This window comes from Flavobacterium marginilacus (genome assembly GCF_026870155.1).
GTDB lineage: Bacteria > Bacteroidota > Bacteroidia > Flavobacteriales > Flavobacteriaceae > Flavobacterium > Flavobacterium marginilacus.
This window is the reverse complement of record NZ_CP113975.1, coordinates 922743-1153428: the sequence shown is the minus strand read 5'-3', so window position 1 is coordinate 1153428 and position 230686 is coordinate 922743. Positions and strand designations below refer to the sequence as shown.

Annotated in this window: 213 protein-coding genes and 3 tRNA genes (2 of these 216 only partly in view); 81 read left to right on the top strand and 135 right to left on the bottom strand. The window is 32.8% G+C overall.

What is annotated here, in order from left to right; genetic code table 11:
• Both OZP07_RS05050 and OZP07_RS05045 read right to left on the bottom strand, forming a co-directional pair.
• Nucleotides 1-143 carry the start of a GlmU family protein gene (locus tag OZP07_RS05050; RefSeq protein WP_281637519.1) on the bottom strand. The gene continues 1030 nt to the left of window position 1, outside the view, so only the first 143 of its 1173 coding nucleotides appear in the window; it begins with the start codon at nt 141-143; its stop codon lies beyond the left edge, outside the window.
• A 169-nt stretch (nt 144-312) separates the two neighbouring features.
• Nucleotides 313-564: a type B 50S ribosomal protein L31 gene (locus OZP07_RS05045; protein WP_194643780.1), complete on the bottom strand. Its 252-nt coding sequence runs from the start codon at nt 562-564 to the stop codon at nt 313-315.
• 243 nt (nt 565-807) lie between these two features.
• Between OZP07_RS05045 and OZP07_RS05040 the strand changes: the two genes are divergently transcribed.
• From OZP07_RS05040 to OZP07_RS05020, 5 genes are all read left to right on the top strand, one after another.
• Entirely contained in the window at nt 808-1350 is a 543-nt protein-coding gene (locus tag OZP07_RS05040) for a DUF4199 domain-containing protein (protein WP_281637518.1), read from the top strand.
• A 4-nt stretch (nt 1351-1354) separates the two neighbouring features.
• Entirely contained in the window at nt 1355-2311 is a 957-nt protein-coding gene (locus OZP07_RS05035) for a glycosyltransferase family 2 protein (protein ID WP_194643776.1), read from the top strand.
• Nucleotides 2312-2384: 73 nt separating this feature from the next.
• Nucleotides 2385-4112, top strand: coding sequence for a phospho-sugar mutase (locus tag OZP07_RS05030; protein ID WP_281637517.1), 1728 nt, complete (start codon nt 2385-2387; stop codon nt 4110-4112).
• 80 nt (nt 4113-4192) lie between these two features.
• Nucleotides 4193-6019: an ABC transporter ATP-binding protein gene (locus OZP07_RS05025; RefSeq protein WP_194643772.1), complete on the top strand. Its 1827-nt coding sequence runs from the start codon at nt 4193-4195 to the stop codon at nt 6017-6019.
• A gap of 117 nt (nt 6020-6136) precedes the next feature.
• The gene (locus tag OZP07_RS05020) at nt 6137-6838 is read left to right on the top strand and encodes a DUF2971 domain-containing protein (RefSeq protein ID WP_281637516.1); all 702 of its coding nucleotides are present in this window, start codon (nt 6137-6139) and stop codon (nt 6836-6838) included.
• A 107-nt stretch (nt 6839-6945) separates the two neighbouring features.
• Here OZP07_RS05020 and OZP07_RS05015 read toward each other — a convergent pair whose 3' ends face one another.
• From OZP07_RS05015 to OZP07_RS05005, 3 genes are all read right to left on the bottom strand, one after another.
• Entirely contained in the window at nt 6946-7671 is a 726-nt protein-coding gene (locus tag OZP07_RS05015; RefSeq protein ID WP_281637515.1) for a CREC-EF hand family protein, read from the bottom strand.
• Between the two features lie 98 nt (nt 7672-7769).
• A complete protein-coding gene (locus OZP07_RS05010) occupies nt 7770-10190 on the bottom strand; it encodes a TonB-dependent receptor (RefSeq protein ID WP_281637514.1) in 2421 nt (806 codons plus the stop codon).
• A 54-nt stretch (nt 10191-10244) separates the two neighbouring features.
• Nucleotides 10245-11939 carry a M23 family metallopeptidase gene (locus OZP07_RS05005; RefSeq protein ID WP_281637513.1) on the bottom strand — a complete coding sequence of 565 codons (1695 nt, stop codon included), beginning with the start codon at nt 11937-11939 and terminating at the stop codon, nt 10245-10247.
• A 472-nt stretch (nt 11940-12411) separates the two neighbouring features.
• Here OZP07_RS05005 and OZP07_RS05000 point away from each other — a divergent pair, with 472 nt between their 5' ends.
• The 4 genes from OZP07_RS05000 to rny all read left to right on the top strand — a co-directional run bounded on the left by OZP07_RS05000 (nt 12412) and on the right by rny (nt 14774).
• Nucleotides 12412-12702 carry a hypothetical protein gene (locus OZP07_RS05000; protein ID WP_281637512.1) on the top strand — a complete coding sequence of 97 codons (291 nt, stop codon included), beginning with the start codon at nt 12412-12414 and terminating at the stop codon, nt 12700-12702.
• A gap of 8 nt (nt 12703-12710) precedes the next feature.
• Nucleotides 12711-13004, top strand: coding sequence for a cell division protein ZapA (locus OZP07_RS04995; protein WP_194643762.1), 294 nt, complete (start codon nt 12711-12713; stop codon nt 13002-13004).
• A 71-nt stretch (nt 13005-13075) separates the two neighbouring features.
• Entirely contained in the window at nt 13076-13303 is a 228-nt protein-coding gene (locus OZP07_RS22215; RefSeq protein WP_410504286.1) for an Rpn family recombination-promoting nuclease/putative transposase, read from the top strand.
• Nucleotides 13212-14774, top strand: coding sequence for a ribonuclease Y (gene rny, locus OZP07_RS04990; RefSeq protein WP_194643760.1), 1563 nt, complete (start codon nt 13212-13214; stop codon nt 14772-14774). Before OZP07_RS22215 ends, rny begins: the two co-directional genes overlap by 92 nt.
• A 118-nt stretch (nt 14775-14892) precedes the next feature.
• On the opposite strand, the gene OZP07_RS04985 is transcribed toward rny, so the two are convergent.
• The 3 genes from OZP07_RS04985 to OZP07_RS04975 form a co-directional block, all read right to left on the bottom strand.
• On the bottom strand, nt 14893-16272 hold the full coding sequence (locus OZP07_RS04985; RefSeq protein ID WP_194643758.1) for a PAS domain-containing sensor histidine kinase: 1380 nt from the start codon (nt 16270-16272) through the stop codon (nt 14893-14895).
• Between the two features lie 209 nt (nt 16273-16481).
• Entirely contained in the window at nt 16482-17378 is an 897-nt protein-coding gene (gene xerD / locus OZP07_RS04980; protein WP_281637511.1) for a site-specific tyrosine recombinase XerD, read from the bottom strand.
• A gap of 269 nt (nt 17379-17647) precedes the next feature.
• Nucleotides 17648-18250, bottom strand: coding sequence for an outer membrane beta-barrel protein (locus OZP07_RS04975; RefSeq protein WP_281637510.1), 603 nt, complete (start codon nt 18248-18250; stop codon nt 17648-17650).
• A gap of 282 nt (nt 18251-18532) precedes the next feature.
• On the opposite strand from OZP07_RS04975, the gene aroQ reads away from it, so the two are divergent.
• From aroQ to OZP07_RS04960, 3 genes are all read left to right on the top strand, one after another.
• Nucleotides 18533-18946 (top strand): type II 3-dehydroquinate dehydratase, encoded by a 414-nt coding sequence (gene aroQ, locus OZP07_RS04970; protein WP_281637509.1) that lies wholly within the window; start codon nt 18533-18535, stop codon nt 18944-18946.
• 85 nt (nt 18947-19031) lie between these two features.
• Nucleotides 19032-21506 carry a DUF5686 and carboxypeptidase regulatory-like domain-containing protein gene (locus OZP07_RS04965; protein WP_281637508.1) on the top strand — a complete coding sequence of 825 codons (2475 nt, stop codon included), beginning with the start codon at nt 19032-19034 and terminating at the stop codon, nt 21504-21506.
• 478 nt (nt 21507-21984) lie between these two features.
• Nucleotides 21985-22965 carry an IS30 family transposase gene (locus tag OZP07_RS04960; RefSeq protein ID WP_281635297.1) on the top strand — a complete coding sequence of 327 codons (981 nt, stop codon included), beginning with the start codon at nt 21985-21987 and terminating at the stop codon, nt 22963-22965.
• Between the two features lie 24 nt (nt 22966-22989).
• Here the strand turns inward: OZP07_RS04960 and OZP07_RS04955 are convergent, their stop codons facing one another.
• The 4 genes from OZP07_RS04955 to OZP07_RS04940 form a co-directional block, all read right to left on the bottom strand.
• Nucleotides 22990-23856: a cation diffusion facilitator family transporter gene (locus OZP07_RS04955; RefSeq protein ID WP_281637507.1), complete on the bottom strand. Its 867-nt coding sequence runs from the start codon at nt 23854-23856 to the stop codon at nt 22990-22992.
• Between the two features lie 104 nt (nt 23857-23960).
• A complete protein-coding gene (murA, locus tag OZP07_RS04950) occupies nt 23961-25277 on the bottom strand; it encodes a UDP-N-acetylglucosamine 1-carboxyvinyltransferase (RefSeq protein WP_194640166.1) in 1317 nt (438 codons plus the stop codon).
• Nucleotides 25278-25407: 130 nt separating this feature from the next.
• Nucleotides 25408-26115, bottom strand: a complete 708-nt coding sequence (locus OZP07_RS04945) for a DUF4290 domain-containing protein (RefSeq protein WP_194640165.1) — start codon at nt 26113-26115, stop codon at nt 25408-25410.
• Between the two features lie 2 nt (nt 26116-26117).
• Nucleotides 26118-26414, bottom strand: coding sequence for a DUF493 family protein (locus tag OZP07_RS04940; RefSeq protein WP_194640164.1), 297 nt, complete (start codon nt 26412-26414; stop codon nt 26118-26120).
• A gap of 352 nt (nt 26415-26766) precedes the next feature.
• Here OZP07_RS04940 and OZP07_RS04935 point away from each other — a divergent pair, with 352 nt between their 5' ends.
• The 5 genes from OZP07_RS04935 (at nt 26767) to OZP07_RS04915 (ending at nt 31329) form a co-directional block, all read left to right on the top strand.
• The gene (locus tag OZP07_RS04935) at nt 26767-27300 is read left to right on the top strand and encodes an AAA family ATPase (protein ID WP_281637506.1); all 534 of its coding nucleotides are present in this window, start codon (nt 26767-26769) and stop codon (nt 27298-27300) included.
• Between the two features lie 44 nt (nt 27301-27344).
• A complete protein-coding gene (locus OZP07_RS04930; RefSeq protein WP_281637505.1) occupies nt 27345-29240 on the top strand; it encodes a RecQ family ATP-dependent DNA helicase in 1896 nt (631 codons plus the stop codon).
• A complete protein-coding gene (fmt, locus tag OZP07_RS04925; RefSeq protein WP_194640161.1) occupies nt 29240-30187 on the top strand; it encodes a methionyl-tRNA formyltransferase in 948 nt (315 codons plus the stop codon). Before OZP07_RS04930 ends, fmt begins: the two co-directional genes overlap by 1 nt.
• A gap of 180 nt (nt 30188-30367) precedes the next feature.
• Nucleotides 30368-30640, top strand: a complete 273-nt coding sequence (locus tag OZP07_RS04920) for an HU family DNA-binding protein (RefSeq protein ID WP_077375548.1) — start codon at nt 30368-30370, stop codon at nt 30638-30640.
• A 128-nt stretch (nt 30641-30768) separates the two neighbouring features.
• Nucleotides 30769-31329, top strand: coding sequence for a YqgE/AlgH family protein (locus tag OZP07_RS04915; RefSeq protein ID WP_194640160.1), 561 nt, complete (start codon nt 30769-30771; stop codon nt 31327-31329).
• Here OZP07_RS04915 and OZP07_RS04910 read toward each other — a convergent pair.
• A complete protein-coding gene (locus OZP07_RS04910) occupies nt 31321-32160 on the bottom strand; it encodes an aminotransferase class IV (RefSeq protein WP_281637504.1) in 840 nt (279 codons plus the stop codon). The two genes, OZP07_RS04915 and OZP07_RS04910, sit on opposite strands and share 9 nt — an antisense overlap.
• Nucleotides 32161-32225: 65 nt before the next feature.
• Nucleotides 32226-32618: an START-like domain-containing protein gene (locus tag OZP07_RS04905; RefSeq protein WP_194640158.1), complete on the bottom strand. Its 393-nt coding sequence runs from the start codon at nt 32616-32618 to the stop codon at nt 32226-32228.
• A 152-nt stretch (nt 32619-32770) separates the two neighbouring features.
• Between OZP07_RS04905 and OZP07_RS04900 the strand changes: the two genes are divergently transcribed.
• A tRNA-Met gene (locus OZP07_RS04900) sits at nt 32771-32844 on the top strand.
• Between the two features lie 349 nt (nt 32845-33193).
• On the top strand, nt 33194-33439 hold the full coding sequence (locus OZP07_RS04895; protein ID WP_194640157.1) for a hypothetical protein: 246 nt from the start codon (nt 33194-33196) through the stop codon (nt 33437-33439).
• 297 nt (nt 33440-33736) lie between these two features.
• On the opposite strand, the gene OZP07_RS04890 is transcribed toward OZP07_RS04895, so the two are convergent.
• From OZP07_RS04890 to OZP07_RS04805, 18 genes are all read right to left on the bottom strand, one after another.
• Nucleotides 33737-36127, bottom strand: a complete 2391-nt coding sequence (locus tag OZP07_RS04890) for a GumC family protein (protein ID WP_281637503.1) — start codon at nt 36125-36127, stop codon at nt 33737-33739.
• A gap of 9 nt (nt 36128-36136) precedes the next feature.
• On the bottom strand, nt 36137-36937 hold the full coding sequence (locus OZP07_RS04885; RefSeq protein ID WP_281637502.1) for a polysaccharide biosynthesis/export family protein: 801 nt from the start codon (nt 36935-36937) through the stop codon (nt 36137-36139).
• A 105-nt stretch (nt 36938-37042) separates the two neighbouring features.
• The gene (locus OZP07_RS04880) at nt 37043-38461 is read right to left on the bottom strand and encodes an undecaprenyl-phosphate glucose phosphotransferase (protein ID WP_281637501.1); all 1419 of its coding nucleotides are present in this window, start codon (nt 38459-38461) and stop codon (nt 37043-37045) included.
• 253 nt (nt 38462-38714) lie between these two features.
• Nucleotides 38715-39821 (bottom strand): glycosyltransferase, encoded by a 1107-nt coding sequence (locus OZP07_RS04875; protein ID WP_281637500.1) that lies wholly within the window; start codon nt 39819-39821, stop codon nt 38715-38717.
• Nucleotides 39818-40894 carry a glycosyltransferase family 4 protein gene (locus OZP07_RS04870; RefSeq protein WP_281637499.1) on the bottom strand — a complete coding sequence of 359 codons (1077 nt, stop codon included), beginning with the start codon at nt 40892-40894 and terminating at the stop codon, nt 39818-39820. The genes OZP07_RS04875 and OZP07_RS04870 overlap by 4 nt, the downstream gene beginning before the upstream one ends.
• A gap of 687 nt (nt 40895-41581) precedes the next feature.
• Nucleotides 41582-42343 (bottom strand): glycosyltransferase family 2 protein, encoded by a 762-nt coding sequence (locus tag OZP07_RS04865; RefSeq protein WP_281637498.1) that lies wholly within the window; start codon nt 42341-42343, stop codon nt 41582-41584.
• A gap of 101 nt (nt 42344-42444) precedes the next feature.
• Nucleotides 42445-43641 carry an O-antigen ligase family protein gene (locus OZP07_RS04860; protein WP_281637497.1) on the bottom strand — a complete coding sequence of 399 codons (1197 nt, stop codon included), beginning with the start codon at nt 43639-43641 and terminating at the stop codon, nt 42445-42447.
• On the bottom strand, nt 43642-44268 hold the full coding sequence (locus tag OZP07_RS04855) for an acyltransferase (RefSeq protein ID WP_281637496.1): 627 nt from the start codon (nt 44266-44268) through the stop codon (nt 43642-43644). It abuts the gene before it with no gap.
• Nucleotides 44269-44312: 44 nt separating this feature from the next.
• Nucleotides 44313-45575, bottom strand: a complete 1263-nt coding sequence (locus OZP07_RS04850; RefSeq protein WP_281637495.1) for a glycosyltransferase family 4 protein — start codon at nt 45573-45575, stop codon at nt 44313-44315.
• Nucleotides 45576-46245: 670 nt separating this feature from the next.
• Entirely contained in the window at nt 46246-47145 is a 900-nt protein-coding gene (locus OZP07_RS04845; protein WP_281637494.1) for a motility associated factor glycosyltransferase family protein, read from the bottom strand.
• A gap of 4 nt (nt 47146-47149) precedes the next feature.
• Complete coding sequence (locus OZP07_RS04840) at nt 47150-48670, bottom strand: oligosaccharide flippase family protein (protein WP_281637493.1); 1521 nt, start codon at nt 48668-48670, stop codon at nt 47150-47152.
• Entirely contained in the window at nt 48660-50525 is a 1866-nt protein-coding gene (locus OZP07_RS04835; RefSeq protein WP_281637492.1) for an acyltransferase family protein, read from the bottom strand. Before OZP07_RS04835 ends, OZP07_RS04840 begins: the two co-directional genes overlap by 11 nt.
• 202 nt (nt 50526-50727) lie before the next feature.
• Entirely contained in the window at nt 50728-51996 is a 1269-nt protein-coding gene (locus OZP07_RS04830; protein ID WP_281637491.1) for a sialidase family protein, read from the bottom strand.
• Nucleotides 51997-52353: 357 nt separating this feature from the next.
• Nucleotides 52354-53922 carry an N-acetylneuraminate synthase family protein gene (locus OZP07_RS04825; protein WP_281637490.1) on the bottom strand — a complete coding sequence of 523 codons (1569 nt, stop codon included), beginning with the start codon at nt 53920-53922 and terminating at the stop codon, nt 52354-52356.
• A complete protein-coding gene (locus OZP07_RS04820) occupies nt 53867-54547 on the bottom strand; it encodes an inositol monophosphatase family protein (protein WP_281637489.1) in 681 nt (226 codons plus the stop codon). The genes OZP07_RS04825 and OZP07_RS04820 overlap by 56 nt, the downstream gene beginning before the upstream one ends.
• Before the next feature lie 5 nt (nt 54548-54552).
• A complete protein-coding gene (locus OZP07_RS04815) occupies nt 54553-55224 on the bottom strand; it encodes an acylneuraminate cytidylyltransferase family protein (protein WP_281637488.1) in 672 nt (223 codons plus the stop codon).
• Nucleotides 55225-55349: 125 nt separating this feature from the next.
• On the bottom strand, nt 55350-56429 hold the full coding sequence (gene gmd, locus OZP07_RS04810) for a GDP-mannose 4,6-dehydratase (protein WP_281637487.1): 1080 nt from the start codon (nt 56427-56429) through the stop codon (nt 55350-55352).
• A 90-nt stretch (nt 56430-56519) separates the two neighbouring features.
• Nucleotides 56520-57470: a GDP-L-fucose synthase family protein gene (locus tag OZP07_RS04805; RefSeq protein WP_281637486.1), complete on the bottom strand. Its 951-nt coding sequence runs from the start codon at nt 57468-57470 to the stop codon at nt 56520-56522.
• Nucleotides 57471-58026: 556 nt separating this feature from the next.
• Here OZP07_RS04805 and OZP07_RS04800 point away from each other — a divergent pair.
• The 3 genes from OZP07_RS04800 (at nt 58027) to OZP07_RS04790 (ending at nt 60876) form a co-directional block, all read left to right on the top strand.
• On the top strand, nt 58027-58767 hold the full coding sequence (locus tag OZP07_RS04800) for a tyrosine-protein phosphatase (RefSeq protein WP_281637485.1): 741 nt from the start codon (nt 58027-58029) through the stop codon (nt 58765-58767).
• A 123-nt stretch (nt 58768-58890) separates the two neighbouring features.
• Nucleotides 58891-59586: a carboxylesterase family protein gene (locus OZP07_RS04795; RefSeq protein ID WP_281637484.1), complete on the top strand. Its 696-nt coding sequence runs from the start codon at nt 58891-58893 to the stop codon at nt 59584-59586.
• Nucleotides 59587-60081: 495 nt separating this feature from the next.
• Nucleotides 60082-60876: a hypothetical protein gene (locus tag OZP07_RS04790; protein ID WP_281637483.1), complete on the top strand. Its 795-nt coding sequence runs from the start codon at nt 60082-60084 to the stop codon at nt 60874-60876.
• Between the two features lie 53 nt (nt 60877-60929).
• On the opposite strand, the gene hisS is transcribed toward OZP07_RS04790, so the two are convergent.
• On the bottom strand, nt 60930-62300 hold the full coding sequence (hisS, locus tag OZP07_RS04785) for a histidine--tRNA ligase (protein WP_194640139.1): 1371 nt from the start codon (nt 62298-62300) through the stop codon (nt 60930-60932).
• A 317-nt stretch (nt 62301-62617) separates the two neighbouring features.
• Between hisS and OZP07_RS04780 the strand changes: the two genes are divergently transcribed.
• Nucleotides 62618-63859, top strand: coding sequence for an ABC transporter permease (locus OZP07_RS04780; RefSeq protein WP_281638450.1), 1242 nt, complete (start codon nt 62618-62620; stop codon nt 63857-63859).
• 221 nt (nt 63860-64080) lie between these two features.
• On the opposite strand, the gene OZP07_RS04775 is transcribed toward OZP07_RS04780, so the two are convergent.
• From OZP07_RS04775 to OZP07_RS04765, 3 genes are all read right to left on the bottom strand, one after another.
• Nucleotides 64081-66321 carry a tetratricopeptide repeat-containing hybrid sensor histidine kinase/response regulator gene (locus tag OZP07_RS04775; RefSeq protein ID WP_281637482.1) on the bottom strand — a complete coding sequence of 747 codons (2241 nt, stop codon included), beginning with the start codon at nt 66319-66321 and terminating at the stop codon, nt 64081-64083.
• Nucleotides 66322-66539: 218 nt separating this feature from the next.
• Nucleotides 66540-67397 (bottom strand): peptide chain release factor N(5)-glutamine methyltransferase, encoded by an 858-nt coding sequence (gene prmC, locus OZP07_RS04770; RefSeq protein WP_281637481.1) that lies wholly within the window; start codon nt 67395-67397, stop codon nt 66540-66542.
• An 84-nt stretch (nt 67398-67481) separates the two neighbouring features.
• Nucleotides 67482-67967: a GNAT family N-acetyltransferase gene (locus OZP07_RS04765; RefSeq protein WP_281637480.1), complete on the bottom strand. Its 486-nt coding sequence runs from the start codon at nt 67965-67967 to the stop codon at nt 67482-67484.
• Between the two features lie 106 nt (nt 67968-68073).
• Here OZP07_RS04765 and ribD point away from each other — a divergent pair, with 106 nt between their 5' ends.
• From ribD to OZP07_RS04750, 3 genes are all read left to right on the top strand, one after another.
• A complete protein-coding gene (gene ribD / locus OZP07_RS04760) occupies nt 68074-69117 on the top strand; it encodes a bifunctional diaminohydroxyphosphoribosylaminopyrimidine deaminase/5-amino-6-(5-phosphoribosylamino)uracil reductase RibD (protein WP_281637479.1) in 1044 nt (347 codons plus the stop codon).
• Entirely contained in the window at nt 69110-69712 is a 603-nt protein-coding gene (locus OZP07_RS04755; protein WP_281637478.1) for an HAD family hydrolase, read from the top strand. Before ribD ends, OZP07_RS04755 begins: the two co-directional genes overlap by 8 nt.
• A 149-nt stretch (nt 69713-69861) precedes the next feature.
• Complete coding sequence (locus tag OZP07_RS04750) at nt 69862-70491, top strand: IMPACT family protein (protein ID WP_281637477.1); 630 nt, start codon at nt 69862-69864, stop codon at nt 70489-70491.
• A gap of 30 nt (nt 70492-70521) precedes the next feature.
• Here the strand turns inward: OZP07_RS04750 and OZP07_RS04745 are convergent, their stop codons facing one another.
• The gene (locus tag OZP07_RS04745) at nt 70522-70926 is read right to left on the bottom strand and encodes an acyl-CoA thioesterase (RefSeq protein WP_281637476.1); all 405 of its coding nucleotides are present in this window, start codon (nt 70924-70926) and stop codon (nt 70522-70524) included.
• A 184-nt stretch (nt 70927-71110) separates the two neighbouring features.
• Here OZP07_RS04745 and dnaA point away from each other — a divergent pair, with 184 nt between their 5' ends.
• The 13 genes from dnaA (at nt 71111) to OZP07_RS04680 (ending at nt 84499) form a co-directional block, all read left to right on the top strand.
• Nucleotides 71111-72538: a chromosomal replication initiator protein DnaA gene (dnaA, locus tag OZP07_RS04740; RefSeq protein WP_115814439.1), complete on the top strand. Its 1428-nt coding sequence runs from the start codon at nt 71111-71113 to the stop codon at nt 72536-72538.
• 4 nt (nt 72539-72542) lie between these two features.
• Complete coding sequence (locus OZP07_RS04735) at nt 72543-73013, top strand: low molecular weight protein-tyrosine-phosphatase (protein WP_281637475.1); 471 nt, start codon at nt 72543-72545, stop codon at nt 73011-73013.
• Nucleotides 73014-73105: 92 nt separating this feature from the next.
• Nucleotides 73106-73828 carry an SAM-dependent methyltransferase gene (locus OZP07_RS04730; protein WP_281637474.1) on the top strand — a complete coding sequence of 241 codons (723 nt, stop codon included), beginning with the start codon at nt 73106-73108 and terminating at the stop codon, nt 73826-73828.
• 354 nt (nt 73829-74182) lie between these two features.
• The gene (locus tag OZP07_RS04725) at nt 74183-75547 is read left to right on the top strand and encodes a pectate lyase family protein (protein WP_281637473.1); all 1365 of its coding nucleotides are present in this window, start codon (nt 74183-74185) and stop codon (nt 75545-75547) included.
• Nucleotides 75548-75816: 269 nt separating this feature from the next.
• Nucleotides 75817-76683, top strand: coding sequence for a tetratricopeptide repeat protein (locus tag OZP07_RS04720; RefSeq protein ID WP_281637472.1), 867 nt, complete (start codon nt 75817-75819; stop codon nt 76681-76683).
• 126 nt (nt 76684-76809) lie between these two features.
• On the top strand, nt 76810-77937 hold the full coding sequence (locus tag OZP07_RS04715) for a methionine aminotransferase (protein ID WP_281637471.1): 1128 nt from the start codon (nt 76810-76812) through the stop codon (nt 77935-77937).
• A 145-nt stretch (nt 77938-78082) separates the two neighbouring features.
• Nucleotides 78083-78964, top strand: coding sequence for an SDR family oxidoreductase (locus OZP07_RS04710; protein WP_281637470.1), 882 nt, complete (start codon nt 78083-78085; stop codon nt 78962-78964).
• A 225-nt stretch (nt 78965-79189) separates the two neighbouring features.
• Nucleotides 79190-79957 carry a ParA family protein gene (locus OZP07_RS04705; protein ID WP_194640125.1) on the top strand — a complete coding sequence of 256 codons (768 nt, stop codon included), beginning with the start codon at nt 79190-79192 and terminating at the stop codon, nt 79955-79957.
• Nucleotides 79958-79961: 4 nt separating this feature from the next.
• Entirely contained in the window at nt 79962-80861 is a 900-nt protein-coding gene (locus OZP07_RS04700) for a ParB/RepB/Spo0J family partition protein (protein WP_281637469.1), read from the top strand.
• Nucleotides 80861-81421 (top strand): DUF5683 domain-containing protein, encoded by a 561-nt coding sequence (locus OZP07_RS04695; protein ID WP_281637468.1) that lies wholly within the window; start codon nt 80861-80863, stop codon nt 81419-81421. The genes OZP07_RS04700 and OZP07_RS04695 overlap by 1 nt, the downstream gene beginning before the upstream one ends.
• 48 nt (nt 81422-81469) lie before the next feature.
• A complete protein-coding gene (dapB, locus tag OZP07_RS04690) occupies nt 81470-82168 on the top strand; it encodes a 4-hydroxy-tetrahydrodipicolinate reductase (RefSeq protein WP_281637467.1) in 699 nt (232 codons plus the stop codon).
• A gap of 70 nt (nt 82169-82238) precedes the next feature.
• Complete coding sequence (gene lepB / locus OZP07_RS04685; protein ID WP_281637466.1) at nt 82239-83801, top strand: signal peptidase I; 1563 nt, start codon at nt 82239-82241, stop codon at nt 83799-83801.
• A 77-nt stretch (nt 83802-83878) separates the two neighbouring features.
• Nucleotides 83879-84499: a WbqC family protein gene (locus OZP07_RS04680; RefSeq protein ID WP_194640120.1), complete on the top strand. Its 621-nt coding sequence runs from the start codon at nt 83879-83881 to the stop codon at nt 84497-84499.
• 72 nt (nt 84500-84571) lie between these two features.
• On the opposite strand, the gene OZP07_RS04675 is transcribed toward OZP07_RS04680, so the two are convergent.
• The 6 genes from OZP07_RS04675 to OZP07_RS04650 all read right to left on the bottom strand — a co-directional run bounded on the left by OZP07_RS04675 (nt 84572) and on the right by OZP07_RS04650 (nt 91011).
• A complete protein-coding gene (locus OZP07_RS04675; RefSeq protein WP_281637465.1) occupies nt 84572-85618 on the bottom strand; it encodes an endonuclease/exonuclease/phosphatase family protein in 1047 nt (348 codons plus the stop codon).
• 72 nt (nt 85619-85690) lie between these two features.
• Entirely contained in the window at nt 85691-86551 is an 861-nt protein-coding gene (locus tag OZP07_RS04670) for a rhomboid family intramembrane serine protease (RefSeq protein WP_281637464.1), read from the bottom strand.
• Between the two features lie 69 nt (nt 86552-86620).
• A complete protein-coding gene (locus tag OZP07_RS04665) occupies nt 86621-87433 on the bottom strand; it encodes a rhomboid family intramembrane serine protease (protein WP_194640117.1) in 813 nt (270 codons plus the stop codon).
• Complete coding sequence (gene mutL, locus OZP07_RS04660) at nt 87430-89325, bottom strand: DNA mismatch repair endonuclease MutL (RefSeq protein ID WP_281637463.1); 1896 nt, start codon at nt 89323-89325, stop codon at nt 87430-87432. The genes OZP07_RS04665 and mutL overlap by 4 nt, the downstream gene beginning before the upstream one ends.
• 267 nt (nt 89326-89592) lie before the next feature.
• Nucleotides 89593-90165 (bottom strand): 6,7-dimethyl-8-ribityllumazine synthase, encoded by a 573-nt coding sequence (gene ribH / locus OZP07_RS04655; RefSeq protein WP_194640115.1) that lies wholly within the window; start codon nt 90163-90165, stop codon nt 89593-89595.
• 69 nt (nt 90166-90234) lie between these two features.
• Nucleotides 90235-91011, bottom strand: coding sequence for a tetratricopeptide repeat protein (locus OZP07_RS04650; protein WP_281637462.1), 777 nt, complete (start codon nt 91009-91011; stop codon nt 90235-90237).
• 480 nt (nt 91012-91491) lie between these two features.
• Here OZP07_RS04650 and recF point away from each other — a divergent pair, with 480 nt between their 5' ends.
• Complete coding sequence (gene recF, locus OZP07_RS04645) at nt 91492-92571, top strand: DNA replication/repair protein RecF (RefSeq protein WP_281637461.1); 1080 nt, start codon at nt 91492-91494, stop codon at nt 92569-92571.
• Between the two features lie 76 nt (nt 92572-92647).
• Nucleotides 92648-93133, top strand: a complete 486-nt coding sequence (locus tag OZP07_RS04640; protein WP_281637460.1) for a DUF1016 N-terminal domain-containing protein — start codon at nt 92648-92650, stop codon at nt 93131-93133.
• Between the two features lie 60 nt (nt 93134-93193).
• On the opposite strand, the gene OZP07_RS04635 is transcribed toward OZP07_RS04640, so the two are convergent.
• On the bottom strand, nt 93194-94363 hold the full coding sequence (locus OZP07_RS04635; protein WP_281637459.1) for an IS4 family transposase: 1170 nt from the start codon (nt 94361-94363) through the stop codon (nt 93194-93196).
• A gap of 95 nt (nt 94364-94458) precedes the next feature.
• Between OZP07_RS04635 and OZP07_RS04630 the strand changes: the two genes are divergently transcribed.
• The 9 genes from OZP07_RS04630 (at nt 94459) to OZP07_RS04590 (ending at nt 101459) form a co-directional block, all read left to right on the top strand.
• Nucleotides 94459-95007, top strand: coding sequence for a PDDEXK nuclease domain-containing protein (locus tag OZP07_RS04630; protein ID WP_281637458.1), 549 nt, complete (start codon nt 94459-94461; stop codon nt 95005-95007).
• A gap of 98 nt (nt 95008-95105) precedes the next feature.
• Nucleotides 95106-95804, top strand: a complete 699-nt coding sequence (locus OZP07_RS04625; protein ID WP_281637457.1) for a thioredoxin domain-containing protein — start codon at nt 95106-95108, stop codon at nt 95802-95804.
• A gap of 8 nt (nt 95805-95812) precedes the next feature.
• Nucleotides 95813-96484: a DUF2461 domain-containing protein gene (locus OZP07_RS04620; RefSeq protein ID WP_281637456.1), complete on the top strand. Its 672-nt coding sequence runs from the start codon at nt 95813-95815 to the stop codon at nt 96482-96484.
• 35 nt (nt 96485-96519) lie between these two features.
• On the top strand, nt 96520-97533 hold the full coding sequence (gene murB / locus OZP07_RS04615) for a UDP-N-acetylmuramate dehydrogenase (RefSeq protein ID WP_281637455.1): 1014 nt from the start codon (nt 96520-96522) through the stop codon (nt 97531-97533).
• A 25-nt stretch (nt 97534-97558) separates the two neighbouring features.
• The gene (locus OZP07_RS04610) at nt 97559-98005 is read left to right on the top strand and encodes a GNAT family N-acetyltransferase (RefSeq protein ID WP_281637454.1); all 447 of its coding nucleotides are present in this window, start codon (nt 97559-97561) and stop codon (nt 98003-98005) included.
• Between the two features lie 10 nt (nt 98006-98015).
• Nucleotides 98016-98630 (top strand): FMN-binding negative transcriptional regulator, encoded by a 615-nt coding sequence (locus OZP07_RS04605; protein ID WP_194640108.1) that lies wholly within the window; start codon nt 98016-98018, stop codon nt 98628-98630.
• Between the two features lie 73 nt (nt 98631-98703).
• Nucleotides 98704-99810 carry a glycosyltransferase gene (locus OZP07_RS04600; RefSeq protein ID WP_281637453.1) on the top strand — a complete coding sequence of 369 codons (1107 nt, stop codon included), beginning with the start codon at nt 98704-98706 and terminating at the stop codon, nt 99808-99810.
• Nucleotides 99801-100352 carry an RNA polymerase sigma factor gene (locus tag OZP07_RS04595; protein ID WP_115815085.1) on the top strand — a complete coding sequence of 184 codons (552 nt, stop codon included), beginning with the start codon at nt 99801-99803 and terminating at the stop codon, nt 100350-100352. The genes OZP07_RS04600 and OZP07_RS04595 overlap by 10 nt, the downstream gene beginning before the upstream one ends.
• Before the next feature lie 279 nt (nt 100353-100631).
• Nucleotides 100632-101459 (top strand): energy transducer TonB, encoded by an 828-nt coding sequence (locus OZP07_RS04590; RefSeq protein ID WP_281637452.1) that lies wholly within the window; start codon nt 100632-100634, stop codon nt 101457-101459.
• Between the two features lie 79 nt (nt 101460-101538).
• Here the strand turns inward: OZP07_RS04590 and OZP07_RS04585 are convergent, their stop codons facing one another.
• Complete coding sequence (locus tag OZP07_RS04585; RefSeq protein WP_194640105.1) at nt 101539-102405, bottom strand: M48 family metalloprotease; 867 nt, start codon at nt 102403-102405, stop codon at nt 101539-101541.
• A gap of 245 nt (nt 102406-102650) precedes the next feature.
• On the opposite strand from OZP07_RS04585, the gene lipA reads away from it, so the two are divergent.
• The 3 genes from lipA to OZP07_RS04570 all read left to right on the top strand — a co-directional run bounded on the left by lipA (nt 102651) and on the right by OZP07_RS04570 (nt 106890).
• A complete protein-coding gene (lipA, locus tag OZP07_RS04580) occupies nt 102651-103550 on the top strand; it encodes a lipoyl synthase (protein ID WP_281637451.1) in 900 nt (299 codons plus the stop codon).
• Between the two features lie 84 nt (nt 103551-103634).
• Nucleotides 103635-104645, top strand: a complete 1011-nt coding sequence (gene gap / locus OZP07_RS04575; protein ID WP_281637450.1) for a type I glyceraldehyde-3-phosphate dehydrogenase — start codon at nt 103635-103637, stop codon at nt 104643-104645.
• A 70-nt stretch (nt 104646-104715) separates the two neighbouring features.
• Nucleotides 104716-106890 (top strand): tetratricopeptide repeat-containing hybrid sensor histidine kinase/response regulator, encoded by a 2175-nt coding sequence (locus tag OZP07_RS04570; protein WP_281637449.1) that lies wholly within the window; start codon nt 104716-104718, stop codon nt 106888-106890.
• Here OZP07_RS04570 and OZP07_RS04565 read toward each other — a convergent pair.
• Together OZP07_RS04565 and lpxK are read right to left on the bottom strand one after the other, a co-directional pair.
• Nucleotides 106887-107699, bottom strand: coding sequence for a purine-nucleoside phosphorylase (locus tag OZP07_RS04565; RefSeq protein WP_194640101.1), 813 nt, complete (start codon nt 107697-107699; stop codon nt 106887-106889). The genes OZP07_RS04570 and OZP07_RS04565 overlap by 4 nt on opposite strands.
• Nucleotides 107671-108696, bottom strand: a complete 1026-nt coding sequence (lpxK, locus tag OZP07_RS04560; protein WP_281637448.1) for a tetraacyldisaccharide 4'-kinase — start codon at nt 108694-108696, stop codon at nt 107671-107673. Before lpxK ends, OZP07_RS04565 begins: the two co-directional genes overlap by 29 nt.
• A gap of 370 nt (nt 108697-109066) precedes the next feature.
• Here lpxK and OZP07_RS04555 point away from each other — a divergent pair, with 370 nt between their 5' ends.
• The 5 genes from OZP07_RS04555 (at nt 109067) to rluF (ending at nt 114351) form a co-directional block, all read left to right on the top strand.
• On the top strand, nt 109067-110338 hold the full coding sequence (locus OZP07_RS04555; RefSeq protein WP_281637447.1) for a tetratricopeptide repeat protein: 1272 nt from the start codon (nt 109067-109069) through the stop codon (nt 110336-110338).
• Nucleotides 110339-110655: 317 nt separating this feature from the next.
• Entirely contained in the window at nt 110656-111753 is a 1098-nt protein-coding gene (locus tag OZP07_RS04550; protein WP_194640099.1) for a Nif3-like dinuclear metal center hexameric protein, read from the top strand.
• A 3-nt stretch (nt 111754-111756) separates the two neighbouring features.
• Complete coding sequence (locus OZP07_RS04545) at nt 111757-112536, top strand: zinc ribbon domain-containing protein (protein ID WP_281637446.1); 780 nt, start codon at nt 111757-111759, stop codon at nt 112534-112536.
• 50 nt (nt 112537-112586) lie between these two features.
• Nucleotides 112587-113438 carry an alpha/beta fold hydrolase gene (locus tag OZP07_RS04540; protein ID WP_281637445.1) on the top strand — a complete coding sequence of 284 codons (852 nt, stop codon included), beginning with the start codon at nt 112587-112589 and terminating at the stop codon, nt 113436-113438.
• Nucleotides 113439-113538: 100 nt separating this feature from the next.
• Nucleotides 113539-114351, top strand: coding sequence for a 23S rRNA pseudouridine(2604) synthase RluF (gene rluF, locus OZP07_RS04535; RefSeq protein WP_281637444.1), 813 nt, complete (start codon nt 113539-113541; stop codon nt 114349-114351).
• Between the two features lie 33 nt (nt 114352-114384).
• Here the strand turns inward: rluF and OZP07_RS04530 are convergent, their stop codons facing one another.
• The 4 genes from OZP07_RS04530 to ffh all read right to left on the bottom strand — a co-directional run bounded on the left by OZP07_RS04530 (nt 114385) and on the right by ffh (nt 119683).
• Nucleotides 114385-116055, bottom strand: a complete 1671-nt coding sequence (locus tag OZP07_RS04530; RefSeq protein WP_349293654.1) for an IS1182 family transposase — start codon at nt 116053-116055, stop codon at nt 114385-114387.
• A gap of 93 nt (nt 116056-116148) precedes the next feature.
• Nucleotides 116149-117075 carry a magnesium transporter CorA family protein gene (locus OZP07_RS04525; RefSeq protein WP_281637443.1) on the bottom strand — a complete coding sequence of 309 codons (927 nt, stop codon included), beginning with the start codon at nt 117073-117075 and terminating at the stop codon, nt 116149-116151.
• A 229-nt stretch (nt 117076-117304) separates the two neighbouring features.
• A complete protein-coding gene (locus tag OZP07_RS04520; protein ID WP_281637442.1) occupies nt 117305-118189 on the bottom strand; it encodes a bifunctional 5,10-methylenetetrahydrofolate dehydrogenase/5,10-methenyltetrahydrofolate cyclohydrolase in 885 nt (294 codons plus the stop codon).
• 132 nt (nt 118190-118321) lie between these two features.
• Complete coding sequence (gene ffh, locus OZP07_RS04515) at nt 118322-119683, bottom strand: signal recognition particle protein (protein ID WP_194640093.1); 1362 nt, start codon at nt 119681-119683, stop codon at nt 118322-118324.
• 633 nt (nt 119684-120316) lie between these two features.
• Between ffh and OZP07_RS04510 the strand changes: the two genes are divergently transcribed.
• On the top strand, nt 120317-120862 hold the full coding sequence (locus OZP07_RS04510; RefSeq protein ID WP_281637441.1) for a hypothetical protein: 546 nt from the start codon (nt 120317-120319) through the stop codon (nt 120860-120862).
• 211 nt (nt 120863-121073) lie between these two features.
• Here OZP07_RS04510 and OZP07_RS04505 read toward each other — a convergent pair whose 3' ends face one another.
• A complete protein-coding gene (locus OZP07_RS04505; RefSeq protein WP_281637440.1) occupies nt 121074-121697 on the bottom strand; it encodes an HmuY family protein in 624 nt (207 codons plus the stop codon).
• Between the two features lie 26 nt (nt 121698-121723).
• Entirely contained in the window at nt 121724-123790 is a 2067-nt protein-coding gene (locus tag OZP07_RS04500) for a TonB-dependent receptor plug domain-containing protein (RefSeq protein ID WP_281637439.1), read from the bottom strand.
• 107 nt (nt 123791-123897) lie between these two features.
• Between OZP07_RS04500 and OZP07_RS04495 the strand changes: the two genes are divergently transcribed.
• Nucleotides 123898-124809 carry a DUF6607 family protein gene (locus OZP07_RS04495; protein ID WP_194640089.1) on the top strand — a complete coding sequence of 304 codons (912 nt, stop codon included), beginning with the start codon at nt 123898-123900 and terminating at the stop codon, nt 124807-124809.
• A gap of 131 nt (nt 124810-124940) precedes the next feature.
• Nucleotides 124941-125285: a DUF6686 family protein gene (locus tag OZP07_RS04490; protein WP_281637438.1), complete on the top strand. Its 345-nt coding sequence runs from the start codon at nt 124941-124943 to the stop codon at nt 125283-125285.
• A gap of 66 nt (nt 125286-125351) precedes the next feature.
• Here the strand turns inward: OZP07_RS04490 and argS are convergent, their stop codons facing one another.
• Complete coding sequence (argS, locus tag OZP07_RS04485; RefSeq protein WP_281637437.1) at nt 125352-127130, bottom strand: arginine--tRNA ligase; 1779 nt, start codon at nt 127128-127130, stop codon at nt 125352-125354.
• A 323-nt stretch (nt 127131-127453) separates the two neighbouring features.
• Here argS and OZP07_RS04480 point away from each other — a divergent pair, with 323 nt between their 5' ends.
• Nucleotides 127454-129790, top strand: a complete 2337-nt coding sequence (locus tag OZP07_RS04480; protein ID WP_281637436.1) for a TonB-dependent receptor — start codon at nt 127454-127456, stop codon at nt 129788-129790.
• Between the two features lie 82 nt (nt 129791-129872).
• Here the strand turns inward: OZP07_RS04480 and OZP07_RS04475 are convergent, their stop codons facing one another.
• The 5 genes from OZP07_RS04475 to OZP07_RS04455 all read right to left on the bottom strand — a co-directional run bounded on the left by OZP07_RS04475 (nt 129873) and on the right by OZP07_RS04455 (nt 134056).
• A complete protein-coding gene (locus tag OZP07_RS04475; RefSeq protein ID WP_281637435.1) occupies nt 129873-130547 on the bottom strand; it encodes a copper homeostasis protein CutC in 675 nt (224 codons plus the stop codon).
• 76 nt (nt 130548-130623) lie between these two features.
• On the bottom strand, nt 130624-131631 hold the full coding sequence (locus tag OZP07_RS04470; protein ID WP_281637434.1) for a 3-oxoacyl-ACP synthase III family protein: 1008 nt from the start codon (nt 131629-131631) through the stop codon (nt 130624-130626).
• Between the two features lie 134 nt (nt 131632-131765).
• A complete protein-coding gene (locus OZP07_RS04465; protein ID WP_194640073.1) occupies nt 131766-132710 on the bottom strand; it encodes an ABC transporter ATP-binding protein in 945 nt (314 codons plus the stop codon).
• Nucleotides 132711-132842: 132 nt separating this feature from the next.
• Entirely contained in the window at nt 132843-133526 is a 684-nt protein-coding gene (locus tag OZP07_RS04460; protein ID WP_281637433.1) for a YiaD family glycine zipper/OmpA-like lipoprotein, read from the bottom strand.
• Between the two features lie 11 nt (nt 133527-133537).
• Nucleotides 133538-134056 carry a lipocalin family protein gene (locus OZP07_RS04455; protein ID WP_194640071.1) on the bottom strand — a complete coding sequence of 173 codons (519 nt, stop codon included), beginning with the start codon at nt 134054-134056 and terminating at the stop codon, nt 133538-133540.
• 447 nt (nt 134057-134503) lie between these two features.
• Between OZP07_RS04455 and htpG the strand changes: the two genes are divergently transcribed.
• The 6 genes from htpG (at nt 134504) to OZP07_RS04425 (ending at nt 141506) form a co-directional block, all read left to right on the top strand.
• On the top strand, nt 134504-136390 hold the full coding sequence (gene htpG, locus OZP07_RS04450; protein WP_194640070.1) for a molecular chaperone HtpG: 1887 nt from the start codon (nt 134504-134506) through the stop codon (nt 136388-136390).
• 341 nt (nt 136391-136731) lie between these two features.
• A complete protein-coding gene (locus tag OZP07_RS04445) occupies nt 136732-137922 on the top strand; it encodes a pYEATS domain-containing protein (protein ID WP_194640069.1) in 1191 nt (396 codons plus the stop codon).
• Nucleotides 137923-138105: 183 nt separating this feature from the next.
• Complete coding sequence (locus OZP07_RS04440; RefSeq protein ID WP_194640068.1) at nt 138106-138918, top strand: hypothetical protein; 813 nt, start codon at nt 138106-138108, stop codon at nt 138916-138918.
• Nucleotides 138919-139145: 227 nt separating this feature from the next.
• Nucleotides 139146-140096: an MASE1 domain-containing protein gene (locus OZP07_RS04435; protein ID WP_281637432.1), complete on the top strand. Its 951-nt coding sequence runs from the start codon at nt 139146-139148 to the stop codon at nt 140094-140096.
• Between the two features lie 86 nt (nt 140097-140182).
• Nucleotides 140183-140530: an ISAon1 family transposase N-terminal region protein gene (locus OZP07_RS04430; RefSeq protein ID WP_281637431.1), complete on the top strand. Its 348-nt coding sequence runs from the start codon at nt 140183-140185 to the stop codon at nt 140528-140530.
• Nucleotides 140523-141506 carry an ISAon1 family transposase gene (locus OZP07_RS04425; RefSeq protein ID WP_432419560.1) on the top strand — a complete coding sequence of 328 codons (984 nt, stop codon included), beginning with the start codon at nt 140523-140525 and terminating at the stop codon, nt 141504-141506. The genes OZP07_RS04430 and OZP07_RS04425 overlap by 8 nt, the downstream gene beginning before the upstream one ends.
• Nucleotides 141507-141627: 121 nt before the next feature.
• Here the strand turns inward: OZP07_RS04425 and OZP07_RS04420 are convergent.
• The 7 genes from OZP07_RS04420 to idi form a co-directional block, all read right to left on the bottom strand.
• Nucleotides 141628-141701, bottom strand: a tRNA-Thr gene (locus OZP07_RS04420).
• Nucleotides 141702-141775: 74 nt separating this feature from the next.
• Nucleotides 141776-141849 (bottom strand) — tRNA-Thr (locus tag OZP07_RS04415).
• A 75-nt stretch (nt 141850-141924) separates the two neighbouring features.
• Nucleotides 141925-142191 (bottom strand): hypothetical protein, encoded by a 267-nt coding sequence (locus OZP07_RS04410; protein WP_281637430.1) that lies wholly within the window; start codon nt 142189-142191, stop codon nt 141925-141927.
• A 56-nt stretch (nt 142192-142247) separates the two neighbouring features.
• Entirely contained in the window at nt 142248-143216 is a 969-nt protein-coding gene (locus OZP07_RS04405) for a type I phosphomannose isomerase catalytic subunit (RefSeq protein ID WP_281637429.1), read from the bottom strand.
• 60 nt (nt 143217-143276) lie between these two features.
• Nucleotides 143277-143735 (bottom strand): peroxiredoxin, encoded by a 459-nt coding sequence (locus tag OZP07_RS04400; RefSeq protein WP_281637428.1) that lies wholly within the window; start codon nt 143733-143735, stop codon nt 143277-143279.
• Nucleotides 143735-144145: a 6-pyruvoyl trahydropterin synthase family protein gene (locus tag OZP07_RS04395; protein ID WP_281637427.1), complete on the bottom strand. Its 411-nt coding sequence runs from the start codon at nt 144143-144145 to the stop codon at nt 143735-143737. Before OZP07_RS04395 ends, OZP07_RS04400 begins: the two co-directional genes overlap by 1 nt.
• A gap of 33 nt (nt 144146-144178) precedes the next feature.
• Nucleotides 144179-144718, bottom strand: a complete 540-nt coding sequence (idi, locus tag OZP07_RS04390) for an isopentenyl-diphosphate Delta-isomerase (RefSeq protein WP_281637426.1) — start codon at nt 144716-144718, stop codon at nt 144179-144181.
• A gap of 315 nt (nt 144719-145033) precedes the next feature.
• Here idi and msrB point away from each other — a divergent pair, with 315 nt between their 5' ends.
• The 4 genes from msrB (at nt 145034) to OZP07_RS04370 (ending at nt 147395) form a co-directional block, all read left to right on the top strand.
• Nucleotides 145034-145585: a peptide-methionine (R)-S-oxide reductase MsrB gene (msrB, locus tag OZP07_RS04385; RefSeq protein WP_281637425.1), complete on the top strand. Its 552-nt coding sequence runs from the start codon at nt 145034-145036 to the stop codon at nt 145583-145585.
• Between the two features lie 19 nt (nt 145586-145604).
• Nucleotides 145605-146237: a peptide-methionine (S)-S-oxide reductase MsrA gene (gene msrA / locus OZP07_RS04380; protein WP_432419559.1), complete on the top strand. Its 633-nt coding sequence runs from the start codon at nt 145605-145607 to the stop codon at nt 146235-146237.
• 70 nt (nt 146238-146307) lie between these two features.
• The gene (locus tag OZP07_RS04375) at nt 146308-146844 is read left to right on the top strand and encodes a MepB family protein (RefSeq protein WP_281637423.1); all 537 of its coding nucleotides are present in this window, start codon (nt 146308-146310) and stop codon (nt 146842-146844) included.
• Between the two features lie 65 nt (nt 146845-146909).
• Complete coding sequence (locus OZP07_RS04370; RefSeq protein ID WP_194640058.1) at nt 146910-147395, top strand: nuclear transport factor 2 family protein; 486 nt, start codon at nt 146910-146912, stop codon at nt 147393-147395.
• Between the two features lie 24 nt (nt 147396-147419).
• Here OZP07_RS04370 and OZP07_RS04365 read toward each other — a convergent pair whose 3' ends face one another.
• Entirely contained in the window at nt 147420-148982 is a 1563-nt protein-coding gene (locus OZP07_RS04365; RefSeq protein ID WP_281637422.1) for an NAD(P)/FAD-dependent oxidoreductase, read from the bottom strand.
• A 147-nt stretch (nt 148983-149129) separates the two neighbouring features.
• Between OZP07_RS04365 and OZP07_RS04360 the strand changes: the two genes are divergently transcribed.
• Nucleotides 149130-149366 carry a hypothetical protein gene (locus tag OZP07_RS04360; RefSeq protein ID WP_281637421.1) on the top strand — a complete coding sequence of 79 codons (237 nt, stop codon included), beginning with the start codon at nt 149130-149132 and terminating at the stop codon, nt 149364-149366.
• A 99-nt stretch (nt 149367-149465) separates the two neighbouring features.
• On the opposite strand, the gene recQ is transcribed toward OZP07_RS04360, so the two are convergent.
• Nucleotides 149466-151661 carry a DNA helicase RecQ gene (gene recQ, locus OZP07_RS04355; RefSeq protein ID WP_194640055.1) on the bottom strand — a complete coding sequence of 732 codons (2196 nt, stop codon included), beginning with the start codon at nt 151659-151661 and terminating at the stop codon, nt 149466-149468.
• A gap of 85 nt (nt 151662-151746) precedes the next feature.
• Between recQ and OZP07_RS04350 the strand changes: the two genes are divergently transcribed.
• The 6 genes from OZP07_RS04350 (at nt 151747) to OZP07_RS04325 (ending at nt 156503) form a co-directional block, all read left to right on the top strand.
• A complete protein-coding gene (locus OZP07_RS04350; protein WP_281637420.1) occupies nt 151747-152712 on the top strand; it encodes a KpsF/GutQ family sugar-phosphate isomerase in 966 nt (321 codons plus the stop codon).
• Complete coding sequence (tatC, locus tag OZP07_RS04345; RefSeq protein WP_194640053.1) at nt 152712-153527, top strand: twin-arginine translocase subunit TatC; 816 nt, start codon at nt 152712-152714, stop codon at nt 153525-153527. Before OZP07_RS04350 ends, tatC begins: the two co-directional genes overlap by 1 nt.
• A complete protein-coding gene (locus OZP07_RS04340; protein WP_194640052.1) occupies nt 153520-153870 on the top strand; it encodes a carboxymuconolactone decarboxylase family protein in 351 nt (116 codons plus the stop codon). Before tatC ends, OZP07_RS04340 begins: the two co-directional genes overlap by 8 nt.
• Before the next feature lie 135 nt (nt 153871-154005).
• Nucleotides 154006-154746, top strand: coding sequence for an LPS export ABC transporter ATP-binding protein (gene lptB / locus OZP07_RS04335; RefSeq protein WP_194640051.1), 741 nt, complete (start codon nt 154006-154008; stop codon nt 154744-154746).
• Nucleotides 154747-154843: 97 nt separating this feature from the next.
• Entirely contained in the window at nt 154844-155107 is a 264-nt protein-coding gene (locus tag OZP07_RS04330; RefSeq protein WP_281637419.1) for a DUF5808 domain-containing protein, read from the top strand.
• Nucleotides 155108-155237: 130 nt separating this feature from the next.
• Complete coding sequence (locus OZP07_RS04325; RefSeq protein WP_281637418.1) at nt 155238-156503, top strand: MFS transporter; 1266 nt, start codon at nt 155238-155240, stop codon at nt 156501-156503.
• 371 nt (nt 156504-156874) lie between these two features.
• Here the strand turns inward: OZP07_RS04325 and OZP07_RS04320 are convergent, their stop codons facing one another.
• Both OZP07_RS04320 and OZP07_RS04315 read right to left on the bottom strand, forming a co-directional pair.
• Nucleotides 156875-157684: a glycoside hydrolase family 25 protein gene (locus tag OZP07_RS04320; protein WP_194640048.1), complete on the bottom strand. Its 810-nt coding sequence runs from the start codon at nt 157682-157684 to the stop codon at nt 156875-156877.
• A gap of 28 nt (nt 157685-157712) precedes the next feature.
• Nucleotides 157713-158435, bottom strand: a complete 723-nt coding sequence (locus OZP07_RS04315; RefSeq protein ID WP_194640047.1) for a CDP-alcohol phosphatidyltransferase family protein — start codon at nt 158433-158435, stop codon at nt 157713-157715.
• 192 nt (nt 158436-158627) lie between these two features.
• On the opposite strand from OZP07_RS04315, the gene OZP07_RS04310 reads away from it, so the two are divergent.
• Nucleotides 158628-159698, top strand: coding sequence for a putative type IX sorting system protein PorV2 (locus OZP07_RS04310; protein WP_489886137.1), 1071 nt, complete (start codon nt 158628-158630; stop codon nt 159696-159698).
• Between the two features lie 51 nt (nt 159699-159749).
• Nucleotides 159750-160886, top strand: a complete 1137-nt coding sequence (locus tag OZP07_RS04305; RefSeq protein ID WP_281637417.1) for a lipoprotein N-acyltransferase Lnb domain-containing protein — start codon at nt 159750-159752, stop codon at nt 160884-160886.
• A 1-nt stretch (nt 160887) separates the two neighbouring features.
• On the opposite strand, the gene OZP07_RS04300 is transcribed toward OZP07_RS04305, so the two are convergent.
• From OZP07_RS04300 to OZP07_RS03980, 65 genes are all read right to left on the bottom strand, one after another.
• Nucleotides 160888-162282 (bottom strand): exopolysaccharide biosynthesis polyprenyl glycosylphosphotransferase, encoded by a 1395-nt coding sequence (locus OZP07_RS04300; protein ID WP_194640178.1) that lies wholly within the window; start codon nt 162280-162282, stop codon nt 160888-160890.
• Between the two features lie 58 nt (nt 162283-162340).
• Nucleotides 162341-163348 (bottom strand): glycosyltransferase family 4 protein, encoded by a 1008-nt coding sequence (locus tag OZP07_RS04295; protein ID WP_281637416.1) that lies wholly within the window; start codon nt 163346-163348, stop codon nt 162341-162343.
• Nucleotides 163320-164663, bottom strand: a complete 1344-nt coding sequence (locus OZP07_RS04290; protein ID WP_281637415.1) for an O-antigen ligase family protein — start codon at nt 164661-164663, stop codon at nt 163320-163322. Before OZP07_RS04290 ends, OZP07_RS04295 begins: the two co-directional genes overlap by 29 nt.
• Before the next feature lies 1 nt (nt 164664).
• Nucleotides 164665-165738 (bottom strand): glycosyltransferase family 4 protein, encoded by a 1074-nt coding sequence (locus OZP07_RS04285; RefSeq protein ID WP_281637414.1) that lies wholly within the window; start codon nt 165736-165738, stop codon nt 164665-164667.
• Nucleotides 165735-166853 (bottom strand): glycosyltransferase, encoded by a 1119-nt coding sequence (locus OZP07_RS04280; protein WP_281637413.1) that lies wholly within the window; start codon nt 166851-166853, stop codon nt 165735-165737. Before OZP07_RS04280 ends, OZP07_RS04285 begins: the two co-directional genes overlap by 4 nt.
• A gap of 137 nt (nt 166854-166990) precedes the next feature.
• A complete protein-coding gene (locus OZP07_RS04275) occupies nt 166991-167800 on the bottom strand; it encodes a class I SAM-dependent methyltransferase (RefSeq protein WP_281637412.1) in 810 nt (269 codons plus the stop codon).
• Nucleotides 167801-167959: 159 nt separating this feature from the next.
• Nucleotides 167960-169117: a glycosyltransferase family 4 protein gene (locus tag OZP07_RS04270; protein WP_281637411.1), complete on the bottom strand. Its 1158-nt coding sequence runs from the start codon at nt 169115-169117 to the stop codon at nt 167960-167962.
• Nucleotides 169118-169124: 7 nt separating this feature from the next.
• Nucleotides 169125-170501, bottom strand: a complete 1377-nt coding sequence (locus tag OZP07_RS04265; RefSeq protein WP_281637410.1) for a UDP-glycosyltransferase — start codon at nt 170499-170501, stop codon at nt 169125-169127.
• A 10-nt stretch (nt 170502-170511) separates the two neighbouring features.
• The gene (locus tag OZP07_RS04260; protein WP_281637409.1) at nt 170512-171405 is read right to left on the bottom strand and encodes a hypothetical protein; all 894 of its coding nucleotides are present in this window, start codon (nt 171403-171405) and stop codon (nt 170512-170514) included.
• A complete protein-coding gene (locus tag OZP07_RS04255) occupies nt 171405-172838 on the bottom strand; it encodes an MBOAT family O-acyltransferase (protein ID WP_281637408.1) in 1434 nt (477 codons plus the stop codon). Before OZP07_RS04255 ends, OZP07_RS04260 begins: the two co-directional genes overlap by 1 nt.
• A 150-nt stretch (nt 172839-172988) precedes the next feature.
• Complete coding sequence (gene neuC, locus OZP07_RS04250) at nt 172989-174110, bottom strand: UDP-N-acetylglucosamine 2-epimerase (protein WP_281638448.1); 1122 nt, start codon at nt 174108-174110, stop codon at nt 172989-172991.
• A gap of 1 nt (nt 174111) precedes the next feature.
• Nucleotides 174112-175152: an N-acetylneuraminate synthase family protein gene (locus OZP07_RS04245; RefSeq protein WP_281637407.1), complete on the bottom strand. Its 1041-nt coding sequence runs from the start codon at nt 175150-175152 to the stop codon at nt 174112-174114.
• Entirely contained in the window at nt 175149-175832 is a 684-nt protein-coding gene (locus OZP07_RS04240; RefSeq protein ID WP_281637406.1) for an acylneuraminate cytidylyltransferase family protein, read from the bottom strand. Before OZP07_RS04240 ends, OZP07_RS04245 begins: the two co-directional genes overlap by 4 nt.
• Nucleotides 175825-176457, bottom strand: coding sequence for a CatB-related O-acetyltransferase (locus OZP07_RS04235; RefSeq protein WP_281637405.1), 633 nt, complete (start codon nt 176455-176457; stop codon nt 175825-175827). Before OZP07_RS04235 ends, OZP07_RS04240 begins: the two co-directional genes overlap by 8 nt.
• A 1-nt stretch (nt 176458) precedes the next feature.
• Complete coding sequence (locus tag OZP07_RS04230; protein WP_281637404.1) at nt 176459-177472, bottom strand: glycosyltransferase family A protein; 1014 nt, start codon at nt 177470-177472, stop codon at nt 176459-176461.
• A gap of 2 nt (nt 177473-177474) precedes the next feature.
• The gene (locus tag OZP07_RS04225) at nt 177475-178368 is read right to left on the bottom strand and encodes a glycosyltransferase family 2 protein (protein ID WP_281637403.1); all 894 of its coding nucleotides are present in this window, start codon (nt 178366-178368) and stop codon (nt 177475-177477) included.
• Nucleotides 178353-179144: a glycosyltransferase family 2 protein gene (locus OZP07_RS04220; RefSeq protein WP_281637402.1), complete on the bottom strand. Its 792-nt coding sequence runs from the start codon at nt 179142-179144 to the stop codon at nt 178353-178355. The genes OZP07_RS04225 and OZP07_RS04220 overlap by 16 nt, the downstream gene beginning before the upstream one ends.
• Before the next feature lie 104 nt (nt 179145-179248).
• Nucleotides 179249-180514 carry a glycosyltransferase gene (locus OZP07_RS04215; RefSeq protein ID WP_281637401.1) on the bottom strand — a complete coding sequence of 422 codons (1266 nt, stop codon included), beginning with the start codon at nt 180512-180514 and terminating at the stop codon, nt 179249-179251.
• A gap of 3 nt (nt 180515-180517) precedes the next feature.
• Entirely contained in the window at nt 180518-181615 is a 1098-nt protein-coding gene (locus OZP07_RS04210) for a DegT/DnrJ/EryC1/StrS family aminotransferase (RefSeq protein WP_281637400.1), read from the bottom strand.
• On the bottom strand, nt 181612-182367 hold the full coding sequence (locus tag OZP07_RS04205; protein ID WP_281637399.1) for a class I SAM-dependent DNA methyltransferase: 756 nt from the start codon (nt 182365-182367) through the stop codon (nt 181612-181614). The genes OZP07_RS04210 and OZP07_RS04205 overlap by 4 nt, the downstream gene beginning before the upstream one ends.
• Nucleotides 182368-182369: 2 nt before the next feature.
• The gene (locus OZP07_RS04200; protein WP_281637398.1) at nt 182370-182798 is read right to left on the bottom strand and encodes a cupin domain-containing protein; all 429 of its coding nucleotides are present in this window, start codon (nt 182796-182798) and stop codon (nt 182370-182372) included.
• A complete protein-coding gene (locus OZP07_RS04195; protein WP_281637397.1) occupies nt 182795-183772 on the bottom strand; it encodes a glycosyltransferase family protein in 978 nt (325 codons plus the stop codon). The genes OZP07_RS04200 and OZP07_RS04195 overlap by 4 nt, the downstream gene beginning before the upstream one ends.
• Before the next feature lie 147 nt (nt 183773-183919).
• Nucleotides 183920-184855, bottom strand: a complete 936-nt coding sequence (locus OZP07_RS04190) for a glycosyltransferase family 2 protein (protein WP_281637396.1) — start codon at nt 184853-184855, stop codon at nt 183920-183922.
• 14 nt (nt 184856-184869) lie between these two features.
• A complete protein-coding gene (locus OZP07_RS04185; protein ID WP_281637395.1) occupies nt 184870-186003 on the bottom strand; it encodes a glycosyltransferase family 4 protein in 1134 nt (377 codons plus the stop codon).
• 311 nt (nt 186004-186314) lie between these two features.
• Nucleotides 186315-187094 carry a glycosyltransferase family 2 protein gene (locus OZP07_RS04180; RefSeq protein ID WP_281637394.1) on the bottom strand — a complete coding sequence of 260 codons (780 nt, stop codon included), beginning with the start codon at nt 187092-187094 and terminating at the stop codon, nt 186315-186317.
• 18 nt (nt 187095-187112) lie between these two features.
• Nucleotides 187113-188675: a DapH/DapD/GlmU-related protein gene (locus OZP07_RS04175; RefSeq protein ID WP_281637393.1), complete on the bottom strand. Its 1563-nt coding sequence runs from the start codon at nt 188673-188675 to the stop codon at nt 187113-187115.
• 22 nt (nt 188676-188697) lie between these two features.
• Nucleotides 188698-189867, bottom strand: coding sequence for a TDP-N-acetylfucosamine:lipid II N-acetylfucosaminyltransferase family protein (locus OZP07_RS04170; RefSeq protein ID WP_281637392.1), 1170 nt, complete (start codon nt 189865-189867; stop codon nt 188698-188700).
• A gap of 4 nt (nt 189868-189871) precedes the next feature.
• On the bottom strand, nt 189872-191008 hold the full coding sequence (gene rffA, locus OZP07_RS04165) for a dTDP-4-amino-4,6-dideoxygalactose transaminase (protein WP_281637391.1): 1137 nt from the start codon (nt 191006-191008) through the stop codon (nt 189872-189874).
• Nucleotides 191005-191925 carry a glycoside hydrolase family protein gene (locus OZP07_RS04160; protein WP_281637390.1) on the bottom strand — a complete coding sequence of 307 codons (921 nt, stop codon included), beginning with the start codon at nt 191923-191925 and terminating at the stop codon, nt 191005-191007. Before OZP07_RS04160 ends, rffA begins: the two co-directional genes overlap by 4 nt.
• Before the next feature lies 1 nt (nt 191926).
• Entirely contained in the window at nt 191927-192592 is a 666-nt protein-coding gene (locus OZP07_RS04155; protein WP_281637389.1) for an acetyltransferase, read from the bottom strand.
• Entirely contained in the window at nt 192589-193203 is a 615-nt protein-coding gene (locus OZP07_RS04150; protein WP_281637388.1) for a class I SAM-dependent methyltransferase, read from the bottom strand. Before OZP07_RS04150 ends, OZP07_RS04155 begins: the two co-directional genes overlap by 4 nt.
• Nucleotides 193196-193894 carry a WbqC family protein gene (locus OZP07_RS04145; protein WP_281637387.1) on the bottom strand — a complete coding sequence of 233 codons (699 nt, stop codon included), beginning with the start codon at nt 193892-193894 and terminating at the stop codon, nt 193196-193198. The genes OZP07_RS04150 and OZP07_RS04145 overlap by 8 nt, the downstream gene beginning before the upstream one ends.
• On the bottom strand, nt 193894-195171 hold the full coding sequence (locus OZP07_RS04140; RefSeq protein WP_281637386.1) for an ABC transporter ATP-binding protein: 1278 nt from the start codon (nt 195169-195171) through the stop codon (nt 193894-193896). Before OZP07_RS04140 ends, OZP07_RS04145 begins: the two co-directional genes overlap by 1 nt.
• A gap of 70 nt (nt 195172-195241) precedes the next feature.
• Nucleotides 195242-196111: an ABC transporter permease gene (locus tag OZP07_RS04135; protein WP_281637385.1), complete on the bottom strand. Its 870-nt coding sequence runs from the start codon at nt 196109-196111 to the stop codon at nt 195242-195244.
• A 655-nt stretch (nt 196112-196766) separates the two neighbouring features.
• Nucleotides 196767-198716 (bottom strand): polysaccharide biosynthesis protein, encoded by a 1950-nt coding sequence (locus OZP07_RS04130; protein ID WP_194640010.1) that lies wholly within the window; start codon nt 198714-198716, stop codon nt 196767-196769.
• 150 nt (nt 198717-198866) lie between these two features.
• On the bottom strand, nt 198867-199442 hold the full coding sequence (locus tag OZP07_RS04125; RefSeq protein WP_281637384.1) for a sugar transferase: 576 nt from the start codon (nt 199440-199442) through the stop codon (nt 198867-198869).
• 94 nt (nt 199443-199536) lie between these two features.
• On the bottom strand, nt 199537-200490 hold the full coding sequence (locus OZP07_RS04120; protein WP_281637383.1) for an MraY family glycosyltransferase: 954 nt from the start codon (nt 200488-200490) through the stop codon (nt 199537-199539).
• Nucleotides 200491-200551: 61 nt separating this feature from the next.
• A complete protein-coding gene (gene rfbA / locus OZP07_RS04115; protein WP_281637382.1) occupies nt 200552-201421 on the bottom strand; it encodes a glucose-1-phosphate thymidylyltransferase RfbA in 870 nt (289 codons plus the stop codon).
• A gap of 46 nt (nt 201422-201467) precedes the next feature.
• The gene (gene rfbD / locus OZP07_RS04110; protein ID WP_281637381.1) at nt 201468-202328 is read right to left on the bottom strand and encodes a dTDP-4-dehydrorhamnose reductase; all 861 of its coding nucleotides are present in this window, start codon (nt 202326-202328) and stop codon (nt 201468-201470) included.
• A gap of 80 nt (nt 202329-202408) precedes the next feature.
• The gene (gene rfbC / locus OZP07_RS04105; protein WP_281637380.1) at nt 202409-202957 is read right to left on the bottom strand and encodes a dTDP-4-dehydrorhamnose 3,5-epimerase; all 549 of its coding nucleotides are present in this window, start codon (nt 202955-202957) and stop codon (nt 202409-202411) included.
• 7 nt (nt 202958-202964) lie between these two features.
• Nucleotides 202965-203858, bottom strand: coding sequence for an NAD-dependent epimerase/dehydratase family protein (locus tag OZP07_RS04100; RefSeq protein ID WP_281638447.1), 894 nt, complete (start codon nt 203856-203858; stop codon nt 202965-202967).
• Nucleotides 203855-204598 carry a glycosyltransferase family 2 protein gene (locus tag OZP07_RS04095; protein WP_281637379.1) on the bottom strand — a complete coding sequence of 248 codons (744 nt, stop codon included), beginning with the start codon at nt 204596-204598 and terminating at the stop codon, nt 203855-203857. The genes OZP07_RS04100 and OZP07_RS04095 overlap by 4 nt, the downstream gene beginning before the upstream one ends.
• 1191 nt (nt 204599-205789) lie before the next feature.
• Nucleotides 205790-206851, bottom strand: a complete 1062-nt coding sequence (locus tag OZP07_RS04090) for a glycosyltransferase (protein ID WP_281637378.1) — start codon at nt 206849-206851, stop codon at nt 205790-205792.
• 59 nt (nt 206852-206910) lie between these two features.
• The gene (locus OZP07_RS04085) at nt 206911-207417 is read right to left on the bottom strand and encodes an acyltransferase (protein ID WP_281637377.1); all 507 of its coding nucleotides are present in this window, start codon (nt 207415-207417) and stop codon (nt 206911-206913) included.
• Nucleotides 207414-208421 (bottom strand): glycosyltransferase family 4 protein, encoded by a 1008-nt coding sequence (locus OZP07_RS04080; RefSeq protein WP_281637376.1) that lies wholly within the window; start codon nt 208419-208421, stop codon nt 207414-207416. Before OZP07_RS04080 ends, OZP07_RS04085 begins: the two co-directional genes overlap by 4 nt.
• A complete protein-coding gene (locus OZP07_RS04075; protein WP_281637375.1) occupies nt 208421-209632 on the bottom strand; it encodes a glycosyltransferase family protein in 1212 nt (403 codons plus the stop codon). Before OZP07_RS04075 ends, OZP07_RS04080 begins: the two co-directional genes overlap by 1 nt.
• On the bottom strand, nt 209622-210848 hold the full coding sequence (locus OZP07_RS04070) for a glycosyltransferase (protein ID WP_281637374.1): 1227 nt from the start codon (nt 210846-210848) through the stop codon (nt 209622-209624). The genes OZP07_RS04075 and OZP07_RS04070 overlap by 11 nt, the downstream gene beginning before the upstream one ends.
• Nucleotides 210820-212145 carry a hypothetical protein gene (locus OZP07_RS04065; protein ID WP_281637373.1) on the bottom strand — a complete coding sequence of 442 codons (1326 nt, stop codon included), beginning with the start codon at nt 212143-212145 and terminating at the stop codon, nt 210820-210822. Before OZP07_RS04065 ends, OZP07_RS04070 begins: the two co-directional genes overlap by 29 nt.
• Before the next feature lie 78 nt (nt 212146-212223).
• Nucleotides 212224-212985, bottom strand: coding sequence for a glycosyltransferase family 2 protein (locus OZP07_RS04060; protein ID WP_281637372.1), 762 nt, complete (start codon nt 212983-212985; stop codon nt 212224-212226).
• A 38-nt stretch (nt 212986-213023) separates the two neighbouring features.
• Entirely contained in the window at nt 213024-213629 is a 606-nt protein-coding gene (locus OZP07_RS04055; protein WP_281637371.1) for an acyltransferase, read from the bottom strand.
• A gap of 106 nt (nt 213630-213735) precedes the next feature.
• Nucleotides 213736-214716, bottom strand: a complete 981-nt coding sequence (locus tag OZP07_RS04050; protein ID WP_281637370.1) for a GDP-mannose 4,6-dehydratase — start codon at nt 214714-214716, stop codon at nt 213736-213738.
• 41 nt (nt 214717-214757) lie between these two features.
• Entirely contained in the window at nt 214758-215861 is a 1104-nt protein-coding gene (locus OZP07_RS04045) for a glycosyltransferase family 4 protein (protein WP_281637369.1), read from the bottom strand.
• Between the two features lie 8 nt (nt 215862-215869).
• Entirely contained in the window at nt 215870-216805 is a 936-nt protein-coding gene (locus OZP07_RS04040; RefSeq protein ID WP_281637368.1) for a glycosyltransferase, read from the bottom strand.
• Between the two features lie 11 nt (nt 216806-216816).
• Entirely contained in the window at nt 216817-218208 is a 1392-nt protein-coding gene (locus OZP07_RS04035) for a lipopolysaccharide biosynthesis protein (protein WP_281637367.1), read from the bottom strand.
• A 5-nt stretch (nt 218209-218213) separates the two neighbouring features.
• Nucleotides 218214-218618, bottom strand: a complete 405-nt coding sequence (locus tag OZP07_RS04030; RefSeq protein ID WP_281637366.1) for a polysaccharide biosynthesis C-terminal domain-containing protein — start codon at nt 218616-218618, stop codon at nt 218214-218216.
• 5 nt (nt 218619-218623) lie between these two features.
• Nucleotides 218624-219490, bottom strand: coding sequence for an NAD-dependent epimerase/dehydratase family protein (locus OZP07_RS04025; RefSeq protein WP_281637365.1), 867 nt, complete (start codon nt 219488-219490; stop codon nt 218624-218626).
• On the bottom strand, nt 219483-220583 hold the full coding sequence (gene rfbG, locus OZP07_RS04020) for a CDP-glucose 4,6-dehydratase (RefSeq protein ID WP_281637364.1): 1101 nt from the start codon (nt 220581-220583) through the stop codon (nt 219483-219485). The genes OZP07_RS04025 and rfbG overlap by 8 nt, the downstream gene beginning before the upstream one ends.
• Nucleotides 220568-221344, bottom strand: coding sequence for a glucose-1-phosphate cytidylyltransferase (rfbF, locus tag OZP07_RS04015; RefSeq protein WP_281637363.1), 777 nt, complete (start codon nt 221342-221344; stop codon nt 220568-220570). Before rfbF ends, rfbG begins: the two co-directional genes overlap by 16 nt.
• A gap of 210 nt (nt 221345-221554) precedes the next feature.
• Nucleotides 221555-222625 (bottom strand): Wzz/FepE/Etk N-terminal domain-containing protein, encoded by a 1071-nt coding sequence (locus OZP07_RS04010; protein WP_281637362.1) that lies wholly within the window; start codon nt 222623-222625, stop codon nt 221555-221557.
• 93 nt (nt 222626-222718) lie between these two features.
• Nucleotides 222719-225178 (bottom strand): SLBB domain-containing protein, encoded by a 2460-nt coding sequence (locus OZP07_RS04005; protein ID WP_281637361.1) that lies wholly within the window; start codon nt 225176-225178, stop codon nt 222719-222721.
• Between the two features lie 342 nt (nt 225179-225520).
• Nucleotides 225521-225985 (bottom strand): UpxY family transcription antiterminator, encoded by a 465-nt coding sequence (locus OZP07_RS04000; RefSeq protein WP_194639980.1) that lies wholly within the window; start codon nt 225983-225985, stop codon nt 225521-225523.
• Between the two features lie 47 nt (nt 225986-226032).
• A complete protein-coding gene (rfbB, locus tag OZP07_RS03995) occupies nt 226033-227079 on the bottom strand; it encodes a dTDP-glucose 4,6-dehydratase (RefSeq protein ID WP_281637360.1) in 1047 nt (348 codons plus the stop codon).
• A gap of 36 nt (nt 227080-227115) precedes the next feature.
• Nucleotides 227116-228432, bottom strand: a complete 1317-nt coding sequence (locus OZP07_RS03990; RefSeq protein ID WP_432419545.1) for a nucleotide sugar dehydrogenase — start codon at nt 228430-228432, stop codon at nt 227116-227118.
• A gap of 277 nt (nt 228433-228709) precedes the next feature.
• Complete coding sequence (locus OZP07_RS03985) at nt 228710-230101, bottom strand: UDP-glucose 6-dehydrogenase (RefSeq protein ID WP_281637359.1); 1392 nt, start codon at nt 230099-230101, stop codon at nt 228710-228712.
• Between the two features lie 18 nt (nt 230102-230119).
• Nucleotides 230120-230686 carry the 3' portion of an SDR family oxidoreductase gene (locus tag OZP07_RS03980; protein ID WP_194639963.1) on the bottom strand. The gene runs 429 nt beyond the window's last position, so the window shows 567 of its 996 coding nt (coding positions 430-996); the start codon falls outside the window, past its right edge — the gene reads right to left on this strand; the stop codon is at nt 230120-230122.

Sequence of the window (230686 nt, the reverse complement as noted above, 5' to 3'; positions counted from 1 at the left end):
ACCGTTGTAGTTGTAGTTCTTAAATATGCTTCCCATTTTTGACGGATTGTCATAATACCAACCAAAATATCGGCGACAGGGCGTGTAAAAGTAAAGGGCAACAAAGCATTTCGAGCAGGGCCGTCAAAAAGTATATAGTTCATAAATTAGATTGTAAATTGTTAAAATGTGATTTGGTTATCAGTACAAAGTTACAATTATTTTTAATTTTTACTTAGTCCTGCTATCCCGCGGTAAAAGAAAGGAGAGTGATTTTCATAAAAAAAGCCCCGCAAATTGCGAGGCTTCTGATTTATTTGAAAACAGCTGAAATTATTTAGCGTGTTTAGCGTATTTAGTTTTGAATTTATCAATACGTCCTGCAGTATCGATAAGTTTAGATTTACCTGTGTAAAAAGGGTGAGAAGTTCTAGAAATCTCCATTTTTACAACTGGATATTCAACACCTTCATGAATAATAGTTTCTCTTGTCTCAGCAGTAGATTTAGTAATAAAAACATCGTCGTTTGACATGTCTTTAAAAGCAACTAATCTGTAATTTTCTGGGTGTACACCTTTTTTCATCTTGAATCTTTTTTTTTATTTGTTTGGCTATAATTTGTCTTGAAGCTTTTCTTCTAACAGAAAAGGTATAAACACATCATAACTTTTTGTTTTTTACAATATTATTTTGAGTTTGCAAATTTACATTTATTTTTTAATATACAAACCTTTGTCTAACTTTTTTTATATGACCGTAAAAATCATTTTATACATGCCCATTATATTGGGAATTGTTATATTTGTGGATTAATTAAAACAGTCTCTATGGAAAATAATGTATCGCCAGCCAAATCTGGTGTTTTGTATGGTGTTTTATTCGGCGTCATAATGGTTTTAGAATTCGTAATTATGTACTTAGTTGGGATGAAATCATTAGTTAACACTAGTGTTGGAACAATTGTAAATATATCTAATTACATTTTACTGCCTCTTTTGTTCATATACCTAGGCTGTACAAATTATAAAAAAAACATCAACAACGGTTTTATAACACTTAGTGAAAGTCTTAAAACAGGAGTATCTATAACTTTTATTGCTGCACTTGTGTACGCCGTTTTTAATATTATTTTTAATTACATTTTCCCTGAATTTATTGATGAAATGATATCTATCACAAAAGAAGGTATGCTTGCAAAAGACCCAAACATGTCAAGTGAACAGCTTGAAATGGGACTTTCAATGGTTAAAAAATTCATGAATCCCCTAATTGTTTTACCAGTAACATTAGTCATGTATTCTTTCTTTGGTTTGCTTTATTCTCTAATTGTTGGTGTAGTAATAAAAAACGAAAAAACACAAAGCTTCTAAATTAATGAATTTATCCATACTCATACCCCTTCTAAACGAAGAGGAATCCTTACAAGAATTGTACACTTGGATTATTTCGGTAATGAAATCTAACAATTATAGTTATGAAATCATTTTTCTGGATGACGGAAGTACAGATGAATCCTGGAATATTATTTCGGGATTTGCTGCTGAGAATCCTAATGTAAAAGGGATTCAATTCATGAAAAATTTTGGGAAATCACAAGCTCTGCACGCCGGTTTTGCTAAGGCAAAAGGCGATGTGATCATCACTATGGATGCTGATCTGCAGGACAGCCCAGACGAGATTCCTGAGTTATATGAAATGATTACCAAAGAAAAATACGACCTGGTTTCAGGCTGGAAAAAGAAACGCTACGATTCAGTTGTCGCCAAAAATATCCCTTCAAAATTATTTAACTGGGCTGCCCGAAAAACATCTGGAGTTGAACTGAATGATTTTAACTGCGGACTGAAAGCCTACAAAAATGTAGTGGTAAAAAACATTGAAGTATCAGGCGAAATGCACCGATATATTCCTGTTTTGGCCAAAAATGCAGGTTTTGGAAAAATCGGTGAAAAAGTGGTACAGCATCAGGCAAGAAAATATGGTGAAACCAAATTTGGAATGGAGCGTTTCATCAATGGTTTCTTGGACTTAATAACGATTTGGTTTCTTTCCAGATTTGGAAAAAGACCGATGCATTTATTTGGCGCGATAGGATCATTCATGTTTATATTTGGTTTTTTCTCAGCTGGATATATTGGAGTTTCAAAACTGTATCATATGTATATGGGAATGCGCTACAGCCTGGTAACTAATAATCCTTGGTTTTACATCGCATTGACAACAATGATTTTGGGAACTCAATTGTTTTTGGCAGGTTTTCTTGGAGAAATTATTTTGAGAACCAAAAACAATGAAGAGCGTTATAAAGTATCGACTGAGGTGAATTTTTAAAAACCTCACCCCCAGCCCCCTCTCCCTCGGAGAGGAGGAGTAAAACAGATTAATAATTTAAACTAAATATATAATGCACATAGCACAAAACATTTTAGACGCTGTAAACGAATGGTTAACACCTACGTTTGATAATGAAACTCAAGTTGCCGTAAAGGAATTAATGACAACTTCGCCAAAAGATTTAGAAGAAAGCTTTTATAAAAACCTGGAATTTGGAACAGGCGGAATGCGCGGTGTAATGGGTGTTGGAAATAACCGCATCAATAAATATACGCTTGGAAAAAGTACTCAGGGATTATCTGATTATCTGCATAAAGTTTTCCCAAACCAGCCATTAAAAACAGTTATTGCTTTTGACTGCCGTCATAACAGTAAATCATTAGCAAAAGTGGTTGCCGATGTTTTTTCTGCAAATGGTATACAGGTTTACTTATTTTCGGACTTAAGACCTACTCCAGAATTATCTTTTGCTCTTAAATATTTAGGCTGTCAATGCGGCATTGTATTAACAGCATCACACAATCCTCCAGAATATAACGGTTACAAAGTTTATTGGGAAGACGGCGGACAGATTGTTCCTCCGCAGGACGGAGATATTATCAATACAATTGAAAAATTAAACTACAGCCAAATCAAATTTGATGCAAATGAAGATTTGATTCAATATATAGATGCAGAAGTTGATCAGGCATTCATCAAATCTACTATTGAGAATGCGAGTTTTGGAACATCACAGGAAGCAAAAGACAACTTAAATATTGTATTTACTTCACTACACGGAACTTCTATTACTGCTGTTCCTGAAACTTTTGCACAAGCGGGATATAAAAATGTAAATATTGTTGAAGAACAAAGAGTCCCAAATGGTGATTTTCCGACTGTAAAATCTCCAAATCCTGAAGAACCAGAAGCTTTAACACTGGCATTAGCATTAGCAGACAAAACCAATTCGGATATTGTTATCGGAACTGATCCTGACTGTGACCGTCTAGGTGTTGCTGTTCGTAACAATGAAGGCAAAATGATTTTATTAAACGGAAATCAAACTATGATTTTGATGACCGCATTTTTATTGGAAGAATGGAAAAAAGCTGGAAAAATCAACGGAAAACAATTCGTTGGTTCAACCATTGTTTCTACACCAATGATAATGGAATTGGCTTCGGCTTATGAAGTTGGATTTAAAGTTGGTCTGACAGGTTTCAAATGGATTGCCAAAATGATCAAGGATTTCCCAGAATTAGAATTCATTGGCGGCGGAGAAGAAAGTTTTGGATATATGGTAGGCGATGCAGTACGCGATAAAGATGCAGTTGCTGCCACTTTATTAATCTGCGAATTAGCTGCGCAGGCCAAAGCTAACGGAAGCACCGTTTACAAAAAATTACTAGAGTTATATGTAGAACACGGTTTTTACAAAGAACATTTAATTTCGCTTACCAAAAAAGGAATGGAAGGATTAGCAGAAATCAATAAAATGATGATTTCTTTGCGTGAAAATCCATTGAAAGAAATTAACGGACAAAGAGTGGTAATGGTTGAAGATTACAAATCATCTGTTGCTAAAAATTTATTTACTGGCGAAGAGGAAACTATCGATATGCCAAAAGCTGATGTGCTAATTTATTACACTGAAGATGGTTCTAAAATTTGTGCAAGACCAAGCGGAACAGAGCCGAAGATTAAATTCTACATCAGTGTAAAAACTGAACTGGATTCGGTTGAAAATTTCACTAAAGTTGAAAAGGTATTGGACGAAAAAATCAAAAATATAATTACTGCAATGCAATTAAGCTAAAAACTATTGCTTTAAATAAAAACAAACCCGGCATTTTTATTAAACTGCCGGGTTTTAATGCCTAAATAACAACTTAAATAATGAGCAGTTTCAAAAAAATAGTTCCTTTCATATATCCATATAAAAAATATGTCTTCTTAAATATTTTTTTTAATGTATTGTATGCCCTTTTTAGCACTCTTTCTTTTGTGGCATTAGCCCCAATGCTTCAGGTATTGTTTGACAAAACAAAGAAAAACACAGTAAAACCTGTACTTAACAGCATTCTGGAAATTAAAGAATATGGCGAAAATTATTTAAGTTATTATATTACGACTACCAAAGAAACCCATGATTCTGGTTATGTTTTGTCCATCATGGTCGCTATTATTATTTCGATCTTTTTATTAAAAAACTTAGCCGATTATTTAGCTATGTTTTTTATCACTTTTTTACGAAATGGTGTTTTAAGGGATATGCGGAATGCTTTGTATAAAAAAACACTGGAACTGCCATTAGCTTTTTATTCTGAAAAAAGAAAAGGAGATGTTATTTCAAGAATTTCTGCCGATGTAAATGAGGTGCAAAATTCATTTTTAGCCATATTAGAACTTATTGTAAAAGAACCTCTTACCATAATTTTCACTATAATTGCTATGCTGTTTCTTAGCCCTCAGCTAACCATATTCGTTTTTATTTTTATTCCAATCTCAGGATATATCATTTCATTGATTGGAAAGCAGCTTAAAAAACAATCAACAAAAGCGCAGCAGGAACAAGGTACTTTTTTGTCTACTATAGAGGAAACTATCGGCGGATTGAAGGTCGTAAAAGGATATAATTCTGAAAACTATTTCAATACCGTTTTTCAAAATTCAACAGAACGCTTTTTTTCTTTATCAAACGGCATTGGCAATCGCCAGAACTTAGCATCACCTGCCAGTGAATTTATGGGAATTACTGTAATTGCCATATTACTTTGGTACGGAGGTCAATTAGTTCTAATTGATAAAACTTTAGAAGGCGCTACCTTTATTGTCTACATGGGACTAGCTTACAACATTCTAACTCCTGCAAAAGCAATTTCCAAAGCTTCATACGGAGTAAAAAGAGGGAATGCTGCAGCAGAACGTGTTTTAGAGATTTTAGATCAGGAAAATACAATAACCAGCAAAGATGATGCGATAGAGAAAAACACTTTCGATTCGGAAATTGCAATTCAGAATATCAATTTTAAATATGAAGATGAAAACGTTCTAAAAGATTTTTCACTTACAGTAAAAAAAGGACAAACTGTTGCTCTTGTGGGACAGTCCGGAAGCGGAAAAAGTACTATTGCTAATTTACTGACCCGTTTTTATGATGTTCATGAAGGAACGATTTCGATTGACGGAATTGCAATAAAAGACTTGAATCTGCAGTCCCTACGCGGTTTGATGGGACTGGTAACCCAAGACAGTATTTTATTTAATGACACTATCAAAGCAAATATCGCTTTAGGAAAACTGGACGCATCCGATGACGAAATTATAGAAGCTTTGAAAATTGCCAATGCTTATGAATTTGTCCAAGATTTACCTCTTGGAATCTATACCAATATTGGCGACAGCGGTAATAAACTTTCCGGCGGTCAAAAACAAAGACTTTCTATTGCCCGTGCCGTCCTAAAAAATCCTCCGATTATGATTCTGGATGAAGCTACATCTGCTTTGGACACTGAAAGCGAAAAATTTGTACAGGTGGCACTCGAAAATATGATGCAGAACAGAACTTCGATCGTGATCGCTCACCGCCTTTCGACCATTCAAAAAGCAGATAAAATCGTGGTAATGAAAAAAGGAAAGATTGTAGAGCAGGGAACTCACGAAGAACTCATTGCAATGGATGGTGCATATAACAAATTAGTGACGATGCAGTCGCTGGAATAATCTAGAAGTTTTAGAATTGTTTAAGGACTTAAAAATTCAATATCGTTTAAAGCTTAAACGGAAATTAACTTTAAACGTTTAAACCTCTTAAACCTCAACAATATTAGATTTATAATTATGTACCTCAACAATCCCAACATAAAACTTCCGCAAGATCCAGATACCATCGTATGGAAATATCTGGACTTGTCGAAGTTTTTGGATTTATTGCTTTCACGAAAATTATTTATGTCGCGTTCGGATAAATTTGAAGATCAGTACGAAGGTACTTTTAGCGAACCTACATTTGAGGAAATCAAGAAACTCTCTATAGACAATCCCGATTTTCTAAATTACTACAAAACACATCGGGAAAAAGTAGCTGTAAGCAGCTGGCATATCAATGAATACGAATCCTTTGCCATGTGGCAGATTTTTACCCAAAACAGCGAAGGACTGGCCATACAATCTACAGTAAAAAGGCTTCAGGAATCGCTTCATCCCGAAAACAATTACAAACAGTATATCGGTGAAGTCAATTACATTGATTACAAAAAAGAATACATTCCGTTTGACGACATGTTTTTCCCTTTTCTATTCAAACGAAAAAGCTTTCAGTACGAACGTGAAGTCCGTATCATTACTGACGTGACCGACAGTAACATCAAATTAAATGACGGTTTGAAAATTAATATTGACATCAGCCAATTGATTGAGCGAATCTACATTCATCCAAAATCAGAGAATTGGTATAAAAATCTGGTGATTCAACTGGTAAAACAGCTGGGGTTTGATTTTCAAATCGAAAAATCAGATTTAGAGAGCGATATTTTGATTTAGGTTTTTCGACACTAATTTTTAAACCATTAAGACATTAAAATTTTAAGAAGAACGAGACATAATTTTCTTAATATCTTAATTGTAAAAAAAAAATTAACGATGAAAATTTAAATCGGATTATAACTCTCCACTTTCCAGTCTTTATTTGTCAAATCGATGTAATTGTAGTGCACTACATCTTTACTGTCGAATTTTCCGTTTTTATTAGTATCCTCAACAGTTCTAAAATACAGACGTTTTTGGGATTCAATCAAATCCCAGTCAATAAGTTCTTGAAAATCTGGTGAAACTTTGGTGAAATTTTCTCCGCTGCTATCGCTCAGGTACAAAGTCGTAATATCACTTACATCTAACTTCCCATCTTTGTTGGTGTCCATATCCATCATCGAATATACCATAATCTGTCTCTTGATTTTAGCTGAAACATCTTTTAGGTAAGTTGCGGTCTGAATTAAAACAGGTTTGTCCGTCAGCGCTTTTATCGAATCGGAACCTATTTTTTGAAATTTAAGATTCTGCAGATAACCTGTAATTTCATTCTCCGAAGCATTTGATATCGTAAAACTCACATCATTCACACTCGAAGAACCATATTTGGTTTTTGGCCCTTTTTCATACACGTTCAAATCTCCCACGGGATGAATCAAATAATTGGTTCCTTCCATTTGTATTGGCAGATCGGCAATTTTTATTTGAGCAGAATCAACCTTCACAGATCCTTTTGCCACTTTTGACGCATCATAACTCACTTTCGGTTTTTCAACATCTTCTTTTTTACAGCTTGCCAAAAGCAAAAGTGAAATCCCAATAAAGGCGAAATGTGATCCTCTCATAATATTTTACTATTTAAAATAAACTCAAATGTAATCATTTTTAAAAAAGCGAAAAAAATATACAGCAGATTTATTCGGACGAACCGTCGTAAAACTGATTACAATCTTACATTCAGCTTCAAGTTAAAGACCCGTGTGGTCATATAATTCGGAATTGCATATTCTGTTTTAGTATATACATCGCGAACCCAAGTATTCGTAATCGCATTTTGATTATTGAAAAGATTAAAAATTTCAAAACCCAGTGCCAATTCTTTAAAATTCTTAAAAAACTTTCTGTTGGACATACCCCCTTTCTGATCTATAAACACTTTGGAAAAACCAATATCAGCACGGCGGTAATCCTTCAGTCGGTTTTGGTACAAATACGGATCAGCATAAGAAGGCGAACCTCCCGGCAGTCCTGTATTGTAAACCAAATTCAGATACAGTTTCAGGCTTGGAATCTTTGGCATATAATCCTGAAATAAAAGTCCAAATTTCAGCCGTTGGTCAGTTGGTCTGGCAATATATCCTTTATTATCAATATTCTCTTCAGTTTTCAGATACCCAAAACTAATCCAAGAATCGGTTCCCGGAACAAACTCACCATTGAGCCTTAAATCCAAACCCTGCACATAAGCCACAGCGCTATTATTGGCGGCATATCTTATTCTGACATTATCAACCGTATAAGGATTTACATCGGTCATCGTTTTATAATAGGCTTCAGTAACCAATTTAAAAGGGCGTTCCTTTATTTTGAAACTATATTCATTTCCTAAAACTACATTAAGTGATTTTTGTGCTTTGGTATCAGGCTGGACTACACCATCATAATCTCTTAATTCTCTATAAAATGGAGGCTGGTTATAAACGCCTATAGTTAGCCTGAAAAGCATTTCTTTTTTCCAATCCGGCTTTATGGCAAATTGTGCTCTTGGGCTAAAAACTGTCTGAAACTTACCGTTTAGATTGTCTCCCGAAACTTCCCAGCTTTGCGACCGCACACCTAAATTGTACCAAATCTCGTTTGACCCCAGATTATCCTTTCTCCCCCATTGTGCATAAGCCGAAAAACGGTCAATGTTAGTAAAATTAACTGCTTTTACTGACTGATATGGAATTAAAAGTCCTGAATAAGGCTGATACGGTTCATCATTTTTAGGCAGAACAATTGGCGGTCTTATCGAAAACCCTGCCGAATCAATCACTTCCCATTCTGAAATCCGGTCACGGATGGATTCTCTGGTATATTTAACTCCCCATTCAATTTGATTTTCTTTCCAGTTATTTAAGCCTTTTACTTCTAAATTAGCGATTAAAGCATCCAGATCATTACGGGCATGATTGAGCTGAGATCCTATTCCTCTTGAAAACTGAATATCACCATACGTATCAGAACCGATATTTGTATCCACTTCGCCTAATCTGTACTGAGCATAAATATCAAAATATTCCTGTTCAATAGTATGAAAAACAGATCCAATAAATTTCAACGAAAAGGAATCATTCACCTGATATGCTGCTTTTAAAGCACCAAAATAAGTATTATACAAATCTTTCTCCTTACCCTGATAATAAACCGAAAGCGCCATAGGCTCATCAACAGTACCAAAATTAGTCTGGCGCGTAAGCGGTTCGTATAAATATTTATTTTGAGAAATATTTCCTAAAAAACTCCACTGCCATTTGGCAGAAGCCTGAAAATTTATATTCGTTTGTATATCTGCAAAAACCGGCTTATAATTTGTCTGGGTTTCCTGACTCTCTACAAGAAGACTATTGTTTCTATATCTGATTCCAGTAATTGCAGACCATTTTTTATTTTTGGAAACAGCATCAACAGCCAGACTTCCTCCTAAAAAACTCATTTCCAGCAACGCTCCAAACTTTGCTGGATTTCTATAAGTGATATCCAAAACGGAAGACATTTTATCACCATACTTTGCCTGAAAACCTCCTGCCGAAAAATCAATATTCTGAACCAGATCAGTATTGACAAAACTTAAACCTTCCTGTTGTCCTGAGCGTATCAAAAAAGGCCGATACACTTCGATTTCATTGACATATACCAAATTCTCGTCATAATTTCCGCCACGAACACTGTACTGTGTGCTCAGTTCATTATTGGAATTTACGCCTGGTAATGTTTTCAGAACGTTTTCGATACCAGCATTTGCACCGGGAATAAACCGAATATCTTTAGCTTCAAAAGTAAGAATTCCCTGAACCAGTTTCTTATTATTATTGATAATGACTTCTCCCATTTGTTCCTCCTGGTCATTCATATACATGTTAAAGACATATACTTCATTGGTCTGCAGCGAAACTTTTAGGCTGGCTTTTTTTAAAGAAACATGAGTAAATTCGACAGTGACATTTTGATTGGATGGAATAGTAATCTGATAAAAACCTTTTTCGTCAGTTTGAGTGCCATTATCACCGCAGATAACATTTACGCCTTCAACAGGAACATTTTTTTTATCCAGAATAACTCCTTTAACAAAAGCCGTCTGAGCAAATGAAATCATTCCCATCCACAAAAAAACAAAACAACACAGGGTTTTAAAGATATTCAATTGGTTTTAATTTTACTGTTTTTTATTTCGTAGAAAATGCGTCTCAAAGGTAGCAGAATTACCTACATTATCAACTACAACTACTTTTAATTCATTATCGCCTTCAGCAGCAATTCCGTCACTGAAATAATGTGTCAAAAGATTGGTCTTATTATCATATTCCATTAAAATCCATTTCCCATTCAGGTAACCGTTATAGGATTGTATTCCAGATAAACCATCCGAAATACGAACCTGAAGAACCTTTTGATCATCCAGTCTTTTGCCCTCAATAGATTTTGAAATACTAATCACAGGTGCAACAGTATCCAAAACCAATTTGTACTGTCCCAAAGTCTTTACTCTCGTTTCATAAACATTATTTTTTTCTCGGGTCGTATTATAACTTACCCCATTACCAGATATTCTGCCTATAAAAACTTTATCTTTATTATTTACATAACTGCTGTTCTCCATCGTAATTGTAAAATTAGTATGCGCTGGAACAGTATCGTCATGTGCTATCAGTACATTATTTTTTACATCAAAATTTAAATCAAAATCATTATAGAATGTTCCTGCAGGAAAAAAAACAGAACATTTGTCTTTTTCAAAAAAACAGTCTTTTGCAGCTTTCACAACATAATTTGCTGCAGCTGGTTCTTTTTCGATTACTGTAGAAAGAGAATCATACTCGACTGGAATGGCAATTGTTGTTTTATTGCCATAATAATCAGAAACGACTAAACTGCATACATTAGATAAATTTGGAGACGGCATGATAACACCTTTAGACTCATCACTTTTTATAATACTCAGATTATAAGGCGGATTCATAAATAGCTTTTGAATCCTCTGACCAGTTTTTTTATAAAATGAATAATCAATAAGCGCATTTACATAACGCATTTCATCAAAGGCATAAGTATTAAATTGATATCCGAAAATAGATTTTCCATTATTAGACAAGTCCACATTAAAAACACCGTTTTTATTAAACGATACATCATCATAATCAAAAGCTGCAATTCCAAAACCAATCTTTCCATTAGCCGACACTTTATCTGCCAGATACGTTCCGTCTTTTTGCAGTGATAAATTAACCGGGATTCGCCGCTGGGCATGATTGACCGTTGTTTTTGAATCCAAAGGATAAACATACAGATTGGAAACTATCGGCTTCTTAGTATCCTGCATCAGAACATCAAACCCAAAAAACATCGGATTGATTATTTTCTCCGACTTTGTATCTCTAAATTCAAAATGCAGATGCGGCCCTTCAGATGCTCCTGTATTACCGGAAAGAGCTATAAGCTGTCCTTTTTTAACAGGCAGCTGATTGGGCTTAAAATACATCTCAATCTCAAAAGACTTCTCTTTATAATGTGTATACTTTATAAAACCTTCAATAGAATCTGTTGCTCTCTGCAAATGTCCGTACACCGAAGTAAATCCGTTAGGATGATCGATGTAAATTGTCTTTCCATTACCGAAAGTAGAAATTTTAATTCTGGAAACATATCCATCAGCCACCGCATATACGTTTAAACCCTCTTTTTGAAGGGTTTTCATGTCAAAACCAGCATGAAAATGATTAGGTCTCAATTCCCCAAAATTCCCCGACAGTTTCAGCGGAATATCAAGAGGCGGACGAAAGTAATCTTTAGGATACTCAGCCTGACCAAAAAGAACAGCTGAAAATAGAAATAAAAAAAAGGAAAGTTTCATATGCAGTTATAAATCATTATTTATCGGTCATCCGAAATTACCAAATCCCGTTTTCAGAAAACTGTATTAGGGTTTTACAATCCGTTTATATTTCTCTTCATACCCTGTAATACATTTTTGCTAAGATAAAAAAAGCAAGCAAAACCCACAAATCAGATTGCCTTTATTAATTTTCAGGAGCAGAAGAATAAGGCATTTTGGAAATATGGAACCTGCTCTGCACTATATCTTTGCTTTTCTAAAGAAAAAAAGCAAAGGATGCCGTTTCGATCAGGGCTAAAAAGTAAATATCAGGCATTTTTGGAGACAGCTGCATCTACATCTAAATCCAATTGAAAGGTAAAACTTAACAAAAACACAATAAACTGATTACCAGAACATTGATTATTTTAATATAAAAAAACCAATAAAATATTGCATTAATAAAAAGGAATACTAACTTTGTAAGATTAAGTAATGAATAGGAATTATAATGAGTGTGATTGCAGAAATAATTGATACTCTTGAAAATAAGATTGGAAAACTTTTTTTAAAAATTAAAAGTTTAGAAAAAAACAATCAGGAATTGCAAAAAGAGTTGAAGAATGCTGCAGTGTTAATACAAAACCAATCCAAAGAGATTGAAGCTTTAAAAGCACAATTAGAAACACTCAAAATAGCCAATACATTATTAGGCAGTGACGACAATAAAAGAGATACAAAGCTTAAAATAAATTCAATAATTCGTGAAATTGATTACTGTATAGCACAGCTGTCAGATTAGTGAAAAACATGGACGAAAAGCTTAAAATTAAAATATCAATTGCAGACAGAGTTTACCCATTGACGGTAGATTTTGCACAGGAAGAAGGACTTAGAACCGCTTCCAAAAAAATTGATGCGATGATTAAGCAATTTGAAGAAAATTATGCCGTGAGAGACAAACAGGATGTATTGGCCATGTGCGCCTTACAGTTTGCTTCTCAAGCTGAACAAAAACAGATTGACAACACCATAAATGGAGAGGAAACCATTGAAAGATTAAATAAAATCAATTTGCTTTTAGACGAATATCTCGAAAACTAAACGTTCTTTACATAGACTAAGATACTGCCTACATTAGTTCATATTGGTAAACTCAACACTAACAATTTAGAATGAGCGAATCATCACTACTAGAGCATGCCACGCTTCGGCGAGGAAACTTGAACAGTGAGTTAGCTCAAAACTTGTCTTTTCGAGTTTATACAACTTCTAATGTAGGCTTTTTTTATATATTAATTTTTAACAAACATGGACATCATAACAATAATTATTTCAGGAATTACAGGTATTGCGCTAGGATTTGGCATCGCCAAAATCATCGAAAAAAGCAACATCTCTAATTTAATTAAAAGTGCTAAAAAAGAAGCTGCTTCGATACTAAAAGACGCCAATCTTGAGGCTGAAAATATCAAAAAAGACAAAATTCTTCAGGCAAAAGAAAAATTTATTGAATTAAAAGCAGAGCACGAACAGGTAATTCTGGCTAGAGACAAAAAAGTAGCCGAGGTAGAAAAAAGAGTGCGCGATAAAGAATCACAAGTTTCAAATGAATTATCAAAAGCTAAAAAAGTAAATGATGATTTTGAAAACAAAACTGCCGAATACAATTCTAAAATCGACAATTTAGAGAAAAAACAGCAGGAAGTTGACCGTCTTCACAAAAGCCAGTTACAGCAGCTTGAAGTTATCTCTGGATTATCTGCAGAAGAAGCTAAGGAACAGCTTGTTGAAGGTTTAAAAGCTGAAGCAAAAAGCAAAGCAATGTCGCATATTCAAGATACAATTGAAGAAGCTAAACTAACCGCACAGCAGGAAGCCAAAAAAATCATCATTAACACAATTCAAAGAGTTGGTACTGAAGAAGCAGTAGAAAACTGCGTTTCTGTTTTCAACATTGAATCAGATGATGTAAAAGGTAGAATCATTGGACGTGAAGGAAGAAATATCCGTGCACTTGAAGCTGCAACTGGTGTTGAGATTATCGTTGATGACACACCGGAAGCGATCATCCTTTCTTGTTTTGATCCTGTACGAAGAGAAATTGCCCGTTTGGCTTTACATAAATTGGTTACAGACGGACGTATCCACCCTGCGCGTATCGAAGAAGTTGTTGCCAAAACAACCAAACAGATTGATGACGAAATCATTGAAGTAGGAAAACGTACTGTTATCGATTTAGGAATCCACGGATTACACCCTGAACTGATAAAAGTAGTAGGAAGAATGAAATACCGTTCTTCTTACGGACAAAATTTACTACAGCACTCCCGTGAGGTTTCAAAACTCTGCGGTATCATGGCTGCTGAATTAGGATTAAACGTTAAACTTGCTAAAAGAGCAGGACTGCTTCACGATATTGGTAAAGTGCCGGATGCAGAAAGTGATTTACCTCACGCTTTATTAGGTATGCAGTGGGCTGAAAAGTATGGTGAAAAAGAAGAAGTATGCAACGCTATCGGTGCCCACCACGATGAGATAGAAATGAAATCATTATTATCACCTATCGTTCAGGTCTGTGATGCAATTTCAGGTGCAAGACCAGGTGCAAGAAGACAAGTTTTGGATTCTTACATCCAGCGTCTGAAAGATCTTGAAGAAGTTGCTTACGGATTCAGCGGAGTGAAAAACGCGTATGCAATCCAAGCCGGAAGAGAGCTTCGTGTTATTGTAGAAAGCGAAAAAGTTTCTGATGAAAATGCCGCTAATTTATCTTTTGAAATTTCACAAAAAATTCAAACCGAAATGACATATCCTGGTCAGGTAAAAGTTACTGTAATCAGAGAAACCAGAGCGGTAAATATTGCAAAATAACAGTTGCCTTTTTTAAGATTTAGAAAAGATTGAAATACAAAAAAATCCAAATTCCAATAATAAATCGGAATTTGGATTTTTTATTTTGAAATAAAACTAAAAGACTATTTTAGAACGATTAAACCTCCTTTTTAAAATAAATCTTAAAAGTTGTTCCAAAATTAAGAGTACTTTCTACCTCAATTTTACCGCCCATATTTTCAATTTGATTCTTTGTCAAATACAGACCTACTCCTCTTGCATCATTATTTCTATGAAATGTTTTATACAATCCAAAAATAGAGTCTTTATGTTTTTCTAAATCGATTCCTAATCCGTTGTCTTTTACATTCAGAACAACAAAATCATTATTAGGCTCTGTAGTAAATATAATTTTTGCATCCTTATTTGGATCAGAATATTTAACAGCATTCGTAACTAAGTTTAACATGATACTCTCTAGATAAGCAGGAATACAAAGTACTTTTACCGAACTTGGAACATAATTCAAAACCTGAATTCCTTTCAGCTTAATAGATTCACACAGTACATCCAATACTTTATCAATAAAATTATTCATTTTCAAAAGCTGCATATTATCTTCTCTTTCTGTATAAATACTTACTAAGTCATTTAGGTTTTCAATAGTCGAAAACAATTCATCTGAAACAATCTGAATATTGCTTAAGGTATCAGATTCCGACAAGAGTGCTTCTTTATGCAGATCCAGTAATGATTTTATATTACCGCTGTGCGTTCTTAAATTATGAGAAACAATATGTGCAAAATTTAGCAGTTTATTATTTTGAGTGTTTACAATTTCGAGCATTTTGGCAAGCTCAATCTCTTTTTCTTTTTGTTCAGAAATATCAGTGTGTGTACCTACAATACGCAAAGGCTTCCCTTCATCGTCTCTTTCAATAACTTTTCCTCTGTCCAGAATCCATTTGTATTTTCCTGAACACAGAACTCTGTGACAGGTTTCGTAGAACGGAATTTTGTTTTCAAAATGCAGATTGATATTTCCATAATATTCTTCACGATCATCAGGATGTACTCTCTCATCCCATTCCTCTGGTGAAGCAACTAAATCTGACTCTGTTAATTCCAGTATCTTCATCGATTCCGAAGAGTAGTATACTTTATTAGTAATTAAATCCCAGTCCCAAACTCCACGATCAGAAGCCTGCACCGCAAAATGATATCTTTCATCAGCAACTTTTAATCTGATTTCCTGCTCCTTCACAATCGTTATATCCGAAATTAATCCATAAAACACTACCTCGTTATGATCATTCTTTTTTGGAGTTGCATCAATACGAATCCATTTATAACCGCTTTCAGGCATTAGCAGTCTAAAATCGACATCCCATTTTTCATTACCTGAAATAGCTTTTTCGTATGAATCCAAAAACATCTTTAAATCTGGCTCATAAATTTTATAGTTGGACAAATTATAAGAGTCTTCAAGAAATTCCTGTATCGAAAATTCGTCAAGAATCTCAATTGGTTTGCTCAAAAAATCAACTGTTATTTGTTTAAGAGAATTTACCCTTATCTGAAAGATTATATTAGGAAGCTGTTTTATTAAACTTTCATATAATTTATTTAAATCTTCTGGGGTTTTATTGGCTGTAAAGATCATATTCTATAAACTTCTTAAAATAACTGCAAAAATATTGAAACTTAAATGATATTATTACAAAAAGAATATATTTATTATAAAAATTACTTTCTTGGATGATAGGTATTAATAACTTCGGTTAAATATTTTCTATCCAGATGCACATAAATCTCAGTAGTCGTAATAGATTCATGACCAAGCATTAATTGTATGGACCGCAGATCGGCTCCGTTTTCTAACAAATGAGTAGCAAATGAATGTCGGAAAGTATGCGGGCTGATTTTTTTATGCAGATTGATTTTCACAGCCAGATCTTTAATGATTGTAAAAATCATTGCCCGTGTCAATTGTTTTCCTCTTCGGTTTAAGAACAAAGTGTCATCAAACCCTTTTTGAATAGTAAGATGAACCCTTACTTCACTTTTATAAATCTCGATATATTTTTGAGTTAAATCCCCAATAGGAACAAAACGCTGTTTATTCCCTTTTCCGGTAATTTTAATAAATCCTTCTTCAAAAAATAAATCGGATATTTTTAGGGCTACTAATTCGGAAACCCGAAGTCCGCAGCCGTATAAAGTTTCTAATAAAGCTCTGTTGCGTTCCCCTTCATTAGAACTCAAATCAATTGCCGAGATAAGCGCATCAATTTCCTCTACTACCAAAGTATCAGGCAGTTTCCGTCCTGTTTTTGGAGATTCTATTAATTCCAATGGATTATCTTCTCTATAATCTTCAAATATTAAATAAGAGAAAAAACTTTTCAGTCCCGAAATTATTCTCGCCTGAGATCTCGGATTTACTTCTTTGGAAACCGCATAAATAAACTGCTGTAAAGTTTCCTCTTTGATTGTAATTGGTGAAACTGAAATCGAATTTTGATTTAAAAACAAACAAAGACGCTCAATATCAAATGAGTAATTATCAATTGTGTTTTTTGACAAACCTCTTTCGATTTTTAAATAAGACTGATAGCTTTTTAGATATGATTTCCAATTCATAATGACAAAGTAAAGCTATTTTAACGCATAAAAAAACCTCACGATTCAAGGCATTCGCTTTTAAAAGTTTCTGACACGAATTACACTAATCTGCACGAATTAAGATTGCTGTTTAATTACACAAAACATTCGAAACTGTAAAAAGTTGTAAAATTTGATTTCAATTTTGATAAGAATTAATGTTAATTGGTGAAATTCGTGTTTATCTTTTTTTAAATGCGAATGCCCTGCTCCCGATTAGAGAGGCTAAATATGCTGTAATCTTCACATTACCATTTGTATAATAATCCGAATTTTGGCTGTGCAAAAATATTATTAAACAAGTTCACATTGATAACTAAATCACTAGTGCTATCACCATCCTCTGGGCTCACATTATTATAACTCAATACTTCGGCCAAAGTAAAAGTTGCTGCCCATTTTGGAGTAAAAAAATAGTTAATCCCTAAATCAATATTCGCCTTGATACCATTGCTTACATTTGAGGTACCGTTAACATAATCCATTTTTGAATGATTGTACCCCAAACCAGCTTCACCATAAGCTTTAAAATTTCCTAAACTCAAGAAATAATATCGTGCAAATCCTCCAATTCCAAATGAATTTGATTTATCATAACCGCTTCCATTTGACAGATAAGAAACAGATGAATAATTGATGTCTGCTCCTACAGCCCACTTTTGATCCAAAAAAAAACCTAATTTTGGAGTCACAGCAAAATAATCATTACTGGAATCTCCAGTTGTCACGCTAATTCCGCCTTCAATCCACATATCTCCTTTAGAAAAAGTTGCTTTTGGCATTGTTGTCTCTTGTGCATTCGCAAAATTAATTGCAAAAACCGTTACTAATAATAAAAATTTCTTTTTCATTTTTTTTGTTTTATTTGTTAATACAAATCCGAATGTACGAAAAAACATCTGTTATTATATTAACTAAAATGTACTTTAACAATAACACTTAGTCACTGAAAATTAATTTTAAACTACAAAAAAAAATAAAAACCAGCTACTTAGCTGAAAAATTTCATCCTTACAAAAAGAACTTACATGATAAAAATAACATCAAAACATTGAATTTTTAAAACTGCAGATTTTTACACAAACAGCATACTATTCAATAGGTATTTTTTATTTTTACAAAAACAAAAAATTATGAAAATCGCCATCCTTAATGGTCCAAACTTAAATTTACTTGGAAAAAGAGAACCTGAAATTTACGGTTCGCAGACATTTGAAGATTATTTTGAAATTTTGAAAAACAAGTTCCCTCAACTAGAATTGACATACTATCAAAGCAATATTGAAGGAGAATTAATTGGAAAAATACAAGAACTAGGATTCAGCTATGACGGAATAATCCTGAACGCTGGTGCTTATACACATACTTCAGTAGGAATTGGCGATGCTATAAAAGCGGTTACTACACCGGTAATCGAAGTTCATATTTCAAACACTTATGCTCGCGAAAGCTTTAGGCATCAGTCCTATATTTCCGGAAATGCCAAAGGAGTGATTTTAGGTTTTGGCTTAAAAAGTTATGATTTGGCTATTCAGTCATTTTTGTAATATTTTTATATAAACTTTAACAAATTCAGCTCTTTATTCGCGTAACATACTTACAAAAAAGCGTCAAACATAAAAACTAAATTTTATGAAAAACGCTTTTTTGTACTTTTTACTTCTATTATCTTTCCATTCTTTTGCCCAAATAAAAGGCACAGTCACTGACGAAAAAGGAAATCCGTTACCGTTTATTAATGTTTTTGAAGAAAACACCTATAACGGAACCACAACAAACGAACTAGGAAAATACCAGCTCCATTTAAAATCTACCGGCAAGAATAAAATTGTTTTCCAGTATTTGGGCTTCAAAACCCAAAAGATAGCAGTTCCTGCAGAGAAGTTAAATCTTCCATTGGATGTAAAAATGATTGAAGAAAACTTCACACTCAATGAAGTAATAATTAGCACAAAAGATAACCCTGCAAACGCAATCATAAAAAAAGCAATTGCCAGCAAAAAAGAAAACACCCGCAAAACATCCCGCTTCAAAGCTGATTTTTATTCTAGAGGAATTTTTAAGCTGAAAAATGCTCCAAAAAAAATATTCGGACAGAAAATAGGTGATATGAATGGCGCTTTAGACTCGACCGGAACAGGAATTATATCACTTTCAGAAACATTTTCTAAAATTATTTATGAAAAACCAAACAATCTGAAAGAAGTTGTAACGGCATCCAAAGTAAGCGGAGACAACAAAGGATATGCATACAATACTGCTAGATCTTCCTTTTATGACTTTTATGATAATACGATACGTTTTGGCATCAATATGATTTCGCCAATAGCAGATAATGCTTTCAATTATTATAAATATAAACTGGAAAGCACATTTGTCGATGAAAACAACCAGACCATTAACAAAATAAAGGTCATTGCCAAAAGAGACAAAGAGCCAGTTTTTGAAGGTTATATTTATATTTTAGAGAATTCATGGGCTATTTACGGAATAGATTTAGATATAAAAGGCTACCGCATGAAAGAAGATGTTATCGATGTAATGACGCTGAAACAAAATTTCAGCTACAACGAAATCAGTAAAATTTGGGCAAAAAAGACACAAAGTCTTGATTTCAGTGCAGGCCTATTTGGAATTAAATTCAGCGGAAAATACACTTACGTTTACAACAATTATGAATTTGTGGATTCATTTGACAAAAAAACATTTACCAGCGAGATTACTACAGTTGACATAAACTCAAACAAAAAAGACACAGTTTTCTGGAATGCAAACAGACCCATTCCGCTAACAACAGAAGAAATTACCGATTACATAAGGAAAGACAGCATTCATAAAGTCCGCAACTCTCCAAAATACTTGGATTCCATTGATAAAAAAGGAAACAAGTTTAAGTTTCTCGATCCAATCACCGGCTATACTTACAAAAGCAGTTTCAAAAAATTTTCTTTGGGTTATAAAGGGTTACTCGACTTCAGCTCTCTAAGTTTCAATACGGTGCAGGGATGGAATTTTGATACTGGTTTTTCATATTCCAACTGGAAAAATGAAGAAAAAGGACGCCAAACCAACATTGATTTAAAAATCAATTATGGTTTTTCTGATGACCGCGTCCGCATTAATGGAAAATATTGGCACCAATTCAACAATCAAAATTATGCCAATATACAAGTTTCTGGAGGAACCTCTGTCGCGCAATTTAACAGAAACGAGCCTATCAGTCCTTTTATAAACTCAATAAGTACGCTGTTTTTTAAGGATAATTACATGAAATTATATAATCTGGAATTTGCCAAAATAGAGTATGGGCAGGATATTGCAAACGGTATTAATCTAAAAGGAAAAATTGAATACGAACAGCGAAAACCGTTATTCAACACAACAGATTATACTTTTATCAATAAAGACAAACTCTACTCTTCCAACAATCCGTTAAATCCGGACGATTACATAAATCCCGGATTCGAAAAACACAGTTTAGCCAAATTGAATCTGACTGCCAAAATAAATTTCGGCAATAAATATGCTTCAAGACCAGACGGGAAATACAACATTCGAAACTCAAACTACCCAACTCTTTATTTAGGTCTTGAAAAAGGATTTGCCGGAACCGAAAAGAAATATGAATTTACCAATATCAACACACAGATTAAATACAGCCACACCTTTGGAAACAAAGGAGATTTTGGATTAAGCCTAAAAGCTGGAAAATTCTTTGATGCCGAAAATATTGCTTTTATGGATTACCAGCATTTCAATGGGAATCAAACCTATGTGGGATTATCAGGAAATTATCTGAATGTGTTTAATTTAATGCCCTATTATACAAACAGTACCAACGACAGTTATTTTGAATTTCACACTGAGCACAATGACAGAGGATTTATAATGAACAAAATCCCTTTATTAAACCTACTTAAATCAAACTTAGTTGTAGGCTATCATTTACTTGCAGAACCAAATATCAATCCCTATTCCGAGTACAGTGTAGGTTTGGACAATCTCGGTTTTGGAAAATTAAAAATGTTCCGAATCGATTATGTCCGTTCCTATCAAAACGGATTTCAAAATGAAGGAGTTATTGTTGGTATAAAATTTATGAATTAGATTAGGGTAATTTAGATTATTTGGGCGTGACCCTCCGTAAAAACTACGGGTCGGGCTTTCCGTTCCCGCTTTTTTTATTTGGCTAAAAAACGCCAAATAAAAAAGAGCTCCACTGCAATCCCTCACGCGCAAGGTCATTACGTTAGGGATTTCATGCTTGAATTTGCTCAAATATAAATCTCGCAAAGGCGCGAAGACGCAAAGAAATCCGATTTTAACTTTGCGCCTTCGTGTCTCTGCGAGAGAAAATTAAAGCTTAACTTAATAACATTGCTCTCACGCTAGCAAATACGAGCCAACAAAATTGACATAAAAAAACCAATACCTTTTTGAAGATATTGGTTTTACTACTTAGATTCAAGTAATAAATGCAACGTGAAAAAAAACTCTAGTGTTATTCTTTTGACCTAGGTCAAAAGAATAACACTAGAGTTGGCGAAAAAATCATCATATCTTTGGGTTGCAACACTCAAAATAGATGGCACATTTAACGTTAGAACAAAGATACAAAATAGAAGTATATAGAAATGCCGGTATCAGTATTTCCGAAATTGCTGAATTGGTAGATAAAAACAAATCAGTTATTTCTCGAGAAATAAAACGTAATTCTGATCAAAGAAGTGGTGTTTATAAAGCTGTTTTGGCGGATAAAAAAGCTTTAAACAGGCATAAGGTTAAGATCAAAAAATGCACTTTAACCTCAGAAGTTGAAGCAAATATTTTGTTTTATTTAAAGCAAGATTACAGTCCTGAACAAATTGTTGGCAGAGCAAAAATTGACAAAAGAGCAATGGTTTCTAAAGAAAGAATCTATCAATATATTTGGGAAAATAAACGCAAAGGAGGACTCTTATATAAACATCTTAGGACCAAGGGTAAAAAGTATAAAAAAAGAGGACATTTAAAGGATAAAAGAGGACTTATTATTGGTAGGGTCGATATTAGCGAGCGTCCAAAGATTGTAGAAAAGAAAAGTAGATTGGGCGATTTAGAGATTGATTTGGTCATTGGTAAGAATCACAAAGGAGCGTTACTAACTATCAATGACAGAGCCTCTGGAATACTTTTTATGGGAAAAGTAGAAAGCAAAGAAGCTAGTGCAATACAGCAGAAAACAATTGAATTATTGAAAGATTGGAAACCAATAATCAAGACCATTACTTCGGATAATGGAAAGGAATTTGCCAATCATCGGGCCATTGCAGAAGATTTAGATATCGATTATTATTTTGCCAAACCCTACCATAGCTGGGAACGAGGAGCCAATGAAAATTTAAACGGATTAATAAGACAATATTTTCCTAAAAAATCTAACTTTGAAAACATCGAAGAACAACAAATAAAAACAGTAGTTAATACATTAAACAACAGACCCAGAAAAAGATTTGGCTATAAAACACCTAATGAAATTTTCGCCGAAAAAATCAATAAATTGAATACTGTTGCATTTATATGTTGAATCCACCCTATTTTATAATCGTTTCTAATCCGGCTCAATATGAATCAATACATGTCCAAGTTCCGGTATTTTTTCCCTCAAAGTATCTTTTAATTTATGAGATAAATCGTGGCCTTCTTTTACCGTTATGGTTCCGCTTACACGAGCATGAAGATCAACATGATATTTCATACCTGCTTTTCGGATAAAACATTTTTCGGTATCAATAATACCATCAACCTGATGAGAAACCTGTCTGATTTCCTCAACCAGATCATCGTATAAATGTTCATCCATAATTTCCCCAAGAGCAGGCCTGAAAATCAAATAGCTATTGTAAAGTATAAAACCTGAAGCAAACAGCGCTGCCCAATCATCTGCAGATTCATATCCTTTCCCCATAAACAATGCAATCGAAATTCCGATAAAGGCAGCAATCGAAGTCAGTGCATCGCTTCTATGATGCCAGGCATCCGCTTTTAGAGATGAGCTGTTGGTTTCTTTACTTCTTTTCATCACCAATTGAAAGGAATACTCTTTCCAGATAATAATAGCCCCAAGCACAAAAAGTGTCCAAGGTTTTGGCAGCTCATGTGGCGTTCGAATGTTTATTATGCTTTCATATCCGATAATCGTAGCCGAAGTGATTAAAAATCCAACAACCAAAAAGGTAATTAAAGGCTCGGCTCTTCCATGTCCATACGGATGATTTTCATCTGCCGGTCTGCTGGAATATTTTATGCCAAATAAAACTAAAAGTGAGGCAAAAATATCAGCAGTTGATTCTATAGCATCGGCAATTAGTGCATAAGAATTCCCGAAAACCCCGGCTAGTCCTTTTATAAGAGCAAGAGAAGTGTTTCCGATTATACTAAAATAGGTCGCTTTTATCGCTTTTTCTACGTTAGACATATTTCATTTTTTATTATAAACACAATTTAAGTCAATAAATTTTGAACTCAAACTGTATAAAAAAACGCTTAAATTATTTTAAGCGTTTTTTAAAATTATTATTCTTATTGTTTTTCTCGAACTATTTTGGCTCCAATTGCTCTTAGTCGCTCGTCTATGCGCTCGTAACCGCGGTCAATCTGCTCAATGTTTTGAATTGTACTGGTTCCTTTTGCAGAAAGCGCAGCAATCAACAATGAGATTCCAGCACGAATATCTGGAGAAGCCATTGTAGTTGCTTTCAATACTGATTTAAAATCGTGTCCAATAACTACAGCTCTATGCGGATCACACAACATGATTTTGGCTCCCATGTCAATCAGTTTATCAACGAAGAACAAACGGCTTTCAAACATTTTTTGGTGAATAAGAACATCACCTTTGGCCTGTGTAGCTACCACCAGAACAATACTCAACAAATCGGGAGTAAATCCTGGCCATGGCGCATCTGCAATGGTAAGGATAGAACCGTCGATATCTGTTTTTACTTCGTAACCGTCTTTATGTTCTGGAATATAAATATCATCACCCTGCTTCTCAAGGGTAATTCCTAATTTTCTGAATACGCTTGGAATAACTCCTAGATTTTCCCAGCTTACATTCTTGATAGTAATTTCACTTCTTGTCATAGCCGCAAGACCGATCCAAGAACCTATCTCGATCATATCAGGCAAAATTCTATGCTCACAGCCACCTAATTTTTCAACTCCTTCAATAGTCAATAAATTAGAACCAACTCCTGTGATTTTGGCACCCATAGAATTCAGCATTTTACAAAGCTGCTGCAAATAAGGCTCACACGCCGCATTGTAAACTGTTGTTCTTCCTTTGGCCAAAACTGCAGCCATTACAATATTTGCAGTCCCAGTTACCGACGCTTCGTCCAATAACATATCGGCACCTGTAAGTCCGTCTGGAGCTTCTACTCCATAAAAATGGTCTTCTCTGTTGTATCTGAATTTTGCACCAAGATTGATAAATCCTTCAAAATGGGTATCCAAACGTCTGCGTCCGATTTTATCTCCGCCTGGTTTCGGGATATATCCTTTTCCAAAACGAGCCAGAAGCGGTCCGACAATCATAATAGAACCACGAAGCGAACCTCCTTCTTTCTTAAAAGCTTCTGTTTCTAAGTATCCAACATTTACTTCATCACATTGAAAAGTATATGAACCATGCCCTAGTTTTTCTATTTTAACTCCTAAATTCCCCAGCAGCGTTATCAGTTTATTGATATCGATAATATCCGGGATATTGTTGATTGTTATTTTTTCTGGTGTTAAAAGTACTGCACATAAAATCTGCAGTGCTTCATTTTTTGCACCTTGCGGGATTACTTCTCCTTTTAAACGTGTTCCTCCTTCAATTTTGAAAACTTCCATACTTTTTTTGAGTTTCTAAGTTTCTAAGATCCTGAGTTTCTAAGTTTTTTTTAAAAAGACATACAAGAAGAATTCCGCAATATCTCAGCAACTTAGCGACTTAGTAACTTAGCCATTTTAAATAAATTAATTATTTCTTTTGAAACGGTTTTTGTTTGCCGTTTTTATTATTCTTGTTGCTTTGAATTTTTGGCTGTCCTGCCGGACCTATTTTATTAGAAACCCTTTTATTGGTTCTTAATAAATCGGTGGTATTTAATAACTCTTCTGAACTTTGCAGTAAATTTAGTTTTCCGTCTGATAACTCATAAAGGTGTTCGAAAATCACATCATCTTTTACGGTATCTTTGTTCCAGCTCAAATAGGATTTTTTCATGTGATTGGCAATTACTTTTACCAATGCACTTTTCATTTCGCCTTCCTCCCATTTATTGGCTACATCAATCATATACTTGATATTGTTTCCATAGTACCTGTATTTGGGATAATTTTGCGGATATTTTAAAGCATCCGGTTTAAGCTGCAGTACTTCCCTTGAAGGTATTGGATAAGGAGAATCGGCAGCTAATTTAAAATCAGACATGATAAATAGCTGATCCCATAGTTTATGCTGAAAATCAGGTACGTCACGCAAATGAGGATTCAGACTTCCCATTACCTGAATGATGTATTTTGCCGCTTTGTTGCGTTTTTCATCATCTTCAATAACAGTAGCCTGTTCGATCAGTTTTTGCAAATGACGGCCATACTCTGGAATGATTAAATGTTTTCTCTCAGAATTATATTCCAAGTTGAAAACTACATCATTCGCATTTTCTTTTTTATATTTTTCGATCATAATTATAAGGAAACTATACCTTCTATTGTGGATAATTCTTGGTACTTATCTATTACTTCCTGCGAATCTTTGGCCGTTACATCTACCGAAATACTGGTGAATTTTCCGGTTTTGGATTTTGTTGTTTTGATTACAGCTCCCATACAGTTGAAGGCATTTTCCACTTTTAGGATATTTTCTTCGTTAGTTGGCACTATAAATTTAAACAAATATTGAGCAGGCCATGAATTACTGTTATCCAATTCGGTTTTCAGTCTTTCGTAAAACTCTGCTGTCTTTTTTTCGTTGTCGTCGCTCATTCCTAAATAAAAATAAAGGCAAATATACGCTTTAGATTTTAGAATTTTGATTTTAGATTTAAGATTTAAGAATCAAGAATCAAGAATTTGATTTTTTTGATATTTAATTTTCTCTTTTTTATCCTTTTTTTATTTCCAAAAATGCCCTATCTCTCTCGCTCATAGCCGTGATGGGAAGGAAAATCCTTTTATTTTTTTCTTTCAAAAAATAAAAGATTTGGAAGGACAGCAGGAATCCATTTTTACTAAAAAATCCTTATCATTCGCTCCATAAACAACAGCCTATTTTAGTCTTAAATATTCTTTTAAAAAACCAATAAGTTTGAGTATTTTTGCCGTTTAATTTGAAAAAGTGCAGAAAGAAATTATTGTTATCATTGGCGGTCCTGGTACGGGGAAAAGTTCTATTATAAAAGGTTTGGTTGCCAAAGGTTATTGCTGTTATCCTGAAATTTCCCGTGAAGTGACACTTGAAGCCCAAAAACGCGGTATTGAACAATTGTTCTTGGAAGATCCCTTATTATTTAGCCAAATGCTGCTTGACGGCAGAATCAAGCAATTTAATGATGCGAGAAATGAATCTCATCAATTGGTGTTTATTGACCGCGGAATCCCTGATGTTGTTGCGTACTTAGATTATATTGGCGATAATTATCCTCCTCATTTTGTTGATGCCTGCCACGCAAATATATATACGAAAATTTTCATTCTTCCGCCTTGGGAAGAGATTTATGAGAGTGACAGCGAGCGCTATGAAAATTTTGAACAGGCAAAAGAAATACAAGAACACCTCACAAAGACTTATGTAAATTACGGTTACGACTTAATTGAAGTACCAAAAGATACTGTTGATAACCGAATTCTTTTTATATTGGATAAAATTTAGCAATTATTGAATTTCAATAATTAGTAAGAATCTAAACTAGAAAAATGCCAACAGCACTAGAAATTCTTCAAAAATATTGGCAGCATGACACTTTCAGGTCGTTGCAGAACGAAATTATTGATTCGGTTTTGGACGGTCATGATACTTTTGCACTAATGCCAACTGGTGGCGGGAAATCGATTTGTTTTCAGGTGCCGGCTCTAATGAACGAAGGAATTTGTTTAGTGATTTCTCCTTTGGTAGCACTGATGAAAGACCAAGTTGCAAATTTGCAGCGGCGCGGCATCAAAGCTATTGCTTTGACTGGAGGCATTAAATCTGATGAGATTATTGATTTATTGGATAACTGTCAATTCGGGAATTATAAATTTCTGTACGTTTCTCCTGAACGTTTGCAGTCGGATTGGATTCTTGACCGAATAAAAAATCTTCCCGTAAATCTGATAACGATTGACGAAGCGCATTGTGTTTCGCAATGGGGACATGATTTTCGACCGGCTTATCTGAAGATTTCGGAATTAAAAAAACATTTTCCTAAAATTCCTTTTTTGGCACTAACAGCCACGGCAACTCCTCGAGTAAAAGAAGATATTATAACCGAACTGGGAATGCAGAATCCTGTTCAATTTGCTAAATCATTTGCCAGAAAGAATATCGCTTACATGGTTTTTGAAATAGAAGATAAACTTTTCAGAATTGAACAGATCCTTAAAAAAAATCCACAGCCATCTATTATATATGTTCGAAACCGAAAAGCCTGCCTGGAGATTGCTGAACAACTGCAAACTTTAGGATTTAGAGCTGCCTATTATCACGGCGGTCTTACTTCCAGAGAAAAAGACAAAAACATGCAGCTCTGGATGGAAGAAAAAGCGCAGGTTATTGTTGCCACAAATGCTTTTGGAATGGGAATTGACAAACCTAATGTAAAAACCGTAATTCATATTCAGCTGCCCGAAAACATAGAAAATTATTATCAGGAAGCAGGACGTTCCGGTCGAAACGGAGAAAAGGCTTTTGCCGTTTTATTGACTAGCCCATCTGATATTATTCAGGCAGAAAGTCAATTTTTAAAAGTTTTGCCTGATAAAATGTTTTTGACTACGATGTATATTAAACTCTGTAATTATTTTCAAATAGCTTATGGCGAAGGAATAAACGAAGAATTCATGTTTAATCTGAATCATTTTTGTCATAAATATGATTTTCCTGCACTGAAAACGTTTAATGCCATGCGCTTTTTAGACGGACAAGGGATTCTGACTCTGTCTCAGGAATTTTCAGAAAAAATAACTTTGCAGTTTCTAATCTCGTCCAAAGAAGTCATTCGTTATACAAGCCTAAATCCAAACGACGAGGAGATTATTTTAACCATTCTTAGAACATATCCTGGTGTTTATGAAATGCAGACCGCATTTAATTTACCGCTGATTGCTAAAAAATCGAACCATTCGGAAGTTTCTGTACTTGCCGTTTTACACAAATTAAAAGATAAAGAAATTATTGAATTTCATTCAAAAAACAATGATGCCGTTTTAATTTTCAATGAAATCCGCGAAGATGAAAGAACAATTAATAAAGTTTCCAAGTATCTTGTCCGCCAAAATGAACTCAAAAAAAAACAATTACATTCGGTACTAAAATACGTAGCTGAAAAAAACAGCTGCAAAAGCAAAATGATTTTGGATTATTTTGGAGAAAAAACAACTGTTAATTGCGGTATTTGTTCCTATTGCATCACCCTGACAAAACCTAAAAAGGATTTCAAAGCTCTTTCTGAAAAAATTATAGCCTTATTGCAAAATGAAAGCCTAAGCTCAAGAGAAATTCAAAACAAGACTAAAAATACTGCAGACGACGTTATCTTTGTACTGCAGCAATTATTAGAAGACGAACTTTTAATAATTCAAAAAAACAACAAATACATTTTAAAAACCTGATGAAAAAATTACGAATCATATTTATGGGAACTCCAGAATTCGCAGTAGGAATTCTAGATTCTATAATTAAAAACAATTATGAAGTAGCTGCTGTAATTACCGCAGCCGACAAACCAGCAGGCCGAGGACAGAAAATAAAATATTCGGCAGTAAAAGAATATGCCTTAGAAAATAATTTACACTTATTACAGCCGGCAAATTTAAAAGATGAAGCTTTTTTGGAAGAATTAAAATCACTGGAGGCTAATTTGCAAATTGTAGTTGCCTTTAGAATGCTCCCAAAAGTAGTTTGGGAAATGCCATCTTTAGGAACATTTAATCTGCATGCGTCACTGCTTCCTAATTACAGAGGCGCTGCACCAATTAATTGGGCAATTATTAATGGCGAAACAAAAACCGGCGTAACTACATTTTTTATTGATGACAAAATAGATACCGGCGCAATGATTTTGAGCAGTGAAACCGCAATCGACAGCAATGAGAATGCCGGACAGCTACATGACCGCCTGATGCATTTAGGATGTGACACTGTCATTGATACTTTGAAACTGATTGAAAACGGCAATGTAACCACTGCTATTCAAAAAGATTCATCAGACATCAAAACAGCTTACAAGTTAAACAAAGAGAATTGCAAAATTGACTGGTCACAATCTACTGCAGCCATTCACAATCTTATTAGAGGATTAAGCCCATACCCTGCAGCTTGGTGTTATTTTACAGACAAGAATGAAGAATGGAATGTAAAAATCTATGAGGCCAAAGCAATTATAGAAAAACACAATTATGAAATTGGCTTTCTAATCTGCACTAAAAAGGAAATGAAAGTTGCCACGAATGAAGGTTTTATTCAAATAGTAAGCCTGCAGTTTCCAGGGAAGAAGAAAATGACCGCTGCAGAATTATTAAACGGAATAACATTTTCAGAAAATGCAAAAGTTCACTAACATCAATAAAAACAAGGGTTAAGTACCGTTTCTTTCAGAATTTTACACTACTTTATGAACAATAAAAGTAAGTTATTAACAAAATATGCTAATTTTGTATAAAACATTTGCACACACCGTATTTCCTGCTAATTTTGTTCTATTAACAATTATTTTAACCAACAATTAACATCCATTATTATGAACAAATCAGAATTAATCGACGCTATCGCTGCAGATGCAGGAATTACTAAAGCTGCTGCAAAATTAGCGCTTGAATCATTTTTAGGAAATGTAGGTGGTACTTTGAAAAAAGGTGGTAAAGTATCTTTAGTAGGGTTCGGATCTTGGTCTGTATCTTCAAGAGCTGCAAGAGACGGAAGAAATCCTCAAACAGGAAAAACTATTCAAATAGCCGCTAAGAATGTTGTAAAATTCAAAGCCGGAGCAGATTTAGAAGGAGCTGTAAACTAATCTATAGTTTATTTCATATAATTAAACCTTCCGATTGGAGGGTTTTTTTGTGCTTTTAAACGAATAAGGCAGGAAAAGTTTGGTTACTCTATATAATTTTTCTTAAATTTAATTAAAAATATAGCCTTATGATTTCAGAAAAATTAAAAAAAGGATATCTACTTATTGCTGAGCCATCAATAATAGGAGATTTGTCATTTAATAGATCTGTAATTTTATTAGCAGATCATAATCAAGATGGCTCGGTAGGCTTTATAATGAACAAACCACTGAAATACACAATCAATGATTTGATTCCTGAAATAAATGCCAGCTTCAAAATTTTCAATGGCGGTCCTGTAGAACAAGACAACCTGTACTTTATCCACAATATTCCTAAACTGATACCCAATAGTATTGAGATATCTAATGGAATCTATTGGGGAGGAGATTTTGATTCAACAAAAGATCTTATAAACAGCGGCCAAATCAAAAAAGAAAACATTCGTTTCTTTCTTGGTTACACCGGATGGGAAGAACATCAGCTTGAAAATGAAATGAAAGCCAATTCATGGATTATTACAAAAAACAGCTACGAGAATAAAATAATCGGTAAATCGACTCTTCATTTCTGGAAAGAACAAATCATGGAATTAGGAGGCGAATACCTTATTTGGTCTAATGCCCCTGAAAACCCTTATTTAAACTAAGCCTAAACTATCGTTTAGCAACATCACTAAAACCTTTGAGGTTTCAACTGAAAATTCCTTTTTTCTGTACTTTGTAATTGGCTGTATACCTTTAATCACATTTGTCACAAACAATTCGTCAGCTTTTTGAAGATCAAAAGGAGAAATAATTTCTTCAAATACTTCAATACCCTCAATTTTTTTGGCTAATTCTAGAATCTGTTTTCTCATAACTCCATTCAGACATCCTTCTGAAACTGGAGGAGTAATTAATCTGCCCCCAATAAGCATGAAAATATTACCCTGTAATGCCTCAACAACATTTTTGCTGTCGTTTAATAAAATACAATTATCTAAGCCATTCTCATGTGCATAAATACTTCCTGTTACATTTATCAAACGGTTAGTTGTTTTAATCGAAGACAGCAATTGTTTTGCAACATAAAAGTCTTTATACAAATCAACTTCATATTCCTGCCCATTAAGCGAATATTCTTTATTTTCGAGCGGCATGGTCTTTATCAAAAACAAAACGGTGTTATCTTGTGGCAAATAATAACCGCCATTATTTCTACAAACTGTAATTCTGGCTCTAGAAGATGATTCTATATTATTATTTTTAACCAAAGTGAGAATCTGCTCTTCCAAATATTCCATCGTGAAATTCATTGGAATTTCCATTCGAATTACACGCATCGAAGACATCAGCCTAAAGTAATGATCTTCCAGAAACAAAATCTTCCCATTAACAATTTTTACAGTCTCAAAAACTGCATCACCGTATAGAAATCCTCTATTTTCAACTAAAATATTTGCATCTTCAGATACAATTGTACCATTAAAATTTATCATACTGTTTTTCAAAAAAAAGTCACGCTAAAAAGCGTGACAAATATAAGTTATAATATACAATTTCACTACACTGAACCTATAACATGTTTGAGGTCTGAAATTTGATTTTCCCACAGCTGGGTTGCTTCTTCAAGATCTTCTTTATGAGCAAAATCAACAACCATCAAAGAGACATCTTTGGTCAACTCATCCTCTAAAATATTTAATTCAAAAAAATAATCTGTATCCTTATTATTCTCGTCAACCCACCTAAACTTTACTTTTTCTCCCGATTTTTTTGAAGCCAATCTTGCTTTCTCCTGAGAGTCGTTCCAAATAAAAGTAAAAAACTCACCACGGGAATTTACATTATCTGCAAACCATTCAGATAGGCCTGAAGGGGTCGAAATATACTGATATAATAATTGGGGGGAGGAATTTATGGGGAACTCTATCTCGTAACGCACTTTTAAATTCATGAATACTGTTTTTTGTTTGCGAAATATATAGATTATTACTCCAAAAAAAAAACCTTTTCAAAAAAAATTTTTTTTTTAGATTTTGCTTGCAAACTCTAATTATTATTCTATCTTTGCACCCGCATTAAAGGACAGGATATGTCCCCAAATATGGCGAGGTAGCTCAGTTGGTTAGAGCGCAGGATTCATAACCCTGAGGTCACGGGTTCAACTCCCGTCTTCGCTACAAAAGACAAAACCCTTAAACAGAAATGTTTAAGGGTTTTTTATTGAAGTTATAACCTCCAGAACATGCTATAAGTTGTGGATTTATCAAAAACACACACAATCTAAATACTAGAAATCCATCAATAAATTAGACAATTTATTGTATCTTTTCAGTTTATCATTTAAATCCATTCATCATTAAATCAAGAACTTAAACAATAAAATTTACCTGCTATAATTCTTCTATAAACAGAAAATTTTATATATTATTAAAAAATAATCTCTTAAAGAATTAAAAAAATTAAAAACAGCGATACTCTAGCAGTAATTAAAACAGCCTTTTTGCAAACAAATTAATCTAAACTAAAATGGATATAGTTAAATTTAAAATCACATCAAAAACAATAAAAGTAGAAGTACGCAATTCTAATAATTATGTTTTTAATTTTAATACTGCATTAGAGATTGCAAAAGAAGACAAAGATGTTTTACTAAAGCTATACAATGCACTAGACCTTCTTTTTAAGAAAGAAAATGCTCCCGAAACAAAAAACTATATTTCACCAAACCAAACAAGCATACTAGACCAAATTTCAGCTGCTGATAATTTATAAAAGGAAAAATAATATTGAGGCAATCTTACACAAAATCATCAGCCATATTGAAACAAAAAAATTAAGGAAAATCAAAAAATAACGCAAAAACATTTTTTGTCTTCCCTACAAAAAACGAATTCTCAAACACTAACTGTTTAAATTTTGGTAATATGGTCAAAAATATCACTATATAAAAAAGAAAAAGATTAACCACTCAGAATTCAACTACGAACTCAACGCCTTCTCAAAAAATAAAAAAAGCCCTTAAACACAATATTTAAAGGCTAATTCATTTTCATTAAAGATATTTTTTCCTTATCTCTTTAATATTTTATTATACCAAGAGGTTTTTTTAACATTCACTCCATAACCATATCCATAACCATATCCTTTTGTTGAGTCAGTATCGTTTAACAATAAGCACATATTTGGCAGTTTATTTGCTTTGTACAATTCATTAGGGATATTCAGCATACGTTTTTCCAAAAAGTTCGCACGAGCAACATAGATAAAACAATCAGCATGCTTAGCAATCAATAATGTATCAGTAACCAAACTCACAGGAGCGGTATCAACAATAATATAATCATACTGATTTTTAAGAGTTTTAAAGAGGTCATCTACTTTATTACTCATTAACAATTCTGCTGGATTTGGAGGAATAACCCCGGCAGGAAGGATGTAAAAATTATCGAAACCATCTTGCTTTACAATTAAATCGTCCAATTTTACATCTTTCGATGATAAATAATTCGTAAAGCCCCTGCCTGGTAAAGCAAAATACTCATCTAACCTTGGATTCCTGATATCCATACCAACCAGTAATACTTTTTTACCAGACAAAGCAAAAGTTCCAGCGAGATTAGCTGACACAAAAGTTTTACCTTCCTTAGGAAAAGTAGAAGTCAAAAAAATAGTTTTTGCCCTATTTTCATCTGCTTTGCTTAATATAAATTCCAGATTAGTCCTGACAATACGCAATGCCTCAGCGGAACTGGTTCGACTATCAGCTTTTATGATATCAGAAGGTGAATCAGAAGTAGGAACATCTCCAATAAAAGGAATCAAAGTCTTTCCTTCTAAATCTAACCTGCTCTTTATTTTAGTATCCAACAAATTAATTACATAAATAATTCCAAAAGGAATCAATAACCCTAACAATAAGGCTACTAAATAAACTATTTTCTTTTTAGGAGAAGCTGGAATTTTTTCGGCTTTACCCGAATCGATTACTCTTGCATTGGGTTCTGTAGCAGCTAATGAAATAGCCGTTTCTTCTCTTTTTTGTAATAAATACAAATACAATTCTTCCTTAACCTTTTGCTGTCTGTCAATTATTCTGAATTGGTGTTCCTGAACAGGAATTTTTCTTATTTTAGAATTTAAAATCCCCTCATTACGCTTCAAATTATTCTTTTGGATAACTAAATTAGATTGCATTCTCAACAAACTAGCAAATACATTTGACTTTAATGATGCAATCTGCTGATCTAATTTAATAACCGATGGATTTTCTGGAGTTGCAGATTTCAGAATTCTATTACGGTCTAATATTAGTGTATTATAGTTGTTTATTAAATTACTCGCATCTCCTTTTTCACTAATAATGTTAGCAGGCAACAAATCTGAACTCGAACTTTTTTTAATAAAACTCAGCATCGAGTTAACTACATTCAATTGAATTTCTGTTTCAACTCCCTTTTTAACATATTCATCGGATCCTTCAACATAAAGTTTGGCTTCTGATTCTATATCTGTTACTTCATTAGAAGTCTTAAAACTCTCCACATTTTTTTCAACGCCATCCAGTTCTTGCGTAATGATTTCTAATCTATTATTTATAAATTCAGAAGTATTCTCAGCTATAAAATTCTTATCTGTAGCCGCATTGCTATTATAAATAGCTATCAAATTATCTAAAAAATCTTCTGCTTTTTTTACAACTGGATCTTTTATCGAAATTTCTACAACACTGCTCGTTTTACTTATTGGGTTTACAGAAACTCTTTCTCTAAAACTGTCAACTATATCTTCCAGCGGACTAATTACGATACTAAACTTTCCGAATTTTTCTTTTAAATCATCAACCTTTATTTTAGATTTACGAATGATAATTTGTCCATACTGAGTGGTAATCAATTCGTCATAATGATATTTAGCAACTGAAGTAGAATTAAGAACACCCTGCTCTTTATCTTCTTTAAATTCAATTTCTAATTCAAAGGTATCTGGAGCTAATTCCTTATAATTTAAGATCATTTCATTCTCATAAAAATGCTTCTCAGGATTGATTAATGTAACTTCAATTGGAGATTTTTCATAGAGTTCAATATCTTTAATCTTCCCTTTAAAAATAAAACTTACCGTAAGATTTAATTTTTTTATGGTACTTTCTATTAACGTTCTTGATTTTAAAATTTCAATTTCATTATCAACATTATTAACCACACTCCCACCTAATCCCATATCAGCAAAAGCTGAAAGTTCAGAAAGCATGCCCCCTTTCTTTTCGTCTTTTACCAAAATTGTGGTAAATGCCTTATATTGAGGTATTGTATATCTCAAATATAAAAAAGCCATAATCAAACAAATGCTCACCCCAAAACCAAACCATTTCCAATGAACCAAATACTTATCAAAAAATTCTTTTAAATTAAAATCATTCTCTAAATCTTCCTCAAAGCTTTTATTATTGTTGTTTTCCATTCTAAAATTTTAATTTGATGTTGTGACAATTAAAGTAATTAATGTAATTACCAAAGAGGTAATTGAAATAAGGACTCCAGTATTAGGACCTATTGCTGCTCCATTAATCTTATTCTTATTAGGCTCAACATACACTACATCATTTTGTGTCAAATAATAAAAAGGGGAATTTATAAAATCTGCCTTAGTAATATCAACTCTATTATAGGTTTTAGCACCATCAACCTCCCTAATAATTAATATATTATTTCTTTTACCATAAATTGTCAGATCTTTTGCCATTGCTAAAGCTTCAATTAAGGTCACTCTCTCCGTATTTACACTATAGCTACCTGGTGATGCAACTTCGCCTTGTACAGAAATTTTAAAATTAACTATTCGAAGATTAATAATTGGATTTTTAATATAGACACCTATTTTAGTATGGAACATATTTAGTATTTCTGTTCTGGTTAAACCGCCGACTTTTAATTTTCCTAAAATAGGAAAATCTATATATCCATTTGAATCCACCAAGTAGGACTGCATAGTTTCCTCACCTCTTGCACTATTTTGTCTGCTTTGGCTAACCACACTTACAGACCGCAAATTAAATGGCAAAGCAATTTCTAAATCTTCCGCAGAAACAATAATAGATAATAAATCATCTGGCTGAATTTTAATTTCATAACTATTTGCATTTTTTTGAGTTGTCATTCTATCAATATTTTGATAATAGACAATATCACCTTTTGAGGCACAAGCACCAAGTAAAAACAAAAATATCCAAAAAGCAGATATTTTTGTAAAAAAAGAAAATTTCAATTTCATCAGATTTACAGTTTTACGGGACAAATATAAGTATTTATTTTTTTTTCAATCAACGATTTGCATTTGCAATAAAAAACATATTAGTTATCTTTTATCATTATGTATTTAATATGCATTTTCTTCCCCTTTAAAAACATTTACAACTGTCTTTATAATAATTTTCACATCCAGTAACAAACTCCAATTCTCAATATACCATATATCAAAATCTACCCGATTCTCCATATCTATAAGTTCTTTTGTCTCTCCACGGTATCCGTTTACCTGCGCCCAGCCAGTAATCCCTGGTTTAGCATATTGACGTACTAAATAATTATTAATCAGACCACTATATTGTATTGTATGATTCACCATATGTGGTCTTGGTCCCACCACAGACATATCTCCCCAAAGCACATTAAAAAACTGAGGAAGTTCATCAATACTAGTTTTACGAATAAACGCGCCTGATCTAGTTAGACGGCTGTCTCCTTTTTTAGCCTGTAAATCATTAGAAGAAGTATTTACTCTCATACTCCTAAATTTCAAACACTTAAAAGACCTATTATCTCTTCCTGTACGCTCTTGTGTAAAAAAAACAGGCCCGGGAGATTCTAACTTTATAATCAACATCAAAATAGGAAAAAGCCACGGGAAAATCAATAAAATTACACTTAACGAAAAGAAAATATCAAATGTCTTTTTCACTAGACGGTTTACAGTAAACTCTAACGGTTCACTACGAAACATCAATACTGGTGTATTCTCATAAAAAGAAATTTCCACTTTACTAGATTTGGTATATAACTGAAAATCAGGTATGAATTTAATGCGAACCATATGATGTTCACAAATTTGAATCAATTTATTAATTACAGCAATATTATCAATATGCAATGCAACATACATTTCGTCGACTTGTTTCTTAAAAAGAAACTCCTCAATATAGTCAAAATCTCCTAAAATAGGAGATGATATAAATGCAAAAGGATCAACCTTTTCATCAAAAAAACCTAAAAACCGATAACCGTAAGTCAAGTCTCTTGCCAATACCTTACGAATTCTTTCGCCAGTATCATTAGCTCCAACAATAATAAAACTTCTAAAATTATAGCCTTTAGCTCTAATATACCCTAAAAGCTTCATGCTTAAATATCTAGAAATCATTAAAAGACAAAAGAAAAAAACATAAAAATAAGACAATCTTAGATTTGAAATACGCGAATATTTTAAGAAACCTACAAAAACAGCTATTAATGCTATATGAATTACAATTTTTTTTGTAGTTCTTTTTAATATAGATTCAATTGATTCCACTCTAACAATCCTATAAGAATCATGATGCAACAATAATCCAATCCATAAGATGTTTGCTAATAAAGAAACTGTCTGCACTTCTTTTAAGAAAAGATGTTCTATATTGCCAAATCTACATAAAGCAGACAAAACTATAGCACTATTCAACAAGATAATATCCCAAACTACAAATAAAAGTTTGAAATAACGAGATGAATTATGATTAGATAATTTCTGTAAAATCTTCATATTAAATATTATTATTATTTTATAATTCCTCAATTAAAAAAAAATCAGAAACTATGTAAAAGTAAATTTAAACCCTAAAATTACTCTCTACTAGGGAAATATAAGATAAAAAAGCTACTTCAATAGCTTACAAATAATTATTATTTATACAGTCTCCTATATAGCTGATTAATTTCAGTTGTTTTACATGGAACAATAAATCTTTAACCAAAAAACTAGTTCTTTTACATTAAAAAAAACATTCTAAATAACACTAAACTGTTACTATTTTTTCTTTAACAAAAGACAAAAAACTATTATTAAATATCTCTGTACTAAAACTTTCAGCATGAGTACGGATTATAACTGGATCAAAACTCAATTGTTCAAATTCTTCAACAGCCACAATTATTGAATCACTAGTTTGTTCCTTAAACAAAATCCCTGTTAAACCATGCTTTACAGTCTCAAGACTTCCTCCCTTTCCATAAGCAATTACAGGTGTACCACAGGCTTGTGCTTCTACAGGTACAATTCCAAAATCCTCTTCTGCAGCAAATACAAATGCCTTCGCTTTAGCCATTTTTTCTTTCAAAACTTCAAAACTTTGATAACCTAACATTTTTATATTTGGAAGGCTTGACACAACTTTATTTAATTTTTTAAATTCTGGACCATCACCAATAACCACAAGTTCTTTGTCAGGCATTTTTGAAAAGGCATCCACAATAAGATCTACTTTTTTATAAGGAACTAATCGAGAACACGTTATGTAGAAATTTTCTTTATTAGTCTGTAATGTAAAAGCATCTACATCGACAGGGGGATAAATTGTATCTGATTTACGACGGTAAATTTTATTAATCCTTGATGCTATAAAATTTGAATTAGCTATAAAATGATCTACACGATTGGAACTGGCTATATCCCAAATACGTAAATGATGCAAAAAATATTTTGCAATCATACCCTTAAAACCACTTTCTAGATTGGCTTCTTTAATATATTTATGATGCAAATCCCATGCATAACGTACCGGAGAATGACAATAACTAATATGTACCTGATTATGATTGGTTAACACTCCCTTTGCCACACAATAGGAAGAACTTATAACTAAATCATACGATGATAAATCAAACTCTTCTATTCCATATTTAAACAAAGGAAAATAGTTTCTATACCGTTTAGGACATCCTGGCAAACGTTGTATAAATGAGGTAGTAACCTTTGATTTATCAATATTGAGTTTTTCTAGAATATCATCGTTGGCAACTAGTGTAAAGATGTCGGCATCTGGATACAAAGAATGTATAGAGGCAAAAACTTTTTCAGCACCTCCCATTTCGGTCAACCAATCTTGAACTAATGCTACTCTCATTTAATGTTATTATTAATAATGTTACTTAATTTTAAAGCACTTTGATCCCAAGAAAAGCGTAACAGATTTTGTGCGCCTTTTTCTATTAACTGCTCCCTTATGTCTTTGTTTTTTACCAAAGTAGTCATTGCGTTACTTATTTCATCAATCGAATTTGGATTACAATATAATGCACTATCCTTAAAAACCTCTGGCAAAGAACTAACATTCGAAACAATCACTGGACATCCACAAGCTTGTGCTTCTAAAGGAGGTATCCCAAAACCCTCATAATAAGAAGGATAAATAAAACCCAATGCATTTGTATAAAATTTTATTAACTGTTCATCAGAAACTCGCCCAACAAATCGAATGGCTTTATTATTATTATTATTATATTCCTCTATATCAATCGCTTTAAAACTTTTACTTTTTATATCTCCAATAACTATTAGTTGCAAGTTATTTTCATATTCACTTGATATTTTTTTAAAAGCGACAAGCACTGAATGTAAATTTTTTCTATAGTTTAAAGACGAAACTGCTACTAAATACGGAACTTTCGCTTGCTCTAATGAACTTGAACCATTAGAAAATTGACTATCTACAGCGTTATAGATTACCGCTATTTTATCTTCAGAAATCTTGTAAAACTTAACAATTTCACTTTTAGAAAAATCACTTACAGTAAGAACATGCTTTGACGAATGAATTACTTTAGGTATTAAAAACTTATAAAAAAACAAAAACTTTTTGGAATAGGTTTCTGGATAAGCCAAAAAAGCTACATCATGTAGCGTAACAATTTTATTTTTATAAAATAAAGGAGCTGTATTACATAAATTTAACAATAACGGTTTTTTAATTTTATATAAATATTTTGGTAAATCAATTTGTTCCCATATATGCCCATTTTTTTTTCCGATAATTTGGGCATCTAACTCTTTAGCTAATTTATAATGAATAATATTTGAAGGAGTAACAAATTGTATTTCGTCTTTAAATTTTTTTTTTAATCTTATACAAATTTCAATTGCAAAACGCTGCACACCTGTTATTGGTTGGGTCAAAAAACGAGAATTAACTATAATCATTATTTTGTTTTCATTTTATATTTGGTTAAAAAATAATTTTCATAAAATATTGAATCAACATAACTAAACTATTGTTATTATTGCTATTAAGAAATACAATTAATTTCCACTATCAAAATGTAGGATTGCTTAAATCAGGTAACGCTAATATCTGAGCAATTAAATAAACTACATCAAAACAAGATAGCAATAATTGATGTATATTTATATCTATTTTTATAAAATTTCATCTCTCTTAAAAGAGCCCTAAACAACTAGAAAACAAAAAATATTATAAGGTATTCAGAATTTGCAAACAAATTAAAAAAATACTTGAAACTCTATGACTACCTAAGCCAAGACCAAAACCATATGTTTCTTGGAATAATTTTAAACAATACGCATTTGATCTTGGTTTCTCAATAAAAAAAGCGTGCCAAAAACCTGACGCTAAAAATCCCCCTGCAAAAGATGTTTCAATTATACAAGTTTTTTTTTGAAAGAATAGATAAATGAAAAAAGGGCTGCTTTAGGACAAATTTCTTCACCGTAAATACTTCTATTGATATTATATCCTTAAATAACTAAATATTTAAACTCACAACAAACTCTGTTTCATCACCAAATTTATGGTCATTAATTACTAAAATTTTCATGCCTTTGATTATAAAAATTTAAAATTTTCAACAATTTATGAGTTAGATTGAGTTAGATTTTCATGCCCATCTTCCTAATGAAAGACTTGATACGAAATTTAAAAAATTGATAGTTAAGAAAAAAAAACGCTAAAAATGGATTCAATTCTCCAGTTGCTATTGCTGCTCGATGGTGTTCTATAAATACATTTGCAGCATTTGTACTTATTCCACCCTGTTGCATTTTCACAGTAATTTTATCCATAAAGGCACTTTTCAAATATTTTCCTGGTCTTAATAAAAATTCAAAGTCTGCACATATTTTATAACTTGTATCATATAATCCATATTTCTCATATAGCTCGCTATGATGTAAAGAACCCGGATGGGCAATAACATTTTGCAGTCTACAAGTTTTCCAGTCCCAAGGTAATCCTAAAGTTTTAATTACATTTCTATCTCCATCAGTTAAATTTAATTTTGACGAAACATACTTTACATCTTTATCAATCGTGGATAAAAAGTTAGCATAATCATCAAAAGCAGTTGGATATAATGCATCATCCGACCCTAAAAATGTTATCCACGTACCCTTAGCCTGTGCAATTCCTTTATTCCAAGCATCATAAATCCCCGAATCTTTTTCGCTAATCCAGTAATTAATAGACTTATCATACTTTTTAAGAATATCAACTGTTTGATCAGTTGAATTCCCATCGATAATAATAAGCTCAAAATCCTTAAATGATTGCGATTCAATACTATCCAAACAATAAGTTAGGAAGCTACCGCTGTTGTAGGTAGCAATTATTAATGATATTAACGGTTTAGTCATTTTAGAAACAGCTTTAGTTTTTATTTGATACTATCAACTTGCAAAAATAGATTTTACAGACAATAGCATCATTGTCATGTTAATAATATTTATCATTTTTATCAGAGTATGATTTCTCTTTTTTTAATCATTATTTTTTTTGTCCCATAAATTAGTATTAGGGAACATAAAATAAAATATGAAATCGCCTCTCCGTTTAATAGTACAATCATAAAAACGCAGGAAATAATAATTCCTAATTTCTTAAACACTTGTCTAAAAACAAATAAGTAAACTAAAAGAAAAATCAGTCCCAACTGATAAGATATTTCTGCTATTGATGATGTTACAAATAAGCTATCTTCTGCACCTAACTTCCCAACTCCAAAAAATGGGTTATCAATAGCGATGTTGAATGCTTTCTGTGTAGATGCAACTCTATCTGTTAGGGATAATGCACTGGCTTCGCTAGTACCCATTAACTTTCCAAGTGTTTGATCATAAATAAGCTCACCCACATCAATATTTGTCGAAGTTTGAAGATAAATTATCCCTGAAGTAACTAATAAAACTGAAAATGAGAGATAGGTAATCATTGTTTTCTTTACTTTTTTATCATTATTGTTCAATAAGATATGAATCAAGATTAACATTAGTAAAAAAAAACCAGTGGTAGAGCTTGCTAACAATACTCCAAAAAGGAAGTATGGAATTTTTTTATACTGTCTCTTTTCTATAACTAACCAATAAAACGCAAATGATAAACTAAATGACCAAGCTCCAGGTTCCCAAAAAATACTCTGAGCCCGAAAGTCATTACTGACACGATCAGTATAAATAATTAAATTATAAAAGCCGTAACCGTCAATATCAAAACCACTTGTTGAAATGGGAAATGTACTCAGCAATGAGTAGTTTACTAATGTTATAGGAGCAATAACCAATGTTACCAAACACAAAAAAAATATGACCCTCGCATATCTATCTAACAAAACATCTAGCTTTTGATAGCTTAGGCAACTCAAACTTAAATAAACCGCAGCACTTGAAAAGGTATTTACTAAGCTGCTGTTGATATTAAGATTAATAATCTTCGAAAAAAAAGGCATCAATATAAAAAATAAAGCTAGTCCATTAGGACTTCTGATCTTTTCACCTTTTGAATGTTGAAGAAAAATGTAAAAAACGATACTTAACAATTGTAATCCTAAAAGAATTATTTTATCAACAGCAAAATAAAGCCATGAACCATTTGTATAGACAAATAATGTAGCAAGATAAAATTCATAAATATGTATGAACTTGGTTTTCTTTAACATTTATTCCTCTTTATGAATTGTTCTTATAAATTTAGCTGGATTTCCAGCCCAAATTTCGTCGCTCGGGATTGATTTTGTAATCACACTTCCAGCACCAATAATTGCTCTATCACCTATAGATACATTTTTGAGAATAATCGAGTTTGCACCTACGAAAACATCATTTCCGATTTTGATAGGTTCACTTTTCACTTTTTCAGAATTAAACAAATTCTTTCTTCTTTCTAAATAATCAAGCTCATGGAAGTCAGTATCCCAAATAAAAACATTCCCTCCAAAATTACAATAATTTCCTATTTCTATTTTATTAGAGCAATAAATTGAAACTCCACTAAAACCAGTATAATTTCCAACCCTGAGGGTTGCTGAGCCTAGAACTGCAATCGATGATTTTTTGTTTAATCCAATTGGATTTTGTGTAGTACAATTGTTAATTACAATATGACTCCCAAAAATAATTTTGCTACCTCTCTTCAAATGTAAGGTAGTTATACCTTTACTCAAAAAACCGTCCCCTATCTTTACATCTGAACACATAAAATAAATAATCATTTTGGTAATAGCAGAATCTAATGAGTATTTTCCAGATTTAAACATCCGGAAAATATTTTTTAAAATTATAAACATGACCTAATTAAGTTTTATTTCCATAAGTAAACAAATATTGCATATTATGAATCTTTAATCGTTTTATACACAGAAATCAATTCTTCGATAATTTTAATCTGATTATGCCTTAATTGTGCTTTAAACTTACCATTTTGTGATAACAAATTTAATAGTTCTTGATCTCTACTCAATTGAACTACCCATGAAACTATCTCAAAAACCCCATTTGAAGGAACTAAAATTCCAGTTTCCTTATGGTCTATGAGAGAAGAAATCCCACCTACATTACATGCTATGACAGGAACACCCATTATTTGAGCTTCACAAACACTATTAGGACTATTATCAATATAAGACGGATGTATAAAAATTGATGTCTGTAAAAGAATTTCTTTCAATTCATCAGGTGTTTTTTTTCCGATGAACTTTAAGTTTACTTTTTCAGGCTCAATCTTTGTCGATGAAATAAAATATTTCAATAATTTGTCGTCATCATTTAAGCCAATAATACTCCATTCAAAATCTATTTTAGTTTCATTCTTTAAAAGATTAGCAGTTTTTAGAATTACATCAATTCCTTTATAAATGGTTGGAGAAAGAGTAGACACTATAATAATTTTACTCCTTTGAGTTTTTCTTTCATTTTTATTATTATAAAAATGAGATCTTAACACTTCGTCCACATGAAAATATGAAATATCAGGATTATAGATTTTTGCAACCCGTTTATCCCATTCTGTCCTTCCCATTACATATTTAGCTCTTCTAAGACAAACAGCCTCTCTAGTTGCCTGGTTTTTAAATCGCTTATAGCCTGAAAGATTACCTAAACCAATTATATTCATTAAAGAAAAAAAAGGACTAAACAAAAAACTAAGAGAATTATGTCCCGATGGAAAGTAGGCATTTACATATGGATTAAGTAAACCTTGCAAATGAATTACAACTGGTATTTTGGTATAAGTCTGCACGGAAGAAAAAATCTCTTCAGTTCCAAAAACATGAATTACATCTGGTCTAAAATCATCAATAACATCTAATAACTTTGGAATAATAATATGCTCAGACTCTAACTTACCAGACCTTTTATTTACAATAAAATTTAATAGATTCTTCCTACCTGATTCTCGTAGTATTGGGTAATATGTTGTTTCCTCTTTAATTAGTTTATGTTGGTCTGCACGATGAAAAAAAGAAACTGCAAGTTCTATTGATTTATCTTTTTGTAAAAGTTCCTCTAGAGATTCAATCCAACCACCTCCATGATAGGAATGCTTACCTTGATCATATAATGAAGGTGTATTTGTAAACCATAAAATTCTCATTCTTTTCTTGATTTTATATACATTGAATAAAATATAATATTATTAACAAAATAAAATTACTATTTTGAAATAATTTATAAATCGAATAATTCTCAATAAAATGGATGGATTATAAACGCTATCCTATTTATCAAAGCTATATTGTTTTTTAATTGTAGAAGACTATTTCTATTTATCTCTTGAAATTCAACCGAGAAACTACAAAGTGATTTATGGTGAATATTTGGTTATATTCTATAAGAGGAATTACCTGATTAATCATTTTTTTTAATTTAGGATATAGCAAAATAAAATGCTCTCTTATTTTTTTGTCTTTATCAAAGAATCTCTTAACTGTACTAATTTTATTAGATTCATTCATTGCTAATCTATAATTTGTTAACACTGTATTAATATAAAAACTTTTTTTAAATAAAGCTATATACCTAACTAGTAGCATATAATCTGATGATGAATAATAAGAATCATTATTCTGTTTAGTCTTAAAGCAATTATCGCTATGAAAAAAAGTTATCCCAAGATCAATATCTTTTTAATTTGAAATAAGAGTCTCCAGAGATTCAATCCATCCTCTTCCATTATATGATGTTTTTAAATTTTTATATTTTGATGGAGTTGCAGTAAACCAGAGAAAAGACAGAGTATTTATATTTTTCATGCACCACCTTAATCATTTAAATCTTTTATAAGAATCAATCATAGAACCCTCTGTCATATTAATAATTTTTGCCTTTTTATATAAAGCATAATCTTGAAGTTTATCATGACTATCAAACATTACAGATAAAATCCATAGATGAGTTTTTATTTTAAGAGTTCCAAATCCCTTAACCGTATCAATAACAGGTTTTAATAATACATCATCACTATCCTGATAAAAATGCATTTCTTTAGCACATACTTCATTTTTTTCATTGACTGCCCATGATAAAAAAAAGTCATGATCTACTCCATATACATTAATATCTTTATAACCATTAAAGATAGCTAGATATATTGCCAGATTTGAAACATTGCCTATTCTAGGCATACAGTATCCTGTATCATAATATTTATTTCTTAATGATTCGTAGCCAGAAAAATCTATTCTATTAGTTATAATAAATTTTAAATTAAGATTTTTAAGTTTACTATATTCAAAAAACAATTTATTCTCTCTTTTAGTTGGGAAAGAAATATATACATACATTTTCCAATCTACTTCATTTTCTAGAATCTCAAACGTACGTTTGATATCTTTTAATCTTGATTCATAATCTTGATAAAACATTGGATCTGAAAAACAATAATGTTTTGGTTGAATTAATTTAAAAACAGAATCTAATGCAAACAGATTCATCACAATAAAATCACAATTATTAAAATTACTATCAATAGTAAGGGATGGTATAACTTTTGTAAGAGAGGGACCATTCGCTAATACAGCTACTTTACCATTAAAGCAATTTTTAGTTTCTATCTTATAACTTTTTCTAAATAAAAGTTTTAAATTAAAAGTTAAAAATGGAACGAAATACTTAAAAAAATGGTAATAGGGTCTTAGAATATTTTTCACCTTAAGATTATTCATTAGTTTATTTATTTGAAATTTTATTTTTGACAAACTCATTAATTATTTTTCGATCGACAGCAGTTAGACCAAATACCATAACAATAATCAAAAGCATTATCTCTAAAACTGTCGTTCCGCCTACAAACTCTAAAAAGCTTAGTTTATAATCTAAACTAAAAACAACAAGGACAATCAGGTAGGCAAAGGGTATAAGGACAGACACAAAATATGAAACGAGTTCCTTCTTATCAAAATGGAGATATTTATTAATAAAGAAGTACCTGAAAATTTGATTCACTACACTAATACCTAATTTCCCTATTAATACTGAAACAGGATCGAACCCCAAATAAAGTAACAAATAAGCTAACGGCAATACCAACATATTAATGATGGTTAATACAATATTATATTCTTTTATATTACCAATAGCTTGTGCAGACATCCAAAAAGGCCCAGACAATGAATCTATTAACGAAATCAAGATAACAAACTGCACAAAACTTCCAACATAGGGAGGAAGTGAATTACCGAGCCATAGAGTCAAAATATAATTCGAAAAAAAAAGAACAGGAGCTGATAATACTGCCATTAAAAAAAAAGAGTATTTTGAAGTATTCAATACCATTTTTTTATGCGTATCTACTTCATTTCGAGCGTAGGATTGTATCAGTTGTGGCCTAAAAGCTGTCTGAAAATTAGACACAAAAGAGTATACTGCATTATTTACTTGAATCGCAATACCCATTGAAGCATTCACCAAAACTCCTACAAATATATTCAGAATCATATTTAGCCCTTCAGTCGCACCTATTACAGCCACCTGCCCCATAAGCATCCAGCTGGAAAAAGTAACCAATTCTTTAAACAAATCCTTATCTTTAAAGTTTTGATATTCAACTTCTTTTTTAAACTTATTATGACAATATCTATAATATATAAAATTTATCATAAGAATAACTACTGCAATCAATAAGCTATACAACACCAAATAATCATATATTGGAAAATAAATTAATATCCAAACCACAGCCAGCTTGGACAAACTTTCAAAAATGCCCAGAATTGCAAAAAAAGAAAACTTTTCATGCGCAAGTATCATGGCATTATATGGCACTTGTAACACTCCCAGAACTGTTGTAATAGTCGATATCTGGTATACAACATTTGCAGCATACATACGATTATCGGGTATATTTAGTTTGTAGTTTAGAAACCAAAGACCAACGGTTTCAGAAAGGATAACTATTACAATTGAAATAACTAGATGAACATTAAGACTTGTAGAGAATACTTTTCTTACATCTTCTAACGCACTAGAAGTAAATGCTATATTTATATAACGCTGAGTGGTTGAAGACATGGCTGCATTCAAAAAAGAAAACATTACCACTATTCCTCCTACTAGGTTATATATACCAAAATTTTCGACACCTAGTACTCGCAAAACTATCCTCGAAGTATAAAGGGATATTAACAACGTAAGGAACATCCTAAAATAAAGGAAAAGTGTATTTTTGGCTAAAGCTTTATTATTTGACATTTTTTTGTTTTAAAACAGTGCTTTTTATAAAATGTCCAAAATCTTTTGTTAGAGATTTTGCTAAAACCATTTGTCCGTAATAATTTAAATGCCCACCATCGTAATACATGATTGTGTCATTGTAGTAAGGCATATTTTTAAATACATTGCTCCTAGAAATATCATAAACAAAGACATTATCCATAGTATCATCAAGATTTTGTATTTCTTTTGGCAATTTATAAGAATATTGACATAAATGATTACTCGTATTTCTTACAATCCCTCGATTTATTTTAATAGGGTTAATATCGTTTTTCACTTTGGGAAACGATTTTATTATCACGAGCTTTTGTTCTTTCTTTAAACTTTTCGCAAGCTCTATAACAGCAAATTTCTCAGATGGTATTCTGTCATACCTAGCGCATGTAATAATGATAACATCACTTTTTTTCACATCTTCATTTATAAAATCAGCTACTTTTGTTGCCTTTTCAAGCGCATTGAATTGATTGGGAGTTATAAGGTCATACGGGACTTCTTCCTTTTTCAATCCTTTAACAGGAGGATAAGTATGTGTATTAATTGCTAAAAAACTAAACCCTTCTTCTTTACCTATGTAATCATAAAAACGTTTAAGTGCTCCAAGATTACTATCACCTATTAATAATATTTTATCATTTTTTTTGACATCTCCAAATTTTTCAAATGCAGGTTTTTTTTCAATTGAAATATTAGATTTACTGCCATAATAAAAAGGATCGACAAACTCATTTGGAAGTTTTTTAAATACAGCTATTTTTGGAAACAGAACAGAAAGCAATATTAACAAGATAGAAACCGGAAGAAAATTCTTGACAAAAGCCTTATTGTCAGTATTTCTAAAATAGCTTTCAACATATTTATAAGATAGCCAAGCAAATACAATTGTGAGTAATGTTATTCCTAACATTTCTTGAATAGTAAACAGATATTGGTCATTGCTATATCTTAATAGTGCCATTATTGGCCAGTGCCACAGATATAATGAATAAGACAACTCACCTACATAAACTGAAATCTTGTTTGAAAACAACCCTGTTAAATTAGTTTCAGATGAAATCAATATTAAAACTGTACCAACACACGGTATTAAAGCAACGACACCTGGAAAATGAGAAGATTCATCTATTATTATGGCACTTAAAAATATCAATATTAAGCCTGTTATAGTGGCTAAAAGACTGGTATTCTTACTTAAGCTTTTATTTTTAAAGGCTATAGCAAAAATAACTCCCACTAAAAATTCTGGCATTCGGGAAAGCAGTGAAAAGTACATAATAGGCTGCATACCGTTTGTGAAAATTTTATATGAGCTGTATCCAGTTAATATAATAATTAGGATAGTTACTATTCCTTTTATATATTTATTTTTTACTAACATGAGTAAAAAAGGCAAGAATAGATAAAATTGCATTTCTATAGACAATGACCACGTATGTAATACTGGGTTTTGTGTACTTTTTGCACCAAAATAATTATCACTGTGTGCAAAAACTATATTCGAAAAAAATAGAGCTGAACTCACAAACCATTTACGTAATGTTTCAATATCAGTATATAAATAAGAATAAAGACTAAACACTGCTACAAAAAGCAACATTACAAATTGTGCAGGAACAATCCTTTTAAATCTTTGTAGATAAAATTGGTAAAAGTTAAAAGATCCATTTTCTTTTTGAACCAATATTATTGAAGTCATCAAAAAACCAGAGATAACAAAGAAAATATCAACTCCCACAAATCCTCCGGGTAGCCATTGCGAATTTAAATGAAAAACAAACACCAATAAAAATGCCAATGCTCTTAACCCTTGAATATCTTTTCTAAATCTCATCTTTACATGATACTTTATTACTAAATATTCCTGAAACTTTTGCCATAATTTTTTAACTTTTTATTTTGTAAACCATAAAAGGTAAGCAACTTTTAACCTTATATCATAGTCATCAAAATTCTATCTATAAAAAACCAATAAAATCCGACCTATTTTATGCCTAGTTTTTTTATTGCAAGACTCTAAAATTGCTTTTTATACTTTATTTTAATGTACTTATTTTTGTTGTAAAGATATTTGACGTATTATTTTTCAAGATATCATCTTCTAATATTTTAACAAAAATAATACCTCCTTCTGGAGATCTTAAACGATCATAAACTATATTCAATACTCCTGGATCAGTTTCAATCATGTCTGGATAGCTTACGCCAGCATAATCGCCTTTATAGCTATTATCAAGTATTTTATAATTATCTATAATAATTTTAAAGGGCCAATTAACACCATCATCTTCAGAAAGGCAAACTGTCATTTTCGATCTATCATAAGCATTATTAAAAATAAGTATTAATCGTCCAGAATTTAATTTACCCAAATAAAATCGGGATTGTGTAGTAGCACCAAGAGCAGTAAATCTCTTGGCATCCTGCCATATATTTCCATCACTACTTTTAGAGTAATAAATTCCATCTAGAGTTCTAACCATTCCTAAATAAGTATTATCTTTAAGTTGAACAAGCATGTGTTCATAAACATAACTAATCGAAACAGGCACAGGAATTGCTCCTACTTTTGTGAAATTAACCAAGTTTTTAGTTCCATAGTTTGCCTTATATATAAAAGGTTTATGCAATTCAGCATTGCCCTCATACCATCGAGCAATAGGAAACATCACTTCATCTGAAACACTTGAGTAAAATAATTTGTTAAGCATAATCCCTTCAGCAATTCTTCTTGGAGGAGAATAATTAATAGTATTGCCATCATCTGAAAGACTTAATTTAGAATACCAAGTTATCATCCATTCCTTGGCTGCGACATTTTTTTTTTGAACATGCTTTGCCCAATACATATAAAGATTTCCAAACTTATCATTGAAGAAATTAGGATCTTTCATTCTTGTGGAATCCTGTGGATTAACTGACAATATCAATTTATCATGACTCCAACTCATTCCTTTATCTTTACTTACAGAAACCGTAAGATAATTACTATTAGACTCCCCTTCACCACCAGAAATCCATGCTACATACAAATTACCCGATCTATCTTTACCGATTGATGGTATACCCTGCCACTTCCTTGTAGACAGCATAAATTTAGGATTGGCACTTTGATTTTGCAAAATTTCTCCTTCAATATATAAATCAGAATCTGGCACATGATCTTTTGGTAATAAGGTAAAATCGTCGCCAGGAAATGAAGGCTTATTACTATCTATTGGAGGCTTCTCTGAAAAAGAATCTTTCTCTGAACTGCAATATGTAAAAATAAATAGTAATAAAATAAATAAGTGTTTTTTTTGCATAAAAATAAATTCTAATAAATATATTAAATAAAAAGATAGTCACTAAAATAATATAAATAACTATTTTTTCTGACTACTATAACCCTGAAAAACATAAAAAAAAATTAATTTAGATGTACTTCGCATATTCCAAATAACTAATTTAAAGTTTTAATATTTAATTTTAGAGGTGTAAAGTTATTTACTTGTTAGTCTTTCAATGTTTAGTGGTAAATTAAAACTTATCATTAGTTCATTAATAAGCTAGGGGTATCAAAATCTATTTGACTTAATAATTTAGAATCTAAAGAAGGAGAAAAGTCTTAAATTACCTGCTTTTAACAATAAGCAAACATCTTTACGCCTCTATTTAATTTTTTAATTACTCTTCTCATTTGGCTCATACTTATGGTGTTCAACAGAATGAATTTCTTTCTCTTGTTTACCACAAATTGATTGTGCAATTTTCATGTCATGAACAAAAGTTCTAAACTGATTAGTCGATAAATCTAGTGCTACTCCATCAAAGTGAATCCAATCTAAATCTCCCAATTTTACATGTTTTTCAATCATTAACGCGCCTGCAGAAAGTGCCATCATAGATGCAGTTGAACCGATATCATGACTAGAATATCCAGGAATGATATTTGAATATTCTTTAACTTTTAAATTATTATAATGTCTTATGACTGATATCTGACACGATTCTGGCGGAGCCGGATAAGATGATGTGCATTGAAGCAAAAACAGTTTCCTATTTTGGGTAAAGTTTTGAAGAACAAATTTTTCATATTCCATATCAGTAAATCCAGTAGAAATAACAAGATCTCCTTTAAAATTATTTCCTACATTTAATAAAAAATTCTTGTGCTTAGAAATTGTGCTAGGAAGTTTTAAAAGTGGCAGATCATATTTCTTAACATACTCAAAAGAATTAATATCTAAAATTGACAGGAACCAAAATATTTCATTATTTGCACATTCTTCAATTAAAACATCAAATAATTTATCGTTAAGTTCCACGCCATTTCTATAATCTCTTAGTGTTTTTCCAAATGGAGACACGTATTCAGAATTCAATTCTGCCTCAGTATAAAATGTATCAACATCTCTTTTTTGAACCTTAATAGCATTAGCACCAGCACCTTTCGCAAGTCTAATCATCGCTCTTAATCTGTTTTCATCACCAATATGATTATTAGTTAATTCAGCAACAACTATAGGAAACCCTTTTTCTGTATTCTCTAAAAGCTTAAGATAAAGTTGATTATTTTGTTTTAAACTATTAGGCTTGGTAAGATTTACATCATCTCTGTTGAATATTTCAATAGAAATATCACTATACGTTCTATTTCCAACATGCAGAAAATTTATTCTACTTGAATGTATAAAGTACCTTTTAACAGTTTTAAAAACACTTTCTTGCGTTTTTAAAACCATTTCAGTGTATTCAGGCTGATGATCTGAAAAATCAGTAATTACATTCGGAACATTATTATAAAAATCAAAACCAATAAAATAGACTTCCATTTTTTTTGATAATTCATGTTGAATTGCCAACGCTAATTTAGTTGCCGAAATAAATAAAAAATCAGTAATAGAAAGTTCATTATTTTCCATTATCGATATTGTTCTCTCTGATGTTTCGAAGGTTTCGGGCTCGTATGGTAATTGATGCCAATACGTACTAGGAGCCATAACCCTCGAACTAAAATAACATTTTGCTTTTGCTCCATTAGCTTTTATGCTTTCGTGAGCCCATAAACTGTGAACTAAACAAAAATGCCCAGGGAAGATACGCTCAGAATCATTAATATTTATTACTATACCATCTTCAAGAATACTCGTATTGATTTTTCCTGAAGTTGGACCTTTCCCTAAAATGTAAATTTTATTTGTTTGTAATTCTGAAACGATACTTTTTATCTGGGTCAAGAAGTTCTCCATAATATTTCTTATTATTAACAATTACTGATAAACCATTTTCTAATGCTAAATTTAATCCAGGAATAATATCCCAAATTTTAGCTCCTTTCGGATTTTCAAAACTAAAAAAAGATCCCGTTATAACATTATACATATTATAAACCGCACAACCTATAATTCTATATTCAAACCCTGTTTCTAATTTTAAAATATCTTCTTTAGTTAAACTTGAAGAAATGCCACAAATTCTAGATTCGAATTTTGTAATACTATCTCCAGTCTTAAGATAACAATTTAATTCAGGCAAAGCAAGCATTGACTCAACATGCTTCCCTTTTTCATAAACACAAAGAGCCACTCCCCATTCTTTCAAACCAGATGTAAAATTTTCAGTACCATCAATAGGATCTAAAATAATTACTTTCTCTTTTTTAGAATTAATGACATTAAGTTCTGTTGATTCTTCTGAAACCAAAAAATAGTCCGGTAAATTTTCAGCTATAAAATTTCGAACGATCTTTTCGCAAAGCAAATCTCCTTCGGTCACATAACTGTTATCTTCCTTCATTATTCTTGTATTTCTTTTTTCAAGAATTTCTGGAAGTGAAGCATTAATTGACTCAATAATTTTGCTACAAATTGACATATTAATTATTTATTAAAAAAGTCTGTATTTTCCTTCAACTTATCATACACTTGCTCAGCTATAAAAAAATCTAAGGGTGTATCAATATCTAATCCTTCAATATGAGATACGGAATATATTTGTGGATTAGGTCCAATTACTGTTCTATACTTTATAAGAGTTTCTCTAGACAACAAGCATAGACCAAAATTAATTGCAAGAATATCTGTTAACTCTTGACTTTTAGGGTGCTTTTGTAACGAAAAATTAAGTGGTGCATCACCTCTCCATAAAAACTCTTTTACAACGCTTGCGGTTACAATGCTTCTATCAGTAGCAAAATCAAAAAGTTCAATACATTTTTTAAATGTTTCTGGCTTAATAAATGGATTAGTTACAGGTGTATATGCTACTAAATCACATTCAGTGTGTTCGCCTAAATACCAAAAATAATCATTTGCAGGACACTCTGTTGAAGCATAAAATGATTCCCTCCTGTGAAATTTCACATTATTTTTAATTGCTATTTCAATTGCTGTTTCAGAATCAGTATTAACAACAATTTCATTAATTTCACTTACTTCTTTCAATGCATTTATTTTATACTCTAACAAATTAGTATCGCCAAATGCTTTTACATTTTTATCTTTTACCCTTTCTGAACCTTTTCGTATAGGAATAACAGCTGTGATTTTCATATCTATTAAATTTATATAACCTAAATAAAAAAATATTATTTAATTTGTTGAAATCATCTTTTAAGTGGCTAAAATTTTACAAAATACTTTATTCAATAAAATTCTATTTACTAAATATTCATTTTCTAAAACAATTTCAAATCACTTTCAACCATTTCCTTTACCAAAGCGGCTAAATCATATTTAGGTTCCCAACCCAATCGTTTGGATTTTGCAGGATCACCAATCAATAAATCTACTTCGGTAGGGCGGTAATATTCAGGATCCACACGTACAACTACTGAACCAATTTCCAGTTGATATAATGGGTTATTACAAGCCACAACTTTAGCTACTTCGTTTTCTTGTTCTCCTTCAAAAGATAACTCTACTCCAATTTCTGCAAAAGATAAACGAACAAAATCACGGATATAAGTCGTAACTCCTGTTGCAATTACATAGTCTTCTGCAACGTCTTGTTGCAAGATTCTCCACATCGCTTCTACATAATCTTTTGCATGTCCCCAGTCTCTTTGAGAGTTTAGGTTTCCTAAATACAGACAATCCTGTTTTCCTTTCGCTATAGCTGCCGTTGCCATCGTAATTTTACGGGTTACAAAAGTTTCTCCTCTGCGTGGCGATTCATGATTAAATAAAATTCCATTGCAAGCAAACATATTGTAAGCTTCACGATAATTTTTAGTAATCCAAAAACCATAAATTTTAGCCGCTCCATAAGGTGAACGTGGATAAAATGGAGAGCTTTCATCATAAAAACCTTTTTCATTTTTATTTTCTGCCAAACCACCATATAATTCTGAAGTAGATGCTTGGTAAACTCTAGTCTTTTTAGTTAATCCTAAAAGCCTTACCGCCTCCAAAATTCGCAAAGTACCAATACCGTCTACATTTGCCACATATTCGGGAGAATCAAAAGATACTTTCACATGAGACATAGCACCTAAATTATAAATTTCATCAGGTTGTACTTCCTGAATTATTCGTATTATATTAGTAGAATCGGTCAAATCACCGTAATGTAATTTGAAATCAACATGTGCTTGATGCTGATCTTGATAGATATGATCAATACGTTGAGTATTAAAAGAGGAGGCGCGTCTTTTAACTCCGTGTACTTGGTATCCTTTTTCTAATAATAATTCGGCTAAATAAGATCCATCCTGACCCGTGATTCCTGTTATTAATGCGACTTTTTGAGTGCTCATTTTTTTAATTTTTTAGTTATAAGTTTTTAATTTTAATTGAGCTGAAAAAACAAGTTAAGGCTTTTAGTCTAATTAAAATTTCTCATTTCTCTACAATTTAACTTGTTTAAATTTACCTACGTTCTGCAAAAACCAATCATAGGTTTTTTGAATTCCTTCTTCAAGATCTACCTGATGCTTCCATCCTAATTCATGCATTTTTGAAACATCCATTAACTTTCTAGGTGTTCCATCAGGTTTACTGGAATCCCAGATAATTTCACCTTTATGTCTTGTAATCCGCTGTACAGTTTCAGCTAACTGCTTTATAGTCAGATCTTCTCCTGTTCCAACATTATACAAATAGTCGGGTAATTTATTCTCTAACGCAAAAATAACTGCTTTAGCCATATCATCGACAAATAAAAATTCTCTCATTGGAGTACCGCTCCCCCAAAGGGTAACAGGAGCATTATTATTTTCTTTTGCTTCATGAAATTTACGTATCATAGCTGGCAAAACATGTGAAGTGTTCAAGTCAAAATTATCATAAGTGCCGTATAAATTTGTTGGCATTAAGCTGACATAATCTTTTCCGAATTGTTTTCTGATCGCTTGACAGGTCTTAACACCCGTGATTTTTGCTATTGCATACCATTCATTAGTTGGCTCAAGCGTATCTGTCAATAAATAATCTTCTTTTAAAGGCTGTGGAGCCAGCTTTGGATAAATACAAGAACTCCCTAAAAAAATAAATTTCTCTACTCCACTTTGTAAAGCTGCATCAATAAGATTGTTCTGAATCTGCATGTTTTCCATAATAAATTGATATGGATAATCATTATTAGCAAGAATACCACCGACACGGGCAGCAGCATCTATAATAACTTCAGGATTTTCTTTTGCAATAAAATCACGAACTGCTTTTTGATCTCTAAGATCTAATTCTTTACTAGAAGCACCTATTAAATTCTTAAATCCACTATTAATTAGTGTTCGCCAAATAGCACTGCCGACCATTCCGTTGTGCCCTGCAATATAAATCTTAATTTCTTTGTTCATCAATTAACTTTTTTAACTCAATTAAATTCTCAACTGCCTTAATTTCACAACAAACAGCTAGTTATTTTAAAAAAAACAGCTTCACCAAAAGACAATGAAATAAATAAATCAAATTTATAAGAAAGCATTTCAATTCTCATAATTTCAATCTATTTTCTCTCACCTCAATATACAGCTTCGCAATTCAAACTCCCATTTTAGAGCTGAATAATTTTCCTAATCGGCTGTAAATATACAGACATTATAATGTTTTTAACAAATGGAGCTATTAAAAAAAAAACAGAAAAACATAAATACTCTAAAAACCAGCATTTTATTATCGATATCTTTTTTTAAACATAAAAAAAGATAAATATCATAAAAAGCTAATGCGAAATTATTCAGTAATTACCTGCAAAAAAAGAACAATAATCCGATAATTAGTTTATTATCAATTAACAAATCTCACTTAACCATTGCAAAACTTATTTTATCATGAATTTAATTTGCTGCACTTTTTCAAATTTACTTATCAAATCTCAGAATTCACTAAAAACTATTTTCTTAACTTTGTGGCATGCTTACACTTTTCAAATCAAAACCAATACTCAGGGATCTCATCCCTGACAGTCATATAGATATTCACTCACATCTTTTGCCAGGAATTGATGATGGCGCCAAAACATTTGAAGACAGCTTGAGACTTACAAAAAGACTCCTTAGTTTTGGTTTCTCTCAATTTATAACAACTCCTCATATCATTCAGCATGTTTGGGACAATACTCAAGAACAGATTCTAACCAACAAAGAAAAAACTGTAAAAGAACTAGAGAAAAACAGCATAAATGTCCCTTTCCGTGCTGCTGCCGAATATCTGATGGACGATCAATTTGTTCAATTATTTCAATCTGGAGAATTATTAACTTTAAAAGATAATTATGTTCTTGTAGAGATGTCTTATATAAATCCTCCCATCCATTTGCATAATATTCTTTTTGATCTCAGAATAGCTGGCTACATACCTGTTTTAGCACATCCCGAACGCTATTTATTCTACCATAATAATTTCAATGAATATTTAAAACTAAAAAAAACAGGCTGTCTGTTTCAGCTCAATTTATTATCAACAGTGGGATACTATGGCAACAATATTACTAAAATTACCGAAAATCTTTTAAAGAAAGGAATGTATGATTTTGTTGGCTCAGATGTGCATCATGACAATCATTTAGCAGCTTTTCAGCAAAAAGCACAGGTAAAAGATTTGTCCCCATTAAAAGAAATCATTTCTAATAACCAATTTTTTAAAATAGAATAAGAGATTAACAAAACAACAATTAGCGTTAAAAAAACCGCAGACCAAAACTGTTGTCACAAAATTCTATTTGAATCATTAGTTTGACCACCAAAACCTCAAAAATATCATCCATAAAAAACAATAATGCGCTCCCCCATCTTATACTGCTTACTACTCATTCTTTGCACAATTACATCCGTACAAGCCCAACTAAAAGCTATAACAGACCAAACCGACTATCCATTCTGGATTAATCTGCCTAAACAGGAGATATTAGACAACAAAGCCCCTGTTATCTTATTCCTGCACGGCAAAAGCCTCTCCGGGACAAATTTGAACCGTGTAAAACGTTACGGAGTAATCCGGGCCATCGAAAGAGGAAAAGAAATTCCTGCCATTGTAATTGCACCGCAAGTAGCTCATGGGGCTTGGGATCCCGAAAAACTGCTGAAGGTTTTAGAGTATGTACAAAACAATTACAATACCGATTTGACAAAAGTTTATGTCTGCGGAATGAGTCTGGGCGGTTACGGTACTTTTGATTTTGCAGGCAGATATCCTGAAAAAATTACGGCTGCTGTAGCCATTTGCGGAGGCGGAAACACAAAAGATGCATGCAATCTTGCAACAATCCCACTTTGGGTCATTCATGGGAACAGGGATTACATTGTTCCAATTTCGCAATCCAAAAAAATGGTCAAAGCAATTCAAACCTGTAATCCCGATGCGAATCTCACTTTTACAATTGTTAAAGGAGGAAATCATGGCAGTGTAGAACATTTTTTCCGTGAAGATAAAATTTACAATTGGATGCTTGAAAAAAGTAAATTTATCCCATAAAAATTAACAATTCTGTTTATCTTAACTCTTTAAAATATCAATTAAAAATATTTTTTTACTGACAATAATTCACCAAACCACACATCTTTACAAATCCTGAAGCTTAACAAATTTTGTAAAATAATTACACGAATCAATCCGTGATAATTTATAAAATTCAGCATTGTTTTTTGTTAGGCTAAATTCTTCCTTACTAATTCTCCATAAAATAATATTACATAAAATTAAAAAATCATTTCTCTAATTTTTCGTTTTTTAGTATCCTAAATACAGGTCACGACAGGATAGTAATGTTAAATTTTTATCTTTAATTGTCAAACATTTAACCAAAACACCAAGAATACAGCTGTTTTTTATTTAATTAAACAGCTTTTCAAACCACATTTAACTAAAAAAACAGCTTATATTCACTTTTAAAATTACACACAGCCAATTTTAAAATCAGAGTTCGCCATGAATATTAATTAACACTAAAAACTAAACAAAAACCAGCCTATGAAGACCAATTTTACCATTACAAAAATGAGATTTTTTCTTTTGGCAATTTCATTTTTTGGATTTGTGAATTTTTCAAATGCCCAGATTATTAACTGGACAGGAGGAACTGACACTAATTTTTACAATGTTAAAAACTGGGATAACACCAGTATTGATTTTGCTAATTTAATCACAGTGGATTTAATTATAGGGGCAGGAAGCCCTAACAACCCTGCAAATTTAGGATTTACAGGCACTGAAACCATGGCCAAACGCCCCCGTACATTCACAACAAATACTGGCGCAAATATCACTATAACGGGAACATTTTTCCCAAATGGCTTATCAACTTTAAATGGAACAATTAACGTTGATGCATTAGCTGCTCAATTCAGCATGAGAAATACTGCTTATTTAGGCAAAGGCACATCAGGGATGTTAAATATAAATGCGGGAAAAGTATTGGTTAAAAATGCACTTTATATAGGAAATGCTACTGGAGGGAATGGTTTAGTAACTGTAAATTCCGGAACTTCATTAGAAATAGGGAACTCTCTGGAAATAGGAACCGGAGTAGGAGACCCGATAGGAGATTTAAGAATTAAAGGCGGAACTGTAAGTGTTGAAACTGCTCTCAATATTGGTCCAAATGGACATGCTTTTATAAGCGGGACAGGAAAACTTATTGTAACTGGCAATAAAGAAGCTGTAATAAAATCCTATATTAAAAGCCGTGCTGTCAGCTGTACCGTTGGAAAAACATTAGAAGTCCTTTTTGACGGGACAAAAACTACTGTCCGCATTAAAGCATAAAAATGAATTCACTTTTTTGTATAGAAAAAGGCTGTAAAAACAGCCTCTTTTTTTTATTTTAAAAGCTCTTTCAGCTCTTCCAGGTTTACTTTTTTCTGTTCTCCGGAAGCCAAATCTTTCAAAGCATATTTATTCTCATTCATTTCGGCATCACCCACGATTACAGCATAAGGTATAAATCGTTTATCGGCATGCTGGAATTGTTTAGCCACTTTAACATTATCAGGATATAATTCAACTTTAATTCCTGAAGCACGCAATTCTTTGATGGCTTTCATCGAATAAAATGCCTCTTTTTCGCCGTAGTTAATAAACAAAGCTTTAGAAGTTGAAGTCACTGCTTCCGGGAATAATCCCAATTCTTCGATAACCAGATAAATTCGGTCAAGACCAAAAGAAATCCCTACACCGCTCATGTTTTTTAATCCAAAAATACCAGTCAAATCATCATAGCGTCCGCCGCCGCCAATAGACCCCATAGCAACAGTTTTTGGAGCAGCTACTTCAAAAATAGCACCTGTATAATAATTTAATCCTCTGGCCAATGTTACATCCAAATCCAAACCTGCAGTTGACAATCCTAAATTCTGCACATTGTCACAAATGAAACGCAGTTCTTCAACACCTTTTAATCCTTCGTCTGATGAAGAAAGCAGTACTGATAATTTTTCTATTTTCTCTGAGATGGTGCCTGTAAAATTGAATAACGGCTGAACTTTGGCAATCGCCTCTTCGGCAATTCCTTTCTCGATCATTTCTTTTTTTACACCATCCTCGCCTATTTTGTCGAGTTTGTCCAAGGCTACTGTAAAATCAATCAATTTATCTGATGCTCCGATTACTTCGGCTATTCCCGAAAGAATTTTTCGGTTATTGATTTTTATGGTTACTCCTGCTAATCCTAATGCAGTAAAAACCGAATCATACAATTGCACCAATTCTACTTCCTGCCACAGCGATTTTGAACCCACCACATCGGCATCACATTGAAAAAATTCTCTGAAACGTCCTTTCTGCGGACGATCGGCGCGCCAAACAGGCTGAATTTGATATCTTTTGAAAGGAAATTCGATTTCGTTTTGGTGCTGCACTACATAACGTGCAAACGGAACGGTTAAATCGTAACGCAAGGCTTTTTCCGAAATGCTTGATGTTAATTTCGTGCTGTCTTTGGCTTCCAAATGGCTTTCATTAGCTTTTGACAAATAATCACCGGAGTTCAATATTTTAAAAATCAATCGGTCTCCTTCTTCTCCATATTTACCCATTAAGGTTTCGGAGTTTTCGAATGAAGGAGTTTCTATAGGCTGAAATCCAAATTTCTCGAAATTGCTTTTTATGATCTGGATAATGTATTGCCTTTTTGCCACCTCAGCAGGTGAAAAATCTCTGGTTCCTTTTGGAATGCTTGGTTTTGAAGCCATTTATTTTAGATTATTAGATTTTCAGATTTATTAGATTCTTGGATTCAGATAAAAAATAACTAAATCCTATAAACATCCTTTTTAAATAATTCTGCAAATATCCTACTTTTAAAATAATTCCTTTTGAAAATTTCAACTTTTAATTAAAACTTCCTTAATGATGAAATGCCCTAGCCCAGATGGGAACGACATCCTGTTGTCCCGGAGTTCGGGACAACAGATATAGTGGACAGCTGGAATAAGCTCCTTAGAAAAATTAGCAGAATTTCTCAAATAGTAATTGTAACAAAAATTGTATTTTCGTGTCAAACGATATTATGATAAAACTATTCAAAGAAAATATTCGAATCGCTTTGGGTTCTATCCGGACTCAAATATTACGAACCACTCTTACGGTACTGATTATCGCCATTGGTATAACTGCTTTAGTTGGAATCCTGACTATTGTAGCAGCACTTGGCAACACCCTGTCATCTAACTTTGCTTCGATGGGAGCCAATACATTTAACATCAGCCAATACGAAAATACGTCCCGACGACATGGCGGCGATGAACGTGAAGTTATAAACCCTATTATTTCCTATCCCGAAGCAGTGGCATTCAAAAATAAATATAATTACCCAATGACCGAAACGTCATTATCCTTTACTGCCACATCGACTGCTGAAGTAAAATATGAATCTTTAAAAACTGACCCTGAAATAAGCGTTTTAGGGGTTGATGACCGTTTCTTAACTAATTCTGGTCTGGAAACCAGCTCAGGAAGAAATTTTACCAGTTTTGACATTTCAAACAATGCTTACGTTTGTGTGCTGGGATCTGATTTTGCAAAAGGAATTTTGAAAGATGTAAATCCTATAGGTAAAACGATTTCTGTACGCGGCGCCAAATTTAAAGTGATTGGCCTGCTGAAGGAGAAAGGATCCACCTTTGGAAACAGTCAGGATTTAAGAGTTTTGATCCCTATACAAGTTGCCCGATCTTTATTTACATCGCCCAACATTAACTATTCTGTGAGTGTAATGGTCGGGAAAAAAGAATTATTAAACCAAGCTACTGACTATGCTATTAGTATGATGCGCAGAATTCGAAAATTAAGTCCTGTAAAAGATAATAATTTTGGCGTAGTACGAAGTGATGATTTAATCAATAAAATAATGAGCATCTCGGAATATTTAAATACGGCTGCTTGGGTCATAGGAATTATTACAATCTTGGGATCATCTATCGCTTTGATGAATATTATGATCGTTTCGGTAACGGAACGCACACGGGAGATTGGAGTCCGAAAAGCTTTGGGAGCAAAAAAATCGACCATTGCCTTTCAATTTTTTATTGAAACACTGCTGATTGGCCAAATTGGCGGTATGATCGGAATTATTTTTGGAATTTTAATTGGTCTTGGAATTTCGACTGCAATGAACTTTGCATTTGTAATTCCGTGGGGAGCCATTATAGCCGCTTTTGTAACCAGTTTTATTGTTGCTGTCGTTTCTGGATTGTATCCTTCTGTAAAATCGGCAAATCTAGATCCTATTGAGGCATTGCGGTATGAGTAGGGTTTAGTTTTCGTCAAACATTTTGGGCGTGACCGCATTAAGTTAACGAAAAATGGAAAGAAATTAATACCTAACAGGTTAAAAAAAAACCTGTTAGAAAAACACTATCCTAACAGGTTTTTTTTTAACCTGTTAGGTATTACAACTGTTAACTTAATGACATTGCCCACACGCACATTACGTATAACGAGATATTTAGTTTAAAAAAACAGCATTAGCCTTTAGATTGCAAACTTTAAATCATCTCCTTTCTGTATTTCTTTTGAAAGAATCGAGTATAATTTTTCGATTTCTAATGGTTTTAGTATTAACCCATTGAAAAGACGAAAATTCTCCTGATCATTTTCGGTCATAACATCGGCAGTTACTGCAAAAATTGGCGTGTTTGAATTTTTATTTGCATTCTCTCTAATCTGTTTTGTGGCTTCAAATCCATTCATTTCGGGCATGTGAATATCCATAAGTATCAAATCATATTTTTTACTCTGCACGGTCTCTACTGCCAGTTTGCCATTCAAAACATGGTCTGTTTGAATGCCCCATTTTGAAAGTACTTTTTTCAGCAAAAAGGCATTTAAAGGTGTATCTTCTACAATCAGCACCTTTTTATCGTTTAAATTAAAAAGCTTCTCTTCTTTTTCAACAACTATTTCCTCGGCTTTTTTTAATTTTAGAATAAAGAAAAACTCTGAACCTTCTCCTTCTTTACTGATAACTTTTATTTCGCTTTTATGAAGTTCTACCAGCATTTTTACAATAGCCAGTCCCAAACCTGTCCCTCCCTGCTTACGAGTGGTAACCGGTTTAATCTGTGAAAAGCTTACAAATATTTCCGATAAATCTTTTTTCGAAATACCTTCGCCAGAATCAATAACTCTTAATTCTAAAAGATCGTGATTCTTTCTTTCTTCTATAATTTTGGCTCTAAACTCTACTTTCCCTTTTTCGGTAAATTTTATGGCATTACTTATAAGATTCCCCAAAATCTGAGTGACTTTGGTTTCATCTACTAAATAGGTTTTGTTTTTTAAAATATCATTTTGAAAAACAACTTCTATCCCTTTTTCCTTGGCCATTCCTTCATAGGTATTGCAGATATTATCGCAAAGTTCTTTGAAATTTGAGGGATACATTTCTAGCTTTGATTTTTTAGAATCCAACTTATTAAAATCCAAAATATCATTTACAATGTTAATAAGATTGTTTGAAGCGAACTGCAGTTTTTTAATCATTTTTTGGCTCTCAACATCAACTTGATTCTCAAGAATTGAAATTATGGTCGTAATTGCATTCAACGGAGTCCTTATTTCGTGACTCATTATAGAAATAAATTTTTGTTTTAACCGAACAGACTCTTCTTCGTCCTTGTTTTTTTTATCAATTAGTATCTGTCTTTCCTTTTGAAGAATTGCCTCGCGATCTAAGGTATTCATTTTATGTATTAGCTCATAATTCTCAATTACTTTAAGCGTTTGAGTATTAATAACCAATTCTTTTTCTTTTATGTATGATTCTAAATATTCTAATGCTTTTAATTTGTAATTACTTAGCTTATGAATTTGATAAAGCAAATAGTAATTCTTTATCTTTATCATAGAAATATTATATTTTATACTCAGCTCAAGTCCTTCTTTTGTAATCGATTCAGCCTTCTCAAACAAATTTTCTTTTAGATACAAAACTCCTAGTTTATTATAAGCCATTGCTGTGCCCATTTTTTCTCCCATGGAGATATGTATCTTTGCTGCTTCAAGAAAATCTGCTTCTGCTTGCTGAATATTACCATTTTTATAATGCACTTTTCCTCTTCCATAAATTGCAAAAGCAAACCCTCGAATATCGTTGGTACGCTTTTTCAAATCCATTGAGTATTCAATAATCTGCATCGCCAGCTTATCTTTGTTCTTTTTTATTAATAGACCCGAAAGATTATTATACACATTCGATTCTAAATTAATATCATTTATTCTTTTTGCAACTCTTATGGAACTTTTAAAGGACTTAAATGCATTGTTGTAATCACCAATATATTCATAAACAGTACCTATAGCTTTTTCAGCTTTAGATTGATTGTAGAAGTCTTGGAGTTTTTTATATATTTTGAGTGCATCAATTAGATACATCAATCCCAAGTGATAATTATTTGTTTTATAATGGACACTTCCTATATTATACTTGGCATCGGCAATACCTTTTTCGTAATTTAATTCCTTGAAATAAAGAATGGCTTCTTCCGATTTTTTATTGGACTCTTCAAAATCACTTACAATCATATAATATAGAGAAAGCAGATTTAAACTTTTTCCAATTAATTTCTTATCCTCTATTGCAGTGCTAATTTGAAGTGCCTCTTCTGCAAGTGCAAAACTTTTGGGCAAATCATTAACGCGTAAAGCATAAGATTGATCTAATAGAGTAGTGATTTGGTCTTTATTAGTTTTTAATAAATTATTGGACCGCATATTAGGTTTATTCTTTTTTTTGGGGGAAATCTTCGGTCCAAATATATAAATTAAACTTAAATAAAAGCACAAAACTTTAGCGTTGCATGCTTTTTATAACGATATTTAGCACAATAAATTCAAATATTTTTTTTATATAAAAAAATGGCTAAAATAAAAAAGTATTTAGCACGAATAATCTTGTTTACAAGTAATTATAATCTGCATTTACCAGCAATTCATTCCCGACAACCCTTCGTCATCCTGTCATTTCCATAAATATCTTTCCTCAATTCGACATCTTTAAACCCCATTCCTTCCAATAAATCAATCATTTCTTTTCCCAAACATTGATTGATTTCAAAATACAATTGTCCTGAATTAGCTAAATTCTTTTGAGCTAATTCGGATATTTTTCTATAAAAAATCAAGGCATCATTATCCTCAACAAAAAGAGCCAAATGAGGTTCGTTGTCCAAAACATTTTTCTTGATTTCCTGTTTTTCTAAATTACGTACATACGGCGGATTCGAAACAATAATATTAAACTCTTGCTCTAAATCTTCCGTTTCCAAAATACTTTGATGAAGAAAAATCACATTCACATCATTGAGGCTGGCATTTTTTTTGGCAACAGCCAAAGCTTTCTCAGAAATGTCAAGAGCAAAAACCTGGGCATTTGGAAGATTTTTAGCCAGCGAAATAGCGATACAGCCGCTACCCGTTCCGATGTCTAGGATTTTAATCTTTTGACTTTTCACTTTTGACTTTTGACTCTGAATAATCCAATCAACTAGTTCTTCAGTCTCTGGTCTCGGAATTAGAACATTTTCATTGACTTCAAAATCCAATCCATAAAAACTTGTTTTCCCTAACAAATACTGAATCGGAATCTCCAATCTTAATTGTTCCAAAATCGAATTCCAAACGGTAATTTCTTCCTGCGAAAACTCTAAATCAGACTGTAATGCCAAATCAATCCTTTTCAGCTGCTGTTTTTCTTCCAAAATCAAATAGAAAAAACTTTCCGCTTCGCCTTCATCATAAATCGGTGCTAACGTTTGAATAAATTGATTTCTGTATTCTTTTATTTTCATGTTATTATTTCCAAATAGAACTTTTTATTTTTCAGTTTCCAGCGGTAAATCTGAAATCAGATATCGTTAATCAAAAATCTAAATTCATAAATCCTTAAGCATCCAGACAGGACAGCTGGTATGACCAGTACTTCCCATTGGAGAACAAATATATTCGAAACCCGATTTTCTATACAGTTTTTGAGCATCATGCATAAAAGGCATCGTTTCCAGATAACATTTTTCGAAACCAAATTCACGTGCACTCTGCAGACATTGCTCCATCATTTTACTTCCAATTCCATGTCCGCGGGCTTCTGGGAGAAAATACATTTTCTGCAGCTCGCAATAAATTGCTGCTTCATTTGCTAATGGAGCCACACCCGCTGCACCTACAATTCTATTATTACTTTCGACTACATAATAAACAGACCTTGGCTTATTGTATTCTTCAAACATCAAATCGAGATACGGATCTTCATAAGCCGTTCCTGTTTTCGGAATATTCAATTCATCAAAAACATCTCTTATCAATTGAGCAACTGCTTCATTGTCTTCTTTTTGTATTTTCCTGATAATCCACTTATCCATAAAAGCACTCTGTTTATTAATTCTGTTTACAAAAATAGAGATTGTAAACGGGAAACATCCTAGTTTCGAAACAAATTCCTAATTCCAAAATTAGTACTTTTGTAGAGTGAAAATACATGAAAAATATATAAGACGCTGCATATCTCTGGCCAAAAATGGACTCGGTGCAACTTATCCCAATCCAATGGTTGGAAGCGTCATTGTTTATGATGGCAAAATCATAGGCGAAGGCTGGCACAGGAAAGCAGGCGGACCTCATGCCGAAGTCAATGCTGTAAATTCGGTACAGGATAAATCACTGCTTTCAAGAGCGACTATTTATGTGAGTCTGGAACCCTGCAGTCATTTTGGAAAAACGCCTCCCTGCTGTGATTTAATCATAAAAAATAAAATTCCAAATGTGGTCATTGGTACTGTAGATCCTTTTAGCGAAGTGGCCGGAAAAGGAATTAAAAAACTAATCGAAGCGGGAATCCATGTTACAGTCGGCATTCTGGAAGAGGAATGCAATGAACTCAACAAACGGTTTTTTACTTTTCATCAAAAGAAAAGACCATACATTATATTAAAATGGGCAGAAAGCCAGGATGGTTTTATTGCTCCTCTTGAAAAATCAGAAAAAAAACCAGTATGGATTACCAATACGTATTCCAGACAATTGGTTCATAAATGGCGTACCGAAGAGCAGGCAATTTTAGTAGGGACGCAGACTGTTCTTGACGACAATCCAAAACTGAACGCCAGAGATTGGTACGGAAACAATCCTGTTCGGCTGGTATTAGACCAAAACAACCGTATTCCAAAAGAAAGTGCCGTTTTTGACAATCAGACAAAAACAATTGTTTTTACTGATTCCAAAAATACTATTCCCGAAGAAAACACTACCTTTGACAGTATAGATTTTAAACAAAATATTGCTGGACAAATTGCCGATTCATTATACATCCACAACATTCAATCGGTAATTATAGAAGGAGGACTTCGAACGTTACAAACCTTTATCGACGCCAATCTTTGGGATGAAGCCCGAATCTTTAAAGGAGAAATAAGTTTAAGCAGAGGAATTCAGGCTCCTTTACTGCCAAAAACAGATTCTGAAAAACAATTAATTGAAAAGGACGAACTTACAATATTAAGAAACCATGATTAATGCTATAATTTTTGATTTTGGAGACGTGTTTATTAATTTAGATAAACAAGCCACACTGGACGGTTTGAAAAATCTTGGCATCCCACATTGGAACGAAGATTTAAACCAATTGAACTTACAATATGAAGTAGGCGCAATTTCGGGTGACGATTTTTTATCCGGAATTCAAAAACACACCAATGGTGCTTCTATCGAAGATATTCGTGCAGCCTGGAATGCCATACTGGCCGACTTCCCATTATATCGGTTAGAATTTCTTCAAATGCTTTCACAAAAGTACCGCTTATTTTTATTGAGTAATACTGATGCAATTCATATTGATACTTTCGAACAAAAAACCGGAGCTTCATTTTACAGCGATTTTTACCAATGCTTTGAAAAAGTATATTTTTCTTTTGAAATTGGCATGAGGAAACCCAATCCAGATGTGTACAGCTTTGTACTTGACCAGCACGGTCTGCAGGCCAAACATACCTTATTCATAGATGACAAAAAAGAAAATACAGATTCAGCTTCAGCACTTGGTCTCCAAACATGGAATCTGCAGGTAGGAGAAGAAGATGTGGTTCATTTGTTTGATAAAAAAATACTTTAGCAAAAAGCAATATCAAAAATCAATATCAAAAATCAATGGCAAAAATCAAAAGGACAATGAAAAACTTCAGTAAAAAGTAAAGAGAAATACAAAATGTTTAAATTTCAAGATTCAATATTGATATTGATTTTTGACATTGATATTGATTTTTGAAAATGAAAGACACCTATAATACCATTGCATTTCCTTCAGAAGAAACTCTTTTCAAGGAAAAAAGCAGTAAATTCTTTGGATACGCGTTTCCCATAGAATCTGAAAACGAAGTAAAACCTGTTATTGAAGTTTTAAAAAAGAAGCATCCGCACGCAGTTCACTACTGTTACGCCTACCAAATAGGAACAGAAACTATTCAATACAGAGCGAACGATGACGGAGAACCCAGCAATACTGCCGGAACACCAATTTACGGCCAGATACAATCTTTTGGACTTACAAACGTTCTTATAATTGTGGTTCGAATTTATGGCGGAATAAAATTAGGCGTCGGCGGATTAATTTCGGCTTATAAAACTTCAGCGCAAATAACATTAGAATCTTGTGAAATTATCGAAAAAACAATCGATGTTCATTTTCAGATTTCTTTTGATTATAAAAATATGAATAAAGTGATGCGTATAATCAAAGAAAAAAAACTGGATATTGTGAATCAGGAAATGGAAATAAATGAAGAAACTAATTTACCAATAGGCAGATTTGTAATAAAAACAAGAAAAAAAAATGCCGAAATGGTATTCGACACTTTTAATTCATTGTTTGAAATTGATATAAAAAAACTATAATTCCGCATTAAAAAGAACCCATACTGATGATTATTCAAAATTTTTTAGTAGTTCTAAAATGTAATCTGGAGGAGCAGTTGGTTTGCCTGTTTTTAAAGATACAAAAACCAATAAAAATTGAGCAGTTGTTAATAACTCTTTCGCTTCATTATAAATAGCACAGTCAAATTCAATCTTCACAGACGTCTGACTTTTGAAGACTGTATGCACCGTAAGCAGCTCATCATATCTAGCCGATTTTTTATAATTGATATTCATATTCACAATAGGAAGGCCAATACCGCTTTCTTCCATACTTTTATATGAAATCCCTTTGTTTCTAAGCCATTCCACTCTTCCTATCTCAAAATAAGGAATGTAATTTCCGTGATAAACGACTCCCATTTGATCTGTTTCTGAGTAGCGTACACGGACTTGAATTTGATGATCTTTCATTAATTTTGTATTAAAAATTTAAATTTAAAAAAGCTTATTACAACAATTTTTCCAAAAATTATAACTTAAAATATTTTTTTTTACAGATAATTGTTCACATATTTGTTGTCCCGAAAAAAGAACTTTTTTTACATTCTTTTTGTAAGATAATAAACACCCGAAGAACATAATTTAACTAGTAAATATGAACAAGACTGCACAATCAGTATGGGAAAACTGCCTGTCCTTTATAAAGGACAACATTCAAGATCAGGCCTATAAAACTTGGTTTGAGCCAATTAAATCAGTTGAACTTACCGATAATGCATTATATATTCAAGTACCTAGTAAATTTTTCTACGAATGGCTGGAAGAACACTACGTAAAATTATTAAAAGTAGCCTTAACAAAAGAACTTGGAAAAAACGCAAAGTTACTTTATAAAATTAAAATGGAAAACACTTATGGCAACAAACAGCCGTTTACGGAACAGCTGCCAAGTGCTAATAGAGGACCAGTAAAAGCGCAGGAAGTAGATGCCCCTTTTAAAAACCTCAGTCCAGAATTAAAAAATCCGTTTGTAATTCCAGGAATTCGAAATTTAAAAATCGAATCCCAATTAAATGCTAATTATAGCTTTGATAATTTCTTAGAAGGCGATTCTAATAGATTAGCGCGTTCTGCAGGTATGGCTGTTGCCAACAAACCGGGCGGAACTTCATTCAATCCATTATTAATTTTTGGTGGAGTTGGATTAGGAAAAACACATTTAGCTCATGCTATTGGAGTAGAAATTAAAGATAAATTTCCTGAGAAAACTGTTTTATATATTTCTGCCGAAATTTTTACACAGCAATATATCGATTCGGTAAAGAAAAATAACCGAAATGATTTCATTCATTTTTACCAATTAATCGACGTTTTAATCATTGATGATGTTCAGTTCCTTTCCGGGAAATCTGGAACACAAGATGTATTTTTCCATATTTTCAACTATCTGCACCAAAATGGCAAGCAGGTTATTCTAACTTCAGATAAAGCTCCTGTTGACATGCAGGATATTGAGCAACGCTTATTATCCCGTTTCAAATGGGGATTATCTGCCGAACTGCACCAGCCTGATTACGAAACTAGAATTTCTATCTTAAAAAACATACTATACCGCGATGGTGTAGAAATGCCGGACGAAATTATAGAATATGTTGCAAGAAACATCAAATCAAATGTCCGCGAACTAGAAGGTGCTATCATTTCTTTAATCGCACAGTCTTCTTTCAACAAAAAAGAAGTAACTATTGAATTGGCAAAAAGCGTCGTAGAAAAATTTGTAAAAAATGTAAAGAGAGAAATTTCAATCGATTACATTCAAAAAATTGTTTCCGATTATTTCCAATTGGATTTAGAAACTTTACAGTCCAAAACAAGAAAAAGACACGTAGTACAAGCGAGGCAGTTGGCCATGTTTTTTGCCAAAAAATTCACCAAAGCTTCATTAGCCAATATAGGCTCCCAAATAGGAGACCGTGATCACGCTACTGTATTACATGCCTGCAAAACTGTAGACAATTTAGTTGCTACCGACAAACAATTCAAAAAATATGTCGAAGACATTAATTCAAAATTAACGCTATAAAGCAATGCCTGTTAAAATTTTAATGGTTTGTTTAGGCAATATCTGCCGATCCCCTCTGGCAGAAGGCATATTAGCCTCCAAACTACCTAACGAACTGTTTTATGTAGATTCTGCAGGAACAGGTTCTTGGCATGTTGGTCATGCCCCAGATAAACGTTCCATATCCACTGCACAAAAAAACGGTTTAAATATCAGTAACCAAAAAGGAAGACAGTTCTCAAGAGCTGATTTTGATACCTTTGATTATATTTTTGTAATGGACAAGAGCAATTACAATGATGTAATTCATCTGGCACTAAACGAAACTCAAAAAAACAAAGTCCAGCTCATTTTAGATTCCATATTTCCAGACGAGAATGTAGATGTACCCGATCCATACTATGGAGTAGCAAATGGATTTGATATGGTTTATCAAATGCTTGACGAAGCCTGTGAAGTAATAGCCAAAAGACTGATTGCTAAACATTCAGAATAAAACTGAATCTGTTATTTTCATAACTTTACCAGCGCACTAGCAAAAAATCATTCTTATAAGGATAAAACTTTTCATTCCTAAAAAATCACCTTATGAAATCAGCACCTCTTTTTGGAAAACTGTATTTAATTCCAACTACAATGGGCGATTGCGACCCAATGGATGTATTACCGCAGACCATAAAAAGATGTGTCGATTTAATAGATCATTACATTGTTGAAAACGACAAAACTGCCCGAAAATCTATCAAGCTCACCAATCCAGAGAAAAAACAATCGGAGTTAAAGCTTTTCATCCTCAATAAACACACCGAATCCAAAGAACATCAAGAGTTTATCAAACCGCTTTTGGAAGGAAAAAATATGGGACTCATGAGTGAAGCCGGCTGTCCCGGCGTAGCCGATCCTGGCGCTGTAATTGTTAAACTAGCACATGAAAAAGGAATTCAGGTTATTCCGCTGGTTGGTCCCTCTTCTATCCTATTAGCCATGATGGCATCTGGGATGAACGGACAAAGCTTTACTTTTCACGGCTATTTACCGATTGAAAAAGACGAAAAAAGAGCCAGCTTCAAAAGTTTAGAGCGTATTTCTTTTGAAAAAAACCAATCACAGATTTTTATTGAAACACCGTACCGTAACAATAAACTACTGGAAGATTTAATTCAAACCCTGCATCCCGAAACGCATTTATGCATCGCCACTGATATCACTCTGCCAACAGAATACATAAAAACAAAGAAAATCGCAGCTTGGAAAAAAGAAACAATCGATTTGCACAAACGCCCCACTATTTTTATTATCCATAAAATGTAAAAAATCTTAAGCATATGATTACAAAAAATGGCCCAGCTCATTTCTGCAATGAGCTGGGTCATTTTTTTATGCTATTTAGCTAATCCGTGACCTGCTGTTACTGCAGCTAGTTTTTTCCAATTTTATTAAATTAAGATTTGATTTATTTCCCAAGGCACAAGACCTAAAGCTAAAATCGATTTTCCTGCCCCTAAAATCTTTGCTGGGAATTATACCCTGTTAAAATCCAGCAAAATATTCAGTTAAAAGATTATCAGACTAATATATTTAAATGTAATCGATTACATTTAAATGGTTTTATTGTATATTGCATCGATTTCGCCCTTGAATTTACTAATCCAAAACTTTTATTAAATGAGAAAACTATTTTTAGGAGTCTTTTTACTTAGCCTTTACAGTCTTTCAGGACAAAACTATTATATGGCAAATCCTCAAGGGTTTGGCGCAGCCACAACAGGCGGAGGATCGCCAACAGCATCAAACACCGTAACTGTTGATACCTATGCTAAACTAAAAACTGCACTTACATCAACAACTACTGCTAATTCAGTAATTTTAATATCAGGAACGATTGACTGTACTTACACCAGTGTACTCCTTACAAACAAAACCATCATTGGATTACCAGGAGCCAAACTAAGAAACTTACAGATAACACCCGGAGATTCCCCCACTTCAGCAGCAAACTCAGGAACTCTCTACATAAAAGCCGGATCAAATAATGTTATTATACGAAACCTTATTTTTGAAGGTCCAGGCGCTTACGATGTTGACGGCAGAGACAATCTTACTAACGAAGGGACCAATGTCTGGGTAGACCATTGCGAGTTTCAGGACGGAATGGACGGCAATTTCGACATCAAAGGCGCAGCTGACAACGTATCGGTTTCATGGTGCAAATTTACCTACCTAAAAGCTCCTACAGCAGGAGGATCGGGAGGATCTGCAGATCACCGTTTTACCAATTTAGTTGGTTCCGGAATTACTGATTTCCCTGCTGACGGACGTTACAGCGTAACTTTTCAAAACTGCTACTGGGCCGAAGGCTGTAAAGCCAGAATGCCTAGAGCCCGAAACGCAGAGCTGCATGTTCTAAACTGTTATTACAAAACCAGCGTTTCAGGAGCTTCTGCCTTTGGTCTTGGTGCTGGAAACCAAGGAACCACCTGCTATGTAGAAAACTGCAATTTTGAAGAAATAGCAACAATTTCCAGCCCCGTAAGCGAGGGCACAGGAACCGTTGCTGTCAAATTCGACAATTGTACCAAAGGAATAACACCAGTACCGGTAACCGGCCTTGATGCAGGAACCGCCTCCAAGCCATCATACACCTATAGTATAACTTCTACAGCCAATGTAGCTTCTTATATACCAAATACAGCTTGTGGCGCCGGTGCCACCTTAAATGTTACTGCTGCAGGCATCATATCAACGAGCTGCACTAATTTAGGTATTGAAGATCAGACTTTAAATGAAAATATAAAACTGTATCCTACAATCACTGATACTGTTTTGAACATTAATTTATCCAATTCAATTTCAGGAGAAGCTGTTATAACTGTCTACACTATTACTGGAGAAAAAGTTATCTCTTCCTCGAAAAGCGTATCTCCCAATGAAAAATTATCTCTTAATGTAGCCAGCTTATCCAAAGGCATTTATTTATGCAATCTTAAAACAGATAGTTTTTCAACTACTTATAAATTCATAAAGCAATAATTTTCAATTGAAAAAACACAAAACAGCTCTAAAATTTCAGAGCTGTTTTTATATTATATCATTTCAAAATAATTAAACTTCCTCTTAAATCAAAATTTGGGCATGCAAACCCACAGAAAATCTAGTGCAAGACAAAAAGTTTATTTTACCGCAATAGGTTTTTATTTTTTGAAAAAACAATTAGCCAGCCAGAAAGGGCATAATACAATTTTTCTTAATTTTGAAAATAAAAACACATTAAGTCTTCCTTTTAAAATCAGCAAATAACTATGAAAATCTTCATTTTAATTATAAGTTTATTTACAAGCATTTGCTGTACAGCCCAAGACAAATTAGACTTCAATTTAAAACCTATTGATTGCGAAGATAAGTGGGTTGTCTTTCCCTCCGACTTATCCGGTTCCTACAGCTATGGCTTTGTGTATATGGATAATCAGACAGGCTTAACTTTCGATTTTGCCGGTACCTTCAAAATAAACAGCAGCGGAAAATTTCTTATTAGCAAAAAAGAAGCAGATAGGACTATGAAATTCCGATTACAGCCCAACAAATCATTAGTGGCAATCATTCCCGAATCTTATTTTGCCGAATTTGATATTTCAAAAACTCCCGATTGGCTCAAAGCTTATCAAGAAAGCGAAAACGCAGCCGATAAATTATTCAGATGGGCCATTACTTATAACATATGGAATGAATGCGCCAAAGGATTAACTTACCTGGAAAAAGTAAAAACCATCGACCCAAATTACAAAGGCCTTAAAACCGAGATTGCCTTTTCATACAATTGTCAAAAACAATATGAAAACGCCATTACTGTTTTGAAGGAAGCTATTAAACAAACACCAGACGATGCATATGCCTACAAACAATTACTTTACTCCCAAGTATATAACAACCAGCTGCCTGATGCAATAAAAACCTATTATAAAATAGAAAAAGACATAACCGACAAAACTTATAAGTCCGAAAACGCATTCAATATTTTATGCGCCTTCTACAGCCAGAATAACTTAAAAAAATTCAACGAGTGGTTAAACCTCACTCAAGTTGACAAAGATGAACGCTTCAAACCTTATATCGAAAAATTTAAACAGGATTTGGAAAAAATGAATCAAGGGACTCCTCAAAAACCATGATCAATCCCATTCTATATTCTCACTAAATTATCCATCAAATCCCTCATCGGCATTTAGACAAATTGGCATTAGTATAATTTGGTTTTAAAAACCACTTTCATATAACTGAATAAATTCATCTATCACATGAGTAAATTACCAAATGTAACGACCAGTATTTTTACCGTAATGTCAAAAATGGCGTCAGAGCATAATGCAATCAATCTTTCGCAGGGATTTCCAAACTTTCCCGTTGACGAAAGACTTACCCAAATCGTTTCGAGACTGGCAAATGAGGACGTTCATCAATACACACCCATGTCGGGATATCCGCCTTTACTAAGCAAAATCACCGCATTAATAAAATCATCATACAGCAGGAACATCATTCCCGAAACCGAACTCCTCGTGACAGCCGGAGCTACTCAAGCCATATTCACTACATTGCTGGCTTTGCTGAAACCAAATAACGAAGTAATCATTCTTGACCCGAGCTACGATTGTTACGAAGCACCAATTTTACTAAGCGAGGCAAAACCCGTTCGGGTGGCACTCAATAACGACTACACGCCTAATTGGGATAAGATTGCCGATGCTTTTTCCGAAAAAACCAAAATGATTATCATCAACAATCCACACAATCCAACAGGTAAAATCCTAAATAAATCCGATTTTGAAAATTTGGAAATACTTTTAGAAAAACACCCAAATGTATTACTGCTCTCGGATGAAGTTTATGAATACATTACTTTTGAAGAGAAACATATTTCGACCCACACCCGTACAAAACTCCTTGACCGCTGTATCACGGTTTCCTCATTTGGAAAATCATTTCATGTAACAGGCTGGAAAATTGGTTATCTCGTCGCTCCCATGCATTTAATGAAAGAAATCAAAAAAGTGCATCAATTTCTGGTCTTCAGCGTAAACAGCATTTGTCAAATAGCTGTTTCAGAATATTTAGACTGTGTCAATGTAAACGAAATCAGCACATTCTATCAGGAAAAACGAGATTATTTCAGATCATTATTAAAAAACAGCCGATTCGAATTAATGCCCTGCGAAGGAACTTATTTCCAAGTAGCATCGTATGCTAATATTTCGAATGAAAATGACGTAGATTTTTGCAAACGATTAATAACGGATTACGGTGTGGCTGCAATTCCTATATCTACTTTTTATGAAAATGGAAAAGATTTAAAACTAATACGATTCTGTTTTGCTAAAGACGATTTCACACTAGAAGAAGCATCAAGAAGATTGTGTAGCATTTAAAAATAGCTACTAAACTTCTAAGTATTTGATAATCTATACCCTAAACTTAACACCATAGCATCTCAGAGAATTAGCCATTCTTAAGTTAATTATGCATGCATACTATTTTATTTTATTATATTTACAATTCAAAATATAAAAAATTATGAGTTATACCGATAAAATGTTAAGAGACGATGCTTTACAAGGCAAAGTAATAGTAGTTACAGGAGGCGGAAGCGGTTTAGGAAAAGCGATGACCAAATATTTCTTAGAATTAGGAGCAAAAGTTGCCATTACTTCAAGAGATTTAGACAAACTGAAAAGTACTGCACAAGAATTGGAAACTCAAACAGGAGGAACTTGTCTCCCTTTGCAGTGTGACGTACGTCATTATGAAGAAGTAGAAAATATGCTTCAGGAAGTATTGAAAAATTTTAGCAGAGTTGATGTATTGCTAAACAATGCGGCTGGAAATTTCATTTCGCCAACAGAGCGTTTATCAGCCAATGCTTTTGACACTGTAATCGACATTGTTTTGAAGGGAACCAAAAACTGTACACTTGCTTTTGGAAAACACTGGATTGATACCAAACAAACTTCGGCAACAGTTTTAAATATCGTTACAACTTATTCTTGGACAGGTTCTGCATATGTGGTTCCCAGCGCAACTGCCAAAGCAGGAGTTTTAGCCATGACGAGAAGTCTAGCTGTAGAATGGGCAAAATACGGCATCCGTACCAATGCTATTGCTCCCGGTCCATTTCCTACCAAAGGAGCCTGGGATCGATTATTACCTGGAGATCTGGCCGAGAAATTTGATATGGCCAAAAAAGTCCCGCTAAAAAGAGTCGGCGATCATCAGGAATTAGCCAATTTAGCAGCTTATTTAGTTTCTGATTTTTCAGCCTATGTAAATGGTGAAGTAATTGTTATTGATGGCGGCGAATGGCTAAAAGGTGCCGGACAATTTAATTTATTGGAAGCAATTCCTGAAGAACTTTGGGATCAGTTAGAAATGATGATTAAAGCTAAAAAAAATCGTTAACACCTAAGATTATTCTTTCTTTTTGAGTCAAATAAATAAAATATAACACCAAAAGAGAGCTAATACAGTTCTCTTTTTTGTTTCTCCAAACACAAAAACAGTAGAGAATACATGAAATTATCGAGATATTAAAAGAAGTCTTAAAACTATTTCTTTTTGTTAACAAAATAGATTTTCAAAACCCATAAATAATTGTATTTTTACCGTTCAAAATTTAGAAAATAAATGGGCAAAATCATAGCGATTGCGAATCAAAAAGGGGGGGTTGGAAAGACAACAACCTCTATTAACCTAGCTGCTTCACTTGGTGTATTAGAAAAAAAAGTATTACTAATCGATGCTGATCCACAGGCAAATGCCACATCTGGATTAGGAATTGATGTCGAAACAGTGGAAATTGGGACCTATCAAATTCTCGAACACAGCCACACACCGCTGGAGGCTGTTATAAAATGTTCCTCTCCAAATGTTGATTTAATTCCTGCACATATCGATCTTGTTGCGATTGAAATCGAACTGGTGGATAAAGAAAACAGAGAATATATGCTCAAAACTGCATTGGAAAACGTAAAAGAGCAATACGATTATATCCTGATTGACTGTGCACCGTCTCTTGGACTTTTGACCTTAAACGCCTTAACTGCAGCAGATTCAGTTGTTATTCCAATTCAATGCGAATATTTTGCATTAGAAGGTTTAGGAAAATTATTGAATACAATAAAAAGTATTCAAAAAATACACAATCCTGATCTGGATATTGAAGGCTTATTATTGACTATGTTTGATTCTAGACTGCGTTTATCCAATCAGGTTGTAGAAGAAGTTCAAAAACACTTTAATGATATGGTTTTTGAAACCGTGATACAACGAAATGTAAAACTGAGTGAAGCACCAAGTTTTGGCGAAAGCATCATCAACTATGACGCAACAAGCAAAGGAGCGGTAAATTATATTCATTTAGCTCAAGAAATCATAAAGAAAAATATTAAATAGCTGTATGTCAAAAGCAATAAAAAAACAAGCCTTAGGTAGAGGTTTATCTGCATTATTAAAAGATCCTGAAAACGATATTCAATCGGTGGAAGATAAAAATGCAGATAAAGTCGTAGGAAATATTATAGAGCTTGAAATTGATGCTATAGAAATAAATCCATTTCAGCCCCGAAGTAATTTTAATGAAGAATCTTTACGTGAATTAGCCACTTCCATCAAGGAATTAGGGGTAATTCAGCCTATTACTGTCCGTAAATTAGACTTTAACAAATACCAATTAATTTCTGGAGAACGCCGTCTGCGTGCTTCAGCATTAATAGGTCTTACATCTGTACCTGCATATATCCGTATTGCAAACGATAATGAGTCCTTGGTTATGGCCTTGGTTGAAAACATTCAGCGTCATGACTTGGATCCAATAGAGATTGCGCTATCATACCAAAGACTTATTGACGAAATTCAGTTAACTCAAGAACAGATGAGTGAAAGAGTAGGTAAAAAACGCTCAACCATTGCCAATTATTTAAGACTTTTAAAATTAGATCCAATCATTCAGACTGGAATTCGTGACGGTTTTATCAGTATGGGTCATGGCCGTGCTATCATCAACATTGACGATCATGATGTACAGACGGATATTTACCAAAAAATAGTAAGCCAAAATCTTTCAGTAAGAGAAACGGAGACTTTGGTAAAGAATTACCATGAAAGTTTAAAACCAAAGCCTGCTATCCCTGCGAAAATAGCATCTTTTGAAATTAACGACGAAGATGTGAGCACTTTCAACAAATATTTTGGAACAAAAATTGATGTGAAAGTAGCTGGAAATGGTAAAGGAAAAATCACTATACCTTTTCATTCGGAAGAGGACTTCAACAGGATTATAAAATTAATAGAAGGGTAGTGAATAAAATCATTTTCATAGGGTTATTGCTTTTTCTCATAGGAAACGCTTCGGTTTTTGCACAAGCAAAAACCGAAACTGTTTTAAAGCCTAAAGACACTTTAAAATCAATAGACATAGATCCTTTGACACCAGCAAAGGCAGCCTTTTATTCAGCTATATTGCCTGGATTAGGCCAGGCATACAATAAAAAATACTGGAAAATACCCTTAGTTTATGGAGCAATGGGCACCAGTTTATATTTATATGCCGACAACAAAAAGAAGTACCACGAATACCGCGATGCTTACAAAAGCCGCCTAGCTGGAAATCCCGATCCCTATTATGCCAAACTTAGCGACAAATCATTAATTTCTGCACAAGAATTTTACCAAAGAAACGCTTCTTTATCAGGACTTTTTGTAATTGGCTTTTATGTACTAAATATTATTGATGCCAATGTAGATGCAGCATTAATCCAATTCAATGTTAATCAGACTTTATCAGTAAGACCAGAAATAACTCCTGATGCTGTAACATTCAAATCAAATTTAGGACTAACACTTAATTATCGTTTTTAGATTCAAAATTTATTTTGTCTCTTTATAAAAATTAAAAAAATATACATAATGAAAATTGCGCTTTTAGGATACGGAAAAATGGGACAGGTGATTGAAAGAATTGCTTTAGAAAGAGGTCATGAAATTGTTTTAAAGAAAGATGAATTCAATACATATGACGGACTATCAACTGCCGATGTCGCTATAGATTTCAGCGTACCGACAGCTGCCGTAAGCAATATCTCCAGCTGTTTTAACGCTAATGTTCCTGTGGTTTCAGGTACAACTGGCTGGCTGGAACATTATGACGAAATGATTGCTCTTTGTGCCGAAAAAAATGGAGGATTTATATCAAGTTCAAATTTCAGCCTTGGCGTTAATTTATTCTTCGAATTCAATGAATATTTAGCCAAAATCATGTCAAAATTCGACCATTACAAAGTAGACATGGAAGAAATCCATCATGATCAAAAACTAGATGCTCCGAGCGGAACAGCAATTTCACTAGCCAAAGGTGTTATTAAAAACAGCAGTTATTCCAATTGGACATTAGACAAACCAAAAGAAAATGAAATTCACATTGAAGCCATAAGAACCGGAACAGTACCCGGAACGCACACAGTTACTTATAACTCTGAAGTGGACTCTATCGAAATAAAACATACCGCTCATAACCGAGAAGGTTTTGCCCTTGGAGCTGTAATCGCTGCTGAATGGCTTGCTGGAAAGCATGGCGTATTCACCATGAAAGACGTACTAAATGCATAAACAACAATCATAAAATAGAATTTCACCCTCAAATCTAATCTTCTATTTTAACAATAAACTTTTTCAAATTATGACACTAAATCATTGGATTTTATTTTTCTTCGCTGTTCAGGTTATTCATTTTTTAGGAACTTGGAAATTATATGAAAGTGCTGGGAGAAAACGCTGGGAAGCTGCCATTCCAGTTTACAATGCTATTGTTCTAATGAAAATAATCGGACGTCCAACGTGGTGGACTATATTACTTTTCATCCCAATTATTAATTTGATAATGTTTCCTGTTATCTGGGTGGAAACTATTCGCAGTTTTGGCAAAAAAAACACTCTAGACACCCTGATTGTAATTGCGACTTTAGGATTTTATATCTTTTACCTTAATTACACACAACCATTAACATACATAGCTGACAGAAATGCAGATCCAGAGCATAAAGCTGCCGACACAATCAGCTCATTACTATTTGCTGTCATTGTAGCCACAATTGTACACACGTACTTTATCCAGCCATACACCATTCCTACTTCATCATTAGAGAAATCATTATTAGTAGGAGACTTTTTATTTGTAAGCAAAATGAATTATGGAGCCAGAGTTCCAATGACCACTGTTGCAATGCCTATGGTACATGACACCATTCCTTTGACTAAGCAGAAATCATATTTGAACTGGCCTCAATTACCTTATCTTAGACTTCCTGGCATACAAAATATTAACCGTACAGATATTGTTGTTTTTAACTGGCCAGCAGATACTGTATATAAATTTAGAGACCACTCTGGACTAAGAGCAGACAAACCTATTGATAAAAAATCAAATTATGTAAAAAGATGTGTAGGCATTCCTGGTGATAGTTTATCAATAAAAGACGGATTAGTATATATTAACGGAAAAGAACTGGCTTTACCTGAACGCGCAAAACCTCAGTATTCATACAAAGTAATTTTAGATGGTAAAACACCTATAGACTTTGAATATCTTTTCAAAGATATGGATATCACTGACGGCGGTTATTTCTTAAATCAGCAGACTAGAGACACATTAGTTATAAGTGCATTAACATCTGCCGGAGCTGAAAGATTAAAAAACATACCTGGTATAAAAGGTGTAAACAGAATTATTTATAAAAATGCTGACAGCGGAATTTTTCCACATACTAAACAATGGAGCCAAGATAACTTTGGACCAATTTATATCCCTCAAAAAGGAAAAACAGTTGCATTAACATTAGAGTCTTTACCTTTTTACAAAACCATTATCACTGATTATGAGAAAAACGACCTGAAAGTGAATGGCAATGAAATCATAATTAATGGCAAAGCGGCTACAACATATACTTTTGACCAAAACTACTATTGGATGATGGGAGACAACCGCCATAACTCTGAAGACAGCCGTTATTGGGGTTACGTTCCGGAAAACCACATTGTTGGTAAGCCAATATTCATTTGGATGAGTATCGATGGCATTAACGGTCCAAAAAGCAATTGGAAAATCCGCTGGGACAGAGTATTTACAACTGTTGACGGTGAAGGGCAGCCACAATCCTATTTTAAAATATTCCTGATTGCACTTGCAGCCTTTTTTGTTGGTGAATATTTTTGGAAAAAAAGAAAAGCTAAAACAAATAGTTAAAAAAGTTTCAGGTTTCAAGTTTCAGGCATCAGCCTAAACTTGAAACCTTATATCTGAATCTTGAAACTTTAAAAAAAATGAAAACATTACTGCATCCATCTTATTTTCCATCCATAAGCAATTTAGCCGCTATGGCGCAGTCAGACAGTATCACGTTTGAAATGGAAGATAATTTCCAAAAGCAGACCAATCGAAACAGAACATATATTTATAGCCCAAATGGTATTCAGCTATTGAATATCCCTGTAAAACATTCTAATTTAAGTCATCAGAAAACAAAAGATATTAAGATTGAACAGGAATTTGACTGGCAAAAACAGCATTTTAAATCTCTGGAAGCCGCTTACAGAAGTTCTCCTTTTTTTGAATATTTTGAAGATGATCTGATTCCAATTTTTCAAAAAAAACACACTTTTTTGATGGATTTAAATTTCGAGGCATTGGAAATAACCTGTAAATGCCTGCGGATGAAATTAGAATTTGACACAACAGCTGAATATTTTCATAAAATAGATAATCAGCAGATTACTGATTTCCGCTATTTAGTAAATGGCAAAAAAGACCATTCAGTTTTCGAACCTTACCCTCAAGTCTTTGATGATAAACATGGTTTTTTGAACAATTTAAGTGTTCTTGATTTATTATTCAATGAAGGAAAATTTGCGATGGATTATTTAAAAAATCAGATTCTTATCTGATAAATTCTACTTCTTTTTGAAGATTTACAAGACACACACAGAGATAAAATATTCAAACAAAAGTGTAAATTACTATTCCATCGATAGTTTTGCCATGATTGGAAAATGATCCGAATTTTGAAAATCAGAAAAACTTTCAAACTGTTTCACTTCCATACTTTCATCAGCAAAAATATAATCTATTCGAGCCGGATAATATTTAAATTTATAAGTCGCCCCAAAGCCTTTGCCCGCTTCTTCAAAGCTGTCTTTTAATTTTCCTTTTATATTGCGGTATACGTATGAAAAAGCACTATTGTTCATGTCGCCGCAGATAATGATCGGATATTTACAGTCTTTCACGTGCTCTTTAAAAATAGCCGCTTGTTCCTGTTGCTGCTTAAAAGCTTTGCTGATTCTGATATAAAGATATTTAGATTTTTGCTGATCAATTACATCAATATTTTCCGAAATCTCACCTACTTCCGGTGAAATTTTTATAGACTGCAAATGCATATTATACACCCTTATAATGTCTTTCCCTTTCTTAATATCAGCAAAAACAACATTATTGTTCGAATGAGGAAATACTATCAGTCCCTGATCAATAATAGGAAACTTAGAGAATATTGCCTGACCGGTTTTAATTTGCTTACCCTCCATCAAAACATACTTGTAAGGATACACTTTTAGGTCAATATCTGCAGAATTTGAAAACTCCTGAATACATAATATATCAGGATTCTGAGTATTGATAAATTCTAAAATAGTGTCTGGAATATCGTCGCGGTCAAGCCATTTAAACACATTAAACAATCTCACATTATAACTCATAACAGTAAAATCCTTGTCGCTTTCCTGAAAATCTTTGGCTGAAAATTTATAAAATTTATTAAAAAAAGTAATCCCGACCAGCAGAACTATACCAGACAAAATCATTCGTTTTTTAAACTGAATTGCCCAGTACAAAAAGAACAATCCATTGGAAAGAAAAACCAATGGCATAAACAAAGTTAACACCGATAAAACCGGAAAAATTTTTGGTGCCAAAAAAGGAAGCAGATAAGCAATGAATGTTAGCACTATAAGTACTAAATTCAAAAGAAACATTCCTTTATTAAACCATGAAAGGTTCTTCATTTTTTAATGTATTTTGAACTTTTGCAAACTGAAAGTTCTCGATTTACACTTCAATAATTAGATAAATTTAGGTTATTTTCCGGCTTGAAACAAGAATTCTTTTTCTTCTTGATTCAGACTGTCATAACCAGACTGACTGATTTTATCCAAAATCTCGTCAATCTGCTGCTGTTTTTTATCTTTTACGACTATTTTAGAAATCGGTTTTTCAGCTGGTTTTTTATAATTTTTATGTACTTTTTTGAAAGGCGTAGTAGGCTTTTTAAAAAGATTAGCAAAGAAATCCAAAACCGCAGTTACTATCTTACTCAAATCAATTCCATTTTGCAGTAACTTCACATATATAAAACCAAAAAGAACCCCAGCCAAGTGTGAAATATGCCCTCCTGAATTTCCTAAGCGAAACTGCATTAAATCCAAAACAACAATTACTGCTGTAACATGCCATAATTTGACATTACCAATCAATAACAGCCTCACATCCATCAAAGGATTATATGTTGTTGCGACCATTAAAATTGCCATAATTGCTGCAGACGCTCCAACAATTGCACCGCTGTAATGCATTAAATTAAAACACAGAGCAAATATCAGCCCAGAAAAAATGGCACCCAAAATATATACTCCTAAATACTGCTTGGAGGAGAAAAATGTCAAAAATAAGTAGCTGGAAAAATTCAGCACAATCATGTTAAAAATCAAATGCAAAGGACCGTCATGAAGAAAGGCATATGTTAAAAAAGTCCAAGGCTTTAGTACAAAAACAGATGGTTCTGATGATAAGGCAATCCAATTGGGAAAAATAAATCCTCCTGAACTGAACTGATAGAAAAAAATCAGCGAAACCAAAAAACAGCCCACATTCCAATAGATCATTTTCATGGCGATTCCGCCTAATCTGTATTGCATTTTCAAATCGTCTAAAATGTTCATACTTTAAATTATTCGGTTACACAGTTTCAGTTATAAAATCTTTTGAATATTCTTTTTAAATTTAAAAAATTAGTCCCAGCGATTATTATTAAACTGGTTTTTTCTCCAGTACCACATCATAAGATAGCCTGTTAAAGCTCCGCCGACATGAGCAAAATGAGCTATTCCAGTACTGCCTGCGCCAAAAATAGACTGCCCTTTAAAACCTAAAAACAAATCAATTGCCAATATTCCTGGCACAAAATATTTAGCTTTAATAGGAATTGGGATAAACATCAAAGCTAATTCAGCATTTGGAAACATACAAGCAAAAGCTACCAATAAACCATAAATCGCTCCCGATGCACCAACAACTACTCCTTTTGAAAGCATTGATGCATTAACAATAGTATTGAATTGCTCTTGAGTACAGTGCACTCTTTCTAATATTGAATTTATTTCGCCAGGCATCATTTTACCATTTGCATCAAATAACGCACTATAATCAGCATTTAGCAATTGATGTATTTCTGAATTTGATAAATTCAAACTGGAAACTTCGGACAATAAAGAATGAATTTCAAAATAATTAACTCCAGAATGAAGCAATGCAGCTCCTAATCCGCAAGAGATATAAAAGAAAATAAATTTTCTGCCTCCCCAAAAATGTTCCAAAGCACTGCCAAAAGAATAAAGTGCAAACATGTTAAACAAAATATGTGCAACATTAGGAAAAGGTGCATGCATAAACATATGCGTAATCAGCTGCCAGCCTTTAAAATTATCGCTCTCAGGATAATAAAGAGCAAAAAGATCATATGTTACCGGCACTAATTGCGAACCAATAAAAAAGATAATATTAATAATCAGTAGTTGTTTTACAACCGGGGTAATATTCATCATAACGCAAATTTTTTATCTAAATCTTCCACACGCATCGTGATGAAAGTTGGTTTTTGAAATGGGGAAACATTCGGATCCTTGCAGGCGAAAAGACCATTCACTAAATTCTCCTGCTCTTTCTCGGTCAAATAAGCACCTGTTTTGATAGCAAGGCTTTTGGCCATTGATTTGGCAATAGTATCATTTTGACTGAAACTGTTCTCTGGAATTCCATTATGCAGATCACTTAAAAGCTGATCCAAAACTGCCGCTACATCGCTCTCAGTACTATTCACGGGAATGCCCGAAATCACGATATGATCTGTATTCGATTCTTCAAAAACAAATCCCGTATTGACCAGTGACTGCTGGAGTTCGGCTATAAGTTCCATTTCTTGTGCCGAATAAAACAAATTAATAGGAAACAGCAGCTGTTGGCTCGCAGCATGCTGCACTGTCATATTAACTAAAAACTGTTCGTACAGAATACGCTGATGTGCCCTGCTCTGATCCACAATAACCATACCTGACTTAATAGGAGAAACAATATATTTTTTATGAATCTGATACGTTTTATGAACTGTCTGCTCCACTTCCTCATCATCAAATAGAGATGAAGTTACCTCTTCGTTTTCAAACGTAAATTCACTACTCGCAAAACCTGAATCACTTTCGCTTGACTCAAAAGAATCATCGCCGGAAATAACTTCTGTATCGTGTTTAACCCCTACATACAGACTTTCCCAGCTGGCTGCTGACTCCGGCTTTTTATAAGCTGGCGAAAAACTCTTTGCAGGTTTGTCTTCTGCAAAAGGATTAAAAGTACGATCAACCTGAATAGTTGGCACTTCGGCCTCCAGATTTTTATAATGGTAAGGCGTGTCCAAATTGGCATCCCTTTCAAAATCCAGAACAGGAGCTACATTAAACTGCCCTAAACTATGCTTAATCGAAGCTCTTAAAATAGCATACATCGCACTTTCATTATCGAATTTAATTTCCGTTTTCGTAGGATGAATATTGATATCGATAGTATTCGGCGGTACCGTTAAATACAGATAATAGCTTGGCTGGGAACCGTCTTTCAAAATACCTTCATAAGCAGCCATTACCGCATGATGCAGGTATGGACTTTTTATAAAACGGTCATTAACAAAGAAAAACTGCTCTCCCCTATTCTTTTTGGCAAATTCAGGCTTGCTCACAAAACCCTGAATATTCATCATCTCGGTATCTTCCATAACGGGAACCAGTTTCTCATTGGTTTTTCCGCCAAAAAAATTAACGATCCGCTGTCTTAAACTCGACGGAGGCAGATTATACATATCGCTTCCGTTATGATAAAACGTAAAATGAATTTTTGGGTGTGCCAGAGCCACGCGCTGAAATTCATCAATAATATGGCGGTATTCTACCGTATCCGATTTTAGGAAATTACGGCGGGCCGGAATATTAAAAAATAAATTTTTGACTGCAAATGAAGTTCCTTTGGGCAAAACAGCCACATCCTGAGAAATAAACTTACTCCCTTCAATAATAATATGAGTTCCCAGTTCTTCCTGCTCCAATTTAGTTTTCATTTCCATATGCGCAATCGCGGCTATGGATGCCAAAGCTTCACCTCGAAACCCTTTGGTATGCAGTGAAAATAAATCTTCGGCCTGGCGGATTTTGGAAGTAGCATGGCGCTCAAAACACAAACGCGCATCAGTCACGTTCATTCCTGAACCATTATCAATGACCTGTACCAGTGATTTTCCGGCGTCTTTTATAATCAATTTAATGTCGGTCGCTTTTGCATCCACCGCATTTTCCAACAGCTCTTTTACTACCGAAGCGGGTCTTTGCACCACTTCACCAGCGGCAATTTGATTAGCAACATGATCGGGAAGCAATTGAATTATACTCGACATTGAAAGATTTTAGGTTGTAGATTAATGATTTCAGATTTCTGACAAAAAAATCAAAAGAAATACAAATTTAAGGAATTTCTATTGGGTTTTATCTTTTTGGCACTCATAAAAAAAACCAAAAAAACCGCAGCAATTCTAAATAACTTTTCATCAAGACTATACCTTATCAACTCTTTATAAAAAATAAAAAAACCCATACCGTTCCATGAACAATATAGGTTTCTATTAGTTATTTAAAATTAGCTAACAGCTAATCCAAAGAAAAAATTATTCTTCTATCTGCAAAGGCAGATTGTCGATTCTCAAAGCGCCGGAAGACAATAAATGCTGGTCGTCAATTCTATGACTTAACGAAGCCTGCTGACGGATATAAGCCATTTTTATCGCTGCAACAGCCGCTTCTGTACCTTTGTTTCCGTGAATACCGCCGCTTCTGTCAATAGACTGCTGCATCGTATTATCTGTCAATACACAAAAAATAACCGGAATATCAGTCTGAACATTCAAATCCTTAATCCCCTGCGTCACTCCTTCACATACAAAATCAAAATGTTTTGTCTGTCCCTGAATTACACATCCAATAGCAATTACAGCGTCTACATTCTGTGTCTGCAACATTTTTTTGGAACCATAAATCAGCTCAAAACTTCCGGGAACATTCCAGCGGATAATGTTATGAGGAAGAACTTCATTTTCAAGCAATGCAGTAAGTGCTCCATTATAAAGTCCCTCAGTGATATTATCATTCCATTCTGAAACAACAATCCCAAAGCGAAAATCTTTCGCATTTGGGATTGTGTTTTTATCGTAATCGGATAAATTTTTATTTACGGTAGCCATATTATTTAAGATTGCAGATTGCAGATTTAAGATTGCAGATAGACTGCTATCTGAAAACTGCCGTCTAGATTACTGTGACAAACCTATCAAACCATCAACTGTAGCAGCTTCTGGCGAGTTTTCATAATTTTCTTTAATATCTGTAAAATATTTCAAAGCATCTGCTTTATTTCCTAGCGCCAATGCTACTTTACCTGCTTTCATCAGGAAACGCGGCGTTGTGAAATCATTTTTACTAGCTTCAAAAGCTTTGATATAATTTTCTAAAGCTTCTTTTGGCTGATTTTTTTGAGAATAAGCATCGCCAATAGCTCCTTTTGCCAAAGCACTAAGCATCACATCACTTGAACTGAATTTACCCAAAAAATTAATCGCTTCATCATATTTACCTGTATTCAAGTAAGCAATACCAGCATAATAGTTAGCTAAATTCCCAGCAGCAGTTCCAGAATATTCATCAGCAATTTTCACAAAACCAAATTTTCCTTCAGAACCGTTCAATGCCAATTTGTACAATGAATCGCTTGCCACACCATTAACAGCTTTCTCAAAGTTAGACTGAGCAACAAACATTTCGTTAGCAGCATCGTCTTCTTTAGGATTAGAAATGAATTTTTGATAAGCAAAATATCCAACGGTTATCAATGTGATAGCTCCAACAACCCCAATTATAATTTTTTGATTCTTAGCAACCCAGTCTTCTGTCTTAGAAGCCGTCTCATCTAATTTCGAAAAAACCTCAGCCGTAGCACTGTCTTTTTCGTCAATGATTACATTTTCAACTGCATCGTCTTTTACTTCCTTTTCTTTTGGTGCTTTATATCCTCTTTTATTGTAAGTAGCCATTTAAAAATTTAATTTAGTGAACGGCAAAAATAAAATTTTTATTGTAATGCACGTAAAAAAAATCGATTTTATATTAAAAATTGAAAAAAAATATTCTCATCGCAATTTTCATCCAAAAAACCACCCCAATAATCCAAATAATGAGGGCGTGCCCCCATTGAAAAAAGAGGCTTACTTATGGTAATGGTTACACAGCCCCTTTCCTCAACTCGGTCGGGCTATCCATGCTGCTTCGGCAGCTTATTCCTAATCCCTCACCGAGCGAGCGGACGTGACAGAAAAATCTAGATTGCAGACAGAAGAATTTAGATTTTAGGAAGTTAATACAGTACAGCATCAAATCTTAAATCAAAAATCGCTAATCGAAAATCTTAAATCAATTCCCTCTTTAAATATCTCGATAATTTTCGATAATTTGCGCCCTCTAAGAAACCATCCAAAAAAAGGCTTCAAAGGCAAAAATTCCAGTAAGACATTCAGATGTATTTAAAAAAAATATCGTTATTCAATTACAAAAACTTTTCCGAAGCCAATTTCGAATTTGACGGCAAAATCAATTGTTTTGTAGGCAAAAACGGCATCGGAAAAACAAACGTACTGGATGCCATTTATCATTTGTCTTACGGAAAAAGCTATTTCAATCCGCTTGCCGTTCAAAACATCAAGCACGGCGAAGAATTTTTCGTGATTGACGCTGAGTTCGAAAAAAACGAAAGAACCGAACAGATTGTCTGCAGTCTCAAAAAAGGCCAGAAAAAAGTCCTCAAACGCAACGGAAAAGCCTACGATAAATTCTCGGATCACATCGGTTTTATTCCACTAGTTATTATCTCGCCAGCTGACAGAGATTTAATTGTTGAAGGAAGCGAAACCCGCAGAAAGTTTATGGACAGCGTAATATCCCAATTGGATCCGCACTACCTGCAGCAGCTCATTCAGTACCAAAAAGTAATGAGCCAGCGCAACGCCCTGCTGAAATACTTTGCCCTGAACCACACTTACGACAACGACACCTTGTCTATATATAATGAACAGCTAACCGAATTTGGCCAATCCATTTTCGAAAAAAGAAAAGCATTCATAGCCGAGTTTATTCCTATTTTCAACTTTCATCATCACAACATCACAGGCTCAGAGGAATCGGTTCAAATCATTTACGAAAGCCATTTATTCGAAAATGATTTATTGACACTATTGCAGCAAAACATCAGCAAAGACCGGATACTGCAATACACGAGCATTGGAATCCACAAGGATGATCTTTCTTTTGAAATTGACAATCATCCCATCAAGAAATTCGGTTCCCAAGGCCAGCAGAAATCATTTTTGATAGCCTTAAAACTCGCTCAGTTCGAATTCCTGAAAAAACAAAGCGGTGTAAAACCCATTCTGCTTTTTGACGACATCTTCGACAAACTCGACGAAACCCGCGTTTCCAAAATCATCGAAATGGTAAACAATGATACTTTTGGACAGCTTTTCATCTCCGACACTCACCCTGAACGTACAGAAGCCATTGTAAAATCGACGATGCAGAGTTATACGATTTTTAATTTGTGATTTAAGATTCGGGAAAAACTCAGTATATTTATAACTTATTTAAGTGAGAAAAATACGGAAATGCCAAGATACAACTATGGATGAAATAATTGTGTATAAAGAAATTTTAAACAGTTGCATTACCGAAATACAAAATGCACGTAATGCTATTGCTAAAAAAATAAACCAAACCTCCATATCAGTTTATTGGAATATTGGAAAACTGCTTTCAGAAAAAAGTCAAGCTGAAAATTATGGCAGTGGCGTAATTAAAAAACTCTCAAACGACTTGAAATCTTCTTTTCCAGATATGGGATTATCTCCTAGAAACCTTTGGGATATGAAGAAATTTCATGAAAGATACAAAAACTCAGATGTAAAACTGCGACAGTGCGTCGCAGTTTTACCTTGGAGTCACAATTTACTGATAATGAGCAAAACAAACTCTGACGAAGAAGCTTTGTTTTACGCATCAAAAACAGTGGAAATGGCTTGGACGAGAGATATTTTACTAAACTATATCAAAGCCAAAGCCTATCTTCAAGAAAATACAATTGAAAAAAGTCAATCCTGTCCTAAATAAAACTATCGGATATAAAATCTGACCATTTCATTGAGTTTATACTATGAAATGGTCATTTTTTTAAAACAGAACCCCCTGTATATTTTCTGGGGGAGGTTCTATGTGTTCCTCAAAGGGTTTGTTCAGCCATTTTTGCAGGTCAATTTTAACGAAAAGATTTAAACGAATGAAAGCTACTAAATTGGACAAATACCAATCAAATTTAGATTGTGCTTTTAATGCTTTAAGAATGAGAATGGTGATTAATGCTGTCCAGATTTGAATCATAACCGCATTTTCTGATGTTCCTATAAATGATTTTATGTGAAGCAGCTGCTTTATGTCTCTGAAAAAGATTTCTACTTGCCATCTGCTTTTGTATAACTCACTAATGGTGTTGGGAGACCAATGAAACTGATTTGTAATGAGTTCTATAACTTGCCCATTTTCTTCATTCCATACCGCGACACGTCGTAATTGTTTTGGGTATTTTATTTTTGAGGGCTCATTTTTCAATTCAATCAATTCGTCTTTGATAATATGCTGATGACGGTTTTCAGGCAGATCATTTTCTTTCACTGTAGTAAATTGTAAATTCTCTTTATGTCTAATTACAAAAAAGACCTCGTTGCTGTCCCAAATATTCAAAAGGGAGAAGTCATTATAAAATCGGTCGGCAACAATCACACTTCCTTTTAAAAGAGGAATTTCGTAAGCTCCTTTATTATCAGCTGTTTTTCCATTGGTAATATTGATATAAGCAGGCAGATTACCATCAAAATCAAGCAGTGTGTGCATTTTAACAGCTCCTTTGGCTCTTTTGTATTTTGCCCAATCAAACAAACTTAAGCATAAACTGATGGTGGTTGAGTCTAATAAAAAAATCTTTGACTTTATTCTGAATTTCACTTGTTTAAATTTGGGATGCTGTCCTAAACTTTGGAGCAATTCAAAATAATACTCTTTAAAGAGTTCGTGGGAACGATTTTTATTTTGATAGCTAATCGAAGATTTCGAGGGAGCCTTATTGATTCCAAGATGATTTAAGTTTCCAGTAGCTGAACGAAGACCATTGCTGATATCTCGAACAGATTGACTCTTTGCAAACTGACAGAAAAGCATTGAAACTAAATGATTCCAACTACTGAATCCTTTATTGTGCCTGTCACTTTGTTTCTTCGAAACTATTTTACTGAATTTTGAGCGGTCTAATTTTGAAATTATTTGAGAAAACAAAGTTATATTTGCCATAAGAGGGCGGGTTTTTGTTGTGCAACTCAAAGTTAATTTGAGATACAAAATTCAGCCCTCTTTTTTTGAACTTTTTTTAAACGTTTAGGACGCTATTGGAAAAAAGTCATAATTTTAAAGAAACATTACCCGAAAATATAGCAGAATATGCAAACGAAATACTAAAAAGCAGTTACAATTTAGGTTTCTTGGGCATTACAAAAAGCTTAAAAGAACGAGAATTGGAAAATCGGCTAGTCGAAAAAATAAAACAATTTATTTTAGAACTCGGCAAAGGTTTTTCATTTATTGGCAATCAATATCGTTTGGAATATAATGAGAAAGAATATTTTGTAGATATGCTATTCTTTCATCGGGACTTGAAATCACTTGTAGCCATTGAACTAAAAATTGGTGAATTTCAACCTGAATATATCGGAAAAATGAATTTCTATTTAACCCTGCTAGACAAATTTGAACGAAAAACTGATGAAAATCAGCCCATCGGAATTATTTTGTGTGCCGACAAAAATCATCTAGATGTAGAAATTGCACTCCAAGACATCAACAAACCGATTGGCGTAGCTGAATATCAGTTATTATTGCCCAAAAACCAATTGGAAGAATTAATCAAAAAAGAATTGGAACAGAAAGAAAACAACTAATTCAGAGCTTCGCTATTTTCAATTTGTGATTTGAGATTCTTTAAAGATTCAAAAAGGCAAAAATTGCTTAATTTTACATCAATTAATACTAATTTCCAATGAAAATCAAACAACTCTATTTATTCATCATATCCTTCATTGTTTTCTCCTGCAGCGGACAAACATCGACAAATGTTAAAACCATTGATGTTACCTCTTATTCTGAAAAAATAAAAGCCACTCCAAACGCACAAATTCTGGACGTCCGCACACCCGATGAATATGCAAAAGGACATATTGAAAACTCAGATAATGTTGACTTTCTCAGCAGCACTTTTGTTTTAAAAACAGATAAATACGACAAAACAAAACCCGTGTTTGTATACTGCAAAAGCGGCGGAAGAAGTGCAAAAGCATCTGCAAAACTAGCCGAACTGGGTTTTACCTCTATTTACAATCTTGACGGCGGAATGCTCAAATGGGAAGCTGCAGGACTGGCAAAACCAGACACCAAAATCATCGGTATCTGCAGTCAGGAATATGCTGAACTGTTAAAATCCGATAAAAAAATAGTAGTAAACTTTTATGCACCTTGGTGTGCTCCCTGCAAAAAAATGGAGCCTTACATTCTAAAAATGCAGAAAGAAATGGCCGATAAAGTAACCATCATCCGCCTGAATGCCGACGAAAACAAAACCATTATGCAGGAACTAAAAATCAGTGAACTTCCTACTCTGCTTTTATACGAAAAACAAGCCGTAAAGTGGCAAAAATCAGGATTCGTGAGTGAAGAAGAATTAAAAACCCAATTACAATAATCAGGCCCATGCTCTCAAAAGACACCTTACAATTCCTCGAAGATTTAAAAGCCAACAACAACCGTGATTGGTTTCTCGAAAATAAAAAACGTTACGAAGCCGTAAAAAAAGACTACCATCAACTGGTAGGTTCTTTACTCGACACATTGAAACCTCTAGATCCTTCGCTGGAAATGCTGGAAGTCAAAAACTGCGTTTTCAGAATTAACCGCGACGTTCGTTTTTCCAAAGACAAATCTCCTTACAAAACAAATTTGGGAATCTGGATTTCTGCAGGTTCAAAACACACCGAAGCTTCGGGTTATTATCTTCATATAGAAAACGGAAAATGTTTTGTTGGCGGCGGAATGTATTGCCCTCAGCCGGATCAGCTTCAAAAAATCAGGAAAGAAATCCATTTTTTCTATGATGATCTGGTCGAAATCCTAAATGACAAAAAATTCCAGTCCGTTTACCAAAGTCTAAACAGAGACGAAAATTCGACTTTAAAAAATCCGCCAAAAGGCTACGACAAAGAAGATCCAGCGATTGAATTTTTGAAATTAAAAAGCTTTACGGCAACGCAGTCATTCGATACCAAATTGGTTACACAAAAAGATTTTGTTGCGACAATGGCAGAAAAAATGCTAGCCTTAAAACCTTTCAATAATTTTATCGAAAGAGCTTTATACACTGAATAATTCCTAAAGCAAAACACTCTTAAATCCAATTCTTAATGGAAATTTTAAATAATTTTTCTTTAAAAAACTACAATACATTTGGCATTGAAGCCAAAGCCGAACAATTTGCCGCCGTCCACAGCTTAGCAGAATTGAAAAGTATTTTGGAACAAAATAAAAACAAAAAAAAATTCATCCTTGGCGGAGGAAGCAATATGCTTTTGACAAAAAATATCGAAGCGCTTGTAATCCACATTGATTTAAAAGGAAAAAAAATAATAAAACAAGATGCTGATTTCGTTTGGATCGAAGGACAAGCTGGTGAAAACTGGCATCAATTTGTGCTTTGGAACATTGAACAAAATTTTGGAGGACTCGAAAACATGTCACTTATTCCGGGAAATGTTGGGACAACGCCCGTTCAAAACATTGGCGCTTATGGCACAGAAATCAAAGACACTTTTATTTCGTGCGAGGCGATACATATCGAAACTCAGGAAATAAAAACTTTTACCAAGGAAGAATGTAATTTCGGATACCGAGAAAGTATTTTTAAAAACGAAGTAAAAGACCAATACATCATAACTTCAGTCGTTTTCAAACTGACGAAACAAAACCATAAAATAAATACATCCTACGGTGACATTCTCGCCGAACTGGCCAAAAACAACATCACATCTCCCGGTCTAAAAGACGTAAGTAACGCCGTGATTGCCATTCGCAAAAGCAAACTACCCGACCCAGCCGAATTAGGAAACAGTGGTAGTTTTTTCAAAAATCCGATACTTTTAAAATCTAATTTTGAACCAATACACCAGAAATTCCCTGAAATGCGATTCTTTGACATTTCCGAAACCGAAGTCAAAGTTCCTGCAGGCTGGCTGATTGAACAGGCTGGTTTAAAAGGAAAACGTTTTGGCGATGCCGGAGTTCACAAAAATCAGGCATTGGTTTTAGTAAACTACGGAGGCGCAACGGGGCAGGAAATCTTGAATGTTTCCAAAACTGTTCAGGAAACCGTTTTTGAAACCTTCGGCATTCATATTGAAGCGGAAGTAAATATAATTTAGCACTAAAAAAATTTCGTCCAAAAAAATGCTGACAATCAAAATTTCAGATCCAAATGCCCCCGAAGCTTTCGCAATAATAGAGGAATTATCGCAAAATCTTTATGAACGTTTTGGCAGCGACGGCAAAAACTCATTTACAGATTGGAAATCTGACAATCCAAAACATGTATTTGTCATAGCAGCATTAAACACTGAGATTGTGGGATGCGGAGCGATTAGACCGCTTTCTGAAAAAACTGGAGAAGTAAAACGAATGTTTGCCAAATACCCTGGAAAAAATATCGGACAAGCCATTTTATCATTTTTGGAGTCGAAAGCAAAAGAGCAGCATTATGAAGAATTAGTATTGGAAACACGTGTAAAAAACCAAGAAGCCTGTTCCTTTTACTTGAAATCAAACTATAGAAAAATACCTAACTACGGCAAATACGAAAACCGTTTAGATGCTGTTTGCTTTCAAAAAACACTCTAAATTTTAAAAAATGTACAACCCGGATATATTCAAGAACGAAGACAAAGACTCCATTCGAAAATTTCTAAAAGAAAATGCATTTGGACTTCTCATCAATCAAACCAATGGGAAATTATTTGCCACGCATATTCCCTTAGAATTGGATTACAACAAAAACGGAGAAGAAATTCTGCACGGTCATATTTCAAAAGAAAATCCGCAATGGACTGCTTTTGAATCAAACGATGAAGTTTTGGCAGTGTTTACAGGAGCTCACGCTTACATATCTTCGTCTTGGTACGATCACGAAAATGTTCCCACTTGGAATTATTCAGCAGTACATGTTTATGGAAAAATCAAAATCATAGAAGGAGATGAAGTAATCGATTCTTTAACGAAATTGGTAGACAAATACGAACAAAACTCCAAATGTCCAGTCCGAGTTTCGGAATTATCCAAGAAAACAATAATGCAGACACGAGGCATTGTGGCATTTGAAATTAAAATTGAAGAGATACAGGCCAAAAATAAAATGTCACAAAATAGAGATGATAAAAATTATTCTAATATTATTTCGGAATTGAAAAAAACAGAAAAACCTCAATCTAAGGCTGTAGCAAAAGAAATGTCTAAATTGAGAAAGTAATTAGTCATTTTACATTGATAATTGACAATTGCTAATTACATTTGTAATCGTTTTAAAAGCCAAAAAATAAAAGATGCTAAACATTATTTTATACTTTTTTATTGCTGTTGTTGCTGTTCAGCTTTTTTATTATCTCATTGTTTTTGCAAAGTTTTCTTTTGCCAGAGCACAGGAAATTAAACCTACAAATATTCCAATTTCGGTAATTGTGTGCGCCAAAAACGAAGAGGAAAATGTCGCTAAATATATTCCATTATTGGCCGAACAGAATTATCCCGACTTCGAAATCGTCTTGATTGACGATGCTTCGAGCGATACTACTTTGGATATTTTTGAAGAATTTGAAAAACAATACTCAAATATCCGTTTAGTTAAAGTAAAAAACAACGAAGCTTTTTGGGGAAATAAAAAATACGCCTTGACATTAGGAATCAAAGCTGCCAAAAAAGAATATCTTCTCTTTACAGATGCAGACTGTTACCCAGCTTCCAAAGACTGGATAACTTCGATGAGTGCACAGTTTACCAAAGAAGAAACAATTGTTTTGGGTTACGGCGGATATGAAAAAATAAATAATTCTTTTCTAAATAAAATAATCCGTTTTGAGACGCTGCTTACGGCTCTTCAGTATTTTTCATGGGCAAAAACAGGCAAGCCATATATGGGTGTGGGCCGTAATTTAGCTTACAAAAAAGAAGAGTTTTTCAATGTAAACGGTTTTATAGATCATATTCAGATTCGTTCTGGGGATGATGACTTGTTCATCAACCAAGCTGCAAATTCAGAGAATACAAGTATTAGTTTTTCACCTGACAGCTTTACATACTCAACTCCAAAAACCAGTTACAAAGATTGGTTTATTCAAAAAAGAAGGCATGTTGCCACTGCTAAATATTATAAAGCATTCGACAAAATACAGCTCGGACTATTCTTTAGCTCACAATTATTATTCTTGCTGTTACCAATTGCATTATTGGTTTTTCAATTTCAATGGATATTAGTATTAAGCCTTATCGGCTTTAGATATTTAGTTACTTGGATTGTCATTGGCTTTGCTTCTGGAAAATTAAAAGAAAAAGATGTAATGTATTGGTATCCTATTATCGAAATTATACTTATATTCACTCAGATTAATGTTTTCATAACCAATATTTTTTCAAAACCTGCACATTGGAAATAAGCAAACAAATAGAAAAAGCTAAGAAAGGAAACCAGGTTGCCTTTACTTTTCTATTGGATTACTACTGGAATGAAGTCTACGGTTTTATGCTGAAACGAACCGAAAACGAAACCACAGCCGAAGACATTACCATTGAAACTTTCTCTAAAGCCTTTGATAAAATAGCTACATACAACCCAGAATTCCAATTTAACACTTGGTTAATTTCTATTGCAAAAAATGTTCATATTGATTTGATCCGCAAAAAAAAATCGAGCCTTTTTATTGAAATTACCGACGAAGAAGACCAGACTGCCTATAATGTTGCCGATACTACTCCATCGGCAGAAGATGTATTAATTACCGAGCAGAATCTGTCACAGCTATTGCGGTTTATCAAAGAACTGAAACCTCATTATCAGGAGGTAATTCAACTGCGCTATTTTCAGGAAATGAGTTATCAGGAAATTGCGAACAAAATTGACGAACCTTTGAGCAATGTAAAAATCAAACTGCTTCGTGCCAAAAAATTACTTTCAGAAATTATTCAGAACAGAAGGTAATTTTACCAAAATAGTTTACTGAATTTTTATCCCAAAAATACTTTACTCCCTTCCATTATAAGACTTCAGATTAATTCACATTAACAGAATTAATTTGTTAAAAAACAATAGTTATATTCAATAAATATTACTATATTTACTTACAGCGATACCTATTTAACAACTTTATTAAAAATAATCACATTCACACATACTAAAATTCCTGTTATTTGCGTTAGAAACAAAAACCTCCTTTAGCTTATGATTTAATCTCTACTTTAACCATTAAATCCATAAATTATGTCTAAATTAAACCTCTACGAAACAAGCTGGACTGACATCGTATTCGAAAACAGAAACAAAGAATACGGCGCGTATCATTTACGTCAGGAAAACACTAAAACAACCTTTTTTGCACTCTTCATGGGAGTATCGCTATTGACAGCTGCAATAAGTATTCCGATAATTTATAATCATCTGAATCCAGGAAACCCGATTACTAATATAGTCCCAGACTTACCACCGATAGTTGTCGTAGACCTTGTTGATCCTATTGTACCAAATGAAACAAAACCGGAAGAAGCTGCTATGCCTGCAGTTGAAGAACCAATTGCACAAAACATTAATACCGATCAACAGCTGATTAACCCTATAATTACACACTCTACAGAAGCAACGATAGAGCCAATTGCCACCAATGAACAGCTCAAAAACACTACTGACAACAGTACTGCAATTCCAGGCGGAACAGGCGTAGGCACAGGAAACCCTGCAGGTACAGGAGCCGAAACCCCCAGCATACCTACAAATGCAATTTTGAATAGTGCAGTACTGGATAAAAAACCTGAATTCCCAGGAGGAATCAACAAGTTTTATACCTATGTTGGCAATAATTTTGAAAAACCAGAGCTGGACAGCGAAATGGTTATCCGTGTGAGTGTTTCTTTTGTTATTGAGAAAGACGGAAGCATGACAGACATTAAAGTATTAAAAGATCCTGGTTACGGATTAGGAACAGAAGCAATCCGCGTTTTAAAATCATTAAAAACCAAATGGAGTCCAGGAATTCTTGACGGTAAAGCAGTACGAACTTCTTACAACCTGCCAATAACAATTCAAACAAATTAAATTTTAACCAATAAAAAAGAGAAAGCTGAATGACAATAATTCAGCTTTCTCTTTTTTTGTTCTAAACTTCTAAGATTTATTATTTCTTTTTAGCTGTTGTCGTTTTCTTTTTAGTCGTAGTTACTGTTTTCTTTGGAATAGTATTGACAATTGGTTTTTGCACATACAGCTTATACAAACCATCTTTTTCAGCTCTTGCTTTAGCAGTATCAGCTCTTAGTTTAGAATCAGGATGTGAACTCATCATCTGATCGATGAAAGAACTTTCAGCACCTTCACTCATTTTTGCCAATATTCTAAATGCAGATTCCTCGGCATTTACATCATAGCCGTTTTTTTTCATAAAATCATAAGCAAATAAATCGGCCTCTGATTCTTGTTTACGGCTGTATTTGCTGTCAATCATTGCACTTCCAATTTTAGCCAGCTGGCTGTCAGTAACAGCTGCAACTTTAACAGACTGCGAAGATGCCGCATCGATCAACGCTTCTTTTTGATACAGCGCTTTCATAGCATCTCTCGAATCATGATTATGAACATGTCCAATTTCGTGTCCAATAACCGCTATCAGCTCATTATCATCCATTATATCCATCAATCCCGAAAAAACACGTACGCTTCCATCTGCAGTAGCAAATGCATTAACATCTTTGGTTAAATATACTTTATAATTTAATGTATAAAACTCCCCTTTCGTATATTTTCCAAAAACTCTAGCCAAACGAATTGCGTAAGGATCTGTTGCCGGTGCTACTTTATTTTCGGCATCCATTTTATCGACCGCTGGTTTGGATAAAGCTGCTGCATCGGCATCAGTAAAAGTGAATGCTGTAATTCCTTTTTGAACTGCTCCTAATGCTTTTTCTCCAAAATTAATTTGAGCCTGAACCTTAGACAGCCCAAACAAAATAACTAATGCACCTGATAGTAATGTTTTAGTGTTCATTTTTTTTATATTTAATTGAGTGTACAAATATACTACAACTTTAAAAACAACGGAATCCCGAATTATTTAAATATTTAAATTTAATGTCGTAAATATCTAAATCCGCCTTTATCTGTCTTTTCTTTTTTTAAAAGTTAGAATTAAAAAACAGAGCTGACAGCACAACAAGTTTTGTCAAAATTCATAAAAATGGAACCTTAATTCTAAAACTACATTCCTTATCTTTGCAGTCTGAAAATTAAAATATGGAAACTGTTTTAGATAATACATTACCAGCTGCAGCCAAAGACGGTGCCGAAGCGGGTACAGCTAAACCAAAATGGTTAAGGGTAAAACTGCCAATAGGAAAAAAATATACTGAACTTCGCGGTTTAGTTGACAAATACAGCTTAAATACTATATGTACTTCTGGCAGCTGTCCAAACATGGGAGAATGCTGGGGAGAAGGAACTGCAACATTTATGATACTTGGAAATATCTGTACACGTTCCTGCGGTTTTTGCGGCGTAAAAACCGGCAGACCCGAAACTGTAGATTGGGATGAGCCTGAAAAAGTAGCCCGTTCTATCAAAATAATGAATATAAAACACGCTGTTATCACAAGCGTTGACAGAGATGATTTGAAAGACGGAGGCTCGATTATATGGATTGAAACTGTAAAAGCCATCCGCAGAATGAATCCAAATACAACTTTGGAAACCTTGATTCCTGACTTTCAAGGCATCGAAAGAAACATTGACCGCATCATAGAAGCCAACCCTGAAGTGGTTTCGCATAACATAGAAACTGTCAGAAGACTGACCCGCGAAGTGCGCATCCAAGCTAAATACGACCGAAGTATGGAAGTTTTGAGATACCTTAAAGAAAAAGGCATCAACAGAACAAAGTCTGGAATTATGCTTGGTCTTGGCGAAAAAGAAGAAGAAGTTTTTCAAACCATGCGTGATCTGCGTGCCGCAAATGTGGACATCATCACTATTGGACAATATTTACAGCCTAGCAAAAAACACCTTCCTGTAAAAGAATTCATCACGCCGGATCAATTCAAGGTATATGAAAAATTCGGATTGGAACTGGGTTTCCGTCATGTCGAAAGCGGTGCATTAGTCCGATCTTCATACAAAGCGCAAAAACATATTTTATAAATTGTTTATTCGGCAGAACGTTTAATCGGTGAATCGTTTAATTGTTCAGCCAATGAAACAGTTAAACGGTTAAAGAATTTAAACTTGAAAACAAGAATCGCTATTAATGGTTTTGGAAGAATTGGAAGAAATTTATTCCGCCTTCTTTTAAACCACCCTGCTATTGAAGTAGTTGCTATCAATGACATTGCCGATAAAAAAACCATGTCTCACTTAGTAAAATACGATAGTATTCACGGTGTTTTGCCATTTGCAGTAAGCTATGATGAAAAAGGGATTGAAGTTGACGGAAAACATTTTTTATTTTTTCATGAAAAAAATATTTCAAACTTAGACTGGAAAAGTACTGACATCGATTTTGTTATAGAATCTACTGGAAAATATAAAACTTTTGATGAAATAAATGCTCATGTTTTAGCTGGAGCCAAAAGAGTGATTCTTTCTGCTCCAGCTGAAGTTGACAGCATAAAAACAGTTGTATTAGGCGTTAATGAATCAATTCTTGACGGAACCGAAACGATTATATCCAATGCCAGCTGTACTACTAACAATGCTGCCCCTATGATTAAAGTTATAGAGGAATTATGCGGCATAGAACAAGCTTACATCACAACAATTCATTCCTTTACAACTGATCAAAGCTTACATGATCAGCCTCACAAAGATTTACGAAGAGCCAGAGGAGCAAGCCAATCGATTGTTCCGACAACAACCGGCGCTGCAAAAGCTTTGACCAAAATTTTCAAATCACTTGACGGCAAAATGGGAGGATGCGGCATTCGTGTCCCTGTACCAGATGGTTCTTTGACCGATATAACATTTAATGTAAAACAGACTGTTACCATTGAAGAGATAAACAATGCTTTTAAACTAGCATCAAAGACCAATTTAAAAGGCATTTTAGAATACACCGAAGATCCAATTGTATCTGTAGATGTAATTGGCAACAAAAATTCATGTATATTTGACTCTCAGCTTACATCAGTAATCGATAAGATGGTAAAAGTTGTAGGCTGGTATGATAATGAAATTGGTTATTCTTCCCGGATCATTGATTTAATTTTATTATTGAATTCTAATAAAAACACAAATTGAACACATAAAATACAAGTAATAACCTACGAGTTACTATGAAAAGATAAGGCATATCCATAAATAGCAACCCATGAAGTACTTTTTACTATTATTATTTTTTATTCAAACACAACTATATCCGCAAAAAAAAGCGCCTATAGACAGTGTTGCCTATTACTCAAAACTGATAGCTGACAATGAAAAAGAAAATAATTACAAAGAAGTTTTATTATACACTCAAAAGTCAATCAATTATTGCAGGAAGACCAATAAAATCAAAGCCGAAGCTAATCAGACTTTAAAGTTAGGAAAAATTTATTTCGATCTAAAACTTCAAAATGACGCTATCGAAGTTTTCAGCAAGAGCATCACAATACTCAATACTATTTCTGAAAAACCTTCCAAAGAAACAGCAGAAGCCTATTATTATCTCGGACTGGCTTATATAGAAAAAAAGAAATATACTCTCGCTGAAAGCAGTATTCTAAAAGCTGAAGAAATTCAAAAAAAACTAAATCTTAAAGAATATACAGACCAAATCAATCTGCAAAAAGGGATACTCTCAAAACATAAAAACAATACTTCCTTAGCATCGTCCATCTTCACGTCCATTATTGCCAAACCCCAAAGCAGTATTTTCACAAAAACAGAAGCCTTATATCAGACAGGAATTATTGAGGCCGAAAAGAAGCGTTATAATCTGGCTTTAAATTATTTCAGCAAAGCACTGGAATTAAACAAAAAAGAAAAAAACCTTAACCAGCAGTCAAATATTCTGTTCGCCATAAGCACGACTTACGACAAACTGTTAGACAAAACCGCCGCCTATACTTATTTAAAAAAATATCTGAATTTAAAAGAAAGCATTACTCTTGCAAATGACGAAAAATTAGGCATTAACGATTATGAAGCTTTTAAAGAGTCTCAACGGATTAGCGATAAATTACAAAAAGAAAAAGAGAAAAAAGAACAAGAAAAAAACAATAAATTCTCCAGACTCATCAGCATATTAGCCATTGCTATAATTTCTATTCTTTCTCTGCTGAGTTTATCATTGTACAAAAACAATATTATACGTAATCAGACCAATTCATTACTGAAAGAAAAAAACAATGAATTGATTGCTGCCAAAAACAAAGCTGAAGAAGCCTCAAAAGCCCGATCTGAATTTTTATCAACTGTGAGCCACGAACTCCGAACGCCTTTGAACGCAATTAACGGAATAACCCATTTATTATTAGAAGAAAACCCTAAAAAAACACAAATGCACTACTTAAAGTCATTACAGTTTTCGGGAAATTACTTAACTAATTTTATTAATGACATCTTAGAAATTAACAAAATTGATTCCAACAAATTAGAAATTGAGTACATCAGCTTTAATCTTAAGCAGTTATTAATAGACATTCAAAATTCTCTTAAAGAAATAGCTACTATAAACAACAATAAATTCATACTTAAAATTGACCCTGCTATTCCTGAAAATTTAATTGGAGACCCAACGAAATTATCTCAGATTTTCATGAATCTAATTAACAACGCTTTAAAATTCACGAACAATGGCACGGTCAGTGTTATTGCGCGTTTAAGAAATTATACAAATGAAAATGCAGCTATCTATTTTCAGATTGTTGATACCGGTATTGGAATTCCTGAAGACAAATTAAAAACGGTTTTCAAAAGTTTTTCGCAGGGATCAGTCGAAATCAATAGAAAGTTTGGAGGAACAGGACTAGGATTGACTATTGTAAAAAAACTTGTCCGCATTTTAGGCGGGCGCATCCTATTGAAAAGCACTGTCGGTAAAGGTTCAACATTTTCATTTGAACTGAATTTTAAAAAAGACCCAAAACCTATTCAAATTAAATCCAAAATTAAAAATTACGATCCCGAAATATTTAAAAACAAAAAAATATTATTAGTTGAAGACAATAAAATCAACCAAATGATAACCAAAAAAATGCTTTCAAGAAAAGACATGGAATGCACCATTTTGGACAATGGAGAAGAAGCTATTCAAGTATTAAAAAATAATACTTACGATTTAGTCTTAATGGATGTACATTTATTGGGAATAAACGGCACTATTGCAACACAGCAGATCAGAGAATTTGACACTTCAACACCTATTATTGCCTTGACTGCTATTTCATTAAATGAAAACAGAGAAATGCTAATCTCTTTTGGAATGACAGATGTAATTACAAAACCTTTTATCCCTGAAGATTTTTACACTACGATTGCACAAAATTTCAGCAATTCTTAACCGTTTACAATTAACTCTTTAATTAACATCCGCAGATTAGGTTCGGCTTCTTTGGCCGCCTGTAAAACCTCATCGTGTGAAATTGTCAATATACTTCCCTCATCGCCCATATCAGTAATAATAGACACACCAAAGGTTTCTAATTCCATATGACGCGCCACAATTACTTCGGGAACGGTTGACATTCCCACACAATCAGCACCTAGAATTTTAACCATTTTATATTCAGCAAGAGTTTCAAATGTTGGTCCCTGTAACCCCAAGTAAATCCCATCCTGAACCTCTATGTTTAATTCTTCTGCAATTGCTTTGGCTTTGGCAATCATTTCAACAGAATAAGGCTGGCTCATATTCACAAATCTTGGACCAAAACGCTCATCATTTTTTCCGCGCAAAGGATGCTCCGGCATAAAATTGATATGATCTTTAATGATCACAATCGAACCGACCTTATAAGTTGGATTTACTCCTCCTGAAGCATTGGAAACAATTAATTTTTCCACACCTAAATATTTCATCACCCGTACTGGAAAAGTCACTTCTTTCATCGAATAGCCTTCATAAAAGTGAAATCGACCCTGCATTGCAACTACTTTTTTACTTCCAATTGTACCAAAAACCAATGCTCCTTTATGCCCTTGTACCGTAGAAACTGGAAAATTTGGAATTTCCTCATACGGCAATGTATATTCAATCTCAATATCATTGGTAAAACCTCCCAAACCTGATCCTAAAATAATCCCAAACTCTGGAGTAAAATTTATTTTTTCTTTAATAAAACTAACGGTTTCCTGTACTTGATCCCACATAATTTAAAATATTTTCATCAAAATTATCTCCGTCTGAAAGGAACGAACTTTTTATTGGCAGATAATAAAGCTGTTCACTCAAAATACTTCCTTTCAATCGGACAAAATCTTTTTCTGTTGTTACAATAATCTTATCGCCTGCTTTTTTCTTAATTTCCTGTAATTCGCTTTCGCTAAAATGATGATGATCGGGAAAAGTCAGGCATTCGTCATTACCTTGCATCAAATGAGCAAAAAACGACTCGGGTTTTGCAATTCCTGCCAAAAGCAATTTTTCCCGGCTTTTAATTACGCTTACTTTTATCGTCTTTTCATTCGAATAAACGACATCATCATAAGCAATAAAGGTAAAAAACAAACTTTGATTTGGAGAGAGATTCAGCTGTTTTTTTATGGTGTTTTGCTTCTCTTTCGAAAGGTCTGAAGGGCATTTTGTAACAACCACAATAGCAGCTCTTTTTACACCGCTTCTGCTCTCTCTTAGATTTCCTGTTGGCAGCATATAATCATCACAATACAAATCTCCATAAGCGGTAAGCATAATATAAAAACCCGCTTTTACCTTCCGGTGCTGAAAAGCATCATCTAACAAAATGACTTCTGGAGGATTTGAATGAGAAAGCAGCTGATCGATTCCGTTTTTTCTATTGGCATCGACCGCCACCTGAATGTTATTGAATTTTTGATAAAACTGAAATGGTTCATCGCCCAATTCCAAGGCATTTGAATCAGAATTTGCCAAAATAAACCCTTCTGACTGCCGTTTGTAACCTCTGCTCAATGCCGCCACTTTATATTTATCCGAAAGCAGCCGAATTAAATATTCAATCTGAGGTGTTTTTCCTGTTCCGCCGACACTAAGGTTTCCCACAGCTATAATTGGTAAATTAAAAGAATATGATTTTAGAAACCTAATATCAAATAGAAAATTCCGAACACTAGTAATAAAGCCATATAAAACAGCAAAGGGGAACAATATTTTTCGAAGTAAATTCATTTTACGAAAGTAAAGCATTTTATAATAATAGCGAAAGCATTACAAATCTAAAAATGTTTTTTTGCCGGTTTAATATGTTAGCAAATAGTATTCAGAATTTCAAAACAAGATCCTTTTGCTGTTTTATTTTTTAACAAAAAAAAGCCCCCTAAATTATGATAAGAATAAATTAACATATTGTTTTTTATCGTTTTCTAAAATCTGTTTGCAGTATATCAAATTACCTTCAAAATCTCATAATCAGTTCGTTTTTAATTCTATTTTTGTTAAAAAAGCATGTTATTTTGATAATTTCGAACAAAAAAATAACATAATTAATACTATTAAACACAGCCGAAACCAAATTTGTTTAACCTGCAATTATTACATTATGAAAAAAAACTATTTTACTGTTTTAATTTTATTATTACTTACCGGTACCGTTGAAGCCCAAAAAGAAAAAATAAAAGAAGCTGAAAAAGAGATGATCGGGGGTAATTTTCAGAGTGCAATCTCTATTCTTAAAAGTATTGAATATCAAGTTTACAATTCTAAAGAAGAAGAAAAGTCTCAATATTACTTCATTCAAGGAAGTTCATTTTTAGGATTAGCCGATAAAAAAACTGACACAGGCAAAAACTTAGTTCTAGCAGCAAAATCGTATAGAGAAACCATCAAAATTGAATCAGAGTCAGGAAAAAGAAGATATACCGGCCAGATTCAGAGTTCTTTTAAAAATATTAAAGAAGAATTGGTAAAAGCTGCTAATGACGATTTTAAAGACAGCAAGCATATAGACAGTGCCAACGAACTCTATGAAGCTTATCTAATAGATCCAAAAGACACCATCAATTTATATTATACTGCATCAGCCTTCACAAATGGAAAAGATTTCATTGCTGCGCAAAAACATTACGAAACACTAAAAAACATTAACTATTCTGGAATTGGCACTGATTATTATGCCGTAAACAGGACTACAAAAAAAGAAGAACCTTTTGCAACTGTAAATGACCGGGATATTTCTATTCAAGCTGGTACCCATGAAAAACCACGAAACGAAAAAAGACCATCTAAAAGAGGCGAAATTTATAAAAACATTGCTTTAATCTATTTTCAAAACGGATATATTGACAAGGCAAAAAAAGCAGTTTCAGATGCCATAGTAAAAAATCCTGAAGATATTTCTTTGGCATTGGCACAAGCTTATTTGTTTATAGAAACCAAAGACTATGAATCGTTTAAAAAAGCAATAGAACCTATTTTAAAAAAGAATCAGAATGATGCAGATTTAGTTTTTAATTTGGGCGTTCTGAGCGCTAAAGCCAAAAACACTGTCGATGCCGAAAATTTTTATTTGAAAGCAATTACACTTAATCCTCAATATATTAATGCTTATATAAATCTATCTTTTCTAAAACTGGACGAAGGTGAAACTATAAATGATGATATGAATAAATTAGGTACATCACCTGGTGAAATGAAAAAATATGATGATTTAAAAGCAAAAAGAGATATAATTTATAAAAAAACGATTCCTTATCTCCAAAAAGCTATTGAAATAGATCCTAAACACGAAGACGTTTCTAAAAGCCTTCTGAGTGTTTACAATGCTTTAGAGATGACTGCCGAGTATAAAGAATTAAAAGCGAAACTATATTAATTCATAATTTATAAAAATACCAGATTTAATCAGTTGCTTATCCTAACTGTAACATTTAGGATTGAGAAGGTTTTACTTTTTTATTAATCTGAGACAAAAATTCAAGTCAATTAAGCCTTAATAAAAAAGCGGTACAAAATGGCTGACAGAATTATAATTTTTCGGAGCAAATTCTTTTTACGAATATATAATATTTTATCTTTGAACGGAAATTATTAAAAAATAAACAAACGGTAACTTTACAAATAAATTTAGATCAATTTACGTTATTGGTTTATAAAAATTACCGCTAACAAATACCCTGAAAAGATTAAAAAATGAGTACAATAAAAGAAATCCTTTCTGTTCTTGAAGAAATGGCTCCATTGGCTTATGCCGAAGATTTTGACAACGTAGGTTTAATAATTGGGGACGAAAATACAACGGCAACCGGAATTTTGGTCTGCCATGATGCTTTGGAGAATGTAATCGACGAAGCCATTGCCAAAAAATGTAATCTGGTGGTTTGTTTCCACCCTATTTTATTCAATGGAATAAAAAAAATAACAGGACAAAATTATGTAGAGCGCGCCCTGCTCAAAGCCATCAAAAATGATATCGCCATTTATGCTGTTCATACCGCACTGGACAATCATCCTGAAGGAGTAAATAAAATATTCTGCGATACTCTGGGACTCATAAAAACCCAGATTTTAATCCCAAAACAAAATCATATCCGAAAACTGGTTACTTACACCATCCGAGACAATGCCGAGAAAGTCCGCAACGCTTTGTTCGATGCAGGTGCAGGAAGCATTGGGAATTATGACAAATGCAGTTTCAACTCTGAAGGAACTTTTACGTATCAGGGTAACGAAAAAAGCGAACCAACCATTGGAGAAAAAGGTGTATTATCAAGAGGAACCGAGGTTAAAATCGAAGTGGTTTACGCCAAACATCTGGAGTCCAAAATCATAAAAGCCCTAAGAGAAAACCATATTTACGAAGAAGTTGCCACCGAAATCTACAATATGAAAAACACCTTTAACCATATTGGTTTAGGAATGATTGGCGAGCTTGAGGAAGAAATGGACGAGATAGATTTCTTAGCATACGCCAAAGACAAAATGCAGGCCGTCGGAATCCGCCACTCGGCATTTACAGGCAAAAAAATTAAAAAAGTAGCCGTCTTGGGCGGTTCTGGAAGTTTTGCCATCAAAAATGCAATTCAGGCCGGAGCTGACGCTTATCTGACATCTGATTTAAAATATCATCAATATTACGAAGCCGAAAACAAGCTTTTATTGGCTGATATCGGACATTTTGAAAGCGAACGCTATACAAAAGAGTATATTGTTGATTATCTTAGAAAAAAAATCCCTAATTTTGCAATCATTTTATCGGAAGAAAATACAAATCCAGTTAAGTACTTATAGAATATGGCGAATACGAAAGAATTAAGTGTTGAGGACAAGTTAAGAGCAATTTACGATTTACAGTTAATTGACTCTAGAATTGACGAAATCAGAAACGTTAGAGGAGAGCTTCCTTTAGAAGTTGAAGATCTTGAAGATGAAGTTGCTGGTTTAAGCACTCGTTCAGAGAAATTGAAAGGAGAACTTGAGGTAATCGAGAACCTTATCAAGCAGAAAATCAATGCAATTGATGAGCACAAAGAAGCTGTCAAAAAATACACTAAGCAGCAAGAAAACGTTCGCAACAATAGAGAATTCAATTCTTTGACAAAAGAAGTTGAGTTTCAGGAATTAGAAATTCAATTAGCAGAAAAGCAAATTAAAGAAATGAAAGCTTCTATTGAGCACAAAAAAGAGGCAATTAGTTCTTCTAAAGAAAAATTAGATTCTAAATCATCTCATTTAAAACATAAAAAATCAGAATTAGATGCTATCATGTCCGAAACTCAAAAAGAAGAGGCATTCCTGACTGAAAAATCAGCAGAATTTGAAGCATTAATCGAAGAGCGTCTTTTGGCAGCTTACAAAAGAATCAGAAGCAGTGTTCGTAACGGACTTGCAGTTGTTTCTATCGAAAGAGGAGCATCAGCTGGATCTTTCTTCACGATTCCGCCGCAGACACAGGTTGAAATTGCAGCCAGAAAGAAAATCCTAATCGATGAGCACTCTGGAAGAATTTTAGTCGACACCGTTCTGGCTCAAGAAGAAAGAGAGAAAATGGAGCAATTATTTGCTACATTCTAAAAAACAACTAAGTCCCGATTAAATCGGGACTTTTTTTATACTACATTATTTTGAGCCTAAAAAAAAGCATTCAGTTTTTATTTGTCAAATCTGTTGGGCAATACATTAATTTATTGAGTTTTGTGCATCCAAAAAATGCGCTGAACCTATCGTATAAACTTTTTACCAACCCCAGAGTAGGTAAAATTCAGGAAAACCAGCTCCCTGAAATCCTTCAGGGCACCATAAAAGAAAAATTCCAGCATGACGAACACTATTTCCAAACCTATACCTGGGAAGGAAATGACACCAAAATTCTTTTGGTTCACGGCTGGGAAAGCAATTCGGCCCGCTGGGAGAAAACCCTGCCCTATCTCCAAAAATCAGGAAGCACCATCATCGCCATAGACGCCCCTGCACACGGACAAAGCAGCGGTAAAGAATTCAACGTGCCCCGCTATGCCGAATTTATCAACAAAGCTGTCAAAAAATACAACCCGAGCATCATTATCGGTCACTCTATCGGCGGTTCGGCCTGTGTCTATCATCAGTATCTGCATCCAGAAACCAGTATCAAAAAAATGGTGATTCTCGGCGCTCCTTCCGATTTAAAAACACTCATCGATAATTATATTCAAATGCTGAGTCTCAACCGCAAAATGTTTGCACTTTTAGAAAAACGATATCTGGAAAATTTCAATTTCAGACTGGAAGATTTCTCAGGAGAGACATTTGCCAAACATATCCAAATTGACGGAATCATCGCCCATGATACCACCGATACAGTAGTTGCGTTTTCTGAAGGACAAAAAATAGCCAGCGGCTGGAAAAAAGGAAAATTCATCACTACTAAAGATTTAGGCCATTCCATGCACGACGATAAACTATATAAAGAAATCTATCAGTTTTTATTTGAAAAATAGACTTTTAGATTCTTAGATTAGCAAACTGCATAACTATCAAAAAAAAGCAATCTAAAAATCTAAAAATCCAAGAAGTCTAAATTTTGACTATTTTTGCACTATGGAAGAAAATCTAAAACGTCTCAATAAATTCATTGCCGAAACAGGCTACTGTTCCCGCCGTGAAGCCGATAAATTCATAGAAGAAGGCCGGGTAACCATCAATGGAGCAGTACCGGAACTAGGAACCAAAGTCGCGCCAGATGACGAAGTGCGTATAGACGGAAAACTAATCCGTGAGAAAACCGAAAAACCTATATATCTTGCTTTCTACAAACCAGTAGGAATAGAATGCACCACCAATCTGGAAGTCCGCAACAATATTGTGGATTACATTAATTATCCCAAACGTATTTTTCCGATCGGCCGATTGGACAAAGCCAGTGAAGGTCTGATCTTTATGACCAATGACGGTGATATCGTCAACAAAATACTACGGGCCCGCAACAATCACGAAAAAGAATATACCGTAACGGTAAACAAACCCATAACCGACCGTTTCATTGAACGAATGGGCAATGGCGTACCTATTCTGGACACTGTAACCCGCAAATGTAAAGTAGAGCAAATCAGTAAATACATCTTCAAAATCATTCTGACGCAAGGTTTAAACCGCCAGATCCGAAGAATGTGCGAATATTTAGGCTACGAAGTTACCGCTCTGAAACGCATCAGAATTATCAATATTTCACTGGACATTCCAGTAGGACGCTACCGCGATTTAACCGATGCCGAAATTAAAGAACTTAACCAATTAATCGAACCTTCTAGCAAAACAGAGGAAGCAAGTTTACCAAAACCAGAACCTCAAAAAAGAAGAACTGAATTCATCAAAAAGGATGATCCCCGATTTAAGAAGGGAAGAGATTATTAAACTAAAGAGGCTGTCCGAAAAGGACAGCTTTTTTTATGCTGCAAATTTCAGGAATCGATTTTGGGTTGGTTGATTAATGAAAAAATATTCTGTTACAGTATTTAAAAAGTGAATTTCGACTTTTATAGCTCTATTTAGAACTCTGAAGGAGATTTTTAGATGAGTTTTCGACGCATCATTGTTCTTTGCTATCATTTTTCTGAAATTATGCCCGATAGCCATCAATAGAAATTCCATTTCCACTTTTTCGATGCTTGTGAAAGTAAACCGGCTGAATTTATTGTTGTTTTTTAGCTGTCCGAATACTGCTTCAACTTCTATTGGGCGTTTGCTTCGGTGTTCGAGTCCTTTTTCGCTCATGAGCAGCTCTTTGGCCTGAGCCCTTAATTGGTTCAGGCGGTGGTTTACTTCTATTGTTCTGTTTCCTTTGGCTTTATGGCACAAACTTCTAAGTGGACATCCATCACATCTTTTTGCTTGATAATAAGATACTTGTGATTCGTATCCGTTGGCCGATGTCCGTTTTCCACTGCCAATGTTTTCCATTCTTTGTCCCATTGGACACACATAAAAATCCTGCTGTATATTGTAGAACAAATTCTGGACAAGAAACGGATTGTCCTTCATTTTTTTCTTCTGTTCTTTGTGAAAATAATTATACTTTACATAGGTCGTTATGTCTTTATTTTCAAGCATTTCGTAGTTTTCTTCGCTTCCATAACCAGCATCGGCTACAACTGTTTTGCTTTGTTTTTGATACATTTTTTCAAATTCCTCCAAATGGGATTTTAAAGTCGTAGTGTCGTTAGGTGTCTGATGAATGGTTACGTTGGTAATGAATTGATTTTCAGTAGAAATCTGAGGATTGTATGCAGGTTTTAACTGTCCGTTTTTCATATGGTCTTCCTTCATTCTCATAAAGGTAGCGTCAGGATCTGTCTTACTGTAGGAGTTTCTATTGCCTAAAATCACTAAATCTTTTTCGTATTTTTCAAGCTTTGGCAGGTGCTCTTCCTGAAGCTTTTCAAGCTCTTTGGTTATCTTCTTGTTGGGCTCTTTGAGTTTTTTATTGAGTTCTGATAATTTTTCTTTCAGCTCTTCCGAGTTTATTTTTTTTGGTAATTCTTCCTTGTTGACTTCTTGATTATCTGATAAAATACTGTTTTCAATGTCGGATAAGATACTGTTGATTTTTACTTCGAGCTTTTCTTTGTATTTCTCTATAGAACCCCGCCAGACAAAGGTGTATTTATTGGATTTGGCTTCTATTTTTGTTCCATCAATGTATTGGATATCCAGACTGACATAGCCCATTTCCACAAGCATTTTGACCACCTCTGCAAATAAATCTTTGATGTTTTCTTTTAAAATCTTTCCTCTAAAATCGTTAATGGTTCTAAAATCAGGAGTTGAGTTGCCTGAAATAAACATAAAATGAATGTTCTCAGTAAGTGCCTTTGCTATTTTTCGGCAGGAATAAGTGTTGCTTAAATAACTGTAAAACAAAACCTTAAGCATCATTCTGGGATGATAGGCCGAGGTGCCTCCTCCTTTATATATTTTAAGTATATGACTTATATCCAATGAATTGACAATCTTATCCACTAAGCGGACAGGATGGTTTTCTGAAATTTTATCAAAAATATTTATCGGAAAAAGTTCCGGTGTATTGATCGATTGCGATTTAAATATTACTTTAGCCATTGCTCGTTTTTTGTGCAACTCTAAGATACTATTTTAGATTAAAAACAGCAAAAAAAAGGCTGTCCTTACTTTTTGGACAGCCTCTTCTTTGTATCAAAACCATCTTCTTCTTTTAAATAAAAAAACACCAAACATAGAAAGCAATACTGAAACAAGTATAATAATTGGCATACCGTAATTATTGTTTTCTAAGTTATTTGGCACATTCATCCCATACAAACTGGCAATTACTGTAGGAATCATCAAAATAATGGAGATAGAAGTCATCTGTTTCATAATCGCATTCAAATTATTAGAAATAACCGAGGCGTAAGCATCCATCATTCCTGTTAAAATGTCGCTATAAATATTAGTTGTTTCTTGCGCTTGACGCAACTCAATCTCTACATCTTCCAACAATTCAGGGTCATAAAAATCTCTTTGGGATTTAACATTCTTGATTCGATGGAGTAATATATCATTGCCTTTCAAGGAAGTCATAAAAAAAACCAAACATTTTTCTATTTGCAGCAAGGCTTGTAATTCTTCATTTTTGATAGATTCTTCCAAATTATCTTCGGCCAGTTTTATCTTTTGATTAACCTGTTTCAAGTATTTCAAATACCAAACGCTTGATGATAAGAGCAGTTTTAAAACCAAATCAAAATTATCTTTGATGTCTTTATTTTTCCGCTGAGTGTAGATTACAAAATCCGTCAGCATTTCCGTTTTATGAAAACTAATGGTAACACAAATTTCTTCCTTAAAAATAACACCAACAGGAATTGTGTTAAAAGGCAGTTTTACATTATCTGTACTTACTGGAATCCTAATAATAATCAAAGTCCAGCCATTCTCTACTTCTATACGGGGTCTTTCATCAATATCTTCGATATCATTGTAGAATTCCTCAGGGATTTGTAATTCTTCTAAGAGGTATTTTTTTTCGTCTTCTGTTGGACATTCAATATTTATCCAGCAGTTTGGAGTCCACTCTTTAGACTCGATTAATCCGTTATTGTTTTTGTAAAAAGCCTTCATTTCAAAATTCCATAGGTTAAGTTATAGCATCTTGAAAGTTTTTCAAGTGCTTTATTCTTTCAATATTTCCGAATAATAATCGTCCATTGAGCTGTTCATTTTAAGTTTTGCAAAAATATCCTTTATATTTTAAAAACATCAGGAAGGAATGGATATTTAATAAAGTCTTAAGCAAAAAAAACCTCAAACTTTCATTTGAGGTTATACGGATAAATTGTCTAAAACAATTTTATTTATTTCTGCTTCTGATTTCTCTTGCCAATAATGTGTTTTTTAACAGCATTGCAATTGTCATTGGTCCAACACCGCCTGGAACGGGAGTGATGAAAGATGACTTTTTGCTTACGCCGTCAAAATCAACGTCACCTGTAATTTTATATCCTTTTGGATTTGAAGCGTCTTCAACACGGGTAATTCCCACATCAATTACTACTACGCCGTCTTTTACCATATCAGCCTTTAAAAACTCAGGCACTCCTAAAGCCGTAATAATAATATCAGCATTTTTGGTGTACTCTTCCAAGTTTTTAGTTCTGCTGTGCGTCAAAGTCACCGTTGAATCACCAGGATTTCCCTTACGGCTCATCAAAATACTCATTGGCCGGCCCACAATATGGCTGCGCCCGATAACTACGGTATGTTTTCCAGCTGTTTCTACCTTATAACGCTCCAATAATTCCATTATTCCATATGGAGTTGCCGGCAAAAACGTTTCCATATCCAAAGCCATTTTTCCAAAATTGGCAGGGTGAAAACCATCCACATCTTTGTCAGGATCAATAGCCATCAGGATTTTTTGCTCGTCAATATGTTTTGGAAGCGGTAACTGAACGATGTAGCCATCAAGATTATCATCTTCGTTTAATTCCTTAATCTTAGCAAGAAGAGCTTCTTCGGTGATATCAGCAGGTAAACTTACCAAAGTAGATTCGAAACCAATTTGTTCGCAGGAACGCACTTTGCTTCCCACATACGTTAAGCTTGCTCCGTCTGTTCCTACAATAACTGCTGCCAAATGAGGTACTTTTTCCCCATTGTCTTTCATTGTTTTTACTTTGGCTGCGATTTCATTTTTAATGTCTTCCGATGTTTTTTTCCCGTCGAGTAGCTGCATTTTTTTGTCTAAAATTTTAGTTTATGATTTTAAGTTTTCTTGTCTAAAACAGTAACTTCTAATTTATTAAATTAAAAAAGTTTCAAATTTCTGTCTCAACAATTTGAAACCTGAAACTTGAAACTATGTTTATTATCTCATTCCCGGCATACCTCCAGGCATTCCGCCTTTCATTCCGCCCATCATTTTCATCAGGTTTTTTCCTCCCGGCCCCTGCATCATTTTCATCATTTTGCTCATTTGCTCAAACTGTTTCATCAATTGATTCACCTGCTCCACTTTTGTCCCGGAACCTTTGGCAATCCTAATTTTTCTTTTGGCATCAATTACGGCAGGCTTGCTTCTTTCAATCGGTGTCATCGAATGGATAATCGCTTCAATATGTTTGAAAGCATCATCTTCAATTTCGATATCTTTCATTGCTTTTGAAGCTCCCGGTATCATTCCTACCAAGTCTTTCATATTACCCATTTTCTTAACCTGCTGAATCTGTGAAAGGAAATCGTCAAAACCAAATTCGTTTTTAGCAATTTTCTTTTGGATTTTTCTAGCTTCTTCTTCGTCATATTGTTCTTGAGCTCTCTCTACCAAAGACACAACGTCTCCCATACCAAGGATACGCTCTGCCATACGATTTGGATAGAAAACATCAATCGCATCCATTTTCTCGCCTGTACCAACAAACTTAATTGGTTTGTTCACTACTGATTTAATCGAAATCGCAGCTCCTCCGCGGGTATCACCATCTAATTTGGTTAAGATAACCCCGTCAAAATTTAAGATATCGTTGAATGCTTTTGCAGTATTCACAGCATCCTGACCTGTCATAGAATCCACAACGAATAAAGTTTCCTGTGGCTGGATTGCTTTGTGAACTTTCTCAATTTCATCCATCATTTCCTTATCGACAGCCAAACGCCCTGCAGTATCGACAATTACAACATTGAATCCATTAGCTTTGGCATGTTTGATTGCATTTTGTGCAATCTCAACCGGATTTTTATTTTCTGGTTCAGAGTAAACCTCAACTCCTATCGAATCTCCCACAACATACAACTGCTGAATCGCCGCCGGACGATAGATATCACAAGCAACCAAAAGCGGTTTTTTATTCTTTTTTGTCTGAAGATAATTCGCCAGTTTACCGGAAAAAGTAGTTTTTCCAGATCCCTGCAAACCTGACATTAATATAATCGATGGATTTCCCTGAAGATTAACACCGGCAACATCACCGCCCATCAGTTCAGTAAGCTCATCTTTAACAAGCTTTACCAATAATTGCCCCGGCTGTAATGTCGTTAATACATCCTGACCAATTGCTTTTTCTTTTACTTTGGTGGTAAAATCTTTGGCAATTTTAAAGTTGACATCGGCATCGAGCAAAGCACGGCGAACTTCTTTCAAAGTTTCTGCAACGTTTACCTCGGTGATTTTTCCGTGTCCTTTTAATATATGAAAGGCTTTGTCTAGTTTATCGCTTAAATTATCGAACATAATGGTGTTTCTCTTAAATTAAGGCGCAAATTTAATGATTTGATATTGAAGTTTAAATAGTATTAGAAATAAAAAATCAATTGTTTTGAAAATTAAAGCAAAAAAGTCCATCTGCATATTATTTTGAAAAAGTTTGCCGCTTAAGAAACATCTTTACAATTTTTTGCTGGAATTTCACAAACCTGCAGAAAACTGCCAAAATAAACCGTAAAAAAATTGTATTTCAACTATAAAAAAACAAATTTTGATTCCTTATCAGTACCCAAATGAATTAAAATCCAAACTATAAATATACATTTTAAGATTTTCTATTCTACTTCTTTCTGCAATCTATAAATGGATAATTTTGTCGGATTTTTTACACTTTTAGCATCAATTTAATTCAAACGTTTTCGTTTAATTAGCTGTTTGCAGAAAGATCAGTTTTAAAAACAATGACTTTTGTTAAAATATTAAATATAATTTAATTTAAAAACATAAAAAACGTTATAGATTTTGATATTTATAAAAAAAACACATTTTTTTTATAAATTTAATAACAAAATATTTTGTCGATTGAAAAATAGTTTATACTTTTATCCTAACAAAAAAACACAAAAAACACAAAAATATAACATAAAAAATATAAAAATTATGAGAACAATTATCACCTTCGCTTTATGTGTAAGCTTATTTACTGTATCTTATTCACAAGAAAAAAAAGTAAATAAAGAAACAAAAATTGAAGAGCTGCCTGAAGTAGTAGTATCATCAAAAAATGATTTTACTAAATACATCCCAGACAACAATCCTGATGCAGTTGTCAGAAATACTCAAAACGAATTTCTTTCGTATAAAGTGGATGATGGCTGCAAAGATTTTGACAGCTATTTAGTGACTTTAGAAAGCAAAAAGGGATCTTTAACAGCTACTTACAATGAAAAAGGAATATTAATGTCTGTTTCCGAAAAATATGTAAATGTGGAATTGCCGAGAGAACTTATGAAAACAGTTTATCTTGCCTATCCTGAATGGACAGTTACCCAAAGTAAGTTTGTATATTCACAAGAAAAAGGGCAAATATTGAAAAAAGCATACCTTTTGAAACTTAAAAAAAATAACAAAACTCAAAATATATTAGTGAGTTCAATAGGCGAGATTACTAAAATAAGTAAATCAGAAGGATTAGCAATGAATTAAAAATCGCTGTAGCTCAAAAAACCAAAAAAAAAAATCAACTAACCATTAGTTAACCAGAGGAGAGACGGTCTGTAGTTTGAGACGGTCTCTCCTTAATTTTTTACATAAAAAGATTCAAAATTCCGTTATTAGTATGTCAAAAAAAGGGCTGCCCATTTAGAACAGCCTCTCTTCTTCAAAAAAAACAAAACTAACTAATTTGCTTATCTAATTAAAATGTCGTTGTACTATTTGCCTGATAAGCAAAATTAAAAGTATAATAAGGCGACACAGATGTAGCATCTGGTGTTACAGGCGCATCTTTATAATAACTTAAGATTTCGAATTTTGCATACTTGCCATCATGCGTTTTTACCACAAATACTTTTCCTGCAATAGCCGAAATAATGTGTGTTGTTGAATTATACGAATACCAACCATTTCCGCTTCCTGTAGGAATTGCATAAACTGAAGTTGCATCTGCTTTAAAACTAGTTGCCACTGGAAAAGTAGTTACACTAGCAAATGTTCCAGAAACAGAACTTACTAATCCTGATCCTGTTCTCGCTGGTTCACCTGCATCTGCGGCATTGTATTTAGCTCCTCCATTTACGATTATAGTCGTTCCTCGGAAAGCAATATCCCAATTATCATTGGTTACAACTTTGTTTTCAGAAAAACTGAATTTTGTAAATTCGCCACCCGCTGGTACTGCTTGTCCACCTGTCTGCGGTGCATAAAGATTAGAAAATTTTTGAGTTACTACAGCAGGTATTGGATCATTATCATCATTACTGCACGATGCGATAAAAAGTGTCAAGGCTAAAATCGAAAGTTTTAAAAAATTTGTTTTCATTGTAAAAGTGTTTAAATAAGGGTTAATTAAAAATTGTATTGAATTCGTGCAAAAAGCTGTCTTCCGGAAAGGTTTGGAATTTGACTTGGATCGGTATAATTAAGTAAATTATTGGCACCAGCCTGAAATAGTATTTTGTCTGTTATGTATTTTGAAACCGAAAGATTAGCTGTAAAATAATCATCTACAAAAGTGTCGTGTTTGTCCAGAATCTGATTTCCATTAGTGTCATACAAACCGTATCTGCTTCGGTAAAAAACACGCAGATTGACATCTGTTTTTATTTTCGGAATCGTATATGCCATTTTAATATTGGCAGTATGTTTCGAACGATTGTACAAACCGAAATAATCCGATTTATTAATTTTAATGGTTTGCAGTTCAGCATTTCTGATGTATTGATAATTCTCAAAATTATCAACAACCGATTTGTCTTTCGCAGTCAAATATTGATAACCGATTGATGCAGAAAATTCATTGGTAAAATTATAAGCCGAATTAAATTCTAACCCATAAGTAAAAACTTCGCTGACATTGAAATAACTAAAAACGTTCTGGCTATTGTTTTTTTGAGCCACCACTCTCGTATCAATCAAATTACTTATCGAATTGTAAAATGCGTTTGCATCAACTTTCAATTTATTTCTTTTGTAAAAAGTTCCAAAATTGACATTCACGGCACTTTCGGCTTCCAATGGAGTATTGAAACTGATCCCTTCTACTCTTTTCAAAATTTGGCCTTCAGCATCCAATTGATTCAAGCGATCTTCGGCAACATTATAGCCCAAAACCGTATAACCAACCGACGGATTAGAAAAATCAAAATACAGCTGGCGAAAATCAGGCGCTTTGTAACCGTAACCAACAGATCCTTTTACAGAAAAATCAGTATTGATTTTATAATTTACGGCTAATTTTGGACTTAACTGCGAGGCATATTCACTGTGATTATCATATCTAAATCCCGCAAGAATATTCCATTTTTCGCTTGGATTCCAATCGTATTGCACAAAAACATATTCAGAAGTGAATTCTACATTTTTACTAAAATAAGTTCTGTCCAAAGTTTCATAATTCAGTCCTATTCCAGCAGTAAGCTTGTCATTATTTATTGCCAAAGTTGTTCTTGCTTCTGGTCGAAAAAGCCATTGATTATAATAGGTTTTATCATAAAGCACATCGTTTTCATCATTCAAAAACGAATCATTTTTATAATTGGTAGCATATAATTCATATTCCGAATAGAGTTTTGAATTCCATTTGTGTTCCAATTTTACTTGGGAATTCCATTCGTTTTCTGCTGCGTCTCCTTTGTAATTTTCAGCATCAATTATGGCAGCGTTATCCATTTTCTGATTATAGAAACGATTGCTCACAATCAGCTTTAGATTTTCTGAAAAATCATAGTACAGCTTGGGCTGAATGGTGTAATTGTAAAAATTTTCGAGATTTTTTAAAGGCGTACTTTTATCTAAATCGTATCCATCAGAGGAATAGAAATTAGCAAATAAATTAGCCGAAAACTTCTTCTTTTTCCAAAGAAGATTTGCATTAGCATCATTAGTATTAAAAGAAGCATATCGATAAGAAAGACTGCCCGAAAACATATCTTTTTTCGGCTTTTTTGTAATTACATTAATCACTCCGCCCATGGCTTCGGAACCGTACAAAGCAGATGAAGCACCTTTTACAATCTCAATTCTTTCGATATTTCCGACAGAAACTCTTGATAAATCAAGAACTCCTGCGCTTCTTCCTACCAAAGGCACACCGTCAATTAAAACCATAGTGTAAGCCGAATCTAAACCCTGCATCTGAATACCCTCAAAACCACTTTCGTCCGGAATCAGGATAATTCCTGTCTGCTCATTTAAAATTTCATTCAATCTCGTTACGCCAGTTTTAGCAATTTCTGCCGAAGTAATTATGGTCATCGGTAACGGCAATGACGAAAGAACTCTCTCTGTTCTTGTTCCTGTAACCACCATTACCTCTAACAATTCATTAGTTTGAATACTATCTTTTTTCTTTTGCTGGGCGAAAGAAATCTGATAAAAAAGGAGAGCAGAAAAGAAAGTAATTCTATGTTTCATTATTTTTATTTAGTCTTAATAAGTGATGCAAATATATAGTTATTTTTATTTATTCTAAATAAATTTAATATATTTGTCAAAAAATTTTTAAAAATAAAAAACCAATTATGAACACAAAAAAGACTTATCTAACTGTATTAATGACTATTACAAGCCTTATTGGATTCAGTCAAGACGCTAAAAAAGAAGACATAAAAGCCATCAAGTCGATGTGCGGCTGCTATGAAGTAAAATTCAACTTTACTGAAACTTTCAAGTATCCAAAAGATTCTGCCAGCTACAAACCATCAGAAACAAAACATGAATCTGCACTTGAATGGATAGAATTACTGGAGGACAAACCCAGCAAAATAGTATTACAGCATTTGTTAATTGTTGGGAAGGGAGAAAACGACATTGTAAAGCACTGGAGACAGGACTGGCTTTATGAAAACACCGATTTATATTCTTTTTACAAAGATAATACGTGGAAGTTTAACAAATTGACAGCCAAAAACGTAAAAGGACAATGGTCACAAAAAGTATATCAGGTGGATGACAGTCCGAGATACGAAGGTTCTTCAAGCTGGGCACATATTGACGGGAAAAACTATTGGCTAAACACCGCTGATGCACCGCTGCCAAGAAGAGAACACACTAAAAGAAACGATTACAACGTTCTAAAAAGAAGAAACATTCACGAAATCACCCCTACTGGCTGGAATCACGAACAGGACAATCAAAAACTGGTAAGGGACGAAAGCGGAAAAGATTATCTATTAGCCGAAGAAAAAGGATTTGATGTTTATACTAAAGTGGAAGACAGCAAATGTTTATTGGCACAAAACTGGTGGAAAAACAATAAGGAAGTCTGGGCAAAAGTGAGAAGCAAATGGGAAAAAGTTTATGGCAGCAATAAGGATTTATCGCTGCAGAATAAAGTAAACAAGAAATCACTTTTCTCTCTTTTATTTGATTTAAAACCAACTGCAACCCAAGCTGAAGTTGATGCAATAATTGATTCATTTGTCATTAAATAGTGATTAGTCCTTAGTGATTAGCTTCTAAGTCTAAATTCGAAATTTCACAAAAACGGATTCTTTCTATGCTGTACAACTAAGGACTAAAAGCTAAGGACTGAATAAAAATAATAATTCAAAGAACCACACTTATGTGCAATCTAAAAGTATTAAACCGGACTTCAAATGGCATTTTGCTCTTTTGTCAGCATAGAGATATGTATCAGCTGCTGTTCAATAATCTTACCTTTGACTTGAGCGGCATTGAAATGACTAGTTTTGCCAATTATATCGATCAGATTGATATTGATTATTGGGAAAGGGAATATAAAAATTCCATTTATGACAAGAAGATTCCAATTCCTACTCTGCAGTCTAATTTTATTATTCTGCTCAACAGAAAAGAACTGGAAGAACTGCGCTTTTTGGTCGATTGTGTCAGCGAAGATAAAATACTGAAACCGGTTGAAATCAATTATCTAATTATTTCAAATTGATATAAAAATTTAGCACATAAAAAAACCGAACTTTTCAGTTCGGTTTTTTTATGTTTATTTTCGAAATTACATTCTCTCCGGAACATTTATCCCAAGTAAACTAAAAGAATCAGCAATAACATCTGCTACTTTTTTGGACAGCTGTACTCTGAATGTTTTTTTAGCTAAATCAGTTTCCCCAAGTATGGAAACAGCCTGGTAAAAAGAATTATACTCACGAACCAAATCGTATGTATAATTGGCAATCAAAGCCGGGCTGTGATTGTTGGCCGCGTTCTGAATCACTTCTGGAAACAACTCAAGCTGTTTTATCAGTTCTTTTTCTTTTTCGTGAACCTCTGCAACGCCTGATACTGCATTCAAATCAAAATCGGCTTTTCTTAAAATGGATTGAATTCTGGCATAAGTATATTGAATGAAAGGTCCTGTATTTCCAGCAAAATCAACCGATTCTTCTGGATTAAACAGGATTCTTTTCTTTGGATCCACTTTCAAAATATAATATTTAAGTGCTCCAAGACCTATTGTATTGAATAGTTTTGCTTTTTCATCGGCAGAATAGCCGTCCAATTTTCCTAAATCTTCAGAAATTTTTTGAGCTGTTGCAGTCATTTCATTCATTAAATCGTCGGCATCTACAACAGTTCCTTCTCTTGATTTCATTTTTCCAGAAGGTAAATCTACCATTCCGTATGATAAATGGAAAAGATTGGAAGCCCAGTCAAATCCTAATTTTTTAAGGATTAAGAACAATACTTTGAAGTGATAGTCCTGCTCGTTCCCTACCGTGTACACCATTCCGCCAACATCCGGCATATCTTTTACACGCTGAATCGCAGTTCCAATATCCTGCGTCATATAAACCGCGGTTCCATCAGAACGCAACACAATTTTACGATCCAAACCTTCATCAGTCAAATCAATCCAAACCGAACCGTCTGGGTCTTTTTCAAAAATTCCTTTGTCCAATCCCACCTGAACGACATCTTTGCCTAACAAATAAGTGTTGCTTTCGTAATAATAACTGTCAAAATCAACTCCTAGGTTTTTATAAGTTGTTCCAAAACCGTCATAAACCCATTGGTTCATCTTTTTCCAAAGTTCGATAACTTCTGGTTTTCCAGCTTCCCAATCCAAAAGCATTTGCTGTGCTTCAAGAATGATTGGCGCTTGTTTTTTGGCCTCGTCTTCAGTTTTTCCTTGTGAAATTAATTGGTTTATTTCTTCTTTGTATGCTTTATCAAAAGCCACATAATAATTTCCAACCAATTTATCCCCTTTCAAACCTGTCGATTCAGGAGTTTCTCCGTTTCCAAATTTCTGCCAAGCCAGCATTGATTTGCAGATATGAATTCCTCTATCGTTGATGATTTGAGTTTTATAAACTTTTTTACCCGAAGCTTTGATAATTTCGGCAACTGAATATCCTAACAAATTATTACGAACGTGTCCTAAGTGCAGCGGTTTATTAGTGTTTGGCGAAGAATATTCAACCATCACCGCTTTATCATCTGCCGAAGGCGTTACAAAACCGAATTTATCAGTACTTCTGATTCCATTAAAGAAATTCAGATAATAACTGTCTGCAATCACAATATTTAAAAATCCTGAAACCACGTTAAAACGAGCTACTTCTGAAACATTTTCTACTAAATAGTTTCCAATTTTGTTTCCTAATTCTACAGGATTACTTTTTACCACTTTCAATAATGGAAAAATCACCATCGTTATATCGCCTTCAAATTCTTTGCGGGTAGCTTGAAACTCAATTTTATCAATGGTTACGTCAAACAAAGTCTGAATTGCTTTTTCTATCGATGGGGTAAGAATATTGGATAATGACATCTTATGATTATTTTTTTTTAAGTGTGCAAATATAAGGCTTATTCGCCAAATAGCGAAAGTGAATAACTACATTCTGTTTGAGACTTCCTTTTTAAAAACGTTACTGTAAAATAGTATCCAATAACAGGTGAAAAAAGTCTAAAACAATTCAAAAACATGCTATTTCAAGAAAAAAAAATCAGATGCCAAACCTTTAATAATCAAAGTTTATCAATACGAATCGAAACAAAGATGTATTTTTTTTCAAAAATAGTGTTACAAAACAAAGACAAAACAGTCTTATTTGCAATCATCAATCAAAACAATCAATCAAAAAAACAATTATGAAAATTAAACTTTTAGTGTTTTTCCTATTGAGTTTCGTGGGAATTACAAAAGCAGAAAACCCAGGAGTCCTTTCGGGTAAAGTAAAAAACAAAGCAACAAACCAGCCGGTTCAATACGCTTCGATAGTAATAAAAGATGCCGGAAAAATAATTACCGGAATTGTAGCTGACGAAAACGGAGCTTTTTCCATTAAAAATTTAGAACTAAAAAAGTTTACACTGGAAGTAGAATTTATTGGATATAAAAAATACGCCACGTCTATTGAATTAAATTCCGCAAAAAAGAATTCCTCGATCGAAATCCTTTTGGAAGAGGAAGCCACAGAACTGCAGTCGGTTGATATTGTCAAAGAACATTCGATGATTGAACAAAAAACAGATCGAAAAGTAATTAACGTAGGCAAGGATTTGCTGAGTGCAGGAGCAACAGCTTCCGAAATTCTGAACAATATTCCTTCGGTAAGCGTAGATCCGCAGACCAATGCGGTGAGCCTTAGAGGAAATTCAAATGTTCGAGTATTTGTGGATGGCAAACCATCAACTGTTAGTGCTTCTCAGCTATTACAGCAGATTCCGGCAGCTTCAATTAAACAAATTGAATTGATTACCAATCCTTCGGCCAAATACAATCCGGAGGGAATGAGCGGCATTATCAATATAGTATTAAACAAAAATGCTAAAATTGGTTTTAACGGAAGCGTAAACAGCGGCATAACCTTTGGTGAAACTCCAAAAACCAATTCCTCTTTTGACATGAATTACCGTAACGGAAAATTCAATCTTTATGGAAATTATGGTTTAACAACCGGAAAACACCATAATCATGGAAAAATAGAAACGCTGGAGCCAAACGAAGAAAATACACAAAACTTTGATTTTTTAAATAACGGTACTTCACACTTGGCCAAAGTAGGTTTTGATTTTTATTTGAATGAAACCAATACAATTTCTGTTTACACAACACAAAACATCAATAATGAAACAGGAAAATCAAATGTAAATGTAATTTATAACAACCCGGCTGCTAATATTAATCAGATATTTAACAGCAAAAATGATAATTATACCCAAACCTATAATTTCGATTATAAGAAAAGCTTCAAAAAAGAGGGACATACCCTTGAATTTGAAGCCAATTACAGCAATAATGACAATGAAGAAAACAGTTCATTCACCAATCCAGCTGCATTGAATGATATAACCAATAAAGGCGAGAATATTTTACTGAATCTGGATTACGTAAATCCTTTGACAGAAACTATCAAACTGGAAGCCGGATTGGAAACCCGTCTTGAAAACACAAAAAATAATTTTCTGCTGAATGACGCTTATAATTCTGATTTCAATTACGAAAGAAAAATTTATTCAGCCTACACTACCATTGCTAAACAATGGAAAAAATGGAATGCCCAAGTGGGAGCCCGTTTTGAAAAATACACTGCCGATGCGCTTTTCCAAAAAGTAAATCAAGCCGACGGAACATTTAATGATGATTTGTTCACCGTTTATCCTTCTGGTTTTGTAACCTACACACCTACCGAAAATAATTCCTTCAATTTCAGTGTTTCAAAACGTGTGGACAGACCGAGCATTGATCAAGTGAATCCTATTCGTGAATGGAGTACGCCTTTGATAGACTCCGAAGGAAATCCTGAATTATTTCCTCAATTTACTAACTCGGTAGAATTGAATTACACACGAAAAACTAAAATAGGTTCTATCACTTCGGGCGTTTTTTACCGTCAGATTAATGACGAAATTACAAGAACCCTTAATGGAAACCCTACTGATCCCGAAAGACAAATTTTGTCGTATGCCAATTTAGGCGACAACAACGCTTATGGAGTTGAACTTTCAGGAAATCTGGATTTCACAAAATGGTATACTGCCAACATCAGTTTTGATTTATACAACAAAAAAACCAAAGGATACGTGGAAACCGATTATGTAGAAGTAGATGTGACCACTATAAACTCCCGCATAAGCAATACTTTCAAAGCGTCAAAAAATCTGCGCTTTCAATTGACAGGAATGTATCGAGGCGAGGATTTGGGACTACAGTTCCTAAGAAAACCAATGTGGAGAATCGATGCAGGTTCAAGTCTTACCATCCTTAAAGGCACTGGAACTATAACCGCCCGAGTAAGTGATTTATTTGACAGTATGCATTTTGCCTTCGATGCTACAAAACCAAAATTACAAACCGGAGAATTCCATTGGGAAAGCCAAACGGCCTACATTGGTTTCAACTACCGTTTTGGAGCTGGAAAAAACAAAGCAGTTCAAAGAAAAGAAAGAGATAAAAACGAAACCCAAGGAAGCGGCGGTTTCTAAAAATTAGTTTTAATATTAGAATTGGTTACAAAAGAAGAAACCCCAGAGAATGCCAACTCTGGGGTTTCTTATGCTTTTACATTTAGTGTAAACTCTGTTTCAATGCTTTTATTTCATCAGCATCTGCTGTTTCACCTGAATCAGTAATTGCAGAAGAGTGATAAAAAAGAGCGTTTGTTTTTCTCATTATCATCTTACTATTTAAGGAGCGAAATCCTCCGCCTGGCATTATTACAATTCTGTTTCTTGCTTTTTCTGCCAATACCGATAATACCTCAATTCCTTCCAAAACATTTGCTGCTTGTCCCGAGGTTAATATGGTTTTGAAACCGCAGTTAATAACTATTTCTAACGAATCATAAACTGACGGAACCACATCAAAAGCGCGATGAAAAGTGCATGGAAATGGACTTGCCAAAGCAACTAGCTGTTTGTTCTGTTCAACGTTTACAGTTCCATCGTTATTCAAAATTCCAAACACAAACCCATCGGCTCCTATACTTTTAAACTGCTCAATGTCATTCTTCATTTTACTGAATTCTTCATTAGTATATACAAAATTTCCTCCCCGAGGCCGAATCATTACATACATCATAATATGCAATTCGCTTCGGACTTTACGTGCAGTTTCAAAATCAGGAGTAGTACCTCCTTCCTTCATGTTAGCACATAATTCTATTCTATCTGCCCCATTTTGCTGGGCAATAACTGCAGATTGTAAATTAAAACACGCGATTTCAAGTAAGCTGTTTTTCATTTCAAAAAATCTTAAAAAAAAACTTGAAGTACAGCCTTCAAGTTTTTTTAAATTATAATTATCACAAAGTTTTATATTACCATTTTATAATTGCGCTCGCCCATGTAAATCCGCTTCCGAAAGCTGCTAAAACTACGGTATCGCCGGATTTTATTTTTCCTTTCTCCCAAGCTTCGGTCAAGGCAATCGGAATAGAAGCAGCAGTAGTATTTCCATATTTTTGAATATTATTGAACACCTGATCATCTTCTAGCCCGAATTTCTTTTGTATAAACTGCGAAATTCTCAAATTTGCCTGATGCGGAATCAGCATATCAATATCCGAAACCTGCAGATTATTGGCTTCCAAACCTTCATTGATAACTTCAGCAAAACGAACCACTGCATTTTTAAATACAAACTGTCCGTTCATATAAGGAAAATAACTTTCGTCATCTGGGTTATTGTCAGCAATAATATCGGTAACCCATCGCGCTCCCATTCCCGGTGCAGTCAAAGCTAATTCTTCAGCATGAATTCCTTCTGAATGCAGGTGTGTTGACAAAATACCTTTCGACAGATCTTCTTCTCTGCTCAAAACAGCAGCTCCTGCTCCATCTCCAAAAATCACCGAAACACCTCTGCCTCGTGTTGTCATATCCAATCCAGTAGAATGAACTTCGGAACCAATTACCAGAATATTTTTATACATTCCCGTTTTAATGTATTGGTCGGCTACAGAAAGTGCGTAAACAAAACCCGAACATTGGTTTCTAACATCTAATGCTCCAACTGTTCTCAATCCCAGATCCCGCTGTACCAAAACACCCGGTCCTGGAAAATAATAATCGGGACTCAGTGTTGCAAATACAACAAAATCAATATCAGATGCAGCAACACCTGAACGCTCTATCGCAATTTTGGCCGCTTTCACACCCATTGAAGTAGTAGTGTCCTCACCTCTGATGATATGTCTTCTCTCCTGAATACCTGTTCTTTCCTGAATCCATTCGTCATTGGTATCAATGATTTTGGACAAATCATCATTAGTCACTACATTATCTGGGACATAATATCCCAATCCCGTTATTTTTGAATGGTACATAGTTTATCTTTTTATTAAAATCAAGACATCAAATTCAAACATCCTTTAAAAACCAGAATACAATATCGTCTTTTTTTAGATATTTTCAGTTTTATTCAGCATTTATTTTTCTTTATGCTGCTAATAGTCTTTTCTTAAATGATTTTTAATATCACCTCCTGATTGAATTCTAAAGCAGTTTCATGCTCAAAAAAGATAACTCTTCTGTCGAAAACAGCTTTTATTAAAAAACGGCTTCCTTTAAAAAAAGATTCTTTTACTATTGCTTTTATAGTTCCAGCAGGATCTGCTTTTAACTGATGCGGATACAATAAAACGACCTCGTCTTCTCCTTCAATCGGCATTAACTGAGATAATTTTAATTCATTAACTTCACCAAAAAGGGAAGCAACATATTTATTCAAAGGATATTTATAGACATCGGCAGAAGGTCCTTTTTCCATAATTCTTCCCTGATACAAAACAATGGTCTCGTCCGAGAAAGAAAGAGCATCAACACTATCGTGAGTTGCTATAAAACAAGTGATTTCTTTTTTCTTTAAATAAGCAAAAAGGTTTCTTCGAAGTGCGTTTTTTCTAAAATTATCAATATGGCTGAACGGTTCATCTAACAATAAAACTTCTGGCTCCAAGGCTAAAACTCTAGCCAAGGCCACTCGCTGCTGCTGTCCTCCGCTCAATAATTTCGCTTTCACATTTGCAAATTCAGTCATTTCGACCATTTCCAGCAGTTCTTGAATACGCAGTTTCTTTAAAGGCATAAAACCATTAGAAAGAAACTTGCCTACATTTTCGGCTACAGTTTCGTAAGGCATCAAATCAAAATCCTGCGCCAGATATTTCATAAATGGCATTCCTGGAATCAAATTATATTTTGGCCCCCGGATCTCTGTATCATTATACAAAATACGTCCATGATTTAAATCATACATACCATAAAGCAGTTTTAAAAGCGTACTTTTTCCACAGCCGCTCTCACCAAGAATTGATATATTCTGCCCTTTAGCAACAGTGAAGTCTACATTTTGAATTATGATTTTCTCGGTGTAGCCGAATGAAATATTTTGAACTTGAAGCATTCTACAGCATTAAAATTTAAGAAAACAAAGATAGTTTCTTTACTAAAAAAAATATGTTGATAATTGAATTTAATCCAAAAAAAAACTGCTTTTATGATAAAGCAGTTTTTTCAAATATATTGAGGCTAACCTTTATTGTTTCTTTTTAGCGTCTTCAATCATTTTAGCATTTGCAGTAATTGCAAATTCTACACGGCGGTTTTGGCTTTGTCCTTCTTTTGTATCATTCGTAGCAATTGGGTCAGCTATTCCATAACCGGATGTTTTGAAACGGCTTGCCGCCAATCCTTTTGAAATCAAATACGTTTTTACAGATTCGGCTCTTTTTTGTGAAAGTATCAGATTGTACTCTGGTTTACCCGTATTATCCGTATAACCAAAAATTTCAATGTTGGTATCTGCATACGAATTGAATACTGGAACTAATTTATCCAGATTCGCTTTGGCTTGAGCTGTCAAAGTCGCTTTATTTACATCAAAACGAACAGCGTTCTCGTTTAAAGTCAAGTGAATTCCTTCTCCTACTCTTTCCACTTCTGCTCCAGGCAGAGCCTGATCTATTTCACGGGCTTGTTTATCCATACTGTTTCCAATCAAGGCTCCGGTTCCGCCGCCTACAGCAGCACCAATCGCAGCACCTGCAGCAGTTCCTAGCTTGGTATTGTTTCCAATAATTGCCCCGATAACTCCGCCGGCAACGGCTCCTATTCCTGCTCCTTTTTGAGTATTATTGGCATTCTTTACTGAATCACATCCAGTAAAAAGAATGCTTAACATAAACAAACTGCTTAGTCCTATAATCGATATTTTTCTCATTTTTCCTATATTTAATTAGCTTTTTGAAATAAGTAAACAACATCTGTCGGCTTACTTCCTACGTTTATTTTATCAACCAATTCAAACGAAGTTTCCGATTGATTTCTTACAGCAAGAACAAAACCGGTTTTTACGTTTTTAGATTTCAATCCTTCATCTAATATTTTTAGCACAAATTGTCCTTCCTTATTAATATACCATGTAATTGCCGACGTAAAAGCAGTACAATTTGGACTATTCAAAGTCATTGTTCCTTTATTATTATTAGAAATAAAATGCCAAGTGCTTCCTATAAAACATTTTGAATCGGCAAGATTAAAAGAATTTACTTTAATATAATCAGATCCAGGATAAGTTACACTTACAATCTGCCAATCTCCTTTTATTCCAACTTGAGAAGCCTTATCTAATTTTGTCATTGGAGCATTAGAAACTGGTGCTGGTGCTGCAGGTGCTGTCGGAGCTGTAGATCCAGACTTACAAGCAAAGACCATAATGGCCATAGCGCATATTAAAAGAATTTTTCTCATTTTTTCTCAATTTAAATTAATTTAGCTACAAAGATACATATCAATTTCGTTCAAAATTATTTTTTTATTTATATAATTTGGCTACAATAATTTTCAGAAGGGTGGTGTTTTTATAACTGCCTGCTGTTTATTAAAAAAACAATCTGCGGTTAAAATGTTATAAAACAGGAATTTTGATGGATATCTATTTATAAATATCGAAATTATTGGACATGTCCAAATGCAACTTTTTGAGGCAAAAAAACGCTGCTAAAATGTACTTTTCTTTTCAAAAATCTTCAAAACTGCCTAACAACTGTACTTTAAATCCAATTTATTTACTGTTTCAGGATTGCTTCACCGCAGTTCACAGAACCCACTTACGACAATTTGTCATTATTAGAAGAATTGGTATTCTATTTGAAAGTAATTTTTCCGATTGTAAAACCATTAATAAAATATAAAAATATGACAACAGGTAAAATTAATGTTTCGGTTGAAAACATCTTTCCTTTAATCAAGAAATTTCTATACAGTGATCACGAAATTTTCCTGCGTGAATTAATTTCTAACGGAACCGATGCAACTTTAAAATTAAAACATCTAATCAGTATTGGAGAAACTAATGTTGAATATGGTTCACCAATTATTGAAGTTAAAATTGACAAAGAAGGCAAAAAACTTCACATCATCGATCAAGGTTTAGGAATGACTGCCGATGAAGTAGAAAAATACATCAATCAGGTTGCTTTCTCGGGAGCTGAAGAATTTTTAGATAAATACAAAGACTCTGCTAAAGATTCTGGTATTATTGGTCACTTTGGACTTGGTTTTTATTCAGCTTTTATGGTTGCTGAGAAAGTAGAAATCATCACAAAATCATACAAAGACGAACCAGCGGCACACTGGACATGTGACGGAAGTCCGGAATTTACATTAGAACCAGCTGACAAAACGACTAGAGGAACTGAAATCATTTTACATATTGCAGAAGATTCTCTTGAGTTCCTGGAAGAATTTAAAATCTCTGGCTTATTGAGCAAATACAATAAGTTCATGCCTATTCCGATTAAATTTGGAACCAAAAAAGAAACACTTCCAAAACCAGAAGATGCTCCAGAAGATTATACTGCTGAAACTATCGAAGTTGATAATATTGTAAACAATCCAAATCCAGCCTGGACTAAACAGCCGTCTGATTTATCTGATGCTGATTATAAAGATTTCTACCGCGAAATGTATCCAATGCAGTTTGAAGAGCCATTGTTTCATATTCACTTAAACGTAGATTATCCTTTTAATCTGACTGGTATTTTATATTTTCCAAAATTAAGCGGAGATCTTCAGATCCAGAAAGACAAAATTCAATTGTACCAAAACCAAGTATTCGTGACGGATAACGTTGAAGGAATTGTTCCTGAATTCCTTATGATGCTTCGCGGTGTTGTTGATTCGCCGGATATTCCTTTGAATGTTTCACGTTCAGGACTTCAGGCTGATGGTGCAGTTAAGAAAATCTCGAACTACATCACCCGTAAAGTGGCTGATAAATTGAAATCTTTGTTCAACGAAAACAGAGCTGATTTCGAACAAAAATGGAATGATATTAAAATTGTTCTGGAATACGGAATGCTTTCTGAAGATAAATTCTACGAAAAAGCAGGAGCGTTTGTACTTTACCCAACTGTTGATGACACTTATTTTACTCTTGAAGAATTAAAAGAGAAAATCAAAGAGAAACAAACCGATAAAGACGGAAAACTTGTTGTTTTATATGCTGGAAATAAAGAAGCACAGCACTCTTATATTGAAATCGCAAAAGACAAAGGATATGAAGTTTTGTTATTGGATTCACCAATCATTTCACACTTAATCCAAAAAATTGAAGGAGACAATAGCGGTATGCAGTTTGTTCGTGTCGATTCTGATCATATTGATAACTTGATCAAAAAAGAAGAAAACGCTATTTCTAAATTATCTGATGAAGAAAAAGCAAACTTAAAAACGGTTCTTGAAACTATTGTTCCTAAACAAACTTACACTGTACAGCTTGAAGCATTAGACAGTGAAGCAGCTCCATTCATTATCACGCAGCCAGAATTTATGCGTAGAATGAAAGAAATGAGTCAAACTGGCGGCGGCGGAATGTTCGGAATGGGCAACATGCCGGAAATGTACAATTTGGTTGTGAACACTAACTCCGACTTAGCTACAAGTATATTGAATAACTCCGACAAATCGGCACAGGAAAACTTGGTTAAACAAGCACTTGATTTGGCTAAATTATCTCAAAATTTATTAAAAGGGGAAGCATTAACCGCTTTCGTAAAAAGAAGTTTTGAACTGATAAAATAACTTCATCCACATCACTTAGAAATTAGTGATAAATAGTAATTGACCCTGCAAAGTTAAATTTGCAGGGTTTTTTATTTCATAATCTGTCCGATTTTCAGCAAAAGAGAAACAACAAATAACCATATTATTAAAAAACAGCATTCTACACCTAATTTCGTGTTGCTTTTTTGATTAATTTTAAGAATTACAAAACGATCTTATTTTTCTAAAATACCCCGCATTGCTTTTTTATTTTCAAAAGCTCAATTCAAAAATGAAATAGTAAACATATACACGTATTGAAAAGCTTATAAACCAATTTTAATGCTGATTGATTTAAACCTAACTTAAACCTAACAGATATGGCAAGTAACGAAATCAAAAATCAAAACGAAACGGAATTAGAAAAAGAAAAAAAGACAATAAAAGAAGCCGAAACCTCAATCTTACTGACATTGTACATGGGTCTTTTTTTAGGATTAGTCCCTGTAATTGGTTTTCCGGTTACTATTCCAGAAATGGGAGGGAAAATTCTTTTTATTGGAATAATCCTTGGCATAGCCTCTTTTTTAAGTTTTTTTTTCACGGGAACACTCTTCGGTATGCCCAAACGAAACAATGAAAAAGAAAGTGATTATTCTCTAAACAACAGCTTAGTTGAAATTTCAGACTGGTTAACCAAAATAATTGTCGGGCTTGGACTAGTCAATCTAAAAGAGATTCCAGGTTATCTGGTTTCGCTGGGAGAATATGTAAAAACCTCATCCAAATATGACGGTCAGCTTCTAAATATTTACAGCATCGGAATAGTAATTTATTTTGGTTTTTTAGGCTTATACATTGGATACAACTATATGCGCCTCGTTTTATCCAGTAAATACAAATATGCCGATGACAATCTGATTCGGAAAGAACTGGAAATAGCAAATGAAAAAATCAATGAAGTAAAAGAAGAAATACAGCAGAAAGAGATAAAAATAATCCAAAGCCAAAATCTGATACAAGAAAAAGAACAGCTGACAAAATCTTTAATAACTAAAATCAATGAACCATCGATATCAAGTACCGAGTTTGAAACGACAGTCAAAAAAATAACCAGCGCAGATGAAATTAAAAAAGACAGAGCAAACATAAAATCCGAAGTCGACAAAATGATAGATGAAGCCAAATTAAAACTGCACAAAGGCCTAATCCTAAATCATGACGACCCTCAAAAAGGACAATGGAAATCAAAAGCAGTAAACAATGAAAGAGAATTAAAAGCAACTGTTACCGAGGAAAACAAAGGATTATACCATATTAATTTACAGATAGTTTCCACAAATCCTAAAAGTAATCCATTAAAAAATGGTGAATACGTATTATTTGCTCTTCACAATACCTTTGGTAATCTGCCTTTCAAACTCGTGCAAGTCGAAAAACAATCTGCAGAAATTACTTTTTACAGTTATGGTTCTTTTACTGTTGGAGCCTTTGCAGATAATGGCACAACTGAATTGGAACTTGATCTAGCAGAATTACCAGATGTTTCAAGTTATTTTAAAACCCACTAATATTTTTTCGATTTCAATATAGTTTGTAAGTCAAAATCTTACATAAAAATTATCATATCAGCAATTTAACATCCACAGATAAAGCCATAATTTAAAAATTTAACACCTTTCATAATAATTAATTCATATAAAATAATAAATTTGGCTACCCAAATAACAAACTTAACCAAAATCAAAATTTTTATGAGAAACAATACCTTATTATTCTCTGCTTTTGCAGTTACTTTCCTATCATTTATTTCGTGTACTAAAGAAGACTCATTGGCAGCAACAGATAATAGTTCTGTAGTAGCTTCTGCTTCTATTGATTTAGTTAATGAACTAGATATTAAAACAGGAAATCAAATATCATTTGATAAATTAACAACAAAACAAACTGGTAAATCCTTAACTGCTTCATGTGCTGCTGTAACTATGGATCCAGTAACAACCACTTTTCCTAAAACATTTTATGTTGATTTTGGAACTGGATGTACAACAAACGGCATTACAAGAAAAGGAAAATTAAAAGTAACTTTTTCAAATTACATTACTCAGACTGGAAGTACTATGACAATTGAAAGAGTAGACTACTATGTAAACGGAAACAAAGCCGAAGGAAAAATTGAATACAAAAATACAACTGTAAGTCCAAACACCCCGCAATGGACAAGAACCATTACAGGGGGAATATTTACCGATACGAAGGGAGAAGTATATTTAAATTCCGGCACTCATACTATAAAACAAACAGCAGGTGTTTCAACTGCTGTTTTAGATGACAATACCTATGAAATGATAGAAGGAACGCATTCTGTCACCAAACAGAATGGAGCAAAAATTACTTTGACTGTTTTAGAATCATTAGTTAAAAATTACAATTGTGATTATATATCAAAAGGAAAGCTTAAAGTAGAAAGTCTTCTTTTAAACGGTACAATCGACTACGGCAATGGTGACTGTGACAAGAATGCAACCTACACACAAAACGGAATAGTATTTCCTTTTACGATGTAAAAATATTTTAAAAGATTTCACAAAGGCTGTCATGATTTTGAACAGCCTCTTTTTTTGCCCATTTATTCCTATTTGGTCAAAAAAAAATTACAAACTAATGATAAAAAAAATACTTATCTGCCACAAAATTAAATTTCAAAAAAATTAACAATTAAAATTTAAATACTAAATTTGTTAGACAAATCCTTATTCTTTTCGCACAAGAACAACAACAAAAACAGCTCATTATGTACAAGTTAGATATAAACGATTATTACACTCCATTTTTTTTAAAATCTCAGTTTTTTAAAATTATTTTGGTAGCATTTGTTTTCAATGTACTTGCCTTTTTGAGTTTTAGAATAACTGTTTCCCCAGACAATTTATCGCCAATTTTCCCAGATGTTGGATTTGCGCTTGCTGCTGTATTAATTATAGGACGCAAAGCTATAGCTGGAGTCTGGGCAGGGTCATTTGTTGCGAATATATTTTCATTCTGGGATGTCTGCAAAATGCTGGACAAATCATTACTCGAAATTATACTCTCATCAGCATCTGTAGCGACAGGAGTAGTAATTGGAGTAGCTATTAGTGCTTACTTAATTAATTTAATCAACAAAGGCGAATATCCTTTAAAAACAGGATTTTCAGTTATAGCCTTTTTAGGAGTCAGTATTTTATATTGCGGCATCTGTTCTTTATTATGTGTTTCAGCTATTTCGTTTTGGGAATTGAGTACCCCAAACCATTTCATTTCCAATTGGACAACTCTATGGAAAGGTGATTTAATCGGCACAATACTCATAACCCCATTTTTAATATCCTGGTTCTATCGTCATCACATAAAAATTATTTCGACATCACTTTTAGAAGCAATATCATTAGGATTAGCAACAATATTAGTCTGTGTACTAATTGCTTTTGACCATTCAAGTGATCAATACCTATTCATTATAATACTATTGTGGGCTACATTTCGCTTTAGAATAAGAGGAGTATCAATCTTAGCCTCAATGTTTGCTCTTTTATCATCAATATATGGATACCTAGGCTATGGTTCATTTGTAGTAGTCAACTCCGAAGATTCACTGATCAACATTAATCCTTTTTTTGGATTAACAACAGTTATCGCCTTAATATTATCAGGATACTATTCTGATTATTTACATCATAAACTAGAACCTCAAAAAGCTAACTAATTGAAATCCTTTTAAAGGATCAAGAACAAAGTCTGGGGAGGAAATGTCGAAAAAAAATTAGAAATTTGTCACTCTAACAATTTGTAATGACTTTTATAGATCTTTTGAAATTTATGCTGCCTGATTTTTTAGTTGACCACTTTGAGGTGGTTTCTGCTAATGAAACTCAGGAGATATTGCACCTATACTTTGAAGAAAAAGCTAAAGCTCCTAAAGAGTTTGATACACTTGAATTAGCATCAAAGGGATTTGTGGATGAAATTACCATTCAGGATTTCCCTCTACGAGGTAAGTTTGTGTATTTACATATCAAAAGACGTCGTTGGACTAATAAAACCAATGGAGAAATCCTTAAAAGAGATTGGACCTTAGTTGCTAAAGGAACCCGCATGACTCAAGAGTTTGCGGCTTTTTTAAAAGAAATCAATAGATAACAGCGCCACCGACTGCCATACCATCGGAAGGTTTTTCGGGGTCAACGGAAAAAAACTTCAAAGACAGTATAAAAAACACCTGAGCTCCTTTAATACTTGGGCTCCACGAGAACATGCCCATCAATGGATTCTTTACCCTGAAAACATAGGTACACACTTATCGATTGATGAAGTAGCTTTGTCTCAAGGAGAGCTTTACACCATTGTAACCAACAAGAAGTTCAAAGGCAAACAAGGTCGCTTAGTGGCTATTATTGCTGGAACAAAGGCAGATAAAGTCATAGAACACATTAGTAAGATTGATTATAAAAAAAGAAGTGGTGTTCAAGAGATAACACTGGACATGGCTAATTCTATGAAACTGATCTCCAAAAAATGCTTCCCAAAAGCAATACAGGTCACTGACAGATTCCATGTTCAAAAATTAGCATTAGAAGCCATGCAAGAAATCAGAATCAAACATCGCTGGGAAGCTATGGATCTTGAGAATCAATTGATAATGCAAGCCAAAAAAGAGAATAAAACATTTATACAGGAGCTCTTGCCTAATGGAGATTCCTTAAAACAGCTTTTGGCAAGAAGCAGATATGTACTTTATAAATCTCGCGAAAAATGGACTGAGCACCAAAATGAGAGAGCGCAATTGTTATTTGAGTTATATCCAGATATAAAGAAAGCTTACGGTTTGAGTCAACAACTTCGAGGTGTTTACAATAACAACAACGACAAGCACGTTGCGATGACAAAACTAGCACATTGGTACAGGAATGTAGAAGAATCAGGATTTAAAAACTTTAATATATTACTCAATACGGTAACTCTTAATTATCAGTCAATTTTAAACTACTTTGATAACAGGAGTACCAATGCTTCTGCAGAATCTTTTAATGCTAAAATAAAAGCATTTAGAAGTCAGTTTAGAGGTGTAAGAAAGATAGATTTCTTTCTATTCAGATTATCTAATATTTTTGCCTAATCCCCAACTTTTGCACCTGATCCCCTTTTTATCTTCAGATTATCCAATCTTTTGATTTAAAACTGATCCATTAGTCAAAAACAAAAAACCACCTAACAGAAGTTAGATGGTTTTTATTAAGAGCCGATAGAGGGACTCGAACCCACGACCTGCTGATTACAAATCAGCTGCTCTAGCCAGCTGAGCTACATCGGCCTATTCAATATGTTTTTTTTGTAATGCAAAAATTTAAATAAAAAACCATCTATTTTTAACTAGATGGTTTTTTGAGCCGATAGAGGGACTCGAACCCACGACCTGCTGATTACAAATCAGCTGCTCTAGCCAGCTGAGCTACATCGGCCTCATTACGGGTGCAAAGATAAGCTTGAATTTCGTTTTTCCAAAAAAAAATCAAACTTTTTTGCCCTTTTTTTTACTACAATTCGTTGATTTTAGCAATCAATTGATTAGCAGTTTGTTCCAATTCTACATTTATTTGTTTGAAGTGTGCTTTTTTGTTTTCAACATTTTTAGCATTCACTTTAGTGATTAAACTGTCAAAAGCAACAATAGCCTCGTCAATCAATGCATTCGTTTCATCTGTTGGTTTTCCTGTTGTAGAAATTTCGAACAAGTAAACTGCCTCAATAATATCACCTAAAACGTAGTTGATGTCTTTCTTTAAATTCTTAACGTTTGCCATTTTATTTTTTATTTAATTTGCGTCTGCAAAAGTACACATAATCTTTCTATTACGAACTATGAAATATAAATTTCTAAAATTGAAGCTTTTCCCTTCAAATTATAATCCTTCATCACTGCTGGAATAAGAATTGTGTCTCCTTTTTTATATTGATATGCCACACCTTCATAATCAATTTCAAACGAACCTTCTGCGCACATATATACAACAAAAGAAGCCCCAGAATTAACTACATTCTTTTCATTTTCCAGCGGAATAAAATTAGTTGTAAAGTAAGGGCAGTCAACTACTGTATTCGATATATTTACTTCTTTGGCATATTCTTTATAAGTATCGACTTTTTTATAATTAATAGCGTCCAAAGCCAAATCAACGTGAAGTTCTCGGGTATTTCCCTGAGCATCTTTCCTGTCAAAATCATATAAACGATAAGTGATATCCGAGGTCTGCTGTATTTCGGCTATGACCAGCCCTGCTCCAATAGCGTGAACCGTCCCTGTTTCTAAGAAAAAAACATCTCCTGGTTTTGCTTTTACAGTATCTAATATATCAATCAGTGTTTTATCATTGAGATGATCCATATATTCCTTGGCGCTGGAATCATTCTTAAATCCAACAATGATTCTGGCATCGGTATCAGCCTGCATAACGTACCACATTTCTGTTTTACCAAAAGAATTGTGACGTTTTTTTGCTAATTCATCATTAGGATGCACCTGAATAGAAAGATCTTCGCGGGCATCCAAATATTTGAAAAGTAATGGAAATTGTTTTCCAAATCTTTCATGAACAGCAGTTCCCAGAATTTCATTTGGATATTCATTGATTAATTCGGTCAATGATTTTCCTTTATAATCACCATTTGCAACAACACTAATATCACCTTCCACTGTAGACAGTTCCCAGCTTTCTCCAGTAATACTAGATGTAATTGGCTTATTCAGAATAGTTTTTAATTTTTCGCCTCCCCAGATTCTTTCTTTAAGAATTGCATCAAACTGTAATGGATAAATTTTTGAACTCATATTTTTTTATTTACAAATTTCTATACTTTTACTTTCAAAAGGTAATATTATTTTGTCCTTTTATAATTGTATTTCTTTGATTGCATCAAGTGCTTTTGGGATATGATCTTTTGCTTTCATGCTATCAAAAACCATAATTATTGTACCAGTTTTATCAGCAACATAAGTAACTCTGCCAGGTATTAAACCAAACAAATTAGAAGGCACTCCAAAAAGGGTTCTAATTTTCTTGTCAGCATCTGACAAAAGAATAAAAGGCAGTTTGAACTGACTGCTGAATTTTTGATGTGAAGCCACACTGTCACCGCTGATTCCTATTACCTCAGCGCCAAGATCTTTGAAATCTTCATATTGATCTCTAAAACTGCAGGCTTGAGCTGTACAGCCCGGCGTATTGTCTTTTGGATAAAAATAGATAACCAAAGGCTTTTTGCCAATTAAGTCAAAACTATCAAAATAGTTCCCATCCGTGTCTTTTGCTGTGAAATTTGGAATTTTATCCCCTGCTTTCAGTCCCATTATTCTCCTTTATAAGTTACAAAATTACGGGGCGTTTCATAAAGAACCACTTCCAAATCAAGTTCCGGCTTTACTTTTTTTCGTATTTTATTCCAAATCACTACTACTATATTTTCAGCAGTAGGATTCAAATCTTGAAATTCGGGCACGTCCAGATTCAGATTTTTATGATCCATTTGATTCTCGACTTCTTCCTTAATAATATCCGTCAGGAATTTCACATCCATGACATAACCCGTTTCCTGATCAATCTCTCCGGTAACACTCACTATTAATTCGTAGTTGTGTCCGTGAAAATTAGGATTATTGCATTTGCCAAAAACAGCATCGTTTTGTTCAAAAGTCCAATCTTTTCGATACAGACGATGAGCAGCATTAAAATGGGCTTTTCTGGATATGGTTACTCTCATGTAGGTTTAAGAATTTAATTTCGACAAAATAGATTAGTTCCTGTTTTCTAACGCATGGTCTTCTAAAAAATGATAGAATTCTTCAAAAATGATTTTGAACCAAACTGTATAAACTTCTGGATTTAAAAGCATATCACTTTGTATATCCTCAATTTTCATCCATTTCCAGTCTTCTACTTCTTCAGTATTTATCATAGGTTCGCCGTCATAATAACCAATCATTACATGATCGAGTTCATGTTCTGTCAAGCCATTATCAAAAGGTGCTTTATAGATAAAATGAAAAAGCTCTTTCAATTCGGTATTAAAACCCATTTCCTCATACAATCTGCGGTTACCGGCCTGAATATTGGTTTCACCTTCCCGCTGATGACTGCAGCAAGTATTGGTCCACAACAAAGGAGAATGATACTTTTGATGAGCTCTTTGCTGCAGCATGATTTCATTTTTATTATTTAAAATAAAAACTGAAAAAGCACGGTGCAGAATAGCTTTTTCATGCGCTTCCAATTTTGGCATTAAGCCAATCTGCTCATCCAATTCATTTACTAATATTACTTTTTCTTCTTCCATATTCTGTATTGATGGAACAAAAGTACAAAAAAGATACCTTTATAAAGGCCTAAAGATTCTTTTGTGTTTTGCAGAAATTATTATCGTCATGGTCATTAGCTTCTTCAAAACAAAAATCTAAGTGTTAATTTTCTGCATATTTCATATCCCTTTTTTTTCTGTACTATATCCGGTAACTACTCTTTTAAAACCAAAAAACCATTTTTAACGTATATCAAAATAGTTAAAAATTATATAAATAGAATCAAATTGTAAGATAACCGACATTTCTATTGCCACTCTTCCATTACATTTGATATATAAAAAATCGCCGTTATGAAAACAAAATCTTTTTTTTGCATTTTACTGTTTCTTCCCCTATTTATTTTTGAAGCTTGCGGACAGAATAAAGAAGTGAAAAATTCGGAAATGACATCCGTTGAAACCAATTCAAGCAGAGCTAAAAACCCCTATTATTCGCATACCGATACTACAAAACTGAATTTAACAGATGCCGAATGGAAAAAAATTCTGCCAGAAGACGTTTATTTAGTTTCCCGCAAAGCAGATACTGAAAGACCTTTTACAGGCAAATATTGGAATACCGATGTAAAAGGAACTTATTACTGCGCAGCCTGCGGTAATACACTTTTTCGATCTGGAGCAAAATTTTCGAGCAGCTGCGGATGGCCAAGTTTTTTTGAACAGGAAAACAAAAAAAGCATTGTATTTAGAGAAGATAATTCTATCGGCATGGAAAGAATAGAAGCCCTCTGTGGCAGATGCGGCGGACATCTTGGCCATTTATTTGATGACGGGCCGGCTCCAACCGGCAAAAGATACTGCATGAATTCCATTGCACTTGATTTTACACCAGATGCTAAATAAAAACCAAAACCCGATTATGATGAAAACGAAAACATTAATTTTACTCTGTTTATTATTTACCGGAATATTATTTTCCCAAAACAATACTAAAACTAAAAAAATGACACAATCTAATTTTGAAACTATAACTCTTGGTGGCGGCTGTTACTGGTGCGTAGAAGCTGTTTATGAAAATCTGAAAGGTGTAAAAACAGTCGTTTCCGGATTCTCCGGAGGAAAAACCACAAACCCAAGCTATGAAGAAGTCTGTTCGGGAACGACAGGTCATGCCGAAGTTGTTCAGATTACTTTTGACAAAAATGTGACCAGTCTTGATGAAATTTTTAAAGTATTTTTTACCGTTCATGATCCTACAACCCTTAACAGACAAGGTGCTGACAGAGGAACGCAGTACAGATCTGTTATTTTTTATAATGATGAAGAACAAAAAAAAGAAGCACAGTCCATTATTGCTGAGTTAAACAAAGCAAAGGTTTATCAAAATCCAATTGTGACTACGGTAGAGCCTTTTACTAAATTTTACAAAGCCGAAGATTATCACCAAAACTATTATGCCAATAACAAAAATCAGCCTTATTGTCAAATGGTTATTCAGCCAAAAATTGAAAAATTTGAGAAAGTCTTTAAAGACAAGCTGAAAACCAAAAAGTAATTTCAAACTCCTCAAAGCCGAAATCCATTTTCGGCTTTATTATTTATCAAAACATCAAATTCATTTTCAAATGATTATACAAAAGTCTTGGACCGCATCAGAAAGTTTACCCGAAGATTTAATTTTAATCAAAGAAAGACTTTTGGACAATTATGATTTCAAAATCACGCAGCCTATTCTTGAAGCAGAAAGCACTGAATATGGAGCCTGCCGTTTTGTTCTAAATAATTTAAATATTCTATTCCGAACTGCTAAAATCACACCTGCTAAAACCGGGCAGTTTGTTACGCTCTGGAAAAGAATAAATCAGGGGCCAATTCAGCCTTTTGACACTGCCGATCCAATCGATTTCTTCTTTATCAGCGTCCGTAAAGACAATGATTTCGGACTGTTTATTTTTCCTAAATCAGTTTTGATAACCAAAGAAATTGTTTCAGATAAAAAAGAAGGGAAACGCGCTATCCGTGTTTATCCGCCTTGGGATATTACAACCAGTAAACAGGCACAAAAAACGCAGAAATGGCAATTGGATTATTTCTTAGAATTACCAGATTCCCAAACAATAGATGTAAACCGAATTGAATCACTATTTTTCATAAAACACTAAAAAACAGATTTTAACAAAACTAAATATTCTTTTCCTATCTTTATAAAGTCATTAATCTAAAAAACATGAATAAAAATATATACAGATACCAAAGCTTTTTCTTCTCATTTCTATTTATTCTAAGCCTAAATCTAACTTTGGCTCAGGAAAAAAAAGTAGCTCCGACTTCACAGGAGCTGTACAACGAAATTGCTTCGATGGACACACAGCTTTTTGATGCCTTCAATGCCAAAGACATGGCAAAATTCAAACCTTTGTTTACCGAAGATTTAGAATGGTACCAAGACAATGGAGGCCTAATTTCTTACGAAACTGTTTTTTCAAATTTTGAAAAAATGTTTAAAAACGAAAACAAACTCATCCGAAGTTTAGTCAAAGGCAGTCTCGAAGTACATCCCATAAAGGATTTTGGAGCTATTGAAACTGCCACACATCAATTTCGCCACATGGAAAACGGAAAAGAAGAAATAGGCACTTTTAAATTTCTTGCTATTTGGAAAAAAGTTGGCAGCCAATGGAAAATTTCAAGAATGGTAAGTTATGATCATTGACTCCATTCCTCTGCTATATAAAAATTATTTTTGCAAAACCTCAGCAATTTTCAAAGCACATTTTTCACCGTCTATCGCGGCAGAAATAATACCTCCAGCATAACCTGCTCCTTCGCCGCAAGGATAGAGTCCTTTTATCTGCAAATGTTCGTATGAAATTGGGGCTCTCGGAATGCGGACTGGAGATGAAGTTCTGCTTTCTGGCGCATGTAAAATCGCTTCATTAGTTAAATAACCTTTCATTGATTTTCCGAACTCAGTAAAACCTTCACGCAGAATCTGCGATAAAAATCCTGGAAAAACCTGTCCCATTTCCACCGAAGTGGTTCCTGGAACGTAAGACGTTTTAGGAATATTGGCAGAGACTTTATTTTGTGTAAAATCGACCATTCGCTGTGCCGGAACTTTTTGGGTTTCTCCAGCTAAATACCAAGCTTTTTGCTCAATGCTTTTTTGAAATTCCATTCCTGCCAAAGCGCCGAATTTTGCAAAAGGCTTAAAATCTTCCAGTTTCAATTCGATTACAATTCCAGAATTGGCCGTTGACTGATCTCTTTTGGACGGTGACCAGCCATTGGTAACTACTTCGCCTGGACTTGTGGCACAAGGTGCGATTACTCCTCCCGGACACATACAAAACGAATACATTCCGCGACCATTCACCTGTTTTACTATAGAATAAGGTGCTGGAGGCAAATGTTCACCTCGATAATCGCAGCTGTACTGAATGCTGTCAATCAATGACTGCGGATGTTCGGCTCTTACGCCTAAAGCAAAAGGTTTCGCCTCAATTAATACTTTCTTTTTATCCAATAATTCAAAAATATCGCGGGCAGAATGTCCAGTAGCTAAAATTAATTTATTAGCTAAAATTGTATCACCGCTTTGAGTTACAATTCCCTGTACTTCATTATTTTTTATCAAAATATCAGTCAAACGGGTTTCGAACAAAACCTGTCCGCCGCATTCGATGATTTTTTCACGGATATCCTGTATAATCTGCGGTAATTTATTGGTTCCAATATGCGGATGAGCATCAACCAAAATATCTCCAGTAGCACCAAAAGCGACCAATAATTCTAATATTCTATTGACATCTCCACGCTTTTTGGAACGTGTATATAATTTCCCATCCGAATAAGTTCCTGCTCCGCCTTCGCCAAAACAATAATTGGAATCTTCATCGACAATATGATCTCTATTGATTGCCTTCAAATCGCGTCGGCGTCCGCGAACGTCTTTTCCGCGTTCGATAACAATTGGTTTCAGACCTAACTCAATTAACTGCAAAGAAGCAAAAAGACCTGCCGGTCCTGCTCCAACTACAATGACTTCCTGCGCATTGGAAACATTTTTATAATCCGGTAATTCTATTTTGTTTTCCTGAAATAATTCCCCTTTTAAATAAATCGAAACTTTCAAATTGATTTTAATCGCTTTCTGACGCGCATCAATGGAGCGTTTTAAAATGGCCACATGCTGAATTTCATTTACCGAAACTTTTATTTGTTTCGATAAATAATCTTTTAGCAGCAAATCATTTGCTGCTATTTCTGGAGTTACCTGAAGTAAAAGTTCTCTTGGCATTGTATTGTATTTATTCAATTAGCTTTTCTTGCTATGAAAAGAAGATGCAAAAATACTATTTTGGAACTGAAATTAATTATTTAATCTAAAATCGATTTCAAAATGACTTTGTACCTTTGTTACTTTGAAACTTTGCACTTAAAAATAATGTCCAGAAAAATAAAACTAATATGGGATTTTCGGGGTCCAGCTTCGGCAAAAACAGCTGAGCATCACGAAATCCACTTAAAAGAATATATCATTATCGAAAAATTACCGATAAACATCACCGGATTTGAGATTTTAAATGAAATGTATGCAACCGCTTTTATGGTCGTAACCGAAGAAAATATGATTCAGGTAAGAGATGCATTGAAACCGCATTGCGGTGAGGTTTATGAGTAATCAGATAAAAGAACGCAGACTTCAGTTTACTGTACATAAAAAATCCCATTTCTATGAAACGGGATATTTTTCTAAAATCTGCCTGCTGAAAACTGCAGACTAATTTGCTACTTCGCTAATGAATTTTATACGCATCAGGCGCAATTCATCTATATCGTAGTCTCCATCAAATTCTTTAAGTGCTTTCTCGATGCTGTCTGATTCTGATTCCATAAAGTAGTCATGGATTTCTTCCTGCTGATCGTCATCAAGCATTTCGTCCAGCCAGTATTTGATGTTTAATTTAGTTCCTGAATAAACAATTTGTTCCATTTCTTTGATCAGATCATCCATTTTTAGTCCTTTTGCGGAAGCGATATCAGTCAAGGACAACTTTCTGTCGATATTTTGAATAATGTATAATTTATTGACAGAATTGACTCCGGTAGATTTTACTACCAAATCATCGGGACGAATAATGTCGTTTTCTTCTACATAACGGCTTATCAATTCGATGAATTCTTTACCATATTTTTTAGCTTTTCCTTCGCCAACACCATGAATGTTCACCAATTCTGATTGAGAAATTGGATATTTCAAAGCCATATCTTCGAGGGAAGGATCCTGAAAAACCACAAATGGAGGAACTCCTAATTTTTTAGCTACTTTTTTACGCAGTTCGCGCAACATTGACATCAACAATTCATCGGCAGTTCCAGATGATTTTGAGGCCGTTACTATAGCTTCATCATCAGCCTCGCTGTATTCATGGTCTTCCGACATCATGAAAGATTCCGGATTTTTCATAAAGGCCAAACCTTCTTTGGTTATCTCTATTATACCGTAACTTTCAATATCTTTTTTCAATAATCCTGCCACAAGAACCTGCCGCAATAATGCCATCCAAAATTTCTCGTCATGTTTTGATCCCGACCCAAAAAAGGATTGAGAATCTGTTTTATGTGCATTGATAACTGCATTTACACGGCCTATCAACGTAAATACAATTTCTTTTGACTTGTAAATATGTTTGGTTTTTTTGACAACTTCCAATAGTTTAAGCACTTCATCTTTGGCTTCCACTTTTGTTTTTGGATTGCGGACATTATCATCCATATCAGCTCCTTCACCGGTTTCGCTGTCAAATTCTTCTCCGAAGTAATGCAGTAAGAATTTACGTCTTGACATTGAAGTTTCGGCATAAGCTACTACTTCATGTAGCAAAGCAAATCCTATTTCCTGTTCTGCAACTGGTTTTCCAGACAGGAATTTCTCTAATTTTTCAACGTCTTTATATGAATAATAAGCAAGACAGTGACCTTCACCTCCATCACGGCCAGCTCTTCCTGTTTCCTGATAGTAACTTTCCAAAGATTTTGGAATATCGTGATGAATCACAAAACGCACATCTGGCTTATCGATTCCCATCCCAAATGCGATAGTTGCAACAACAACCTCTACATCTTCCATCAAAAACATATCCTGATGTTTGGCGCGTGTTTTAGCGTCAAGTCCTGCATGATATGGAACGGCGCTTATTCCGTTTACCTGTAACACTTCGGCAATTGATTCTACTTTTTTACGGCTCAAACAGTAAATAATTCCCGATTTTCCTTTGTGCTGTTTTATAAACCGAATAATATCCGATTCAATATTTTTGGTTTTGGTACGAACTTCATAAAACAGATTGGCTCTGTTAAATGATGCCTTAAAAGTTTTTGCATTTGCCATCTCCAGATTTTTCAAGATATCTTCCTGTACTTTTGGAGTAGCCGTAGCTGTAAGACCAATAATAGGAACTTCACCTAACTGCTTGATAATATTTTTTAGATTGCGGTATTCTGGTCTAAAGTCGTGTCCCCACTCTGAAATACAGTGTGCTTCATCAATAGCTACAAATGAAATAGGAACAGTCTGAAGAAACGCAACATACTCCTCTTTGGTCAAAGATTCTGGAGCGACATATAACAGCTTTGTTATCCCCGCACTAATATCGGATTTAACTTGTGCGATTTCAGTTTTTGTAAGTGAAGAATTTAAAACATGGGCAATCCCATTTTCAGAAGAAAGGCTTCGGATAGCATCTACCTGATTCTTCATTAATGCTATCAAAGGAGAAACAACAATAGCTGTTCCTTCCTGAATTAAAGCGGGTAATTGATAGCAGAGTGATTTCCCTCCTCCTGTCGGCATAATCACAAATGTATTCTGCTTATTGAGCAGACTTTTAATAACATTTTCCTGCAGGCCTTTGAACTTGCTAAAGCCAAAATACTTCTTTAATTCTTTGTCTATGTCAATTTCGTTTGAATTCATTCTTTAATATGTGGTATTTTATATAAATTTGCGGCACATAAAGATACAACTTTCTTTTACACTTACAAATTTTAAATTATCTGTTTTGATTACAAAAGAAAACATACTGGCTAACGCCAAGAAAACAATTGAATCAGAAAGCCAGTCTATAGCCAAATTAATTGACTTCATTGACGATACTTTTGCGGAAGCGGTACAGTGTATCTACAATTCCAAAGGACGATTAGTAGTAACAGGAATTGGCAAAAGCGCCATTATTGCTCAAAAAATGGCAGCGTCATTCAACTCAACCGGCACTCCATCATTATTTTTACATGCTTCTGAAGCCATACACGGCGATTTAGGAATGCTGCAAGAAGGCGATGTTGTTATCTGTATATCCAAAAGCGGTAACAGTCCAGAAATCAAAGCACTAGTTCCTCTTTTGACCCGTTTTGGGAATAAACTCATTGGCATGACCGGAAATATGACTTCCTTTTTGGCCAAAGGTTCTCATTATGTTTTAAATACAACTGTTGACAGAGAAGCCTGTCCTTTGAATCTGGCTCCAACTAACAGCACAACAGCACAATTAGTTATGGGCGATGCCATAGTTGTCTGTTTGATGGAAATGAGAGATTTCAAAGCAGAAGATTTCGCTGTATATCATCCTGGCGGTGCTTTAGGAAAAAAATTACTGCTTCGCGTAAAAGACATGCTGGAACACACTTTAAAACCCGAAGTGACTCCCGATACCTCAATTAAAAAAGCAATTTTCGAAATTTCAGAAAAACGCCTTGGTGTAACCGCTGTAGTAGAAAACAACAAAGTAGTAGGAATAATTACTGACGGAGATATCCGAAGAATGTTAAATGACCGCGACACAATTGCCGAATTAACAGCAAAAGACATTATGAGCAAAAGCCCAAAAACAATAAAATCGACAGATATGGTTGTAGATGCTTTTAATTTAATGGAAGATTTCTCTATTACTCAATTAATAGTAGTAGATAATGGAGAGTACAAAGGCGTATTGCATTTACACGATATTTTAAAAGAAGGAATTGTATAATGGCAAAAAAAAATCTAGGCGAAATGTCTTTTTTAGACCATCTTGAAGAATTAAGATGGCTGTTAGTCAGAAGTACAACTGCTGTAATTATCATGGCTTTTGTAACTTATTTCATAAGCGATTACTTGTTTGACACCATTATATTTGGGCCAACAAGACCGACGTTTTTTACTTATCGCTATTTCTGTGAATTATCTCATTCATTGGGGTTTGCAGAAGGACTTTGTATAACCGAAATGCCTTTTATCATTCAGAATACAGAAATGGAAGGTCAGGTTAATATTTTTGTATGGATGTGTATTCTGGCAGGTTTCATTTTAAGTTTCCCATATATTTTATGGGAGATCTGGAAATTTATCAGTCCTGCTTTGTATGAAAAAGAAAAGAAAAACGCTCGGGTATTTATATTCACTTCTTCCCTGCTTTTCTTTATGGGTGTGATATTTGGTTATTATGTAGTAATTCCAATGTCTGTTAATTTTGTGGCCACATTTACAATCAGTGATGTTGTCAAAAATCAATTTACGCTTGACTCCTATATTGGCATGGTAAAAACCAGCATACTGGCCAGCGGATTATTCTTTGAACTTCCTATAATTATTTATTTCCTGACAAAATTAGACCTGGTAACCCCTGAATTTTTAAGAAAGTACTGGAAATATGCCGTTGTAATAATCTTGATTGTTGCCGCAATTGTAACACCGCCGGATGTGGTAAGCCAGACAATTGTTGCCATTCCGATGCTCCTTATTTATGAAGTAAGCATCTTAATATCAAAAATTGTAGTATTAAATAAAAAGAAAGCAAATGTCTGATATTGTACAAGAATTTAACGACTACCGTTCTAAAATGAACGAAAAATTATTGGCAGACAATAATAAAATAGTAAAGCGTATTTTTAATCTTGACACCAATGCCTACGCTCCCGGAGCCTTAGATGTAAAAACCAAAGAACTGCTCGGACTAGTTGCTTCGGCTGTTTTACGCTGTGATGACTGCGTAAAATACCATTTGGAAACCAGCTATAAAGAAGGTGTTACCAAAGAGGAAATGATGGAAGCTATGGGGATTGCAACGCTAGTAGGCGGCACAATTGTAGTACCGCATTTGCGCAGAGCTTACGAATTTTGGGAAGCACTGGAAGAGCAGGGCAATTAAAAAATAGTCAATTAGATAATTTTACAAAATATTAATTTGTTTATCCGATTGATTAATTTTACTTATTTTGTCTCTTTAGGACAACAATTATTATATTATTCAGGTAATTTCAATTGACACATTATCCAATTAAAAATGAAGCTAAGAGCAGAAAATTTAATAAAAACCTACAAAGGCAGAAGCGTTGTAAAAGGTATTTCGGTAGAAGTAAACCAAGGTGAAATTGTTGGCCTTTTGGGACCAAACGGTGCCGGGAAAACGACTTCTTTTTATATGATCGTAGGCTTGGTAAAACCCAACTCTGGGAATATTTACCTGAATGATCTAAACATTACCGATTATCCAATGTATAAAAGAGCTCAGCAGGGAATTGGTTACTTGGCACAGGAAGCTTCTGTTTTTAGAAAATTAAGTATCGAAGATAATATTTTAAGCGTACTGCAGCTGACTAAACTTTCTAAAGAAGAGCAGATAGCCAAAATGGAAAGTTTAATTGCTGAGTTCAGTCTGGAACACATTCGTACCAACCGCGGGGATCTGCTTTCAGGAGGAGAACGCCGCCGAACCGAAATTGCCCGATGTCTGGCCACTGATCCAAAATTCATCTTACTTGATGAACCTTTTGCTGGTGTAGATCCGGTTGCTGTGGAAGATATTCAAAGAATTGTCGCCCAGCTGAAAAACAAGAACATCGGAATCTTAATCACCGATCACAACGTACAGGAAACACTAGCCATTACCGACAAAACCTATCTAATGTTTGAAGGGGGAATTCTAAAAGCAGGTGTTCCAGAAGAACTAGTTGAAGACGAAATGGTGCGCCGCGTATATCTAGGCCAAAACTTTGAATTAAGAAAAAAGAAGCTGGAATTTTAATAATCAGCGGTCAGTTTTTGAACAGTCTGTTCCTTAAACATCATTAAACCACTGATTTTCATTCACATCATCTTATTTTCACTAAACAAATATTGGCATGATTTCAAATACAAAAAAGGACGATTGGAGAGATAATGACCCCGATAAAGAAACATCAGACAGATGGAGAAATGATCCAAATAACTGGAAATGGAAAGGTCTTTTCTACTACAACAAAGAAGACGAACGCCTTTTTGTTCCAAAAAAAATAGAATGGAAAGGAACTGCCTTGAATTTTGCCAATAAAAAATCAAAATGGGCCTCTCTTTTATTTTTACTGTTCTTTTCAACTGTCCTATTTTTTATTCTAAACAGACTTTAATTCGGCATCCTGCTGATTTTCCAGAGTAAAAAACATTATCCGTTCGATTTCTTATACTTTAATGCCTAGCAATGATTAACATTTCTTCTCTTTTGGATTCATACATTATCGCTTTTATACTGACGCTGCTATGATTGCAAAATTGAGTGAAAAAAAATCCTATCCATGGATAGTCGTTGGCTTATTATGGTTTGTAGCATTGTTAAATTATCTGGACAGGCAGATGCTTTCTACTATGAAACCCGCAATGATGCTTGACATTCCAGAGTTAGCAAAAGCCGAAAACTTTGGTCTGCTGATGGCTGTTTTCCTTTGGATTTATGCTTTAATGAGTCCTGTTTCCGGCATTATAGCCGACAGAATCAATAGAAAAAAAATGATTGTCTGCAGTCTTTTTATCTGGTCTGGAGTGACAATGACAATGGGATACGCCACAACTTTTAACCAAATATATGTTTTGCGTGCCATAATGGGCTTCAGTGAAGCCTTTTATATTCCGGCCGCATTATCATTGATTGCCGATTATCATCAGGAAAACACCCGCTCTTTTGCCATAGGTATTCACACTACCGGAATTTATCTGGGGCAGGCACTCGGCGGATTTGGAACAACTATTTCCAATAAATTTTCCTGGCAGTTTACCTTTCATTCTGTAGGACTTATTGGCATTATCTATAGTTTTCTATTGATTTTTATTATTAAAGAAAAGAAAACCTACACTTTTGACACCTCCCAAAAATTAACGATAAGAGTGGAATTAAAACAAATGTTCAGAGGTTTGAGTATTTTGTTTGGAAACATATCCTTTTGGGTTTTGCTTTTTTATTTTTCAGCACCAAGCCTTCCGGGATGGGCGGCCAAAAACTGGTTACCCACCTTGTTTTCCGAAAAACTGCATCTGGATATGTCTATTGCAGGCCCAATTGCAACAGTCAGCATAGCGATGTCTTCATTTGTAGGCGTTCTGCTTGGCGGATTTGTTTCTGACAGATGGGTAATCCGAAATCTTAAAGGAAGAATCTACACTAGCACGATAGGTTTAGCCCTTACAATTCCAGCCCTTTTTTTATTAGGCAAATGTGAGAGCATCGAAGCTATTATAGCCGGCGGCATGCTTTTTGGTCTTGGATTTGGAATTTTTGACACTAATAACATGCCTATTCTCTGCCAATTTGTTTCGCCTCGTTATCGCGCCACAGGATACGGCATCATGAACTTTGTCGGGATTTCTGCCGGAGCGGTTATTACTGAATTTTTGGGAAAAGCTGCAGACAAAGGCGGTATGGAACAAATATTCATTCTGCTGCTCTTTGTAGTGTTGATCGCCATCGTTTTACAGCTGGTCAGCTTACACCCAAAAACGATAAACATGACCGAAGAAAAACAGCAAAGCTAAAATTTTACCAATATTCATTATTACATTACTATCCTTAACTAATACCAAACAAATCGAATTAGTGACAGATTAAAAAGATTTACACAGATTTTTTTAAAAAATAGTAATGAAATCTATAAGAATCTGTGTAATCAGTGGCGAAAAAACACATGGTATTATTTGCGGACAGTCATATATTATTATATCCAATAGCCAAACTCATTTATTGGCAATGGCTACCCCTTGAATGAAGCTCTTTATAAAAAATCCTATTAGGAATACTCTCTTTTAAAATTGTTTTATTTTTTGATAATGGTTTAAAAAAACATTCAATTTTCCTTCAGCTGAAGCTAAATGTTTTTGCAAATTTCAGGCCTTTTTCACATAAAAAATCATTCTACGGTTATATACTGCAGCTGTTCCAAATCGCCATTATAAATGTTAACATCAACAGTACGGTCAATTCCAGGCACTTTGGCTTTCTCTGTAAACTGCCAAAAGAGCCAATCATCTTCGATTTCTTCGCGATAAAAATTGTAATTGGCTATCCAAAACAAATAATCGCTAAATTCTTCTTTCAAAAAATCATCATAATATTTTTCTCCAGTGTAAATAATCGGACGTACGCCATAATGCTGTTCTACAGCACTTAGCCAGCGCTTTAATCCAATTTTCAGCCGTTCAAGAGACTGTTCTTTTGGCAGCTTTTCGATATCCAAAACCGGAGGAAGATCACCTTTCCTGAGTTTTACTGTTTTTATAAAAAGTGAAGCTTGTTCAAGAGAATTTTCATTTGGACGGTAATAATGATAAGCACCGCGTATCATTTTATTTTTTTTCGCTCCAAGCCAGTTCCTTTCAAATTGACGGTCTACTCTGTCATTTCCGACAGTTGCACGTATAAAAACGTAGCGTAATGGATATTTCTCTTCAATAGTATCTACATAAGACCAACGGATTTTTCCCTGATATTCTGAAACATCAATTCCTACTGTTTTTCCGTCATTTTTTTCTAAGACCCTAAGATTTCTTGCCTCAGAAAAAACATCTACCTCACTTTTATAACGCGGTCTAAAGCCCAGATAATTTGCCAGCCCAGAACGGTAATGATATGCTGTTGAAAAAATAATAAGAACAACTATCCCAATAAAAAAGAAATCAATCCACTTTCCTTTTTTCTTTTTTGATTTACGCCTTGGCATAGCACTGCTGTTTTTTTTATCTAAAAAATTACTTCTTTTGAAACTTGTTATTAATCACTGATAGTAAAACGTAGAAAACAATAACTAATGTAACTCCTAAATATTGCAGAAACAGTAACAATAAAACAGAAACTGCCAAGAAAACAATCTGAAGTGCATTATCCCTGAAATTAAACTTTTTTATTTTTAAAGAAAACAAAGGAATCTCAGCATTTAAAATATAGGCACTAAACAGTGATATTAATAATAAAAACCATTTCTCCGTAAAAATTTCAAGTACCATCAATGAATCAGCAGCATAATACTCTTTAACCAATGAAAGGCTCAATATGAAAAGGGCATTTGCCGGAGTTGGCAGTCCTATAAATGAATCCGTCTGACGCGTGTCAATATTGAATTTTGCCAAACGCATACACGATCCCAAAGTAATAATAAAACCTAAATAAGGAAAAAACTGCAGCCATCCTTCATTCATATAAGCTGAACTGCTCTGCATCATTTTGAACATTACAAACCCAGGAACAACACCGCTTGTAACCATGTCAGCAAGAGAATCCAGCTGCAGTCCTAATGGACCGGAAACTTTGAACAGACGGGCAAAAAAGCCATCAAAAAAATCCAGAAAAATTCCGAGGCAGACAAAAAAGAACGCCATCTCAAACTGATCCCTGCTTACAAATACTACAGCGATACAACCGCAAAAAAGATTCAGTAAAGTAATTGTATTTGGAATGTGTTTTTTGATATTCATAGTGATTAAAATTGAATTATAAGCTTGGCAAATTTAATACAATATGTGAAAGCTCACCTTGTTTTTAGTGATTGATTTCAGACTGTTTTGTACAAAAATTATTAATTAATTGAATTGAAGCAGTTACATCATCAAAAAACTTTATTTTTGGAAAATAATTAAAATGGTTTTAAACCGACAAATTAAGATCCGTTGAAAAAAATACAGCTTTTTTTACTCCTATTCATAATAAATAGCAGCTATTCCCAAACCGTTCGAAAATACTCGAATGAGTTTATGAATATTGGTGTGGATGCTAAAGCTCTAGGAATGTCAAATGCCCTTACTGCCTCTACATCCGATGTTAATTCCTGTTATTGGAATCCTGCCGGACTAATACATCTTGAAGACAATCAAATCTCTTTAATGCATTCTAATTATTTCGCTAATATTGCCAAATATGATTATGCGGCTTATGCCAGTCCCATTGACGACCGCAGTGCCTGGGGAATTTCGTTAATACGTTTTGGAGTTGATGATATTATGAACACCACCGATTTAATTGACAATGAAGGCAATATCGACTATAACCGGATATCTCTTTTTTCGACTGCAGATTATGGCTTTACATTTTCCTATGCTGTAAAACTTCCGGTTCCGGGATTTCAATATGGAGTAAATGCTAAAATTATCCGACGAATAATTGGAGATTTTGCGACTTCATGGGGATTTGGATTTGACTTTGGTCTTCAGTTTGAAAAAAATGACTGGCAATTTGGATTAATGCTTCGGGATATTACCACTACTTACAATATCTGGAATATCAATGAGGAAGCTTACCAGAAAATAGCCGATGCCATTCCCGGCCAAAATCAAGAAATGCCTGAAAGTACTGAAATAACACTTCCTAAAGCGCAGTTAGGCGTCGCCAAAAAAATTATTTTTCATGAAGATTACAGCCTTTTGACCACCGCAAATATGAATATGCAGTTCACTCAGACCAATGATATAATTTCAAGTTCTCTTGTAAGTATTGATCCTGCTGTAGGTTTAGAATTTGGATATACTGATCTTGCCTTTTTAAGAGCGGGTGTTGGGAATTTCCAGCAGGTAACACAATTAGACAATGGCAAAAAAATAGGATTTCAGCCCAATATCGGTTTGGGATTTAAATACAAAGGAATTGCCATCGATTATGCATTAACCTCATTAGGGAACCAAAGTACTGCATTGTACTCAAATGTTTTTTCATTAAAAATTGATTTATCTCTTTTTAGAAACTAACTTTGATTATTTAAAAAACTATCTCTTATTTTATATCTAAAAAACAGCAAAATGAAAGCTCCCTTATTAAAAAAAATATTCGTTTGCATTCTTTTGAGTTCCGTTTATAATTTATCAGCTCAAGATATTTTGCTGTCAAAAAATGCTCATGTCAGCATCCTTACCTGCGGTACTGGTAATGAATCCTATTCCTTATTTGGCCACACTGCTATAAGAATTAGTGATCTGGATAATAATTTTGATGTCGTTTATAATTACGGGAATTTTGATTTTAATACCCAAAATTTTGTGCTGAAATTCACAAAAGGAGATTTGGATTATTCTATTACTAATAATAGATATGTTGATTTTCTTGGTCAGTACAATTATGAAAAAAGAGATGTTTACGAACAGGAATTGAACCTTCCTTTAGAACTTAAACAGGAATTATTAGAAAATTTAGCCAAATCAATGCTTTCTGATGAACGTTTATATCAATATAAATTCATTGATAACAACTGCACATCAAAGGTAGTAGATGTGATTAATAAAACATTGAAAGGAAATGTAATCACAAAAAAAACATCGACTAATCAAACGTACAGATCAATTTTATTCCCTTATTTCAATAATCATTTTTATGAAAAACTGGGAACGAGTATTGTTTTTGGGACAAAAGTAGATCAAGTGGGAACAAAAATATTCCTGCCTTTTGAGCTTCAGGAAAGTTTAAAACACATTCGATATAAAAATCAGCCTTTATGCAAAGAGAACAAAACAATATTAAATTTTGAAGAAGAAACTCCAGCTTCCTGGTGGAATAACAGTTATACTTATCTTTTTATTTTAGGATTTGTAACTCTGATAAACAAGAGAAGTATTGATTATATTTATTTGTCAATAATATCCTTATTGGGTTTATTATTTGTTTTTTTAGGCTTTTATTCTTTTCATCAGGAATTAGAATATAACTACAACGTCCTTTTATTCAGTCCTTTTATTTTGGGCGTACTGTATTTTGCGAAAACAAAAAACTCAAAATGGACATACAAATTATCTGTTTTCAATATTCTGCTTCTAATAGTTTATTGCGGATTAATGCTGTCAAAAGTTCATTTACTCATTGTTTCTCCGATATTACTGACCAATTTATTTGTTCTATCCCGAATTGCTATTAGAAATAAAAAACGTATTCCAATAATTATTTAAATTACTGCCCCCTATAGAACAAAACTGTTGAAACGGTTTTAAAAGCAATATTCAAATCCAGATAAACACTTCTGTGTTTGATGTAATATAAGTCATACTGCAGTTTTATTAGACTATCCTCTAAGTTTACACCATAGGGATAATTAATCTGTGCCCAGCCTGTAAGTCCTGGCTTAATAATATGACGTGTTTCATAGAATGGCATAATTTGAGCAATTTCATTAACAAATACTGGTCTTTCTGGTCTTGGTCCAATCACAGCCATATCTCCTTTTAAAATATTGATAAACTGCGGAAACTCGTCTATTCGGGTTTTCCTTAAAAACTTTCCAAATTTAGTTACTCTGGAATCATTAACTTTAGCAAAAACAGCCCCCCCTTTTTCGGCATTCTTGACCATCGTCCTAAATTTAATTATTTTGAAAATAACACCATCTTTACCTACTCGTTTTTGAGTGTAAAACAAGTCCCCTTTGTTCCAGAAAGCATTACCAATAAGAATTATTGGAATTAAAACAAGTCCAAAACTCAATCCGATTAATGACAAAAGAATTTCAAAAAACCGTATAAACATCAAATATAATTTGTTTTGATTACTGCGGCTAAATGGAAAAAACCGATAAAAATCCCTAGAAATATACTGAACCGGAATACGCTGCGTTTTACTTTCATATACTTGTGTATATTCTCGAATACTCTTACCAGATTCCAGCAGTTTAAGCAGCTGATGATATAAATCAGTAGTGATTCCATCTGTTTTTTGAGAAGCCACCACTATTTCAGAAATACCATTTTTAGCTACAAATGAAATTAAGTTCTTTATTTCAATATGTCTCACATATTGAATTTCAAAATCGGAAGCTGAATCACTGTCAAGATTAATATATCCGATAATTTTATAATGAGGGTCGACGCTTTCTAATCCTGAAACAAGTTCTTTCACCTGATCCTTATCACATACCAAAACTGCATTTTGGACAAACCTGTTAGATGCTAAAAAATGAAGATAAATCATTCTCCATGCATATAAAGCTATAAAAAAAGTAATATAAAAAAAGAGTAACTGCAAGCGGTTTTTGGGCAACTCAGGAGAGAAAAACGGTGTTAATAAATAAAACAACACCGTAGAAGTAGTGGTCAAAATTGTACTTCGCAGTACTTGAAAATTATTGCTTGCTACCTGAAGGTTGTACATTTCAAAAATACCTCCAAATCCATTAATGTAAACGGCCAAAACAATAATCCAAGAGTAATTTGTTACTAAATATTGGAAATAATCAAAGTCTGAAACAAAACTCAAACAATATAATCCAAAAAATACAAATACTACATCAAAAAAACGTAAAAGCAGTTTACGCTCAGATATTTCAAAATGCATCTTTTTTGAATCATTCATTATCAACAGGAATTGTATTTCGCTGCAAGTTAATAATTATATAAAAAACAAACCTTTTTTATTTTAAAATTGTCAGCCATTTCTGCTTAACCTTCTGCCATTCAAATTGTTCTGATTCTCTTCTTGCTTCAGAGGTAATTTTGCTAAATAAAGCCGGTTCTTGAATTAATCTAACTATAGCATGAGTCATTTTATTAACATCCTTATCCGGAATCAATAATGAGTCTTTTTCGTTTTCTAATAAAAATGGTATACCTCCAACATCAGTAGAAACAACGGCTAAACCTAAGGACATTGCTTCTATCACGCTAACAGGCATGTTGTCAAAATGGGTTGTATTTATAAAAACATAATAATTTTTAGAAGCATCAATCCAATCTTGCTTAGACAATTTGCCTGTAAAAAGAACTTCAACATTAAGTTCTTCGGCTCTTTTTTTTGTTTCTAACAAGCTGCCATCTTTTTCAGGTCCAACCATACAGAGTGTAGCTTCTGGATATTTCTGTTTCAAACAAGCAAACACTTCAACAGCCATTATAGGATTGTATATTTTAGCAAAAGAGCGAACCCACAGTAAATTAGGAGATGCTTTTTCTCGTTTTAAAAATGGATACTTATCCAGTTCGATTGCATTTGCAATATGAATTACATTATCATATCCTTTGATTTTGAATTCATGGAGCAAAAAAAGAGAGGGAGCAACATTCTGAAAGGAATGTTTGAAAATCATTTTACTAATTTTAGGATTCTTTCTCAATCGGACTGTTAAGTTCCCACCGTGCAAAATAGGAATGTATTTAATTTTTAACAGGCGACACAATTGAGAAGTGACAAAAGCATACCAAAAATTAGTTGTGCTATAAGTATCAATAAGGACATAATCAGCTTTTCTATATTGAAATATACTGCATATCATAGCAAATAATCGTAATACCTGATTTTTCTGAGAAGAACTATATCGCAGTTTAAAACCTTCTTGCTCCAAAAGGGGACCAAGAGTTTCAATAGTAGTAGGAGTAACTCCATGCTTAGATAATTTATTCCCTATATACAGCAGGTTTTTCAACAGTATAAACTTTTAATAATGAAAGTGCATAAACAAAAGCTGGTGCTGCTAATCTCATAGCAGCATGATTAATTGTTAACAGCCAAAAAACTAAAAAAGACAAAGCCAAAATATTCTGTCTATTAAACATAAATAAAAATATAGGAGTACAGAATAAAATAATTAAATCAATCAATCCAAGAGAACCATGTTCTGCCAGCATTCTAGTGATTTCGTTGTGTGAAGCCGATACAATTCCTGTTTCTTTTTCTCTGATTTCTTTATTCCTCCCCACACCTACTCCTAAAATAGGATTCTCCCAAAACATCTGCATTTCCGAAGCAATGAGAGTTTCTCTACCAGACAATTGGCTTTTCTTTTCACGCCCTCTTGCGTCCTGATTGGCATACCGCTTGTTAATCAAACCCCCTGTCTGCAGAGAACTATATCCCCAAACCCCCAATCCTGCAACAAATGACAGTATAATTATCATACCTATTTTAGGTTTTGTTTTTCCATTAGCCTGAAAATACAATACCGTCAAAAACATAAAAATCATCATTACTGCCGTCAATATCCCACCCCTAGAAAAAGTTACAATCCCTCTAAATGCAAAAACCAGTACAAATCCCCCATTAATTAGCTGTATTAATCTGCTTTTAGAATTCAGAACCAACTGCACAAAAAATATAAAAACTCCTAATCCTAATATAGTAGATACTTGATTGGGTCCAAAACCGCCAGAAGTTTCAAAATTGGATTGAGTCCCTGTTACTACAGCTCTTACACTTGGTGTATATAAAAACAAATAAACAGCAACAGCAACTAAAGGTAAAGAAAATGCTGTTACTACTCCCATTAACCGGTCAAATGACATTTTCCTTTGATAAGAATATATTGAACAAAATGCTAAACAAACAGGTCCTGATAAATTAAATGCAATTGCCTTTCTGATATCCGTTCCAAAATCCAAGGTTAGTGTGGCCAAAATAACGCTAGGAATCAATAACAGTAAAAACATCCAATACAACAATGCATTTTTAGAGAATCCTGAATAAATCATTCCTAAAAACATAAAAATAAGAATAGCATATTTACCAAATTCATTAAAAAAAATTCCATCAGTCATCCTTAAAAGCACTTCAATGCTTACTACATACGCAGACAAAATAAGAACTTCATTATTCTTGTTTTTTGTCTTAACTATATAATAAATTCCAAAACTAAATATCGTTAATGTACATATTTTTGAAACAAAAGGCAATACAAATAACAATACTCCAAGCAAAGCATGAAACAACAATAAGTATATATAATACAATTCTTCTTTCTTCATATTAATGGGCTTGTAGCCAATTTATATATTTTTTCATAACGCTTTCAGCGGTATAATTGGCTTGTATTGTATTAAAAAGAGTTTCACCAAAGTCTTTTCGCATATTATCATTCTCTATTAAAGCTACCAAATATTTATAAAACAAATCTGGTCTATCTGCATCAACTATAAACCCATTTTGTCTCGCTTTTACAATTGAAGGAATTTCGCCTACACTCGTAACAACGACTGCTTTTTTATATAGGCCATATTCTAAAAGAGCTACTGGCAATCCTTCAGATTGTGAGGTCAAAATTGCAATAGATGCTTGATTGAGTATGTTTTCTACATCTTGTTTGGAACCATACAAAAAGACATTCTTACTCAGATTAAAATCTAAAATCAGGCTTTTTATTTGTTTAGAATAATTATCATCAAAATCTTTTCCAATCAAATGAAATGTCCATTCCGAATGAGATTCTTTCAGTTTCTGAGCCACTTCCAACAGCAAAAAATGATTTTTATCTTCTCGAAGATTTGCCAAAGATACTATCTGTTTACCTTTAATCCCCTTTATAATAGTATTCTTAACAACAGTATTATCCTTTATTGGAAAATTAGGCAAATAGATAACTGTTTTAGATTTTAAATTATTTTCAATCCAGTATTTAAGATTTTGATTAACGGCAATTACTCCGCTAAAAAAAGGCATCACAATCCTAAAAATCAGAACTCTATTTTTAGATAACGTTTGATTATTTCCATAATGATAATGCCAAATCAACTTTACAGAGGGTAAAATTGATTTTAATAAAAAAGCTAAGAAAAAAGAAGTACTATGCGCATGAATATGGGTTATCTTATTTTTCAGTACAAAGGATCGTAATCTTAAAAGACTTTCAATGTCAATTTTTTTACTTTTTTTTAAAAATAAATACGACACTTTTGGATGAATCTGATGTAACAATGCTCCTTCCTTTCGAGTTGTAACTAGTCCTGAAAATTCAATTATATCAGCCAAGGCATTAGCATAACTGACTGCCATACGTTCTGCACCTCCAGCATCTAATGAATCAATTAATTGAATAATTCTCATAGCAATAACATCTTTCTTATTTCAGTTTCAAAAATATCAACAGTATATTTCGTTGACCAATCATAAGCCTTCCGTGCTTTGGTTGCAAAGTCTGATCTATCTTTTAATAAAACTTCCAATTGTTGTACATCATGTTTCAAATCCATTTGCAATTGCAATCCCCTATTTCCAAAATCTAACATAAAAGGCACGCAGGATACTGGTGTAGCGATTGGAACACACCCCCAAAACATTCCCTCCGCTATTGCCTTAGGCCAGCCTTCACTTTTGGAAGGCAAAATAACAAAATGGCTGTTTTGATATCCTATCTTTACAATATCCTTGGATTGATTCCCTTTTAACTCAATCACTTTCTCCAAATTAGATTCTAGTATATAACGTTCTAGGCGCTCCCGCTCGATTCCTTCACCGTATAAATCTAAATGAACCAAATGACCTTTTTTAAATAATTCTTCTACTAATTGTACTGCATATAGTGGATTTTTTCCTTTTACCAATGTCCCAACAAAAATAAAATGAATAAATTCAGTCAGCGACTTTTCTTGGAACATTTTTTTATCTGATGCTGAATACGTTGCAGTATAAAATGGGACAATATTTTTAGACTGATTTTTCCATTCTCCATAAACCAATACCTGCATATTTCTAGTCAAAAAAGTATTAGTCAAAATCCATTGCTGCAAACGATAACTCCACGGTTGTTTAGATTCTGGATCCCAATTTCCTGCATATTTCGCCGTTTTTTTTTTACTAGGGAACAAAATTTGTATCAGACATCCTAAGAGACCAATATTGCCAGGACAACGCAAATGAATATGATCTGCTTCACACATGGCTTGAAAAATGACCCAAATTAGTTTAGGTAATAGTAATATTGTTCTAAAAAGCTGACGAATTGAAATTAAAGAAAAAGAAGGAACTTGAAGGAACTTGATTTTAGAATGCTGATAAGGATAATCAATTGCTGTGGGTACTTCATAATTCAATGGAGCAACTACAATCACTTCATCCATAGTTTTAATCCACATATTCATTTCATGAATATAAGGAGCATAACCTAAATACTGATGTTGATCATGCTTATGGATTACATGAGTAATTATAGCTAATTTCATTTCATTTAATTTTGAATTTTGTTACAAAAAGTGTTATCTCAAAAGAAGATATATGCAATATTTTCAACAAACTGGAACAAAATCAAAAAAATTTTTTGATCTTTTAATCAGTTATTATCAACTGAAATAAATCCAGATTATTTTTTTTTCTTCATCAACATTGTCAAATGCATACAGTCAAATAAAACTGAATCTGATGTTTTAGAATTGCTCCAGTCATAATTGTGCCATTTTTGCCCAATTTCTTTCTTTTTTTTTTCAGAAATTGGTAATACATTTATCATGGCTATCCATTTTGATTTCCCTAAAATGCCTCTTCTTTCAATTATATCAAAAGAATTTTGAAACTGATAAAAAGTTTTTTTCGTAAATGGCCATTCCCAAGCAGCATCAGATTGAAAAGGCCTATATAGTGTCCTTACTAACTTTACAGGAAAACTTGTTTCAAGCGGGTCATAACTTATAATTTCTCCTTCCGAAGCCAGTTTTTCATTCAATCTATCTATTAAAATATTGATATCTTTAAAATGATGTAAAACTCCATAAGCATAAATTAAATCAAAATTATCAAAAGTGAAATCATCCGAAAGAAAATCAATTGCCTCTGCTCTCGCGTGAGGTAAATGCTGAATCCTTTCGTTTAATTTTTTGATTGCAATATCACTTAAATCAATCCCTAAATATTCTTTTGAATTTTCTGCTAAGTATATTGACCAATAATTTCCAGAAAAACACCCCAGATCTAACACTTTTTTAGATGATAAATCTCCAAACCACTGTTTATGCAAAACATACGATTGATCCTGAACTCCAATACTTTTTTTTATTCTATTTAAAACTCCATTTCTAAATCTGGACCATACCCAAGTAACAAAATTTTTATTTTTAGTATTGTAAAATTCCTTTTGCTTTACGTTCGTTTCTAAAATTGCATCTTTAGATTTCATTTTTAATTTTTAATTTATTAAACAGCAAACTTTACCAACATTAAATTCAAAATAACCATTTGCATTTTTAAGCTATTTCAAAATAAATTTTAAAAAAATACAACTCAGAAACCTGTTTGCCTCTGCCACAAAACTGTGGTACATTTATTTAATTATTTTTTAATCAAGTTTTTTGATGACTTCATATCGATAGAAATCAATATTCTTACTGACAATATTATTCAATCCATATTTTTTAATCACAAACTCTCTAGCTGTTTTACCCATTTGTTCTGCCTTTTCTTTATTAGAAAAAACCCACAAAATCTTTTCAGCAATATCATCTGGATTATAAGGATCGCATAACAAACCGGTTTCATAATTTTTTATAGCCTCAGGACCAGGCCCTAATCTTGTAAAAACAACTGCTTTTTCCATAGCCATTGCTTCTGGAGCTACTAAACCCTGAGTTTCCATATGAGACGGAAATACGCATACCGAAGCTTCTGCATAAGCCAGCGGAATCTCATTATAAGCAACAGTGCCATGAAAACGAATATCTTTTACATTTTCTCCTAATTGAGGTAATTCTTTCTCTTTTAGCATTTGAATATAAGAACTCTTATCTGGAAAAAACCAGTCTCTTCCATAAATTTCCAAAGTTACATTCGGATATTGTTTTTTTACAATTGGAAAAGCCTGTATTAATTGGCGTATTCCTTTTTTTTCACAAACCGTACCAGCAAAAACAATTTTCAGATCAGATAGTGTTTTTTCAGCTGGTTTAAAAAATTCAGTATTAATTAGATTATTAATATAACAGACACGTTTTCCATTGTAACTCAAATATTTTTCAGTATGACTTTTTACATACTGAGAAACAGCGACAAAAACGTCACTTTTTTTAAAAGATCTTTTTTCTTGAAATCCTTTCCATTTATTAATTTTTCTCTTTTCGCTTTCGGCAAAAAAATGATGGCCTCCATGAAGTCTGATAATGTATTTAATATTTTTTATTTTTGAAATAAAAGCTAGACCAAGTTCCGATGCTTCAACAATATCTATGGGATTGTCTCTATGAATTTCTTTGATTTTTTTATTGATTACTCTGGAATTAAAATACCAAGAAAGACCTTTTATATTGCTTTTTTTCAATCTATAAATGGTAACGCCGTCTGCTATATCCACCTCATCATTCTTTGTATAATTTATCCCAACTATTGAAACTGTAATACCATTTTTAACCAATTCTACGGCTAATGTTTTTGTAAAACTACCTATTCCACCATGAGGGAATCCTTCTTTTGGATATTCGTTTATTAAAAAACAGATATGCATTATTGAATTAATTTAATGTTTTACGTATAGTAAGTGAAGCCGTTTTATAATCTTCCAGCACGATTTCTTTCCATCGATTCATTTCCAAACTACTGTTTTTTTGAATAATCACCTTTTCAATAATTTCTTCTTTGCTATTCAGCCAGATAACTGCATTCTTATTTGGCATACTTCTAAAATGCTGGAACTGATAAATAGTCTTTACGGACCAATCTTTTACCTTCTTATTTTCTTGGTCATAATTAATAAACACACACGGTTTACTAAACATAGCAAAATCAAAAGCCATTGTTGAACCTACATTAACAACTACATCAGAATAAAAAGCGGTACTTACCAATAATTTTACATCATCAAAGGACGGATAAATAGCACTCCATTCCTTTGAAGCATTAATGTGCCATAAAGGAGTGGCTTCTTTTATTAAATCTTTATACTCATTTACAACAGATTCAAATCTTCCCGAAAAATCCACTGGACATCTTCTCAATAAAATTTGATATTCATCCTGCAGATTTGCTTTTGTAATTTCTTTGGCAATATCTTTTAAATAGCTTGGATCATCTGGAGATGTTAAGGTATCGTCACCCGAAAAACAGATGATTTTTTTATTTGGATCTAAATCATATTTCTTATAGAAAACTTCCTTTTCAATTATATTGCTTTTATCTTGATAAAACTCAAATTGAGGACTCCCCGTAATATGAATACTTTTAGGCGAAATTTCAGGATAATACAATCCCATTTCTTTTTTCATATACTCAGACCAAACCAAATAATTATCTGCAACAAGAGCCATTCTAGCCTTAGGCAGATTATCCCAGGAATAAATTACAGTTGTGGTTGTAATTCCTAAATCGGTAGCTGCAGCAAAAATCGTTGCAGCTTTCAAGGATCGTTGGTGAGAACAAAAAACAACCCTTGGTTTCACTTTCTTTAAAATATTTTTCACCTCATCATAAAAAGGATTTTGGCGGATTATTTTTTGATACTTTCTTTCTAATTTTAAAATCTTAGAATAATTTTTATAAAAAGGAACTATTCTTTGAATTAACTTATAAAATATTTTTTTTGAAAATGTCTTTTGATTCCAATTCCAATATGCCAATATCGCTTTATTACTAACTATTTCAGCATTATAATACAATCTGGAAAGACAGATTAATTCTCTCAAAAACTTCTCTTTAACAGACTCATTATATACAGGAATGGTAATTGAATCACTAATTGAAGTGTTCTGTTTAATGGCTGTTATAGTTTCCGGATCAAAATTATGAAACAGAACTAAATCATTTTTTGTTTCTTTAAACACTTTTGAATAAAGATAATTTCTGATGCCAACTCCATCTGGAAATAACAATAAAATCTTATTTTTTTCTTCCATGTAAATTGATCTATTTTTTAACTGTTATTTTAAAAAAATCATTAATTATCCTTGCAGTAAACAGCTTAGCTCCTTGATCATTCATATGTCCGCAAGACGAAAAATATTTGTCCTCAATCACAACATTTTCATAATTATGAATTTCTGGATATGTCTTTTTTATTTTATCAAAATAATTCATTCCTTTTACATTTTCACACATTGGTGTCATTACAGCGATAAAGTTAATCTTATTGATATTACAAATATTTTTAATCTCTTCATAATATTTATTATGCTTTAAAGGATTTAGAGCAGTAATATTGTTTTTCATGTTCCCCTTTTTGTGCTTGATTAAAGGATAATATCCTAAATTATCTAAAGAACTAGTCTTTTCATCTTTTACGATTTTATAAACCTCTCTAAAACCTATTTTCCCGTCATATTTTATATATCTGTAAAATGGAATATAAAACAGTTCATTGAAATCCTCTTCATTTTGAAAATGTTTTTTTATTATATCTGAATTATGAATATAGGGCAGAAATTTAGCAGATATGCCCTCCGACTCTTTATTATTTGAAAGATTTAAATCGGCCTCCAAAATAATATTTTTGATTATATACTTTCTTTCAATCATTAACTTCAACAGTAATGATGCCTCAAACAAATGACCTCCGCTCATTCCATAATTAAAGGTTTTCAAACCTTTATCCTCAAACATCTGTGTCACAAAATGATTATTGGCACGGGAAGACCCTAAAATTATTACATCATACTTTTCTGCTTTAGAATTTATAACAGTTTCTATTTTACCTCGATTTTTAGAATGCATAAAGGCGATTGTGTACAACCCATCCAGTAAAACTGCTATTAAAAATATTATAAGAATAATTTTGGCTGTATAAATTAAAAAATGCTTCATTAAAACTGGAAATATATAAATTCTTTATAATCTGAATAAGTCCCAAAAGCTATTATTGTCATAATTGCCAAAGCTATTTTCAGCATACTTCTTTTTCCTGACAAAGGCTCTGTTTTACTGCGATTATTCCATTCAACCAAAATAAAAAAAACAACCATTATGAGCAATTCATAATTGTAACGTTCATTTACTAAATATTGAGAATTAAAATTTCTATCTGCAATAATACGTTTTAAATACAATATTGCATCAGTTATAGTTTTGGCCCTAAAAAACACCCAGGCTATACAAGTCAGCAAGAAAGTATACAGAATGCTTATAATTACTTTTACAGAATCAAAATTAAATTTCAGCTGTACAGTATCCATATTATTTCGGTTACTGTTAGACAAAAGTAAAGGCAGGAAATAGACAGCATTTATAAATCCCCAAAAAACATAAGTCCAATTGGCTCCATGCCAAAATCCGCTGACTACAAAAATGATAAAGGTGTTTCTAATTTTCATCCAAATACCACCTTTGCTTCCGCCTAAAGGAATGTACAAATAATCCCGAAACCAAGACGAAAGCGAAATATGCCAACGACGCCAAAACTCAGCAATATCACGCGAAAAATATGGATAATTAAAATTGCGCAATAAATCCAATCCGAACAATTTTGACATTCCCAATGCCATATCCGAATACCCTGAAAAGTCTCCATAAATTTGAAAAGCAAAATAAACGACTCCTAAAATAAGTGACATGGAATTCATGGAAGCATAGTTGTCAAAAATAGCATTGGCATACGTTGCACAGGTATCGGCAATAACCACTTTTTTAACCAATCCCCAGATTATCTGACAAACACCCTCTTTTGCTTTCTCTAAATCAAATTCCCGTTTAACTTTTATTTCTGGCAATAAATGTGTCGCTCTTTCTATAGGTCCTGCAACCAAGAGCGGAAAATAACTGACAAACAAAGAATAATCAACAAAATTATATTCGGCTTTGATACGCTTATAATAGATATCAATTACATATGATAGCCCATGAAAAGTATAAAATGAAATTCCAACAGGAAGAATTACATCTAATAATATTGGACCCGCTTTTACTCCAGCTGAATTTAATAAACCTGAAAAAGAAGCTGCAAAAAAATTATAGTATTTAAAAATCCCTAAAAATCCTAAATTCACTAAAATACTAAGCCAAAACCAAAAATTTCGGCTTTTTTCTGTCTGGCTTTTCTCAATTCGAATACCCGTGTAATAATCCAGAAAAGTAGAAAAAACCAGTAAAAACAAAAAACGCCAATCCCAGCAAGAATAAAAATAATAACTGGCAGCAATTAATAAAGCATTTTGGTTGCTTTTGGTTTTATTGAAAACAAACCAATACAAAATAAAAACGATTGGTAAAAAAACAGCAAAAGCCAGAGAATTGAAAAACATAGGTTATTTAAAAAAAATTGTATTCTAAATTTTAAATGTGCAAAGAAAAGGATTATTCTTTATAAATAACGGCTTTAAATTATTCTCAAATCCATTAGAAAGTTTTTGTATAAAATAATTTGAGAATACTACAGAAATATTATTTCCAAATTATCTATCCCTAAATTGTTTCTGATGATTCATTTGCCAAAGATTCTCTTTTTGAAGAAACTCCAAAAATAATTGAGCACTATTACCCTGTCCAAAATCAGCTTCTGTTTGTTGTATATAGTGGGAATCAATTACCCTTAAGGCTTCAGAAATATTTTTCAATTCATAATCAACATTCACGATATCTGCATGAACAGCCCTATTTTGCTGACGGGTACCAATATTGATAATCGGAATCCCATAATAAGGAGCTTCCCGTATTCCAGCACTGCTATTTCCAATAATGAATTGGCAATTTTTCAATAATGTCAAAAAATATTCAAATCGCAATGATGGAAAAATTCTAAAACGCGAATTCCCTTTTAAACGTTTATAAGCATTCAAAATTATTTGGCTTCCCAAGTCATTATTAGGAAAAACGACAACGTAATTATGTGTATCCGCTAATAACGCTTCTACAAAATTGGATGCATAATCTTCCATTGAATCAATTTCTGTTGTTACTGGATGGAACATTACAATTGCAAATAAATCAAAATCAATTTGATAATACTCTTTTGCGACAGACAGAACAGGCAGTTTGTCAGAAAACATAACATCAATATCTGGCGAACCAATTGTAAAAATTGATTCTGCTATCTCTCCCATTTGTTTTAGCCTATTGGCCGCTTCCGCATTTGAAACAAAATGAATATGGCTCAATTTGCTTACGCTATGCCGAATCAATTCATCTACTGTCCCTGATATTTCTCCTCCTTCAATGTGAGCCACAAGAATATTATTCAGTGATCCCACAATGGCTCCTGCTAAAGTTTCCACTCGATCACCATGTACAAGAATTAAATTCGGCTCTACATTTTTTACATAACTTGAAAGTCCTTCGATAGTTCTTGCCAATGTCAAATCCATCGTCGTTTCATGGGTATGATTTTTAAAAGTATGAATGTTTTTATATCCACAACGCTGAATTTCCAACAAGGTATAGCCATACTCTTCCTGTAAATGCATACCAGTTACAGCTACAAAAACCTCAAATTGGGGTTGTTGTTCCAAAATCGAAATCAATGATTTTATTTTCCCAAAATCGGCCCGTGTTCCAGTTAGGAAAAGGATTTTTTTTATTCTATTCAAAATCAGAAAAATCTAATTGCTCATCATTAATAATAGTTCTCGTTGCAATTTTTCCCAAAATTTTATCAAAATGCTCCGCCAGAATCTTTCCGGTTCCTGGACGTTTCACCCAAATATTCTCTTTCGTGAACTGCTCCCCTTTCTTTATATCGGCTGTAGCACAAACTGTGGCAAAAGCAAAATCAATAGTCACTTGCTCCTCTAGTGCAGGTTTTTTAATTCCACCACGCATTTGCCAAATTTCATTTGAACTTACAATAAGTTCTTTCGAGGTTCGCTCATCCATACTGCATATAATATCTGGTCCTGTACGCTGCATTGTATCTGTAAAATGTCGTTCCAAAATACTTGCTCCTAGAGCCACTGCGCCCAAACAAGCATTATTATTTAAAGTATGATCCGACAAACCAAAGACTTTATTAGGGAAAGCATTATGCATTTCTATCATCGCACCAAAACGCACCAAATGAATAGGTGTTGGATACAAATTGGTAGTATGTAACAACGCAACTGGAACTGCATGTTTGTCAAAAATAGCAACCGCTTTGCTAATACTTTCAATAGTATTCATTCCAGTACTTAATATAACAGGTTTCCCAAAAGAAGCAATATGTTCCAATAAAGGATAATTATTGCATTCGCCAGATCCAATTTTATAAGCTGGAATATCAAATTTTTTCAATCTCTCGGCTGCTGCGCGGGAAAATGGGGTCGAAATAAAAATCATGCCTTTACTCTCGACATAATTCTTTAATTCTAATTCATCGGTTTCATTTAACGAACAGCGCTCCATAATTTCATAAATTGAAACATCTGCATTGCCAGGAATTACTTTTTTGGCAGCTCCGGACATTTCGTCTTGGACAATATGTGTTTGATGTTTGAGAACTTCAACTCCTGCTCTCTGCGCAGCATCAACCATTTTTTTGGCTGTTTCTAATGAGCCCTCATGGTTAATACCTATTTCAGCAATGACCAATGGTGGGTAATCAGACCCTATTTTACGTCCTGCTATTTCTATATATGGATTCATTTTGTAGAATTTAAAATTTGTTTTTTTTGATACAAATACTCCGCATACTCCAAATCTTCTAGAGTATCAATATCAACATTGGAAAAAATATGATTAACTTCAAATGGAAAAGCATTTTCTGAAATAATAATATCTTTTAATATCAAAGAGGCTTTTGTAATATATAATAACCCGTTCTCAAAATAAAGAGCTTCTAAATCTTGACTTCTTTGACCTATAGAATAATTAAAAGGGATAAACTTACTATTTATAATTTTACCAAATTTATGATAATCTCTAGAAACCGTAAACAAACTATCTAAATTCTCCTTTAGATATTTCTCAAAAATTTCTTTTAATAAATTCTGAGGGCGCAACGGATTTGTGGGCTGTAATAAGATAACATTTTTAACATCCGTTTTTACAGATTCCAAAACATGTTTCAATGCTGAAACTGTAGGTTCAAAATCTCCAGACAGTATTTGCGGTCTTTCAATTACTTTAGCTCCATTTTCCAACGCTATATTTTTAATTGTTTCATCATCAGTCGAAACATAAACGTCATCAATAATTTCCTTATTAGCTAATGCATATTGTATAGAATGTACCAATAAAGGAACTCCTCCAAACATCTGAATATTCTTTTTTGGAATACGCTTCGATCCTCCTCGCGCTGGAATTATGGCTATGGTTTTATTCATAAATACTATCCCTATTTTTAAAATCCTTGAAAAATAAAGGTTTAATTTTTTCTAATTCTGGCTCAGAAAGACTCCACCATTGTAAAGTTTCAATTTCTTGAATAATGGACTCCGAAAAACGCTTTCCAATTGGTTTTGCAGGAACACCGGCAACTATGGTATATGGAGCAACATCCTTAGTAACAACTGATCCCGCTGCTAAAATCGCTCCATTTCCTATATTAATATTCCCTACTATAATTACACCATGACCAATCCAAACATCATTCCCCATAACAATTTCATTTTCTTCTTTTAATAATTTAAGCTCTCCTTGAAATAAATTTTTATTAATATAAGTTGTCATTGTAGAAACAGGATGATTTGTAGCATGACAGGCTACATCAGCTCCAAACTGGCAAAACCTTCCAATACTAATGGTTCCAGACAGCTGATTATTATAACCTAAAGTCGTAGCATAGCCTATTTTTATATTTCCAGAAAAATTACATCTGTCAGGTACTGCGTTTTTTCCTTCAAAAATTACATTTTGCAAACCTCTTGAAAATCCAGATACGGTTACTTTTTCATTTACCTTAACTGTATTTAAAAAATAAAACAAAATTTTTTTAACAAATTCTCTCATGCTAATATTGTTTTGCCTCGTCTTTTGTTAATCCTTTGTATCTTAAAAATAACTGCCAAATTACTTTTCGGGTAATTACTTTAAAAAAAAACTTAGCTAAGTATCTTAAATAGGTATTGGAATTTTTAGTTAAATAATTTGGAATGTTAATCTCAGTTTTATTTTCTTTAATCGCAGAAAATGCTTCTAACATCCAATCTTCAAATGTATTTCCCATATGGTACGCATAATTGCCTGCAGTTGACAGCCTCCAATATCCTTTGTCTTGAGCTGGCTTATCTAACAAGGTTTTCTCACTATCACCCCCTAGGCTATAAGATGAAAATCGTTTTTTAATACCATCAAAACATTCACCTCTGTAAGTAGCTATAAAATGACCAGCCCCAATTACGGCATTAACATTATTATTAGTGATTGTCAAATTTTTATTCAAATGAATATCCTTATACAGTCCAATATTACCAATACTTTCAGCAAACATTTGCAAACCCAATTTGTCTTTTGTTTCAGTAAATTTTAACTTTTTAGAAAATATATTATCAAAATAAATATTCTCTGTAAATTGTTTTAACATTTTTGAAGAAGGAACAGGACTAACTACGCCTGTCTTTCTAAAATTTTCAAAAACATCATAAGTTTCTTTCTGCCAATCATTCAAAAAAAGAACATCGGCATCGCTAATCGTAATCAAATCAAAATTATGTCCAGCAATACCTTTCAAAATAGCATTTAATTTTCCTATAGCTGACGTGTGAATCAATTCTTGTATTTTCCCTTCCTTATATAAATCATCTAAGTAATTAATAACTTCAATACTGCTTCCGTTATTTACAATAACAAGATAAGTTTTTGGATGACACGTTTTAAAAAGAGATTCTAAACAATATTTTAATATCTTAAAGCTATCTCTGAAATACCCCTCATGATTGGGAATATATACAGGGATAACCACTTGATGAAAAAAATCATTGGGTTCTTGATGTTTATCCTTATTAGGGTTAATACCTACTCTCATTTTTATTTTTTAAAAAACAATATATACGCCAACAGCTTTAAATTATTAGCTTTAAACATCCAATACAAATCTAATTTAAATACATTTTTCAGAGTTATTAATAAATTCACTTTCGCCATTTTTAATTGATACTGACAAATAAAATTCAATAAAATGTCAAATTCTTTTTTATCTATTTTTCCTGAATTGTATTTATCTATTACAATTTTTTTCAAATATTTTGGTAATTCCAAATACTTAAATTTATCTTCAGAAAGATTATGAGAATGTATCCTGTATTGTACTAATGGTTCATCAAGATAATAAAATTTTGTTTCAAAAGAACAGCGTGTCCAAAACTCAGTATCTTCTCCTGCTGAAGGCATTTTTTCATTAAAAAAACCAATATTTTTAATAATCTGAATTCTAACTAATGGAGTTGACATCATAACAGTCCAATTCCCCATCATTCGCATTAAAACATCCCCATGTTTTACTTCGGGTGTTCCAGGTCGTCCAACAATTGTATTTCCCGCAATACCATCCTCATCAATAACCTCACAACAACAATGAACCAGACCAAAGTCTGGATTATTTTCTAACACGGTCACCTGCTTCTCTAATTTATAAGGAAGCCACAAATCATCATCATCCACAAAAGCAATATACTTTCCTTTTGCCTCACGAATTCCAACATTTCTGGGTTTGGCTGGTCCCCCTGAGTTTTCAATTTTTATGTATCTTACTTTATCAAATGTCTGGCATAAAAAGAAATTTTCATCATTTGGTGTACCGTCATCAACAACAATAATTTCAAAATCCTTAAAAGTCTGATTTAAGACGCTTTGAAGTGTCAATTTTAAATAATCAGTTCTTTTATATGTTGGTATAATCACACTTACTAACGGATACCGCATACTTTCCTTATTCTTTGTATTATACGGTTAAAAATTCCTAAAAGAGTTTCTCTTTTAGCCTGATTCAGCTCGCTATGCATACGGAGCATATTTTTGTAGTCATCAAAATATAATCCATAATATTCTCGAAACATACTCTCACTTTCTAATAAATGCTTTTCATTATGTCGCGGATCATTACTTACTCCTGATAAATCGAAAACAGTTAATGGATAATTAATGTGTTTAAAAATAAACTGATTACTTAAAAAACATTTGATATAGAAAGCTCTGTCTGCAACTACTTTATAACGCTCATCGTACAGCCCCATTTTATCAAAAACTTCTCTTTTAAACAACGTACTTTGGTGCGGTAATGAAGTACGGACAAAAAATAACGGAGATAAATTATCTGGGAATATTTTCCCTCCAGTTTGAAATTTATAATCTCCATAAATAATATCACCTGCAAAATCAATATTATTTACAAAATCATTAACTGCAGTCATACCATTTAGAACATCACCACTATTAAGAAATAAAAGATATTCTCCTTTAGAAGCTTTTATACCTTTATTCATGGCATTATAAATACCCGTATCTGGTTCGCTTATATGATAATTGATGCTAGTCGAATATTGATTAATTACATCTTTACTCCTATCAGTAGAATCACCATCAACAATCAAAAATTCAAAATCTAGGTAAGTCTGAGTAATAACAGATTTTATAGTTGCGTCTAAACCTTTGGCGTTATTATAATTAATTGTAATGATTGATAATTTAGGCTGTATCATTTATTTAAATACCAATTATTCATGTTCTTACTTCTCCTCTATAAAATACAATGTATCTCATCCTATGCCATATGCTAATTCAATATAATTTATTCAGCATAATCCTAAATTAATTTATCGATTTTTTTTAAAAAGATGTCAATGTTCAATTTTTGTTCAAAAGCTATTTTTGCATTATCACTATACCAGTTGTAATTTGAAGTAATTTTTTCGATAGCTGAAGGGATGTCTGAAGGGGTATCTACAATTACACCTAAGTTATTTTCCAGCACCAGCTCCCTTAATCCACCTGTATTTGAAGCTATTAAAGGAAGACCATATTTTAAATATTGGTATAATTTGCCAGAAGCTGCTCCAATTGCATTATAATTTTCATCAGTATTATTTGTATTGTAAATCACTAACCCAATTTGCGCAGAATTAAATACTGTATGTAATTCAGAAAACAATACTGGATCCAGCGATAAACAAATATTTTCTTTTCCTGCAGTTCTTACTTTATCTAAATACGGATCCTCCTCACCATTTTTCAGTCTATTATGAAAAATAATTTTTGTTTTATTCTTAAAACTATAATTACCAACAGCTTGAGCAATTTCAAAACTGCATACTTCATCACAAATCATACCGGCAGAAAGAACAATTAAAGTTTCAGTATCCAAATTGAACTTCTTGTAGAAAAAATTACTCTTTTTAATTTTTTCATTTTCTAAATTCATTCTAATAGAATTAGGCAGTAATACAAAGTTATCGTCTAAAATATTATTAATTCTCTTATAAATCTGCCATCTAAAATGATCTTGTATTAGAGTAAATGAAATTTTTCCTTTTAAATAATTTCTTTCATTCTTCTTAAGAATCATATTTAACCAATTACTTTTTTTCTTTAAATCATATGATATCTCCAGAGATAAATTTACTATCTTTTTTGAGTTTATTTTACTTTTTTCATAAGCAAAAAGACCAATTGAATCGACACAAAATGTCACATCAAAAAAGTCTTCTTTATTTTTTTTTATTTGTCTTGAAAAATTATTTATGTAAATATAAGGTTCTAAGTTTTGAAAGCTGTTCTTTATAAAACTAAGGGCTTTTAAAGAAAATAAATTAGTGTTTATCAATTTATTTAAAACAAAAGTCAGTTTATGAATAAATTTTATTCTTAAACTGGATCTTCTTGATTTAATCCTTTCAAAAGTTACGTTATTCTTATCAAATGTTTCTATTATTGACAAATCATATTCGTTATCATCCCTTAAATAAACAAAAATATGATTCTCTTTTTCTGAAAAATACTCAATTAATGATAATAAAGTTGGCGCAACGCCTAACCATCCATCCCAGAAAATTATTGCTATTTTTTTTGACATTTACTACTTGATCATCACATTTATTACATCAGCAATCTCCTCATTAGTCAATCCCAATCCGCTTGGAATATAAAAACCATTTCTAGCTAATTTTTCGGCTGCTGGATAACTTTCATTCTTAAACAAACCCATCTTTTGAAAAACGGGCTGTTCATGCATACACCAAAAAAAAGGACGCGTGCCAATTTTTGCATCGCTTAGTTTTTTTACCATTACTTCTTTTTGCTCTTCAGTGTCGGCTGTCAGTCCAAAAACCCAATAAATATTTTCTGCATACTCAGTATTTACTAATGGTAATTGAAACCCCCTAAGTTCTTTCAGCCCTTTGCTATATAAATTACCAATTTCTCTTTTTCTCTGAATATGAAATTCCATTTTCTCCAATTGTGCCACACCCAAAGCTGCCTGAAGATTAGTCATTCTATAATTCCAGCCAAGCTCATAATGAATAAATCGTCTTCCTTGTGGTTCGAATGCTAAATTTCGAAGTTTTTTACACTTTTCAGCAGCCTCATCATTATTACAAACAATCATACCGCCTTCTCCAGTCGTAATATGCTTATTAGGATAAAAACTAAAAATACTTATATCCCCAAAACTGCCGCACATTTTACCTTTATAGGTTTGTCCGTGCATTTCGGCAGCATCTTCAATCAGTTTTAAATTATATTTCTCACATAATGCTAAAACAGGATCCATATCAACTGGCAGTCCATAAATATGAACGACAAGTATTGCCTTAGTTTTAGAAGTAATTTTGGCTTCAATTTGAGTTACATCCATGTTCCAGGTAATAGGATCACTATCTACCAAAACTGGTATAGCTCCTGCGGTAACAATTGACTGAGCAGGAGAAATAATTGTAAAAGCAGGCATTATAACCTCATCGCCTTTTCCTACTCCTAAGGCTTTTACCGCTATATCCAAAGCAGCAGATCCATTCGCAACTGCTATTCCGTGATTTCTATTTACATATTGGGCAAATTGTGTCTCAAATTGCGTTACATAACCTCCTTCTGACGAAATCCAGCCAGTTTCAATACATTCAGCAACATATTTTAATTCATTTCCTGATAAAAGAGGTGTATTTACTGGTATCATAATTTATTTTTTTTTAATACAAAACATACGCCCCAAGTATCCTGAGACGGACTGTTTCTAGTTAAAAACTCTTCTGCCTGCAATACTTCAAAACCAGTTAATACTGCTAACATTTTAATTTCAGGAATAGAAAAATGCCTCATTAAGTGTTCTTCTTTAATAGTTTCTGCAACCTGAGTTATTTTATCTTTGATGATAACTTCAAAATTAACAGCTACCACGTTTTTATCAGATTCCATTTCAGATTCAGTCAATCTAACCACTTCAATTTCATCATCCTCCAAACGCTTAATTCGGGTTTCGGGTTTTAGATGATAAACAGCTGGAGAATACCAAATATCAAATATAAAAATGCCTCCGATATTCAGCTGTTTATTAGTTGTTTTGAAACAGTTTATTAATGCTTCATTTTCTGTTAAATAAGAAATGACATGAAATAACGAAATAGCAGCATCAAATTGTGATGATACCTCATAAGAAGAAATATCACCTACAACAGGGTTAAAGCCAATTATCTTTTTAGCTTTTGCAATCGCTGTCATTTCCTGGCTTCTTTCAATACCAGTAACTTCAAATCCAGCTTCACAAAAATAATTTGCATGAGAGCCACTTCCAGATCCTAGTTCAAGAATCTGTGTGGCATTTGGTGCAAAACTTTTTATTTTTTCAATCACATAATGGCTTTCTTCTCTATAATTTTTGTCTTTATAGAGCAGATCGTAATACTTGCTATACTGCTGAAAATTTGTCATTATTATTTTAAAATTAAATGATTCTCATCTATAGGCAAAAAACGTACTTTGTCTCTTTCTCCGCAATAAGGACCTTGCTTAACTTCAATCATCTCAGATTTTTCAAGCATTTTGAAACCATGTCCGCCATCAGAAAGTAGAATTACGTCTCCTTTTTCTAAAACAGTGCTCTGTATATAATTTTGATCATTGTCATAAAAATCAACACGTACTTTTCCGCTCCTAATAAAAAGAACTTCTTGTGTTAAATGCACCGCTCTAGGAACTATATTATGCCTATGAGGAGGAATTACGTAGCCTTCATCTCTATTCATATATCCCAGCTGCTGGGAATCATCATCATTTGTAAAAAATTCAATCCCCTCTTTTTTATAGTCAGATCGAATGATTATAGCTAACTGCAAGCCCGCGTGGTTGATTATTTCAATCATTTTTTAAAATTTTTCCAAAGATTAATAACAAATGAGGGAATGAATGGTCTAATCATTCTTTTTACTCTTCTTATTTTTTCTTTTGTAGTTTTCTTTTTCCTCCTGCCAAAATAATCTCCTTTTTTCGAATATCCTAATTTAAAAGCTTTAATAACTTTAGAAACTTCTTTTACGTCAACGGAATAAAAAACAGGAGCTGTAGTTACCATTGGCGGAATAATATTTTTATTAACATGAGTTGCATCTTCTGATTCGATATGATTGCTCATGGAAAGATTTGGATATAAAGTTAACCAGCCTTTTAACACACAAACCGCCTGCCATCTAACATCCCAAGATGTACTTTTATTTTTAATCTGATCATAAAGCATACCCATAAAATCAAATGCCCCATAGGCATTAAAAACATAAGCTTTATCCTCATTCTTATTTAATTCAAGTGATAATTCTTCAATATTTGGATTAAAAAAATCCCATCTGTTTTTCCATGTAGCCCAACCCCAACAATCTGGTAAAGGAACAAAAAAATAATTGGGATAATTTTTACCACAGGCAAAAAAATTGCATGCACCTATTTGTCCTACCTCAAGGTTATTTTCATATCTATCCAGTGAGTCATTCATGTAGGCAATAAAAAACGGTGACACAATTAAATCATCCTCCAATACAATAACTTTTCCATGAGTATTTATAACATTAGTAACTCCATCTATAATTGAATTTTCTAAACCTTTATTTTCTTCTGCAATAACTGTAATTATTTGTTTAAAGCGGTTTTCATTTTTTATAATGGTTCTAACTGCATCAATTTTATTTAAATCCTCATCAGCTGGATTATGTTTCAACCCGTCACAATATATGTATAAAATACTATCCTTTGCTTCTGCATTTTTTGAAAGAGAATCTAATACCTGTTGTGTATGTAAAGGACGATTATAAGTAAACAAAACTATTGGAGCTAATGTATTTTTCATTATTGATGATTATTGTGATTTTATATTGTTCTGTGAAAATAATTCTGTCACTGAAAAATACTATTCTAAAATCAAATTTATTTTTTCTGTATTTAAAAGTACTCTACACATTAGGTGTTTTTTAAAGAAAAACAATAAAAACTGTTTTTACTTTATCAGCTCAATTTTAATCCGATTCTTATCTAATGCAAGAATACTTACAAAAAAGCGTCTTATACATTTACAAAAGGAAACAAAATTAAAATTATATATATATAATTTAATCAAAAAACTCCATTCCTGCATACCCAATTTTCTATTCTCTTTTATAGCTAATTCGTACATCATCAGTAAATCTAATCTTTGATTATGACTGAACAAATTTAATTTTTTAGTTAAAATATCTTTAAACAATTGAATATTTGCTTTGTCTTTTAGTTCCTGACTATCTTTACGACCTGAAATATTTAAATTTGAAATTCTAAAATGGACAATACTGTCATTTATGGTATATATTAATTTTGCATCAGGAAATTCTAACCAAGCTTTACAATCACTTCCCCAAGCTAAAGGATAATCATAAAATCCATATTTGATATACGATTTTCTAGAAAAAATATATTCAGACAAGGAACTTCTACTTTGCTTTTTCTCACTTCTAATAAAAAAATCGGATTCTTTTTCCCATAAAGGATGATTATAAACCTTAGAAATAGTTTCAGATTTTTCATTTATCACCTTAGTGGCAAAACGAATTAAATTAGATTTTTCATTAAAAAAAACATAATTCTCATACCATGAAGCTACTACGGTGTCCTCTAAAACATCATCATCACCTAATATCATAATCCATTCTTCTTCAGCAGATAAAGCAATACAACGGTCCCACTGTTTCGAAAGGGAAATTCCTCCCAAATTATTTTCGAATCGATGATATTTAAAATCGAATTTTCCTCTGAACTGTTCAAGCAAAAAAGTGCAATCTTCAGCACTGGCATCATCACCAATATATACCTTAAACCGCTTATCAGTTTGGCTGGCTAACGATTGAATAGTTTCCGCAAAAAAAGAAAGTTTATAATAGGGAATTATTATTGCTAACATTTATTTTAAAACACTTATTTTAAAATTGAAACAATTTGTTCATAAAGTAATGGGCATATCTTCTCAGGAGAAAGTTCCGAAAATAACTGTTGCGCCATTTCTCCATCTTCTTTTCTTTTATTTGGATTATCGTAATAAAATTTAATTTTTTCAACCATAGCTTTGATATCTAAATAAGGCACAACACATCCACCTCCCTTATCAATAATTTCCGCGGTCCCTGAAGCCTTTTCAAAACATATAATAGGATTCATAAGTTTTGCGTTTTCAATACAAACCATTGGAAAAGAATCTTCTCTAGAAGTCAAGAGAAATACATCAAAATCCTGATAATATTTTTCGGGATTATGTACCTCACCAACAAAAATCACTTTATCAGTTAAGCCTAATTTAAATATATCCTGTTCAATAATAATTTTATTTTCAGAATGATCACCAACCCAAACGAACTTAATTTTTAAGTTTGGATATTTTTTAACAAATTGGTTAGCTATAAGAATAAAAATATCATGCCCTTTTGCCCAATAAACACTCCCCGAGGCTCCTACAATGAATGTATCATTATCCTTTAATTTATGTGTCAGACTTGTTGATGATCCAAACGCATGAACAACATTTACTAAATTTGGATTAACGTTATAATTTTCAACAAGATTATTTTTAACTTTATTGGATACTGCTATAAATCTATCAATAAGACCAGAATAATCTTTAAAGGAAGGCAAAGCCATTTTAATTACTGTATTCAATTCATGAACATGTAGCACTAATTTCGAATCCTGAATAATGCTTTTAATTTTTATAGCTACAGGTATCGATAAAATTGTATTGGCATAAATTAAATCATACTTATTTTGAGATATTTTTTCCAAAAAAAGACGCTCCTTATTCTTTGGTTTTAATCCTAATTTCGTTAGAAGTCTTTTTTTTAAAACAATCGAAAATTTAGGAGCTTTATGAAGTTCCGAATACAGGTAAACATTATTACATTCAGCAGCAAAATCGTCTTTAATCCCCCCTCCATCTAACATCAATATATCAAACTGATAATCTGAAGTGTTTTTATTTAACCATTTAAGTAAATGCAATAATATCAATGGAGCCCCTGTTCTAGTAGCTTGATGGGCTATAAAAAGTACTTTTTTCAATTGAAAATAATTTTAGTAATTTATTATCCATAATATAAATCATTTTTTTGTGAAGTATATAGAGCCTGTTTAAAATTTATTTTTGAGATTTATTATTAGGGGATTTTTGAGTGAAACAAGGCGAATTTTTATAAAATAGCAGAGCTATTGTATGAAAATTTAACGAAGTTGTAACCAAAAATCATCATAAGAGAGCCAATAAATAAAACTTAAACAGGCTCTATAGTAAATTATTTTTCGAATAAAACCGATTGTAAAAATTGATCCTAAAATTGAGCTTGATTATAACAATAAAATAAGTCAATCACTTTTTAAAATTTGTTCAACAAACCTAACTTTATCAATAACCGTATTTTTCTTGATTTTTTAATATTTATTATCCCTTTTTCATATTTATCTAGTTTATCAATATCATCTAAAAAAGCAGAAAAACCAGTTTTAAGTACCAATTGCCGTTCATCAAAAATCATTTTTAGATTTTCAGATTTTGAACTAATACCATCCAAATAATATGTCGATAAGGTTTCATCAATCTTTTTATATGAGCAATTGTGCCTGCAGACACTTTCTATAAAGAATTTCCAATCTGACACAATTTTAAATCCTTCATTGTAAAATCCATTAATATCAAATAATTTTCTTTTAATAAATGTTGCCGGATGTGGTAATGTTTCTAAGATAAAATAAGAAAAGAATAAACGTTCTGGATATTTATGTATCCATGATTTTGCACCATCAACAAAATTTAAATTAAAATATATCAAATCATTTTCAGCTAGGAAATGATTAGTGTTTTCTAAAACATTATTATTAAATAGATGATCACCACTATTCAAAAAAAGCAAATATTCTCCTTTTGCCTGCACAATCCCTTTATTCATGGCATTGTAAATCCCTTTGTCAGGTTCGCTAACCCAATAATCAATTTTATCGTTTTGACTTTTTATATATTCTGCACAGCCATCAGTAGAACCACCATCAATAACAATATATTCAAATTCCTGCCAAGTCTGGTTTGTAACACTCTGAATAGTTTTTTTTAAACCTTCAAGATTGTTATAATTAATGGTAATTATAGAAATTAATAGCATTAGTGAATCATTACTAAATTATAATTTTTTCTTTTTTTTGTTAATCTTCTCAATAAAATCTTCTATTTCAAAAAAATATTTTTCAACTAAAGCCAAATCCTCTTTTTCAAAATCCCACCATTTTATTTGTAAAAGCTCTTCTATTTTTTTATCCTCAAATCTATACTTGATGATTTGAATTGGATTTCCAACTGCTATTGCGTAAGAAGGAATATCTTTAGAAACTACTGCTCCAGCACCAATAACTGCTCCATTTCCTATACTTACACCATCCAAAACAGTTACATTCATGCCGATAAAAACATCATTCCCAATAGTAATAATCTTAGTTTCTTCCACTTTATCAATCTCACTCAATGTCGTACCATTTTGCTTTTCTGTTGAATAAAACATTGGATGTGTTGATAATCCGTTTGTTGGATGTATGCCCCAACCACAAACCAAATTTGTACCTATTGAACAAAACTTCCCAACTACAGTATTATTAATAATTGAATTTTCTGAAATATATGTATAATTTCCTATTACAGAATTGGATAATCTAGATTTAGGATAAATTATACATTGCTCTCCTAAATAAGAGTTATTGTTAATTACGTCATAATTGTCATTCTTCTCCTGTATTTTTTTCTTTACATCTGGAAATATTTTAAAGAATGTACTTCTAATTCTATACTTTAACTTACTTTTTAGTCTAACTGGTTTTTTAACTATAGCTGGTCTTTTTAATTCCTTATAAAATAATTTTACAATTTCCTCGGCTTTTTTATTTTCAATTAATGTTATTGATTCAATTTTAATATGATCTGAAAGTGACAAATTTTTAAAGTGAGTTGTTTCTCCATTATGAACACCAGAACTATCAAAACCTATATTATCTACTAAAGATTTTCTAGGATACAAAGTATATCCATTTTTTAATAAAACAGAAACGTGCCATTTTATGAACCATGTTTTAAGTCTACCAGATATGTTGTGAGCTAATTGCTCACTCAGGTAGTCTTCTCCAAATTTATCTACTTTATCAAATAGTTTTTCGTTTTTTAGTTGCTTCCATAACATTATTGAATCATCTTCAAAATGATCCCAAGCTCTTTTCCAAGTTGCCCACCCCCAACAAAGAGGCACATTGAAAAAGAAAGTCTCTGGCAATTCCTCTTTATGAGGATACATATATCCAGAAATATGCATTACTTTATCATTATCCTGATAAAACAATAATGCATCATTCATGTATTTTAAAAATCCAACTGAAGTTACAATGTCATCTTCTAAAACAATAACTGCCCCATGCCTATTAACCACTTCTGTAATTCCATCAATAATAGAATTAGCCAAACCTTTATTTTTTTCCTGAATTTTAATTATAACTTTTTTAAACCTTTTTTCTGAATTGACTAATTTTACAACCTCTTTAATTTTAATTAAATCATCAGGAGTTGTGTGTTTTTTAGCACCATCACAATAAACATACAATGTACTATCCTTAGCCTCCAGATTTTGCGCTAGCGAATTTAAAACTTGCTGTGTATGCAATGGACGGTTGTAAACAAAAAGAACAATGGGAGCATAATTATTCATTCTTTAATATTTTTCACAAGATTTAACTAGCATAAATAGTCATTATTTCTTTAAGATTATTCAATCGTACTTCAGTAGATATTGTTTCCTTAAGCTTTTCTATATTATCTGTAAAGTTTTTCTTTTCCTCTATGATAATTGATTCCAAATTACATTGACCAATTAAATTAGCATCATACGTTTTAATACCAATAGCCGTAATATATTTTTTTAAAACGTTCTCATTTTTAATAAACACTGGTTTTCCTAAAGTTAAAGCAGTAACAATATTGCCCCAAGCTTGTGAACGATTATGATACATAAAAATAACATCCATTTGATTCACAAATTCAACATATTCTTTTCTTGGCATAAAATCGGTTATTGGATAAAAATTTTCTCCAAAAACTCTTTCCCCTTCGTGCATAACTATTCGTTTATAATAATCAGATCCATAAGACAAGACACAATAAATTTCAATATCCTTTAATCTTCTCAATTTCTCAAAAGCTTCCAAATGGTTATTAGCTTCAGTGGCAGAATTACCTACTAAAATTTTAATTGCAACCGAAGTTTTCGTTTTAACATTTATCTCATTAGCCAAGTCAAAATTCAAATCATAATAACCTGCCAAGTGTTTAGCTTTGAATGTTGGGTATAATTCATTTACTTTTTCTATTTCACCAGTATTAAATTGCCCACAAACTATATAATCAATTCGCTCAACTTGTTTCTTTTTATATTCATATTGCTGTCTCACAATAAAAGGATATCTCAAAACATTTTTAATAGTACGAATCGTTTTAAAAATATTTTTTTGCCAAATAATTTTAGGATATGATTGTTTTTTAATAATGGAATACGTTTTTTTATCATAAATCCATTTAGCATGATGCCAAAAGGGTTCTTCGTACATCTCTCCTCCCCAAAAAAACACAATTAACTTATTAGGCAAATCATAAACCAAATCAGCAATCCACTTATCATACCAATGTATAAAAATTGTATCTGCTGGATTTAACAATTTAAGTTTATTCTTCAAACTTAACCTGTCATGACCAAGATATTCTATGAGTTTATCCGTTGTTATATAATTTGTTTCTCCTTTATCTCCTCTAAACCAAAAAACATTATTATTTTCCTCCCCAATAGCATACACATCTGCAATAAAAGAATCCAAAAACTTATCTTGCACCATTATGTGGTAGTTCATAAAATTATTCCTTTATCACATTTATAATCAATTTCAGATCCGCATCAGACAACTCATAATAAAATGGCAATCGCAACAACCTGTCTGAATATTGATTACTGCAAATCAAATCATCTCCTAAATATTTCTCATTATAATATGGACTTTTATGTAAACTCAAATAATGAAAAACCGCATTAATGCCTTTGTTTTTTAAACGACTAATACATTCGTCCCTTTTTTCTAAGGATTCAAAAACCAAATAAAACATATGGGCATTATTTGTCGCATAATTGGGTATTTGAGGCAACTTAAAACGCCCCTTAACTGTCGCCTTTTTTAAGCCCTCATAATACTGATCCCATATAATTTTACGCTTTTCTTGAATCTTGTTTAACTGTTCAATTTGAGCCCAAAGAAAAGCAGCGATAACTTCTGATGGCAAAAAAGAGGATCCAACATCTACCCATCCATATTTATCAATTTCACCTCTAAAAAATGCAGCTCGATTAGTTCCTTTCTCCCATATAATTTCTGCACGACTAGCAAATTGCTTATCATTAATTACCAACATACCGCCTTCTCCCGAAATAATATTTTTGGTTTCGTGAAAAGAAAAAGCTGCTAAATGTCCTATAGAACCCAAAGCTTTTCGCACCCCATCTCTACCAATATAAAAACTATCTATAGCTTGAGCAGCATCTTCTATAATGTATAAATTATATTTATTTGCCAAATCCATAATCATATCCATATCACAGGCAATTCCAGCATAATGAACTGGAACAATCGCTTTGGTTTTGGGGGTAATTAACGATTCTAGTTTACTCGCATCCACATTTGGATTTTCGGTATTAGAATCAGCAAAAATAATTTTAGCCCCTCTTAATACAAAAGCATTCGCAGTAGAAACAAAAGTATAAGATGGCATAATCACCTCATCACCTGGTTGAATATTGATTAAAATAGATGCCATTTCTAATGCATCAGTACAAGATGTTGTGAGCAAACATTTACCAAAAGCATATTTCTGTTCGAAAAACTGTTGACACCATTGGGTATATTTACCGTTACCCGATATTTTACCAGAGGCTACTGCATCGGTAATATATTCAGTTTCTTTTCCTGTGAGATAAGGCTTATTGAATCCTATATGTGTCATTTTTGTAAAATTGCTAGTCCAATCCCTGTTTTACCATATCCATTACCATTATAAAGCATATATTTATTATTCTTATGCTCAAAAACAAAAGGATAGCATATCATTTTCGAATCCCAACCTGTCTCAGAAACATCTAAATCTAAAACCTCATCTTTTCTATTCCATATCCTACCATCTTGAGATTCGGCGTAACCAATCCTATAAAGCTCACTTTTCGGCCCACCTCTATAAGAATACCACATTCGATACAAATTATTTTCTTTAATTACTCTTGGTACAGAAATAGCATACTCGTTTTGATATTTAAAATCTATTGCAATTTCATTATTTCGATTCCAATCGATTCCATCTATAGATGTTGCATATTTAATATGGTAATAATGTGTTATTTCTCCGTTAATTATATCCCATTTTGTGCAGCTTAGATACCACATTTTATAAATGTTTTCATCAAATAAAACACAATTTGAAGCAACAAAATGGGGTTCATTTCTCGACCTATCTAATATTGGTCCCTCAAACTTTTTGACAAAACTAAGTCCATTGTCGCTACTTACTGCTAAACCTATAGAATTACGAAAAGGGACTGTAGTTCCGAGATTCCATCCAATATAATACATCCAAACTTCTCCATTATTTTGCAATATACAAGATGGCATTATGCCACTATCATCAAAAGTACCTAATTCTCCTAGTTCAATTTTAATTGATTTAGGTAATTCTAAAATCTTTTTAATAGAAAAATCATAATCAATAAAGTATGGAATAGATTGATTCCTTTCATTTCTAGTACAAAAAATAATTCTTATAATATGTTCTGACAACCAAAATCCAGATGGCAAAGTTGAGTACTTAAAACTGCTCCCATAATCATTGAAATCAAATATCAAACCTAATTTTATCCAGCTTTGCTTCATATCAAAGTTTTATTATACTACTCTTTTTATCAAGTTTTATTGATTTTGCAGGTACATAGATAGAAGCTTCTTCTGTATTCTTCGTGATAACTGCTCCAGCACCAACAAGAGTTTCTTTGGCTATTGTCACCTGATGCCCAATCGTTGCATTAACACCAATAAAACAATTTGGTTCAACAACACAATGCCCTGATATGACTACATGTGAGCTAATAAAATTATGACTTTCAATAACAGAATGATGTCCGATATGATTACCACTCCATAGTGTAACATTTTTTCCAATCTTTACATAAGGCTGAATAGTGTTATCTTCCAAAATAAAAGCATTATCGCCAGGAGGAAATTGAGATAAATAAGTACAATGTGAACTTATATAAGAAGCTATTGTATAATTCATCTCCTTAGATTTCAAATACTTTGTTTCTCTAAGCTTATTCATTTTTGCATAACTTAAAGCTATAAACATTTCAACCTCATTGGGAGAAAAATGCTTTTCAACATCTTCAAAAGGAACTAATGGTAAATTCTCAAAAGTTGGGGCTAAACAATAGTCTTTATCTACTGTAAAGCCAACCACTTCGTAGGATGAATCGATATCAAAATAATATTTTGCCAATTGAGCAATATCACCAGTTCCAAATATGATTAATTTTTTAGATTTCATTTTCTAACAATTATTGAAAATTCATAAAGATTGTAATCGTGTAATAAAGCTACATTTTTTGAAAAATTCTTTTTGCAATAATCAAACAATAGTAAAGGATCTGCATAATATAAATAATCTTTCATATATTCTTTGTCCGAATATTTAGTTAAAACATTAAAGGAAAATCCTTTGACGCAACTTTCATCAATTTTCATTAATGTTTCTAAAATATAAGTCAGCCAATCTTCATTGGTGTTTTCAAGTTTTACATTAAATATACCGCTTGCAATAACATAGTCCGTTTTTTCTATTGGAAGTCTGGTTGACCATTTAACATTTTGTTTCGTAGAAAATTTATTTAATGCGACAGTAATCATATCTTCTGACACATCAAATCCAATATATTCGAAAGATTGATATTTAGTTTCAAAATAAGTTAACATCGAACCAAAACCACAACCATAATCAAGAATCGAAAAATGATCTTGATTATTTATTAAACTAGAAAGTACTTCAAACCTCAATTCTTGAGATTCAACTGAATTCCAATCAACGCCTTGAGGGGTAGCTCCAAACTGTTTAATTTTTGATGAATAATACCCTTTTATCTGGTCTTCTATTTTATTCATTAAAAGAAAATTTTAAAAAATTAGCAGCATTTTTCCCTTCGCAAAAAATCAAATCCAAAACAGATACTCCATGATCAAATGGTGGATATGGCTGTTGATATTCAGGATATCCTGAATAATCAAAATAATTAATTTTTACTCCTGCTTCATAAAAAATCCGTTCATTCATATATGCTTTAGCTGCTGGTCCTGAATAATAGTCCGTTCCTTTCAATTTTAAACAAATGTCCAATAACCGCTCAGAACGTTCTTCTTTTAGTTCAAATTCAGAAGAGAAACGAATATTTGTTCTTATTTTAAGTATTTCACAAATAGCATTAATAAAACGAAAATTAATTTCTGTTAAATATAATGATGTTGAATTTAAGTATAATTCTTCGAAAAAATCCTTATAATCTATAAAATTTTTAGATTTACTATAATTCTGCTTAAGACTATTCCAATGATCTTTATTCCAATTTTTATCTGATATTTTAGTCTCATTTATCTTTTGAAAATATTTTCCTTTAACTTCAACAGGAATTGTCAGCCATTTATTTCCATTAGGTGTTTTGATTATATTTCTGTTTCTCCAATCCCTGCGGGTAAATTGCATATCATCATAAATTACAAACTCATCAGCTAAAGCAATAGCATCAAAATATCCTTTCCAAGGAATATAATTAGATTGAGTTATTACTATTTTTTTCATCAAAAAATAGTATCGTTAATAGTCCAAGGCAAGGAAGGTCTTATCATCCCGTTCACTTTGCCTAAATAACCTGATTCTCTTTTGACATCCTTAACCTCAAAAGTCAATAATTCTTCATCACTGTATAAACTGCTCATGGCATTCGTATGAAAGTAGACATGAATTTGGTACACATCATCATTTAAGAAATTAGCTGGAATTTGACAGCTTATATCTATAACTTTTCCAATACTACAGTCAAATTTTCCACCACTGCCAAACACCACATCTCCTTTTATAGTTCGCAAATCATAACCAATAGAAATCCTCTCTTGAATGGTTTGATTGACAATTTTCATCCTAAAGTCAATTGCTGAAGTTACATCAATTACTTCATTTTTATCTAATGTAGAGGCATTTTCAATCGCAGCATAAAGAATTTTAACATGCTCATTTCCTTTAGCATCATCAATACTATCAAAAATAATTTTTCTTTCAGAAAAAGAAGTACTTTGCAAATAATCTGATATAATTTTAGTAGGATTTCCATTTCCTATAATACTGCCGTTTTGCATACTTATTACTCGTGTGCAAAGTGTTTCAACCGCCGCCATATTATGACTTACAAACAGCACAGTTCTTCCTCCTCCTTTAGAAATATCTTGCATCTTACCAATGGCTTTCTTCTGAAACTCAGCATCTCCCACAGCTAATACCTCATCGACAATAAAAATTTCAGGCTCTAGAAACGCGGCTACTGCAAAAGCCAGGCGTACATACATACCACTGCTGTAACGTTTTACAGGTGTATCTATGTAACGTTCACATCCTGAGAATTCAATAATTTCATCGAGTTTTGAAGCAATTTCTTTTTTGGTCATACCCAGAATAGCTCCGTTCAGGAAAATATTTTCACGTCCAGTCATTTCGCCATGGAATCCTGTACCTACTTCCAGAAGCGAAGCCACACGCCCTCCAAATTTTATATTTCCTGTCGTAGGTGCTGTAACTCTTGATAAAATTTTAAGTAAAGTAGATTTACCCGCACCATTCTTACCAATAATTCCGAGAACCTCGCCACGCTCTACTTCAAAATTAATATCTTGTAAAGCCCAAACATAGTCTGATGTCCCTTTCGTAGAACGGTCATTAACCTCTCCTATTTGCAAATACGGATCTTCCTTACCTCGAATGCTATGCCACCATCTATTCAAATCGTGGCTCAAAGTCCCTGTTCCTACATTTCCCAAACGATACTGTTTAGAAATGTTTTCGGCTTTTAATATAATGTCTTTCAAAGTTAGAGATTAGAAGTTAACGATTTTAAAATTGAAATTTGCCATTGAAATTGCTATTGCCATTGAATTTTTAAACTGTATCTATAAAAGTCTTCTCTGTCTTGTTAAAAATCAAAAGTCCAACAAAAAAAACAATTACTGTCACTGAAAAAGTGTATAACAATCCTCCAAATGAAATAGCCCCGACATTCAATAACATATAGCGGGCAGTTTCTATTAAATAGGCTAATGGATTATACTGTACCAGCCAGCCATACTCGGGTATTTTCTGTTTAATTAATTCCATTGGATACATCACCGCTGACAAATACATTAGCAATTGTACTCCGAAAGTAATTAAATTACTGAAATCACGATATTTGGTTACCAATGAAGAAATAAACATTCCCAAACCTAATCCCAAAATCCCCATGATTACAATCAATATAGGAAAAAATAAAACTAGCCCGTTGACACTTAAATTTGTCCCCTGAACATAAAAATAGATATAGAAAGCAACAAAAATAAAAAACTGAATTCCAAACTTTATTAAATTTGAAATGATAATCGACATGGGAGTAATAATTCTAGGAAAATATACTTTTCCAAAAATGCCAGCATTACTGGCAAACGTATTCGAGGTACCATTGAGACAAGAGGTAAAATAGTTCCAAACTGTAATTCCTGCCAAATTAAACAAAAATGGAGGAACAGTCCCCGTATTAATTCCAGCTACATTATTAAAAATTATAGTAAAAGTAACAGAAGTAAATAGAGGTTGAATCAAGTACCATAAAGGACCTAGAACAGTTTGTTTATAAACAGTTATTACATCACGTTTTACAAAAAGCATCAGCAAATCTCTATATTGCCAAACCTCTTTAAGATTTAATGTAAAGAATTTATTCTTCGGTGTTATTTCAAACAGCCAATTGGTATTTTGAGGAGAATTAGTATTCATTAGTATTTGCAGCAAAAAACAATATGCATAATATTTATCATTAATATATAAAAGTACAATTTTAAAAGAAAGATGCGAACTGTAGCATGGAATTATTGTATAGAACAAATTCTATAATCTGTTTCATGATCTCCTAATTGCAAATCAGAAAAAACAACTGCTTTTTTGAATTCATTTTTTTAAACAAGTTACATAATTAAACGGCACAGCTTCGCAATTCATACTCACATAGTCAGTTGAATTCACATGAAATTTTATCGGCAAATATACTTAAATTAACTTATGAGTCTACTTATAAAAAAAGCCTATTTACAGGTTTTTTGTGTACGAAAAGGAGGCAATAAACCAAGTACAGATAAATATCTTATACGTTGTCAAATCCAGTCAAATAGCAGTTAAAACAATTATGATAATGCAATTTATAAATTTCTACAGATACAAAAAGCAATAAATTAGAGATGTTTTTTGTTTTTTTTTGATCAAATTGAACATTCAGCAAACATCAATAAAAGAGAAGTGAGTAAAAAAAGTAAAACTTAGACATTAACAATAACCAACCTAGAAACGACAAAATAAAAAATCATGTTTTCTCTAAATAAAAAAGGTTTACAAGAACACCCCTGTAAACCTTTTCTTTTACTATTTTTTTTAATTCTTATTTATCCAAAACCTCAAAAGTTGAATTCATACTCTTAAACTCAGGAACGATGACTTTCATTTTTGTAACTATATCATCATTGTCAAAGAAATTTGCAATCCCAATAAGCTCATTAATGTCTGCATGAAGATTTTCAAATTCGTCTTGAATTTCTTGGGCAATCATTATTTTTTCATGATATGTGGGAATCGTTTTAGCTGTATCGTTAAGCAGTTCTTCATATAACTTTTCACCTGGCCGTAAACCAACTACTTCAATTTTTATTTCTCGATCGGGGATAAAACCTGCCAATTTAATCATTTTTTTGGCCAAATCTAAAATACGTACAGGCTTACCCATATCAAAAATATAAATTTCACCACCATTCCCCATTGCTCCAGCTTCAAGAACTAACTGACAGGCTTCGGGAATAGTCATAAAATATCGAATAATATCCGGATGAGTAATTGTAACAGGACCACCGCTGGCAATTTGTTTTGTAAATAATGGTACTACTGATCCATTTGACCCCAAAACATTTCCGAAGCGGGTAGTTATAAATTTAGTAGCATTTTCCTTATTCTCTTTCTGATGCTTTATTTGTAATGACTGTACATATTTTTCTGCAATCCTTTTACTGGCTCCCATAACATTGCTTGGATTTACAGCTTTGTCAGTTGATACCATTACAAATTTTTTAACATGATATGCACAAGACAAATCAGCCAAATTCCTAGTTCCTAATATGTTAGTTAAAATTGCTTGCGATGGATTCTCCTCCATTAAAGGCACATGTTTATAAGCCGCAGCATGATACACTACTTGAGGCTTATATCTTTTAAAAACCTTATCAATAGCTTCTTTATCCCGAACATCAGCAATAATATATTCAACTTTTGATTTCGAATTTGTTTGTTCCAGTTCAAGACTCAAATGATGCAAAGGCGTTTCGGCTTGATCTAAAACAACCACTCTATGAGGATTAAACAATAATACTTGTCTAACAATTTCACTTCCAATAGAGCCAGCTGCTCCAGTAATTAAAACTGTCTTATCCTTTAACTGTCTTGAAATAGATTTTTTATCTAAGACAATCGCTTTTCTCTCTAATAAGTCTTCAATCTGAATATTTTTTACTTTTTGAGAAATTTCTTTTTGATTTTCCCAATCCGAAATCAAAGGGACAGTATAAACTCTGTAATTAAATTCTAAACATTGATCCACAATAATCAACTGTTCATCTTTACTGATACCTTTATCAGCCATAATAACAGCTTCAGCACCAACTGACCGCATTAAAGAGGGCAATTTTTTTCTTTGAATCAATATTGGCAGATCCATCATCCTTTTGGAAGCATTTTGATTGTTTCTGTCAACAAAACCAACTATTTTGAAACGGCTTGGGGTTTCAAACTTCAAAGCATTAGCTACAGATATTGCATTAGCATCTGTTCCATAAATAACTGTTCTTATTAACTTAGTTGCATTTTTATCAGATAAATACAATTCAAATGTTTGTTTAACCACTACACGATATAAAAACAAACCACAAAATGAGAGCAGAACATTGATAAAAAGAGCTGTTGTTAAAAAAACTTTTTCGTCATATAATAATTCATAAGTAAAATTAAAAAACAGGAACACAACCAAAACTGACATTTGAGAAAACAACAGCTTCACTGCATCGTTATAAGATGAGTGTCTAATAATTCCCGAATAAGTTCTAAACAGCCAGAAAAAGAAAATATTACATGCAAAAAAACAAGCTGTAAAAAACACATCATGAACTGTATTGATATATTTCAAACCAGTTCCTCTAAAAATAAGCAAAGTAAAGAAGAAGGTTATTGTCAAAACTGAAACATCAATCAACACAATTATCCACCTAGGTAAATAACTCAAATTACGTATACTTAATTTCAAATTATCCCTAGAAAAAAATCCAGTATCCATGGAATTTTTCGACATATGATATGCTTTTTAATTTTATAAAATAACTATAGACAAAAACAAAAATACAATTTATTATTCTTAGATAAGAAACTAAATAACTCTTCGTAAACAATTAACATGATAAGTAATAACAGCGTGTTGAAAATCAACTAACACCACGTTTCATTATCTAACCTTTCGAAAAACAAAATTGATTATTAAAAAACATACTCTTTTAAAAATAAATACCAAAGTGGCAGTAATAATTTTTAAATCGTTATAAAGACTTTGTTGTTTATAATAGTCCAAATTCATTCTTACTTTATCTGGAAAAATAACAATATCATTATAAGCTAAAGAATCAGCCTGTTTTTTTAACAATGTCTGTTCATCATAATATTTCAGAGAAGCCAAACTAGTTAATCCTGGTTTTAATTCGAGAATTTTCCGGTTTTCTCCTTCCAGCAAATCATAATAGCCCTCGACATCTGGTCTTGGGCCAACAATACTCATTTCGCCTTTCAATACATTAATAAGCTGGGGCAGTTCATCTAATTTAAAATCCCTAAGGAATTGACCAAGTTTAGATATCTTCAACCCTTTTAAATTTTGATCTAATTGTATAGTCCTTAATTTATAAATTGTGAATCGTTTCCCATATTGGCCAATACGAACTTGAGTGAAAATCCCATTAGTTCTAGTATCAATAATTGCTGCAAACCAAGCTAGAAGCAGTAACCAAAAAAAAATAAAAAAAGCCAATGCGGCAAATAAAACATCAAATAACCGCTTTATCATTGGCTGCAGATAGAAACTAATTTAGTGAATGAACACTCTTTTATAATTACGGTAATCATTAAATTATTCCTAAAGTAATTTTTCGAATAACTCTATTTCTAATCCATAGATAAAACAAAGTTTGAAACAATAAAAAAGAAATAATAATTGGAAGCGACAATTCTCCAAACTGCTGAAGATAGAACAATAATATGTTTATTAACAACTGTATTCCTGAATACAATATAGATACCGTAATATGAGAATACTCTAATTCATTAGCCAGATATTGATACAAATGGGATCTGTGAGGCTGAAAAATATTTTCTTTCTTTTTTAAGCGTATAAAAATGGTAATCATTGCATCAATACCATATACAGATAAAAACAAAACATACCCAATTTGACCAGAGTCTAAAACTGTTTTCAGCATAAAATAACCCAAAAAAAGAGCCATGCTAATACTTCCCACATCACCAGCAAATGTCCTGGCTTTTTTTCTAACATTAAAAAACCCAAATACAAAACAGGACAATGCCATAGTTATCAATAATGGTAAACTACCCTTATTAACTTCTAAAAAAGAAAAACTTAGAATAGCAACAAGTGCATATAAAACAGTAATTCCATTAATACCATCCATAAAGTTAAAAGCATTTACCCAGCCTATTAACAAAATAAAAATTATAGGTAAAATCCAAATCGGCTGAGTAAATAATCCTAAATCATAAAAAACCAAACTCATTGCCACTGCATGAGATAGGAATCGAGGTAATTGAGATAAAGGTTTTATGTCGTCAATAAAACTAACAATGGCAACCAAAACTACAGCTAATGTTATAGACAGAGAAACATATTCTAGTAAATAAGCAGTCAAAACAGCTATAGGAAAAATAATCCCTCCTCCTCTCAAAGTAATTGAAGTGTGCGAAGAACGGCTATTAGGTTTATCTATTATATTGAAATAATCAGCGGCTTTAAAATAAATCAATTCAATTCCAATAAACAAAAATAATAGTGTAATATAAATCATGAATATAGTATCTGTTAGTTGGCTTATTTTTACAATTCTTAAAAATCCAATAATCTATTAATTATAATTTGTGTTTTAAAAGGCCTAACAAATATTCACCATAACCTGATTTTTTTAAAGGATCTGCCAAATCTCTCAATTGCTGCTCAGTTATAAATCCCTGTCTCCAAGCAATCTCTTCAATGCATCCTACTTTTAGCCCTTGACGTTCTTCTAGAACCTGAACAAACTGCCCAGCCTGCATTAAACTATTAAAAGTTCCTGTGTCCAGCCAAGCAGTGCCTCTACTTAAAATTCCAACTTTTAATTTACCATTCTCTAAATATACTTTATTTACATCGGTAATCTCATATTCACCTCTGGCACTTGGCTTAATGTTTTTTGCAATTTCTACCACAGAATTATCATAAAAATAAAGCCCAGGAACCGCATAATTAGATTTTGGCTCCAAAGGTTTTTCCTCTATAGAAAGTGCTTTTAAGTTTTTATCAAATTCCACTACGCCATATCTTTCAGGATCTGAAACATGGTAAGCAAAAACAACTCCTCCATCAGGCTTTGTATTCGATTGTAAAAGTTCATGCATATTAGCACCAAAGAAAATATTGTCTCCCAGAACTAAAGCAACATCATCATTACCTATAAACTCATCGCCAATCACAAAAGCCTGTGCCAAACCATTTGGAATAGCTTGCTCAGCATAACTGAATTTACATCCGATTGCAGATCCATCTCCCAATAATTTTTTGAAATTAGGTAAATCATGCGGAGTTGAAATAATTAATATTTCATTAATACCTGCCATCATTAAAGTTGATAATGGATAATAAATCATTGGCTTATCATAAACTGGCATCATCTGCTTGCTCATCGCAAGCGTTAAGGGATGCAAACGTGTTCCGGATCCTCCAGCAAGTATTATTCCTTTCATTTTTTTGCTTTTTATGTAAAGTTAATATCTAAGGAGTTGGGCAAGATTATGCTTCTTTCAATAATTCCATACATCGGGCTAAGCTCACTTTATAATCAGGAACAACAACTCCAAATGTATTTTTTATTTTAGTCTTATCTAACAATGAATATTGCGGACGTCTTGCAGGTGTAGGATATGCACTGCTTGGGATACCGGAAACCAAACAATCAAAACCTCCATTTTCCTGAATTGCTAAAGCAAATTCATACCAGCTCACTTCTCCTTCATTTGAAAAATGATAAATCCCAGCCTGCCATGTTTCGTGAGTTAATATCGTAACGATGGCTTGAGCCAAATCGGCAGCATACGTAGGACTTCCAATTTGGTCATTAACCACACTAAGACTATCTCTTTCCTGCATCAAACGTGACATTGTTTTCACAAAATTATTTCCAAAACTGGAGTATACCCATGAAGTTCTTATGATTATTGCAGAAGGATTTTCTTCCATACAGGCTTTTTCTCCTGCCAATTTAGTCACTCCATAAACATTAATCGGTCCCGTTAAAGCAGATTCTGTTAATGCTGTAGAAGCTGTACCGTCAAAAACATAATCCGTAGAAATATGTATTAGTTTGCAGTCATTAGAATGGCTCCATTTTGCCATAACAGCAACTGACTGATGATTTAACACATCAGACAATTCAACCTCTGATTCAGCTTTATCAACCGCTGTGTGTGCTGCACAGTTGATAATGATTTGAGGATTGGTTTTCGCAATTGAAATCTCTAAATTTTTCAAATCACACAAATCCAATTCTTGGTAATCGGTAAAAATCCATTCAAATTTATTCAGCTGATTAGATAATTTTCTTAACTCTGAACCAAGCTGTCCATTGGCACCTGTAACTAATATTTTTTCCATATTTATTTTCTCAATACTCAGCCAGTTTTTTAGGCTAAACTTCTTTACTTTTTCTAAATTAAAAAAAACGAATTTCAAAACTAAAATTCCCAATCAACAGCATCAAAACTCGGTAAAATAACATCTTTGTCCGAAACAATAATTTCTTCTCTATTTAATTGCCAATCAATTGCCAAAGTAGGATCATCATAACGAATCCCTCTTTCACTATCTCTGTTATAAACCTGGTCTACTTTATAAAGCACAGACGCCGTTTCACTCAAAACCGAAAATCCATGTGCAAAACCGTGAGGAACCATCAATTGTTTTTTATTAGCTGCACTTAAAACAACACTCACGTGCTGTCCGTAAGTAGGCGAATTTTTACGCAGATCTACTGCAACATCAAGTATTTCTCCTTCAAGAACTCTAACCAATTTCGCCTGTGCAAAAGGCTTAATCTGCAAATGCAATCCTCGAATCACTCCTCTTTTTGAAAAAGATTGATTGTCTTGAATGAATTGGTATTTAATACCATACTCATTAAATTTTGCTTTATTATATGCTTCAAAGAAATACCCTCTATCGTCTGGAAATAAAGTTGGGTTGATGATTACTAAATCGTTTATGAATGTTTTTTCTATCGTCATTGTTATATTATTTTTTAAAAGAGTCAAAAGTAGTTAACAATCCTTCTCTAGCAGAAACTGGAAATTCTTTTCCTATTGCATCTTTTATTTTTTTATTAGAGACTACATAATTCTCTGTTAATTTTTGAAGGCGTTCGGAGTTGAGTGGCAGTTTCAACACATCTCCAACCGAAGCAATTTTCTTAATTAATAATGCTGAAATTTTAATTATTCTATTTCTTTTCCCTAAACTTAGCCCTAGCAGACCAATTAATTCATTAGTAGACAACGATTCGTCATCTGCAACATTATAAATACCTGAAGAAATATCTGTACGTTCTAAAAGCTCTTTAATTACAAAACATAAATTTTCAACACTTAGAAAAGATCTCTTATTTTTAAAAGCACCTAATGGCCAAGGCAGTCCTTTAGCAACCAATTTATATAATACATTCAAATTCCCTTTATTTCCAGAGCCATGAATCATGCAGGGTCTAAGAATATAAACTCGTTTAGTACTTGGTAGTTGTTTAGATAAAATATATTCCTCCGCCTGATGTTTGGCAATACCATAATGCGTTTTAGGATTTGGCATTTCGTCTTCGCTCAATATTCCTTTTACTTCATCAGCAACAGCTTTCACAGTACTCATAAATATAAAAACAGAAGCTTCTGAATTTAAAAAAGAGTCAAATAATTGTTTGGTTAACTCGAAATTTGCTTCGTAATAATCCTTAGGTTGAGAAACCTTTTTCAAATCATGTGCTTTTCCCGCTAAATGAATTATTGCATCTGTTATTAATTCAAACTCTTGGTCTTCTTTATAGCGCACACATAAGTTTTCTAAATTATGAAAATGTCTAAGATACTCTTGAAAATTTCGCCCAACAAAACCAGATGCCCCTGTAACTATTACTTTCATTTCTTTAAAAATCCAAATAACTTCCAAAAAAAACGCATTTTTATCATTAATGGAGAAAACAAAATTCCATTCATAGTAAGAGCTTTTTGAATTTCCTTTGTAATTAATTTATAAGAAGATGATCCTGAACTGCTCAAACCTCCAACCAACATAGACGTAGTCACTATCCCAGAATATTTCCAACTAATTTTATTCTTTATGAAAAATCTAGTTATCAATTCATAATCTGCTCCTATTTTAAAACCTAAATCATAAACTCCTAATCTGGGAAAAAGTCCTTTTTTAAAAAAAATAGAAGGATGCGGGGGCATAAATCCTATTCTCAATTTTTCAGGATTCCAATATTTCGAAGAGTATAATCTTACTATTTTGCCATTTTCTTTCCGCTGAACAATATTTCCAATTGATGCATCAACATCATATTTTTCATGAAAATCTACTATTTCTTCAATAACAAAAGTAGAATTAAAAACATCATCAGAATTCAAAATACCTATCAAGTCACCCGATGCCATTGCAATCCCTTTATTCATAGCATCATAGAGCCCTCTGTCCGGCTCTGAAATCCATTTTGACACCACCTCCTTGTACTTCTGAATTATCGCAAGAGTTTGATCTTTCGAATTTCCATCTACAATGATATATTCAATATTTTTATGAGTCTGATTTTTTACTGACAAGATTGTTTTTTCAATCGTATTTGAGCTATTATAACAAACTGTTATTATGGAAATTTTCATTATTAAATTCTTATATTGATTTGGAATTTCGACAGATAATCAAAATAAAGCATAAATTATTATCTTTCAATAAAGTATTAATATCGTACGAACGCGACACAAATAAATTATATTTCGCACATAATTCATAATATAATACTCTTTACATCCATACCTTCGTAAAAAAACACATGAACGAAACTAAAATACAACGGGTGGACAATTTTAGATTTGTAGCACGATATCGGTAATTATTTTACATGTTACAACTACATTATTAAACAGTATGGAATCACCCTGCTTATTGGTGGATTGAAAATATTGTAGAAAGCTGGGTTAGATTTAGTGTTCCAGTATTTTTTATGTTAACAGGTGCATTGTTTTTTGATAAAGAATATGCTATTGATACTTTTCCAAAAAAAGATTTTTTACAATTATTATTCCATTCCTTTTCTGGAACATTTCTTATATTTTATTTAGCTTACTGCTTAAAGTATTTCATAAAGAGTATTTAGATTTTTTCCAAGTTTTCAATTTTATCATGGTTCAATTCAAAAACGGTAGTTCTTATCATTTATGCTTTGTATATACACTGTTAAGCATTTATATTTTCTCCTCTATAATCATCAAATGGGTTCGTAACAGTAACCATAAAGAGATTTTATATTTTTAAATTATTTAGTTAATTATAGTTTTATTTACTTATCAGATTTTATCTATTTTTGAGACTAAACTAGACTTTTCGTATTTCACAGGTTTTCTGGGATATAACCATACTGGGATATTATTTAAAAAAGATAAACTTTGAAAGTTCTAGCATAAAAGACCTTATTGCAATTGTTTTATTCTTTATTGGTCTTATTGTAACCATTATGGAAACCTTCTTTTTATATAATCTTAAAGGAAAAATGGATGAACTATATTATAAATATTTAACATTGAATGTATTAATTTGCTCGATTGGCATTTATCTCTATATGTAGGGATAAAAATATAAAGAATCAGTTTATTCTAAAGTTTTTAAATTTAATGAATAAATTTAGTTATGGCATTTATTTAGTACATGTGTTAGTTTTAGCATTTCCAACAAAAGCTGACATTACCTGTTTCTTTTTCACCCTTTAATTGGAATCCCACTAACTACTTCATCGCATTTAATATTTTCATAATCAATACATTACAATCAACAAACTGTCTTATTAAAAATATATCTTAAGCTAATAAATCTAAAACTCTAAATACTCTTCGCATATTTTTTATGTTATCAAACTTATCCTTAATTTTATTCTGAGCAGCTCTCCTTATTTTGAAATTATTCTCTTTATCCTGTATTAATTCATATATAGTTTCAGCCATCAGATTGGTTTTGAAGGCTGGAATTAAAAAACTGTCTATTTTATCATCAATAATTTCATGAAGGGCACCAACATTAAAAGCAACAACAGGAACACCAAATGACATAGCTTCAGCTACCACAAAACCGAATGATTCACTTTCTGAAGGATGTACTAATAAATCGGACTGCCTATACCAATCTGATATATTGTTTACATTCCCTAGCACTTCGATTTCATTATTTAAATTTAATCGATTTATTTCGTTGATAAAGAAATTTTGATACTCTTTATCTGAAGACTCAGAATACCACCCTAAAAGAGTCCATTTAAATTCAACTTTATCTTTTAATATAGAAAGCACCTCCAACAAATGATGGGCTCCTTTATGAGGAACAGGATGAGCGATAGATAGTATTCTAAAAGGCACTTTTCTTTTAGATTCCACATTAATTTCTTTCTGTATATTTACACCATTGTATACAACTTCAATATTTCCTCTGATACCCTGAAGCTCTAAAGATGTTTTAACGGTTTTTGAAACCGCTAAATATCTGAAAACAAATGTTTTTTGAAAAAGAAGCAATATTTTATTCAAAAAGCCATTCTTTTTAAAAGAAAGCGAATGTACTACTACATAAACGTTTGAAAATAACCAAGGAATGAATAATGAATATGAATATAATTCTGTGTTTATTAGACATTTTGTATGCTTTTGTTTTCTAAAAATATTGAGGTAAAAAAAAATTAAATAAAATTCGATACTAAACCTTGTCAAGGTTTTTAGAAAAAAACTTTTAATATGTTTTAATGCAACATGCTTGTTATAAATCACATCTATCCCTAATGATTCCATCTCCTCAGAAATTATATCTTTTTCTGGGTAAATAACCGTTAATTTTACCTTTGTATAATCTAAATTGTGGTAGAAATTTTTCAAAAAAGTATTTGGACCAATGTTACCTAACCACGGATTTACAATTAATAAATGATCTGATCTCATCTAGTTCCTATTTTCTTAATTTCTTTGGCTGGCACACCACCATATATTGTGTTTTTGGGTACTGATTTATTTACCACACTTCCTGCTGCAATAATTGCGCCGTCTTCAATCGTAACTCCTCCCAAAATTAAACTTCCATATCCTATCCAAACACTATTCCCAATTGTAATATCACTACTTATTCCCTTACCAGCTCTACGAGTAAAATCACCAATTTCATGTGACCCACATATGAGACTAACATTCGATGAAATGTCACAGTTGTTCCCAATCTTAATCAGAGAATTACCACCCATGAAAAGTGTTCTATGGCCAACGAATGAATTATTTCCAATCTCAACTTTAATTAAACCAAGAATTTCAACGGAGCTATATAGTACAACAGCACGTCCAAGAATATGTCCCATTAATATATAACAAAATCTATTTATTTTAGGGAAAGCTTGTAATGGTAAAATTTTCAATATAACCCTACCAAAAAAAGGCTTTAATCTTCTAATCATAAAAAGCAATTTATATAATTATTTGATATTTCTTTAAAATTAATCGATTTAATGTTTTCGCAATAACTCATATATTGATTTACACTTATAATTTTTTCAATTTTTTCAGTTAAATCAATTAAATCATCTACAACAAACACCTCACCTGTATTGTATAATTTTACCAAATCTTCACTGCAGCCAACATTGTTTGAAACTATTAATGGCAAACCATGGTATAAAGCTTCTTCAATTACTAAACCCCAAGGTTCCGTTCTTGAAGCTAAAATAAAAACTTCGTTAACGCTATATATTTTTTTTAATTCGTCTCTATTTTTATATCCATGGTAAGTTATATTATCATTTGCAGCGATTAAATTTAAATATTTTTCATCTTCTATGCTCCCAACAATATTCAACCTAAGATTTACATTTCTCTCAAAAAAAGTCAACAACAAATCGATTCCTTTTTCAACTGAAACACGACCTACGTAAAGAAATTCTGTTACCTTTTCTGGTCTATTTTTTACTATTGGCTCATAGTCAAAATCCAAAACCCCGACCCCTTTTGATATTTTTATTTTTCCATTAAATCCCAAATGGTGTACTAATCTAGCATGTGGTTGTCCACTCACAATACATTCAGAAATTCCATTGAGAAAAAATTTTTTTAACGGTGTAGCTAATTTTGATTCCTTAAACTCATTTATAGTTGACTCAACAATTAGTTTAAGCTTTCGTTTCGGTATTACTAATCTCAAAAACCAAAAATATATATCATCCCAACCGCCTAAAGTTACAAAATCAGATTTTCTGCTTTCCAAATATAAGTTTTTCAGATTTTTAAAAAAGTTTCTCTTTTTAACTATATTTTCATTTTCTAAACCATATCGAAAAAAATCACCTGTTCTTTTAATCTTTGAATCGTAAGTAAAAAACACCTTTAATGTGTTTTTTTCTGCTATTCTTCTAAATGCTAAATTTTTATAAAAACTAGGTAAACACGTTACGATTAATTGTTTCATTACTGTAAATAATTAATAATTCTTTTTCCGACATTTTCAAATCCCCAATTTTCTCTTGCATACTGTTTTGCCTTTTTACCAACTTCAATTATGGTTTCATTATTCAAATTACTTACAATAGCTAAGATATTGTCTGGAGAATACTCACTTAACAAAAAGCAAATATCATTCGGTAAATTAACATAGTCCCCAATAGGAGTAACAATTATGGCCTTTCCTGAAGCCATATATTCATAACCTTTTGAAGGTGTTTTTTGCTGGGAATTTCGACCGGTTGGATTTTGCAAAACTAAGCAGACATGTGCTTCTTTCATTAATATAGTAAATTCTGCTGAACTTACAAATCCGTAGTATTTCAAATCTAAATTAGTAAATGACGCCAAAGAGTTTTTGAGGACTTCTTCATTTAACGAAAGACCTGATATCTTGAATCTAAATCTATTGGCTAATTCTTCATTTTTATTTATAATATATAATGTTTGTAAATACAAATCAATTCCTTGTTCTTCATCTAGCATACCTGCTAATAGAACATTGATTTTCTCATCTTCAAAAATTAAGCTTTTATCAGCTGAAACATCAATACATCCATCTATAATAAGAACATTTTTACTCTCAATTGTTTTAAAAAAAAAATTTGAAGATGGAATAATAATTAAATCTGACAACCCTATAGATATTCTCATTAAAAAGCCACCGATTGACTGCTGTATTGCAAACATTATTGAATCACCAAACCAGTCACTGAGTTTGGGTGTTACAATATCTTCTAAGTCTTCAATTATTTTAATTTTCTGAATTTTAGCAAGCAATCCAACAAAAACAGTTGATGGATAATAACAATAGAGCATTACAATTCTAATGTTTCTTAAGAAAGTTAATCTTAAAAAAATCCATAACATTGAAAAGAATTCAAACAAAATACTTAAATAGGGAATTGCTAAAGCTGGAGCATAAACAATAATAATTCCATTTTTCCGTACAATATGAGTAGAATGAATAATTTTAGAGTTAAATTTAATTCTAGCACTGCAAGCGGGTGAAATTATATAGGGCAAAAAACCTTGAGTTTGAACTGCTTTTGACAATCTCCACATTCGATTTGAGCCAGCTGGATTAGGAGCAATCAAACTTCGCTCCTTTTGTATAATTTCATCTAAATAATTACCAATAAAAACCGAAATATTGATATTCTTTTTTTTATTCCTCACTTAAAATCTCTTTATAAATAGTATTATATTTAATGGCACAATTTTTTATAGAAAATTTCTTTTCTGAATCTTCAGAAATCATTTTTCTATCAAACTTATTATTTAGACAATACGATAAGCCACTTACAACATCATCAACGTCTTTAAATTTTGCAAGATATCCCGTTAACTTGTGATTTATAATATCACTAGGCCCAGTCTCTTCAAATGCAATCGCAGGTGTACCACAACATTGTGCTTCAGCTACGGTCATTCCAAAACCTTCTGCTGTTGATGTACATAAAAAAACATCTGCTATCGCATATAAATCGGCCATTTCTCTCCGATTTGAAACAAATCCAAAATTTATAATTTGATGAAGACGGTTTGATAAAACAATCTGTCCACCACCAAATGTTAATACCTTTAACTTTTTTCCGTCATACTGATTTAATGCATCTATACTTAGCTGTACTCCTTTAAAGGGAGAATTTAAATGTTGAGCCCCAATTAAAATGACTGTATCATCATTTTTAAGATTAAACTTTTCACGTAAATCAGAATCATGCCTAAAATTATAGACACTACAATCTATACCACTTGGTACTACTTCAATAGATTTCTCCTTAAGAAGGGCTCCTAATTTTGCTTGTCCTTTCATCCAACTGCTTATTGCAACATATTGAATATTTATTTTAGGGTAATATTTCCTTTTTCGATTAAATACATAATGAGATAAATCATTATGATTATTGCTATTTAAAACTTGACAATTGCCACAAGAATTTTTAAAATTTTGACAAGAAGAGAAATAATGACATCCTCCTGTGAAAACCCAACAATCATGCATTGTCCAAACAATAGGCTTATTAAGTTTCGATAAATCCTTAACATCTATGAATGCATGATTAACCCAATGGAGATGAATAATATCAGCATTTTGAACATCAACATTTGTTGAAAGATCTAAGCCAAACAAACCCGGCGAAAATACTTCGAATTTTCTTTTAGGATAATATTTAAGAAGAATTCTATCTGCCAAAGTTAGCAAAATACGTTTTACCTTTTTTAACTTAGAACTTTCATAAAAGGAAGTATTAATAACATTTGAAGATTGTTTATTTAAAAACAATATTTTTGATTCAATCTTTTCATCCAACAGTGCTTCATGCAGTTTAACACAAGCGATTCCAGCACCTACAGAAGAATTAGCAGCTGAGATATGTAATATTTTCATTATTTTTAGTGTTAGCAAGTTGTGCTATTAATAACCAATACATAAAACCTACTCCATCGTATACGATATGTTGACCCGAAAGCCCAAATGCCAAATAAATTGAGGTAAAAGATAGAATTATAAAACACTCATCTGTACTTGACAAGCTTTTATAAGCAAAATATAAAGTTTTAAAAAGAAGAAAAGCAAATAAAAACATACAAAAAGCACTTGTCTGACGACCTATTTCTAAAAAAATATTATGTGAACCCTCAGGCCATAACACCCATTTATCTATATAATCAAAATAAACTTCAAGTGCACTGCCTGAAGGCGCAATAAAAAAATTTTGTGCTTTTATTTGTAGCAACGATGCATCCCAGATTGGCTTCCTATCACCAATTAATTTAAACTCAACATAACCCATAGCACTTGTCAAATCATAACCCATTTTATCAACTGGTAATAGAACAACATATATGGTTATTAAAATAGGTAGAAGTATAAAAAGCAAACCTACATACTTTAAATTTTTTTGATTGAAAATTCTAATTTTAACAAAAAGTAAAAAAATAAAACTAAATATTAGCATCGCCACTATAGTAATTGTAGTTTCCAGACCAATTAGGGTCTTACCCAAACACAAAACTATTAGTGCTTTTAGAGGAAATGATTTAAATCTAAACCACAAGTACGGCAAAAAACCAAACGTTACAAACAGCCAATGAGCATTCATTAAACCAAGACATAGCGAGACAGCTGATATAATGAAAATCTTATCAAATTGCTTCAAAAACTCTCTTTTTGACGAAACCACCTGAGGTATCAATACTACTCCCAAAGTTAATGCAATCCTAAACCCAACAGTAAGTCCCGCTTTATTTTCAGCACCAGAAAAGAATGATAGGAATAAACCAATTATAGAAAACAAAACTGCTAATGACCACAAGCTAAATAACCAATAAGACTTTGTTTTAGAAAAATTCAGGACTGCCCTCACGGGTACAGCAAGAGCAAAAGCAAATTTAGTTGATAATGCAATTGGACCAATTATTAGCACATTTTTAAATAGTGCGTATATACCAACATTAATATTACTTATATTTTCAGCATCCGAATTTTGCCCCATACAAATATTAGTATATAGCAATAAGAAAACTACATACAAATCTACTTCTTTCTTAAAACAAAAATAAAAAAAAGCATAAAATGAACTTACAATAATAGCAAAATCAGCTATAATACCACCCAAAAGATGTAGTAATATTAGAAAATACAGTACTCCATATTTTTTTAAATCGCCTTGAATTTCTCTCAACTTAATAAACAATAGTGTAGTTCATAATAATCTAAAAATATTTATCTTTTAAGATCTTTTATCTCGGAATTATATAAATTAATAATCAGATTTTATACTTTTCATTAATTTTATTTTATTTAATCCGCTTTTTAATTTTCTTTCAAACCTCAAAAAGCTTCTTTCAAAGAAATTGAAATTTTTTCTGGTAAAAATTCTATCTTCTTCTAAAAACAGTGAAAAATTTTCTTTTGAAAACCCCTCTTCATCCCAAATACTAATGATATCTTCTATATGAAAAAATTTCCCTTTTGAATTTGAAATTCTATATAAAAGATCTCTGTCTGAAATAATTTTATAATCTAAATTATAATAACCAACCCTATTAAATACCCTTCTACTAAAAAAAACACTTTGGTGACAAATTGTATTTAAAAAAAAGAAATAAGGCTTAATTATTTTGTAAGGAATAAAAAGAATCTCTCCTTCATTTTTGGCCAAAGTATTTCCATATATAATATCATAATCGCTAATGTTTTTATTACCTAAAAATGTTTTCCTAAAAAAATCATTATTATAAAATAAATCACCGCTGTTCATAAATATTAACCACTCACCTTGTGCCAAATCTACCCCCTTATTCATTGCATCATAAATGCCTTTATCAGACTCAGAAATAAAACAAGATATTTTATCACAATATTTTTCAATTATATCACAAGTTCCATCTGTAGAACCTCCATCAATAATAATGTACTCAATACTCTCATTATTTTCTTTTAATTCTAACACATTTAGGATGGTATCCTCAATGTCTGTTAAATTATTATAAACAACTGTAATTACTGACAACTTTAGCATTAAAATTTTCTTTAGAATTTATTAGCGACCAATACTTACTAATTATAAAAACGTTCTCTCACCCAATTAATATTGGTTTTAATTAATTTCGAAGGAACTCCTGCTGAAACAGAACAACTTGGAATATCTTTAGTAACAATAGACCCTGTCCCAATAATACTATTGTCCCCAATACAGACACCTTTTAAAATTATTGCACGAGCTCCAATCCACACATGATTACCAATAGTAATATTTTGAGCATCATTAATTTTGATGTTTTTTTCAACATCAATTATAGCATGTGAATCACCTGTCCTTAATTCAATTTCATTGGAAAACATACAATCCTCTCCAACATGAATACTAGTTTTCACCTCTGTTACTGCAAAATGTGCTGACTCAATAGTAGTATTTTTACCTATAATTATTTCGCAACAACTATCCTCAAACCAAAGAAAACCTCTTTTAAAAACACAATTTTCTTCTATTTTAAGTTTATGATTATTGCCTCTTATGAAAATAGTTAGGTCTGACAGTATCGCCTTATCTTTTATTTCAATCTTATTATTATTTCCAATAATATCATATTTTACATTACTTAATACTCCATTATTAATAACAATATTATTTTTGCCTATGATTGGTTTTTTGAATTTAAACATCAATCTGTAAATCTTTATTTTGATTGAATATAGCCTTTTATTATTATTTACAAAGGATTTTATCGTATTACGCATTTCTATAATTAAATTACGAAAGAATATTAAACTATTTTTTGTCTAAAAATTCAATTTCTTCTTGTATTAAGCTATCTAATACTTCATAAAAACTTAAATTATATTCCCACCCTAATTTTGTTTTTGCCGGTCTATTATCCCCATAAATATCATCAATATCAGTTGGCCTTAATAGTTCATAATCTATTATTAATTTATTCATCGGAACATCTAATTTCTTAAAAACATGTTCAATAATCGATCTTAGAGTTATACTTTTTCCGGAACAAATTATAAAATCATCGGGATTTTGAGACTGCAACATTAACCACATTGCTTCTACATAATATGGAGAGTATCCAAAATCTCTTTTAATATCAATATTACCAACTTTTAAATTCCAATAAGGATTATTTTTATTCCTAACAGTCTCATAAATAACCTTTTTTACAAAAAAACCAGTAGACCTTAAAAATGATTCATGGTTAAACAAAACACCATTACAAGCATAAATCCCATAAGATTCACGATAATTAACGACAGTCCAGTGTGCAGAAGCTTTTGAAATAGCATAAGGACTAAGTGGATGCATTGGAGTATCTATACTAACTGGTAAGTTTGTAACTTTTCCAAACATCTCACTGCTAGATGCCTGGTAAAATCTAATATCCGGTTTAATCAATCTTATAGCTTCTAATAAATTCAGTACTGATACAATATTAAAACTTATTGTTCCAATAGGTTGCTTAAAAGATAATCCTACAGAACTTTGGGCTGCCAAATTATAAATCTCGTCTGGCTTATATTTATTAATTAAAGCTATGACACTTGAAATATCAAGCAAATCACATTCTTCCATGATGATAAATTCATCAATACATAAACTCTTCAGTTTTTGCATGTTTTCAGAATGATTATTCCTTGTAATTCCAATGACCTTATATCCCTTTTTTAATAATAATCTAGACAGATAGGCTCCATCTTGACCACTAATACCTGTAATAAAAGCAATTTTCAATTTATAATTATTCATATACCTTGCAAAACTTTTTAAATAACTTGCTTTAGCTTAATTTACATTACGGATTTATATAACTCTAATGTGTCATTAAAAGTTTTATCCCAAGAAAATTCATTCAATCTAACTTTTCCTTTCTCTTTTAGTTCTTTTCTTAAAGATTCACTATATATTAATTTTTCTGTAGCTTTTCTTAGTGACTCTGTTTCAGTTGGATCGAAATATAGAACTGAATCCCCACCTATTTCACTTAAGGATCCTCCATTACTTAAAAGTGCGGGACAATTACAAGCAAAACTCTCCAATACAGGAATCCCAAAGCCTTCATATAAACTTGGAAAAACAAAAAATAACGCATTAGAATAATAGTTTGCCAATACATCATCGTTTATTATTCTTTTGAAAGAAATATGATTTTCAAGTTTTAATGATTTTATAAAAAGTTGTTCCTCAAAAGTAAAATCACCTCCTCCTGCACAAATCAATTTTAAATTATTTTCAATTAATAAATCTGCTATTCCAGAAATAAAAAAATCAAAGTTTTTATAATCTCTTCTATTTCCAACAAACAATATATAATCTTCATTAATCAATCGCTCTTCTGCAACGGTAAAATTTTGAAGAGAATTCCCTAAATAAATCACCTCAATTTTAGATTTGTCTACACCAAAGATTTCAATAATATCATTTTTCGTTGTTTCTGATATTGCAATTATTTTATTTGACTGTTCAAGCAATTGTCTCTTAATATCAAACATTTTAGTATTCAATCTATAGGATTCAAATTGATTAGTAAATTTTTCATGAATCATATCATAGAACGTAACTACAAAAGGTTTTTTTTTTATCCTTCTAAGAAAATAATCATCATAATAAGTCGGATGAAATACATCAAAATCACCTTTTCGAACTTGAACTATAGATTTTTTTTCGTTAAGATAATTCGTTATCCTTTTCTTCCCTTTAAAATTCGAATTTGGGAGAACTCTATTTAATTTAGGATTATTTTTTTCATTGTAATAAGCATTTTCGGTAAATAAAGTCCCTACTCCACAACTATTATCAATTCCATCAAATCTTTTAATCAACTCAAAAAAATATCTAGAAATACCTCCGTATTGTTGGTGTGTAAATATTTGGTGATCGTACAGTATTTTCATATATTTAATTACTTGAATAAATAATCCCTGACAATTACGTATGTCGGATGTATTGGAAAAAAAAGATTAACAAAAATCCATTTCAACTTATATTGCAAAGGCATTTTTTTTATAAAATTTTGAACTAACTCTTTATTACTCTCACTTTGTTTACCAAATTCAATATAATTAAATAATGAATGTAATGAAAAACTCTGATTTAAAAATTGCTTAAATGCAATATTCGAATATGATCTAATAGAATGAGGTAATGATTCAAACCAACGAGGAATTTCCTCTAAATAAATTTTTACTGAAGAACCTATCCATGTTTTTTCGACTGAAAATACATCAATATTTTTAGCACTAACCACAGCAAATTTTCCACAAGAAAATGAACTACAAGCGAGTTCCCAAATTACTCCAGAATAAGCATGACTTGTTCCTTGATATTTAACACAATCTTTTTGAAAATCAAGAAGTTTTGCTCTTTCTACATTAACTATTAAGTTCCCAAAAGGAATTTTATCCCAAAAAGATAAAAAAGCTTCACCTAGTTTATTTACGGTACTTATATCATAAACTCCATCGGGATAGTCCTTAACAAAAGTTCCATTGAGTAATACTATAAAATCTACATCATCTTTTAGCAGCTGAAAAATTGAATTATAGGATTTTTCATTTAAACAATCGTCATCACCAAGTAACCAGCAATATTTAGTAGTACACAATTGCAAGAATTTAAGCATGTTTTTATCTATACCAATATTTTCTTCATTCAAAGAATAATGGATATAATTCCTATCAAACTCTCCAACAACATTTTTAGCTATAGGATTTTGGGCATTATTATCCGAAATAATAATCTCTTTAAAACCACCACTCCAATATTTAAAAATTGATGAAATAGAAGCTTTCAAAGACTTATCCCGATTGTAAGTGGGTATAAAAAAAGAAAAAAGCATAAAGTTTTTAATTAACTTAAAATCCTAGTTAATAATTTAGTTTGTTTTTGGCTAAAAATAAAATAGTATACTTGTATTGGGGATAGCAAAGAACTAATGCTTAAACAAATAATATTACTTAATATAATACCATTTAATCCCATGTCCAAATATTTTCCAAAATAAATAGCTAGCGGAATATTTAAAACACCCTGGACTACAGTAGAATACATACCTAAATTAATCTTACCAATACCTCCTAACACATAACTAAAAATATTATTCCAAACCGATATTACGGTATAAATTCCAATTAACAAGGTTAAAGTTTGGGACACCTCGATGGCATCTCCTAACCAAACTCGTTTCAGTAATGGGAAAAAACAAATAACGATACCTATAAAAAAAACGAAAGGAATCATTAGTTTACATAATAAGCTTACCTTAGACCGAATCCATTTTAAATCCCCTTTAGTATATGCCTCTGTATAAGATGAATACATAGGAACCAAAACCATATTAACCAACATCCCTATATTATTAAAAATCAAAAAGGGTACATTATAAATTGAAACATACTTTGGTCCTAACAATTGGGTAATAATAATATTGTCTGTAGAGAATATTACTATACCAATAATTTGAATTACAAAAAACTTTATCCCTAATGATAATAATTCCCGAATCCTTGCCTTATTAAAAAACTTTATTTGAGGCGACAAATTCCTATACTCATTGTAAAATACTATCGAAACAAAACTAATCATAAAGATTAGACATAGTGTATAAACCAATGAGGTTCCTAGAAGATTTGAAGAGGCATCTGGGAAAAAAAAATAAATGATAAATATAAAAAATAAAGAGGTCATTAAAGGTGCAATAGAAGTCAATGAACTTCTTTGTACTGAATACATGACCTGATTTAATAAAGAAAGTACGAAAAACAATACCATTGAAATAACAAAAATCATGACTACCCATCGGGATTCTGCTTCCGAAATAACTTCAGTATTAAAGAAATGATTCCATTCAAATAAAAAAAACACTGGCAACAACAGCACTACTAAAGTCACCGCTATAGAAGCCATTAAAAAATATGCTGTAGATACATATTCTTTAGCCTCCTTCTGCCTATTAGCAGACAAGGCCTCTGTTAATTTTATACGCAATCCATTTCCAATACCTATATCCATCAACGAAACCCATTGTACCGTCGATAGTAATAATGCCCAAATACCATACTTTTCTTGCCCTAACTTTTTTAATAATAGTGGAACCATTAAAAATCCAATAATTATACTTAAAGCTTTAAAAGAAACCGATGAAAAAATTTGTCTCAAAATATTTGAATCACGAGCTTGATCATTAACTTTATGTACCTCAATTTTATTGAGCTTAAACAAACTAAACATATTCTTTGTCATTATTTCTAGAAATCTTCATAGATTATAGTATCCTCAGGCATATATAATTGATCCGAATAAGCCAATAAAATAAAATCACTAGCTCCCCTATTTATAAAAATATGTCCAATATGATTAGGGACATAGATAGTCTGAGGATGACTTGAAGATAAATAAATAGTTTGTTTCTCTCCTGTCAGAATATCAACCATTTTTAATTCACACTCACCTGTAATTAAAGTAAACCATTCATTAGCTTTTACATGATAATGTCCTCCTTTTGATTCACCATATGAAGCATTAGTTAAATAAACTTCACCTGTATAAGTCGGTAAATTATATTCTAATCCATTGATTACCTTCAAAAACCAACCTCTTGAATCTTCAATTTTTTTTCTCTCAATAATTTCAATCTTAGACAACAATCCCATTTATTTTATTTTTTGTATGATTCGATAGTCAATTTTAATCCTTCACTAAGACTAAATTTTGGATTCCAACCCAAACTTTGAAATTTGGAAATATCAGCATCTGAACACAATAATTCATTTTCTCTCATCGGAATTTTACCAAACAACAAGTTAGAATTGCTACCTGAAACATCTTTAATAGTTTCCACGATTCTTCTGATAGTAAATACCTCTCCCGAACCCAATGGCAAAATATTAAAACCGCTAAATTTATTTATATTATTTATTAAGCATAGATAAGCACTTATAACATCATCAATAAAAATAAAATCCCTTAATTGAGTACCTTCAGTAAGTTCAATATCTAGCATATTATTCTTCATCCTATAAATCATGGATGAAATAAATTTTGAATCATCATCATCGGGGCCATAAAAATGTTCAAGTAAGATGTTTAATGTTATAATCTTTGAAGAAAAAAACTGGAGACATTCCGAAAATTGATTTTTAAACAACGAATATTGGTTTGTTAGGTAAGGTAATGAAGTCCCTGTGTTAATAAAATATTTAACATTATGTTCAATTCCATATTTTAACAATAACAAAGGAAAATCTAAATTAGCTTCTTTGATTTGAAAAATTGATTCATTTTTTCTCCCGTACAATGTTGCAAAATGAATAATCATATCTACATCATTTTCTTTAAACATTTTATCAAGACTTACCTCATCAGTATTATAAAACTTAATATTTTTACACAAACTACTAATTTTTAAAATATCTGACGTTTCCCTTTTAACAACACATATGCTAGATTTAACTTCTAATATTTTTTCTAAAAATTTAAATCCAAGATATCCAGTGGCACCTGTAATTACTACACTCTTAGTCATTCAAAAAACTTTTTATTTGATTAATAGTAAAGTTTCCTATACTATTTTTATTTAAATTGAATTCGTTATACCAATCCATAGTCATTTTAACAGCTTGATGCGCATTATATTTGGGACTCCACCTTAATTCGGTAATCGCTTTACTAATATCTAATTTTAATAACCCAGCTTCGTGAGGCTGTTCCTCTATTTGTTCTATTATATATTGACCTTTTCCCAAACTTTCAACGGCCAATTTTAACATTTCTTCAACTGGAAGTGCGTCAGCTAAATTTGGTCCAAAATTATAAGCACAACCAAACTTTACAGAATCTATCGATAAATTAGCACCAAGCTGTAAATAACCAATCACTGGCTCCAAGACATGTTGCCAAGGCCGTATAGATTTTGGGTTTCGTATTACAACTGGTTTTTCAATGGCAAACGCTTTAGCGATGTCAGGAATTAATCTATCTTTCGACCAATCGCCCCCACCTATTACATTACCGGCACGAGCGACGGCAATACCTTTTTTGTGAGTATTGTAATTATTACTATTAAAAAAAGAATTACGATAGGAATCGATTATCAGTTCGGTACAGGCTTTACTAGCACTATAAGGATCAAATCCTCCTAATCGATCATTTTCTCGATAAGGATACAACCATTCATTGTTATAATAAACCTTATCGGTCGTAATTAAAACCACTGAACATGATTTATCAAGAAGTCGCACAGCATCCAAAACATTGGCAGTACCAATTGCGTTTATTTCAAAAGTTTCTGCAGGAATCTCGTAAGACAAACGTACTAGTGGCTGAGCTGCCAAATGAAAGATAAAATCAGGTTGGAAATCTAGTATTTCTTTTTCTAATCTCTTTTTTTCACGTAAATCAGCAATAACGGAATCACATAAATTATCTCCATCAATTAGATAATACAAATCATTAGGAGTTGATGGTCCAAGAGCATACCCCTTAACCACTGCCCCCAATAAAGACAATGTTTTAAGCATCCAAGAACCTTTAAAACCAGTATGCCCAGTAAGAAAGACTTTTTTACCTTGATAAGTACTTTTTAAAATTTCAAAAGAAGAATCTACCATGTTTTCCATTTCGCATTTCCAGAGTTCCACATTTCCTCCAATTCGTGACGATCTCTTAGCGCATCCATACACTTCCAAAAACCCTCATGTTTAAAAGCAGCCAATTGATTATCTTTAGCTATAGTCGCTAAAGGTCCTTTTTCCCATTGCACATTCTCCACATCATAATCCAAGTACTGAAAAATTCCTGGTTCTAACACAAAAAAACCACCATTAATCCACATACCATCTCCCACCGGCTTCTCCTCAAAACGCCCAACTTCTCCAAATTCATTGATGTCCAAATTTCCAAATCGTCCAGGAACCTGCACACTAGTCAAAGTAATCAATCGTCCATGTGAACGATGAAAAGTTAGCAATTGTGTCAAATCGATATCTGAAACACCATCGCCATAAGTCAACATAAAAGTTTCTCCTTGTACATATTTCTGAATACGCTTTAATCGTCCTGCAGTATTGGTATGCAAACCGGTATCTATTAAAGTCACTTTAAAGGATTCTGTCTCCGAGTAATGCACATTTATATTATTATTGGCTAATTCGATTGTAACATCAGAATTATGCAAATAATAATTATAAAAATATTCTTTTATATAAGTAGCCTTATATCCAAGACAAATAATGAACTCGTTGTAACCATGTCGTTCGTACATTTTTAAAATATGCCATAAAATAGGTTTTCCTCCAATTTCAACCATTGGCTTTGGTCTTGCCTCTGTTTCTTCCATTAAGCGAGTCCCAAAACCACCTGCAAAAATTACTACTTTCATTATTTTATATAATTATTATGGTTATTATATTTCAACACTAACATTATTTGCCAAAGGCTAATTACAACAAAGTAAAAATTCATTTTCAGCTAAATACTTAATTTTTTTTTATCCCGGCTTTTTGAAACATAAAGTGACTATATCTTCAGTTTCTTTTTTAACCTCCTGAACTTTTATCATATAATTTTTCATTTAAATATTTAAGCAAAATTATTTAAGTACTTCTTTAAATATTCTCTTAAAAATTAAAAAGAACACAACTAAAAAACCTGCTAAAATCCCTCCTAATAAAATACCTTTCGCTTTCCCAAAACGCTCTTTCGGTAGTGGCAAAATTGGTCTATCAATTACTTGAATCAAAGGGGTTTCTTTACGCAATGTAACTTTTGCTAATTCAGCCTGTTTCACCAACTCCGTCAAAATAGCCGTATTCGCCTGCACATCGACCTGTCTCCTAGCCGAAGGAGTCCTACGCACATTAAGCGCAGGGTTCAGATTAAAAGTATTGTCATTAGCGACAGCAACTCCGGTAATAGCACCATTAAGTTCAGCACGGATGGAATCAACCTGATGTTCCAAAATTTCCATGTTCATGCGGGCCTTTTTGCTTTTGGTCTCAACATAAAATTTTCCAACTTGTCTCGCTAATGCTTCACAAAACCGAAGAGAGAACAATTCATCAGTTGAAGAGACATCCATCGATATAATCGCAATCTTTTTATCTTTTTGCCCCACAGACAAAGAAGTCTGAGATAAATTTTGATAAATCACTCCCAAAATGCTATCATGCTCCCTTGTAAAATACTTCCGTTTAGTCTCGGGCAAAAATTGAATATCCTTAAATTTAGGGTTATTGTTCCATTTTTCCCTCCACTTATTATTTTGAATATACATTTCAGCCAAAGAAATCACTTTCCCGTTTACTGCAACAGGTGTCATCAAAGTTTGCTCCACCATCGTACGGGACTTGAACAATTCGGTCAAATTCGAACCGGAAAATATACTTCCTCCACCGCCACCAACATCAATCCCAAACGAACTGGCCAACCCAAGAGCACCACCCATTCCTCCTGATTTTTCATCTTCCAATGCAAATGTTAAGGTTGCCGTATATATTGGTTTCTTTGTAAAAGAATAAGCTAACCCCAAAACAGCTCCAATTACTCCAGCCAATACAATGATTTTCCATTGGCTCAATAAATAAGCATACCATTCTTTCCCTTTTTCAATAAGTTCCTTTAACGAAATTTCGTCGTTTGCTATTCCTTTATTTTGTTCCATAAATAACTATAGACCTTCTTTTATTTTATATATTTAGAATACTTAACCTCAAACTTCTCATTACAACGTATAATTCATAACTCACTTCTCTCCCTACTTAAACGAAGTAACAATCAACAATGCCAAACTGGTAATCACACTTCCAATACTTACCCATTCACCAGTAGTCATTTTCTTTGTCTCAGGTTTTTCTGGCACTACAATTTGAGAACCAGGTTCAACTTTTGGACTAGACCTAATCAATAAAAACCTGCGAGTTACTGCGGCCTCTCCATTTGGATAAATAACATATGCTTTATTTCTCCATCCTTTGGCATCCAAACCTCCAACAGCATCAAGGTAATAATTAAATCCTCTGCCTTTTTTATAAGGAATCTCTGATGTCAAAAGAACGTTTCCAGCAACTTTTACAGTCTCGTTGAAAGCCGAAACCTCGATTTCATCTCCAGGCTGTAAAGTTATATTTGCATTTCCATTTTGATTTCTGACAACTTTTTCCCAATCAACAGGAATAGTGGCATACTTCAAGTCTTCTTTTAATTTCTTTTTCAATTTATTTTGGATACTATCTTTCTTGCCTAAATTTAAATTTATATTTTCCAATTCTTCAATTTGAGCTTTTTTAATAGGCCTCTTTATTTTTACCCCATTCAAACTTGCCAATGATGTAAGACCGCCAGCCCTTTGAATAACATTATAAATCTTCTCTTTTTTATTAGCCAAAACATACTTCCCAGGATAGGAAACCGACCCGGATATAGTTACCATCTCTGGTTTCTCAACAACTGCCATTCGCCTGATATTAATGACATCAAAAGGTTTCAGTACAAAATTAATCGATTGTTCATTCGAATACGGAGTGATTTCAATATTAAACAATTCAACTTTGTTCGGATTAGAATCATCTATATCTTCAGCCTTAATCATTCTAGCTATTTCAACACGCTTGGATGCTGAACCCGTCAAACCGCCCGCAGTAATAATTAAATCATTCAAAGTTAAATTATCCTGATAATCATAAACATCTGGTTTCTTTACTTCACCGTCAATCGTCACTTTGTATTCTTCCTTAAAATCCAAAATAGAATACACAGTTAATATATCTTCTTTTTTTAAAGCAACATCAGCATTCAAATCCCCTACAATTGCTTTAGATAAATCAACATTAACAATCTCAGTCGTCAAATCTTCTTTTAAACGAATGATTCTAGCTCTTTTAAGATAAGCATCTTCTTTCAATCCTTCAGCCTGACGAATCAAATCTGAAACTCTCATTCCTTGATAAAAAGAATAGGTATCTGGTCTGAATACTGCACCATTAATAATGATACGGTTTTCAAAACGATTTAAAATTTTGGAGATACGAAACACATCTCCATTTAAAGGCAGATAACTGTCATATTGAGCAGCTTGTATATCAGCTACTTTAAATTCTTTTCCCGTTTTTTGCAAAACATTTACCGAAGCTGTATAAGCAAATTCATTGAATCCGGATGCAAAATTCAAAAGATCTGAAAAATGCTCACCCTTTTTCATTTCAAAAATACCCGGACGCTTTGCTTCTCCCTCAACGGTAACCCTATTAGTATAAGCCGGAATACGAATAACATCATTATCCTTTAAACCAACATTATCTGATTGATTTCCATTAACCAAAAACCGATAAATATCAATATTTTTAAATACTTTATTATTACGGATCAGCTCAATATTTCTGTAACTTGCATTTTTCCCTGGGCCACCACCCAAAAACAAAGCATTATATACAGTTGCTAAAGATGAAACTGAATAATTTCCTGGCTGCTTACTCCCAATAATAGTAATTTTTATGGTACGAATACGGCTTAAACTCACTTCTACCTGCGATTGACCAGAACGAACAGTACTATATACTCTTGAAATAGCTCCTTTAATTTTTTGAGTTGCGGTCTCAATAGTCATTCCCGATACCGAAATCTGGCCTACGTATTGAATAGCAACTTTACCCTCAACAGATACTGAAACATTATCGTTAAACTCCTGAACTCCATTTACGCTAATTTGCAGTTCATCTCCAGGACCTAAAATATAATTGACAGGTGTGGCCAATTTCAAATTAGGCTGGAAATTCAATGTAGGGTTATCAAATAATTCAGATCCAAACACTAGCGAATTCAAACTATCCTTAACCTTTTTATTTTCAATTTTTTCTTGTTTCCGTTCAATAACATCGCTATTATCCTCTTCATCTTCCAGATCTGAATCTTTTGATTTTTTCTTAGTCGTTGTTTTTTTATCAACTGCACTTTTAGAAGTTTCGGTAAAAGCTAAACGCTTTTTTAATTTGGCAAATTCTGCAGGATCCATTCCTTTGGACAAAGCCATCGATTCTACTTGATCTATAGTTAGATTATTTGTTTGCAATTGTGATTTTATTTTTGCAATATCACTATCCGATAAGTAATCAACCTTTACAGTACTCAAGTCGCTTCCTTTTAGAATATCCTGAGCTAATATAGTGTTAGTCTGAAAAAGAGCTATAAGAAAGAGAATTACGGTAATTAGTTTTTTCATTGTTGCTATTAAATTAATTAAATGAAATTATTATCTCATTCAAATTATATTATTTATACTTCTTGTGGTTTTACAGTATCTATATATGATTTCAAAAATAGTTTATCAAAAAATTATTTTATCTTATTCGCAAACGTTTTTTTCATGGCTTCGCCATTGTGAATCCCATTTTATGGATCCACATTAACATTTCATAAGAATTTTGCAAATTTATAGTAAAAAAAAAGATTTATCTCATCTTTTAATTATTGTTTTGAAACTTTAATCTTATTAATAATAAATTAAATTACATAATTTACAATCTGTTTTAAATAAGTGTTTTAAAACAAAAAAATAGATAAACTATTTTTTTTCAACTTTAAGAATACATCCTAAAGATTCTAAAATAAGTATATAATGATTCTGTTTTACCTCTTGAACAATTGCTGATTGTGCCAAAAAAGGACCTGATTCTAATACAATACTATCTCCCTTTTGCCATTTATCAACCACTAATTCGAATGTATCAGGCACATTCAACCAATCTTGAATAATTTGAATTTCTTTTTCCTTTACGACTGCTGGCTTCCCAAGCCAAAACAAATACCGAACAGCACCTGAAATTTCAAAAATAACATTCCGATTCTTTTCATCAACTTGTACAAAAATATACGAATTAAACAGTGGTACTTGTATTTTCTTTTTACGATCCGACCATTGGCTTATTTTAGTAATTAAAGGACAATAGGCAGTAATCCCAATTTCATTTAAACGTTCCGCAACTTTTCTTTCCCACTTGGGTTTGGTATAAACTACGTACCAGTTCATTTTTTTCTATTTTAATGCAAAAATTAAGTTCCTTAAATTTAAAACTATTATGAATATTGTTTATCATAATACGAAGCATAAGCTCCAGAGGTTACATTATTTAGCCAATCTTGGTTATTCAAATACCAGTCAATTGTACTTTCTAATCCTTGTTCAAATGTCACAGATGGCTTCCATCCTAATTGAGTGTTTATTTTTGAAGCATCAATAGCGTAACGTAAATCATGTCCTGGTCTGTCTTTCACATATGTAATTAATTGAGCAGATTCCCCATCTGCTTTTCCTAATTTTTGATCCATAATCTGGCACAAAACTTTTACTAAATCGATATTCTTCCATTCATTAAACCCTCCAATATTATAAGTTTCATGATTTTTTCCATCATGAAACACTAAATCGATGGCTACAGCATGATCTTTTACAAACAGCCAGTCTCTTGTATAATTTCCATCTCCATAAACAGGTAATGGCTTATTATTGATAATATTATTAATAAACAATGGAATTAATTTTTCTGGAAAATGATAAGGTCCATAATTATTAGAACAATTTGTAATTACATAAGGTAAGCCATAGGTTTCACCATAAGCCCGTACAAAGTGATCTGAACTTGCTTTAGATGCAGAATAAGGCGAATTAGGGTCGTAGGAAGTAGTTTCAGTAAACAATCCTTCAGCGCCAAGCGAGCCATAAACTTCATCGGTACTTACATGGTAAAAACGTTTTCCTTCGGAATTTCCTAACCATATTTTTTTGGCTGCATTTAATAAATTCATAGTTCCAATCACATTGGTTTTTACAAAAGCCAAAGGATCTTCAATAGAACGATCAACATGTGACTCTGCTGCCAGATGAATCACTCCATCAAACAATTGTTCCTGAAACAAATTAAAAATAAAATTTTCATCGGTAATATCTCCTTTTACAAAAGTGTAATTAGATTCATTTTCGATATCCTTGATGTTTTCTAAGTTTCCAGCATAGGTTAAAGCGTCCAAATTAAAAATTTGATAATTTGGATAGTTATTCACAAAACGTCTTACGACATGTGAACCAATAAAACCAGCACCTCCAGTAATAAGTATCTTTTTCATCATTTTATGTTTTTAATTTATGTCTTTTTTAGCTTATCATAATCTACCATCAACATCATCAGCCAAAACCCCCTTAACATCATAAAGCACACTTTTCTTACTTCTAAGTGAATTGATATTTAAATCTAAAAACTCCACATGAGCAACACCTAAAACTATAGCATCAAAAACTGCATCAGGCTTTTCATTTATAGTCTTTAGTCCATATTCGTGATTCACTTCATCTGAATTTGCCCAAGGATCAAAAATAGTAACTTGAATTCCATAATCTTCTAATGCTTTTATCACATCTACAATCTTAGTATTCCTAACATCTGGACAATTTTCTTTGAATGTAATACCTAACATCAGTAAACTGGCACCATTGATTGAAATACCACTTTTAATCATTAGTTTTACAACCTGCGAAGCAACATATTCACCCATACTGTCATTCAAACGACGGCCTGCCAATATAATTTCAGGATGATACCCTTTTTCTTGGGCTTTTTGTGCTAAATAATATGGATCTACACCAATACAATGCCCTCCAACTAAACCTGGTTTAAAAGGTAAAAAATTCCATTTTGTACCAGCAGCTTTAAGTACAGCTGTAGTATCGATATTCAAAAGATTGAATATTTTTGCCAATTCATTGACAAAAGCGATGTTAATATCTCTTTGTGAATTCTCAATTACCTTAGCGGCTTCTGCAACTTTTATTGAAGGAGCAAGATGAGTTCCGGCAATGATTACTGATTTATATAATTGATCTACTTTTAATCCAATTTCTGGTGTAGAACCTGAAGTAATTTTTAATATTTTATCAACAGTATGCTCTTTATCTCCTGGATTAATCCGCTCAGGAGAATATCCCGCAAAAAAATCAACATTAAATTGTAATCCTGAAATTTTCTCTAAAACCGGAACACATTCCTCTTCAGTAACACCCGGATATACAGTAGATTCATAAATAACAATATCTCCTTTTTTTAAAACAGAACCAACTGTTTCACTTGACTTATACAAAGGGGTTAAATCAGGGCGATTATTTTTATCAACCGGCGTAGGTACTGTAACAATAAAATAATTACAGTCAGCAATATCTTTTACTTCAGAAGAACAAAATAGTCCAGTTTTATGATCCCTATTTTGAACTAACACACTTTGTAACGTTTCACTATCAACCTCTAGAGTATTATCTACTCCCGATTGTAATGCTTTAACTCTTGAAACGTTAATATCAAAACCTACAACTGAAAATTGTGTAGCAAACAATCGAGCCAAAGGCAAACCAACATAACCCAAACCTATTACTGCAATTTTTATGTCTTTATTCAACTTCTTAATATATTGTTGGCTTTTAAATTCCAATTATAAAATTCAAAGAATAACATTTTTAACAATCAAAATGCAATCCTACTCTATATCGGGTCGGCAAAGATACTAAAAATAAACAAGCAATTTTGCCAAAAAAACAGCTTTAAAACCAAAATAAGGATTTCCACCGACTAAAAGCATAAGCATCTAATAATCAGCAAAAATCTATTTTTTAAAATTATAAATAAAAGTAAAAAATCACTGTTTTTAGTGACTCCCTTTGTTATAAAAAAAATTGCTTTTAAGTTGCATTTTACTACAAATTAGAAAATTAAGAGCCGATAGCCTGATAAGCAAATCCAATTCTTTCCAAATCTGCTTTATTCAATATATTTCTTCCGTCAAAAACAAAAGCTGGTTTTTGCATACTGTCATATATTTTTTGCCAGTCGTAATTCATAAATTCATCCCATTCTGTAAGTACAGCAATAGCATGAGCATTTTCACAAGACTCATACGGATTATCAAAACTAATAACACTCTTTAAATTTTCTTCTGAACTCCTGGTTCCTAAATAATTTAAATCAGCTAATACCTTCTCTCTTTTTACCTTAGGATCATAAACAGCAATTTTAGCTTTTTCATTAATCAAATCATCAGCTATGTATATTGCCGCAGACTCCCTAGTATCATTAGTGTCCTTTTTAAACGCCCAGCCTAAAAATGTGATTTTTTTATCCGCAACTGTGTTATAAAGTGTCTGCACAATATTATTTGAAAAACGACGCTTTTGATGATCATTTATAATAATGACCTGCTCCCAATAATCGGCTACTTCATTTAATCCGTATGATTTTGCGATATAAACTAAATTTAATATGTCTTTTTGAAAACATGAACCGCCAAATCCTACAGAAGCTTTAAGAAATTTAGGTCCAATTCGACTATCCATTCCAATCGCTCTAGCAACTTCATTAACATCGGCTCCTGTTTTTTCACATAATTCAGACATTGCATTGATAGACGATATTCTTTGAGCCAAAAAAGCATTTGCAGTCAACTTTGACAATTCTGATGACCAAACATTGGTAGTCAATATTTTTTCAGGATCTACCCAATTCAAATAAACATCAACCAAAGCTTGAATCGCTTCTTCTCCCTCAGCCGAAACATCTCCACCTATTAATATCCTGTCAGGATTCAACAAATCCTCAACAGCTGTTCCCTCTGCCAAAAACTCAGGATTAGAAAGTATTTGAAACTGAACTCCATTGCCTGTTGTATCAAGAATACTTTTAATAGCCTCGGCAGTGCGTACTGGCAAAGTTGATTTTTCAACTACTATTTTATTGTCTTTAGCTACTTTTGCAATTTGTCTTGCGCACAATTCAATATATTTCAAATCAGCCGCCATTCCTTTTCCTTTACCATACGTTTTTGTAGGTGTATTCACGGATATAAAAATGATTTGAGCTTCATCTATTGCTTTATCAACTTCCGTTGAAAAAAACAGATTTCTTCCTCTGGCTTCAGCAACAATAGCATCCAAACCAGGTTCATAAATCGGAATATTATCTGTGTTTTCATCATTCCATGCAGCAATCCTTTCCAAATTCAAATCCACCACTGTCACTTGGATGTGAGGACATTTTTGCGCAATAACAGCCATAGTTGGACCACCAACATATCCAGCTCCAATGCAGCAAATTTTTGTAATTTTCATATTGTCAATCTTTATCTTCTATTCTTTATTTCTACTAAGATTCTCCCAATACCAGCTTACCGATTCCTTCAATCCTTCCTGCAGAGAAAATTTAGGATTATATCCTAAAATTGATTTAGCTTTATCAATACTTGCTAATGAATGCGGAATGTCTCCAGCTCTATTAGGACCGTATTCAATTTCTATTTTTGCAATCTCAGAATCATACTCCGCTAAAAAAAATTTTAAATAACCAACCAAATCATTCAAAGTATTGCGATCACCATAAGCCGTATTATAGACAGTATTTATCGCTTCTGGATTCTCTGTAGTCATAGCCAGCTCATTCATTTGAATCACATTATCAATATAAGTAAAATCCCGTGAATAATTTCCGTCACCATTTATTTTGGGACTTTCATGATTCATCAATTGCATAACAAATTTTGGAATTACTGCTGCATAAGCCCCATTAGGATCTTGTTTTCTTCCAAATACATTAAAATAACGCAAGCCAATAGTTTCTAATCCATAAGTTCTGCTAAAAATTTCAGCATACAGCTCGTTTACATATTTTGTTATAGCGTATGGAGAAAGAGGCTTCCC

Bases quoted from the DNA above. Each gene is read 5' to 3' on its own strand.
- OZP07_RS05045 (WP_194643780.1), bottom strand. From the start codon at position 564: ATGAAAAAAGGTGTACACCCAGAAAATTACAGATTAGTTGCTTTTAAA.
- OZP07_RS05040 (WP_281637518.1), top strand. From the start codon at position 808: ATGGAAAATAATGTATCGCCAGCCAAATCTGGTGTTTTGTATGGTGTT.
- OZP07_RS05035 (WP_194643776.1), top strand. From the start codon at position 1,355: ATGAATTTATCCATACTCATACCCCTTCTAAACGAAGAGGAATCCTTA.
- OZP07_RS05030 (WP_281637517.1), top strand. From the start codon at position 2,385: ATGCACATAGCACAAAACATTTTAGACGCTGTAAACGAATGGTTAACA.
- OZP07_RS05025 (WP_194643772.1), top strand. From the start codon at position 4,193: ATGAGCAGTTTCAAAAAAATAGTTCCTTTCATATATCCATATAAAAAA.
- OZP07_RS05020 (WP_281637516.1), top strand. From the start codon at position 6,137: ATGTACCTCAACAATCCCAACATAAAACTTCCGCAAGATCCAGATACC.
- OZP07_RS05015 (WP_281637515.1), bottom strand. From the start codon at position 7,671: ATGAGAGGATCACATTTCGCCTTTATTGGGATTTCACTTTTGCTTTTG.
- OZP07_RS05010 (WP_281637514.1), bottom strand. From the start codon at position 10,190: ATGGGAATGATTTCATTTGCTCAGACGGCTTTTGTTAAAGGAGTTATT.
- OZP07_RS05005 (WP_281637513.1), bottom strand. From the start codon at position 11,939: ATGAAACTTTCCTTTTTTTTATTTCTATTTTCAGCTGTTCTTTTTGGT.
- OZP07_RS05000 (WP_281637512.1), top strand. From the start codon at position 12,412: ATGAGTGTGATTGCAGAAATAATTGATACTCTTGAAAATAAGATTGGA.
- OZP07_RS04995 (WP_194643762.1), top strand. From the start codon at position 12,711: ATGGACGAAAAGCTTAAAATTAAAATATCAATTGCAGACAGAGTTTAC.
- OZP07_RS22215 (WP_410504286.1), top strand. From the start codon at position 13,076: ATGAGCGAATCATCACTACTAGAGCATGCCACGCTTCGGCGAGGAAAC.
- rny (WP_194643760.1), top strand. From the start codon at position 13,212: ATGGACATCATAACAATAATTATTTCAGGAATTACAGGTATTGCGCTA.
- xerD (WP_281637511.1), bottom strand. From the start codon at position 17,378: ATGAATTGGAAATCATATCTAAAAAGCTATCAGTCTTATTTAAAAATC.
- OZP07_RS04975 (WP_281637510.1), bottom strand. From the start codon at position 18,250: ATGAAAAAGAAATTTTTATTATTAGTAACGGTTTTTGCAATTAATTTT.
- aroQ (WP_281637509.1), top strand. From the start codon at position 18,533: ATGAAAATCGCCATCCTTAATGGTCCAAACTTAAATTTACTTGGAAAA.
- OZP07_RS04965 (WP_281637508.1), top strand. From the start codon at position 19,032: ATGAAAAACGCTTTTTTGTACTTTTTACTTCTATTATCTTTCCATTCT.
- OZP07_RS04960 (WP_281635297.1), top strand. From the start codon at position 21,985: ATGGCACATTTAACGTTAGAACAAAGATACAAAATAGAAGTATATAGA.
- OZP07_RS04955 (WP_281637507.1), bottom strand. From the start codon at position 23,856: ATGTCTAACGTAGAAAAAGCGATAAAAGCGACCTATTTTAGTATAATC.
- murA (WP_194640166.1), bottom strand. From the start codon at position 25,277: ATGGAAGTTTTCAAAATTGAAGGAGGAACACGTTTAAAAGGAGAAGTA.
- OZP07_RS04945 (WP_194640165.1), bottom strand. From the start codon at position 26,115: ATGATCGAAAAATATAAAAAAGAAAATGCGAATGATGTAGTTTTCAAC.
- OZP07_RS04940 (WP_194640164.1), bottom strand. From the start codon at position 26,414: ATGAGCGACGACAACGAAAAAAAGACAGCAGAGTTTTACGAAAGACTG.
- OZP07_RS04930 (WP_281637505.1), top strand. From the start codon at position 27,345: ATGCCAACAGCACTAGAAATTCTTCAAAAATATTGGCAGCATGACACT.
- fmt (WP_194640161.1), top strand. From the start codon at position 29,240: ATGAAAAAATTACGAATCATATTTATGGGAACTCCAGAATTCGCAGTA.
- OZP07_RS04920 (WP_077375548.1), top strand. From the start codon at position 30,368: ATGAACAAATCAGAATTAATCGACGCTATCGCTGCAGATGCAGGAATT.
- OZP07_RS04915 (WP_194640160.1), top strand. From the start codon at position 30,769: ATGATTTCAGAAAAATTAAAAAAAGGATATCTACTTATTGCTGAGCCA.
- OZP07_RS04910 (WP_281637504.1), bottom strand. From the start codon at position 32,160: ATGATAAATTTTAATGGTACAATTGTATCTGAAGATGCAAATATTTTA.
- OZP07_RS04905 (WP_194640158.1), bottom strand. From the start codon at position 32,618: ATGAATTTAAAAGTGCGTTACGAGATAGAGTTCCCCATAAATTCCTCC.
- OZP07_RS04895 (WP_194640157.1), top strand. From the start codon at position 33,194: ATGGATATAGTTAAATTTAAAATCACATCAAAAACAATAAAAGTAGAA.
- OZP07_RS04890 (WP_281637503.1), bottom strand. From the start codon at position 36,127: ATGGAAAACAACAATAATAAAAGCTTTGAGGAAGATTTAGAGAATGAT.
- OZP07_RS04885 (WP_281637502.1), bottom strand. From the start codon at position 36,937: ATGAAATTGAAATTTTCTTTTTTTACAAAAATATCTGCTTTTTGGATA.
- OZP07_RS04880 (WP_281637501.1), bottom strand. From the start codon at position 38,461: ATGAAGATTTTACAGAAATTATCTAATCATAATTCATCTCGTTATTTC.
- OZP07_RS04875 (WP_281637500.1), bottom strand. From the start codon at position 39,821: ATGAGAGTAGCATTAGTTCAAGATTGGTTGACCGAAATGGGAGGTGCT.
- OZP07_RS04870 (WP_281637499.1), bottom strand. From the start codon at position 40,894: ATGATTATAGTTAATTCTCGTTTTTTGACCCAACCAATAACAGGTGTG.
- OZP07_RS04865 (WP_281637498.1), bottom strand. From the start codon at position 42,343: ATGACTAAACCGTTAATATCATTAATAATTGCTACCTACAACAGCGGT.
- OZP07_RS04860 (WP_281637497.1), bottom strand. From the start codon at position 43,641: ATGTTAAAGAAAACCAAGTTCATACATATTTATGAATTTTATCTTGCT.
- OZP07_RS04855 (WP_281637496.1), bottom strand. From the start codon at position 44,268: ATGTTTATAATTTTAAAAAATATTTTCCGGATGTTTAAATCTGGAAAA.
- OZP07_RS04850 (WP_281637495.1), bottom strand. From the start codon at position 45,575: ATGAGAATTTTATGGTTTACAAATACACCTTCATTATATGATCAAGGT.
- OZP07_RS04845 (WP_281637494.1), bottom strand. From the start codon at position 47,145: ATGAATAATCTTAAGGTGAAAAATATTCTAAGACCCTATTACCATTTT.
- OZP07_RS04840 (WP_281637493.1), bottom strand. From the start codon at position 48,670: ATGTCAAATAATAAAGCTTTAGCCAAAAATACACTTTTCCTTTATTTT.
- OZP07_RS04835 (WP_281637492.1), bottom strand. From the start codon at position 50,525: ATGAGATTTAGAAAAGATATTCAAGGGTTAAGAGCATTGGCATTTTTA.
- OZP07_RS04830 (WP_281637491.1), bottom strand. From the start codon at position 51,996: ATGCAAAAAAAACACTTATTTATTTTATTACTATTTATTTTTACATAT.
- OZP07_RS04825 (WP_281637490.1), bottom strand. From the start codon at position 53,922: ATGGAGAACTTCTTGACCCAGATAAAAAGTATCGTTTCAGAATTACAA.
- OZP07_RS04820 (WP_281637489.1), bottom strand. From the start codon at position 54,547: ATGTCAATTTGTAGCAAAATTATTGAGTCAATTAATGCTTCACTTCCA.
- OZP07_RS04815 (WP_281637488.1), bottom strand. From the start codon at position 55,224: ATGAAAATCACAGCTGTTATTCCTATACGAAAAGGTTCAGAAAGGGTA.
- gmd (WP_281637487.1), bottom strand. From the start codon at position 56,429: ATGAGCACTCAAAAAGTCGCATTAATAACAGGAATCACGGGTCAGGAT.
- OZP07_RS04805 (WP_281637486.1), bottom strand. From the start codon at position 57,470: ATGAACAAAGAAATTAAGATTTATATTGCAGGGCACAACGGAATGGTC.
- OZP07_RS04800 (WP_281637485.1), top strand. From the start codon at position 58,027: ATGCTTACACTTTTCAAATCAAAACCAATACTCAGGGATCTCATCCCT.
- OZP07_RS04795 (WP_281637484.1), top strand. From the start codon at position 58,891: ATGCGCTCCCCCATCTTATACTGCTTACTACTCATTCTTTGCACAATT.
- OZP07_RS04790 (WP_281637483.1), top strand. From the start codon at position 60,082: ATGAAGACCAATTTTACCATTACAAAAATGAGATTTTTTCTTTTGGCA.
- hisS (WP_194640139.1), bottom strand. From the start codon at position 62,300: ATGGCTTCAAAACCAAGCATTCCAAAAGGAACCAGAGATTTTTCACCT.
- OZP07_RS04780 (WP_281638450.1), top strand. From the start codon at position 62,618: ATGATAAAACTATTCAAAGAAAATATTCGAATCGCTTTGGGTTCTATC.
- OZP07_RS04775 (WP_281637482.1), bottom strand. From the start codon at position 66,321: ATGCGGTCCAATAATTTATTAAAAACTAATAAAGACCAAATCACTACT.
- prmC (WP_281637481.1), bottom strand. From the start codon at position 67,397: ATGAAAATAAAAGAATACAGAAATCAATTTATTCAAACGTTAGCACCG.
- OZP07_RS04765 (WP_281637480.1), bottom strand. From the start codon at position 67,967: ATGGATAAGTGGATTATCAGGAAAATACAAAAAGAAGACAATGAAGCA.
- OZP07_RS04755 (WP_281637478.1), top strand. From the start codon at position 69,110: ATGATTAATGCTATAATTTTTGATTTTGGAGACGTGTTTATTAATTTA.
- OZP07_RS04745 (WP_281637476.1), bottom strand. From the start codon at position 70,926: ATGAAAGATCATCAAATTCAAGTCCGTGTACGCTACTCAGAAACAGAT.
- dnaA (WP_115814439.1), top strand. From the start codon at position 71,111: ATGAACAAGACTGCACAATCAGTATGGGAAAACTGCCTGTCCTTTATA.
- OZP07_RS04735 (WP_281637475.1), top strand. From the start codon at position 72,543: ATGCCTGTTAAAATTTTAATGGTTTGTTTAGGCAATATCTGCCGATCC.
- OZP07_RS04730 (WP_281637474.1), top strand. From the start codon at position 73,106: ATGAAATCAGCACCTCTTTTTGGAAAACTGTATTTAATTCCAACTACA.
- OZP07_RS04725 (WP_281637473.1), top strand. From the start codon at position 74,183: ATGAGAAAACTATTTTTAGGAGTCTTTTTACTTAGCCTTTACAGTCTT.
- OZP07_RS04720 (WP_281637472.1), top strand. From the start codon at position 75,817: ATGAAAATCTTCATTTTAATTATAAGTTTATTTACAAGCATTTGCTGT.
- OZP07_RS04715 (WP_281637471.1), top strand. From the start codon at position 76,810: ATGAGTAAATTACCAAATGTAACGACCAGTATTTTTACCGTAATGTCA.
- OZP07_RS04710 (WP_281637470.1), top strand. From the start codon at position 78,083: ATGAGTTATACCGATAAAATGTTAAGAGACGATGCTTTACAAGGCAAA.
- OZP07_RS04705 (WP_194640125.1), top strand. From the start codon at position 79,190: ATGGGCAAAATCATAGCGATTGCGAATCAAAAAGGGGGGGTTGGAAAG.
- OZP07_RS04700 (WP_281637469.1), top strand. From the start codon at position 79,962: ATGTCAAAAGCAATAAAAAAACAAGCCTTAGGTAGAGGTTTATCTGCA.
- dapB (WP_281637467.1), top strand. From the start codon at position 81,470: ATGAAAATTGCGCTTTTAGGATACGGAAAAATGGGACAGGTGATTGAA.
- lepB (WP_281637466.1), top strand. From the start codon at position 82,239: ATGACACTAAATCATTGGATTTTATTTTTCTTCGCTGTTCAGGTTATT.
- OZP07_RS04680 (WP_194640120.1), top strand. From the start codon at position 83,879: ATGAAAACATTACTGCATCCATCTTATTTTCCATCCATAAGCAATTTA.
- OZP07_RS04675 (WP_281637465.1), bottom strand. From the start codon at position 85,618: ATGAAGAACCTTTCATGGTTTAATAAAGGAATGTTTCTTTTGAATTTA.
- OZP07_RS04670 (WP_281637464.1), bottom strand. From the start codon at position 86,551: ATGAACATTTTAGACGATTTGAAAATGCAATACAGATTAGGCGGAATC.
- OZP07_RS04665 (WP_194640117.1), bottom strand. From the start codon at position 87,433: ATGATGAATATTACCCCGGTTGTAAAACAACTACTGATTATTAATATT.
- mutL (WP_281637463.1), bottom strand. From the start codon at position 89,325: ATGTCGAGTATAATTCAATTGCTTCCCGATCATGTTGCTAATCAAATT.
- ribH (WP_194640115.1), bottom strand. From the start codon at position 90,165: ATGGCTACCGTAAATAAAAATTTATCCGATTACGATAAAAACACAATC.
- OZP07_RS04650 (WP_281637462.1), bottom strand. From the start codon at position 91,011: ATGGCTACTTACAATAAAAGAGGATATAAAGCACCAAAAGAAAAGGAA.
- recF (WP_281637461.1), top strand. From the start codon at position 91,492: ATGTATTTAAAAAAAATATCGTTATTCAATTACAAAAACTTTTCCGAA.
- OZP07_RS04640 (WP_281637460.1), top strand. From the start codon at position 92,648: ATGGATGAAATAATTGTGTATAAAGAAATTTTAAACAGTTGCATTACC.
- OZP07_RS04635 (WP_281637459.1), bottom strand. From the start codon at position 94,363: ATGGCAAATATAACTTTGTTTTCTCAAATAATTTCAAAATTAGACCGC.
- OZP07_RS04625 (WP_281637457.1), top strand. From the start codon at position 95,106: ATGAAAATCAAACAACTCTATTTATTCATCATATCCTTCATTGTTTTC.
- OZP07_RS04620 (WP_281637456.1), top strand. From the start codon at position 95,813: ATGCTCTCAAAAGACACCTTACAATTCCTCGAAGATTTAAAAGCCAAC.
- murB (WP_281637455.1), top strand. From the start codon at position 96,520: ATGGAAATTTTAAATAATTTTTCTTTAAAAAACTACAATACATTTGGC.
- OZP07_RS04610 (WP_281637454.1), top strand. From the start codon at position 97,559: ATGCTGACAATCAAAATTTCAGATCCAAATGCCCCCGAAGCTTTCGCA.
- OZP07_RS04605 (WP_194640108.1), top strand. From the start codon at position 98,016: ATGTACAACCCGGATATATTCAAGAACGAAGACAAAGACTCCATTCGA.
- OZP07_RS04600 (WP_281637453.1), top strand. From the start codon at position 98,704: ATGCTAAACATTATTTTATACTTTTTTATTGCTGTTGTTGCTGTTCAG.
- OZP07_RS04590 (WP_281637452.1), top strand. From the start codon at position 100,632: ATGTCTAAATTAAACCTCTACGAAACAAGCTGGACTGACATCGTATTC.
- OZP07_RS04585 (WP_194640105.1), bottom strand. From the start codon at position 102,405: ATGAACACTAAAACATTACTATCAGGTGCATTAGTTATTTTGTTTGGG.
- lipA (WP_281637451.1), top strand. From the start codon at position 102,651: ATGGAAACTGTTTTAGATAATACATTACCAGCTGCAGCCAAAGACGGT.
- OZP07_RS04570 (WP_281637449.1), top strand. From the start codon at position 104,716: ATGAAGTACTTTTTACTATTATTATTTTTTATTCAAACACAACTATAT.
- OZP07_RS04565 (WP_194640101.1), bottom strand. From the start codon at position 107,699: ATGTGGGATCAAGTACAGGAAACCGTTAGTTTTATTAAAGAAAAAATA.
- lpxK (WP_281637448.1), bottom strand. From the start codon at position 108,696: ATGAATTTACTTCGAAAAATATTGTTCCCCTTTGCTGTTTTATATGGC.
- OZP07_RS04555 (WP_281637447.1), top strand. From the start codon at position 109,067: ATGAAAAAAAACTATTTTACTGTTTTAATTTTATTATTACTTACCGGT.
- OZP07_RS04550 (WP_194640099.1), top strand. From the start codon at position 110,656: ATGAGTACAATAAAAGAAATCCTTTCTGTTCTTGAAGAAATGGCTCCA.
- OZP07_RS04545 (WP_281637446.1), top strand. From the start codon at position 111,757: ATGGCGAATACGAAAGAATTAAGTGTTGAGGACAAGTTAAGAGCAATT.
- rluF (WP_281637444.1), top strand. From the start codon at position 113,539: ATGGAAGAAAATCTAAAACGTCTCAATAAATTCATTGCCGAAACAGGC.
- OZP07_RS04530 (WP_349293654.1), bottom strand. From the start codon at position 116,055: ATGGCTAAAGTAATATTTAAATCGCAATCGATCAATACACCGGAACTT.
- OZP07_RS04525 (WP_281637443.1), bottom strand. From the start codon at position 117,075: ATGAAGGCTTTTTACAAAAACAATAACGGATTAATCGAGTCTAAAGAG.
- OZP07_RS04520 (WP_281637442.1), bottom strand. From the start codon at position 118,189: ATGCAGCTACTCGACGGGAAAAAAACATCGGAAGACATTAAAAATGAA.
- ffh (WP_194640093.1), bottom strand. From the start codon at position 119,683: ATGTTCGATAATTTAAGCGATAAACTAGACAAAGCCTTTCATATATTA.
- OZP07_RS04510 (WP_281637441.1), top strand. From the start codon at position 120,317: ATGAGAACAATTATCACCTTCGCTTTATGTGTAAGCTTATTTACTGTA.
- OZP07_RS04505 (WP_281637440.1), bottom strand. From the start codon at position 121,697: ATGAAAACAAATTTTTTAAAACTTTCGATTTTAGCCTTGACACTTTTT.
- OZP07_RS04500 (WP_281637439.1), bottom strand. From the start codon at position 123,790: ATGAAACATAGAATTACTTTCTTTTCTGCTCTCCTTTTTTATCAGATT.
- OZP07_RS04495 (WP_194640089.1), top strand. From the start codon at position 123,898: ATGAACACAAAAAAGACTTATCTAACTGTATTAATGACTATTACAAGC.
- OZP07_RS04490 (WP_281637438.1), top strand. From the start codon at position 124,941: ATGTGCAATCTAAAAGTATTAAACCGGACTTCAAATGGCATTTTGCTC.
- argS (WP_281637437.1), bottom strand. From the start codon at position 127,130: ATGTCATTATCCAATATTCTTACCCCATCGATAGAAAAAGCAATTCAG.
- OZP07_RS04480 (WP_281637436.1), top strand. From the start codon at position 127,454: ATGAAAATTAAACTTTTAGTGTTTTTCCTATTGAGTTTCGTGGGAATT.
- OZP07_RS04475 (WP_281637435.1), bottom strand. From the start codon at position 130,547: ATGAAAAACAGCTTACTTGAAATCGCGTGTTTTAATTTACAATCTGCA.
- OZP07_RS04470 (WP_281637434.1), bottom strand. From the start codon at position 131,631: ATGTACCATTCAAAAATAACGGGATTGGGATATTATGTCCCAGATAAT.
- OZP07_RS04465 (WP_194640073.1), bottom strand. From the start codon at position 132,710: ATGCTTCAAGTTCAAAATATTTCATTCGGCTACACCGAGAAAATCATA.
- OZP07_RS04460 (WP_281637433.1), bottom strand. From the start codon at position 133,526: ATGAGAAAAATATCGATTATAGGACTAAGCAGTTTGTTTATGTTAAGC.
- OZP07_RS04455 (WP_194640071.1), bottom strand. From the start codon at position 134,056: ATGAGAAAAATTCTTTTAATATGCGCTATGGCCATTATGGTCTTTGCT.
- htpG (WP_194640070.1), top strand. From the start codon at position 134,504: ATGACAACAGGTAAAATTAATGTTTCGGTTGAAAACATCTTTCCTTTA.
- OZP07_RS04445 (WP_194640069.1), top strand. From the start codon at position 136,732: ATGGCAAGTAACGAAATCAAAAATCAAAACGAAACGGAATTAGAAAAA.
- OZP07_RS04440 (WP_194640068.1), top strand. From the start codon at position 138,106: ATGAGAAACAATACCTTATTATTCTCTGCTTTTGCAGTTACTTTCCTA.
- OZP07_RS04435 (WP_281637432.1), top strand. From the start codon at position 139,146: ATGTACAAGTTAGATATAAACGATTATTACACTCCATTTTTTTTAAAA.
- OZP07_RS04430 (WP_281637431.1), top strand. From the start codon at position 140,183: ATGACTTTTATAGATCTTTTGAAATTTATGCTGCCTGATTTTTTAGTT.
- OZP07_RS04410 (WP_281637430.1), bottom strand. From the start codon at position 142,191: ATGGCAAACGTTAAGAATTTAAAGAAAGACATCAACTACGTTTTAGGT.
- OZP07_RS04405 (WP_281637429.1), bottom strand. From the start codon at position 143,216: ATGAGTTCAAAAATTTATCCATTACAGTTTGATGCAATTCTTAAAGAA.
- OZP07_RS04400 (WP_281637428.1), bottom strand. From the start codon at position 143,735: ATGGGACTGAAAGCAGGGGATAAAATTCCAAATTTCACAGCAAAAGAC.
- OZP07_RS04395 (WP_281637427.1), bottom strand. From the start codon at position 144,145: ATGAGAGTAACCATATCCAGAAAAGCCCATTTTAATGCTGCTCATCGT.
- idi (WP_281637426.1), bottom strand. From the start codon at position 144,718: ATGGAAGAAGAAAAAGTAATATTAGTAAATGAATTGGATGAGCAGATT.
- msrB (WP_281637425.1), top strand. From the start codon at position 145,034: ATGAAAACAAAATCTTTTTTTTGCATTTTACTGTTTCTTCCCCTATTT.
- msrA (WP_432419559.1), top strand. From the start codon at position 145,605: ATGAAAACGAAAACATTAATTTTACTCTGTTTATTATTTACCGGAATA.
- OZP07_RS04375 (WP_281637423.1), top strand. From the start codon at position 146,308: ATGATTATACAAAAGTCTTGGACCGCATCAGAAAGTTTACCCGAAGAT.
- OZP07_RS04370 (WP_194640058.1), top strand. From the start codon at position 146,910: ATGAATAAAAATATATACAGATACCAAAGCTTTTTCTTCTCATTTCTA.
- OZP07_RS04365 (WP_281637422.1), bottom strand. From the start codon at position 148,982: ATGCCAAGAGAACTTTTACTTCAGGTAACTCCAGAAATAGCAGCAAAT.
- OZP07_RS04360 (WP_281637421.1), top strand. From the start codon at position 149,130: ATGTCCAGAAAAATAAAACTAATATGGGATTTTCGGGGTCCAGCTTCG.
- recQ (WP_194640055.1), bottom strand. From the start codon at position 151,661: ATGAATTCAAACGAAATTGACATAGACAAAGAATTAAAGAAGTATTTT.
- tatC (WP_194640053.1), top strand. From the start codon at position 152,712: ATGGCAAAAAAAAATCTAGGCGAAATGTCTTTTTTAGACCATCTTGAA.
- OZP07_RS04340 (WP_194640052.1), top strand. From the start codon at position 153,520: ATGTCTGATATTGTACAAGAATTTAACGACTACCGTTCTAAAATGAAC.
- lptB (WP_194640051.1), top strand. From the start codon at position 154,006: ATGAAGCTAAGAGCAGAAAATTTAATAAAAACCTACAAAGGCAGAAGC.
- OZP07_RS04330 (WP_281637419.1), top strand. From the start codon at position 154,844: ATGATTTCAAATACAAAAAAGGACGATTGGAGAGATAATGACCCCGAT.
- OZP07_RS04325 (WP_281637418.1), top strand. From the start codon at position 155,238: ATGATTGCAAAATTGAGTGAAAAAAAATCCTATCCATGGATAGTCGTT.
- OZP07_RS04320 (WP_194640048.1), bottom strand. From the start codon at position 157,684: ATGCCAAGGCGTAAATCAAAAAAGAAAAAAGGAAAGTGGATTGATTTC.
- OZP07_RS04315 (WP_194640047.1), bottom strand. From the start codon at position 158,435: ATGAATATCAAAAAACACATTCCAAATACAATTACTTTACTGAATCTT.
- OZP07_RS04305 (WP_281637417.1), top strand. From the start codon at position 159,750: ATGAAAGCTCCCTTATTAAAAAAAATATTCGTTTGCATTCTTTTGAGT.
- OZP07_RS04300 (WP_194640178.1), bottom strand. From the start codon at position 162,282: ATGAATGATTCAAAAAAGATGCATTTTGAAATATCTGAGCGTAAACTG.
- OZP07_RS04290 (WP_281637415.1), bottom strand. From the start codon at position 164,663: ATGAAGAAAGAAGAATTGTATTATATATACTTATTGTTGTTTCATGCT.
- OZP07_RS04285 (WP_281637414.1), bottom strand. From the start codon at position 165,738: ATGAGAATTATTCAATTAATTGATTCATTAGATGCTGGAGGTGCAGAA.
- OZP07_RS04280 (WP_281637413.1), bottom strand. From the start codon at position 166,853: ATGAAATTAGCTATAATTACTCATGTAATCCATAAGCATGATCAACAT.
- OZP07_RS04275 (WP_281637412.1), bottom strand. From the start codon at position 167,800: ATGAAATCTAAAGATGCAATTTTAGAAACGAACGTAAAGCAAAAGGAA.
- OZP07_RS04270 (WP_281637411.1), bottom strand. From the start codon at position 169,117: ATGCATATCTGTTTTTTAATAAACGAATATCCAAAAGAAGGATTCCCT.
- OZP07_RS04265 (WP_281637410.1), bottom strand. From the start codon at position 170,501: ATGGAAGAAAAAAATAAGATTTTATTGTTATTTCCAGATGGAGTTGGC.
- OZP07_RS04260 (WP_281637409.1), bottom strand. From the start codon at position 171,405: ATGAAGCATTTTTTAATTTATACAGCCAAAATTATTCTTATAATATTT.
- OZP07_RS04255 (WP_281637408.1), bottom strand. From the start codon at position 172,838: ATGTTTTTCAATTCTCTGGCTTTTGCTGTTTTTTTACCAATCGTTTTT.
- OZP07_RS04245 (WP_281637407.1), bottom strand. From the start codon at position 175,152: ATGAATCCATATATAGAAATAGCAGGACGTAAAATAGGGTCTGATTAC.
- OZP07_RS04240 (WP_281637406.1), bottom strand. From the start codon at position 175,832: ATGAATAAAACCATAGCCATAATTCCAGCGCGAGGAGGATCGAAGCGT.
- OZP07_RS04235 (WP_281637405.1), bottom strand. From the start codon at position 176,457: ATGAGAGAATTTGTTAAAAAAATTTTGTTTTATTTTTTAAATACAGTT.
- OZP07_RS04230 (WP_281637404.1), bottom strand. From the start codon at position 177,472: ATGAGAGTAGGTATTAACCCTAATAAGGATAAACATCAAGAACCCAAT.
- OZP07_RS04225 (WP_281637403.1), bottom strand. From the start codon at position 178,368: ATGCGGTATCCGTTAGTAAGTGTGATTATACCAACATATAAAAGAACT.
- OZP07_RS04220 (WP_281637402.1), bottom strand. From the start codon at position 179,144: ATGATACAGCCTAAATTATCAATCATTACAATTAATTATAATAACGCC.
- OZP07_RS04215 (WP_281637401.1), bottom strand. From the start codon at position 180,514: ATGTCAAAAAAAATAGCAATAATTTTCTGGGATGGATGGTTAGGCGTT.
- OZP07_RS04210 (WP_281637400.1), bottom strand. From the start codon at position 181,615: ATGATACCAGTAAATACACCTCTTTTATCAGGAAATGAATTAAAATAT.
- OZP07_RS04205 (WP_281637399.1), bottom strand. From the start codon at position 182,367: ATGACAAATTTTCAGCAGTATAGCAAGTATTACGATCTGCTCTATAAA.
- OZP07_RS04200 (WP_281637398.1), bottom strand. From the start codon at position 182,798: ATGATTGAAATAATCAACCACGCGGGCTTGCAGTTAGCTATAATCATT.
- OZP07_RS04195 (WP_281637397.1), bottom strand. From the start codon at position 183,772: ATGAAAAATACATTAGCTCCAATAGTTTTGTTTACTTATAATCGTCCT.
- OZP07_RS04190 (WP_281637396.1), bottom strand. From the start codon at position 184,855: ATGTTAGCAATAATAATTCCCTATTATAAACTTTCTTTTTTTGCGGAA.
- OZP07_RS04180 (WP_281637394.1), bottom strand. From the start codon at position 187,094: ATGCTATTAATTTCTATAATTACCATTAATTATAACAATCTTGAAGGT.
- OZP07_RS04175 (WP_281637393.1), bottom strand. From the start codon at position 188,675: ATGAATAATTATGCTCCCATTGTTCTTTTTGTTTACAACCGTCCATTG.
- OZP07_RS04170 (WP_281637392.1), bottom strand. From the start codon at position 189,867: ATGAACTACCACATAATGGTGCAAGATAAGTTTTTGGATTCTTTTATT.
- rffA (WP_281637391.1), bottom strand. From the start codon at position 191,008: ATGACACATATAGGATTCAATAAGCCTTATCTCACAGGAAAAGAAACT.
- OZP07_RS04160 (WP_281637390.1), bottom strand. From the start codon at position 191,925: ATGAAGCAAAGCTGGATAAAATTAGGTTTGATATTTGATTTCAATGAT.
- OZP07_RS04155 (WP_281637389.1), bottom strand. From the start codon at position 192,592: ATGAAATCTAAAAAATTAATCATATTTGGAACTGGTGATATTGCTCAA.
- OZP07_RS04150 (WP_281637388.1), bottom strand. From the start codon at position 193,203: ATGAATAAAATAGAAGACCAGATAAAAGGGTATTATTCATCAAAAATT.
- OZP07_RS04145 (WP_281637387.1), bottom strand. From the start codon at position 193,894: ATGAAAAAAATAGTAATAACTCAATCTAATTATATTCCTTGGAAAGGA.
- OZP07_RS04135 (WP_281637385.1), bottom strand. From the start codon at position 196,111: ATGAATACTAATTCTCCTCAAAATACCAATTGGCTGTTTGAAATAACA.
- OZP07_RS04130 (WP_194640010.1), bottom strand. From the start codon at position 198,716: ATGTCGAAAAATTCCATGGATACTGGATTTTTTTCTAGGGATAATTTG.
- OZP07_RS04120 (WP_281637383.1), bottom strand. From the start codon at position 200,490: ATGATTTATATTACACTATTATTTTTGTTTATTGGAATTGAATTGATT.
- rfbA (WP_281637382.1), bottom strand. From the start codon at position 201,421: ATGAAAGGAATAATACTTGCTGGAGGATCCGGAACACGTTTGCATCCC.
- rfbD (WP_281637381.1), bottom strand. From the start codon at position 202,328: ATGGAAAAAATATTAGTTACAGGTGCCAATGGACAGCTTGGTTCAGAG.
- rfbC (WP_281637380.1), bottom strand. From the start codon at position 202,957: ATGACGATAGAAAAAACATTCATAAACGATTTAGTAATCATCAACCCA.
- OZP07_RS04100 (WP_281638447.1), bottom strand. From the start codon at position 203,858: ATGAAAGTAATAGTTACAGGGGCATCTGGTTTTGTTGGGCGAAATTTT.
- OZP07_RS04095 (WP_281637379.1), bottom strand. From the start codon at position 204,598: ATGAAAATTTCCATAATAACAGTTTGTTATAATAGCTCAAATACGATT.
- OZP07_RS04085 (WP_281637377.1), bottom strand. From the start codon at position 207,417: ATGATTAGAAGATTAAAGCCTTTTTTTGGTAGGGTTATATTGAAAATT.
- OZP07_RS04080 (WP_281637376.1), bottom strand. From the start codon at position 208,421: ATGAAACAATTAATCGTAACGTGTTTACCTAGTTTTTATAAAAATTTA.
- OZP07_RS04070 (WP_281637374.1), bottom strand. From the start codon at position 210,848: ATGAAAATATTACATATCTCAGCTGCTAATTCTTCTGTAGGTGCTGGA.
- OZP07_RS04060 (WP_281637372.1), bottom strand. From the start codon at position 212,985: ATGCTAAAGTTGTCAGTAATTACAGTTGTTTATAATAATTTAACAGAC.
- OZP07_RS04055 (WP_281637371.1), bottom strand. From the start codon at position 213,629: ATGTTTAAATTCAAAAAACCAATCATAGGCAAAAATAATATTGTTATT.
- OZP07_RS04050 (WP_281637370.1), bottom strand. From the start codon at position 214,716: ATGAATAATTATAAATTGAAAATTGCTTTTATTACAGGTATTAGTGGT.
- OZP07_RS04045 (WP_281637369.1), bottom strand. From the start codon at position 215,861: ATGAAAATACTGTACGATCACCAAATATTTACACACCAACAATACGGA.
- OZP07_RS04040 (WP_281637368.1), bottom strand. From the start codon at position 216,805: ATGCTTTTTTCTTTTTTTATACCCACTTACAATCGGGATAAGTCTTTG.
- OZP07_RS04035 (WP_281637367.1), bottom strand. From the start codon at position 218,208: ATGACAAAGAATATGTTTAGTTTGTTTAAGCTCAATAAAATTGAGGTA.
- OZP07_RS04030 (WP_281637366.1), bottom strand. From the start codon at position 218,618: ATGGGATTGTTGTCTAAGATTGAAATTATTGAGAGAAAAAAAATTGAA.
- OZP07_RS04025 (WP_281637365.1), bottom strand. From the start codon at position 219,490: ATGACTAAGAGTGTAGTAATTACAGGTGCCACTGGATATCTTGGATTT.
- rfbG (WP_281637364.1), bottom strand. From the start codon at position 220,583: ATGGAAAACATGGTAGATTCTTCTTTTGAAATTTTAAAAAGTACTTAT.
- rfbF (WP_281637363.1), bottom strand. From the start codon at position 221,344: ATGAAAGTAGTAATTTTTGCAGGTGGTTTTGGGACTCGCTTAATGGAA.
- OZP07_RS04010 (WP_281637362.1), bottom strand. From the start codon at position 222,625: ATGGAACAAAATAAAGGAATAGCAAACGACGAAATTTCGTTAAAGGAA.
- OZP07_RS04005 (WP_281637361.1), bottom strand. From the start codon at position 225,178: ATGAAAAAACTAATTACCGTAATTCTCTTTCTTATAGCTCTTTTTCAG.
- OZP07_RS04000 (WP_194639980.1), bottom strand. From the start codon at position 225,985: ATGAACTGGTACGTAGTTTATACCAAACCCAAGTGGGAAAGAAAAGTT.
- rfbB (WP_281637360.1), bottom strand. From the start codon at position 227,079: ATGAAAAAGATACTTATTACTGGAGGTGCTGGTTTTATTGGTTCACAT.
- OZP07_RS03985 (WP_281637359.1), bottom strand. From the start codon at position 230,101: ATGAAAATTACAAAAATTTGCTGCATTGGAGCTGGATATGTTGGTGGT.